The organism is Candidatus Manganitrophaceae bacterium (genome assembly GCA_016200325.1).
GTDB lineage: Bacteria > Nitrospirota > Nitrospiria > SBBL01 > Manganitrophaceae > Manganitrophus.
This window is the reverse complement of sequence record JACQEZ010000016.1, coordinates 173,015-344,183: the sequence shown is the minus strand read 5'-3', so window position 1 is coordinate 344,183 and position 171,169 is coordinate 173,015. Positions and strand designations below refer to the sequence as shown.

153 protein-coding genes and 4 tRNA genes (1 of these 157 only partly in view) are annotated in these 171,169 nt (G+C 57.0%); 77 read left to right on the top strand and 80 right to left on the bottom strand.

Going from position 1 to position 171,169, the window contains the following annotated elements; translation table 11 throughout:
• The 3 genes from HY282_14515 to HY282_14505 all read right to left on the bottom strand — a co-directional run.
• A partial coding sequence (locus HY282_14515) for a DUF4091 domain-containing protein (protein ID MBI3804965.1) occupies positions 1-1,581 on the bottom strand: 1,581 nt, incomplete at its 3' end.
• Between the two features lie 274 nt (positions 1,582-1,855).
• On the bottom strand, positions 1,856-2,248 hold the full coding sequence (locus tag HY282_14510) for a hypothetical protein (protein MBI3804964.1): 393 nt from the start codon (positions 2,246-2,248) through the stop codon (positions 1,856-1,858).
• Positions 2,249-2,456: 208 nt separating this feature from the next.
• A complete protein-coding gene (locus tag HY282_14505) occupies positions 2,457-4,202 on the bottom strand; it encodes an EAL domain-containing protein (GenBank protein MBI3804963.1) in 1,746 nt (581 codons plus the stop codon).
• Between the two features lie 299 nt (positions 4,203-4,501).
• Here HY282_14505 and HY282_14500 point away from each other — a divergent pair, with 299 nt between their 5' ends.
• Positions 4,502-5,644 carry a threonine ammonia-lyase gene (locus tag HY282_14500; protein MBI3804962.1) on the top strand — a complete coding sequence of 381 codons (1,143 nt, stop codon included), beginning with the start codon at positions 4,502-4,504 and terminating at the stop codon, positions 5,642-5,644.
• An 82-nt stretch (positions 5,645-5,726) separates the two neighbouring features.
• On the opposite strand, the gene HY282_14495 is transcribed toward HY282_14500, so the two are convergent.
• Positions 5,727-6,971, bottom strand: a complete 1,245-nt coding sequence (locus HY282_14495; GenBank protein MBI3804961.1) for a hypothetical protein — start codon at positions 6,969-6,971, stop codon at positions 5,727-5,729.
• A gap of 234 nt (positions 6,972-7,205) precedes the next feature.
• Between HY282_14495 and HY282_14490 the strand changes: the two genes are divergently transcribed.
• Positions 7,206-7,508, top strand: a complete 303-nt coding sequence (locus tag HY282_14490) for a hypothetical protein (GenBank protein MBI3804960.1) — start codon at positions 7,206-7,208, stop codon at positions 7,506-7,508.
• A 60-nt stretch (positions 7,509-7,568) separates the two neighbouring features.
• Here HY282_14490 and HY282_14485 read toward each other — a convergent pair whose 3' ends face one another.
• Both HY282_14485 and HY282_14480 read right to left on the bottom strand, forming a co-directional pair.
• Positions 7,569-8,291, bottom strand: coding sequence for a response regulator transcription factor (locus HY282_14485; GenBank protein ID MBI3804959.1), 723 nt, complete (start codon positions 8,289-8,291; stop codon positions 7,569-7,571).
• Positions 8,288-9,325 (bottom strand): Gfo/Idh/MocA family oxidoreductase, encoded by a 1,038-nt coding sequence (locus tag HY282_14480; protein MBI3804958.1) that lies wholly within the window; start codon positions 9,323-9,325, stop codon positions 8,288-8,290. The genes HY282_14485 and HY282_14480 overlap by 4 nt, the downstream gene beginning before the upstream one ends.
• 165 nt (positions 9,326-9,490) lie before the next feature.
• On the opposite strand from HY282_14480, the gene HY282_14475 reads away from it, so the two are divergent.
• Positions 9,491-10,822, top strand: coding sequence for a sodium:proton antiporter (locus HY282_14475; GenBank protein ID MBI3804957.1), 1,332 nt, complete (start codon positions 9,491-9,493; stop codon positions 10,820-10,822).
• A 60-nt stretch (positions 10,823-10,882) separates the two neighbouring features.
• Entirely contained in the window at positions 10,883-12,928 is a 2,046-nt protein-coding gene (locus HY282_14470) for a sodium-translocating pyrophosphatase (protein ID MBI3804956.1), read from the top strand.
• Positions 12,929-13,030: 102 nt separating this feature from the next.
• Here HY282_14470 and nrdR read toward each other — a convergent pair whose 3' ends face one another.
• The 8 genes from nrdR to HY282_14430 form a co-directional block, all read right to left on the bottom strand.
• Positions 13,031-13,525 carry a transcriptional repressor NrdR gene (gene nrdR / locus HY282_14465; protein ID MBI3804955.1) on the bottom strand — a complete coding sequence of 165 codons (495 nt, stop codon included), beginning with the start codon at positions 13,523-13,525 and terminating at the stop codon, positions 13,031-13,033.
• A gap of 53 nt (positions 13,526-13,578) precedes the next feature.
• Positions 13,579-14,823 carry a serine hydroxymethyltransferase gene (locus HY282_14460; GenBank protein MBI3804954.1) on the bottom strand — a complete coding sequence of 415 codons (1,245 nt, stop codon included), beginning with the start codon at positions 14,821-14,823 and terminating at the stop codon, positions 13,579-13,581.
• Positions 14,824-14,880: 57 nt separating this feature from the next.
• Entirely contained in the window at positions 14,881-15,354 is a 474-nt protein-coding gene (rpiB, locus tag HY282_14455) for a ribose 5-phosphate isomerase B (protein ID MBI3804953.1), read from the bottom strand.
• Positions 15,355-15,485: 131 nt separating this feature from the next.
• Positions 15,486-16,139 (bottom strand): NAD-binding protein, encoded by a 654-nt coding sequence (locus HY282_14450; GenBank protein MBI3804952.1) that lies wholly within the window; start codon positions 16,137-16,139, stop codon positions 15,486-15,488.
• A gap of 1 nt (position 16,140) precedes the next feature.
• Complete coding sequence (locus HY282_14445; protein ID MBI3804951.1) at positions 16,141-16,545, bottom strand: TrkA family potassium uptake protein; 405 nt, start codon at positions 16,543-16,545, stop codon at positions 16,141-16,143.
• Positions 16,546-16,642: 97 nt separating this feature from the next.
• Complete coding sequence (locus tag HY282_14440) at positions 16,643-17,206, bottom strand: universal stress protein (GenBank protein MBI3804950.1); 564 nt, start codon at positions 17,204-17,206, stop codon at positions 16,643-16,645.
• Positions 17,203-17,454 (bottom strand): hypothetical protein, encoded by a 252-nt coding sequence (locus tag HY282_14435; GenBank protein MBI3804949.1) that lies wholly within the window; start codon positions 17,452-17,454, stop codon positions 17,203-17,205. Before HY282_14435 ends, HY282_14440 begins: the two co-directional genes overlap by 4 nt.
• The gene (locus HY282_14430; protein ID MBI3804948.1) at positions 17,441-19,012 is read right to left on the bottom strand and encodes an APC family permease; all 1,572 of its coding nucleotides are present in this window, start codon (positions 19,010-19,012) and stop codon (positions 17,441-17,443) included. The genes HY282_14435 and HY282_14430 overlap by 14 nt, the downstream gene beginning before the upstream one ends.
• Before the next feature lie 383 nt (positions 19,013-19,395).
• Here HY282_14430 and HY282_14425 point away from each other — a divergent pair, with 383 nt between their 5' ends.
• The gene (locus HY282_14425) at positions 19,396-19,647 is read left to right on the top strand and encodes a DUF2892 domain-containing protein (GenBank protein ID MBI3804947.1); all 252 of its coding nucleotides are present in this window, start codon (positions 19,396-19,398) and stop codon (positions 19,645-19,647) included.
• A gap of 40 nt (positions 19,648-19,687) precedes the next feature.
• Positions 19,688-20,587 (top strand): complex I NDUFA9 subunit family protein, encoded by a 900-nt coding sequence (locus tag HY282_14420; GenBank protein ID MBI3804946.1) that lies wholly within the window; start codon positions 19,688-19,690, stop codon positions 20,585-20,587.
• Between the two features lie 39 nt (positions 20,588-20,626).
• Here the strand turns inward: HY282_14420 and HY282_14415 are convergent, their stop codons facing one another.
• Positions 20,627-22,882, bottom strand: coding sequence for a VTT domain-containing protein (locus HY282_14415; GenBank protein MBI3804945.1), 2,256 nt, complete (start codon positions 22,880-22,882; stop codon positions 20,627-20,629).
• The gene (locus tag HY282_14410) at positions 22,815-23,585 is read right to left on the bottom strand and encodes an endonuclease/exonuclease/phosphatase family protein (protein MBI3804944.1); all 771 of its coding nucleotides are present in this window, start codon (positions 23,583-23,585) and stop codon (positions 22,815-22,817) included. Before HY282_14410 ends, HY282_14415 begins: the two co-directional genes overlap by 68 nt.
• Positions 23,586-23,932: 347 nt before the next feature.
• Here HY282_14410 and HY282_14405 point away from each other — a divergent pair, with 347 nt between their 5' ends.
• The 3 genes from HY282_14405 to HY282_14395 all read left to right on the top strand — a co-directional run bounded on the left by HY282_14405 (position 23,933) and on the right by HY282_14395 (position 25,854).
• On the top strand, positions 23,933-24,415 hold the full coding sequence (locus HY282_14405) for a hypothetical protein (GenBank protein MBI3804943.1): 483 nt from the start codon (positions 23,933-23,935) through the stop codon (positions 24,413-24,415).
• Between the two features lie 66 nt (positions 24,416-24,481).
• Positions 24,482-25,516: a DnaJ domain-containing protein gene (locus tag HY282_14400; protein MBI3804942.1), complete on the top strand. Its 1,035-nt coding sequence runs from the start codon at positions 24,482-24,484 to the stop codon at positions 25,514-25,516.
• Positions 25,516-25,854 (top strand): hypothetical protein, encoded by a 339-nt coding sequence (locus HY282_14395; GenBank protein ID MBI3804941.1) that lies wholly within the window; start codon positions 25,516-25,518, stop codon positions 25,852-25,854. Before HY282_14400 ends, HY282_14395 begins: the two co-directional genes overlap by 1 nt.
• A 119-nt stretch (positions 25,855-25,973) precedes the next feature.
• Here HY282_14395 and hutH read toward each other — a convergent pair whose 3' ends face one another.
• Complete coding sequence (gene hutH / locus HY282_14390) at positions 25,974-27,500, bottom strand: histidine ammonia-lyase (protein ID MBI3804940.1); 1,527 nt, start codon at positions 27,498-27,500, stop codon at positions 25,974-25,976.
• A gap of 243 nt (positions 27,501-27,743) precedes the next feature.
• Here hutH and HY282_14385 point away from each other — a divergent pair, with 243 nt between their 5' ends.
• From HY282_14385 to HY282_14360, 6 genes are all read left to right on the top strand, one after another.
• On the top strand, positions 27,744-28,775 hold the full coding sequence (locus tag HY282_14385; protein MBI3804939.1) for a cyclic nucleotide-binding domain-containing protein: 1,032 nt from the start codon (positions 27,744-27,746) through the stop codon (positions 28,773-28,775).
• Between the two features lie 36 nt (positions 28,776-28,811).
• The gene (locus HY282_14380; protein MBI3804938.1) at positions 28,812-29,600 is read left to right on the top strand and encodes a 3',5'-cyclic-nucleotide phosphodiesterase; all 789 of its coding nucleotides are present in this window, start codon (positions 28,812-28,814) and stop codon (positions 29,598-29,600) included.
• A 60-nt stretch (positions 29,601-29,660) separates the two neighbouring features.
• Positions 29,661-29,736, top strand: a tRNA-Cys gene (locus HY282_14375).
• 96 nt (positions 29,737-29,832) lie between these two features.
• A complete protein-coding gene (locus HY282_14370; protein ID MBI3804937.1) occupies positions 29,833-30,057 on the top strand; it encodes a hypothetical protein in 225 nt (74 codons plus the stop codon).
• Positions 30,058-30,609: 552 nt separating this feature from the next.
• Positions 30,610-31,713, top strand: a complete 1,104-nt coding sequence (locus HY282_14365; GenBank protein MBI3804936.1) for a glycosyltransferase family 2 protein — start codon at positions 30,610-30,612, stop codon at positions 31,711-31,713.
• 2 nt (positions 31,714-31,715) lie between these two features.
• Positions 31,716-32,159 (top strand): hypothetical protein, encoded by a 444-nt coding sequence (locus HY282_14360; protein ID MBI3804935.1) that lies wholly within the window; start codon positions 31,716-31,718, stop codon positions 32,157-32,159.
• On the opposite strand, the gene glk is transcribed toward HY282_14360, so the two are convergent.
• From glk to HY282_14320, 8 genes are all read right to left on the bottom strand, one after another.
• On the bottom strand, positions 32,150-33,151 hold the full coding sequence (gene glk, locus HY282_14355) for a glucokinase (GenBank protein ID MBI3804934.1): 1,002 nt from the start codon (positions 33,149-33,151) through the stop codon (positions 32,150-32,152). The genes HY282_14360 and glk overlap by 10 nt on opposite strands.
• A complete protein-coding gene (gene rpiB, locus HY282_14350) occupies positions 33,148-33,654 on the bottom strand; it encodes a ribose 5-phosphate isomerase B (GenBank protein MBI3804933.1) in 507 nt (168 codons plus the stop codon). The genes glk and rpiB (HY282_14350) overlap by 4 nt, the downstream gene beginning before the upstream one ends.
• Positions 33,651-34,436, bottom strand: a complete 786-nt coding sequence (gene pgl / locus HY282_14345; protein MBI3804932.1) for a 6-phosphogluconolactonase — start codon at positions 34,434-34,436, stop codon at positions 33,651-33,653. The genes rpiB (HY282_14350) and pgl overlap by 4 nt, the downstream gene beginning before the upstream one ends.
• On the bottom strand, positions 34,411-35,931 hold the full coding sequence (zwf, locus tag HY282_14340) for a glucose-6-phosphate dehydrogenase (protein MBI3804931.1): 1,521 nt from the start codon (positions 35,929-35,931) through the stop codon (positions 34,411-34,413). Before zwf ends, pgl begins: the two co-directional genes overlap by 26 nt.
• 31 nt (positions 35,932-35,962) lie before the next feature.
• Positions 35,963-36,874, bottom strand: coding sequence for a decarboxylating 6-phosphogluconate dehydrogenase (gnd, locus tag HY282_14335; protein MBI3804930.1), 912 nt, complete (start codon positions 36,872-36,874; stop codon positions 35,963-35,965).
• 196 nt (positions 36,875-37,070) lie between these two features.
• A complete protein-coding gene (gene tal / locus HY282_14330) occupies positions 37,071-38,234 on the bottom strand; it encodes a transaldolase (GenBank protein MBI3804929.1) in 1,164 nt (387 codons plus the stop codon).
• Positions 38,231-40,276 (bottom strand): transketolase, encoded by a 2,046-nt coding sequence (gene tkt / locus HY282_14325; protein MBI3804928.1) that lies wholly within the window; start codon positions 40,274-40,276, stop codon positions 38,231-38,233. Before tkt ends, tal begins: the two co-directional genes overlap by 4 nt.
• A 75-nt stretch (positions 40,277-40,351) precedes the next feature.
• The gene (locus HY282_14320) at positions 40,352-42,769 is read right to left on the bottom strand and encodes a glucan 1,4-alpha-glucosidase (protein ID MBI3804927.1); all 2,418 of its coding nucleotides are present in this window, start codon (positions 42,767-42,769) and stop codon (positions 40,352-40,354) included.
• Between the two features lie 366 nt (positions 42,770-43,135).
• Here HY282_14320 and HY282_14315 point away from each other — a divergent pair, with 366 nt between their 5' ends.
• From HY282_14315 to HY282_14305, 3 genes are all read left to right on the top strand, one after another.
• Positions 43,136-44,128, top strand: coding sequence for a diguanylate cyclase (locus tag HY282_14315; protein MBI3804926.1), 993 nt, complete (start codon positions 43,136-43,138; stop codon positions 44,126-44,128).
• Between the two features lie 330 nt (positions 44,129-44,458).
• A complete protein-coding gene (treZ, locus tag HY282_14310) occupies positions 44,459-46,333 on the top strand; it encodes a malto-oligosyltrehalose trehalohydrolase (GenBank protein MBI3804925.1) in 1,875 nt (624 codons plus the stop codon).
• Between the two features lie 67 nt (positions 46,334-46,400).
• On the top strand, positions 46,401-48,452 hold the full coding sequence (locus HY282_14305; protein MBI3804924.1) for a glycogen debranching enzyme family protein: 2,052 nt from the start codon (positions 46,401-46,403) through the stop codon (positions 48,450-48,452).
• Between the two features lie 45 nt (positions 48,453-48,497).
• Here HY282_14305 and glgX read toward each other — a convergent pair whose 3' ends face one another.
• Positions 48,498-50,627 (bottom strand): glycogen debranching protein GlgX, encoded by a 2,130-nt coding sequence (gene glgX / locus HY282_14300; protein ID MBI3804923.1) that lies wholly within the window; start codon positions 50,625-50,627, stop codon positions 48,498-48,500.
• A 419-nt stretch (positions 50,628-51,046) separates the two neighbouring features.
• Between glgX and HY282_14295 the strand changes: the two genes are divergently transcribed.
• Positions 51,047-51,634, top strand: coding sequence for a YihA family ribosome biogenesis GTP-binding protein (locus tag HY282_14295; protein MBI3804922.1), 588 nt, complete (start codon positions 51,047-51,049; stop codon positions 51,632-51,634).
• 283 nt (positions 51,635-51,917) lie between these two features.
• Here the strand turns inward: HY282_14295 and HY282_14290 are convergent, their stop codons facing one another.
• The 7 genes from HY282_14290 to bamD all read right to left on the bottom strand — a co-directional run bounded on the left by HY282_14290 (position 51,918) and on the right by bamD (position 60,233).
• Entirely contained in the window at positions 51,918-52,901 is a 984-nt protein-coding gene (locus tag HY282_14290) for a peptidylprolyl isomerase (protein MBI3804921.1), read from the bottom strand.
• Positions 52,873-53,826, bottom strand: coding sequence for a SurA N-terminal domain-containing protein (locus HY282_14285; GenBank protein ID MBI3804920.1), 954 nt, complete (start codon positions 53,824-53,826; stop codon positions 52,873-52,875). The genes HY282_14290 and HY282_14285 overlap by 29 nt, the downstream gene beginning before the upstream one ends.
• Entirely contained in the window at positions 53,823-57,215 is a 3,393-nt protein-coding gene (mfd, locus tag HY282_14280) for a transcription-repair coupling factor (protein MBI3804919.1), read from the bottom strand. The genes HY282_14285 and mfd overlap by 4 nt, the downstream gene beginning before the upstream one ends.
• Positions 57,216-57,335: 120 nt before the next feature.
• Positions 57,336-57,824, bottom strand: a complete 489-nt coding sequence (rfaE2, locus tag HY282_14275; protein MBI3804918.1) for a D-glycero-beta-D-manno-heptose 1-phosphate adenylyltransferase — start codon at positions 57,822-57,824, stop codon at positions 57,336-57,338.
• On the bottom strand, positions 57,821-58,777 hold the full coding sequence (locus HY282_14270) for a hypothetical protein (protein MBI3804917.1): 957 nt from the start codon (positions 58,775-58,777) through the stop codon (positions 57,821-57,823). The genes rfaE2 and HY282_14270 overlap by 4 nt, the downstream gene beginning before the upstream one ends.
• Complete coding sequence (locus HY282_14265) at positions 58,774-59,466, bottom strand: bifunctional precorrin-2 dehydrogenase/sirohydrochlorin ferrochelatase (protein ID MBI3804916.1); 693 nt, start codon at positions 59,464-59,466, stop codon at positions 58,774-58,776. Before HY282_14265 ends, HY282_14270 begins: the two co-directional genes overlap by 4 nt.
• Positions 59,467-59,501: 35 nt before the next feature.
• Complete coding sequence (bamD, locus tag HY282_14260; protein ID MBI3804915.1) at positions 59,502-60,233, bottom strand: outer membrane protein assembly factor BamD; 732 nt, start codon at positions 60,231-60,233, stop codon at positions 59,502-59,504.
• Positions 60,234-60,362: 129 nt separating this feature from the next.
• Here bamD and HY282_14255 point away from each other — a divergent pair, with 129 nt between their 5' ends.
• The gene (locus HY282_14255) at positions 60,363-61,334 is read left to right on the top strand and encodes a ketoacyl-ACP synthase III (protein MBI3804914.1); all 972 of its coding nucleotides are present in this window, start codon (positions 60,363-60,365) and stop codon (positions 61,332-61,334) included.
• Here the strand turns inward: HY282_14255 and HY282_14250 are convergent, their stop codons facing one another.
• From HY282_14250 to glgC, 6 genes are all read right to left on the bottom strand, one after another.
• Complete coding sequence (locus HY282_14250; protein ID MBI3804913.1) at positions 61,335-61,574, bottom strand: hypothetical protein; 240 nt, start codon at positions 61,572-61,574, stop codon at positions 61,335-61,337. It lies immediately after the preceding gene.
• A 39-nt stretch (positions 61,575-61,613) separates the two neighbouring features.
• Positions 61,614-61,964, bottom strand: coding sequence for a hypothetical protein (locus HY282_14245; protein ID MBI3804912.1), 351 nt, complete (start codon positions 61,962-61,964; stop codon positions 61,614-61,616).
• Positions 61,965-62,243: 279 nt separating this feature from the next.
• The gene (locus HY282_14240; protein MBI3804911.1) at positions 62,244-64,718 is read right to left on the bottom strand and encodes a DUF3536 domain-containing protein; all 2,475 of its coding nucleotides are present in this window, start codon (positions 64,716-64,718) and stop codon (positions 62,244-62,246) included.
• A 14-nt stretch (positions 64,719-64,732) separates the two neighbouring features.
• Entirely contained in the window at positions 64,733-65,716 is a 984-nt protein-coding gene (locus HY282_14235; GenBank protein MBI3804910.1) for an ROK family protein, read from the bottom strand.
• A 7-nt stretch (positions 65,717-65,723) separates the two neighbouring features.
• On the bottom strand, positions 65,724-67,151 hold the full coding sequence (locus tag HY282_14230) for a phosphoglucomutase/phosphomannomutase family protein (protein ID MBI3804909.1): 1,428 nt from the start codon (positions 67,149-67,151) through the stop codon (positions 65,724-65,726).
• 58 nt (positions 67,152-67,209) lie between these two features.
• The gene (gene glgC / locus HY282_14225) at positions 67,210-68,415 is read right to left on the bottom strand and encodes a glucose-1-phosphate adenylyltransferase (GenBank protein ID MBI3804908.1); all 1,206 of its coding nucleotides are present in this window, start codon (positions 68,413-68,415) and stop codon (positions 67,210-67,212) included.
• Positions 68,416-68,840: 425 nt separating this feature from the next.
• On the opposite strand from glgC, the gene pdhA reads away from it, so the two are divergent.
• The 5 genes from pdhA (at position 68,841) to lipA (ending at position 74,865) form a co-directional block, all read left to right on the top strand.
• Positions 68,841-69,812: a pyruvate dehydrogenase (acetyl-transferring) E1 component subunit alpha gene (gene pdhA, locus HY282_14220; protein MBI3804907.1), complete on the top strand. Its 972-nt coding sequence runs from the start codon at positions 68,841-68,843 to the stop codon at positions 69,810-69,812.
• A 49-nt stretch (positions 69,813-69,861) separates the two neighbouring features.
• The gene (locus HY282_14215; protein MBI3804906.1) at positions 69,862-70,842 is read left to right on the top strand and encodes a pyruvate dehydrogenase complex E1 component subunit beta; all 981 of its coding nucleotides are present in this window, start codon (positions 69,862-69,864) and stop codon (positions 70,840-70,842) included.
• 129 nt (positions 70,843-70,971) lie between these two features.
• A complete protein-coding gene (locus tag HY282_14210; GenBank protein ID MBI3804905.1) occupies positions 70,972-72,342 on the top strand; it encodes a 2-oxo acid dehydrogenase subunit E2 in 1,371 nt (456 codons plus the stop codon).
• A gap of 195 nt (positions 72,343-72,537) precedes the next feature.
• Positions 72,538-73,944 (top strand): dihydrolipoyl dehydrogenase, encoded by a 1,407-nt coding sequence (gene lpdA / locus HY282_14205; protein MBI3804904.1) that lies wholly within the window; start codon positions 72,538-72,540, stop codon positions 73,942-73,944.
• A 12-nt stretch (positions 73,945-73,956) separates the two neighbouring features.
• Entirely contained in the window at positions 73,957-74,865 is a 909-nt protein-coding gene (gene lipA / locus HY282_14200) for a lipoyl synthase (protein MBI3804903.1), read from the top strand.
• A gap of 33 nt (positions 74,866-74,898) precedes the next feature.
• Here the strand turns inward: lipA and HY282_14195 are convergent, their stop codons facing one another.
• A complete protein-coding gene (locus HY282_14195) occupies positions 74,899-75,096 on the bottom strand; it encodes a hypothetical protein (GenBank protein MBI3804902.1) in 198 nt (65 codons plus the stop codon).
• A 231-nt stretch (positions 75,097-75,327) separates the two neighbouring features.
• Between HY282_14195 and HY282_14190 the strand changes: the two genes are divergently transcribed.
• From HY282_14190 to HY282_14170, 5 genes are all read left to right on the top strand, one after another.
• Positions 75,328-76,716 carry an aspartate ammonia-lyase gene (locus tag HY282_14190; protein MBI3804901.1) on the top strand — a complete coding sequence of 463 codons (1,389 nt, stop codon included), beginning with the start codon at positions 75,328-75,330 and terminating at the stop codon, positions 76,714-76,716.
• A gap of 25 nt (positions 76,717-76,741) precedes the next feature.
• A complete protein-coding gene (locus tag HY282_14185; GenBank protein ID MBI3804900.1) occupies positions 76,742-77,368 on the top strand; it encodes an O-methyltransferase in 627 nt (208 codons plus the stop codon).
• Positions 77,369-77,814: 446 nt separating this feature from the next.
• Positions 77,815-78,744 carry a hypothetical protein gene (locus tag HY282_14180; protein ID MBI3804899.1) on the top strand — a complete coding sequence of 310 codons (930 nt, stop codon included), beginning with the start codon at positions 77,815-77,817 and terminating at the stop codon, positions 78,742-78,744.
• Positions 78,745-78,770: 26 nt separating this feature from the next.
• The gene (locus HY282_14175) at positions 78,771-79,130 is read left to right on the top strand and encodes a copper resistance protein CopC (GenBank protein MBI3804898.1); all 360 of its coding nucleotides are present in this window, start codon (positions 78,771-78,773) and stop codon (positions 79,128-79,130) included.
• A 4-nt stretch (positions 79,131-79,134) separates the two neighbouring features.
• Entirely contained in the window at positions 79,135-80,106 is a 972-nt protein-coding gene (locus HY282_14170; protein ID MBI3804897.1) for a CopD family protein, read from the top strand.
• Positions 80,107-80,137: 31 nt separating this feature from the next.
• On the opposite strand, the gene HY282_14165 is transcribed toward HY282_14170, so the two are convergent.
• From HY282_14165 to HY282_14155, 3 genes are read right to left on the bottom strand one after another with little or no spacing between them, the layout of a single operon-like run.
• The gene (locus tag HY282_14165) at positions 80,138-80,878 is read right to left on the bottom strand and encodes an HAD family hydrolase (protein ID MBI3804896.1); all 741 of its coding nucleotides are present in this window, start codon (positions 80,876-80,878) and stop codon (positions 80,138-80,140) included.
• On the bottom strand, positions 80,875-81,828 hold the full coding sequence (queG, locus tag HY282_14160; GenBank protein ID MBI3804895.1) for a tRNA epoxyqueuosine(34) reductase QueG: 954 nt from the start codon (positions 81,826-81,828) through the stop codon (positions 80,875-80,877). Before queG ends, HY282_14165 begins: the two co-directional genes overlap by 4 nt.
• 22 nt (positions 81,829-81,850) lie before the next feature.
• Entirely contained in the window at positions 81,851-82,249 is a 399-nt protein-coding gene (locus tag HY282_14155) for a (deoxy)nucleoside triphosphate pyrophosphohydrolase (GenBank protein MBI3804894.1), read from the bottom strand.
• A gap of 196 nt (positions 82,250-82,445) precedes the next feature.
• On the opposite strand from HY282_14155, the gene rph reads away from it, so the two are divergent.
• The 4 genes from rph (at position 82,446) to HY282_14135 (ending at position 84,002) form a co-directional block, all read left to right on the top strand.
• The gene (gene rph, locus HY282_14150; GenBank protein ID MBI3804893.1) at positions 82,446-83,168 is read left to right on the top strand and encodes a ribonuclease PH; all 723 of its coding nucleotides are present in this window, start codon (positions 82,446-82,448) and stop codon (positions 83,166-83,168) included.
• The gene (locus tag HY282_14145; protein MBI3804892.1) at positions 83,169-83,765 is read left to right on the top strand and encodes an XTP/dITP diphosphatase; all 597 of its coding nucleotides are present in this window, start codon (positions 83,169-83,171) and stop codon (positions 83,763-83,765) included.
• A 37-nt stretch (positions 83,766-83,802) separates the two neighbouring features.
• Positions 83,803-83,879, top strand: a tRNA-Pro gene (locus HY282_14140).
• A gap of 47 nt (positions 83,880-83,926) precedes the next feature.
• Positions 83,927-84,002: transfer RNA gene (locus HY282_14135), tRNA-Arg, on the top strand.
• Here HY282_14135 and HY282_14130 read toward each other — a convergent pair.
• Positions 83,981-84,637 carry a hypothetical protein gene (locus tag HY282_14130; GenBank protein MBI3804891.1) on the bottom strand — a complete coding sequence of 219 codons (657 nt, stop codon included), beginning with the start codon at positions 84,635-84,637 and terminating at the stop codon, positions 83,981-83,983. The genes HY282_14135 and HY282_14130 overlap by 22 nt on opposite strands.
• A 485-nt stretch (positions 84,638-85,122) precedes the next feature.
• On the opposite strand from HY282_14130, the gene HY282_14125 reads away from it, so the two are divergent.
• From HY282_14125 to HY282_14115, 3 genes are read left to right on the top strand one after another with little or no spacing between them, the layout of a single operon-like run.
• Positions 85,123-86,994 (top strand): TonB-dependent receptor, encoded by a 1,872-nt coding sequence (locus HY282_14125; GenBank protein ID MBI3804890.1) that lies wholly within the window; start codon positions 85,123-85,125, stop codon positions 86,992-86,994.
• Positions 86,995-87,006: 12 nt separating this feature from the next.
• Positions 87,007-87,897, top strand: coding sequence for a hypothetical protein (locus tag HY282_14120; GenBank protein MBI3804889.1), 891 nt, complete (start codon positions 87,007-87,009; stop codon positions 87,895-87,897).
• Positions 87,894-90,320: an EAL domain-containing protein gene (locus tag HY282_14115; GenBank protein MBI3804888.1), complete on the top strand. Its 2,427-nt coding sequence runs from the start codon at positions 87,894-87,896 to the stop codon at positions 90,318-90,320. Before HY282_14120 ends, HY282_14115 begins: the two co-directional genes overlap by 4 nt.
• A gap of 51 nt (positions 90,321-90,371) precedes the next feature.
• Here the strand turns inward: HY282_14115 and pyrE are convergent, their stop codons facing one another.
• Complete coding sequence (pyrE, locus tag HY282_14110) at positions 90,372-90,950, bottom strand: orotate phosphoribosyltransferase (protein ID MBI3804887.1); 579 nt, start codon at positions 90,948-90,950, stop codon at positions 90,372-90,374.
• Between the two features lie 178 nt (positions 90,951-91,128).
• On the opposite strand from pyrE, the gene HY282_14105 reads away from it, so the two are divergent.
• The 11 genes from HY282_14105 to HY282_14055 all read left to right on the top strand — a co-directional run bounded on the left by HY282_14105 (position 91,129) and on the right by HY282_14055 (position 103,590).
• Positions 91,129-93,879 carry a valine--tRNA ligase gene (locus tag HY282_14105; protein MBI3804886.1) on the top strand — a complete coding sequence of 917 codons (2,751 nt, stop codon included), beginning with the start codon at positions 91,129-91,131 and terminating at the stop codon, positions 93,877-93,879.
• 16 nt (positions 93,880-93,895) lie between these two features.
• On the top strand, positions 93,896-94,762 hold the full coding sequence (gene nadC, locus HY282_14100; protein MBI3804885.1) for a carboxylating nicotinate-nucleotide diphosphorylase: 867 nt from the start codon (positions 93,896-93,898) through the stop codon (positions 94,760-94,762).
• A 1-nt stretch (position 94,763) separates the two neighbouring features.
• Positions 94,764-95,603: a biotin--[acetyl-CoA-carboxylase] ligase gene (locus tag HY282_14095; protein MBI3804884.1), complete on the top strand. Its 840-nt coding sequence runs from the start codon at positions 94,764-94,766 to the stop codon at positions 95,601-95,603.
• Positions 95,604-95,642: 39 nt separating this feature from the next.
• Positions 95,643-96,407 (top strand): type III pantothenate kinase, encoded by a 765-nt coding sequence (locus tag HY282_14090; GenBank protein ID MBI3804883.1) that lies wholly within the window; start codon positions 95,643-95,645, stop codon positions 96,405-96,407.
• Positions 96,408-96,574: 167 nt separating this feature from the next.
• Complete coding sequence (hrcA, locus tag HY282_14085) at positions 96,575-97,657, top strand: heat-inducible transcription repressor HrcA (GenBank protein ID MBI3804882.1); 1,083 nt, start codon at positions 96,575-96,577, stop codon at positions 97,655-97,657.
• A gap of 2 nt (positions 97,658-97,659) precedes the next feature.
• Positions 97,660-98,259, top strand: coding sequence for a nucleotide exchange factor GrpE (gene grpE, locus HY282_14080; protein ID MBI3804881.1), 600 nt, complete (start codon positions 97,660-97,662; stop codon positions 98,257-98,259).
• Positions 98,260-98,406: 147 nt separating this feature from the next.
• Complete coding sequence (gene dnaK / locus HY282_14075) at positions 98,407-100,335, top strand: molecular chaperone DnaK (GenBank protein MBI3804880.1); 1,929 nt, start codon at positions 98,407-98,409, stop codon at positions 100,333-100,335.
• A 131-nt stretch (positions 100,336-100,466) separates the two neighbouring features.
• The gene (gene dnaJ / locus HY282_14070) at positions 100,467-101,588 is read left to right on the top strand and encodes a molecular chaperone DnaJ (GenBank protein ID MBI3804879.1); all 1,122 of its coding nucleotides are present in this window, start codon (positions 100,467-100,469) and stop codon (positions 101,586-101,588) included.
• 82 nt (positions 101,589-101,670) lie between these two features.
• Positions 101,671-102,417 (top strand): 16S rRNA (uracil(1498)-N(3))-methyltransferase, encoded by a 747-nt coding sequence (locus HY282_14065; protein MBI3804878.1) that lies wholly within the window; start codon positions 101,671-101,673, stop codon positions 102,415-102,417.
• 3 nt (positions 102,418-102,420) lie between these two features.
• Complete coding sequence (locus tag HY282_14060) at positions 102,421-102,951, top strand: RDD family protein (protein MBI3804877.1); 531 nt, start codon at positions 102,421-102,423, stop codon at positions 102,949-102,951.
• Positions 102,952-103,590, top strand: a complete 639-nt coding sequence (locus HY282_14055) for a SurA N-terminal domain-containing protein (protein ID MBI3804876.1) — start codon at positions 102,952-102,954, stop codon at positions 103,588-103,590.
• Positions 103,591-103,595: 5 nt separating this feature from the next.
• Here the strand turns inward: HY282_14055 and HY282_14050 are convergent, their stop codons facing one another.
• The 11 genes from HY282_14050 to HY282_14000 form a co-directional block, all read right to left on the bottom strand.
• Entirely contained in the window at positions 103,596-104,054 is a 459-nt protein-coding gene (locus HY282_14050) for a RidA family protein (protein MBI3804875.1), read from the bottom strand.
• Between the two features lie 24 nt (positions 104,055-104,078).
• Complete coding sequence (locus HY282_14045; GenBank protein ID MBI3804874.1) at positions 104,079-105,272, bottom strand: phosphopentomutase; 1,194 nt, start codon at positions 105,270-105,272, stop codon at positions 104,079-104,081.
• A 2-nt stretch (positions 105,273-105,274) separates the two neighbouring features.
• The gene (gene mltG / locus HY282_14040) at positions 105,275-106,270 is read right to left on the bottom strand and encodes an endolytic transglycosylase MltG (protein ID MBI3804873.1); all 996 of its coding nucleotides are present in this window, start codon (positions 106,268-106,270) and stop codon (positions 105,275-105,277) included.
• A gap of 154 nt (positions 106,271-106,424) precedes the next feature.
• Positions 106,425-106,748, bottom strand: a complete 324-nt coding sequence (locus tag HY282_14035; GenBank protein ID MBI3804872.1) for a hypothetical protein — start codon at positions 106,746-106,748, stop codon at positions 106,425-106,427.
• A gap of 47 nt (positions 106,749-106,795) precedes the next feature.
• Positions 106,796-109,435, bottom strand: coding sequence for an alanine--tRNA ligase (gene alaS / locus HY282_14030; GenBank protein ID MBI3804871.1), 2,640 nt, complete (start codon positions 109,433-109,435; stop codon positions 106,796-106,798).
• Between the two features lie 131 nt (positions 109,436-109,566).
• Positions 109,567-110,148 carry a regulatory protein RecX gene (locus HY282_14025; GenBank protein MBI3804870.1) on the bottom strand — a complete coding sequence of 194 codons (582 nt, stop codon included), beginning with the start codon at positions 110,146-110,148 and terminating at the stop codon, positions 109,567-109,569.
• Complete coding sequence (locus HY282_14020) at positions 110,114-111,253, bottom strand: type IV pilus twitching motility protein PilT (GenBank protein ID MBI3804869.1); 1,140 nt, start codon at positions 111,251-111,253, stop codon at positions 110,114-110,116. Before HY282_14020 ends, HY282_14025 begins: the two co-directional genes overlap by 35 nt.
• A gap of 149 nt (positions 111,254-111,402) precedes the next feature.
• Positions 111,403-112,530 carry a recombinase RecA gene (gene recA, locus HY282_14015; protein ID MBI3804868.1) on the bottom strand — a complete coding sequence of 376 codons (1,128 nt, stop codon included), beginning with the start codon at positions 112,528-112,530 and terminating at the stop codon, positions 111,403-111,405.
• Positions 112,531-112,560: 30 nt separating this feature from the next.
• The gene (thpR, locus tag HY282_14010) at positions 112,561-113,127 is read right to left on the bottom strand and encodes an RNA 2',3'-cyclic phosphodiesterase (GenBank protein MBI3804867.1); all 567 of its coding nucleotides are present in this window, start codon (positions 113,125-113,127) and stop codon (positions 112,561-112,563) included.
• Positions 113,128-113,287: 160 nt separating this feature from the next.
• Positions 113,288-114,484: a nicotinamide-nucleotide amidohydrolase family protein gene (locus HY282_14005; GenBank protein MBI3804866.1), complete on the bottom strand. Its 1,197-nt coding sequence runs from the start codon at positions 114,482-114,484 to the stop codon at positions 113,288-113,290.
• Complete coding sequence (locus HY282_14000) at positions 114,481-114,945, bottom strand: phosphatidylglycerophosphatase A (protein ID MBI3804865.1); 465 nt, start codon at positions 114,943-114,945, stop codon at positions 114,481-114,483. Before HY282_14000 ends, HY282_14005 begins: the two co-directional genes overlap by 4 nt.
• Before the next feature lie 520 nt (positions 114,946-115,465).
• On the opposite strand from HY282_14000, the gene HY282_13995 reads away from it, so the two are divergent.
• The 4 genes from HY282_13995 to HY282_13980 all read left to right on the top strand — a co-directional run bounded on the left by HY282_13995 (position 115,466) and on the right by HY282_13980 (position 121,672).
• Positions 115,466-116,470, top strand: coding sequence for a hypothetical protein (locus tag HY282_13995; GenBank protein MBI3804864.1), 1,005 nt, complete (start codon positions 115,466-115,468; stop codon positions 116,468-116,470).
• Positions 116,470-118,530 (top strand): hypothetical protein, encoded by a 2,061-nt coding sequence (locus tag HY282_13990; protein MBI3804863.1) that lies wholly within the window; start codon positions 116,470-116,472, stop codon positions 118,528-118,530. Before HY282_13995 ends, HY282_13990 begins: the two co-directional genes overlap by 1 nt.
• Before the next feature lie 18 nt (positions 118,531-118,548).
• Positions 118,549-120,399, top strand: a complete 1,851-nt coding sequence (locus HY282_13985) for a UvrD-helicase domain-containing protein (GenBank protein ID MBI3804862.1) — start codon at positions 118,549-118,551, stop codon at positions 120,397-120,399.
• A 274-nt stretch (positions 120,400-120,673) separates the two neighbouring features.
• Positions 120,674-121,672 carry an SMP-30/gluconolactonase/LRE family protein gene (locus HY282_13980; GenBank protein MBI3804861.1) on the top strand — a complete coding sequence of 333 codons (999 nt, stop codon included), beginning with the start codon at positions 120,674-120,676 and terminating at the stop codon, positions 121,670-121,672.
• 2 nt (positions 121,673-121,674) lie between these two features.
• Here the strand turns inward: HY282_13980 and HY282_13975 are convergent, their stop codons facing one another.
• From HY282_13975 to tadA, 3 genes are all read right to left on the bottom strand, one after another.
• Positions 121,675-122,814, bottom strand: a complete 1,140-nt coding sequence (locus HY282_13975) for a response regulator (protein ID MBI3804860.1) — start codon at positions 122,812-122,814, stop codon at positions 121,675-121,677.
• Between the two features lie 225 nt (positions 122,815-123,039).
• Positions 123,040-123,597, bottom strand: coding sequence for a YqgE/AlgH family protein (locus tag HY282_13970; GenBank protein ID MBI3804859.1), 558 nt, complete (start codon positions 123,595-123,597; stop codon positions 123,040-123,042).
• Between the two features lie 198 nt (positions 123,598-123,795).
• Positions 123,796-125,751, bottom strand: a complete 1,956-nt coding sequence (gene tadA / locus HY282_13965) for a Flp pilus assembly complex ATPase component TadA (GenBank protein MBI3804858.1) — start codon at positions 125,749-125,751, stop codon at positions 123,796-123,798.
• A 403-nt stretch (positions 125,752-126,154) separates the two neighbouring features.
• Here tadA and HY282_13960 point away from each other — a divergent pair, with 403 nt between their 5' ends.
• Positions 126,155-126,493 carry a PilZ domain-containing protein gene (locus HY282_13960; protein ID MBI3804857.1) on the top strand — a complete coding sequence of 113 codons (339 nt, stop codon included), beginning with the start codon at positions 126,155-126,157 and terminating at the stop codon, positions 126,491-126,493.
• Here the strand turns inward: HY282_13960 and HY282_13955 are convergent.
• From HY282_13955 to HY282_13940, 4 genes are all read right to left on the bottom strand, one after another.
• Entirely contained in the window at positions 126,490-127,158 is a 669-nt protein-coding gene (locus HY282_13955; protein MBI3804856.1) for a tetratricopeptide repeat protein, read from the bottom strand. The genes HY282_13960 and HY282_13955 overlap by 4 nt on opposite strands.
• A gap of 161 nt (positions 127,159-127,319) precedes the next feature.
• The gene (locus HY282_13950) at positions 127,320-128,117 is read right to left on the bottom strand and encodes a cytochrome c3 family protein (protein ID MBI3804855.1); all 798 of its coding nucleotides are present in this window, start codon (positions 128,115-128,117) and stop codon (positions 127,320-127,322) included.
• Positions 128,118-128,130: 13 nt separating this feature from the next.
• Complete coding sequence (locus tag HY282_13945) at positions 128,131-129,489, bottom strand: phosphoglucosamine mutase (protein MBI3804854.1); 1,359 nt, start codon at positions 129,487-129,489, stop codon at positions 128,131-128,133.
• Between the two features lie 15 nt (positions 129,490-129,504).
• Positions 129,505-130,401 (bottom strand): peptidylprolyl isomerase, encoded by an 897-nt coding sequence (locus HY282_13940; protein ID MBI3804853.1) that lies wholly within the window; start codon positions 130,399-130,401, stop codon positions 129,505-129,507.
• 251 nt (positions 130,402-130,652) lie between these two features.
• Here HY282_13940 and priA point away from each other — a divergent pair, with 251 nt between their 5' ends.
• A complete protein-coding gene (priA, locus tag HY282_13935; GenBank protein MBI3804852.1) occupies positions 130,653-133,061 on the top strand; it encodes a primosomal protein N' in 2,409 nt (802 codons plus the stop codon).
• Between the two features lie 312 nt (positions 133,062-133,373).
• On the opposite strand, the gene HY282_13930 is transcribed toward priA, so the two are convergent.
• From HY282_13930 to glgA, 3 genes are read right to left on the bottom strand one after another with little or no spacing between them, the layout of a single operon-like run.
• Positions 133,374-134,096 (bottom strand): hypothetical protein, encoded by a 723-nt coding sequence (locus HY282_13930; protein ID MBI3804851.1) that lies wholly within the window; start codon positions 134,094-134,096, stop codon positions 133,374-133,376.
• 50 nt (positions 134,097-134,146) lie between these two features.
• Positions 134,147-135,226, bottom strand: coding sequence for an ATP-dependent 6-phosphofructokinase (locus HY282_13925; protein MBI3804850.1), 1,080 nt, complete (start codon positions 135,224-135,226; stop codon positions 134,147-134,149).
• Positions 135,223-136,707 (bottom strand): glycogen synthase GlgA, encoded by a 1,485-nt coding sequence (glgA, locus tag HY282_13920; GenBank protein MBI3804849.1) that lies wholly within the window; start codon positions 136,705-136,707, stop codon positions 135,223-135,225. Before glgA ends, HY282_13925 begins: the two co-directional genes overlap by 4 nt.
• Before the next feature lie 332 nt (positions 136,708-137,039).
• Between glgA and HY282_13915 the strand changes: the two genes are divergently transcribed.
• Positions 137,040-137,969 (top strand): UDP-3-O-acyl-N-acetylglucosamine deacetylase, encoded by a 930-nt coding sequence (locus tag HY282_13915; GenBank protein MBI3804848.1) that lies wholly within the window; start codon positions 137,040-137,042, stop codon positions 137,967-137,969.
• Positions 137,970-138,090: 121 nt separating this feature from the next.
• Here HY282_13915 and HY282_13910 read toward each other — a convergent pair whose 3' ends face one another.
• Both HY282_13910 and murJ read right to left on the bottom strand, forming a co-directional pair.
• On the bottom strand, positions 138,091-138,636 hold the full coding sequence (locus HY282_13910) for a hypothetical protein (GenBank protein MBI3804847.1): 546 nt from the start codon (positions 138,634-138,636) through the stop codon (positions 138,091-138,093).
• A 154-nt stretch (positions 138,637-138,790) separates the two neighbouring features.
• Complete coding sequence (gene murJ, locus HY282_13905) at positions 138,791-140,413, bottom strand: murein biosynthesis integral membrane protein MurJ (GenBank protein ID MBI3804846.1); 1,623 nt, start codon at positions 140,411-140,413, stop codon at positions 138,791-138,793.
• A 53-nt stretch (positions 140,414-140,466) separates the two neighbouring features.
• Between murJ and rpsT the strand changes: the two genes are divergently transcribed.
• Positions 140,467-140,751 (top strand): 30S ribosomal protein S20, encoded by a 285-nt coding sequence (rpsT, locus tag HY282_13900; GenBank protein ID MBI3804845.1) that lies wholly within the window; start codon positions 140,467-140,469, stop codon positions 140,749-140,751.
• A 105-nt stretch (positions 140,752-140,856) separates the two neighbouring features.
• Here the strand turns inward: rpsT and holA are convergent, their stop codons facing one another.
• Genes holA through HY282_13885 form a run of 3 tightly spaced genes read right to left on the bottom strand, consistent with a single transcriptional unit; the run spans position 140,857 to position 144,928 of the window.
• On the bottom strand, positions 140,857-141,894 hold the full coding sequence (gene holA / locus HY282_13895; protein MBI3804844.1) for a DNA polymerase III subunit delta: 1,038 nt from the start codon (positions 141,892-141,894) through the stop codon (positions 140,857-140,859).
• On the bottom strand, positions 141,891-142,427 hold the full coding sequence (locus tag HY282_13890; GenBank protein MBI3804843.1) for a hypothetical protein: 537 nt from the start codon (positions 142,425-142,427) through the stop codon (positions 141,891-141,893). The genes holA and HY282_13890 overlap by 4 nt, the downstream gene beginning before the upstream one ends.
• Entirely contained in the window at positions 142,424-144,928 is a 2,505-nt protein-coding gene (locus tag HY282_13885; protein ID MBI3804842.1) for a leucine--tRNA ligase, read from the bottom strand. Before HY282_13885 ends, HY282_13890 begins: the two co-directional genes overlap by 4 nt.
• Positions 144,929-145,042: 114 nt before the next feature.
• Here HY282_13885 and HY282_13880 point away from each other — a divergent pair, with 114 nt between their 5' ends.
• The 10 genes from HY282_13880 (at position 145,043) to HY282_13835 (ending at position 154,719) form a co-directional block, all read left to right on the top strand.
• Entirely contained in the window at positions 145,043-146,074 is a 1,032-nt protein-coding gene (locus tag HY282_13880) for a hypothetical protein (GenBank protein MBI3804841.1), read from the top strand.
• A 324-nt stretch (positions 146,075-146,398) separates the two neighbouring features.
• On the top strand, positions 146,399-147,367 hold the full coding sequence (locus HY282_13875) for an extracellular solute-binding protein (protein MBI3804840.1): 969 nt from the start codon (positions 146,399-146,401) through the stop codon (positions 147,365-147,367).
• A 25-nt stretch (positions 147,368-147,392) separates the two neighbouring features.
• Complete coding sequence (locus tag HY282_13870) at positions 147,393-149,063, top strand: iron ABC transporter permease (GenBank protein ID MBI3804839.1); 1,671 nt, start codon at positions 147,393-147,395, stop codon at positions 149,061-149,063.
• A gap of 56 nt (positions 149,064-149,119) precedes the next feature.
• Positions 149,120-150,214 (top strand): ABC transporter ATP-binding protein, encoded by a 1,095-nt coding sequence (locus tag HY282_13865; GenBank protein MBI3804838.1) that lies wholly within the window; start codon positions 149,120-149,122, stop codon positions 150,212-150,214.
• Positions 150,215-150,269: 55 nt separating this feature from the next.
• Positions 150,270-150,764 (top strand): transcriptional repressor, encoded by a 495-nt coding sequence (locus tag HY282_13860; protein ID MBI3804837.1) that lies wholly within the window; start codon positions 150,270-150,272, stop codon positions 150,762-150,764.
• A 60-nt stretch (positions 150,765-150,824) separates the two neighbouring features.
• Positions 150,825-151,016 carry a hypothetical protein gene (locus HY282_13855; GenBank protein MBI3804836.1) on the top strand — a complete coding sequence of 64 codons (192 nt, stop codon included), beginning with the start codon at positions 150,825-150,827 and terminating at the stop codon, positions 151,014-151,016.
• A gap of 177 nt (positions 151,017-151,193) precedes the next feature.
• A complete protein-coding gene (locus tag HY282_13850; GenBank protein ID MBI3804835.1) occupies positions 151,194-152,351 on the top strand; it encodes a hypothetical protein in 1,158 nt (385 codons plus the stop codon).
• A gap of 93 nt (positions 152,352-152,444) precedes the next feature.
• Positions 152,445-153,956 (top strand): FAD:protein FMN transferase, encoded by a 1,512-nt coding sequence (locus HY282_13845; protein ID MBI3804834.1) that lies wholly within the window; start codon positions 152,445-152,447, stop codon positions 153,954-153,956.
• Between the two features lie 17 nt (positions 153,957-153,973).
• Positions 153,974-154,528 (top strand): hypothetical protein, encoded by a 555-nt coding sequence (locus tag HY282_13840; protein ID MBI3804833.1) that lies wholly within the window; start codon positions 153,974-153,976, stop codon positions 154,526-154,528.
• 116 nt (positions 154,529-154,644) lie between these two features.
• Positions 154,645-154,719, top strand: a tRNA-Val gene (locus HY282_13835).
• Positions 154,720-154,756: 37 nt separating this feature from the next.
• Here HY282_13835 and HY282_13830 read toward each other — a convergent pair.
• Positions 154,757-155,278, bottom strand: a complete 522-nt coding sequence (locus HY282_13830) for a DUF4124 domain-containing protein (GenBank protein MBI3804832.1) — start codon at positions 155,276-155,278, stop codon at positions 154,757-154,759.
• A 164-nt stretch (positions 155,279-155,442) separates the two neighbouring features.
• On the opposite strand from HY282_13830, the gene HY282_13825 reads away from it, so the two are divergent.
• On the top strand, positions 155,443-156,258 hold the full coding sequence (locus HY282_13825) for a M48 family metallopeptidase (GenBank protein ID MBI3804831.1): 816 nt from the start codon (positions 155,443-155,445) through the stop codon (positions 156,256-156,258).
• 22 nt (positions 156,259-156,280) lie between these two features.
• Here HY282_13825 and HY282_13820 read toward each other — a convergent pair whose 3' ends face one another.
• The 7 genes from HY282_13820 to HY282_13790 all read right to left on the bottom strand — a co-directional run bounded on the left by HY282_13820 (position 156,281) and on the right by HY282_13790 (position 162,661).
• Entirely contained in the window at positions 156,281-157,495 is a 1,215-nt protein-coding gene (locus HY282_13820; protein ID MBI3804830.1) for a tetratricopeptide repeat protein, read from the bottom strand.
• Between the two features lie 41 nt (positions 157,496-157,536).
• Positions 157,537-157,785 (bottom strand): hypothetical protein, encoded by a 249-nt coding sequence (locus tag HY282_13815; GenBank protein MBI3804829.1) that lies wholly within the window; start codon positions 157,783-157,785, stop codon positions 157,537-157,539.
• Complete coding sequence (locus HY282_13810; GenBank protein ID MBI3804828.1) at positions 157,782-158,009, bottom strand: hypothetical protein; 228 nt, start codon at positions 158,007-158,009, stop codon at positions 157,782-157,784. The genes HY282_13815 and HY282_13810 overlap by 4 nt, the downstream gene beginning before the upstream one ends.
• Positions 158,010-158,084: 75 nt before the next feature.
• A complete protein-coding gene (dksA, locus tag HY282_13805) occupies positions 158,085-158,471 on the bottom strand; it encodes an RNA polymerase-binding protein DksA (protein ID MBI3804827.1) in 387 nt (128 codons plus the stop codon).
• 181 nt (positions 158,472-158,652) lie between these two features.
• Positions 158,653-159,816 carry a response regulator gene (locus HY282_13800; protein ID MBI3804826.1) on the bottom strand — a complete coding sequence of 388 codons (1,164 nt, stop codon included), beginning with the start codon at positions 159,814-159,816 and terminating at the stop codon, positions 158,653-158,655.
• A 171-nt stretch (positions 159,817-159,987) separates the two neighbouring features.
• The gene (locus HY282_13795; GenBank protein ID MBI3804825.1) at positions 159,988-160,686 is read right to left on the bottom strand and encodes an MBL fold metallo-hydrolase; all 699 of its coding nucleotides are present in this window, start codon (positions 160,684-160,686) and stop codon (positions 159,988-159,990) included.
• A 247-nt stretch (positions 160,687-160,933) separates the two neighbouring features.
• Complete coding sequence (locus HY282_13790) at positions 160,934-162,661, bottom strand: vitamin B12-dependent ribonucleotide reductase (GenBank protein MBI3804824.1); 1,728 nt, start codon at positions 162,659-162,661, stop codon at positions 160,934-160,936.
• Positions 162,662-162,819: 158 nt separating this feature from the next.
• Between HY282_13790 and HY282_13785 the strand changes: the two genes are divergently transcribed.
• Both HY282_13785 and HY282_13780 read left to right on the top strand, forming a co-directional pair.
• Complete coding sequence (locus HY282_13785; protein MBI3804823.1) at positions 162,820-163,224, top strand: cytochrome c; 405 nt, start codon at positions 162,820-162,822, stop codon at positions 163,222-163,224.
• Positions 163,225-163,273: 49 nt separating this feature from the next.
• Complete coding sequence (locus tag HY282_13780; protein MBI3804822.1) at positions 163,274-164,203, top strand: TIGR02757 family protein; 930 nt, start codon at positions 163,274-163,276, stop codon at positions 164,201-164,203.
• Between the two features lie 32 nt (positions 164,204-164,235).
• Here HY282_13780 and HY282_13775 read toward each other — a convergent pair whose 3' ends face one another.
• Complete coding sequence (locus tag HY282_13775; GenBank protein ID MBI3804821.1) at positions 164,236-164,904, bottom strand: hypothetical protein; 669 nt, start codon at positions 164,902-164,904, stop codon at positions 164,236-164,238.
• Positions 164,905-165,020: 116 nt separating this feature from the next.
• Here HY282_13775 and HY282_13770 point away from each other — a divergent pair, with 116 nt between their 5' ends.
• From HY282_13770 to HY282_13735, 8 genes are all read left to right on the top strand, one after another.
• Entirely contained in the window at positions 165,021-165,242 is a 222-nt protein-coding gene (locus HY282_13770; protein ID MBI3804820.1) for a zinc ribbon domain-containing protein, read from the top strand.
• A 234-nt stretch (positions 165,243-165,476) separates the two neighbouring features.
• Complete coding sequence (gene ccmA / locus HY282_13765) at positions 165,477-166,154, top strand: heme ABC exporter ATP-binding protein CcmA (GenBank protein MBI3804819.1); 678 nt, start codon at positions 165,477-165,479, stop codon at positions 166,152-166,154.
• Between the two features lies 1 nt (position 166,155).
• Positions 166,156-166,818, top strand: coding sequence for a heme exporter protein CcmB (locus tag HY282_13760; GenBank protein ID MBI3804818.1), 663 nt, complete (start codon positions 166,156-166,158; stop codon positions 166,816-166,818).
• 4 nt (positions 166,819-166,822) lie between these two features.
• A complete protein-coding gene (gene ccsA / locus HY282_13755) occupies positions 166,823-167,536 on the top strand; it encodes a cytochrome c biogenesis protein CcsA (GenBank protein MBI3804817.1) in 714 nt (237 codons plus the stop codon).
• 64 nt (positions 167,537-167,600) lie between these two features.
• The gene (locus tag HY282_13750) at positions 167,601-168,116 is read left to right on the top strand and encodes a cytochrome c maturation protein CcmE (GenBank protein ID MBI3804816.1); all 516 of its coding nucleotides are present in this window, start codon (positions 167,601-167,603) and stop codon (positions 168,114-168,116) included.
• Positions 168,103-168,558: a cytochrome c maturation protein CcmE gene (ccmE, locus tag HY282_13745; protein ID MBI3804815.1), complete on the top strand. Its 456-nt coding sequence runs from the start codon at positions 168,103-168,105 to the stop codon at positions 168,556-168,558. Before HY282_13750 ends, ccmE begins: the two co-directional genes overlap by 14 nt.
• 90 nt (positions 168,559-168,648) lie before the next feature.
• On the top strand, positions 168,649-170,736 hold the full coding sequence (locus tag HY282_13740; protein MBI3804814.1) for a heme lyase CcmF/NrfE family subunit: 2,088 nt from the start codon (positions 168,649-168,651) through the stop codon (positions 170,734-170,736).
• 5 nt (positions 170,737-170,741) lie between these two features.
• Positions 170,742-171,169: the 5' portion of a redoxin domain-containing protein gene (locus HY282_13735; GenBank protein MBI3804813.1), read on the top strand. Its footprint extends 154 nt past the window's final position; only the first 428 of its 582 coding nucleotides appear in the window; the start codon lies at positions 170,742-170,744; its stop codon lies off the right edge, out of view.

Here is a 171,169-nt window from a genome sequence, read left to right as displayed (position 1 = left end):
TCTGAGCAGCTTCAGGCGGATCGATTCGATGGGGATATGAGTCTTCCCGCCGATCTTGCTCGGCTTGCCCGGATAGTAGAGGGTGCCGTCTCCGTTGCCGCCGAAGTAGTACTGCGTCTTCCACGGATCGGCGGCTCCGAAGGCATAGACCATGTCGTAGTAGAGCTCTCCCTGAATGTTGTACTTGAAGCTCTGCCACTGCATGATCCGGCTGAACATCGCCGGCAGGTCGATCATGTACGAGGGCCAATCGATATGATAGCCCTGCGGGTCGAGCGACCCGCCACCGATGATGCCGCAGCCATGGCTGCCGCAGGCCTGATACCACCAGACCTCCGCCCCATATTTCCCCCGCTGGTTGCCGACGAGCCCAGACTCGGTCTGCCCCGGCTCGTTACCGACCCCCGACCCGATGACCTTGTCCTCAATAAACCGGACCGTCGGAGCGAAGATATCGATCGAGCTTGCAGCGCCCCCACCGATCCCCCTTTGGAGACTTGTCGTCACCATTGACCGCAGCTCGGGATCGGCCTCGTGCAGTGCGGCGGCTCGGCGCTTAATGACCGCCCAACCACTGGCGTCGCTCGGTTCATCATAGGTGTATTGGAAGAGCCGGTCGAACCATCCTTTTGCCCTAAAATGCTGTGCGTAATCTCGAAGGTAGGTGGTGTCATACTGGTGATCATAATCGCGCAGTTGGACGGTGGTGAGCTTGTTTCCGGGAAGTTTCCCCCCCGGCAGGGCGACCGTGCCGTCGAGAAAGGGGCCGAAAGCGGCGTCGAAGGGTCCCCAGTTGATCACGCCGTTCCTCAGCCCGCCCAGGGTCTCCGGCGCGATGAGATAGTTATCGGAAATCCGATGGAGCAGGTTTGCTTTCACATAGAGCTGGCTCAATTCCGTCGAGCTGTCGCCGGGGAGGCCGTGGCCGCCGGTCAGGAGATGGTGATCGATCGAGTAGGCCGATTTGAGAGACGAGACGGAGGGGAGGGTGAAGTCCCAGACGGTGAGCTGGATCGGGACGATGATCGGATTCTGGCCGGCGGCAGTGACGGTGGCAGACCCGGAGTAGACCCCGGCGGCGGCCGTGACCGGGATATAAATCTCGATCCAGATCGGCTGGTTTCGGCCCGCTCCCACCGACAGCGGAAAAGCATTTCGGACCTCTCCGACATATTCGTCTTTCTTCGGAATCAGCGCATCGGGCCACTCCCCCGTCCCCCCTTGGATGGTCGAAGGGGTGCCGATGTTCATGAAGGCTTCTTTGTAGATCATGATATTGCCGGAGGAAAGAGAGTTGCCATGAGCGTCGATCAAATCTCCCACCGTGATATCGACCCCGGAGAGCGCGCCATTGTCGGCGGTGACCACCAGCTGGAAAGACTCAAATTCATTTTTTGCCCCTTTTAGGGTGGCCGAGGACTGATCGGGTTTCGCAGGGGTGTTGGGCCGGATCTTCACCGTCGCGTGATCGGTCCAGACGGTCATCGCCTCGGCCGTCTGAGTCGATCCGAGCATCGAGAAAAACAGCTGGAATAAAACTCCGATCGCTGTTGCGGACAAAATACGGTGCACTTTCTTCATGGCTCCTCCTTCTTGTTGCTCTGCGCCTCGCTGTCGGCAAAAATCGATGTCAGCGGAAGGGGATTCGGCGCAGAAATCTCCCTTGGCTTCATCACTGGCAGCCTCTCTGCGGAATGGCAGAGAGCCCTTTGAAGAGGCGCCCCTTCTTAGTGAGAAGAGACGCCTTTGATGGGTGTGAGGCGTTTTCTTTGAGTGAGATAATTTGGAGGAAAGAACAACAGCGCGGTCGGTTGAAACAGTAATTGAGGGGGCGATTGAATCGATACGTGATTCATTACGGGCTACATTTCTCCATCGATGAAGATTCAATGAGGTTTCGAATGGTCGGCACCAAGGTGCGGACCATCTCCTCCTGCGCCAGGAAGGTCACGGCGAGTGTTTTCGCCTGTCTCACCTGAATTGGATTTTCCGGGCCTGTGAGCACCAGCAATGCGGTGCCGGGCGCCTGAATCTTCAATTCCTTCCAGGTTTTCATCGCCTGCCGCCACGAAGCGGGAGAATTGAACAAGATGACATCGGGTCTCAAAGCCTCTAACGCCATCAGCGCCTCCATACTGGTTCGTGCTTCCCAGACAATTTCAATCTCTGGCGCGGTTCGTAGCAGGCGTCGGAAGACCTGAATGATTCCTTCATACTCCTCAACAATCAGGACTTTTATTTTTTTCAATGGAACCCCAGTATAGATGGCCGAATTCGATCGAAATGGATCTTCCAATCGATGCGAAAGGGTATCAGATCCCATATTTAACGCCATTGGGAATCAACCCTAATTTTCCTATGAAAAGATACCGACTGCAGGAGTGGAAAGGGAGGACGTTTCAAAGCTTGAGTACAGAAGAAAAAAGGAGTGAAACAGAGGGAGCGGAGCGATCGGTTTATGAGTGCGGGAGTTCCTGCTCGTTTCCAGCAGAGAGTTCCTTCAGGCCCCAGGGGGAGCCGTTGAGCCAATCGGCGAGGTCGCTGGGGGAGAGCGGGCGGCTCATCAAATATCCCTGGGCCGCATCGCAGCCGAGCGCCACCAGACGATCCCAAATTCCTTGGCTTTCGACCCCTTCGGCGACGACGCGAAGGCCGAGGTTATGCGCGAGGTCAATCGTCGAGCGGACGATCATCGCGTCATCTTCTTCATCGGCCATGTCTCTCACGAACGACTTGTCTATTTTAATCTCTTCGACGGGAAGCTTTCTCAGGTATCCGAGCGAGGAATAACCTGTTCCGAAGTCGTCGATCGAAAGGCGGACCTGCATCTTGCTCAGGTGATGCAAGGTCTCCATGGCGCGGAGCGGATCGGTCATGAGGACACTTTCGGTAATTTCCAATTCAAGCGAACTGGGCTCCACATCGTGAAATTGGAGGAGTTTAAAGACCTGTTCGGGAAGCTGCGGGTCCTGAAGGCTTCGGGCCGATAGATTCACCGCCACAGAGAGCCGCTGCCCGGCCTGCCGCCAACGCCGACACTGCTGCAACGCGTTGTTGAGCACCCAGAGGGTGAGCGGCTTGATAAGGCCCCCCTGCTCCGATAAAGAGATGAATTGGTCGGGGAGGATGATCCCTCGGATCGGATGCCGCCATCGGACCAGCGCTTCTACGCCGATGATGCAGCCGGTCCGAAGATTGATTTTGGGCTGATAGACAAGGAACAGTTCGTCTCGATCGATGGCGTGGCGCAGATCCCCCATAAGGATCAGGTGGCTGGAGCTTTGCTGCTCATGCACAGAGGAGTAAACCGCATAGCCGCTTCCGGCCTGCTTCGCCGCATACATGGCCATGTCGGCCCGACGCAACAGGGTGCTCGATTCTTCGCCGTGCTCGGGAAAGAGAGCGATGCCGATGCTGGTGGCGACCTCAAGCGAAAGGCATTCCACCACGAACGGACTGGTGAACTGCTTGAGAATTTTCTGGGCGGTGAGGACCGCCGCATCCGAGCCGATCGAAAGAAGAAGAACGGCGAATTCGTCTCCTCCCAATCGCGCCACGGTATCCGATTGGCGAAGGGCTTCGCGCAGCCGTGGGCCGATCTGCTGCAGCACCAGGTCGCCGTAGTGATGGCCGAGCAGGTTGTTGATCTCTTTAAAACGATCCAGGTCCATGACGAGTAGCGCGAGCGACTTTCCCTCGCGGCGGGCTGAGAGGATCGCTTGTTGGAGTCGGTCGTGCAGCAACGTCCGGTTCGGAAGGTCGGTCAGCGGGTCGTAATAGGCGAGGTGCTGGATCGCCTGCTCGGCCCGACGTTGCTCCTGGCGCAACTCCGCGTCGCGCAGCTCCCGCGCCACCGCAGGAACCAGGCGTGAGAGGTTCCCCTTTAAAATAAAATCGTGGGCGCCGGCCTTCACCGTCGCCACGGCGTTCTCTTCCCCTTTCGCGCCGGTCACGATAATAAAGGGGATATCAATTCCATCTTCTTTGAGGAGCGCGAGTGCGGCCGCGGGGCTCAACTGGGGCATCGTATAGTCGGTAATCACGAGATCCCAGCTCTCCCGCTTTAGGGCCGCGCGGAGCGCCTCGGGGGTGGTGACACACTCGGCAGTCAAATCGTATCCACCCTGTCGCAGTTCGGCCATCAGCAGGACCATATCCTCTTCAGAATCTTCGATGAACAGGACGCGGAGCGGTTTTCCCATTCTGACCTGTTACCCTCTGGCAATAAGGTTCGGCGTAGGCTGAAACGGAGATCCCCTCTTCCGGTGCGTTTCAGGAAACAGAGGTTCCGAAAGGCGCCGAATGATCGGGGGCGAAAAACGATCGACTCCCTTAACGAGAACAACCGTGTCGTGATTGGAAATCGTCTCTGAGTATATCGTCTCTCTCTTTTCATTGTCAATTTAAAGCGTTGTTTTGGCGAGGTTTGTTGCCCGCTTTCAGGACCCGATCGATCTATGATAAAGTAAACGGCAATAATCCTGAAAGGAAAGGGGAGAAGGTGATTGGATTGAAGGAGATCGAGGCGGCACGGGAGATCATCGCCGCCTCCGCGGATCGCACGCCGCTGGTTCACTCCCGCTCGTTGAGCCTGCGGGCAGGCGTGCCGGTTTATCTGAAGCTGGAAAACCTCCAGAAAACCGGTTCATTTAAAATCCGAGGCGCGGTCAATCGCCTCTCTCGCCTCACACCGGCGGAGCGCCGCCGCGGGGTGATCACCGCTTCAGCCGGAAATCATGCGCAGGGGGTGGCGCTGGCAGCCAAAACGTTCCGCATCGCCTCGACGATCGTCATGCCGAAAGGGGCTTCTATCGCCAAGCAGGAGGCGACCCGTTCCTACGGGGCGCGGCTGGTGATCGATGGAGAGAATTTCGACGACGCGATGCGGCGGGCGCATCAGATGGAGCGGGCGGAGGAGAAGATCTTCATTCACCCGTTTGACGATGACGCCGTCATCGCAGGGCAGGGGACGATCGGATTGGAGATGGTCGAAGCGCTCCCGGAGCTGGCAACGGTGATCGTTCCGGTCGGCGGGGGAGGGCTGGCCGGCGGGATCGGGGCTGCGGTCAAATCATGTCTTCCTAAGGTCCGTGTCATCGGCGTCACCGCCCCCTCGCGGCCGACGCTCGCCGACGGCATTGCGGTGAAGCAGCCGGGCCGCCGGACCCGGCCTCTTTTAAGCCGTTATGTCGATGAGATGTTTTCCGTGCAGGAGGAAGAGATCGCCGAGGCGATTCTTCTTCTCATGGAACACAAACGGATCATCGCCGAAGGGGCCGGCGCCGTCGCCCTGGCGGCCCTGCTGAACCATGTCGGGCGGGTCCGCGGGCCGGTCTGCCTTCTTGTCAGCGGCGGCAATATCGACGTGACCCTCTTCGAGCGGATCATCGAGCGGGGTCTGGTTCGCACCGGGCGGCTCCTCCGTCTCTCGGTGGCCCTTCCCGATCGCCCCGGCGCGTTGGCCGGATTGAGCGCCGCGATCGGCGGGCTCGGCGCGAACATCATTCATATCGTCCACGACCGGCTCTCTTTAAATCTTCCTCTCTCAAAAACGCGGGTGGAGCTCGCGCTGGAGACCCGCGGCGCCAAACATAACCGGGAAATCCTCGCCGGGATTAAGAAGCTCGGCTATCCCCTTCTGTAATGTCGAAATCTGGACGGTTCCCGGCTTTCGTGGGGGAGAGATCCCCGCGCCGGTCGATTCGGCTGAATGCATTCATCGGTTTTTAAGCAGGACGCGCGTTTCGTCGAAAGCGTTGTGTGACCCTTCGGATTTGGCTTTGAAGGAACCGTCGGGTGGAGACCAGGGCGGGCTGCGGATCGCGGGCATTCCAGATTCGAAACATCTTCGGACCGCGCAGCGATTTAAGCCAGCTTCGGAGAGTCCATTCCTCCGTTTTGAGATAGTGCTGGAGTGCTTTGAGATCGCTTTTTATGTCGATCCACTTCATCCCCGTTTGGTAGGCCGCCTTAAAATGAGGGGGCCGGCCGAGCTGCGAGAGGTAGGCCCGAATCGGAAGGTTGATTCCGGCGCGCGCTCCGAGATCGATGGCGAGACCGAACCGAGGATTGATTTCGAGCAGATGGACGGAGCGGTCGCGGTGGTCGACTTTGAAGTCAAGATGAGCGGCCCCCTGGTACCCAATCGATGTTAAGACGTGCAGGCCGATCCGCGCGATCTCCGGATGGAAAACCGTCTGCGCCAAGGTGCTGATCCCGCAGTGGATCGGATAGGTCCGGATCCGCTGCGCAACAAAGTAACCGATCGGCTCCGAGCGGGCATTCAGATAGGCATCGAAGAAGTAGAGATGATCGTCTCCGCCCGGGATATATTCCTGGATCAACAGGTCCGGGTGAAACGAGACGATCTCACGATAGAGGAATCGGAGGTGCTCCGGCTTCTCGACCTGGATCGCCTTCACCCCTGTTCCATAACGGGCTTGAAAGCGGGGAGATTTCCAGTAGACCTGTTGCATCGGTTTGAGGATGCAGGGAAAGGGGAGTTCGGGGAGAATCGATTCGAATTCCGCCGCATCCTGCGGCTGCCAGGTTCGCGGAATCGGAAAGCGATGCTCCGCCGCCATCCGGTAGAAAAGTCCTTTGTCCACCAGGGCATCGGCCTGCTTTTCGGTCGGGAGGTCGATGAGAAAATAGGGGGAGAGAAGATGCCGGTTTTTGGAGACGAAGAGAAAGTCAGGCTCGCCGTTGCAGAAAAGGATCGCGCGACCGAGCCGTCGTCCGATCCGCAGCAACTGATCGCGCGTTTCCTGACAGTCGGGATTGAAGCTCGGCACGACGACCGATTTAATACAATATCGCGAGGCAAAGGCGAGATGGTCTTCGCTGCAGGCGATGACGATACAGGGGATGCCCCATTCTCCGAGGCATCGAACCAGTCCCATCTCACCTAATACGACCGCCGGCATCTGCTCGGCTGCCGATCGTTTCCCCAGAGGGGTCTCATTAGCCATGTTATCGTCAGGTTGCAAACAGCGGACCGACCTAAAAATGGGGTCTTATTCCCGAATTTTGCCTTATTCTCCACAAGATGCTGAAGCTCTTCTTTAAAGAGAATTCAGGTTTTCATTTAAAAAGAGAAAAGATTTGCATAAAAGTGGAAAGTGGCCCCCAGTTTAGTGAAATGGAAGGGGTTGACTCAGTCGAACGAAAAGGCTACGATTTGACCTGAAAGGGGGGTGAGAAAAATGAATCAAAAAATAGGGCAAAAAATAGCAATTGTTGGATTGATGATCATGGGTGCGGTTTGGGTCGGCCTGGGTGATGGTTGGGCCTGCTCCTCGATGGGACCCGATAAGCATGTGGGGGTTGTAAAAGCGATCAATGCTCCGGAGGGAGCAATCACATTAATCGACGCCGAGACCGGAAAACCGATTCAATTTACGGCACCGGCCGCGCTTCTAAAGGGGGTCAAGGTGAACGATAAAGCGGTGGTCACCTTTCAGATGGAAGGGGCGCGACTGCTTGCAAAGGAAGTGGTCGTTCGCTAGTCGCCGAGAGACAGCAAGAGATCCGGTAGATCGTATTTACCGGGTCTCTTTTTTTGTCTTCTACCGTCCGTTCGGGGGATCTCCCTTCTCTTCGATCCCCCGCCCTCGCTCGAGGTTGATGATTCCCTCCTGAACCCCTTTGATTGCCGCCTCGGTCCGATCAAAGACCCGCATCTTATGAAAGATATTCCTGACATGGTTTTTGATCGTCTTCTCGCTCAGCGTTAAGTCGCCGGCGATCTCTTTGTTGGTTTTCCCCTTCGCCACCCGCCGCAGGACGTCAATTTCTCTGGCGCTGAGGTTGTATGCGTGGCGCGCCGGCGCTTTCTTTTCGTTGCTCGAATGGGCCGACCGGCCGGTCTCGGAGAATTCCACCAAGAGCTTTCGTGCGATGGAGGGATGAATCACCGACTCTCCCCGGTAAATCGATTGAATCGCCTTGACCACCTCGGAAGAGTCGGCCTCTTTCAAGATATAGCCATGGACGCCGGCGCCGACCAGGTCGAAGATCGTTGCATCATCATCGTGCATTGTGAGGACGACGATTCCAATCTGGGGGAGAAGCTTTCGAATCGCCCGGGTCGCTTCGATTCCATTCATTTGCGGCATCGAGACATCCATCAGGATCACATCCGGCCGGAGCGCTTTGGCCTTCTCGATGACCTCGATCCCGTTGGTCGCCTCGCCGATCACATCCATGTCGCTCCGGCTCTTCAGAATGGCGGCCAGTCCCTCTCGGACCACGCGATGGTCGTCGGCGATCAGAATTCGGATTTTACTCACGGTCTCTCCTCTTTGGAGAGGGGGATTTCAATCCGAACTTGCGTTCCTTGCCCCTTGCGGCTGATAATCGACGCTTTGCCCCCGAGCAGCCGGGCGCGCTCCATGATCGACTTCAGGCCGAAAGAATTGGAGGCGGGCAGGTCGAGCTTGTTTAACTTGAAATCAAAGCCGATCCCATCGTCGGCAATGGTGGCGGTGAGCCGCTTCGGATAGATTTGAATTCGGATTTCGACCTGCTTGGCCCGCGCATGTTTTTGAACATTGGCGAGCGCTTCCTGGACAATCCGGAAGACGAAGATCTTTGCCTGTGAGGGAACGTCGGCTTCCTCGCCGGCCGCGTCAAGTCGGGTCTCGATTTGATATTGCCGCGTATACGTTTTTAGATATTTTTTGATCGACGGAAAAAAGCCGGCGCGGTCGAGATAAATCGGCCGGAGATTGAAGACGACCTCCCGGGCCTCGGAGATGGCCTCTTTGAGGAGCGATTTGGTCTCCCGGATCGTTTGAAGCGCCACCGCCGGCTGCTTCTCCATCTGATCGGCGCAGTAGTCGAGGCGGTAGTTTAATCCGACCAAGGTCTGGACCAATCCGTCGTGGATGTCGCAGGCGATCCGCGTCCGCTCCTCTGCAATGGCGAGCTCGACCTCTTTTACATAGAGGCGGTAGAGCGACTGGTATTCGAGGAGGTGCCGTTCAATCTCATCTTTGCTTTTGATCCGCTCTTCAATCAACTGCCACATAAATTTCGCCGAAGGTCCCCCGATGATCGCCACCCCGGGACGGCGGGAGGCATGGAGGATCTCTTCGAGCGATTCGTTTCCGGTGACATCGATCACCAGATCGACCTGTTTCGACCGGAGGAGCTTTCGGTAATCTTGGGTGACCGGAATCTTGAACTTTCGGGCGAGGCGGATTCCCGGCGCCCCTTTGTCGACATCGGCCACCCCGACGATCCGGACCAGCGGGTCATTGTAGAAGATCTCAATCAGAGAGGTCCCGCCGCGTCCGCCGCCGATGATCGCCACATTCGTCACGCGCTTCTCCAAAAAGTTCAATTACGAATGATGGGTCTTTTCTTAAAATAGATTGAAAGGCCTTATTCTATCCCAAATGGATCTCGGCTGACAAGTTGAGGGAGGAAAGGCCTTGACAAATAATAAAATCTCTCCTTAAAATGTGAAATTTTGATCCGGGAGAAGATGAAAGCAGCGTGCGTTTTCCTGATCGTGTACGGCGTCGGCCTTGCGGAGCCGCTCTGGGCCGCAAGCGAGGCGACCCCTTCTCCCGTTCATCCGCTCTGGATGATCCCTTTCTGGCTTCTTCTCCTGATGATCGCCGTGGCCCCGTTTATCCATGAAACGTGGTGGGAGCACAATTACCCGCCGGTGGCGCTCGGATTGGGGTGTTTGATCGCCGTCTATTATTCGGCGGGGCGGGGGGAAACCGGGCGGGTGTGGAATACCGCTTCAGAATATATCAGCTTCATCGCCCTGGTCGGATCGCTTTACACCGTCACCGGCGGCGTCTGGGTTCATATCCAGAAGAGGGCGACCCCCCTGATGAACACCGGCCTTCTCCTGATTGGTTCGATTCTCTCGAACCTGGTCGGAACGACGGGTGCTTCCGTGCTCCTCATCCGGGCCTATCTGCGGATGAACAGAGGGCGGGTGCACGGTTATCATCTCGTTTTTTTTATCTTCCTGGTCGGGAACGTCAGCGGGATGTTGACGCCGGTGGGAGACCCTCCTCTCTTTCTCGGTTATCTGAAAGGGATTCCGTTTTTCTGGCCGCTGCAGGCGCTCTGGCCGATCTGGGGGGTGAGCGTGGCGATGTTGCTGGGGCTCTTTTACCTCATCGATCGACGGACCCCGGCGCTCGCGGCGACGAACTCGTCCGAACAGGAGGAGGGGGAAAAGACGGTTTGGATCGAGGGAAAGATTAATTTCCTGTTTTTGATCATCATCTTGATTTCTCTTTTTCAGCCTTCTCCGCTTCGGGAGATTTCTCTGATTGTGTCGGCGATGGCCGGTTATGCCTTGTCGAAGAAGGAGATCCTCGAGAGGAACGGCTTTAATTTTATTCCGATCAAAGAGGTGGCGATTTTGTTTTTCGGTATCTTTATGACGATGATTCCGACGCTTGACTGGCTCACATCCAATGCCGCCGAACTCGGCCTCTCGGCGCCGATCCAATTTTTCTGGATCACCGGTCTTCTCTCGGCGATGTTGGACAATGCCCCCACCTATCTCACCTTTCTAAGCGCCGCATTCGGCCTTTACCACCTCAATATCGATCTGAACGGCGATGTCGGCCGCTTTCTGACGGAGCATGCAATTTATCTGAGAGCCGTCTCGGCCGGGGCGGTCCTCTTCGGCGCGATGACCTATATCGGGAATGCGCCGAATTTCCTGGTGAAGACGATCGCCACGCAGGCGGGGATTGCGGTTCCGACGTTTTTAGGCTATACGAAGTACTCCGTTGTGATTTTAATGCCGCTTTTTTTGTTGATCGGCTTTTTATTTTTTTCGTAGCGGGAATCTTCCCGGAAGCGCGGTTTTGCGTTACCTCTCATTATAGGAGAACAGAAGATCATGGAGACCACATCGTTCGTCATACTCTTCTCACTGATTTGCGCCGGGATCGGGATCGCCTATGCCGCTTACCTCTCGTTCTGGGTGATGAAGCTCGATGCCGGCACCCCCGAGATGAAGAAGATTCAAGCCGCCATCCAGGAAGGGGCGCAAGCCTATATGGCCCGGCAGTTTAAAACGATCGCGGTCGTTGCAGCGGTCCTCTTCGTCCTCCTTTGGGTCTCGGGCCTTTGGTCCGATCATTTTGGTTTTCTCACCGCGATCGGCTTCTTGGTCGGCGGGGTCGCCTCCGGCATTTCAGGCTATGTCGGAATGATGGTGGCGGTCCGCGCCAACGCCCGCACGGCGCAGGCGGCCCACCAGGGGATGAACGCCGCCCTGAATGTCGCCTTCCGCGGCGGCGCGGTGACCGGGCTGTTGCTGATCGGTCTCGGTCTTTTGGCGGTTACCGGATTTTATGCGCTCGCCTCGATGATCGCTGGAGAAGAGAAGACGATTCCGGCGCTTCTCTCGCTGGGGTTGGGGGGGAGCCTGATCTCGCTCTTTGCCCGGGTCGGCGGCGGCATCTATACCAAGGCGGCCGACGTCGGGGCCGATCTGGTCGGAAAGGTGGAGGCCGGAATTCCGGAAGACGATCCGCGCAATCCGGCGGTGATCGCCGACAATGTCGGGGACAATGTCGGCGACTGCGCCGGCATGGCGGCCGATCTTTTTGAGACCTATGCCGTGACGACGGTCGCGACGATGGCGCTCGCTCACCTGCTCTACCCCGGCGCCAAGGGGGCGATCTTATTTCCTTTGGTCCTCGGCGGGGCGGCGATTTTGATGACGATCATCGGGAGCTGGTTCGTAAAGCTCGGGCCGGGGGGCGGGATCATGCCGGCGCTTTATAAGGGATTCGTCGCGACCGGGATTCTCTCCGCCATCGCCTTCTACCCGGTGACCGCTTGGCTCATGAACGGCGTCGGCGGGATCGGCGCGATGAATTATTACCTCGCCGCCCTCATCGGCCTCGGCGTCACGATGGCGCTGGTGGTGATCACCGATTACTATACCGCAAAGAAATTCAGCCCGGTCCAGGAGATCGCCAAGGCTTCGGTCACCGGACATGGGACCAACATCATCGCCGGCCTCGCGGTGTCGCTTCAGGCGACCGCGGCGCCGGTTCTGGTGATCGCCGCCGCGATCCTCGGCAGCCATTACCTCGCAGGGCTCTTCGGCGTCGCCATTGCGGCGGAGGCGATGTTGACGATGGCCGGTATCGTCGTCGCGATCGACTCATTCGGCCCGATCACCGACAATGCGGGGGGAATCGCCGAGATGGCGAACATGGGAGAAGCGGTCCGGAACGTCACCGATCCGCTCGACGCCGTCGGAAACACCACCAAGGCGGTGACCAAAGGATATGCGATCGGCTCCGCCGGGCTCGCCGCGATTGTTCTTTTCTCGGAGTACACCCGTTCCGTATCGAAGGGGGGAACGGCGATGGTCTTCGATCTCTCCGATCCGCTCGTCCTGGTCGGCCTCTTTATCGGCGGGATGCTTCCCTTTCTCTTCGGGGCTTTTCTGATGAAGGCGGTCGGACAGGCGGCCGGCGCGATCGTCGAAGAGGTCCGACGGCAGTTTCGAGAGATCAAAGGGATCATGGAGGGAACCGGGAAGCCCGATTATGCGCGGTGCGTCGACATCGTGACGATTGCGGCGATCCAGAAGATGATGGTCCCCTCCCTCATTCCGGTGCTGGTTCCGCTCGTCGTCGGGGTGATCCTCGGCCCGAAGGCGCTCGGCGGGGTATTGGTCGGAAGCATCGTCACCGGTCTCTTCGTGGCGATCTCGATGACCTCCGGCGGGGCGGCCTGGGACAATGCGAAGAAGTATATTGAAGAAGGACATTACGGCGGAAAGAAGAGCCCGGCGCACCAGGCGGCGGTCACCGGCGATACGGTCGGCGACCCTTATAAAGACACCGCCGGTCCGGCGATCAACCCGATGATCAAAGTGATCAACCTCGTCGCGGTTTTGATCGGGGTGCTCCTCTTTTCCTAATTCTAAACGGCCTGCCGGGAAAATAAAAAGGGATGGAGTGCAGGCTCCATCCCTTTTTATTTCAACTCGAATTCAATCCGTGCTGACGTTCTTAAATCTTCCTTATCCTTTGTTTCCCTCTGCGACCCCCTGTTTCTCTTGTCCCTGCTCGTTGAGGAGGTTCTTCAGCTCGGAGAGGAATTGGCCGACATCTTTGAATTCACGATAAACAGAGGCGAACCGGACATAAGCGACCTGGTCGATCCCATGCAGCTGTCGCATGACCTCTTCGCCGACGATGCGGCTTTCGATTTCGCTCTCCCCCCGCTCTTGGATCTTCTTCTCAATCCGGGTGACGACCGACTCCAGCAGGTCGATGCTGACCGGCCGCTTCTCGCACGCTTTCTTGAGGCCGGCGAAGATCTTTTGCCGATCGAACGGCTCGCGCCGGCCGTCTTTTTTGATCACCATCGGAAAGATCTCTTCGACCCGCTCATAGGTGGTGAAGCGCCGTTGGCAATGAAGGCACTCCCGACGCCGCCGGATCACCTCCCCCTCTTTGCTCAGGCGGGAGTCGACCACCTTATCTTCCACATGACTGCAGAACGGACATTGCACGACGAATCCCTGTGGCGGACGGTTGGGGTCAAGCGCTCATCCCCATCCGCCCCTTAGTGTGGAAAGCGTTTGCAGAGCGACTGGACCTGTTGCCGGATCTGCCCCAACACCGTCTCCTCTTTCCGGTGGCGAAGAACGGTGTCGATGAAAGAGGCGATTTCATCCATCTCTTTCCCCTTCATTTTGCGCGTCGTCACAATCGGGGTACCGAGCCGGATGCCGCTCGCCTGCGATGGCGGGCGTTCGTCGAAAGGAACGGCATTTTTGTTGACCGTGATTCCGGCGAGGTCGAGCGCCTCTTCCGCCTCTTTCCCGGTAATTCCCTGTTGGCTCAGATCGACGAGCATCAGGTGATTGTCGGTTCCGCCGGAGACGATCTGATAGCCTCGGGAGATCAATCCACTCGCCAGGGCGGCGGCGTTGGCGACGATCTGTTTTTGGTAGACGGCGAATTCATCGGTCAGCGCTTCCTTAAAGGCGACCGCCTTTGCGGCGATGACATGCATCAACGGGCCTCCTTGAATGCCGGGGAAGATCGCCTTGTCAATCGCCTTGGCATATTGCTCGCGACAGAGGATCATGCCGCCGCGGGGGCCGCGCAATGTCTTGTGGGTGGTCGTCGTGACGAAATCGGCGTAGGGGACCGGAGAGGGATGGGCTTTTGCCGCCACCAGCCCGGCAATATGGGCCATGTCGACCATCAACGTCGCGCCGACCCGATCGGCGATCTCTCTGAATTTGGGGAAATCCAGAATGCGCGAATAGGCGGAGGCGCCGACGACGATCATCTTCGGCCGCTCCCGCTCGGCGGTCGCCGCGACCTCTTCATAATCGATCCGGCCGGTCTCCTTCCGGACGCCGTAGGAGACGACCCGGTAGAGCATTCCCGAAAAATTCACCGGGCTGCCGTGGGTCAGGTGCCCGCCATGGGCGAGGCTCATCCCGAGAATCGTGTCGCCCGGCTTGAGCATCGCGAAGTAGACCGCCATGTTCGCCTGGGAGCCGGAATGGGGCTGTACATTGATATGCTCGGCGCCGAAGAGCCGCTTGGCCCGCTCGATGGCGAGCGATTCGACCACATCGACATATTGGCAGCCGCCGTAGTAGCGCCGCCCTGGATAGCCTTCGGCATATTTGTTGGTCATCACCGAGCCCTGCGCCTCCAAGACGGCCCGGCTGACGTGATTCTCCGAAGCGATCAAGACGATCTTGTCGTCTTCCCGTTTCGATTCTTGGAGGATCGCCTCTGCGACTTCGGGGTCGACCTCTTTTAAACTTAAATCCTTCCCTTCGCTCATATCGATTCCTACCCTATTCGTTCGAAAAGATTTTCGCCAGGCTGTTTTGGAAGGCCATTAATACCCTTCGGAAGACCGGGGTTCCGTCTGCTGAGAGGCCTCAATCGATTGAATTTTATCGAGCCGGTTTTGGTGCCGTCCCCCCTCGAATTCGGTCGTGAGCCAGATCCGAAGAATCTCGATCGCTTTTTCTTCGTCGAGGACCCGCTCTCCCAATACCAGGATATTGGCGTCGTTGTGGCGTCGGCTGGCCTCCGCAGTGGCATCGTTGTGGCAGAGGGCGGCGCGGACCCTTTGGAATTTATTCGCCGCAATCGACATGCCGATCCCGGTGCCGCAGATCAAGATGCCGCGGTCGACCTCCCCTTTGGAAACCGATTCAGCGACCCGCGTCGCATAATCCGGATAATCGACCGAATCGCGGCTGTGGGTTCCCAAATCGAGGGTTTCCACCTTCTTTTCGGTCAGGTAGCGGATGATGCGGCTTTTAAGGCCAAATCCGGCGTGGTCGGAGGCGATTGCGATCTTCATCGTTGAGTCTAGGGATGGTAACGAATCCCTGGTGATCCTGTCAAGGGGAATCGGGGCGGGTCAAGGCGCTGCAGAGACGCCGAGGGAATCGGCCTGGGGCCTGAGAGAGGGCGGACGCGCCATGCCGTCGGCTAGAGCATTTCCCGGAGGGCTTGTTCCGCCTCTTTCCGGACCAATGCCACGACTTTGTCGCCCGGGATGAGCTCGGTCTCTCCCTTTGGAATGATAATTTCATCCCCGCGGATGATGGAGATAAAGATCGACCCTTCGGGGAGCTGGATTTCCCTCACCTTCTTTCCCATGAAGTGAGAAGAGCGTGAGAGATCGACTTCAATAATTTCAACGTTCCCGGCGCGAAGGGTCACCAGCGGGATGACCATGTCCTCCGCCTTCACCTGCTCCTCAATCAGCGAATCAATCAGTCGGGTGGAGCTGACGGTGGCGTCGATTCCCAACGCGGAGAAGAGCGATTCGTTCATCGGATCATTGACCCGGGCGATCGTCCGGGGGCATTTAAAGACCGCTTTGGCGACCTGACAGATGACGAGGTTGTCCTCGTCGGCGCCGGTGACGGCGACCAGCACATCGGCGCGATTGGCCCCCGCTTCCCTCAGAACACTGACCCGAGAGCCGTTTCCCTCCATCAGCGCTTCCCCGAATTCCCTGGACAGCCCCGGCGTCTTTGTTTTGTCTTTTTCAATCAAGAGGACTTCATGTTCCTCTGCCAAAAGGAGCTTTGTCAGGTTGTAGCCGACCTTTCCCCCTCCGACGACGATGATATACATGTCAGACCCCCTTCTCCAGGGTCTTCAACATCTCCTGCAACGCAAAATTCGTCGGACAGACCGTTTCCATACCGAGATCATGGTAGACCGAGGAGAGGGTGGGATCGAAGACGCGAATAAGGACCCTGGGAATTTTGTATTTTTTTTGCATCGCTTGGGCGACCATTAGGTTTACATTGTCACTTCCGGTGACGGCGATGAAGACGTCGGCCTGCTCGGAGAAGACGAGGCTCGCCGTCTCCTCGTTGAAGATATTTCCGCTGACCCGCTGAATCTTTTCGTGCTCCTCCAGATTCTTAAACTTCGTCTCCTCCGCATCGACGATGACGATCTTATGTCCTTTTTGCACCAGGGAGTTGGCGAGACGGGAGCCCAATCGGCCCGAGCCGAGAATTATGATGTTCATTGCACCCTCATTCTATTCTGTCTAGAGTATAATCGTTTGTCCTTCGAAGTCAAAGGGGAAACATTCAGGGACGCCGTCGATCGATCGGCGCTCCCGATCAACTCTCCTTCGGCAGCTTGTCGATGACCACCTCGCACGGAGAGTGCCGTAAGATGATATCCGACGTTCTTCCCAGCAGCTCTCCTTTCAGGCCCGGATCGGATCGGATCCCCAAGATAATCATATCGATGTCGCGTTCCCGCGCAATGCGGGCAATCTCCTCCCCCGCCAAGCGGGCCCTCTGGAGGATTTTCTGAGAGGGAAGGCCATGGAGCTTGACGATGGAGCTCGCTCGCTCCAATGCCTCGTTTCCTTCCTGTTCCGCCTCCGGCAGCGGAATCCCGAGCGGCATCGTACGCGGCACTTCGACGACATAGGTGAGGAGGATCTCGGCCCCCTGCTCGCTGCCGAGGCGGCAGGCAAGCTCGACCCCCCGTTCCGCATAGGGAAGACCGACCGTCGGCACCAAGATTTTCTTCACTGCAAAAACAGAGCGCCGCGCCTTCGCGGCGGCCGCCGGAATATAGAGGGGCGGGTGGAGCATCCACCAGAGGATCGAAAAAAGCGAGACGACAAAAAAGAGGGCAATGGCGGCTCCCAACGGATGGATCTGGGCAATCATTTTAATGACGCCTCCGGATCGACGGGGATTCTCATAAGCGCTTTGTAGAGGGAGTAGAACCGATAGCTTCCGGCGAGAATAAAGAGGACGGCGATCAGGTAGGCCGGCCAGGCGGCATGCCGGAAAAAGGCGCGGTAGAGGAGCGTTCCCCCGACCAGGAAGTAGAGGAACATGTTGATCAGCATGACCCGGTCCCGCAGTGTCAACGATCGAAAAAGAGAGCGAAAACGCGCTCTATTTTGTAACATGTTTTAACTCTTTCTTGTTTCGCTCCGCCAACGCGAGCTTGTATTGCTCGAGCAGATCGAACTCTTCGGCGGAGGTGAGGATGGCGATTTGGTCCTTTTCCCAATCCCGTGGGACGCTCCGAAGCATCGGCAGCCCATTTTTCCACCGGTACCAGAAATAAATCCCCAACCAGAGAATGATCCAGCCGGGCCCGGCGATCCGGCCGAGCGCATGCGTCCAGATGACCACGCCGAGCATTCCGACGGTGGCGAGCGCCCCGACCGTGCCGAGGACCGGGATGTAATATCCCTTCACCTTAATATTAAACGGCATCCGATAAGGCCGAGGAGTATAGGGATCTTTGATCCGAAGTGCAATCAGGGCAATGAAGCTAAGAAAATAGGCGAGGGTGGCGCCGAAAGCATACATGTTCACCATCGTATCCATCGCCTTCGGGCCCGACAAGAAACTGAAGATGGCTTCAACGGCGGCGACCCCGGAAAAGAAGACAACGCTTCGGACCGGAGTCCGATATTTCGGGTGGACCGCATTGAACCAGGGGCTGAGCAGATGAAATTCGCTCATGCTGTAGGTCAGTCGCGAGGCGCCCATGACCCCGGTGTTGGCGGAGATCAACACAATCGTCGCCCCCAACACCGCAGCGGCCTGTCCGGCCAAAAAACCGACGTAGGGGATGGCGCTGGCGAGGGCGGCGACCGGATCCGATTCGCGCTCCGCGAGGGTCTGCCAGTCTACGATTCCCAGGCTGAGGACCGGAAACGAGAGGGCGAAGAGAAGAACCACAAAGATGAGTGCGATCGAGGTCCGCGGGATGATCGTCGCGGGCCGTCGCGTCTCCTGGGCCGCTTGAGAGATCGACTCCAGGCCGACATAAGAGATAATCGCCACCGAGACGGCATAGAAGAATTGCTCGGTCGACGGAAATTCGTTTTGAAATTGATAGACGACCTTTTCCGGTCTCCAGGCGAAGAGAAAGCCGAGGACAATGATGCTTCCCTCCATCACCATATCGACGGCGCCGATCAACGAGTTAAATAAGGACGATTCTCGAATGCCGCGGATGTTGAGGACCATCAGAAGGACAATCAGCAGAAGCGATTCGGCCGCCCAGAGGAGGTTGATCCCTTGGAAGGGGCCGAGATCGATCGAAAATTGCTGGATGGCGGGAAAAAAGAAGTTGATGTAGCCGGCGGAAGCGGCGGCAAACAGCGCGATGTCGATCGTATAATCGAGGAGCAGTGCCGATCCCGCGATGAATCCCCAGATATCTCCCAGGCCCCGAAGACAGTAGTACTGTCCTCCTCCGGCGACTGGATAGGCCGAGGCAAGCTCGGTATAGGCAAAGCCGATGAGGATATAGACGCAGCCGGCGGCCAGAAAGGCGAGCGGTGCCGCGCCGTGGGCGGCGCCCATCACCAGGCCTAAGGCGACATAGACATCCGCTCCCACATCGGCATAGCCCCAAGTAAAGGAGCCCCAGACCGAGACATCCCGCCGCAGCTCGGTGGGAGTGCCGGGGACAGGAAGCCCGGCAGCAGGTTGAACCTCAGATGCCATCTTGTATTCTCAACCGAAAGAGGGGGCGGGGAGCCGCTGTCGCGATTCGGTCTTCCCGCTCAATATCTTATCTCTTAAGACAACGCGACCCGGTTTATTTTCACTAATGATAGACCCAGAGGGAGATGTGGCTCTCTTCTTAAGGGACGATAGTATAGGCCTCTGACAAAAGGAAGTCAACAAAGCCCTGTACCGGATAAAGACTCCGGCCCGGAGAGATCACCCGGCCTCAGCATTGAGGTTCGTTTCCGACTACTACCCAATGAGGGTCCGATATCATCCGAAATGGGGATTGTGCCGGTCGATCGGACAGCGCTATGATGGAAGAGATCGAGCACAACCATAAAATGGAGTCATTTGTGCCGAATAGCAGGGAGGGAAGTATGATAAAAAAATACAAAGGAGTGAAGTCTTATAATGTCGGCGGGTTGGATCAACAGATCCGTTATGGCGTCGGTTTCTTCTTTCCCATCCTGGCCTTGTTCGCCGGGCGGAGCCGATTGGTGCGGGCGGCGATGTGGGTGATCGGCGTCAATGGTCTGCTCACCGCCTATTTTAAGTTCAGCCCATTGAACCGCCTCTTGGGGATCTCTACCTACTCGAGAGGGCGAGGGCTGCTCCGCTTCGCAAAATAGCGAGATCAGATCGATCACCTCAACAGGGCAACAGGGTCGGATGGCTGCGGTCTTTATCACCGGTGCGACCGGCTTTGTCGGGCGGGCCATCGTTCGTCGCCTCCTCTCTCAAGGAGGGGAGGCGCGAGCACTCTATCGGGCCGAGCGAAGCCGCTTCATTGAAAATGAAAAGCTGGAGTGGATTCGGGGCGGGATCGATTCCATAGAGCGCTTGACCCAAGGAATGGCGGGCGCGAAGGCGGTGATTCACCTCGCCGGGCGCTTGGTCGAGCCCCCCGGCGAGCGCTTTGAGCAGGTCCACGTTAAAGGGACCCTGAATGTCTTGGAGGCGATGCGGCGCTCGGGCCTGCGCCGACTCCTCCATATGAGCGCGCTCGGAAGCCGCGCCGATGCCCCAAGCCGATATCACCAAACGAAATGGGAGGCGGAGGAGCGGGTCCGCTCCGCTCCGGTCGATGCAACGATCTTTCGACCGTCTCTGATCTTCGGCAAAGAAGATCGAGCGATCAACCTTCTCATCCGCGCACTGCCCTACCTTCCATTCATCCCCGTCCCAGGGTCGGGCCAAAACCGTCTGCAGCCGGTCTGGGTGGAGGATGTCGCCACCTGTTTTGTCCGTGCGTTAGACAATCCCGCGTTAGATCATCCGATAATGCCGGGCCGGACCGATCCCCTCTGCGGCCCGCAGACGTATACGTTGAATGAGCTGATTGCGCTCATCCTGCAAATCGTGGGAAAGCGCCGCTCGAAAGTCCACCTCCCGATCTGGATGTTGAAGCCGCCCGCAGCCCTTGCAGAGCAGCTGTTTAAAACCCCTCCGTTGACACGCGACCAGCTGATCCTCTTGCAAGAAGACAATATCTGCGGAAAGCACGACCGCTTCGAGAAATTCGATCTCTCCTTCAGCCGGTTGGAGGAGGTCCTCCCTTCCTACCTTTAAACGCTTAAAACAGAGAGAATCGATTTGGAAGAGGGCCGTTTAGGAAAAGGCTCTTTCCTGGCGTCGCAGCCACCACTTTTTCAGGAAGGTGGAGCCGATCCAAACAAGAAGGACGACGATTCCAACCCAGAGCGGGTGGACCCCTTTATGGAGGTTTGTGGTCCCTTGCAGAATGGAGTTGGAAAAATAAGAGATGAGGAAGGTTCCCGGCAACATCCCGATCGCCGTTGCCAGCAGGTAGTTCGAGAGCCGGATTCGGTTCGCGCCGGCGACGAAATTCACCCAGGTGAAAGGAAAGATGCCGACCACGCGGAGGACGAGAATGGCCCAAAATCCTTTTTTCTTAATCCAGTCGGTGAGGGCCGGCATCTTCTTTTCCGTAAGGCTCCGAAAGAGCGGCTTGCCGAGATAGAGTCCCAAATAATACGAAGCGATCGCCCCCGCCAGCGCCGAGGTCCAATTCAAAACGGTCCCCCAGAAGGCGCCGAACAAAACGCCTCCCAAAATTAAGCAGACCGTCAGGGGAAAGGAGATCACGCTCGCGACAATGGTGCCTGCGACAAAAAGGGGAACCGTCCAATGCGATGCCCGAACCTGATCCAACAGCGCCACGCCGGCGTGGAGGTCGAAACCTTTCCGGTGAAGCGTGAGATAGAAAAAGAGGCCGACCAGCGGGAGCAGAAAGAAAGCGCCCGCTTTTAAGAGCGATCGACGATTCAATCCCGATTCGGATCCTTCTTTTTTCTCATGAACCGCTTTCTCTTCCCGTTTATTCTCCCTCTCCTCCCCGGTTGCGCCCTCCCCTTCGGTCTCCGCGCCGGTTCCGGAGAAAAGTGTCTCAAAGAGATCTTCCGGGATCAGCGGCGATTCGGGATCAAAGCAGATTCCATCGGGGAGGACCTGGTCGATCCAGGAGTCGGGAAGGGTCTCGCTTACTTTGTGGAGCCGCCCCGCCTTCCCCTCAGACCAGGCGGAATCGAGTGCAGCCACCCACCCCCCTTTTTGCCGGATGAGCGCTTCAACCGCCTCGGTCGACTGCTCGAGGTGCTCGGCGAGGAGGGTGTAGCAGCTCTGTCGGATCTCTCCCCGACGGCGATCGTCTTCGGCCTCAATATTGATATTGCATTCGGTGTCGAGGCCGAGGCTTCGATTGCTCGTATTGGCCGATCCGATTGAGAGGATCCGATCATCAATCGCCAGGACTTTACTATGCACATAGATCGGCGTCGCCGGGAGCGGGCCCTTGCCGGTTTTGATCGGTGTGTAGATCGCGATCGGCGAGCCGGCCCGCTTCGCCGCATCTTCCAAATGTTGAAGCAGCCGGCGCTGTTCAAATCCGATCGCCAATTCTTCTTTCCAATTCTGGGCCGCCTGCGGAAGGATGAGGATCAGCTCCACCGCCGGCCGGTCTTTATCGGAGATCCGCTTCAGGAGCGCTTCGTAGACGCGGCGGGAGGTAAAGTATTGGTTCTCAATCAGGATCAATCGCTCCGCGGAGGCGATGGCATCATCGTAGAATTGGGCGATCTCGTGGATGGGCGTCGTCTGCCCGCATGCTCCGATCGGAACGGTGCGGGAGATCGAAACCGGTCCGGGCGAAAGCCGCAACGTGTGGGGAAGATCAAGCCGCTGTCGCTCCCGGGGAGGGGCGAAAGAGAGCCGCTCCCCGGTGGCGGCGTTCCATCGGCTACAAAAGATCTCCTCCAGCACCGAGACGGCCTCTCCCTGAATGCCGATCTGAACGTCATGGAAGAGGCTATAGGGGGTGCCGTCGTCGTTCTTTCGAAGCGGATTTTTCCGGCGGTGTTGCGCCGTGTCCCAGCGGTCCCCGCAGACGTCGAGCCCGCCGCAGAAGCCGATCTGACCGTCGACCACGACGATTTTCTGATGATGACTCCCGCCGGCCGGGTGGAGGGCATCGAAGACAAAGTGAATCTGTTCGGGGGTCGTCTCCTGGAAACGGTAGTGTTGCCACCATTCCCGTTCCGGGATGAAGACGATCGAGTGGTCCCACGCCAAAATATAAATCTGAAGGTCCGGCCGCGCTTCGGCGACTTTTTGCAGAAGCGGCAAGAATTGAACGGGATAGCGCGCTTGCGCCGCCTCTTCTCCCCGAAGCAGGGAGACGCGGCTGTCAAACTGCCACCCTAGAAAGACGATCCGTTCACGGGCGTGAATGATGCTTTGGTAGAGGGCCGCATAATAGGGGGCGGCGTCGACGAGGAGGTCAATCTGATCGGCCTGTGCAACGCGATAGCAGCTCTTCCCCGGAGTGATGATTTTTTGATCGCTCATCTTTATCCTTCAACAAGAAATGGGCTATGAGCGGAAAGTGGTCGGACGCGATTGAAGCGAGCTCCGTGCGGAGAACAAAGGCCTTCAGCGGGAGGAGATGGTTCGAGGTATAGATATAATCGAGCCGAAGCGGGATCCCTCCCTTTCGATAGGTGGACCGCCTCCCGACGCCGGCTTCTTGGAATGCGTCGGTATAGGCCGTTCGAAACCGCCGTGAGACGGAGGAGGAGGAGATCGCGTTAAAATCTCCCATGATGAGAATCGGCGCGGCGGTATAAAGTGTCCGAAGCTGATCCAAAATCGTCAACGATTGCCGCTTTCTCTCCGCCATCCCCAGGCCCAGGTGCACCGATGCAATCAGCAGGAGAGAGGATCCCAGGTGGACCTCCGTGAGGAGACAGCCCCTCGGCTCGCGCCCCGGAACGCTCAGATTGAGGTTGCCGACGACGGTCACCGGCCAACGGGAGAGGAACGCATTTCCATAGGCTCCCTCACCGAGAAACCAGTTGTGTCCGGCAACATGATGCATCTCGAGCAGGGCGGCCAGCTCATGTCCCTGGTCGATCCGCTTGCTTCGGGTCAACCCGCGATCGACCTCTTGAAGGGCGACTAAATCGGGCGACCCCTGCTGAATGACATCACAAATTCGCTTCAGATTGACCCTGCCGTCTCGTCCCCTTCCGTGATGGATGTTATATGTCATCACCATCAAGGGCCGTGTGGCGGATGGAGGTAAAGGCTTCTCCGAGCGCTTTTCCGCAGTCGCAGGTCTTACATCCATCTTAACAGAGTCCATCCGGCCGGGTCAAAATCAGTATCCGTTGGGAACATAGGCGAACAGAGCGGAGCGCGGTCTTTGGGAATGAGGTTTCATCTAATCGTTGTAATTGTAACATAGGGAGGAGGGGCGAAACAAGAAGAGGCGCTTCTAAGGTCCTGTTTTAGAGGATCTGTTTTCAAGAGCGATCAACCCCCACCGCAGGGTCGAGAAGCGCTTGCCTACGTAAAAAGGGCATGTTATCATGGCGGGCCAACGAGGGGAAGGATGCAATGTCGAAACGCGCTCATCGGTTCTTAACCATATCGGGCCTCATCTACCTGGCTGCGGGGGTCGGCCGGCTCTATATCCTCTTCGGGTCTCGTTCTGAAGACCCCTTTTTCGCCCCGCACCTGTTGATGACCCTCCTCTCTGTTTGGGTCGCCTCCTCGATTCTTCGCGTCGGCCTTCGAAAAAAAGAGATGACCCCCCGCGCGGCGCTCTCTCTGATCCGTTCGGGTTTCATCTTGTTGGTGATCTGGAGTTATCGCTTCTATCTGGTCGTCAAGACCGTCCGCTCTCCGCTCGAACTGAAGGGACACACCTACCTTGCTTTTCTCTATATGGTCATGGGGACCTCCGTGATGCTGTTCGGATTGAGGACCAGCCGGGCCCTTCGCAAGCGTGCGGCGGAAGCGGTCTCCTCCGGCGCGGTTCCCCCGGTTCCCCCGGTTCCATTGACCGGCGCCCTCTCGAAAGATTCCGCCGACAAATAGTCTTTTTTCCGACACCGCAGGATGTTAGAATCGCTGATATAGGGAACGCGTTGTGAGGCAGATGGAATGGCGGTAAAATTCAAAGACTATTACGATCTGTTGGGGGTCTCCCGGAGCGCTTCTGCGGACGAGATCAAAAAATCGTATCGGAAGCTGGCGAGAAAATATCATCCCGACCTCCATACCGGTCCCGATAAGAAAGAGTCGGAGCAGAAATTCAAAGAGATCAATGAGGCGTATGAAGTTCTAAGCGATCCGAAGAAGCGGGCCAAATACGATCAGCTCGGTTCCCAATGGCAAGAAGGGATGGATTTTACCCCGCCGCCCGGCGCCGGTCGCGGCGGGGAGGAATTCCGGTATGAAGGCTTTGAAGGGCTCGGCGGATTTTCCGATTTCTTTGAGTCGCTCTTCGGCGGCCGAGGGGGGGGTGCCGGTCCCCGGGGTCGCGCCGGCTTTGGAGGGGGCGGTTTTGGTCGTACTGGAACCGCCCGTCCGGTCCGGGGGAGCGATGTCGAATCGGAGATGGACCTCACCCTGGAAGAGGCGGTCCACGGCGCTCAGCGGCGGGTCCGGTTGCAGGGGCAGGTTCTCTGTCCGGTCTGCGGCGGAAGGGGAATCGTTGATCAGCGGATCTGTCCCCGGTGTGGCGGAACCGGACGGGTGACCGAGGAAAAAGAGCTGACCGTCAACATCCCGGCCGGCGCTCGCGACGGCGACCGGGTTCGGCTCGCCGGACAGGGGGAGCCGGGGGAAGGAGGAGGCCCCGCGGGAGATCTCTTCATCCGGATTCGGCTCCTTCCCCATCCCCGATTCAAGGTGAACGGCAATCATCTGGAGACGGAGGTGGAGGTGATGCCGTGGGAGGCGGTTTTGGGGAGCGAGGCGCGGATCCAGACGCTCGACGGCGAGGGGACGCTGAAAATTCCGCCGGGGAGCCGTGCCGGAAAGAAATTCCGCCTCCGTGGCAAGGGGCTTCCGATCCGGGGCGATGGCCGGGGAGATCTTTATGTCGCGTTAAAGATCAACGTGCCGGAGCAGGTCACCCCAGAGGAGCGACGGCTTTATGAGGAGCTGGCGCGTCTTGCGAAGGAGAGACGATAATGCCGAAATCGGAGTCGATACAGAGATGGGTCATCTATAAACAAGACGATTCGGGAGAAGAGGTCTGCTGTTTGACATTGGAAGGATTGGCCCGCTTTTCCCGCCTTCCCCTCTCGTCGGTTCGTCGAATGCAGGAAGAGGGATTGATCAGCCCGATGGCGGGGGCCGATCGGCTCTTCCCGCAGGAGATGATTCGGCGGATCGTGAAAATCGAACGGCTTCGCACACAGCTTCAAATCGACCTCGGCGGCGTAGAAGTCATCCTCCGGCTGCTCGACCGGATGGAGCTGCTGGAGCGGGAACTCGCCGCATTGCGCCGGGAGAGACCGTTTCCATGAGAAAACTCTGGCGCCGCTATCGGATGAGGTATTATTTTATTTTTTCGGTCGTCCTCTTCGTTGCGCTCATCGCCGTCAACCTCTTTTTTATCCGTCGGTATTTTTAGCCGGCCGACTCCTCACGCAAAGCGCCCGTCGTGGATCATTCGACGGAGGAGCTCGATCTCTTTCTGAAGAGAGCGGTCTTCCTCCAGCGGGGGGACCTCCGACCGAACCCGGCGGATCGCTTCTGCGACCCCTTTTCCCGGTTTCAGCGGCGCATGAAAGTCGACCCCCTGCGCCGCCGCCAGAAGCTCCACAGCGAGGATTCCTTCTACATTCAAAACGATTTGATCGAGCTTTAACGCCGCCCCCATCGCCATGCTGACATAATCTTCCTGATTGGCCGAGGTCGGAATGGAGTCGACCGAGGCGGGGTGCGCCAGCACTTTGCATTCCGAGGCGAGCGCGGCGGCGGCGACCTGCGGCATCATCATCCCGGAGTGGAGTCCCGGGCGGCGGGTGAGAAAGCGGGGAAGGTCGATCAGCTCCGGGTCGACCAGCTGTGCGATGCGCCGTTCCGAAATGTTCCCGAGGTGGGTCAGCGCGATCGCCAGAAAGTCGAGCGCCAACGCAATCGGATGGCCGTGGAAATTTCCCCCCGCCAAGATCGTCCCGTCGCTTCCGCTCCCTTTCTCCTCGGCTGGAAAAACAAGCGGGTTGTCGGTGATGCTGTTGATCTCCGTCTCCAGCGCGGTGCGCACATAGTCGATTGCGTCGCGGACGGCGCCGTGGACCTGCGGCATGCAGCGCAGGGAATAGGGATCTTGCACGCGGCTGCAGGTGATGTGGGAAGCGCGGATTTCGCTTCGGGCGAGAAGGGTCCGAATCCGGCCGGCGACTTTCTGCTGGCCCGGATAGGGGCGGAGCCGCTGAATCCTCGGATCGAACGCGGTCGGCGTTCCCATCAGCGCTTCGAGCGACATCGCCCCGGCGACGTCGGCGCTCTCCGCCAGCCGCTCGGCGGCCAGCAAAGAGAGCAATCCCAATGACAGCGCCGCCTGGGTGCCGTTGACGAGGGCGAGCCCCTCCTTCGCTTCGAGGGTGATCGGCCGGATGCCGGCCGCTTGGAGCGCCTTCGCTCCGGAGAGGCGGCGGCCGTTGAAGAGCGCTTCTCCTTCTCCGATCAAGAGCTGTGCGAGATGGGCGAGCGGGATGAGGTCGCCGCTGGCCCCGACCGAGCCCCGGCTCGGAATCACCGGATGGAGCCCGCGATTGAGCATCTCGATCAGCCGCTCCACCACCACCGGGCGGACGCCTGAATGCCCGGCGGCGAGCACCTGCGCGCGAAGCAAGAGGATGCCGCGGGTTTGCGCTTCGGAAAGGGGGGGGCCGGCGCCGCAGGCATGGCTTCGAACCAAGTTGACCTGGAGCTGCCGGATTTCTCCCTCGGAGATCTTCTGGTCGGCGAGCTTTCCGAAGCCGGTGGTGATGCCGTAGACGACCCGGTGCTCCGACAGCATCTTCTCGACCACCCGGCGGGAGCGGTTCATCCGGGCGACCGCCTCCGGGGCGAGGCGAACCTTACGGCGACCGAGGACGACGTCGTAGAAATCGGAGCGCTTCAGATCACGACCGGTGAGGCTTAAGATGCGCATTCGGCGGATTATAGGACAATCGCAGCGAGAGTGCAACGGCGTCGCTGCGCCGCTCCAGCGACGCCGCGGCGAAGGTCTTTCTTTGGATCGGTCAAATAGGGTAGAATCCGTCTGTCGTTCGGCACGGCGGATGAGAATGAAACAATAAGAGCAGATGATCAACGTACCGAGTTGGAATAGAGTGTCTTGCATTTTGAAAAGAATATGTTACCCTTAAGCCTTCTTCCTTTCCGATCGGGTTGAGCAGAGAATATGGCCGTTCAAAACGAATCGCGAGACGCCTTGAGCGAGGCGCTTCATCTGAGTATCAAGAAGAGCCAGTGGTCCGAGGCGGTCGATATCCTCAAAAAGCTGATCCGACTGGAGCCGAAGAACACAATGTATCTTCTTCGGGTCGGGGATTATTCCGCCAAGATCGGCGCCAAGAAAGAGGCCGTCGCCGCCTATCTGAATGCCGGCCAGACCTTTTCAAAAAACGGATTCCTGCTCAAAGCGGTTGCCGCTTACAAGATGGCGCTCGGCGTGGAGCCGAATCATCGCGAAGCACACCAGCGGCTCCAAGCGCTGCATGCCGAGACGCGGGGACGCACCGATCCGAAAATGATTCTCGACGGCGCCGCCTCTCCGGGCGCCGCACCCACGCCGCCGGCGGCTTCCCCGCAATCAAGCACATTCGAATCAGGCCCTGTGACCCCGTTGGAAATCGAGCCGACCTCGTTCGATCCGGTCGCGCCCGCTTCCTCGGAGCCGGCCGATCTTCGCGACCCCGGCCGGTTGCAGCCCCATTCCTTTGAGACCGGTCCCGCTTCTGACGGCCCGGTATCCGATCCGGTTAGTCCGGTCTCTTCGTCGCGGCTCGGCAGCGATGTCATCCCGCTTTTCGCCAATCTCACCGCAGAGGAGTTTTCTCAGGTCATCGAGAAGACGACGGCGAGGAGCTATCCGCCCGGCGCGTTGATCGTCCGTGAAGGGGAGAAGGGGGATTCGATTTACATCGTCGTGAAGGGCCGTGTGAAAGTGGTGACCCGGATCGCCGGTCAAGAGACGGCGCTGGGGGTGCTCAACGAGAATGACTTCTTCGGCGAGGTCGCCTTTTTAACCGGCCGGCCCCGAACGGCCGACGTCATCGCTTTGCTTGAGACCGATCTCCTGGAGCTGTCGGGAGAAGCATTAAAGGCGTTGCTGGTCCGTTTTCCGCATATCCGGGAGGTGTTGGAGCGGCTTTATTTAAAGCGGATGCAGATGACCCTCGACGTGGTGAAGGGGAGCCAAGGGACCTTGTAAGTGCAGCGGAGGCTGTCGCTCAAGGAGGAGAAACGGTTGAAGGTCAGGGTGTTGGGTTGTTACGGTGCCGATTTTTTTGAGAAGAAGCGGGGGAAGGCGATTCGGTATAATCCCTCCGGCTTCCTCGTCAATCAGTCGGTGGCGCTCGATGCGGGGACCCTCTGCGGCGCGTTGACGCTGCCGGAGCTGACCCGGATCCGGTATGTCTTTCTCTCTCATGCCCATCTCGACCATATCCAGAGCCTTCCTTTCCTGGCCGAGACGCTCTTCGGAAAAATCAGGCAGCCGGTCGTCATCGTCAGCATCGCGGAGGTAATCGAGATCCTCCAGCGGCATTTCTTCAACGACCATCTCTGGCCCGATTTTACCCGCCTGCCGACCCCGGAGAATCGGATTTTAAGCTATCAAGTGATCCCGGTCGGAAAGTCGCTGGAGGTCGAAGGGCTCAAGATCACCGCCATTCATGTCAGCCACATCGTTCCGGGGGTCGGTTTCATCGTCGAGGACGAACATTCGGCCATCGTCTATAGCGGCGATACCTGGAAGACGGAAGAGCTTTGGAAGGTCGCTTCCCAGATCAAGCATCTCAAAGCGATCTTCGTCGAATCGTCTTTCCCCGACGAGCTCTCCGAGTTGGCGATGGTCTCCGGCCATCTGACCCCGCAGCTGACCCTTCAGGAGTTCAACAAGCTGAATCGACCCGATCTCCCCCTTTACATCTATCATGTGAAGCCCCCCTATCTGGAGGCGGTCCGCAAGCAAATTAAAAAACTGGGCCGTCCGTCGGTCCGGCTGCTGCGGGACGGCCAGATATTGAATTTCTGAACCGGCCCAATCCTCGATTGCACTTCCATTTCGGGTCTGCTAAAATAAGCCCTTCTCAAAGGCGGCGTACCCAAGTGGTTAAGGGAGCAGTCTGCAAAACTGCGATTCATCGGTTCGAATCCGATCGCCGCCTCCACTTTTCTCTTCAAGAGTTTCAGGCCTTCAACCCCACACTCCTCAATCGGCTTAATTTCTACTGTCCAGTTTCACTCCTGTTTGGGATTTAAATCTTATGATTAAGTTATCTGGGTTTACGACACTCAGCGATCGGCCGCCGACGACCGAGGTGCTCACCACCGCTCCAGCGGTCGATCTGACCGACCCGCATCATACCGCCACGTCGAACATGACGATTCAGACCACCCCCGGCGGCGCGCGGGTGTTCGCCACCGGCTCCATCCAATGGAGCTGGGGATTGGACGATTACAATGTCCCGGCCCGCGCACCTCCCGGTTAAGCCGAGCCGCCCAGCAGATGACGCGCAATGTGCTCGCCCGCTTCGGCGCCCTGCCGGCATCTCCCGAGGGGTTGCCTTAAGTCCGCTGGGTAATATCCTGAATCTAAATTAAAATGAAAGCCGACCTGCTCCTTTTCCGAGTATCCTTAAAACCAATAGACCTAAAACAACATATTGATTGACGTTGGTTCTTTTATTTTGTTATGCTTTTTTTATTAACGATATTCATTGATGTCTATGCCGACTGTATATATCGGCCGATATGAATCGCTCGACTGCAACACAGACCCTCTCACGAGGGGCCTCCGTTCAGCTCTGGGTTTTCATGATCGCTTCTGCAATTCGGTGAACAACTCCAACCTTTATCCTCTGCCACACCCGGCTCGTTAAGACTTGCGCAGGGTCCTCCCTAAGGGGGATGCGCCTTTTTCGGCCGGATGTTGTTCAGATCGGTCCAAAATCTTGATGCCGGTGATCGGTAGAGCGCCCTCAGCGCGACAAGCATTTGGAGCGGTTTGCAGATCAATCATTCTTTATTTGTGGGGTTCCATCATGGATGAACTTATAACGCTTGCTCCTCCTCGTTCAGTCGCTGCTTTTGGACTTCCGCGCAGAAGGCGGACCGACAAAACACCGCTGCGAGGGCTGACCGTGATTGTCCCAGCCTACAACGAGAGCGCAACGATCGCCGATACCCTCTTCAGCCTGCGGGCGCAGACGGTGCCGATCCATGAAATTATTGTGGTCGACGACTGTTCCACCGACAACACCGGGGAGATCGCACGGGCCCTCGGGGTCACGGTGATCCGTCCGGCCTCCAACACCGGATCGAAAGCGGGGGCCCAGAATGTCGCGCTGACCCAGGTGGAAACGGAGTGGACCATGGCGCTCGATGCCGATACCACCTTGGCGCCCGACGCGGTCGAAAAACTGCTGGCGGCGCTCGACGCGCCCCGGGTCGCTGCGGCCTGCGGATCGGTGATTCCGCGGCATGTCCGAAGTGTCTGGGAGCGGGGCCGCTACATTGAATATCTCTTCGCCTTCACCTTCTTTAAGCCGATCCAGAATTACTATCAAAAACCGCTGATCTCCTCCGGCTGCTTCTCCGCATACCGCACCGAGGCGCTGCGCGCCGTCGGCGGGTGGTCGACGCGGACAATGGCGGAAGACATGGATCTCACCTGGAGCTTTTATCAACGGGGCGACCGGGTCCGCTTCGTCCCCGAAGCGGTCTGCTACCCGATCGAGCCGCACGATTTTAACTTTTTGCGCAAGCAGCTCCGCCGCTGGTCGCACGGCTTTATTCAGAATGTCCGCCTGCATTGGCGCGGCGCGCTCCGCGTCCCCTATCTCCGGTCGCTGATTGCGGTTGCGTTGTGGGATGCGACGATCGCCTCCATCGCTTATTTCGTCCTCATCCCCTGGCTCGCTTGGCGGCTCAGCCCGGTCTTCCTCATCGGCTATATCATCGATACGCCGGCCGTGATGGTCCCGGTGATGGTCCAGGCGATCCGACGCCGGGAGGTGGGACGGGCGGTTGCGAGCATCCCGGCCTTCTGGGTGATGCGGATCGTCAACGCCGTTTTCTTCCTGAAGGCGTTCTGGAGCGAGTTGATCCTAAAGCGACGGCTGACCGTCTATGAAAAGGGGCATTAACGATGAATGTGGGACTTCCCGGAACCGGAATTGGTGGACTTTTCTACATTGCCACCGCACTTTTGATGCCGTTTTTTGAATTGATCCAGCTCCTGCGCGGTCGGAGTAGCGCGGCGCGGTGGCGTTGCGTCACTGCCCAATTTGGAATGGCCGTCGCCATCTTCGCGTCGCTCTGGGCGACCGCTTGGACCTTAAACCGATTTCTCCCGGAGTCGCTTCTCATTCATTTACGTCTGGCCACCCAGCAGATCAATGACCTCCTGGGGGTCACCCCGACGCTCGTGACCCTCGTGACGCTCGGCGGCGTCCTCCTGGCCGTGGAACTGTTTGCCTTCTTCTTTGGGAGGTCGGCTCAAAGGGAGTTTACCTTGGAGGAGGACGTGCAGGGGCGAAGGTCGGATGATGTCTGCGCGTTGAAGCAGACGGTGGGAGCGTTTCACCGATGAGAGGAAGCATACTCGGCCGCGCCGAGCAGCGCCGCTTTTTCGTTGAGGATGATCCGAACAGGAATTTGGGTCATCATCTCGGAAAAACGTCCTTTGTCGACAAATGCCTTCATAAACGTGCCGTCTCGCAGCTTCTGTAAGATCTTCGGAGCAATCCCTCCGCCGACATAGATCCCGCCGGTTGCCAGCGCCTTGAGCGCCAAATTTCCCGCCTCGGCGCCATAGACGGAGACAAAGAGATCGAGCGCGTTGACGCAGAGATCGGCCCCGCCGGCGAGCGCCACCTCGGAAATCACCGCCGGCGGGTCTTCCATGGCGAGCCGCTCGGAGAGCCAGGGGGGCTCGTCTCCCTGTCCGGTGTCTCTTAAAAATCGGTAGATATTGAACAGGCCCGGCCCGGAGAGAATCCGCTCGTAGCTGATCGTCGGATAGTCCTTCCACAAATATTCAAGAAGCGCTATCTGCAGCGGATTACACGGTGCGAAGTCGCAATGGCCTCCCTCCGAAGCGGAGGGTTGGTGGCGGGAGCCATTCCAGAAAAGAACGACTTCGCCCAGGCCGGTCCCGGCGGAGATGATCGCCCGGTTTCCTCGGGTTCCCGTTTCGGACGAAACCTTCTCCGTCGCCGCTCCCGGATTGAGAACGAAAAAATCATTCTCCGTCAGCACCAGGGTGCCATACGCCGTCGCTTCCAGATCGTTCAGCAATACGACGGAAGCGATCTCAAACTCCCGGGCGAGGCCGGCTGCGTCGACGATCCAGGGAAGGTTGGTCGTCTCGCAGCGTCCTTGTACCACCGGACCGGCGACGCCGAAGGCGGCCCGTTGGATCGAGACCGGCCGCCGGCTTAAAAATTCCTTTAAGACCCCATTGAGGTCGGGATAATGGTGGCTCGGAAAGACCGCTTGATGGACCGCTGGGGTCCCTTTTTTCTCCTCGTCGAACAGCGCAAGAAATGTTTTGGTTCCACCGATGTCGCCGGCTAAGATCATCCTCTTTTCTCCGTTGAATTTTTGGAATCTTCCGAATCCTCCGGACAGGCGCTCAGATATTTTTTTTCGATCGCCGTGATCTTGCTGACCCGGCGGCGGTGCCGCCCTCCCTCGAATTTGCCTTCCAGCCACGCCTTGAGAATTTTCGGGAGCTCCTTTTGATCATATCCCCAACCTCTCAATACCAGCAGGTTGGCATCGTTGTGCGCGCGGCTAAGCCGCGCCTCCTCCACATTGCTCACCAAGGCGGCCCGGATGCCGGGAATTTTATTCGCCGCGATGGAGGCGCCGATGCCGGTGCCGCAGCTTAGGACACCCCGTCTCCCCCTCCCTTCCAACACCTTCAATGCCACTTTCTCGACATAGTCGGGATAATCGTCTGCGGGGTCGAGCCTATACGGACCGGCATCCTCGACCCGATAGTCCCACTTCTCCAAGCGCTTTTTTATAAATTCTTTTGCCTCTAATCCGGCATGATCGCTTCCAATGACCACGGTCTTCATGGGAGATTCTCCTTGGAGTCCATCAGACCTGCCAGACCGGCGGCCTCCCGGTCCAGAAAAAAGAGTCGCTTCCCCCCCCGCGGCCGGATCAGCCGGGCGGGGATTTCTTGAGAAAGAGCATCTTTCGACACGACCTCTTTGATGATCGGCGCCTTCTCTTTTCCCGCCGCGAGAAAGTGCACCTGCCGCGCATGATTGAACACCGGCAGGGTGAGGGTGAAGCGCCGGGCGTTGAGTTTCTCGACATAGGGCGCGACGACCCACCGCGCCTTTTCCTCTAAAGCGGGCGATCCGGGGAAGAGCGAGGCGGTATGTCCGTCCGGTCCGATGCCGAGCAGGACCAGATCGAATGAAGGCCATTTCCCCGTCGGCGGCTGAAAGAAGGAGCGGAGGGCCTCCTCATAGGCTTCGGCCGCCGCATCGGCATCACTCCACTCCCCCGGAATCCGATGCACATTTTCAGGGGGAATCGGAACTTTCGAAATCAACGTCTCGTCGGCCATCCGGTAATTCGATTCGGGATGATCGGGGGGGACGGCGCGCTCGTCTCCCCAAAAAAGATGGACCGCGCGCCAGGGGATCCGCTCCGCAAAGGGCCGGCCGGCCAGCTTCCGGTAGAGGGTGCGCGGGGTCGATCCGCCGGCGAGCGAGACCGAAAAGCGGCGTCGAAGAGAGACCGCTTCATCGGCCGCCTTCACGAACGCCTCTGCCGCCTGCCGTCCCAGATCCTCCCGGTCGAGGCAAACGACGATCTCTTTAGGGGGATCGCCACTGTCGCCCATCTTGCTCGATAAGGTCATCGGCCTCCTTCGGCCCCCAGCTTCCCGCTTTATAAATCGGGAAAGGGTCGGCGGGACCTTTCTCCCAGCGGTCTAGAATCGGTGCGAGGATCGACCAGGACCAGTCGATCCAATCTTCGCGCGAAAAGAGCATCGGGTCTCCGGCCAGACAATCCAACAACAACCGCTCGTAAGCATCGGGCGAAGGGACCTGGAAGGCATTGCGATAATTAAAATCCATCGTCACCGTGCACATACAGAGCTTCGGACCCGGACGCTTCGCTTGAAAGGTCAGGGAAATCCCCTCGCTCGGCTGAACGCACAGGACGAGGGTGTTCGGCTGAATCTTTTCGGAGAGGAGCGGCTTGAAAAGAAGGTGGGGGACCTGCTTGAACTGAATTGCTACTTCGGTCGCCTTCTTGTCGAGCCGTTTTCCGGAGCGAAGATAGAAGGGGACCCCCTGCCACCGCCAGTTATCGACATGAAGCTTGAGCGCGGCGAAGGTCTCGGTCTGAGACGCCGGGGCGACCCCCGGTTCATTTCGATACGCGACGGAGGGCGCGCCGTCGATCACCCCTTCGCCATACTGCCCCCGGACCGCAACCCGGTCGATCTCAGAGGCGTGGATCGACCGGATCGATCGTAAGACCTTCGTCTTCTCGTCGCGAATCGCCTCTGATTCGAAGCTCGCCGGAGGCTCCATCGCGATGACACAAAGAAGCTGAAGAAGGTGGTTCTGGAACATATCCCGAAGCGCCCCCGCCCCTTCATAATAGCCGGCCCGGCGCTCGACCCCGAGCGTCTCGGAGGCGGTAATCTGAATATGGTCGATGTAGCGGCGATTCCAGATCGGCTCGAAAATCGCATTGGCAAAGCGGAAAAAGAGGATGTTCTGCACCGCCTCTTTCCCCAGGAAGTGATCGATCCGGTAGACCTGCGGCTCTTTAAAAACCTCTCGGACCCGGCGATTGAGCGCCTGGGCCGACGAGAGATCGGTGCCGAACGGCTTTTCGATAATGATCCGGCTCCATCCCTTTCCGGGAGAGCGGTTCAGCCCCGCCTCTCCGAGATTCTCGATAATCTCGGTATATAAGGTCGGGGGGACGGCGAGATAAAAGAGCCGGTTGCCGCCCGATCGATATTGCTCATCGAGCGCCATCAGCCGCGCCTTCAATCGCGCATAAAACTCCGGCTCGTGAGAATCTCCGGACAAATAGTGAAACCGGCCGAGAAAGGTCTCTCGGGTGGATCGATCGATCGGCCGGCCCCGCGCATCGCTCTCGATCGAGGCCGCGACCCTTTTTTGAAACCCCGCATCGTCCAGGCGGCTCCGTCCGACCCCGAGGACGTACCACCGGTCGGGAAGGAGTCCCCCTTGGGCGAGGTGGAAGAGGGCGGGGACCAGCTTGCGCTGCGTGAGATCTCCCGTCGCCCCGAAGATGATGATCCCGCACGGCTCCGGAATCGGCTCGCTGCAGTTTCCATACTGGGTCGTCATCCCGCCGGAGATAAAGGTCGGATCGATCTCGTCATTTTTTTGTATTGGTTCTGGTTTTGGTTGCATGGCCTCCAAACTCCTTTCGAAGCGCGGCGATGAACTGATCTGAGAATCGATCGTCCTGCCGGGATTGAAAGCGCCGGAAGAGAGCGGTCGTGATGGCGGGAGCCGGCACGCCGCGCTCCACCGCCTCCAGCACCGTCCACCGTCCCTCCCCCGAATCGTCGACATAGCCCTTCACCCCCGACAGCGTCGGATCTTTTTCAAAGGCCTCTTCCGCCAGCTCAAGCAGCCAGGAGCGGACGACACTCCCCTGGTTCCAGAGATGCGCCACTTTTTTGAAATCGAACCCGAACGGTGAGGCTTTCAGCAGTTCGAACCCCTCTCCATATGCTTCGAGCATCGCATATTCAATCCCGTTGTGGACCATCTTCACAAAATGTCCGGCGCCGCTTTTGCCGCAGTAGAGATATCCATCGGGGGGGGCGAGCGTTTTGAAAACCGGTTCTAGTTTTTTAAAGGACGCTTCTTCCCCGCCGATCATCAGGCAATAACCGACCGACAACCCCCAGATTCCCCCGCTCGTCCCGACATCCATAAAGGAGATCCCTTTTTGCTTGAGGGTCTCTGCCCGGCTGATCGCGTCTTTGTAGTATGAATTTCCCCCGTCGATCAGGAGATCGCCCGGGGAGAGGTGGGGGAGGAGGGTGTTGATCGTCTCGGTGACCGGCGCACCCGCCGGCACCATGATCCAGAGGGCCCGCGGCGTCTCCAGCTTCTTCACCAACTCCTCCAGACTCGCCGCACCGGCGGCGCCGTCGCCGGTGATCCGCTGCACGGCGTCGGGATTCCGATCATAGCCGATGACCGCATGGCCTCCTTCGACGAGGCGCTGAACCATATTGGCTCCCATCTTTCCCAGCCCAATCAATCCCAGTTGCATCGGTCCGCCTCCTCATGTAGTAGTATGTGGGCCTCGATCCCGTTCAACCCTTGCCGTCGACGAGCGGACGGTTTGGGTGATCGGATCTTATTTTCTCTCCGTTCACGCTCTGCTGGTCGAAGCGATACAGTAAGCCCTTCGACTGGGCTTAGCGCCGGCCTCCGCTGCGCGCCCCGGCAAAGATCCGATGCGCGCTTCAGGCGATCTTCCGTCTCATCTCCTGTCGTTTCGCCGCCACCGAAGCGAAGAGCTTCTCATACGAGGCGGCGAAGGCCTTGACCCCTTCTTCTTGGGCGGTCCGGGTAATCTGCCGGAGGTCGATTCCAAGCCGTTCCAATTTTTGGAGGGTGGCTCGGGCCCCTTCCAGATCTTCTTCCAAGCTCGGCCGGACCTGGCCGTGGTCTCTGAAGGCCGCCAGCGTGGCAGGCGGGACGGTATTAATCGTATTCGGTCCGATCAGCTCCTCGACATAGAGGACATCCGAGTAGTTCTTGTTTTTGGTGCCGGTGCTTCCCCACAAGACTTTCTGAAGGGGGATGCCGTCGGGCGGTGCTTGACCTTGCGCTTGACCTTGCGCTTGGCTTTGCGCTTGGCTTTGAAAGATCTCTTTGAATTTTTGATAGATCATTTTGGAGTTGGCGATTCCGACTTTGCCGAGCAACCCCTTCAGCTCTTTTCGCGCTTCTTCCGAGCCGGCCGTCTCGATTTTCGCTTCCAGGAGCCGGTCGACCGTCGTATCGATCCGGCTGACGAAGACCGAGGCGACCGATCGAATCGATTCAACCGTTTTCCCTCGCTCCCTCCGACGTTTCATCCCGGCGAGGTAGGCGCGCGCAACCGCTTCATAACGCTCGAGCGAAAAGAGAAGGGTGATGTTGATCGAGATCCCCTCCGCGGTTAACGCTTCGATCGCCGGAAGGCCTTCGGCGGTGGAGGGGACCTTGATCATCACATTCGGCCGGTTCAGCCGGGGATGAAGCGCTTTGGCCGCCGCAATCGTCTCGTCGGTTCGATAAGCGAGCGCCGGGTTCAGCTCGATCGAGACAAACCCATCGTCTCCCTCGGTTCTCTCATAGACGGGACGAAAGAGATCGGCCGCTCTCTGGATATCTTGAATCATCAGCGCATCGAGGATCTCCGCGACGTCGCTCCCCTCGGAGACGAGCCGCCGGATCTCCTCATCATAGTCGCTGCTCTCTCCAATCGCCTTCTCGAAGATCGTCGGATTGGAGGTGACCCCGGTCAACCCGTCGTCGATCAAACGCTGGAGTGCGCCGGAGGTGATCAATGTTCGGTTGATGTTATCGAGCCAAACGCTTTGGCCGAGCTTGTTCAATTCTAGAATCGGATTCGTTTTCATGACACTTTCCTCCTTCCGGCCGCCGCCTCCGAAGAACGCTTCAGAAGCCGCCGGGCCTGCGCCGCGACATTCTCTACCGTAAATCCCAACTCCCGCATCACCACCTCGCCGGGGGCGGAGGCGCCGAATCGGTCGAGACCGATCATCGCCCCTTCCGGGCCGACATAGCGATCCCAGCCGAAGGTCGAGGCCGCTTCAATCGAGATCCGCGCCGTGATCTCCGCGGGAAAGACCGAGGCGCGATAGGCCGCCGGTTGCGCCTCGAAGCGCTCCCAGCTCGGCATGCTGACGACCCGGACGGCGGTCCCTTCCGCTTCCAGCACGTGGGCCGCTTCCAGGGCGAGATGGACCTCCGATCCGGTGGCAATCAAGATCAGCTCCGGCGATTTTCCTTCGGTCTCGGTCAAGACATAGGCCCCTTTCTCCAGGTGATCGGCCGGCGCGGATCGGCTTCGATCGATCACCGGGACCTTCTGCCGGGTGAGGATCAGCGCGATCGGTCCTTCCCGCCGCGCGATCGCCAGCCGCCACGCCACGGCGGTCTCGGTCGCGTCGGCCGGACGGATCACCGTCATGTTCGGAAGGGCGCGCAGGCCGGCGAGCTGCTCGATCGGCTGATGGGTCGGGCCGTCTTCCCCCAGCCCGATGCTGTCGTGGGTAAAAATATAGGTGACCGGCAGCTTCATCAGCGCCGCCAGCCGGATCGACCCCCGCATGTAATCGGAGAAGATCAAAAAAGTCCCGCCATACGGAATCACCCCGCCATGGAGGGTCATCCCGTTGAGCGCCCCTCCCATCGCATGCTCGCGCACGCCGAAGTGGAGGGTCCGCCCGTCATAGTGTCCGGCGAGAAAATCGCCGGTTCCCTTCTGGGTGGTATCGGTCGAGGGGGCGAGGTCGGCGGAGCCGCCGATCAGGTTCGGCAGCTTGGGGGCGACGAGGTTGAGCACCTCGCCGAAGGCGCGACGGGTTGCCACCGACCCTTTCGGCTGGTATTTTTCGATCTCCGCGTCCCATCCTTCGGGAAGGGTCCCTTCCATCGCCTGCCGCCACTGCTGCGCCAGATCGGGATAAGCGGCGGCATAGGATTGAAACCGGCCCTGCCATTCGGTCTCGAGCCGCTTTCCCCGGTCGACTGTTTTTCGGTACTCCGATAACGCCGCTTCGGGAACGTAGAACTCCGGCTCCAACGGCCAGCCGAGATGTTCCTTCGTCAGCCGAACCTCCTCTTTTCCCAACGGCTCGCCGTGCGCCTGGGCGCTGTCTTGCCGGTTCGGACTGCCATAGCCGATATGCGTCCGGACGATGATCAACGTGGGGCGCGCTGTCTCGGCCTGCGCGGTCTGAATCGCCTCCGACATCGCCGCCAAATCGTTTCCGTCGGGGAGCGGGCCGAGGACATTCCAGCCGTAGGCTTCGAAGCGCTTTTTGACATCTTCTCGAAAGGCGAGGTCGGTGCTCCCCTCGATCGTGATCCGGTTGTCGTCGTAGAAGCAGATCAATTTTCCGAGTCGAAGGTTTCCGGCGAGCGAGGCCGCCTCCGAAGCGATCCCTTCCATCAGGTCGCCGTCGCTGGCGATCATGTAGGTGTGGTGGTCGACGATCGGATAATCGGGGCGATTGAAGCGCGCCGCTAAAAAGCGCTCGGCGATCGCCATCCCGACCCCGTTCGCAAATCCCTGTCCCAGCGGGCCGGTGGTCGTCTCGACGCCGGGGGTGTGGCCGTGCTCCGGATGGCCGGGGGTACGGCTTCCCCATTGTCGAAACTGCTTAATGTCCTCCAGAGAGAGATCATAGCCGGTTAAATAGAGCAGGCTGTAGAGGAGCATCGAGGCATGCCCCGCCGAGAGGACAAAGCGGTCGCGGTCGGGCCAACGGGGGTTCTCCGGGTTGTGTTTTAAAAACCGGGTCCAGAGGAGATACCCCAGCGGCGCCAACCCCATCGGGGTGCCGGGATGGCCCGAGTTTGCCTTCTGCACCGCATCGGCCGCCAGCATTCGGATCGTATTGATGCAGAGCAGGTCGAGATCTTGATCGGTCATCTTTTTCATTCTATTCCTCCCACTTCAATTCTTCCACGCTTGTCCCGGCCGCATTCGATTCGCCGGAGAACCTTCTTACGAGTCTGCATGATGGGGTGCAGCGACCTCCACTGAAAAATCTTTTCCCTCCCAATGCGCCTCCTTCAGCCAGTAGAAGGTGAAGCGAATCGGAGCCGTTTGATGCCTCGGAATCGGTAGATCGACAAAAGCGATCTCCACCCCCAGCCGATCCGCCTCCGTATCGCGGGCCGTCTTCCATTCGTCCGAGCTCCAGCGGATCCGAAAGGGGGTGTGGGCCAGAATGCGGAGCGTCTTTCCGGCGGCGACGGCGCCGACCTGGCGATTCAATTTCCAGACTTCGAGCTCTTTTCGGCCTTTCCCTTCCCGGTACCGGGCCGCCACGGGGGGGAGCAGATCGAAGACGACTCCATCGTGAACCGACCGAAGGAGTTTGATGTATTCGGCATGCGCCCACATCAGCGGCATGGCGGCGCCGGTCGGACGGCCGAAATACATTCCCCATTCCGGCCGATCCGGCGCATCCCAGATCTGTTCCGGAAGCATTCCCCCCGGGGATGCGAAGCGCTCGATCGCCCGGATATAGCGCTCCACCTTTCGGCCCGCCGCCAATTCATAGTGGGCCCGCTCGCCGGTCAGCAGCGGCCAGGCGCGCCCTTGTCCCGAGCCGACGTAGGGCCCGCCGTCCGCCCGTTGGCCGAAACCGTCATGGTTGTACCGTCTCCAGGAGGGCCCCACGGGGGTCTCGACTCTCAGAACGGCATCGACCACTTTCAGGGAATCTTCAATCAACGGGTCGTCCGGTTTTCTGATGCCGTATCGGACCAGCTCTAAAAATCCGGCATCGACGATCTCCTTCGCCGCAAACTCATATTGCGATCCGGGCGGCCGATTGCTGAGGATGATTCGGCCGACATTCGGATCTTCGTGCGGCCGCGGCTCCTTCGGATCGACCGGGTGGATCCGGATGAAGTGGCGGGAAATCCCCGGCACCAACGTTCCCTGTGTGGTGACCGTCCAGGCTTCGAGATGCGATTCAAGAAAATCGGCATACGCTTCGAAGAACGCCGCTTCTTTCTCCTGTCTATGAAGGCGGGCGAACGCGGCGGCGCAGATGAGCGCGGCGATGTTCGCCGCGAGGGTTGACGGGGAGTAGCCGCTGTTCTCCTCCCATCGCTCTTGCGGGGTGGCGGGTCCTTGCCGGATCAGATACTGCGCCGCTTTCATCACCATCGGATAAGGATCGAAATCTTTTAATCCGCCGAGCGCTTGCAAGCGCCAGGCGAGGAGGACCGGAAAGGCGACCCCGTCGAGCTGAATTCCCTGCCAGTAGGGGGCGCCGTTGATCCAGAAGTTCTGATAAAACCCGCCGTCGGGACGCTGGGACGCGGCGAGATAAATCAGCGCTCGATAAGGGGTCTCCCTGTTTCCCGAGGCGAGGAGTGCTGTGACGCTCTGGCAGAGATCGCGCGTCCAGACCAGGTGATAGCCCCCCAAACCGTCGTCATCTCCATGAACCTCCCCCCAGGGGATGCTCATCGACGCGATCAGCGCCCCCGGATAGGTTTTGTCTTCATGGGCGAGGAGGAGACTGTGGCTGATCCGGTAGAGGCGCCCTTTGTCTCCCGAGTGGGTGTCGAGCGGGAGGGTGTCCCCGCAGATTCGATGCCACTGTTCGCGATAACGCTGCTGCTGTTTCTCATAGGATCCTCCCAACGATTGTAATAACGTCGTGATCGCCCCATGAAGCGCGAAGCCGAAGCCGAGTCCCAAGGTGAAGCTGCGCGTTTCGGAGAGATCGACCTCTCCCATCACGGCGACGTTGCCGTCCCTGGCGAAGTCGAATTCCCAGTCCATTTGAAAGTTGTCACGAAGGTCGGTCCAGCCGTCGCTTGCGCCGACGAACCCACAAGAGGTCCGCCGGAAGGGAACGGTCGCTCCCAATGCGAGATAGACCCCGTCTTTAAACGCGACCAGAAGATCCCGGCCGGCGACTCTCGCCTTCGCCGCCGTATTGCCCCCTCCTCCGACCGCCAGGTGAGGGGCAAGCAAGACGTAGAGATGGAGCTTCTTTAAGAACGCCTCCTCTCCTTCCAGTCGGGTGTGAATTAGGACGCAAGAGAGGTGAGGATCGGTGATGATCTCCTTGACCAACCGATAGCGCCCGGCCGGATCGCTTTGAATGATCCGATATCCGAGGGCATGCGCATCGATGTATTCCGATTCGGTGATGAGATCCCGCTTCTCCTCGTGAAAGAGCTGCGCGCCGTCGGAGATCAAATATTCAAGATCCCGAATCTGCGGGGAATCGACGGTGGGAAAATAAACCTCGTTGAGGATGCCGTGAGAAAGGGTAAACCAGATCCGGCTGGCGGTGTTGTAAGCGGTTCCGACCCCCTCTTTTTCGCTGCGGGTCCAGCGGGGCGGCATCCCCGGATGTCCGAAGGCCTCCTTCCCCTGAAATAGAATTTCCATCAGTGCCTCGCGTGTGGCCTTTTTATCGGATCACCCAAAAGCAGAAAGCGGCCCCCGCCGAAATTGAATTCATTCCGTTCATTCATTTCGGTAGACGCAGGGATCAAGCGAAAGAGTCTCCCCGGCGGAAACAAGGGGATGATCTGTTCAGTTTACTGAAGGCGGTCGCCGCTTACAAGCCCCAAGATCGACACGGTGACGGAGCGATCCTGGATGATGATCGTAAGCCCGGGGCGCGATGGAGCGCCCAGGGTATTCTGTCCAACTATTTACGGCGACGCTCCTGATGACACCCCAGACCTGGCCGGTTTCATTGACAACCTCTGCTTTTATGTTACCTTTTCAAAAACGAACGGGAGAATGACGATGCCGCGTGTCCTGATTGCCGACGACAGCGCTTTCGAAGTGGAGCAGATCAAAGCCCTTTTGGAGAAGATGGGTTTTGAAGTCTCGTGGGCTTATACCGGTGCGGAGACAATCCGGCAGGTCCGGCAGAACCCGCCCGATCTCATTCTGCTCGACCTGGTCCTCCCCGACATTACCGGGCATGATGTCTTTCGGCTGCTGCGTGCCAACCCGGGGACGGCGCGTATTCCGGTGATTGTGGTGACGGTCCGGGACAAAACGGACGATAAGGTCCTCAGCTTCGAGCAGGGGGTCAGCGACTATATCACCAAACCGTTTGATGCCCGGGAGCTGAAGGCTCGCATCGATGCCTGTCTTCGCATGAAGCAGCTTCAAAACGACCTGATCCAGAAGAATGAGGAGTATAAAGGACTGCTCAAGCATGTGCAGGAGCTTGCCATCACCGATCCGGTGACTCATCTTTTCAATCGGCGCTATTTCAAAGAGGTCTTGCAGCAGGAGTTCTCCCGCGCCCAGCGGTATGGGACCCTCTTCTCTTGTCTCATGATTGATATCGATCATTTCAAGCGGATCAACGATACGTTCGGGCATGATGCCGGGGACAAGGTGCTCAATGCCGTCTCCCACCTCCTCCAGACGCAGATTCGCGATGTCGATCTCCTTGCCCGTTACGGCGGCGATGAGTTCGCCATCCTCCTCCCTGAATCGCCGCGAGACAGTGCAAGACAGGTGGCAGAGCGCATCTGCCTGGCCGTGGCCGAGCAGATCCATCCGGCCCTTCCCCAAAGAGATTCGGTCACGGTAAGCATCGGCCTCGCCGGACTTCCCGATCCGGGAATCCAACAGGCCTCCCAGGTGATCTCCACCGCCGACTTTGCCCTCTATCGGGTAAAACGGGGGGGAAGGAATGGGGTCGATACCGCGACCTTTCATGAGATCGCCCTCTATTCCCCCGAAGAAAAGCGGGTCCATCCACACGCATCTCCTGATTGAATCTAAAGCCCCTTCCTCTTTCTTTTCTTTTTCCCCATCTTCTCGCCTATCTTCATCAGCGCGAAGCGCTCGTAGCGGTTTCTCCCAGTGCGAGTCTCCTTCCCTTGTAACGTTACAGTGCAAATCAATATAATGAATATACACTCGGTTTTTAGGTCTTTTTACGGCCAACCAACCCCGGGTTGAGTCTGCCGGCTTGGACGGTGCGCCTTGGACGATGCGCAAAGATCTCCGTTGCCTTTTGATCTGCATTATTGAAGGGCCGCGGCGCGATTGCCGGCTGCAGGAGCGTTTTCTCAGAGACGGTTTTTAAAAAGGGCGGAGTAAAAGATGGTTCAAGGAGGAATGAATTGGCGTTTAGGATTGGGCGCCGAAGTCCAAGCGGGGGGAGTTCACTTTCGCGTTTGGGCGCCTCAGCATCGACAGGTGGACGTTGTGATCGAGGAGAGCGGGTCGGCCTATCCGCTGGCGCCGGGGGGGGAAGGCTATTTTTCAGGAACGGTTTCTGAAATTCGCGCCGGAGCGCGCTACCGATACCGGCTCGACGGTGAGGGGGCCTATCCCGATCCCTGCTCACGATTTCAGCCGGAGGGGCCGCACGGCCCGTCGGTGGTCATCGATCCGGCGGCTTACCGATGGAGCGATGGCGACTGGCGCGGCGGACGCATGGCCGGCCAAGTGATTTATGAATTGCATGTCGGCACCTTTACCCCCGAGGGGACCTTGGATGCAGCGGCAGGCGAGTTGCCGGAGCTGAAACGAATCGGAATCACGATGATTGAACTGATGCCGGTGGCGGAATTTTCAGGGCGGTGGAACTGGGGCTACGACGGGGTCGATCTCTATGCCCCGACCCATGTCTACGGCGACGCCGAGGCGCTCAAGCGTTTTGTAGACGCCGCCCATCGGCAGGGGATCGCCGTGATCCTCGACGTCGTCTACAACCATTTGGGGCCCGACGGCTGTTATCTGAAAGAATTCAGCAAAGATTACTTTACCGATCGCTATTCCAACGAATGGGGAGAGGCAATCAATTTCGACGGACCGAATGCAAACGCCGTCCGGGAGTTCTTTATCCGGAACGCTTGTTACTGGATCGCCGAGTTTCACATGGACGGGCTTCGGCTCGATGCGACGCAGCAGATCTTCGACGCGAGCCCCAAGCATCTCTTGGCGGAGCTCTCGCAGCGCGCCCGAGAGGCGGCCGGCCGCCGGGAAATCGTTTTGATCGCGGAGAACGAGTGTCAGCAGGTCGTCAACTTGGCGCCGGTGGAGAAGGGGGGATATGGTCTCGACGCCTTGTGGAGCGATGATTTTCACCACGCCGCCCGGGTGGCGCTGACCGGCCGTCATGAGGCCTATTACAGCGACTATCGCGGCGAGGCGCAGGAGTTTATCTCCGCTTTGAAGCGGGGATTTCTCTCCCAGGGCCAGATCTATCAGTGGCAAAAGAAGCCGCGCGGATCGCGGGTGACCGCCGAGCCGGCGAGCGCCTTCGTTTTCTACATTCAGAACCATGATCAGGTGGCCAATCACCTCTGCGGCGATCGGCTGCAGGCGATGGTCGGTCCGGCGCGGATTCGGGCGATGACCGCGCTCCTGCTGTTGGCGCCCGAGACCCCGATGCTCTTTATGGGGCAGGAGTTCGGCGCATCGACCCCTTTTCTCTTTTTCGCCGACCACAATAAGACCCTCGCCCCTCTGGTTCATCAGGGCCGAAAGGCGTTCCTCTCCCAGTTCCCGAGCTATGCCACGGCGGCGGTGCAGGAGCGGATTCCCGATCCGAGCGCGGAGGAGGCCTTCCGGCGCTCGAAGCTCGATTTCTCAGAGCGAAAAAAAAACGAGGAGATCTATCTCCTTCATCAGGACCTGCTCCGGTTGCGCCGGGAAGATCCTGTTCTCTTCCTCCAATCCCGCAGCGCGATCGATGGGGCGGTCCTCGGGCCGCAGGCGTTCGTCATCCGCTTCTTCGGAGCCGAGGGAGACGATCGGCTGCTCGTCATAAACCTGGGATCGGATCTTGATTTACGTCCCGCGCAAGAGCCGCTGCTGGCGCCGGTGACACCGCATCCTTCCGGCGGCTGGCAGGTGGTCTGGTCGAGCGATGACCCTTCTTATTGCGGACCGGGCGCGGTCAATCCCTGTACTGCAGCGGGGTGGCGTCTTCCCGGTAAATCGGCGGTCTTCTTCTCTCCAATGACGTAGGGATCGGGGGGATGAGCGCCCCTTCTCTTTTTAGATATTTCTATTTTGTTCATAGTGAGGTGCGCCGATGAGTGAGCCGGTCTTTACCTTCAGTTGGAACCGAGAAGAGGGGATTGAATTTCTTCGCGGGCGGGAATGGCTCGTGACGAATGGCCTCGGCGGCTATGCCTCCGGGACCCTCCTTGGAATTCCGACGCGCCGCTATCACGGCTATTTTATTCCCAATATTCCGACCCAGGGGCGGACAGTCCTCCTCCCCCTTCTCGATGAAGAGGTTCTCCTTTCCGATCGCACGATCCGGTTGTCCGGGGCGGAGCGGGAAGATGAAACGCTGGAAGGGGAGGGCTACTCTTTTCTAAAAGAGTTTCGGCAGGAACAAATGGTTCCAACTTGGCGGTTCGAGATCGGCGGCGGTATTTTGGAGAAGCGGATTACCATGCCGTATCTTCAGAATACGGTCTACGTCGTCTATCAGTGGGAGGGACCCGGCCCGCTTCGGATGCAGATCCGTCCTTATATCGGATTCCGCGGCCACGACAAGCCGCTGCAAATCGAGCCGCGCGCGTCGCTCCCGGTGAAATTTTTTGAAGGATGTTGCGAAATCCGACTGCCGGACGAGGCCCCCTTGCTCAAGCTTTGCCTCTGTCCTGCGGGGCGTGAGTTCAATTTTGACGAAAAGGCAAGTGGAACGCTTTTCTACCGCGTTGAGCGGGACCGTGGGCATGAAGCGCTCGCTCAATTCTACAGCCCCGGCTTTTTTCCGCTGGAGTTGAGCCCGGGCGAGCCGGTCGCCCTCGTCGCCAGCACCGAGGGATGGGATCTGCTCGATATTCCTCCCGCGGCGCTCTTCGAAGCCGAGCGACAGCGTTTTGAGAAACTTTTAAATCTCGCCCCGCCCGCCGCCCGACACGGTTTTGCCGCGCAGCTCGTCCTGGCGGCCGATCAGTTTATCGTCCTCCCCGGCAGCCGGCTGGATGAGCATGCGCTGGCGCGCGCCTCCGGGGACATGGCCCGGACGGTGATCGCCGGTTATCACTGGTTCACCGACTGGGGGCGCGATACGATGATCAGCCTGGAGGGGCTGACCCTCTGCACCGGGCGTCACCGGGAGGCGGGGGCGATCCTCCGGACCTTCTCACACTATTTGCAAGAGGGGCTGCTTCCCAACCTCTTTCCGGAGGGGCAGCGGACCGCGCTCTACCACACGGTCGATGCGACCTTCTGGTACTTTCACGCGATCGATCGCTACCTGCAGGTGACCGGCGATAAAGAGACGTTACGAACCCTCTTCCCCGGACTGAAATCGGTGATCGAACATCACCTCAAGGGGACGCATTTCGGAATCGGTGTCGATCCGAGCGACGGTCTAATCCGGGAGGGAACGCCCGACCTGCCGCTCACCTGGATGGATGCGAAGGTGGGAGACTGGATCGTGACCCCCCGTCGCGGCAAGCCGGTCGAAATCCAGGCCCTCTGGTATAACACGCTCCGGCTGATGGCGACCTGGGCGGAGGAAATGGGGGAGTCCGGGGAACCGTATACCGCGCTGGCCGATCGGGCATCTCAATCGTTCAACGTCCGCTTCTGGTATGACGCAGGGGGATATCTCTACGACCTGATCGATGGCGAGGGGGGGGATGATCCGAGCCTGCGGCCGAATCAGATCTTTGCCATTTCGCTTCGTTTCCCGATCCTCAATGAAACCCGCTGGAAGCCGGTGATCGATCTGGTTGCGGAAAAGCTCTTGACCCCGTTCGGCCTGCGAAGCCTCGATCCGGGCCACAAAGATTACCAGGCGCGCTATTTCGGAGACCTGCGCGCGCGCGATGCTTCTTATCACCAGGGGACGGTCTGGGCCTGGCTGATCGGCCCCTTCTTCGACGCCTGGAGAAAGGTCCATGGCAACGGGCCGCAGGCGCGGGCGCTCTTGAAAGGGTTTGAGGCGCATCTTTCGGAGAGCGGGGTGGGGACGATCAGCGAGATCTTCGATGCGGCCCCGCCGCATACCGGACAGGGCTGCATCGCGCAGGCCTGGAGCGTTGCGGAGGTCTTGCGCGCCTGGCTGGAGAGCGAGGAGAAAGGTCAGAATTCAGAAGCCGGGCGTCAGAAGTCGGGATAAGAACAGGTCCCTATTTCTTCTGACTTCTGGCGCCGACTTTCTTACTTACCCCTCGACCCGTTTGAATAAAATGAGCGCCCGGCCGGGCAGGGAGAAGACCTCCCCGCTTTTGAACCGTTCCGCTTTCCGGTCGGGGGTCGTGGTGTCGAGCATGACCTCTCGGAGGACCGGCTGCGGCTCTTTGGGAAGGATGAATTGAATCGGCTCATGGTGGGCGTTCATCAGGATGAGGAAGCTGTCGTCATGGATCGGGTTTCCCTCCTCATCCGGTTCATCCATCTTTTCGCCGACCAGGCGGAGTCCCACCACCTTGACGAAGGCGCTGTTCCACTCGTTGTCGGTCATCTCCTCGCCGTCGGGCCGGAACCAGGCGATGTCTTTGACCCCGGTGCCGCGGATCTTTCTTCCCGAGAAATATTTCCGCCGTCGGAAGATCCGATGCTCTCGGCGGATTTGGATCAGCTTCTTGGTAAATTCCAACAGCTCCTTGTCCCGTTTTCCCCACTCCCAATGATGCCAGGCGATCGGGCTGTCTTGGCAGTAGGTATTGTTGTTCCCCTGCTGCGTCCGGCCGACCTCATCCCCGCCGAGGAGCATCGGCACCCCTTGCGAGAGAAAGAGGGTCGCCAGGAAATTCCGCTTCTGCTGTTCCCGAAGCGCGATGATTTCGGGATTGTCGGTCGGTCCTTCCGCCCCGCAGTTCCAGCTGTAGTTCTCATTCACCCCATCCCGGTTTTCCTCGCCGTTCGCGATGTTGTGTTTCTCGTTGTAGCTGACGAGGTCGTTGAGGGTAAAACCGTCGTGCGCCGTGATAAAGTTGATGCTCGCATACGGCCGCCGGCCGTTGTGCTGATAGAGGTCGCTGGAGCCGGTGAGCCGCCAGCCCATCTCCGAGATCAAGCTGTCATCCCCCTTCCAATAGCGGCGGACGGTGTCGCGGTATTTCCCGTTCCACTCGGTCCAGAGAACCGGGAAGTTGCCGACCTGGTAGCCGCCGTTGCCGACATCCCACGGTTCGGCGATCAGCTTTACCTGAGAGAGAACCGGGTCTTGATGGATGATGTCGAAGAAGGCGGCGAGCCGATCGACATCGTGAAGCTCCCGCGCGAGGGTGCTGGCGAGGTCGAATCGAAACCCGTCGACATGCATCTCATTGACGAAGTAGCGAAGCGAGTCCATGATCAGCTGCAGGGTCCGGGGGTGGTTCATGTTCAGGCTGTTGCCGCAGCCGGTATAATCCATGTAGTAGCGTGGCTGGCCGGGAACGGTTTTGTAGTAGGCGAGGTTGTCGATGCCGCGAAAGGAGAGGGTCGGCCCGAGATGATTCCCTTCGGCGGTGTGGTTGTAGACGACATCCAAGATCACCTCGATCCCGGCGGCATGGAGCGCCTTGACCATCTGCTTGAACTCCTGAACCTGGCTTCCCCGTTCGTTGGAAGCGGCATAACGGAAGTCGGGGGCGAAGAAGCCGATCGAGTTATAGCCCCAGTAGTTCACCAGCCCCTTCTCGGTCAGGTACATGTCGTCGACATGATGGTGAATCGGAAGGAGCTCGACCGCCGTGACCCCCAACTCTTTCAGGTAACGGATCGACGGCTCGGAAGCAAGCCCCGCATAGGTGCCGCGGATTTTCTCGTCGATCTCAGGGTGAAGCATGGTGAAGCCCTTCACATGGACCTCATAAATAATCGTCTTGTGCCAGGGGGTCCGCAGCAGGCGGTCGTCTCCCCAATCAAACGTCGCATCGATCACGACACTCTTCGGAACGCTGTCGGCATTGTCCCAGTCGTCCATTTTTAGGTCGGCATCGGGATTTCCCAGCGGGTAGGCAAAGAGCCGCTCGCTCCATTGAATGTTTCCGGAGATCGCCTTGGCATAGGGATCGAGGAGAACCTTCGTGGCATTAAACCGCTGCCCCTCCTCAGGCTTGTACGGACCATGGACCCGGAATCCGTAAAGCTGCCCCGGCCCGATCCCGGGAAGATAGCCGTGCCAGACCTGATCGGTCTGCTCGCGGAGGCGGATGGTTGCGGAGGCATCTTTGTCATAGACATCGTTATAAAGGCAGAGCTCAACACCGGTGGCATTTTCGGAAAAGAGGGCGAAGTTGGTCCCGTCGCCGTCCCAGGTGGCTCCCAGCGGATACGAGCGGCCCGGCCAGAGTTTTTTCTTCATGGTCAAAGCTCCTAACATTAAGAGAAAATGAGTGACGTTGAAAAGGAAAGCGCCTCGGACGTCAGAGGCCGCTCTTCTTGAGTGAACTTAATAGGGGACCGGAATCGATTTTTACACCGGGTTCCCTTTGTTGAAAGCGGAAGAGTACGCAAGGACACCCCAGGCTGTGGAAGCCCGACCTGATTCGGTTTTAATTCTGTGACTCCGCTGGTGCGGTGGATGGGGCCTGTTCTTCAGAAGGGAGTGGGCTCGAAGGTGGCCTTTTCAGAGCGGCCGGATGGCCGCCGAGATCTCTTCCGTGACACCTGGCACCTGGACCGCATGGATACTTGCATTTATTATAGCGATTTCGTTCAACCGGATGCAAACAGCGCATGGGTACTTGCTTTTTCGCCGCTTTTCGTGCAGCATCAGCTCCGATGAAGCTGACGTCGGTCGAATATGTCAAAGGGGCGCCCCGGATCGAAGAGTGCCCCAAGGTGCTGCTGCCGGAGGTGGCGTTTGTCGGGCGCTCCAACGTCGGGAAGTCGTCGCTGATCAATCTCCTTCTACAACAGAGAATGGCGCATGTCTCCGGCACGCCGGGGAAGACGCAGCTGATCCACTTCTATCTGATCAATCGCATCTTTCACTTTGTCGATCTCCCCGGCTATGGCTACGCCCGGGCGCCGCGCTCGGTAAAAGAGCAGTGGGGGCCGATGGTGGAAGATTACCTCTTTCAGCGCGAGCAGCTCCGCGGGATCGTTTTTCTCATCGACCTTCGACATCCCGATGCCGAGCTCGACCATAAAATGAAAGAGTGGCTCGACCATTTCCAGCGGGAGACCCTCTACGTCGCCACCAAGGCCGACAAAATCAACCGAGGACAGCGGAAGACCCAGATCGATGCGGTCAAAGTGTCGTATGGCATTTCCGATCTGATTGTCACCTCCGTGGAGACCCGAGAGGGGCGGGACGATCTTTGGCGGGAGATCGAGCGGATGGCGCTCGGAGGAAAGCGGGGTTGATCCTGAAGAGCGCAAGCCTTCTTCCCTGTCCTGAAAATCTTTTCTATACCTTTCGCTCTAAGTTCTGTCGACAGTTCGAAACAGCGGATAGGGCTCCGGCCTTGTGACCTCTTCACAGGGTGAACGGTGGATGGGCGCCTTCCGCGCAGGGCCTTCTGGGCAGAAGGCCTTCGGTCAAAGCGCGACGAGGCCTTTGGCATCGAAGTCTTTGGATGATGGAGAGTCCAGCATCTCATTCAGGGAAGGTTGTACGGAGCGGCCGATGGGGCCTTGATCAGGCGACCTACTTTACCTCGACGAACGAGTGCCCCCAGATGTCATTCATCCATTTTTGACGGAGGGCGTTTCGTTTTTCGTTGTGGAGTTTTTCTTCGATCTCTTTTTTGACCTTCTCGAACGGCTGCTTCCGAAGTTCGGGGGGGACTTGCACTTTGAAGAGATGAAAGCCGAGCGAGGTCTGGATGACCGGACTGACCTCGCCATCTTTGAGGGAGAAGATCACCCGATCGATCTCGGGGGCGAGGTCTCCCTTTTTGAAGAATCCGAGGTCGCCGCCGTTGCGCCGCTCGGCGCCCTCGCTGTACTGTTCAACCAACCGCTCGAAGTCGGTTCCCGATTTGAGCTCGGTCAGAACCTCCGTTGCCTTCTGATGTTTCCGCTCGACCGCATCGGCTGACGCCTCCGACGGGACCCGCAGGAGGATCTGCTTCACCCGAATCTGCTCCGGAAGTTGGAATTGCTCGGGGTGGCTGTCATAATACGCTTTGATTTCCTCTTCCGTCATCAGGAGGTTCGAGTCGACCTCGCGGTTCATCAGCTTCAGCGAGGTCAGCTGATTTCGCAGGTCGTCCATATATTTATCCCAGGGAATTCCTTCCTGCGAGACCGCCTGCTTCAGCGCATCGCGATTTTGAAAACGGTTTCGCTCTTCGATATCTTTCAGTGCCAGATCGAGCTCGGAATCGGTGACGCGGATTCCCTTTTTCTTCGCTTCCTGCAACAGCAGCTTCTGCTCGATCATCTGGTTGAGCAGGTCGTGCTCGACCTCTTTTTTCTCCGTCTCCGCGCCGCCGACGCGCAGCCCCTGCTTCTTTAGCGCCTGCGCCGCCTCATCCAGGTCGCTTTGTGTGATCGCCTCGCGGTTGACCACCGCCACCACCCGGTCGATGAGCACCGCCGAAGCGGCCTCTACGGAGGTAGAGAGGAGCATTCCCGTCAGGATCGGCAAGAGAAGGCGATTAAGAAAATTTGTGAAGCAGCTCTTCATTGATCTTGACCTCCGTTTTGCGGCGGATATTGTCGAACCAGCGGGAGAAGAGGACTTCCCGCTTCTCTTCCAAGAGGGTCTGATAGATCCGCTCTTTCACATCGTCGAAAGGAAGGGTCCGGGCCGGCTGACGGTCTTCCACCTTCACGATGTGATAGCCGAAGGGGGATTTGATGATGTCACTGACAAATCCGACCTCCGCCTTGAAGAGCGGCTCGAATTCGACCGGCAACTCGGCCGCCGTCCGATAGCCCAAATCCCCCCCCTCTCCGAATTCGGAGGAGGCATGGGTCCGGGCGGTCTCGTTGAAGTCCGCTCCTGCAGCGAGGGTGCCGTGGAGCGTCTTCGCCTCGTCCTCCGTCGGGACGAGAACCTGCCGCAGCTTGACCTGCTCCGGCAGATGCCACTCTTCCAGATGGCCGTTATAATACTGCATCAGCTCGTCGTCTGGTAGCGAAATCTGATCGCCGACGAGCTGATTCAGCAATTTTTCGATCAGGAGCGTCTCGCGAGCCGTGTTCTCCCACGCTTCTTTCGTCAGCCGCCGTTCGGCGAGAAAGCGGAGAAACGCCTCCTCGTCCATGTTGTCGCGGATCTCGGCCAGCCGCTCCTGCATCTCTCCTTCCTTCAGATCGATCTTCAGCCGTTTCGCTTCTTGCAGGAGCATCTTCCGCTCGATCAGCTGCTCCAGCAGGCGCCGCTTCAACGCCTCTTTTTCTTGCTCGGTCGCCTCCAGCCCTTGCGTCCCTTTTTCATTCGATTCGGAGAGCTCCATCTGGAGCTCTTGAAAGGTGATCGGCTCGTCGTTGACCAGCGCCACCGTCGCCAGCATCGGAGAGGGTTTCTGCTGCCAGCAGCCAGTGAGAAGCAGAAAGAGAAAAACGGGGGGGAGGAGCGGTCCCAGGCACGACGCCGGTCGCTTCATTTTTTCCCTTTCTGCAGGGTCGAGAGACAATGGGCGACATCGAGAAAGAGATCTTCCCAGGCGCGGTTCTTGATCTGAATCTCAAAAGAGTAGTGGGAGGTAAAGTGAATCCGGTTGCGGAGGGTCTCCATCAGCCGGAGCAGGTCATTTTCGGTGATTTGGGCCGATTCATCGAAGACGAACGAGAGGACCCGCTCTTTCTCTTCGATCTTCACGATCCGGAGCGCTTTCGCCATCGTCTTCAGTTGGATGATCTGGAGGAGATGGACCACCGGCTCCGGAAGCGGGCCGTAGCGGTCTTCCAGCTCGCCTCGGATCGCATCGATCTCCTCCACCTCCTCGCAGCTGGAAAGACGTTTGTAGATCGAGAGCCGCTGATAGGTGTCGGGGATATATATGTCCGGTATAAAAGCGGAGAGCTGGAATTGCAGCGCCGGCTCGATCTCCTTCTCGACCGCGACCCCTTTGATCCGCTGCACGGCGTCTTCAATCATTTTTAAATAAAGCTCGAAGCCGACCGCCGCGATCTGTCCCGATTGTTCCTGACCCAACAGGTTCCCCGCGCCGCGGATCTCCAGGTCGCGCGCGGCGATCCGGAAGCCCGAGCCGAGCTCGGTGAACTCCTGAATCGCCTGCAGCCGCTGCCGCGCCTCCTCGGTGAGCATCCGTCCCTCGCGCACCAGCAGATAGGCATAGGCCTGCTCGTCGGAGCGGCCGACCCGCCCGCGAAGCTGGTAGAGCTCGGCCAGTCCGAATCGGTCGGCGTCGTTGATGATCATGGTATTGGCCGAGGGGATATCGATCCCCGATTCGATGATCGTCGTCGTCAACAGGAGATTGTATTCCTTCGCCTGAAATTTGAGCATCACCTCTTCCAACAGCGGCTCCCGCATCTGGCCGTGGGCGACGGCGATCTTCGCCTCCGGTACCAGGTCGGCCAGGAAGCGACCGATCTGCTCGATGTTATGGACCCGATTGTGGACAAAGAAGACCTGTCCTCCCCGGACCAGCTCCCGGAAGATCGCCTCGCGGATGATCGTCGGATCGAACGGGGCGAGGATCGTCCGAATCGCCAGGCGATCGGCCGGCGGGGTCTCGATGACGGAGAGATTGCGGACCTGCGCCAGCGCCATCTGCAGGGTGCGGGGGATCGGTGTGGCGGTCAGGGTGAGGACGTCGACCTGTTTTCGAAGCTGCTTGAGCCGCTCCTTGGCCCGGACGCCGAAGCGGTGCTCCTCGTCGATGATGACCAATCCGAGGTCCCGGAAGTGAATGTCTTTCTGAAGTAGCCGATGGGTGCCGATCAAGATATCGACCCCTCCCTTTTGAAGCTCGGCGACCACTTCCTTTTGCTCTTTTCGGGAGCGGAAGCGGCTTAAGACCTCCACCCGGACCGGAAAGGAGGCAAAGCGGTTGGCGAAGTTTTGATAGTGCTGCTGCGCGAGCAGGGTGGTCGGCACCAGCATGGCGACCTGCTTGTTCTCCATCACCGCTTGGAAAGCGGCCCGCATCGCGACCTCCGTCTTGCCGTAACCGACATCGCCGCAGACGAGCCGGTCCATCGGCTTGGGCTGCTCCATGTCGGAGAGGACCTCTTCGATCGCTCGGAGCTGATCGGGGGTCTCCTCGTATTCGAACGCCGCCGCGAACTCCTCCGAAAGGGAGGGGGGCGGGGCGAACGGGTGTCCTTTGACGACCTCCCGCTCGGCATAAAGCTGCAAGAGCTCTTCGGCAATCTGCTGAACTTCTTTCTGAACGCGAGATTTGGTCTTCGCCCACTGTGTCCCTCCGAGCCGGTCGAGCCGCGGCGGGTTTCCCTCCGGTCCGATGTAGCGCTGGACGAGGTGCAGCGAGTTGAGCGGGACGTAAACTTTATCCTTGGCCGCATATTCCAGAACGAGAAAATCGGAATCGTACGCCGGCGCCCGCTCCTGCTGCCGGATCGAGAGGCGCTTCAAGCCGACATACCGGCCGATCCCATGGTCGAGATGAACGATATAATCGTTCGGCTTCAAATCCTCGAACGAGGAGAGAAGCCCGGCGCCCGACGCCTTGTGCTTAGTGCGGCGGGAGGAGGTGCGCCGTGTCGGCGCGGCGCCAGCCCGTCCCATCAGCGCCTCTTCGGTTAAAAACGCAATTTTGATCTCCGGAATCGAGAAGCCTTCCGAGACGGCGCCGATAGTGAGATAGATCGGCAGCGGAAAGGTCGCCGCCGCGCCTTGGCCCGGATCCCAGAGCCCCCAGGGAAGGTCGTGGTCGGAGAAGAGGTGCTTGAACCGGGCGAGCTGGGTTTCATTCCGAACCGCCACGACGACGAGGTGGTCTCGGCGGAGAATATCGAGCGTCTGCATCACTTCGGAGAAAGGCTGCCCGGGGCGTCCCAATCCAAGCGAAGGGATCGACCGGACATCGAACGAAAAGCGCCGGGCGTTGCGCTCCTGCCGCAGGGAGAGCGACTCGAGATCGAGTCGGGTCCGCCCCGGGTCGGCCTCCAACAAGAAATCAAGCGGAAGATAGAGCTCGTCGGTCTTGGGGTATTTGGGATTTCGGCGGGCGGCAAAGAGCGCCCCCTCTTCAACCTCTTCCAGAAAACGCTTTCCTTTCTGCAAGACCTCGTCGGGCTCATCCAGCACCAGGAGCGCGCCGGCGGGGAAGTAGTCGATTAATGGGATCCGGTAGAAGTTCGGGTCGAAGAGATTTTCCCGCCCGAGGATCACCTGAACCGAATCGATCGGTGAGATCGATTTCTGCGTCTCCGGATCGAACGTTCGGATCGATTCGATCTCATCGCCGAAGAATTCAATCCGGACCGGCTGGGGCGCGCCCGGCGTCGAGAGATCGACGATCCCGCCGCGAAAGGCGAGCTCACCCGGCTGCGTCACACTGGTAACGACTTCATAGCCCCCTTGATAGAGCCGCTCGATCAGGGTCTCTTTCGAGAGGGTCTCTCCTGTTCGGAGGGTGAAGGTTCTTTCTTGAATGACCGATTTGGAGACGACCTTCTGTAAGAACGCTTCAACGGAGGTAATGACCGACGCGGTCGGGTTCTCCGTCAGTCGGTGGAGTGTCGCCAGGCGCTGCGCAATCCAGTCGGGCCGGGGCGTCGACGGCTCGTACGGCAAGATATCCCACGGGGGAAAGAAGAGGATCTCCGATGGAGGATGGGCGGCGGCGTCGAGATCGAGAAAGAATCGAAGCTCGCGATGGAACCGCTCCGCCTGTGCATGGGAAGGGGCGACCAAACAGAACGATCTCCCTTCGCGGACAACGCGGGAGAGAAAGAACGCTTCGGACGACCCCCACAGGCCGCTCGTCTTAATTTTAGTGGTTCCCTCTCCGATCGCTTCCAACACGGGCGAGAAGAGGGGAGATTGAAGTTGGTGAATCATAAATTAAATGCGGAATTTGAAATGCGGCGCGCGGTGTAATCGGAATAAAGGTTTCCGCCCCGCGCCTTTAACCCTTTCTGCGGTGCATGCTTCCATACTATAACACAGTTCATTCTGAAGTCATCCCCGGCCGGCTCGGCTGAGGATGCGCTCGATGAGGTTCGTGGTGGAGGCGCCGGCGACCGTCTTGATCCGGATCACTTTGCCGCCCTGCCGTTCCACCGTCTCCCGTCCGACGATCTCATTGAGGCTCCAATCGCCCCCCTTGACCAAGATGTCCGGGATCAGGGTGTCGATGACCCGGCCGGGGGTGTTGTCGCTAAAGAGGATGAGATAGTCGATGCAAGCGAGCGCGGAGAGGACCTCGAGCCGCTCTCGATGGGGGACGATCGGGCGGGTCGGACCTTTCAAACGGCGAACCGAGGCGTCTGAGTTGACGGCAACGATGAGGCAGTCGCCCAACGCCCGGGCCATGGACAGATACCGGACATGTCCGACGTGGAGAAGATCGAAGCAGCCGTTCGTGAAGACGATCTTCTTTCCTTGCTTCTGGAGCGCGCGGATCTTTTTTTGAAGGGTGGCGAGGCTGATCTCTTTTGCCAATTTCACTTTTTGTCCCCCTCCAGTTCGGCCAGGAGGCCGGCGATCAGCAGCGGGAGCATGATCTCATGATGCCCGGTGAGCGCGTAGCCTCTGCCATGTTTCTGCGTCGGCCGCTTCACGACGTTCGTGATCGGCCGATAGTGTTGGATGAAGTCCATGTTCACCACGGTAAAATTTTGGACCGTCCGACCGAGGTTCCGGGCGATCGACAATGATTTTAAGAAAATTTCCGGGAGGAGCACCGCCGAGCCGATGTTAAAGTAGATTCCCCCTTCCAGATCGGCGACCCCTTCGGTATAGCGGCGGAAGTCGAGATACGATCCCTTCCCAATCGCCGCGCCGTCGGCCGAGGGGTGCATATGGATGATGTCGGTTCCGATCGCCACGTGGACGGTGGCCGGAATGCCGAGGCGGGCCGCGGCCGCCAAGAGGCTGTTCTCGGTGTAGGGGAATCCGCCGGCGAGGATCATCTTCCCGACCGCTTCCCCGATGCCGATCCCCTTGGCCGCTCCCTTCGTGATCGCCTGGTTGAGATAACTCGCCGTCTCCTCCGCCATCCCAAAGGTGCCGTCTTCCAACTCCGGGGCGACATCCTCGGAGGTCTGTCCGATAAAGGCGAGCTCAAAGTCATGGATGATTCCGGCGCCGTTGAGGGCGAGGCCGGTGAGGATCCCCCGCTCCATCAGATCGATGATCAACGGGTTGAGCCCGACCTTGATGACATGCGCCCCCATCGCAAAGAGGACCTGTTTCTCGTTCCGATGGGCCTCGGCCGTTGCGGTGAGGACGGCACGAAGGTCTTTGGCGGCGAGAATTTGAGGGAGCGAGTTCAGAAAAGCCTTGACCCCAGCACCCGGTGAGAGCGGCGCGGCGAATTCCTCTTTCCGGACCTTGCTCGGCCGCTGTTTGACGGAGTAGGTCCGGAGCTGATCCCAGGGGAGCTCCGTTTTTTTCTTCATCCGATTCCTTTCTGCTTCGATTCGGGACGCAAGGACCATTCGGCCCGTTGCAGGCCGCTGAGTTGAACGATCAGCTCTTCCGCTTGATCGATCTCTCCCTGCGCATAGAGGGCGGGGAGGCTCGATTCGGCCAGGCGGGTTAAGATTTTTTTCCTCCGCTCGACCGGTATTTTCTTCTCGACCAAGATCCGCTTCACCCGGGCGAGAAGCTCGGTAAGGAGGGAGACCGTCGGCGGTAGCGCCTCTTTTAATTGATTTCGAATCACTTTGGCGAGGGCCGGGCTCTTCCCCTGTGTCGAGACCGCCACTATGATACCGCCCTTGGAGAACGACGCCGGTACAATAAAGCCGCCCGTGTCGGCGCCCGCCTCGCTTAGATCGGCCCGGTTGAGGAGCACCCCTCTTCGTTTCGCCTCCCGGAAGACCGCCTCGTTGACCGCCGCATCGTCGGTGGCGACAAAGGCGAGCCGCGCCCCTTTTAAATCGCCCCGACGGTAAGGTCGGGCGTGAATTTCGACTGACCCCTCGGTTTTCCACCGGGTGAGACGGGGGGTCAAGCGGGGACTGATCACCTTCACACACGCGCCTGCTTTCAGGAGGGCGGCGCTCTTTCGTTCTGCGACCGGACCGCCCCCGATTACCACCACGAGCTGTTGTTCTAAATTGAGAAAGAGAGGATAGTATCGCATTGACTCGGCATAGATTGGATGGAGGCTCCTTCGGATCAGGGGTTCCCTGAGACGGGAGAAGGGCGGATCGATGCGTCCAGTTCGGAGAGCATCTGTTTTGCGCCCCTCGCGAAGGAGCTCTCCGGATATTCTTGCAGCAGCCGCTGGAGGGTCTCTTTTGCTTCTTCGCGCTGTTCCGAATAATAAAGTGAGAGTCCTTTGTAATAGAGGCTTTTTTCAATCAGAGACCGATTTTCCCCCTTTGTGATGATCTTCTGGAAACGGGCGATCGCCGCCGGGTAGGCGCTGTTTTTGTAATAAAAATAGCCGACATAAAAATCATGCTGTGCCAGCCGACGGGTGAGGTCATGGAGTTTGTCTCCCGCCTCTTGGGTGTAGAGGCTTTGCGGGTAATCTTTGACCACCTTCTGGAAAGCCGTGATCGCCTTCTCGACCGGGCCCGGATCGCGATCGATCGTGTTGAGCTGGTGGTAATAGCTCATGCCGAGTCGATATTGCGCAAACGCCGCCATCCGATGGAACGGGTGGAGTTCCAGGAACCGCTGATATTCCTCCGCGGCGGCGGCATAATCTTCTTTGACAAAATGGGCTTCGCCCCGCTTCAGGAGGGTGAGGGCGTCGTAGATTTTGCCGGCTTCTTGATCGGAGGTGTCGGCGATCTTCTCATCGATTCCGAGCAGCGACAGGAGGTCTGATTTCTCCCCCGATCGGCTGCAGCCGACCAGGAAAAGGGCAAGTAAAACGACGGCGGCGCGACGGATCATCATCCCTCTCCGGAGGGGCGTTTGTCGCCCGCTCCCATTGAAAACAATGAGGTAATAAATAACAGATCTTCCCGGAAAGCGCAAGGGTCATGCATTGACAGAAGCGGAAGAGAACTCCTATAATCGCGGCCTATGCCGTCGCAAATTATCGGAACCGGAATTGCGCTTCCCAAGCGGATCGTGACCAATGCCGAGCTTTCGAAGCGGCTTGGCTTGACCGAGGGGGAGATTGAAAAAAGAACCGGCATCCGGCAGCGACACTGGGTGGAGAAGGGAGAGACGACCGCCTCGCTTGCCGCCGAAGCCGCCCGGGCGGCGCTCGCTTCGGCCGCGCTCTCGACGGAGGAGGTCGATTTAATCGTCGTTTCGACGACGTCACCCGATATGGTTTTCCCCTCAACCGCTTGCCTCGTACAGCGGGCGCTTTCTCTCCGAACCGTCCCGGCGCTCGATCTAAATGCATCGTGCACCGGATTTTTATACGCCCTGTCGGTCGGGGATCAGTTTATTCGGAATGGATCGGCCGGAGCGGCATTGATCATCTCGGCCGAGGTGAAATCTCCGTTTGTGGATCCGGACGATCCCTCCACCGCGATCTTGTTCGGCGACGGCGCGGCGGCGGTGGTGCTGGCGCGGGGCGAGCGGGGAATCCGATCGATTCGCCTCCATGCCGACGGGGCCAAGCATCGGTTGATCTCCCTGCCGGCAGGGGGATCGCGTTGCCCGACGACCGCCACGTCGCTGAGTGAAGGATTAAATTATATGAAGATGGAGGGGAAGGGGCTCTTCCGAATGGCGGTGAGGAGAATGGAGGAGGCGCTTCATTCCTTTGCTCAGGAATCGGCGCTCCCCCTCTCTGCCGTCGACTTTTTTGTTTTCCACCAGGCGAATTTGAGGATCTTGGAAACGGTTTTTAAACGGGCCGAGATCCCTTTAGAGAAGACCCGTATTACGATTCCCCGATACGGAAACACCTCTTCTTCCTCCCTTCCCATTGCGTTGGATGAGGCGCTTAAAAGAGGGGAGATTCGTCCGGGGAATCGGGTGGTACTCTGTGCCTTCGGAGGAGGGCTGACCTGGGGAACGGCCTGGATCGATTGGTGATTATTTCTTGGCTTTCGATTCAGTGGAGAGGCTGGACAGAATCTTCCTAAACCGGTTTTTCCAGTATTCGCGGCGCTCTTTCTTCCACCGTGCCCGCTCGTAAAGATCAACCGCTTCGGGTGCTTCCTCCTGCTGGTGCTTGAGAGGGGACTTCTTCAATACGGGTCTTTTGGCCTTCTTTTTCTTCGTAACAACCGTTTTTTTTGTGACGGTTCCGGCCTTTTTCTTCTTCAGTGCCATTCAAGCCCCATTTGAGTGGTTCCCTTCCTCCAATCTTCTTTATGATCTTGCGATCTCCATCTGGACAATGGTGTTGCCCATCCTCTCTTGAATCAGACCGTGAGCATACTGGAAGGTCGCTGCATCCTGAATCTCATGGCCCAACTGCTCCTGAAACCTTCCGTCCGTGGAGTTGGACAGTATTGAATGCTGGGCCGTCTCCAGGATCACCTGCCCGAGCTGTTCCTGGGCCGCTCCGATCTCCGAATTATGTTGCTGATTCAGAACGGCCGCTTGTTGGATCGCTTGTCCGAGCTGCTCCTGCGTTTGGGAGTGCGCCAGGGTGGAGAACGCCATTAAAAAAAGTACCGCCGAGAATCCGATGATTCGGCGAATGATAATCGATCTCATGCTTCACCTCCTGTTTATGGATCATGCTGACGAGGAGGCGTTTTGAAATAAAGACGATTGCTAGCTTTATCATACTCTCTTGGGATTATTCTTGTCAAGCCAATGAAAATAAAAAAATAGATCAACAAATTCAATAGCTTAATTAATTTGTCTTGACAAGCCCAAAAATGTTGAGAAGAAAATCGGGATCGGGGTTCGCATGGATGCGTTTCTGTAGAAGGGATTAATCGTCGGAATGAATCAGGGTCATTTTACCCGTGCAGCCCGTCCGGACGGAGATCAGGTTGGATTGCTCCAGTGGTGCGACAGTCGTCCTGCCAACTTGGCAACGTTCTCCAGAAAGGAGTGGTCGAGGGGCTTTCCCTGCCGTTGTGTTTTGCGATGGAGGACAAAAAGATGGAAACGGTTTTGAGTTTCCCAAAGGTCGATGTGCAGGTTGCCGCGATCGGCGATGTTGAGGAGGTAAGAGGTTTCTTCAAGCGCTTCGCGCGATCCGGTCTGCACCAGACGCTCCATCTGTTCCTCCAATAACGACTGCAACGATCGTTCGACCTCATCCACCTCCAGTTCAATCCCCCACTTTTTTGCTTCATCAAGGATTCGGAGGATCCGGTCGAATGCGGGGTGATGGGGGAGGAGCGCGATCTCTTCACGCAGGTCATGGTGGAGCACTTGCTCCGCCGTCGCAAGATAGGTTTTCAAAAGTTTCGCCTGAGTCGACTGGAGGTAGAGCATGAACCGCTGATGATCAAGATAAATCTGCCGCCAGATCGTTTCATATTGCCGGAAAAGGGTCTGGCTGACCTGCGAGAGCACTTTTCTCCTCACCTCGATTAAGAGATCTTTTAAGCTGAATGATCGCTCTCCCAAAGATTGATAGAGGCCGCGGACTACATCGGCCTGGGAGCCATGATGGAATTTATCGATTAGATCCGATTTCATCCGCTCATATCCCTCGATGCCGAGCATCGCACCGACCGCACAGTGAAAGTCGTGTCCGCCAAAGTGGAGCACCCCAAAAATCGCCTCTTCGATGCCGAGCGTAATCTTGGAGGTAATATGGGCCCGCCCGATGGCCAATGTCAATGTCCCGTCGGTGACCTTTTGATAATCTTGAAGGTCGATCTGATAGCTGTAAAGCGGAGTGCCATACGGTTGTTCCTCGAAGAGGGAGGCGATGGCAAAATGAGCGATGACCCGCTCCGCATCGACCACCGCCCCTTTGACGAACCGCTGATAGATCAATGCGCCGTCGCCGAGCTCCGGAAGATTGCTCTTTGCCTCTTTTAATCTCTCCAGAAGGAGCCCTTCGACCTTTCCCCCCAACCCCGATGCATCGATTTCTTTGGCAAGCTGGGCCGCCCGGCCGGCATATTTGAGGATCTGAGTCGCTTCAATTCCGGAGATGTCATCGAAGAACCAAGCGCAGCTGGTGAACATCAGCTGGCCGTTGCGCTGCATCTCCAGCAGCTTGAGCGCCTGCTCCCGCTCCAGTAAATTGAGCCTGTGTGACTGGTGCTTGGAAAAGAAGGCCTCGGTCGCCTCCCATGTCAACGCCCCTTCCTCGCGCTTTCGAATGAGGGTAATATAGTGGTCCCGTGCCTGCCAAGGATCTTTGAGCCACTTGACCCCTTTTCCTTCAAAGATCAGATCAAGCGACTTCTTCATTGCGTCGAGCCCTTCGCGCAGCGGCTGGCGCCATTGTTGGTTCCAACCGGGATTTCCCCCGGAGTGACAGCCGCAATTCGACCTCCACCGCTCCACCCCATGAAAGCAGCTCCAGGAGGTTTTCTCGAAGAGATCGACCTCATAGGTGGGCGGATTTTTGGAGAGATATTCTCCATAATTGGTCAGCTCGGCGATTTCTTGCCGCTCAATCTCTTGAAGGCTGTAAGCAAGCGCCATGTCGCCATGGGCAAAGTGATGGCCGTACGACTCCCCATCGGTTGCGATGTGGAGGAGCTGCGGCCACTCGCGCGCATCCGAAAAACCGCCGCGGAGCCGTTCGACGAACGTCTCGCCGCTCCCTAAGAGTCGATCGAAGGCGACCGCGTGTGAGATGGGACCGTCATAAAAGAAGAGATCGATAAAAAGGCCATCACTCAGAAAACATCGATACGGTCGGGTCGGATCGATCTTCATCCCGCCGACCTCTTCCCACTCTCCGCCGCTGTCTCCCTCTGCTGAATCGGTCGGGATCGGTCGGATTCGCTTTGCTTGATGGGGGGCCAACAGGGTAAAGCGGATTCCCTCCTCGGCGAGCACCTGCAGCGACTCCAGGTCGACCGCCGTCTCGGGAAGCCACATCCCCTCCGGTTTTCGCCGGAAACGCGACTCAAAGTCGGAAATTCCCCATCGGACCTGCGTTACCTTGTCCCGCCGAGACGCAAGCGGCATGATGATATGATTATAAGCTTGCGCCAGCGCGTTGCCGTGTCCCCCCCGCTCCCGAAGGCTGATCTGATCGGCTTCCAGAATCCGTCTGTAGACATTCGGGTGTGCCCGCTCCAGCCAGGAGAGGAGGGTGGGACCGAAGTTAAAGCTGATTTTAGAGTAGTTGTTCACGATCTCCAGAATCCGGTTCTCATGGTCGACAATCCGCGCCGCCGTGTTCGGGAGATAGCATTCGGCCGAGATCCGCTCGTTCCAGTCGTGATAAGGGGTGGCGGAATCTTGAAGCTCAATCTCGTCGAGCCAGGGATTCTCCCGGGGGGGCTGGTAGAAATGTCCATGGATGCAAAGATACCGTTTCATTATTTTCCAATACCTTAAACGTTGAACCGCTGTGTCGCTTGAAGCGCCAGGTAAGCGGCGCCGATCATCCCGGCGCTCTCGCCGAGGAGTGCCTGCCGGATCTCGATCCGCTTCAAGGCTTCCGCCTCGGTCATCCCGAAAGCCCGCCGGGCGACCTCCTGCCGAAGAGCGGTCTCAAAAAGCGGGAGCGCGTTGCTGACCCCGCCGGAGAGGATAAAATAGTTGAGGTCGAGTAGGTTCGACACATTCGCGATTCCGATGCCGAGGTAATAGGCCATCTCGGCGAAGGCGGCTTTCGCGATCGGATCGTGCCGCCCGGCCGCCTCAGCCACCTCGAAGGCGCTCTTCCAGGGGGGAGGAGCCGAATCGACCGTCCCGTTCTCCCGGAGGCGGCTCCACTCTTCTTTCGCCATTCTGACCAGGGCCGGCCACGAGGCGTAAACTTCCAGACAACCTCTCGAACCGCACCCGCAGGGGGGGCCGTCCGGGGTAATCTGCATATGGCCGATCTCCCCGGCTTTGCCGCTCTCACCATACCAGAGTTTTCCACCGAGAACCAGCCCGCCGCCCACCCCGGTGCCGAGGGTGATCAGGAGAAAGTTTTCCAGCGTCCGCGCCGCGCCGACCCATCCTTCTCCAACGGCCGCGGCGTTCGCGTCATTTTCGACAATGACCGGGACCCCGACGGTCTCTTCAACGGCGGAGCGGATCGGAAAGCCGTCCCAACCGGGAAAGTTGGGAGACTGGATAATGCGGCCCTCTTTAAAATCGATCGCGCCGGGAATGCCCAAACCGACCCCGACGAGCGATCGCCCCGGGCTCATCTTCCGCAGATCGCCGATCAACTGTGCCAGGTTTTGAAGAACCCGCTTCCTCCCCTCGACCACCTCCGTTCCGAGGCGACCTTCAAAAATAACGGTCCCATTCGCATCAAGGGTGGCTCCTTTAATAAAGGTGCCCCCTAAATCGATGCCGATAACGAAGGTGGATGGGTCCATTTTTAGTCTAGGATCCTGTTTGTATTAAGGCTTGGCAGGCACCGGCGAGCTGCTCCGACTCTTTCTCCTCGGAGGCTTCCACATAGAGGCGGACGATCGGCTCGGTTCCCGAGGGACGGATCAAGGCCCAGCCTCCCCCTTCTAGGAAGAGCTTTACCCCATCGAGGTGGGAGACGGAGAGTACCTTTTTACCGGCGATGCTGCCGGGGGGATTCTTCACGAGCGCGCTCGCCCGTGTTTTCCCCTCTTCCGAGAGGTGAAGGTCCCGCCGTAACGGATGGAAAAAGCCGACCCGGCGGAAGAGGTCGTCGAGCATCGCTCGGATTGAACGCTTCCGCTTCGCGACCATCTCTGCAACCAATAGGCAGGTCAGAATCCCATCTTTTTCCGGAAGATGTCCCTGGATGGAGATCCCACCGCTCTCTTCGCCTCCCAGCAAGATCTCTTTCTTCGAGATCAACTCCCCGATATATTTGAACCCGACCGGCGTTTCAATCACTTCCAACTTGTGTTCATGCGCTACGGCGTCGACGAAGTGGGAGGTCGCCACGCTGCGGGCCACCTTGCCGGTCCATTTTCGATCGGTTACGAGGTAATCGATCAGAAGGGCGATGATGTAGTTCGGCACGATCGGGACCCCGCCGCGGTCCAAAATGCCGAATCGATCGGCGTCGCAATCGGTCGCCAGGCCGAGGTCATACGCTCCGTCGCGCATCTTCTGGATCAGCCCGGCGAGGCTCTCCCCTTCCGGATCGGGGCGGATGCCGCCGAAATTTGGATCGCGCTCCGCATGGATCAAATCGACCGGAGTTCCCAACTCTATCAAAATCCGGTCGAGATAGCCGAGCGACGTTCCCCAGAAGGGATCAACGGCGATCCGAAGCGTGCCCTGGGAGAAGACAGATTTACTGAGGAGCCCGACGACCTTCTCCCGATAGGTGTCGCCGATCCGTTCATCGCGCCAGAGCCCCTCCCGCTCCGCTTCCGCTCTGCTTTTCTGCGGAATCTGAATCGGCTGGTCGAGCAGGGCGTTGGCGCGGGCCTCGATCTGTTTCGTCGTCTCCGGCAAGGCCGGTCCTCCCCAGGCGGGGGAGAATTTAAGGCCGTTCCACTCGGGGGGATTGTGGCTGGCGGTGACGGTAACCCCGCCGGCGAGCCCGCGGTTTAAAATCTCAAACGAGACGACCGGCGTCGGAACCGGATCGGTCGATCGGATCACCGCAATGCCGTTGCCGGTCAATACGGAGGCGACCGCGCCGGCCAATCGGTCTCCGATAAAGCGGGTGTCATAACCGACGAAGACCGTCGGCTTCCCCTTCGTGTTCTGTTTTAAATAATCGGCGATCGACTGTGCGACCACACGGACGCGGTCAAAGGTAAAATCCTCCGCCAAAAGCCCCCGCCATCCTGAAGTGCCGAATTTAATTGTCTGCATCATCTCCCATATTATAGCGGATCTCTCGCCGTGCGAGCCGGTTTTTAATCATTTTTAATCAATAGAAAAAGCGGGTCGGCGCGCGGGGGATCGTGACGATCCCTTTATTGTTCACCGTGAAGCGTTGCCGGTCGCTGTCTAAATCATGACCGATTCGATCTCCCGGTTTGAGCAGATTGAAGCGGTCGACGATCGTCCGTTTTAATCGGCAGCCGGTGCCGACCTCGCAGAAATCAAAAAGGATCGAATCTTCCACCTCGGCCCCTTCTTTAATGACCACCCCTCGCCCGATGATCGACCGCGTCACCTTGGCCCCTTTGATCACACTCCCCTCGCCGAGGAAAGAGTCGGTGATCTCTCCCCCCATTACCCGCGCGGCCGGCGTGTTGACGGCGTCGGAGAGGATCGGCCAGTCGAGGTTGTTGAGGTCAAAGTGGGGCTGCTCGCCGAGGAGGTCCATGTGGGCGTCATAGTAGGCTTGGATATTTCCGACGTCGCGCCAATAGCCGCGCTCCTCGTATGGCTTGAGTCCGGGAATTTGGTTTTTATTAAAGTCGTAGGCAAAGACGCGTGCCTCCGGAAAGAGCTCCGGGATGATCGTCCGGCCGAAGTCGTGCTCGCTGTGCCGCTTGGCATCCCGCAGGAGCGCGTCCATCAAGATTTCTCGGTTAAAAACGTAATTCCCCATCGATGCATAAGCGAATTTCGGATTGCCCGGCATCGGCGGGGGATCTTTCGGCTTTTCGACAAAACCGGTGATCCGCCCTTCTTTGTTCACCTTGATGATTCCGAAGCGGTTGGCCGCTTCGATCGGCACCGGAATCGCCGCGACGGTCACGTCGGCTTCCCGTTGGCGGTGAAAATCGACCATTTGTGCGATGTCCATCCGATAGATGTGATCGGCGCCGAAGACGATCACCAACTCCGGGTCGAAATTTCGGACGACATGGAGATTTTGATAAACCGCATCGGCTGTCCCCTGATACCAGCTCTCTCCGCGACGCATCTGCGGCGGGGCGATCGTAATGAAGTGTCCTTTGATCCGGCCCCCCAGCCTCCAGGCGGCCCGAAGATGCTCGATCAGCGACTGCGATTTATATTGAACGACGACATAGATGGAGAAGATGCCCGAGTTGATAAAATTGCTCAGAACGAAGTCGACGATCCGATATTTCCCTCCAAACGGGACGGAGGGTTTGCTCCGGTCACGGGTGAGCGGAACGAGTCGCTCTCCACGCCCTCCGGCCAACACCATTCCAAGCATCGTCGGCGGCATTAGACCCACCTCCGCGGGGACATGCGGAATCGGTCATCTGAAGAGGTGGAGCAATAAGAATAGGAGGGACAAGATCTCGTCGTCGGGTAACAGTTCATCAAGCACCGTTAGAAAGCAGTGCAAATCAAAAGTTAACTCTAACCTAACAGATTCTTTTCAAAGGTGTCAAGAATTCGGACTGATGCGAATTTCTCAGCACAAAGTGAACGGTTGGTCGATACAAATCGCATCCTTTTTCACCCGCATTCGCCCGCCGAGGCCCCGAGTGACCTCCTTATCCCCTTTTGATTTTTAGCCCCAAACCTGATAGAATTTTTTTTATTTCTTCCACCACTCACCGCTTCGTAGCGCCGGCGGTGATGACCCGCCCGGCTTCATTGCCGCGACGTGCCCCACCTCAAGGAGAATGCATCATGACTTCCAAACAAAAGCCACCGTTCATCGAATTTCTTCGACAGATGACGCTCATCCGTCGATTTGAGGAGAAAGCGGCCGAGATGTATGCCCTCGGCAAGATTGCCGGTTTCTGCCACCTCTACATCGGCGAAGAAGCGGTGGCGGTGGGGGCGATCGGGGCGGCCGATCCGAAAGATTATATCGTCACCGCTTATCGGGACCATGGACATGCCCTGGCGCGCGGATTGGAGCCGAAGCGGGTAATGGCGGAGTTGTTTGGAAAAGCGACCGGTGTTTCGAAGGGGATGGGGGGGTCGATGCACCTCTTTGACGCCTCGCGGAATTTCATGGGGGGCTATGCGATCGTTGGAGGGCACATTCCCCTGGCGACCGGAATCGGCTTTGCGATGAAATATGAAAAGAAGGACCAGGTGGTCCTCTGCTTCTTCGGGGAGGGCTCCGTTCCGTCGGGGAATTTCCATGAGGCGCTGAATCTCGCCTCCCTGTGGCGACTGCCGGTGGTTTACATCTGCGAGAACAACCGATTTGGAATGGGAACCCCGGTGGAGCGGTCGTCGGCACTTTACGACATCGCCCATGCCGCCCAGGCGCACGACATGCCGTTTCATCATATCGACGGGATGGACGTGACCGATGTCTACACGCAGATGCAGAAGATCATCGAAGGGGTTCGAAAAGCGAAGCGGCCGATCTTTGTAGAAGCCCGGACCTATCGGTACATGGGACATTCGATGTCCGATCCGGCCCACGGACATTACCGGACGAAGGCGGAGATCGACGAGCATAAAAAACGCGATCCGATCTTGACCCTGCAGCAGCTGCTGCTTGAGACGAAGGAGATCACGAAAGAGGAGATCTCCAAGATGGAACGCGACATCCAGGACATCGTCCTGGAGTCGGTCGAGTTCGCCGACAAGAGCCCGGAGCCGCCCCTCTCCGCGCTGAGCGAATATATTTATGCACCGTAAAGAGAATATCAAATTGTTTGTTTTGTATTTTTTTCAATCCGGAGGTTGAATGGCCCATATTGCTTACCGTGAAGCGCTCGGCCAAGCCATGAGCGAGGAGATGCGCCGCGATGAAAAAGTCTTCCTGATGGGGGAGGAGGTCGGCTTCTATCAGGGTGCATTCAAAGTGAGCCGGGGGATGCTCGAAGAGTTCGGGCCGATGCGGGTGATCGACACCCCGATCACCGAGGCCGGCTTCACCGGGGTCGGCATCGGCGCAGCGATGGTCGGGCTCCGCCCGATCATCGAGATGATGACCTTTAATTTCTCGATCCTGGCGATGGATCAGATCATCAACAACGCCGCCAAGATCCGATCGATGTCGGGAGGCCAGTTCACCGTCCCGATGGTTGTTCGGGGGCCGGGCGGCTCGGCCGCGCGGCTCGCCGCGCAGCACTCTCAGAGCCTGGAGTCGCTCTACTGTCACATCGCTGGTCTCAAAGTCATCGCCCCTTCCGTTCCTAAAGATGCAAAGGGGCTGCTCAAAAGCGCCATTCGGGACAACAACCCGGTGATCTGTTTTGAGGCGCAGGCCCTTTATGGAACCATGGGAGAGGTGCCGGAAGGGGATTACACGATCCCGATTGGGGTCGCCGATGTGAAGCGAGAAGGGAAAGATGTCACCCTGATCGCCTGGTCGAAGATGCTGCTGCTCTGTCTGAGGACGGCGGAGGAATTGGCAAAGCAAGGAATCGACGCCGAGGTGGTCGACCCGCGAACGCTCCGTCCGTTGGATCTGGAGACGATCCTCCATTCCGTCCGAAAAACCAATCGCGTCGTGATTGTGGAAGAGGCGTGGCCTTATGCCGGCGTGAGCGCTGAAATCGCCGATCGGATCAGTCACGAGGCGCTCGATGTTCTCGACGCCCCGGTCGAACGGGTGACGGGAGAAGATGTGCCGATTCCGTATGCGAAGAATCTGGAGCAGGCGGCGCTCCCCAGCTCCGAAAAAATTATTCATGCGGTCAAAAAAGTGATGTACCTGGAATAATTCAGTTCAAAGGTAAAAGGTGAAGCGCAGGCCTTGCCGATCCGAGCCGCGGGGCGTAGGGGCATCGGAGGAACCTTTTCCTTCAGTCGCCGCACGGGCCTCCACATTCTAATAGAAATGAGGGTTCTTATGGCAAACCGCGTTGTGATGCCCAAGTTGACCGACACGATGGAAGAAGGGGTTCTCCTCAAATGGTATAAGCACGAGGGGGATAAGGTGGAGAGCGGCGACCCGATCGCCGAGGTCGAGACCGACAAAGCGGTCATGGATCTCGAGGCCTTCGCCTCGGGAACGTTGAAAAAGATTCTCGTCCCGGAAGGATATGTCGTTCCATCGGGGGATTTGATCGCCCTGATTGCGCGCGAAGATGAGGATGTCGACGAGGTCCTCTCCCACGAAGCAAAGCCGAGGATGCGGAAGAAGGAGCTGAAGGGGGCGCCTGCGGAGCGGGAGAAGCCGCCCGGACCCCAGGCAGAGACCTCGCCCCAGGAAGAAGCGGGAACCCGGGCGCCGACGCCTCCCAATAAAGAGACCTCTGCGAAGGAAGCTCAAACAAAGGAAGCTCAAAAAAAAGAGAGACCGGCTGCCGCCCCGCCGCTCCGCTCCGAGGGAGAGGAGATCAAAGCGTCGCCGCTCGCGAGAAAGATTGCCCAGGAGCGGGGGATTGATCTGAGGTCGGTCAAGGGGTCCGGGCCGGGGGGGCGGATCACCCAGCGGGATGTCGAAGAAGCGGGCGCGGGAGAGGGCGCCGCGGGACCGCAGGCGGCAACCAAAGGGAGGGAGGAGACGGGTGCGGGCACAGCGGCCGTTTCCCAGATTCAAGGGGAAGAGGTTGAGCTGTCAATGATCCGCAAGGCGATCGCCAAGCGGATGACCCAGAGCAAAGCGCCGGTGCCCCACTTCTATGTCACCTCCGAAATCGATATGGGAAAGATCCTTTCTTTCCGAGACGAAATGGAGAATGCGCCCAATGGGGTGAAGCTGACATTGAGTGAGCTCTTCCTCAAAGCGGCCGCGCTCACGCTGCAAAAGTTTCCCGGGTACCGATCGACCTTTCTTGGAGATCGGGTCCGCATTGCGAATTCGATCGACGTCGGTCTCGCCATCGGCGTTCCCGATGGGGTGATCACGGCGGTGATTCGGAATTGCGATCATAAGACCCTCTCGGAGATCTCAGCCGACGTCCGCGATAAGGTGAAGCGGGCCCGTGAGAAAGGATTGAAGCCGGAGGAGTATACCGGCGCGATCTTCAGTGTCTCGAATCTCGGCATGTACGACGTCGAATCGTTCAGCGCGATTATCACCCCGCCGGAGTCGGGGGTGTTGGCGGTCGGATCGATTTTACAGAAGCCGATTGTGACCGACGGTAAGATTGAGATCGGCAGGACGGTCAAGGTGACCCTCTCGACCGATCATCGGGTGGCCGACGGCGTACAGGCGGCGGAGTTCTTAAAAGAGTTAAAGCGGATTCTTCAGAACCCGCTCTATCTGGCGCTATAGCGATCACCAGGGGGTGGGACAGGGCGTGCCTGATGGAAAGGCCTAAAGTCGATTAGGAATTCCCCGATGCTGTTCCGTATGAAATTTAAGTAAGAGGGGGTGTGGGGTAGGGCGCACCTGGTGTGAAGATCGAATACAAAAGACTTCTTCCAGCGCCGGCTCCACATATAACGCCACATATAAGAGGAGTTAAAGGTGGCCGACGATAAAAGCTATGACGTCATCATTTTAGGAGGGGGGCCGGGAGGCTATGTCGCCGCCATCCGCGGCGGGCAGCTCGGTTTAAAGGTGGCCGTCGTCGAGAAGGAGGCGGTCGGCGGGGTCTGCCTTCACCACGGCTGTATCCCTTCAAAGGCGATCATCCGGAACGCCGAGGTCCTCTCGCTCATCCAACATGCGGAAGAGTTTGGAATCAAAGTCGACAACATTCGCGCCGACTTCGGCCAGGCGATTGATCGAAGCAAAAAGGTGATTCAGAAGCTCTATACCGGTCTCCAGCATGTCATGAAGAAGAGCAAGGTCGATATCTACACCGGCGTCGGGAAAATTCTCTCACCCAATGAGATTGAAGTAACCGGGGCCGACGGAAAAAAGAGGGTTCGGGGAGAGAATCTTATCATCGCCACCGGCAGCCGCGTTCGAAGCCTGCCCGGGCTGAATGTCGACGGACGACGGGTCCTCACCAGCGATGAGGCGCTGCTCCTTCGGGAACTCCCCCGCTCAATCACGATTATCGGCGGCGGCGCGATCGGCGTCGAGTTCGCTTATGTTTATTCGGTCTATGGGGTCAAGGTGACGATCGTCGAGATGCTGCCGACCCTTCTTCCTTTAGAAGACCGCGAGGTGACGACGCTGCTGGAGCGGAGCTTCAAGAAGCGGGGGATCGAGCTCTTCACCCAGACCCGGGTGGGGCCGATCAAAGATCAGAACGGCGGTTTCGCCATCGAGCTGCAAACGGCGGAGGGGGGAAAAACGATCACCACCGACGCGATCTTGGTCGCCATCGGCCGGGCTCCCAACATTGATGGGATCGGTCTTGATGCGATCGGTGTCGCGATCGATGAGAAGCGACGGTTGATCAAAGTCGACGCGCGGATGCGGACCAACGTGCCGAATGTCTTCGGCCTGGGCGATGTGACGACCCGGCCGGCGCTGGCCCATGGGGCCATGGCGCAGGGGGTCTCGGTGGTTGAAGCGATCGCCGGAATGGAGCGGCCGCCGGTCGATCTGCTGAATATTCCGAGCGCGGTATACTGTCATCCGGAGGTCGCCTCGGTCGGCCTGACCGAGGCGAAGGCGCGCGAGGCGGGCCACGAGATCAAGGTCGCAAAATATCCCCTCGCGGCGAACGGCCGGGCCGTTGCGCTGGGAGAGACCGAAGGGTTCGTCAAGATCGTCGCCGATGCGCAGTATGGCGAAATCCTGGGGGCGCACATCATCGGCCCGGAAGCGACCGAGCTGATCGGCGAGTTTGTCCTGGCCAAGACGGTCGAAGCGACCGCGCTGGAATTAAAACAGGCGATCCATCCGCATCCGACCCTCTCCGAGGCGGTGATGGAGGCGGGCGGGGCCATCTTTGGGGAAGCGATTCATTATATTTAATTTAGGAGCATCATGCCCGAACGACATTTCCTAACCCCGCCGCAACGGCGTACCGAGCGGCTTCCCCCCTGGTTTAAGGTTCAGCCGAAGACCGGGGCCAACTACTTGAAGATCCGCCAGCTGGTCAAAGCGCTGAACCTTCACACCGTCTGCGAGGAGGCGCAGTGCCCGAACATTTGGGAGTGCTGGAACATCGGGACGGCGACGTTTATGATTCTCGGGGATATCTGCACCCGCAGCTGCGGTTTCTGCGCGGTGACCTTCGGACGTCCGACGGAGTTAGACCTCGCCGAGCCGGACCATTTGGCGGAGGCGGTGGCCGCGCTCGGCCTTGGACATGTCGTCGTGACCTCGGTGAATCGGGATGAATTGGAGAATGGCGGGGCGGAGCTCTTCGCCGCATCGATCCGAAAAATCCGAGCGCGCGCTCCGAGTTGTACAGTCGAAGTGCTGATCCCCGATTTTCAGGGGAAGAAAACGGCGCTCGATCTGGTCCTGGCGGCCCGACCTGAGATTCTGGCGCACAATACCGAGACGGTGCCACGCCTTCATCCGCATGTCCGTCCCCAGGCAAAATACGACCGCTCGCTGCAGTTGCTCGCCTGGTCGAAGGAAGCGGGGCTTCTCACAAAGACCGGATTGATGCTGGGATTGGGGGAGACGATAGACGAAGTGCGGGCCGTCATGGCCGACCTGGTCGAAATCGGCTGCGACATTTTAACGCTGGGTCAATATCTGCAGCCGACCGCCAAACACCTTCCGGTCGTCCGCTTCGTCCACCCGGACGAGTTTGCTCAATTGAAAGAAGAAGGAGAGCGGATGGGACTGGCCCACGTCGAAGCCGGCCCGCTCGTTCGAAGCTCCTACCACGCCGAAAGCCAGGCGCGCGAGCTCCCTGGAACCTTGCCGATCATCCCCTAAATGAAGCGCGTTTCCATCCTGATCCGGTGAGGCTTAAAGGGTCAGCTTCCCTTCCTTGGATGCAATGATGTCCGACACCCGAAGGCGTCTCCGGATCTCTTCTACGGCGGAGCTAAAGTCGGTAAAGACCGCTTTGTTGATCCAAAGATCGGTCGGGTGTTTGGGCTCCGGGTTCGCTTCCGCCACAATGTAACCCCCGTCTACTTTTTCCAGCAAGATCTTCTCGTTCATGTGGACCTCCTGAAATTAGTTTACTACATCAATTTCACTCTCGTCAAAGTCAACGATCCCTTCCTGATTTCTCTTGATCATCCGCCGCAAGACGATTAGAATAATTTTCATTTTAGGCGAAGCTTTCGAGGGGCCGATCGGATTCTCGAATCGATCATATTCAGCCGCCTATTATCCTGAGCGTTATTTGGTTTGGAAACCCTTTTGAGCAAGGAGTCACGAATGGAACGTCTGAAGGTCCGTAAGGAGAAGGATTCATTGGGCGAGCTGGAAGTCCCGGAGTCGGCCTACTATGGGGTCCAGACGGCCCGGGCGATTGCCAACTTCCCGATCAGCGGACTGCGGCCGCATCCAACCTTCATCCGGGCGACGGCGATGGTCAAATGGGCGGCGGCCCAGGCGAACATGGCGATCGGAAAACTCGATCCCAAGATCGGCAAAATTGTCCAAAAGGCGGCCGAAGAGGTGATCGACGGAAAGTGGAACGATCAATTCGTCGTCGATGTCTTTCAAGCCGGCGCCGGAACATCGCACAATATGAATACCAATGAGGTGATCGCCAACCGGGCGATCGAAATGCTCGGCGGGAAACGGGGCGAATACAAGCTCGTTCACCCGAACGACCATGTCAACATGTCGCAATCGACCAACGATGTCTTCCCAACCTCGATGCGGGTGGCGGCCCTTCTGAAGCTCCGTGAGCTCGATCCGGTCCTGGCCCGCTTTGAAAAAAGACTTTCCGAGAAGGCGAAGGAGTTCGACGATGTGATCAAGTCGGGCCGGACGCATTTGCAAGATGCCGTGCCGATTCGGCTGGGACAGGAATTCTCCGGTTATGCCCGCGCGGTTTCGCGCGCGCGCAAGCGGATCACCGCCGCCTCGGAAGGGTTGAAGGAGCTCGGCATCGGCGGGTCTGCGGTTGGAACCGGCATCAACACCCATCCCGATTACAAGAAGAAGATGGTTGCCGCGGTCAAAAAGATTTCCGGTCTCGATGTCGTCCCCTCCAACAACCTCTTCGAGCGGATGCAGAGCATGGCCGATTTTGTCGAGATCTCCGGCGCCTTGCGTGAGCTGGCGGTGGAGGTGATCCGGATTGCCAACGACCTTCGGCTTCTCTCCTCCGGGCCGCGAACCGGTCTCGCCGAGATCGTCCTCCCGCCGGTTCAGCCGGGATCGTCGATCATGCCGGGGAAGGTCAATCCGGTGATGGCGGAGGTGACGAACATGGTCTGCTTCCATGTGATCGGAAACGACCTGACGATCACGATGGCGGCGCAGGCGGGCCAGATGGAGTTGAATGTGATGATGCCGGTGATCAACTTCAACCTCCTCCAGTCGATCGAGATCTTGACGCGCGACATCGACCTCTTCACCGAGCGATGTGTGAAAGGGATCACGGTCAACCGCGAGCGCTGCAAAGCCTATGCGGAGACGAGCGTCGGGCTCGCGACGATTCTCAATCCCAGGATTGGATACGAAGCGGCGGCGGTCGTGGCGAAAGAATCGGCCGCCACCGGAAAGCCGCTTCGGGAGATCATCATCGAAAAAAGAATTCTCTCACCGAAAGAGGTCGATGAAATTCTCAATCCGATCCAGATGACCGAGCCGAGCGAATAACGCCAAGCGGAAAGCGGTTCAACAGATGGATATTGTCGATCCACATATCGAGGAATATTTAGAGCGTCTTCTTCCGCCGCGGGAGCCGGTGGTGGCGGAGATGGAGGCGCTGGCGGAAAAGATCCGATTTCCGATCGTCGGGCCGCTGGTCGGACGCCTTCTCCATCAGCTAACGCTCATCCATCATGCGGAGCGGATTGCGGAGTTCGGCTCCGGATTCGGTTACTCCGCTTATTGGTTCGCAAAGGGGCTTCCCAAGACCGGAAAGGTGATCTGCACGGAGGGGTCGGCCGATCGGATCGCTCAGGGAACCGACTTCCTGACCCGCGCCGGCTTGATCGATCGGGTGACCTTCCGCCAGGGAGATGCGCTGGAGCTGATAACCCCGGCGGACGGCCCATTCGACATTATTTTCTGCGACATCGATAAAGAATCCTATCTGGACGCCCTTTCCCTCGGCATCCCGCTTCTGCGGCCCGGCGGCCTCTTCATTGCCGACAATGTCCTCTGGAGCGGCCGGGTCACCTCCTCCTCCACCGATCCCGACACGGCCGGAATTCAGGCTTTCAACAAAGCGATCTATGCCCGTCCCGAGCTGACCTCCACGATCATTCCACTCCGAGATGGGGTGTCGGTGAGTATCAAACGGTAGTCTGTTTGCTTTTTTGGGAAGACTGGGAATATACTCCTAGCTATGGTTCGACCTCTCTCCCAAAAGGCGGTAATGCCGCTCCTCATTTTTGTTTATACGGCCGCCGTGATTCTCGGCACATACTGTTTCGGTCAGACGGGTGTGTCGCGCCACGGACATCATCAGTCCTCTGCCCCGGATCACCCCCTCGGGTGTCTTCTCGCCTGTGACACCTCGGTGGCGGAGAAGGTCCCTCCCGCGCTGCCCCCATTTTTTATTCTTTTTCTTGGGTTTTCTTTTCTTTTCCTCGTTTCTTTCCCCTCCCAGCGGGTGGTTTGGAAGACGCACGATCGTGCCCCTCCTCTGCTTGAAGCATTCATCTCATAAACAGGGCGATCAGCGATCTTGGGTCTTTCAGGCGGCGGTTCGGATGTGAGTCCGTCTGCCGGGATGAGGAGGAAAAATCAATGCGACGATATCGATTTGTGCTTTTTGTCCTGTTTTCCATGCTCGTTTTATCTCCACAGCTTTTGTTTGCCCATGGCGTCATCGGCAAACGCTTCGTTCCGGAATCGCTGACGGTGACCGATCCGTTTCCCTCCGATGAAGCCGATCTGCTCGCCTTCTCCCATCAAAAAGACAATGACGTTTTGAGCAATGTTTATGGTTTTGGGATCTCAAAGCGGCTGTCGCAGAACCTTTCGGTCGATCTCGATGGAGCGTATGATCAGATCCGTCCGAACGACGGCTCCCCCAGTGTGCGCGGATTTGAAAATATCGGGCTGATGGTGAAATATGCGATGCTTCGGGTGCCGGAACATGAATTTTTGGTGACCTCCGCCTTGGGATGGGAGCTCGGAGGAACCGGCACCAAAGAGATCGGAAGAGAAGCCCACAGTGCCATCGCTCCGCAGCTTCTTTTCGTCTATGGATTGGGAGACCTCCCCGACGCATTACAATATCTACGGCCGTTGGCGATCACCGGACAGGTGGGATTGAGTGCACCGGTCGGGAACCGGAGCACGGAAGCGGCTGAGATTGCCAATACCCTCAGTTATGGCTTTGTCGTCGAATATAGCATTTTGTACCTTCAATCGTTCATCAAAGACATCGGGATCGGCTGGCCGTTCAGCCGCCTGGTGCCGATCACCGAGTTCAGTTTTGAGCAGCCATTGAACGGACCGAACGCAGGCCAAACGGTCGCGACGGCCAATCCGGGGGTGATCTGGGCGGGCAAATATTACGAGCTGGGCGTGGAAGCGATCTTGCCGCTGAACGATCGCAGCGGCAATCATGCAGGGGTGCGCGGGCTCATTCATCTCTTTTTGGATGACATGTTTCCCAACAGCTATACCTGGACCCCGTTCGGCGGGGTCTTGGGGCCGACGCAACGATAAGGTCAGGAACGATGAGCGCGCATCGAATGAATATCGGATCCTATTTCGCCTCCGTCTTGTTTCTCTTGTTTTGGGGATCTTCGGTCTGGGCGCATGCTTTTCCGATGCGCTCGGAGCCGAGGGTCGGGTCGGAGGTGAAACAGTCTCCGGCCCAGGTAAAGATCTGGTTTGACGGCGACATTGAGCCGGCGTTCAGCAGCCTGAAGGTCACGGGACCGGATGGCAAAGAGGTCGATGCAAAAGATGCGAAGGTCGATGAGAAGGAACATAACGTCCTGATCGTCTCCGTCCCCCCTTTGAGTCCGGGAAAATATCGGGTGAATTGGGAGGTGGTGGCGATAGACACCCATCGGACCGAGGGGGATTTTACATTTACTGTAAAGTGAGATCATGGCGCAACCGCTTTCTCATCTGATTGATTCTCACCTCTTCAGGATGGCCCTTTTCAAATGGTTCGACATCATCGGGATCGTCCTCTGGATCGGCGCGCTCGGATTTCGCCTCCTGGTTTTTCGCCCTTCTTTAAAAGCGCTCCGCGATCCCAGTATAGAAGAGCGGCTGCGACGGGAAGAAGCGGCCTATACCGAGCCGGCGCTGCGGGGCCTTCTTGTCTATCTGATCGTCCTCCATTTCATCACCTGGGTGCATCAGGCGGAGATGATGAGCGGAAAGCCGCTCTCCGACATTCTTCCGGTGTTGCCGATTGTCCTGACGAAAACCCATTTCGGATCGATCTGGGTGATCAAGCTTTTCCTCCTTCTCTTTCTTTTTATCCTGATTCGAATCCGATTCCGATTGAGAGACCCTCTCCTCTTCGGATGTGGCCTCTTCCTCTGCGTCACGGAGAGTCTGGTGGGACATCCCTTTACGCACGGCGTCGCGCAAGGGGCGGTCTTCTCGGATTGGGTTCATCTCACTGCGGTCTCGATCTGGATCGGAGGGCTTCTCCCGCTGCGGCGTTTGGCGAGCAAAGGGGCCGTCTGGATGGCGCCGGATCGTCTGGCGCTCTTTCTCCGGACCCTCATCGGCACCTTTTCGAAGTGGGCCATCGTGGCGGTTGCCCTAATCGTCACGACCGGCAGCTATAATGCCTTTCTGTTTTTGGACCGGCATTGGATTTTTGATTTCAACTATGGGCAGGTCCTTTTAACGAAGCTGCTCTTGGCCGCGTCGGCGATCGGGATGGGAGGGGTGAGCCGGATCTACATCCTCCCTTCTCTGTATCGGGTCGAAAGATCGGCGCCCGAATTGGAGCGCCGTTTCTCTCGATTGATCCTGATCGAGGTTGGTCTCGCCACGGTGACCCTCCTTTTGGCGGCCTTGTTGACGCAGACCGCCCCGCCCCCTCCTCCCGCGCAATGATGGAAAATCTGAGGACCCTTCCTACCAAGGGCTAGATGATTTTCGACAGGTCGGCCAGCTCGGTCAGACTGTAATCGGGCGTATATCGCGCGATCGGCGGCGGCAGTCCCGTGCGGTTGATCCAGGCCGCATCCATCCCGAGCTGCTTTGCGCCGACGACATCATTCTCAAAGCTGTCGCCGACAAAAAGGGCGTCCGAGGGAGAGATGCCGATCTTTTCACAGGCGGCGAGGAAGATGTCGGCGTGCGGTTTTCGGATTCCGATTTCGGAGGAGATCAAGATCGCTTCAAAGAGATGATCGACCCCCTCTCGCGCCAGAACCCGATAAACCGTATCGGTATCGTCAAAGTTTGAAACCAGTCCGAGCCTATATCGTCTCTTCAGTTGGTTCAACAGCCGGCGGTGTTCCGGGGCGCAATCGAGGCAGAGGGCAATCTGTCCAAGGTGTGTTTCGAGAAAGCGACGATGAAGCCTCTCCCAGTCCGCTCCCCGGGGAACACCGAGCTTTTCCAAAAAGCGCTCGAACCGGGTGGCGGAAGAGATCTCCTTTTCCGATTCCTCCCGCAGGCGCCAGATCGCTTCGGTTGTTTCGACAAAGTGATCGTGAAATTCCTCGTAAGGGATGGCGGAGAAGCCGCTGAACGATTCGTATAGGAGGGGGCTCGTTGTTCGAACCTGCCGGCCGCGAATTTCAACGAGCGGAAGCCGGTCATTCCGGAACGGCATCAGTGTATCGCAGAGGTCGAACAAGAGGGCTTTGTATGGCCTCATTCACCTTCCCTTTGAGCGTGTTCGACGGCGGCGGCGTTTCGAATCAGTCCTGACCGCTTGGCGCGGACAAGCGGGGTGTGGCCGAAGCGCGCTTTGAATTGCCGGTTGTCTTCGATCGCGCGAACCTCTTCCAGCAAGAGCGATGGGCCGGCCCCCTGCGCGGCCGAGAGGCGCGCCTCATCGGTCTCGATCGGTCGACGGTTGTAGGGGCAGACCTCCTGGCAGGCATCACAGCCGAAGAGCCACCCGTCCATCTGCGAAGCGAGCGGCTCCGAAATCTCCCCTTTGTTCTCGATGGTCAGATAAGAGAGGCAGCGCCGGGCGTCGAGCCGGAACGGCTCGGTCAACGCCCCGGTCGGGCAGGCCTCGAGGCAGCGCCGGCAGCTCCCGCACTCAAAGAGGGCCGGCGTGTCTTCGTCCAGGTCGAGAGTGGTCACGACCTCGGCGAGAAAAACCCACGAACCGTAATCCGGCGTAATGAGCAGGGTGTTCTTCCCGATGAAGCCGAGCCCTGCCCGTTCGGCAAAGGCGCGCTCTAATAGGGGGCCATGATCAACATACCCTTTCCAGCAGCGTCCGCCGCGCGCTTCGATCGCGGCGATCAGCTGCGTCAGCTTCTCTTCAATGATGAGATGATAGTCTTCCCCCCAGGCGTACCGAGCGATCTTTCCTGTCAGTGTCTCTTTCGGGACGGCATCGGACGGGGGTGACTGGTAATAATTAAGGGCGAGACAGATCACGCTTTTTGCCTCCGGAAAACGGAGCCGGGGGTCGGCGCGGACCTCGGGGGATTTGGAGAGGTAGGCCATCTCTCCGGCGAAGCCGTCGGCGAGCCACGTCGAAAAATGGCGGCCGGCCTCTTCCACCGGCTCGACCGACGTAATTCCAACCCGATGAAAGCCGAGCGCCAAGGCGATTGATTTAATCTCTTCGGTGAGGGTCGATGTCATTTCAGGACTCCGCGGAACGGCGTTACGGCGATTCCCCCGTCAGCTCGGCGGCCAGCGCCTCTAAGAGCGGCCGGTTTGCCTCCGGAAAAGGAAGGGAGAGAAGCGTCTCGGGCGAGACCCACCGTAACTCTTGCGCTGCAAGCGGCTTCAGATCGTCTGAAAGGGGCCGGCAAAGAAATGCATGGAGGATAACGGTTCGATCGGGATAGGGGTGTCTCTTCGTCCAGAGGAGCCGTTCGATGGCGATCCGGGCCCCCAGCTCCTCTTCTATTTCGCGGAATAGACAAGTTTCAATCGTTTCTTCGCCATCTCGTTTTCCCCCGGGAAATTCCCACAGCCCGGCGAGGTGAACCCCTTCTTTCCGACGGGTGATGAGTACCTGCCCTTCCCGGAGGATTACCCCAATCGCCACATCAATCACCGGTTTTTCCAAGCGTCCTTCCCGCAACCTGCCTGCAAATCAATAGGGGAACTATATCAGAAGTCGAATCCGATGCCAATCCGGAGGAGAGAGGGGCTTCACGGACCCCTCCGGGCCGCTTCGATTTTGTTGATCTTTTAAAGGCCACCCGGTATAATGATCCGTTTTTATTTCCTTATTCTGACGAGGTTGCTTGATGCGCATCGATGGACGAAAGAAGAACCAGCTCCGACCGCTGAAGATCACGCGGAACTTTATCAAGCATGCCGAGGGCTCCGTCTTAATTGAAATGGGGGATACCAAAGTGATTTGCACCGCCACTGTCGAGGAGCGGGTCCCCCCTTTTATGCGCGATCAGAAAAAGGGATGGGTCACCGCCGAGTATGCGATGCTCCCCCGTTCTACGAAAGAGCGAATCTCGCGGGAGTCATCGAAGGGAAAGGTCGGCGGGAGGACGCATGAAATTCAGCGGCTGATCGGCCGGTCGCTCCGCTCGGTCATTGAGCCGACGATGCTGGGGGAGCGGACGGTCTGGATTGACTGTGATGTCATTCAAGCCGACGGCGGCACCCGCACCGCGTCGATTACCGGATCGTTCCTGGCGCTCTTCGATGCCTGTCTGTTTTTAAAAAAAGAGAAGAAAATAGAAGCGATTCCAATTCGGGATTACCTGGCAGCGATCAGCGTCGGGAAGGTGAACGGCGAGCTCTTTCTCGATCTGAACTATCCGGAAGACTCCAAGGCCGAGGTCGACATGAACGTCGTGATGACCGGGAGCGGAAAATTCGTCGAAGTGCAAGGGACCGCCGAGCAGCAGGCATTTGATAAAAAGGAGCTCGATCAGCTGTTGAGGCTCGCCACCGCCGGGATCAAAAAACTGATTGCCGGCCAGAAGAAGTTGATCGGGGAGCTGAAGTAGGTGCTTTTGGTGATCGCGACCGAGAACCGCCACAAGGGGGAGGAGCTCGCGTCAATCCTAAAACAAGAGATACCGATCGAGGTTCAAACGCTGGCCGACTTTCCGAGCGTCCAGCTTCCGCCGGAGACCGGATCGACCTATCGAGAAAACGCGATCCAGAAGGCGGTGTCGGCCGCCCGCGCAACCGGACAGTGGGCGCTGGGAGATGATTCCGGCTTGGAGGTCGACGCGCTCGACGGGGCGCCGGGTCTCTACTCCGCCCGGTTTGCCGGAGAGGGGGTCACCTATGCCGACAACCGGAGAAAGCTGCTCGAGGCGCTCGGAGATCTTCCCGATGAAAGACGGGGGGCGCAGTTTGTCTGCACGATCGCCGTCGCCGGTCCCGATGGAACGGTAGCGGTGGTGGAGGGACGTTGCGAGGGACGCATTACTCGGGGTGCGTCGGGAGAAGGGGGGTTTGGATATGATCCGATCTTTTTCCTTCCGGCCTACAATAAGACGTTCGCCGAGCTCTCTCCGGAGGAGAAGAATCGAATCAGCCATCGCGGGCGGGCGGTCCGCGCGGCGATTCCGCTTTTGAAGAAAGCGGCCTCTTGAACCAAATCGACTATTGAGGTATCTTTAATGTCGTTTTCGGGGTGTGGCGCAGCCTGGTAGCGCACCTGCTTTGGGAGCAGGGAGTCGGAGGTTCAAATCCTCTCACCCCGACCAGTTTTTTACTCCGCAATCCGCATTTCGAGATCTGCACTGCCTTTGCTGCGCCTGTAGCTCAATGGATAGAGCAGTAGCCTTCTAAGCTATTGGTTGCAGGTTCAATTCCTGCCAGGCGCACCAGTTTTCCGATCGCTCGCATATCGCGCCTGCCCCAATAACCAAAGGCCTGCCAGCCCGCTCCCCATCAGAAGCCATGCGGCCGGAAGGGGTACCGGAGAGATTGCGCCGGTGACCGTGATCCAAGAGGTGCCGCTGCCGGTTAAAAGATTGGTCAATTCGGAAGAGAAAGAAAGCGCGCTCGGCTCAAAGATCCGGCCGTCATATAAGCGAAACCGGTCTTCACTGAGTGTGGCGGTGAACTGTGCGGAGCGAAACTTTTCCGTCTCCGGAAATTTTAATTGGCCGGTCGGATCGGTTCCGAAAAAGCCATACAAGCTCGGGCCGATCCCGCCCAGATCAATCCGCTGCACCGTCCCATCCTCATGTGTGAGCACCAGCAGACTGTCTTTAAAGATCAGCGGGGTAAAAACAGGGGCGATGGGAGGGGCCGCCCAGCCGCCGTTGGCCGGAGCGCCGGTGAAATTGCCGATCGCGAAGGTGTTTTTCGAGGGTCCTCCCGCCGCGCCTCCGTTGAACAGGCCGAAACTGAGGACGCCGACGTTAATGGTGTCCGCTGAAGCGGGGGATGTCATGAGAAGGAGATGAAGGAACGATACGAACAGAGCCGACAGCAGCAATCGGTGTACTCGCCGCATAAGAGAACCCCTCCATGGAATAAGACAGATGGCTGATCGCCGATGTCTAGCGTCACACACAAAGTGATTTTTGTCAATGTAGAATCCCAAAAGAAAATATTGTTTTTACCTGTTCAATCCCTTTCGGGCTCAGGGTGACCTTTTGTCGGTCTGCCTGTTTAGAAAACAGCTTTTCTTGCGCTCACCCTCGCATACGTAATTAGTGTTACATAATAATTTATATTTTTCTGCATGATCTTACTGACCTCCGCGATGAAAATGAAACAAATCCAATTTGATAATTGACAAAATGTATCTTTTTCATTACACAATGAATGGGCCAACTGTATGCCTTCGGAAAATCAGCGCAAAGACGCTAGAAATCCAGATTGCCTTCTTCAGAAATCGAATGTCCTTTTTGGAGCTCCAATACCGTATAAGAAGCCATTGGTGGGATGGCCGGCTGAAGTGGGGTGCGGGTGAAGGGGGTCGGCGTCTGGGTTTTTATGATATGGATGATCGTGCTCGTCCCAACGACGGGAGAGGGAGCCGATGACGACCCGTTCCAGCTTTTTGAAGAGGAGGCGAAGACGACTACCGCATCCCGCCGTCTCCAGCCGACACGAGAGTCTCCCGTTGCCGTCGATGTGATCACCGCCGAAGAAATTGAAGCCTCCGGTGCGGTCCATCTCTGGGATTTACTCCGTTTCAGGGTCGGAATGGATGTCCTCGACGCACGCTCCGGCGTCGGCGGCCGTGCCATCGTTTCGGTCCGCGGTTTTCCCAGAGAGTATGTCAACAACATGCTGGTCCTCGTCGATGGTCGTTCCGTCTATTCCGCCTACTCAGGCGGGGTCGATTGGGAACAACTCCCTGTTCAAATCCAAGACATCGAGCGGATTGAAATTATTCGGGGGCCGAATGCCGCGCTCTACGGCTCGAACGCCGGACTCGGCGTCATCAACATTATTACCCACCGTCCCGAAGAAGAAAACGCACTGGCGGCGAGAGCCGATGTCGGAAATCAGGAGACCGTTCGCTCGGCCCTTTCTGTGCAGAGCCGCTTCCAAGAAGCGTTCCCTTTCCGCTTAAGCTACAGTTATCAAAGCGAGAATTTTTTCGTCACTCCTTCGGGCCGGTGGCGAGAGGATTCCCTCCGATCCAACAAGGTTAATTTTAGAGGAGGGTGGCATCCCGCGGGAGCGGAGATGGATCTCTTCTTGGGAGGATCGTGGGATGAGATGACCGTCCCACGAAGTCGAGAGGGAGAGTTCCGAACCGGCTTCGGCATGTGGCGGTTTTCAAAACAGGTGGCGTCGGATGCCTCCCTCGAGATCATGACCGCCTATACCGCTCAGAACGCCGGCGTCTATCCCGATCTGGCTCAGGTCGATTATGCGCAGTTTGATCTTGAGGCGCTCTATCGACAGGGGTGGGGCGGCGGGCTCTTCGAGACGACCTGGGGGGGAAACTACCGGCATTCCGCGGCCTCTTCTCTGGAAGTGTTTTTGGAAAAACCGCCGCAACGAAGTCGGCTTCTCCGCGGGTTTGTCCATCAAACCGCCAAGCCGCTCTATTCCGTGATTCTCGTGGGGGCGCTTTCTTATGAGGACTCGAACACGAGCGGATGGCAGCCTGCGTATCAGCTTGCCGCGCTCTGGACCCCCGTCGAACATCATACCCTCCGGATCTCCTACGCCCTGGCGCCGACCCTTCCTGATCTGTATGAACGGGGGGTTATGCAGATTCCAAGCCCCGCGGCCCATATTGTCGGGAATCCGAGCCTCCGACCGGAGCGCTTGCACTCTTACGAAGCCGGGTATCGGGGGACTTTCTTCCTCGGCCGTCTTGAATTCGAATCGAATCTTTTCTATATGAAAATTGACGATGTGAGCGCCAGCTTTGTCGAAGATCCGACGGCCATGCCGGTCATCATTTCTTTCGGCAATCGCAACCGCGCGGCGGCGCGCGGGGTCGAGACCAAGTTCGTTTATTGGCTCACCCCGGCCACGTCAACTTACGTTAACTACACGTTCGAGCGGATTGAGGATAGGTTGGACGACGTCGTCATCACCACGGCAACGCCGCGCCACAAGGTGAACCTCGGTGGAACCGTCTATCTCGGCTCCGGTTTTTCCGCCGGAATGCATGCCGGCTATAAAAGCGGGTATACCACGGCGCCTGCCAACCGAAGCCTAATTGAATCGTTCCCGGCGTATTGGCGGCTCGATGCCCGGCTGGCCTATCGTCCCATACGCTCGGTGGAGGTCGCGCTGGCGGGGCAGAACCTCCTTTCGCCGCGACATCGCGAATATATCGACTTTGACGGCCTGGAAGTACCCCGGACCTACTATGGAGAAGTTTCCGTTCGGTTCTGAAAAGGGGAGAGGATGAAACGGGCGGGTGCTCAATGGATGTTCTTCTCGATGATGGCCTTCTCGGCCATTCACCGGCCGGCGCTGGCGCGGGCCGAGGAGGTGGTTGCCATCCTCAGCTCCGAGGTGGCCGCCTATCGGGAAGCGTATGAGGGCTTTCAAGATGCCTTAGGCCGCCGTGTTCCCGCCGCGCTTCTCTCAAGAGAGGAGCCGGAGATCGGTCCCGAAACGCGGGTCGTCGTTGCGTTTGGCGGAAAGGCCGCCCTCCGCCATTATCCGAGCCGTGTGACCGTGGTCTATTGTATGGCGCCCGGAACGAAACTGGCGCCGCAGGAATTTGGTCCAAGCGTTGTCGAGATTCAGATGCTCCCGCGCGCAGAGGTAATTTTATCGAAGATCAAGGAGATTCAACCTTCGCTCAAACGGCTCGCGGTTTTCTGGTCCTCAAAGCCGTTGGAGAGTGACTTGCGAGAGCTCCAACGGGCTTCCGCCAAGGCCGGAATTGAAATTCTCTCCGAGCAGCTGGGTGATCCGAAGGATCTTCCGGAGCGGCTGCGGGCCCTCTATACCAAGATCGATGCGGTCTGGCTCACCCCCGATCCGATCCTGGTGACCCTGCGAAATTTTTCAATTCTCAAGGAATTTTCCTGGTCCAATGCCATTCCATTTTACGTGCCGATCGCCGGTCTGGTGGAGCAGGGAGCCACCGCTTCGGTCTCGGCCGACTTTCGGGAAATCGGACGAACGGCGGCGATGGCCGTCAAGCAAGTACTGGCGGATAAGAGGATTCAAGGGACCTTTTATCCGATGCAGGCGGAGGTGGTCTTGCATCCGCGGATGGCTCAATGGCTCGGTCTGGAGATCGTTCAGAATCCGCCGGAGGAACGGAAGAAAGGATTGCCGTGAGGTTAAAGACGAAGGTTTTTCTGGTATTCTTGGCGGTCGCACTGGTGTCGGGCGGGTTTTTGACCGTCCTCTCAAAGCGGGTGGTGCGTGCCATTTTAATGGATGAGGTCTCCAAGCGCGGCCTTCTGAAAGCGGTCGATCTGCCGCAAGAGGCGGCCGCCGGTTTTGCCCAGGGGGGCGAGGCCCTTTTGCTGCCGCTGCTGCAGGCGGGACTCGTCCGGACGGGCGCGCTTTATGCGATTGCGTTGAATCAGAAAGGGGATGTCTTGGCCCATACCAACGTGGTCGAAACCGGAAAGCGCTACCATGACCCGGCCACACAGGAGGCGCTTTCATTGGACCGCCCCGCCTATCGATCTTCTTCGGCCGGCGGGCAGTCGGTCGTCGACCTCTCCCTTCCGGTTTGGGCCGTTCGCCGGGCCGATTCCGGAGAAGAGTTCTTGCTCCTGGGGGGGAAAGAGACGGCGAATGAAGCGACCCGGCTGGGAACCCTTCGGCTCGGATTTCCAATGGGCGAAGCGCTCGAGGCGGCCGGAAAAGTATCGAATCAGATCATCTGGATGATCGTGGCGATGGGGGTGCTGATCCTCGGGATTATTTTTGTATTTCTTCAGGGGATCCTCCAACGGCTGCAGCTTCTTTCCGAGGGAACCCGCCGGATCAGCCGGGGAGAGTATGGGGCCAAGATTCCGGTTCTTTCGAAAGACGAGCTGGGAGATCTGGCGCGCAGTTTCAATCAAATGAGCGAGCAGTTGGCGCAACGAAACGAATTAATCCTCAGCGCAGCGGGAGAAGGAATCTATGGATTAGACCTGGAGGGAAAAGCCACCTTCGTCAATCCGGCCGCGGCGCGGATGCTCGGCTATGAAATAGAGGAGCTCATCGGAAAGCCGGTCCACTCGATCGCCCGCTCTCCCGGTGGGCTTGAGAGCTCACCTCCGGGAGGGCATCAGGCCATTTACGCCTCTTTTGCCCACACCGATGTCCATTCCGTCGCGGACGAGCTCTTTTGGCGAAAGGACAACGACTCTTTTCCAGTAGAGTATGTCGGGACGCCGATCCGCGAGCGGGACCAAATTGTGGGAGCGGTCGTCATTTTTAAAGACATCACCGAGCGAAAGACGCAAGCGGCGGCGTTGGAGTATCAAGCAACGCACGACACCCTGACCGGCCTGGCCAATCGCACCCTCCTCTATGATCGATTGGAGCAGGCGATTCTCGCCGGAAAACGGGAAGAAAAACCGGTCGCCCTTTTGGTTTTAGATCTCGACCATTTCAAAGAGGTCAATGATACCTTGGGCCACTCCATGGGAGACACCCTTTTACAGCAGGTCGGGGCGCGGATTCAGGCCGTGCTGCGGGCCTCCAATACCGTAGCCAGATTGGGAGGGGATGAGTTCGCAGTGCTTCTGCCGGAGACCGGAAGAGAAGGGGCGATCACTGCATCACAGAAAATTCTCCGCGGCTTGGAGCGGCCCTTCACGTTGAATGGCTTAAACTTCCATATCGGAGCGAGCATCGGCGTGGCGCTCTTTCCGATTCATGGAGAAGGAGCCGCGCTTCTCTTGCAGCGCGCCGATGTGGCGATGTATGCCGCGAAGCAAGAGGGGAGCGGCTGCGTGCTCTATACGGCCGAGCATGATCAATTCAGTCCGCGCCGCCTGGTCTTAATGGGAGAACTCAGATCGGCGATCGATCAGGACCAGCTCTTTTTGCAATACCAGCCGAAGGTGACGATCGCCCCCTATTGTGTCACCGGGGTCGAGGCGCTCGTTCGATGGGAGCATCCCCAGTATGGGACCAACCTTCCGGACCAGTTCATCGGAATTGCCGAGCAGACCGGGCTCATTGAGCCGCTGACCTTCTGGGTTCTCAATGTCGCGCTGCGTCAGTGTCGGGCCTGGCATGAAGCGGGAGTCAAGGTGAGCGTGGCGGTGAATCTCTCGGCGCGGAACCTCCAAGATTCGCGCTTTCCCGATGAGATCGCGGATCTGTTGAGACGACATCAGCTGGAGGGAAAATGGCTGGAGCTGGAGATTACGGAGAGTGTCATCATGTCCGATCCCGCGCGGGCGATCGCCACCCTGACCCGGCTGAATAAAATCGGGGTCCGCTTCTCGATTGATGATTTCGGAATCGGCTATTCATCGTTGAGTTATCTGAGGAAGCTCCCCGTGGAGGCGATCAAGATCGATAAATCGTTTGTTCGGGAGATGAACACGAATGAAGGAGACTCCCTCATCGTTCGATCGATCATTGATCTCTCTCATCATCTCGGTTTGAAAGTGATCGCAGAAGGGGTCGAGAATCGGGAGATCTGGGATCATTTGGCTCGGCTTCGGTGCGATGCCGCCCAAGGCTATTCGATCAGCAGTCCGGTTTCGGCAGAGGAGTTTAGCGTGTGGTTTGCCAATGCGCAATAAAACAATCAGGAAGGACCTGGTTATTGCGGAAGCGGCTTCAAAGAGAAGATGCTACTTCTGAAACCGGACCAGGCGCATCAGATCGTCGATTGTGAAAAGGGATTCGAAGCCGATTCCTTCGGAGCCGATGATCTCGGCTCCCCCTTCCTTCCGGTCGATCAGGGTGATGACCTTTAAAATCGAGTGACCCGCTTTCCTCAAGACCTCAATCGTCCGGAGGGTGGAGCCGCCGGTGGTGACGACATCCTCCACCACCACCACTTTGGCGTTGGCCGGGAGCGTTCCTTCGATTTGCTGTTCGCTGCCGTGCCCTTTCGGCTCCTTTCGGACGATGAAGGCGGGAATCGGTCTGTTTTTCAGGAAGCTGATGAGGGAGACGGCGGTGGCGATCGGGTCGGCTCCCAGGGTCATCCCCCCGATGCCATCGACCGGGAGCGTTTTGATTCGATCGAAGATCTGCTCTCCGATCAGAAATGCCCCCTCGGGATCGAGCGAGACCTTCTTGCAATCGATGTAGAAGGAGCTCATCTTTCCGGAGGTCAGTTTGAAGGTGGGGGTCTCGCTGTAGCGGAAGGCGCGTTGGAAGAGAAGACCCAGAAGCTTGTCGCGGTCGGAACGGGAAAGAAACATGCTTAATCCCTACATGATTGTCGGTCGTTTTGTCAAGCTTTTCTGTCGCGGGTTTTCTCCTGCCGAACGCCGATCGAACCCTCCTCACCGGTTCTTATTTCCCGCAGCAAGCGGTTTACAACACCCTGCCGCCATGTTAAGATAACTCCCCTGATTTCCTCTTTATTTTGGTTGAATCATGTCGAAAGAAGACTTAGAGAAGGTATACGACCCGAAGCGGGTCGAGGAGAAATGGGTCGCCTTTTGGGAGAAGGAGCACCTCTTCCATGCCGAGCCGACCTCGGCGCGCCCCCCGTTCTCCATGGTCATTCCCCCGCCCAACGTCACCGGCTCGCTCCATGTCGGGCATGCGCTGAACAACACCCTCCAAGATATTCTCGCGCGATGGAAGCGGATGCGCGGCTTTAATGTCCTCTGGGTGCCGGGGACCGATCATGCCGGGATCGCCACGCAAAACGTCGTCGAGCGGCAACTGGTGAAGGAGGGGCTTGATCGCCATCGGCTCGGACGGGAGCTCTTTATTGAACGGGTCTGGGAGTGGAAAGAGCGCTCCGGCGGAACGATCCTGCGGCAGCTGAAGCGGCTCGGCGCTTCGTGTGATTGGGAGCGGGAGCGCTTTACCCTCGACGAGGGGCTCTCCCGCGCGGTCCGAGAGGTCTTCGTCCGGCTTTATCAAGAGGGGCTGATCTACCGCGCCGAGCGGCTGATCAATTGGTGCCCTCGCTGCCAGACGGCGCTTTCCGATATTGAGGTGGAGCATGAGGAGACGCGGGGGAAGCTCTACCGGATCGACTATCCCTTGGCGGAGGAGCCCTCCCGGATGATCACCGTGGCGACGACGCGGCCGGAGACGATGCTCGGTGACACCGCCGTCGCAGTCCATCCGGAGGATGCGCGCTATTCCGATCTGATCGGAAAGAAAGTCCGGCTCCCGCTGACCGGGGCTGACATTCCGATCATCGCCGATCCGGCGGTCGACCGGACCTTCGGGACCGGCGCGGTGAAGGTGACCCCGGCGCATGACTTCAACGACGAGGCGATGGGGAAGCGACATCGGCTGCCGGTGGAAAATATCTTAACCCCCGACGGCCACCTGGCGAAGACGACCCGGACCGGCCGCTATGCAGGACTCACGATTGCGGAGGCCCGCCAGCAGGTGGTTCACGATTTGGAGCAGGCGGGGCGGCTTCACGGAATTGAGGACCACACCCACGCGGTCGGCCGCTGTTATCGCTGTAAGACCGTCGTCGAGCCGTTTCTCTCGACCCAATGGTTCGTCCGAATCAACGATCCAAAAAACTCACTGGCCCAGCCGGCGATTGATGCGGTTCGACAAAAGAAAATCCGGTTGATTCCGGAGAGCTGGGAGCCGAACTACTTCGGCTGGATGGAGAACATCCAGGATTGGTGCATCTCCCGTCAGATCTGGTGGGGGCATCAGATTCCGGCCTGGTACTGTGTGGGAAGTGATATCGGACAGTGCCGGATTGAATGTAAAGAGCCGATTGTGGCGCTGACCCCGCCGGAGAAATGTCCTCGCTGCGGCTCCGCCGAGCTGCGGCAAGATCCCGATGTGCTCGACACCTGGTTCTCCTCGGCGCTCTGGCCTTTCTCGACGCTCGGCTGGCCGGCGGAGCATCAGCCCGATCCGCAGCTGCGGAAGGAAGCGGAGGCGCTCTTAAAGACCTTTTATCCGACCTCGACCCTGGTCACCAGCTTCGACATCCTCTTCTTCTGGGTCGCCCGGATGATCATGATGGGGCTTCACTTCATGAAGGAGGTTCCGTTCCGGGATGTTTACATCCACGCGCTGGTCCGGGATGCCGAGGGGCAGAAGATGAGCAAGTCGAAGGGGAACGTCATCGATCCGCTCGAGATCATGGACCGGTTCGGGACCGACGCGCTCCGGTTTACCCTGGCGGCGATGGCCTCGCCGGGGCGGGATGTAAAGCTCGCCGAGGAGCGGATCGAGGGCTATCGCAACTTCGCCAACAAGCTCTGGAATGCCGCGCGGTTTATTCTGATGAACCTGCCGGAAGGATGGGAGGCCGCCGCTTCCGAGCCCGGTCTGGCTGCGCGGTCGCCCGCCGATCATTGGATCGTCAGCCGTCTGCACCGGACGATCGGATCGATCAACGATGCACTCGAGCGATATCGCTTCGATGAAGCGGCGCAGGCGCTTTATCAATTCAGCTGGCATGAGTTCTGCGATTGGTACCTGGAGTTGTCAAAGGTTGACCTGCAGGCCGGGAGCGAGGCCGAGCGACGGGCGACGCAGCGGACGCTGGTCGAGACCTTCGGAACGCTGCTGAGGTTGCTCCATCCAATCATGCCGTTTATGACCGAGGAGCTGGCGGTCCACTTTCCACATGAAGGGAAGAGCCTCGCCGTCGCCCCCTATCCGCTGCCTGACCCGGCCAAGCTGAATGCGCCGATCGAGGCAATTATTGAAGAAGTGGTCATCGGAAGTGTCATTGGGATTCGGAATCTCCGGGGGGAGATGAACATTCCACCCGCGGAGGCGCTGTCGGTGGAGATCAGCGCCGACAACGAGCGGACGCGCGACCTCTTTCGAACGGCTCTCCCCTACATTCAACGGCTCGCCCGTCTTTCCGAGGTGACGATCGGCGTCGATCTCCCCCTGCCGAAAATGGCGGCGACGGTTCAGACCGAGATGGTGAAAATTTATGTTCCGTTGAATGAAGCGCGACTCACCAAAGAGATCGACCGTCTGGAAAAAGCGCGGGCGAAGATCGATAAAGAGCGGGAGCCGGTCGAAAAGAAATTCGCCGATCCGAATTTTATCGCCAAGGCGCCGAAGGAGATCCGGGAGAAGCTCGAAGGGCAGCGGGCCGATCTGACCGAGCGGCAGCGGAAAGTCACCTCCGATCTCGACCGGTTCCGAAAAATGATTTCTCAGGCAGAGTGATACGGTAGAGGAAGCGATGGCGGAGGCGGTCTTCTTAAGAGAGTGGGTTGTGCGCGCCCTGGCCGAAGATCTTGCCTATGGCGATCGGACCACAGAGGCGCTTTTCCCGAATCCCTTTCCGGCGGTCGGAGAGGTGGTGGCCAAAGCGGAGCTGGTCGTCGCCGGGGTCGATGTTTTTGCCGCCGTTTTCAACGCGCTCGATCCCACCATACGGATCGATATTCAAATCGCGCCGGGTCAACGGGCAAAGCCGGGCGATTCGATCGCGACGCTCTCCGGAGACGGTCGGGTGCTCCTGAAGGGAGAGCGGACGGCGCTCAATTTCTTGCAGCGTCTCTCGGGGGTGGCGACGCTGACCCGTCGTTTTGTCGATCAGGTCGCCGGGAGCGGCGCCCGGATCGTCGACACGCGGAAAACCACCCCGGGTCTCCGGTCGCTCGAGAAGGAGGCGGTCCGGCTCGGCGGCGGATGGAACCATCGCTTCCATCTGGGGGATCTCGTCCTAATCAAGGACAATCACATCGCGCTGGCCGGAGTGGTGGCGCCGGCGATCCAGGCGGCACGCGCCGCCCTCTCACATCCATTTAAGATTGAGGTCGAGACGACGACTTTGGCCGAGGTTCAAGAGGCGCTTGAGGCCGGCGTGGAGATCCTCCTCCTCGACAACATGACCCTGCCGCAAATGAAAGAGGCGGTGGCGCTGATCCGGCGCACCGCACCGGCGACAAAAATAGAGGTCTCCGGCGGCGTGCGGCTGGAGACGGTCGCCGCGATCGCGGCCTGCGGGGTCGATATGATTTCGGTCGGCGCGCTTACCCACTCGGCGCCGGCCGCCGATCTCAGTCTTGAGATGACCCCCTCTTCCCATCCGCAAAGGAGATAGTGTGGCGTTCGATCTGGCGAAAATTGAAAAGCACTGCCGCAGCCACACCGAGGTGCGCGAATGGGTCCGTGAGGTGTTGCTGTTCGATCGGGTCGATTCGACGAACCGGGTTGCGCTGGAGCTTGCCTCACAAGGCTTGCCGGGGGGGGTCGCTATCCTCGCCGAAGCGCAGGAGAAGGGAAAAGGGCGCTTGGGGCGGAGTTGGTTTTCACCTCATGGAGTCAACCTCTACTTCTCCTTGCTGCTCCGTCCTTATCAGCCGGTCCGCGAGTTTCCCCTCTTTTCCCTGGCAACCGCAGTGGCGGTGGTCGATGCGATTGGAAAGGTCACCGGACTCACCGCTCAGATCAAATGGCCGAATGACATCCTTCTTGATGATAAAAAGGTCGGCGGGATTTTATTGGAGACGGAGAGCCGCGGGGACCAATCTCCTCCTCTGGTCGTCGGGGTGGGGCTGAATGTCAATATCGATTCAGCCGATTTTCCGGCGGAGCTCCAGGGGGTTGCCACCTCACTCAAGAGTCTCCTCGGCCAGCCGGTCGACCGGTCCGATCTTTTAATCGAGATCTTCAACCAACTCGTTCAACGCTATCCTTTGATCGAAAGCGAGAAGGCCCGCTTGTTCCAACAGCTGCGCGAGCGCTGTCAGACCCTGGGAAAGCGGGTCCATGTTCAGACGGCCCGACAGCAGTTCGAAGGATGGGCGGAGCAGGTCGAAGAAGATGGTGCGCTGGTGATCCGGATGGGCGACCGGAGCCTCCGGCGTATTTTGGTGGGAGATGTGACTCATCTTCGGGAAGTGGAAGATCCTTTCGTCGACGGGAAAAGCTCCTCTGTATAAGGGAACGGGATGCGCGCGAAGAAAGCAAAACAACCCTCACTGCTCCTGGTGATCGACGTCGGAAACACCAATGTCGTCTTCGGCATCTTTGAGGGGAAGCGCCTCGTTGGAGAGTGGCGTGTTGCGACCCACTTTCAGAAGACGGCCGATGAATATGGAATCTTATTGCTGGATCTGCTCCAACAACAAGCAATCAAGGCGGCACGGGTGAAGGGGGCGATCCTTTCAAGCGTGGTTCCCCCGCTGACGCCGGTCCTTCAGGAGATGACCCGGAAGTATTTTTTACTGGAGACGATGGTCGTCACCCCTGATCTCAAAACCGGCCTTCGCATCCGATATGACAATCCAAAAGAGGTCGGCGCCGACCGGATCGTGAATGCCTCGGCCGCCTACCGCCTCTATGGCGGTCCGCTGATCATCGTCGATTTCGGCACGGCCACGACCTTCTGCGTGATTTCGAAAGAGGGGGATTATTTAGGGGGAGCGATTGCGCCGGGGCTGATCATCTCCGCCGAAGCGCTTTTTGCCCGCGCCTCGAAACTGCCCCGGGTTGAATTGATTAAGCCGAAAGGGGTCGTCGGCCGCGACACGGTCAGCAGCATTCAATCGGGGATGATCTTCGGTTATGTCGGTTTGGTCAATGAGATCGTCCATCGAATTTATCAGGAAATCGGAAGGGACGCGCTCGTTGTTGCCACCGGCGGCCTCTCGACCCTGATTGCGCCCGAATGCAGTACCATCCAAAAAATCAGACCGACCTTGACCTTGGAAGGTCTCATGTTTATTTACAATATGAACTCATAAATCTCGCTCGATTGCAGGCGTTGATGGGGAGTTTGTAGAGATCCCGGAGCATCCCACAGAGGGCAAATTGCTTGACAGTGGAAGGGTGATCTGATAGGGTACTGGCACTCTATGGCTCAGAGTGCTAAGATAGAAATTATATACTTATCGCGGAGTTTGAAGTCTCTATGTCTCTTGATGATCGCAGCAGATTTGTTTTAAAAGCGATTGTCAGCTCTTATATCAAGACTGCGATTCCCGTAGGGTCACAGACGATTACGCGCAGTTTCGATATGGGGGTGAGTCCGGCCACCATTCGCAACATCATGGCTGATCTAGAGGCGCAAGGATTCTTGACTCAGCCGCACACTTCCGCGGGGAGAATTCCGACTGAAAAGGGTTATCGGTTCTATGTCGACACCCTTTTTCAGGGCCCTGATTTTTCAAAAGAGCGAGAAGAGCTCTTTGGCCAAGCGGAGCAGTTGGTCCAGCGCGAAACCATTCAGGCGCTCTTGCAAGACACCTCCAAGCTCCTCTCGGATGTCTCCCAATATATGGCGATCGTCACCGCCCCGAAATTCTCATCAACCCGGATTAAACAGGTTGAGTTTGTTCGTTTGAGGAAGCGTTCGGTGATGGCGGTCTGTATCTCGCAAGACGGCTTTATACAGAATAAATTTTTTGAGTTGTCGGAAGACCTGTCTCAGAAAGAACTCAACAAGGTGGCCGACATCCTCAACAATCTCTATTCAGGATTGACCCTTCAGGAGATCCGGAGAAAGCTGTTGAAGCAGATGCAAAAAATGAAAGATCTGTACGATCATCTTCTCCAAGAGACCTTTGAGCTGACACGGCGGACGTTCATGGATGGCGGAACCGGCGGGGGCGATGCAGAGCTCTACATGGACGGCGCCTCCCATATGATCGATCTGCCCGATTTTTCCGACTTTCGCGTGATGAAAGGGCTTCTCGGTGCGTTCGAGGAAAAAAAGGTGATCATTCAACTTCTCGACAAGTATATTGGAACGGAGGGGGTCCAGGTCTATATCGGCTCTGAGAATCCCATTTTGGGAAATCATCGATGTAGTTTGGTGGTCTCCCATTATAAAAGGGGAGATCAGATTTTAGGGACTTTGGGAATTCTCGGTCCGACACGGATGGAGTACTCCAAGATTATTCCGCTGGTCGACTCCACGGCGAAGAAGATCAGTCGGCTATTAGAATCTTCCCAAGAGGAGGAGTCCTCCCTGGGAAAAAGCAAAGAGGTGTGATCTTGAACCCGCAGGAAGAAGGAAGACCTACAGGACAAACAGCGCCGTCCGACGGCGGAGCCGGCTCGCAAGAGGCCTCGTCGGCAACAACATCGGATAAAACGGTGGAAGCGCTTCGCGCCGAGAGTGAGAAAAATGAACAGGCGGCCCGTGAAGCGCAAGATCGGTATCTGCGGACCCTTGCGGATTTTGAAAACTATCGTAAGCGCGCCCAGCGAGAGCAGGTCGATCAGGCCCGGTATGGGAATGAAAAGTTGATCCGAGAGCTTCTCCCGGCGATTGATAACTTGGACCGGGCGATTGCTCATTCCAGAGAGACGCGCGATTTTGATCGGATGATGGAGGGGGTGGCACTGACGCAAAAACTGCTCCTCTCCGTGTTGGGCAAGTTCGGCGTCACGCCGATTGAGAGCCTCCATCAATCGTTCGATCCCGCACTCCATCAATCGATCGGTCAGGTAGAGGTCGATGAAGGGTCCGATGCGAAGGAAAATCAGGTGGTCGGGGAGACTCAAAAAGGCTATCTTATTAATGAGCGTGTTCTCCGTCCTTCTCTGGTAACGATTGCCAAGAGGAAAACGCCTTCCTCCGGGAGCGACTGAGAGATCGGTCCTCCCGGAACGGCTTGACCGATGACACGCCGTGATGAAGTCGACACGTCTTCTTGAGACATAAAGTGTTGTCTGAGGTGATGTCAAGAAAGCGGGGCGTGCCTCGCGGATTCATCCGAATTTTTAATGGAGGAGACAATGGCAAAGGTAATTGGAATTGATTTGGGGACGACGTTCTCCTGCATCGCGGTGGTGACGGGTGGACAGCCGGAAGTAATCCCCAATGCAGAGGGTAGCCGGACCACCCCTTCGGTCGTCGCGATCACGGATAAAGGAGAGCGGCTGGTCGGGCAGGTTGCCCGAAGACAAGCGGTGACCAACCCGGCGAACACGATCTACTCCATCAAGCGGCTGATGGGGCGTAAATACGATTCGCCGGAGGTGAAGGAGGCGATGAAACGGCTTCCCTATAAAATCGTCAAGGCGGCGAACGGCGATGCCCACGTCGAGATTCAGGGGAAGGCGTATAGCCCCCAGGAAGTCTCCGCGATGATCTTGCAGAAGCTGAAGCAGGATGCGGAGGCCTATCTCGGCGAGAAGATCACCGAGGTCGTCGTCACCGTCCCGGCTTATTTCGATGACAGCCAGCGGCAGGCGACCAAAGATGCCGGACAGATCGCCGGCTTGAATGTCCTTCGGATCATCAATGAGCCGACGGCGGCCTCTTTGGCCTATGGATTGGACAAGAAGAAAGACGAGAAGATCTCCGTCTATGATCTTGGAGGGGGAACGTTTGACGTCTCCATCCTCGAGATCGGTGACGGCGTCTTTGAGGTGAAATCGACGAACGGCGATACCTATCTCGGCGGAGACGACTTCGACCTTATGATCATGGATTGGCTGATCGAGGAGTTCCGGAAGGAAAACGGGATCGATCTGAAGAAAGATCGGATGGCGCTGCAGCGGTTGAAAGAGGCTGCGGAGAAGGCGAAGATTGAGCTCTCCAACGCCATGGAGACCGAGATCAACCTGCCCTTTATTACCGCCGACGCCACCGGTCCGAAGCATTTGGTGGTGAAGCTCACCCGCGCGAAGCTGGAGCAGCTGGTCGATCCGCTCGTTCAGCGGACCATCGAGCCGTGCAAAAAAGCGCTCTCCGATGCGGGACTCTCCGCAAAAGAGGTTGATGAGGTGGTCCTCGTCGGCGGGATGACCCGGATGCCGAAGGTCCAGCAGGTGGTCAAGCAGTTCTTCGGAAAAGAGCCGCACAAAGGGGTCAACCCGGATGAGGTGGTTGCCATCGGGGCTGCGATCCAGGGGGCGGTGCTGAAGGGAGAGGTCAAAGATGTGCTTCTCCTCGACGTGACGCCGCTCTCGCTCGGGATCGAAACGCTCGGCGGGGTCTTCACCCGGATTATCGATCGCAACACGACCGTTCCAACCAAGAAGAGCCAGGTCTTCTCGACCGCGTCGGACAATCAGACGGCGGTGACGATCCGGGTCTTCCAGGGAGAGCGCGAGATGGCGGCCGACAACAAACTCCTCGGCCAATTCGATCTGATCGGAATTCCTCCCGCGCCGCGCGGCATTCCTCAGGTAGAGGTCACCTTCGACATCGATGCAAACGGCATTGTCCATGTCTCCGCAAAAGACATGGCGACACAAAAGGAGCAGTCGATCCGGATCACCGCCTCCAGCGGTCTGAGCAAAGATGAGATCGACAAGCTTGTCAAAGATGCCCAGGCCCATGCAGAGGAAGATAAAAAGAAGAAAGCGTTGATCGAGGTGAAGAATGAGGCCGACAGCCTCATCTATGCCACCGAGAAATCACTGGGCGATTTCGGCGACAAGGTCTCGCCGGAAGAGAAGACTCAGATTCAAGATCAGATCGCCCAAGCCCGAAAGGCAATGGAATCGAATGAGGTCGATCAGATCCGGTCGGCCATCACCGAGCTCTCCAAAGTCTCCCACAAGCTGGCCGAAGAGATGTATAAAAAGACCGGCGCCGCGCCGGGTGGCGGCCAAGCCGGACCGACCGGCGGTGATGGTGCGGGCGACGGAAAGCAAGAGACGAAGCGCGACGAGAACGTCGTCGATGCCGAATTTGAAGAGACCGATAAGAAATAACGAAGAGAAATAAGCGAAAGAAATAAGATAGGCAAATAGAATCAAGCGATCAGCTGTCGGCGGTTTGGCCGTCCGCTTAAACAAGGAATGAGGTGAGCTTGCCGGTGGCTGATCGCTGAAAGCTTACTTCCATGTCAGGGAGTCCTGTGGCGAACAAAATCGATTATTACGAAGTGCTCGGTGTCGAGCGAAGCGCCTCTGAAGAAGAGCTCAAAAAGGCGTATCGGAAGATGGCCCTGAAGTACCACCCCGATCGCAACCCGGGGGACAAGGCGGCCGAGGATAAATTCAAAGAGGTCAACGAAGCCTACAGCGTTTTGGCAGACGGCGAAAAGCGGAGAAGCTATGATCTCTTCGGACATGCCGGACAGCCCGGATCGGGCGGCTTTGACTTTAACCAAGGCGGGTTCTCCGATATCTTCGGCGACATCTTTGAGGAGTTCTTCGGCGCGTCGGGCGGCGGGAGAGGACGCACCCGCGCTCAACGGGGGAACGATCTCCGCTACAACATGACGATCACCTTCGAGGAGGCTTACTTCGGGAAAGAGGCGAAGATCAAACTACGCCGGCCCGAGGCCTGCGGCGCCTGCAAAGGGACCGGCGCCAAAGGGGGGGCGACCCAGGTCTGTCCGACCTGCGGCGGCGCAGGACAGCTTCGATTCCAGCAGGGGATGTTTGCGGTGAGCCGCACCTGCACCCAGTGCCGGGGAGAAGGCCGAATCGTCTCCGAACCCTGCACGCAGTGCCGCGGCGAGCGCTACGTCACGCGTGACAAGACAATCTCCGTTAAAATTCCACCGGGGGTGGAGACCGGCTCGCGGCTGCGGGTCACCGGAGAAGGGGAGGTCGGAAACAACGGCGGGCCCACCGGCGATCTCTATGTGGTGATCACCGTCCAAGAGCATCCGCAATTTATGCGGGACGGCGACCATATCCTCTGTGAAGTCCCGGTCAGTTTCGTCAAGGCGATCCTCGGCGGCAAGGTCGAAGCCCCGACGATGAAAGGACCGACGCCGGTCAAGATACCCCCCGGCACCCAGGATGGAAAGATCTTCCGGCTCAAGGGTCTTGGTTTTGCCAATGTGAGAGGCTACGGCATCGGAGATGAGCTGGTCCGGGTGAAATTGGAGGTTCCGACCAAGCTGACCGCCAAACAGCGGGAACTTCTCGAAGAGTTCGCCCGGGTCAGCGGGGAGCCGGTCGAGCCCGACTCCGGCAAGCTCTTTGAGAAGGTCAAAAATCTTTTCGAATAATTACGCTTTCAGCCGTCCGCAATCGGTAACGGGGTGACTTTTCTGTTTTTATTGAGCGCTGATCGCTGAAGGCTTCTCTTCCATGCCCATCTATTTTATCCGTTCAGCACAGGTCGATCAGGGTCACATCATCATTCGGGATCAGTTGACCCATCACCTTCGTGATGTCCTCCGCGTGGAGGAGGGGGAGATCCTTTCCCTGGTCGACGAGCAGCCGAAGCGGTATGCCGCGCGGCTGATCGAATCAAGCCGATCGCAGCTGGTCCTGGAAATTGTGCGGGAAGAGAGCCCTCCCCCGCCGCTGCTTCCGGCCCTTCACCTCGGGGTCGGTCTGCTGAAGGGGGAAAAGATGGAGTGGGTGATTCAGAAGGCGACCGAATTGGGGGTCGCCCGGCTCACCCCGCTGATGACGGAGCGGGCGGTCGTCCGGCCGAAATCCGACCGGATCGCCCATCAACAGGAGCGCTGGCTCAAGATTGTCACCGAGGCGGCGCAACAGTCGGGCCGGTGGACCGTTCCCAAGCTCGACCCTCCGATGGCGTTCAAAGATTTCCTTGCAGAGAGCCGAGGGAACGGTCTAAAATTTTTCTTTTGGGAAGGGGCCCCTCCAACATCACCGCAAGCGGAGATTGCCTCGGCCCTCAAAGCATTTCCAAAAGAGGGGACTTTGTTGATCGGACCGGAAGGGGGCTGGGAGAAAAAAGAGGTCGATGCGGCGGCCGAGGCCGGCTATCGTCTCCTCTCCCTCGGGAGCCGGGTGCTGCGCGCTGAGACGGCGGTTCTCGCCGCATTGGCGATCGTTCAATATGAGATCGAAAGCAGGGGATAAGTGATGGAGCATATCAACCCGTCGGCGGAGGATCCGCTGTCTGAACCGCTTTCGCAGCCTCTGCCGCTCTCATCGGTCTCGGAGGCCCCCGCGAGTCCAATCCTTCAACCGGCCGGTTTTCTTCGCCGCGTCCTCGCGTTTGGGATCGATCTCTTTATCATCCAATTTCTCTACCTGCTTTTAATGGTCGTTGGATTCCTCGCCATTCGCCAAGCGAGCGGCGGGGCGATCCCGGAAGAAGAGATGGTCGTCTCCCTGGTCGCCCCCTTCGCCGCCGCATGGTTTCTTCTTCTGATAGGCTACTTTACCTTTTTTCACTCCTACGGCGGCCAGACCCCGGCCAAAATGCTCATACGGATCAAGGTCGTCACCGCTCAGGGGACGCCTCCTTCTCCGCTTCGGGCGCTTCTGCGCACCTTCGGCTATTTTCTCTCGAGCTTCTTTTTCGGAGTCGGCTTTCTTCTGGCGATTTTCGAGAAGAAGAAACGGGGACTGCACGATCTCCTGGCCCAGACCGAGGTGATCCTCGCTTAGATGAAACCTCTCTTCGCGCTGCGCTTTTTATTTTTCTTATTTTCCTTGTTTGTCCTATTTGTCCCCGGACTTCCTTCAACCGGTTTTTCTGCGCAACCGGTGGAACGGATCGCCGCCACCGTCAACGGCCGGATCATCTTCCTCTCTGACCTCGATCGATACCAAGCTTTTTTCAGCAATCCAACTGACACGGCGGGAGATCCGAAAAAGACGCTCGACCGGGTGATTGATAACCGGCTGCTCCAAGCGGAGGCGCACCGATTTGTCTTCCAAGCGCCGACCGACGCGGAGGTGTCGCAACGGGTAAAAGCAATTCGCGATCGGTTTAAAACGGAGGCTGCCTATGAGGAAGCGTTGCAGCGGACCGGTTTGTCGCCGGATGAGCTAAAAGAAGAGACACGGGAGCAGCTCTGGGCGGAGCGGCTGCTTCAGGAGCGGATCTACTCGTTTGTTTTTGTTTCCCAAAAAGAGGTAACCCGTTATTACCAGGAGCATCTTTCAGAGTTCAGCGGCAAGCGGCAGGAAGAGGTCGAGCCGATGATTCGAAAAAAGCTGACCGATGAGAAACGGACCACGAAGGAGACGGAGTACCTCGCTCGCCTGCGATCACATGCAGAACTGCAGGTGAACTTGCAGTAAGAAGGTCATTCCACCTCTACAATCATTTCCAACTCCACCGGCGCGCCGAGCGGCAGTTCGGCGGCCCCGAGTGCCAGGCGGGCATGCCGTCCCTCTTCTCCAAAGATTTGAACGAGCAGATCCGACGCGCCGTTGGCGACCGCCGGCTGTTGTGTAAAGCCTTCGGCTGAGGCGACGTGGACGCCGATTCGGACGATCCGCTTCACCCGATCCAGTGAGCCGACTGCAGCCTTGATCACCGCCAATGCATTGAGCAGAGTAATCCGCGTGACCTCTTGACCCTGCTCCACCGTCAGCTCTTTTCCGAGTTTTCCCGTCGTTGCCATTTTCCCATCCACCATTGGAATCATTCCCGAGAGGTAGAGCAGGTTTCCGCTCCGAACCGCCGGAACATAGGTTGCCACCGGTTTGGGAGGGGGAGGAAGTTTCAAGCCAAGCGATTCCAATTTCTTTTCATAATCCATCGAAGCGCTCCAGATGAGTGTGGTTTATGCCGCCGCTGCAGTGATCAGTGGAAGAAAACTGCTGCCAGCCGAAAGCGGCCCGACATTGAAATGCGCGGCCAGCGTCTGGCCGAGGTCGGCAAAGGTGCTCCGCACGCCAAGGTCTTGTCCTCGAATTCCTTTTTGAAAAACCAGCAGCGGAACATACTCGCGCGTATGGTCGGTGCCGGGGAAGAGGGGGTCGTTCCCATGGTCGGCGGTGAGAATCAATAGATCGTCTTCGCGCATCTTCGCGACGATTTCCGGGAGCCGCCGGTCGAGCGTGGCGAGGGCGTTGGCATAGCCGACCGCGTCGTTTCGGTGGCCATAGAGCATGTCGAAGTCGACGAGGTTGGTAAAGATCAGTCCGGCATCGGTTTGGTCGAGGAAACGGAGGGTTTGATCGAGGCCGTCGTTGTTGTCGTGGGTGTGGACCGCTTCAGAGATCCCGCGGCCTGAGAAGATATCCTCGATTTTTCCGATCCCGATCACCGGAATCGACGCGGCGCAAAGGCGGTCGAGGAGTGTTTCGGTCGGCGGCGCGACCGAGAAATCGCGGCGGCGGTCGGTTCGGACAAATTGCCCCGGTGCGCCGATAAAGGGGCGGGCGATCACCCGCGCGACCTGGTGCGGCGGTTTTAAGAGGTTGCGGGCGGTCCGGCAGATCTCCCAGAGCGTTTCCGCCGGGATCACCGCTTCGTGGGCTGCCACCTGAAAGACCGAATCGGCTGAGGTGTAGACGATCGGGGCGCCGGTCGCCAGATGTTCCGCGCCGAGCGCTTTGATGATCTCGGTTCCGGAGGCGACCCTGTTTCCGAGGACCTTCCGGCCGATCGCTGTTTCAAAAGGGGCAATCACCTCCGGCGGAAAGCCGTTCGGATAGGTCGGAAAGGGGGTGGGTGTGATCACCCCCATCATCTCCCAATGGCCGATGATGGTATCTTTCCCCGCCGAGCGCTCCGCCATTTTCCCGAAGTGGCCGGCCGGATGCGCGACCGGCATGATTCCCGTTAAATTTCCGACCCGTCCCAATCCCCATGCTTCCAGGTGGGGAAGGCGGAAGTGCGCTATTTTTTTTGAGAGATGTCCCAGCGTGTCGCTTCCGACGTCGCCGTATTGATCGGCATCGGGAAGGGCGCCGATCCCAACCCCATCGAGGACGACAAGGAGCACCCGTTTTCGATCCGCGGTCCGTGCCATCGCTACGCCCTCTTGCGTTGGTATCGGTTGACCGCGCCGTTGTGCTCGCGGAGGTTTTTGGAGAAGAAGTGACTTCCGTCGTTTTTGGAGACAAAGAAGAGATAGTCGACCGTCGCCGGAAAGAGTGCCGCGTAGAGTGCATCTTTGCCGGGGTTGGCGATCGGTCCGGGAGGTAAACCAATAAACCGATAGGTATTGTAAGGGGAAGGAATGCCGAGATCCTTCTTGGTGATGTTCCCATCGAAATCGGTTAGGGCAAAGATCACGGTCGGGTCGCTCTGCAGCCGCATCTTCTTCTTCAGCCGATTGTGAAAGACCGCCGAGATCAGCCCCCGCTCCGAGGGATTGCCGGTCTCTTTCTCGATGATCGAGGCGAGGGTGACGATCTCACGCTGCGTCATGCCGAGCTGATCGGCGCGCCGGCGGAACGACTCGTCATAAACGGCCTGGAACTGCGTCACCATCCGCTTGACGATTTCATGCGGCGGGGTCCGCTTTGCGAACTGATAGGTGTCGGGGAAGAGATAACCCTGCAGGTTCTCCCCTTCAATGCCGAATTCGGTCATCAGGGTGGGATCTTCGATCACCTTCATGAACACATCGGCATCGACCAGTTTTGTTTCTTGGAGAATTTGGGCGATCTGTCGGACCGTCGATCCCTCCGGAATAACCACCGGATGCTGGAGGATCTTGCCGCGAACCAGCAGGTCGAGAATCTCCGCCGGTCGCATCGCGGTATGAAGCGCGTACTCTCCCGGCTTGATCTTTTTTTCGCTCTTTGTCCAGAGACCGAGGAGGCGGAAGAAGATCCGGCTGGTGATCAGCTCCTCATGCCGGAGCAGATCGGAGACGGCACTGAAGGGGGCCCCTTCGGGGATCTCGACGACTTTGTAGATCTCTACCGAGGACGGGGGGGTGTTGAGGAATTGAAGACCGCGTACGGCGCCGATTGCAACCAGCAGGGTCAGAGAGAAAAGGGTGATCCAAACCTTGACCATATGTCGTCTTCCGCTCGGAGAGGTTTCCTTGCCGCTCTTCTCAGGGAAATGCATGCTGGGAGACCTCTTGTCGTGAGGTCTCCCAGCAATGGTTCAGTTCTCAAAGCTATTATAGCGAAAGGCCGCCAAAACGGGAAGGAGGGGATCAGCCAGATTAGAAAGTGGAGTTCCCTCGCTCGCGCTGCGATGCCTCCCACCGGCGAAATTGAGCGGCAAGATCGGCCAGCTCTTTCTCCATCCGGTCGAGGTCGGCGCGCGAAGGAAAGCGGATGTTGCCGGCGATCCGTTTGCCGAGATCGGAGAGCTTTTGGTTGAGCTCGTGCTCTCCTTTTTCCGCCGACTCGAAAAAGGACTTCAACCGCTGCGCTTCGTCGCTCTGGTTTGCCTCACCCTTTCGGGCAAGCTCTTCGCAGAGTTCTTTCGCCCGCTCGGTCAATCCCAAACCGACCAGGGCTGCTTTTCTGAGTGTCGTAAACATTGATGCCTCCTTCCATCCAGGTTCGGTGGATCTGAAAAATGGAGCGGTTAACTTTCCAACATCTTTTTGATGATTTCAGCCGACTGCTCGATCGCGGCGTCGAGTTTGTCGATCCGTTTGCCGCCAGCCTGGGCCATCTCCGGCTTCCCGCCGCCGGTTCCGTCGATCAGCCCCGCCAGCTCTTTCACGACAGCTGCCGCAGAAATATGAGAGGTCCAATCGGGTGTCACCATCACAACGATCGACACCTTCTCTCCCTTCGGATCGGGGGCGCCGACGATGATCACCCCTGATTTGAGTCGATCGCGCAGACGATCGGCCTGTGCGCGAATCTCTTTAATGTCGGCCGGAGCGATCTTCTGGGCGCTGAGCGAGAGCGATCCGATCTTCCGGACCGCACCGAGCGGATCGCCGGCGGGGGAGGCGGCGCGGCTCTTTAGCTTCTCCATCTCCCGGTCTTTCTCCTGGAGCTGTGCATTGAGCCGCTCGACCCTCTGAACCACCTCTTCGGGGCGGCTTCGCAGGACGGAGGAGAGGTCGCGCAACAGCCGCTCTTGCCCTTTAATATATTGATAAGCGGCCGGGCCGGTGAGCGCTTCGATCCGGCGGATACCGGCGGCGACGCTGCTCTCCTTGATGATCTTGAAGAGTCCGATCTCGCCGGTGTCGTGGCAGTGGGTGCCGCCGCAGAGCTCGCGGCTGAAGTCGGCCATCTGGACGACGCGGACCTGCTCGCCATATTTTTCGCCGAAGAGGGCCATCGCCCCGGTCGAAATCGCCTCTTTGATCTCCATGACGTTGGTTTGGACCTGCGCATCCTCACGGATTCGCTCGTTCACCCGCGCCTCGATCCGGTCGATCTCTTTTTCAGTGAGGGGGGTGAAGTGATAGAAATCGAAGCGAAGGCGATCGGGCGCCACCAGCGAGCCGGCCTGCTTCACATGGTCACCGAGCACCTCCCGCAACACTGCATGGAGGATGTGTGTTCCGGTATGGTTTCGCGCGGAATTCTTTCGCCCCTCTGCGTCGACGATCGCATGGAGCCGCTCGCCGGAGGTGATCGTCCCCTGAATCACTTTGGCGCGATGGAGGTGGAGGTCGGGGAGCGGCTTGACCGTGTTGCTGATCTCCACCAATGCCGTTGCCGAGGAGAGGGTTCCGCGGTCACCGACCTGTCCGCCCCCTTCGGCATAGAACGGCGACGCACTGAAGATCAGATCGACAGTGTCGCCCCCCTTGGCCGAGGCAACCCGCTCGCCCTCTTTTAAAATCGCCTGGAGGGTAATCTCTTCCTCGAGATGCTCGTAGCCGGTGAACCGGCTCTTTCCGAACTCTTCCAGAAGCCCGCGGTAGACCGGCTCCGCCCGGTCCGCTTCTCCGGCGCCGACCCACGATTTTCGGGCCCGCTCCCGTTGGACCTCCATCGCGGCGCGGAAGCCGCCTTCATCGATGCCGAGCCCCGCTTCCCGGCCGATCTCGGCGGCCAGATCGAGCGGAAAGCCATAGGTGTCATAGAGGGTAAAGAGTGCTTCTCCCGGGAGGATCTTTTCTCCCCGGCCCTTTACTTTCGCGATCATCTCTTCCAGAATTTGAACCCCTTGGTTCAGGGTATGGATGAACCGCTCTTCTTCCAGGAGGACCGCCTGCTCGATCTGCCTCCGGTGCTGCTCCAGATCGGGGTAGGGGCCGCGCATCGTGTCGATGACGACCCCGGTCATCGTGTGAAGGAAGGGGTCGTGGAAGCCGAGTTGTTTTCCAAACCGTGCCGCCCGGCGCAAGATGCGACGGAGGACATAACCGCGTCCTTCATTCGAGGGGATAACGCCGTCGTTGATCAAAAAAGTAATCGCGCGGAGATGGTCGGCGATTACCCGGCCTGCCATCATCCCCTGAACTTCTTCCTCTGATTTTCCGGCCCGCGCGCCGATCGTCTTGAAGATCGGCTGAAAGAGGTCGGTTTCATAATTGCTCAAGACCCCTTGGCAGACCGCCGTGATCCGCTCCAGCCCCATCCCGGTGTCGATGCTCGGCTTCGGAAGCGGGGTGAGCTTTCCTTGCGCATCGCGGTTGTACTGCATGAAGACGAGATTCCAGATTTCCAGATAACGGTCGCAGTCGCATCGTCCGATGCCGGGGCAGTCGGCATGAACCCGCTCTCCCTGATCGATCAAGATCTCGGAACAGGGGCCGCACGGTCCGGTCTCTCCCATCGACCAGAAGTTATCTTTCTCGCCGAGGCGAACGATCCGGTCGGCCGGAACATGTTTCTTCCAGAGCTCGGCCGCCTCATCGTCCTCCTGATAGACAGTCACCCAGAGTCGCTCAGGGGAGAGCTTAAAGACGTGGGTCAGCAATTCCCAGGCATAGGCAATGGCATTCTGTTTGAAATAGTCGCCGAATGAAAAGTTGCCGAGCATCTCAAAAAAGGTATGATGCCGGGCGGTTTGGCCGACATTGTCGAGGTCGTTGTGTTTGCCGCCGGCGCGCATACACTTCTGAGAGGAGGCGGCGCGCTTGTACGGACGCTGCTCTTCTCCTAAGAAGACCGACTTAAACTGAACCATCCCGGCGTTGGTAAAGAGGAGGGTCGGGTCGCTCTCGGGAATCAGCGGGGAGCTCGGGACCTCGGCATGGCCGCGCTCGACGAAATAACGGATAAATTTGGATCGGATCTCTGAAGAGGTCATTTATCTACTCTTTCCCTCATTTGCCCGCATTATAAAAATCAGAAAAGTCGGGGAGGTTCGATGGCGGAATACCCGTTAGAATTTTAATCTTTCGTTCCAAAATCATCAACCGAAATTTGGCGAAATCCGGATTAATCGATCTCCGGGTTCGCCGCCCCGATTTTTTTAAATGCCTTAAAAATGGTTTCTGTGGTGAAGCCTTTCCGTTGGAGAAAAGCGTAAGCGCGCTGCCGGGTTTTCATGTCGCGAAGTGAGGCAGGATCTTTGAAGCGGCGGCGGAGGGCCGCTTCGGCCGGCGCAACCGGATCTCCTTCCGTTGAGAGCCGTTGGATCGCCTCCTCGGTGATTTCCGGGGAGAGCCCTTTTTCTTGAAGCTCTCTTTTGAGGCGAAGCGGGCCGAGGTGCCGATGCTCTGTTCTGAGGCGGACCCACTGATGCGCAAAGCGATCGTCGTCTAAATAGTTCGCCTCTTTGAGCGAGGCGATGACGAGGGTAACGACCGCTTCGGAATACCCCTTTTGCGCCAGCTTCGTTTCGATCTCTTTGATGCTTCGATCTCGGTAGGAGAGCATCCGGTAGGCTGTCTGTTTTGCCCGGTCGATCAGCTCCGACTGCGTTTCCGTTCCGCTCTCTTTTTCCTCCGTCTTCGAATTCCGCCGGCCGGTCTCTCGGGGGCGTTTAGAAGCGGTCGATCTGTAGTTTGCTGCTGTCATCGGCCTGTTCCTGATCTTCCCAGCTTTCGCTGGTCGATTGAATCCCCTTGACCTTCAACGCGAAGTCTTCGGGATTGGCCGCCCATTTCAATGCCTCTTCATAGGTGATCAGCTGCTGTTTGTAATGGGTATACAGCGACTGATCGAATGTCTGCATCCCATATTGGGAGGTGCCGGCGGCGATGATGTCATGGATCCGCCGTGTCTTATCGGGGTCGATGATCGCTTCCCGAACCGTCTGGGTTGCAATCAAGACCTCGACCGCCGGAACCCGGCCCCGCCCGTCGGCCTTGGGAACCAGCCGCATCGATACAATCCCCCGTAGAACAGACGCGAGCTGCAGCCGGACCTGCTTTTGCTGATACGGCGGGAAGACCGAAATAATCCGGTTGATCGTCTCGACCGCATCCAGCGTATGCAGCGTGCTCATCACCAGATGGCCCGTTTCAGCCGCCACCAGCGCCGTCGAAATGGTCTCGAAGTCGCGCATCTCGCCGACGAGAATCACATCGGGGTCTTGCCGCAGCGCGGAGCGGAGCGCGATACTGAACGACTCGGTATCGTGACCGATCTCCCGTTGGCTGACGATCCCTTTTTTATCGCGATGGAGAAACTCGATCGGATCCTCGATCGTGATGATGTTCACCATCCGATTCTGGTTGATATGGTCGACCATCGCCGCGAGGCTGGTCGATTTCCCGCTCCCGGTCGTTCCGGTGACCAGAATCAATCCCCGGTGCTCCGCCGCCAGCTTTTCAATGACCGGCGGGAGAAGCAGATCCTGAATCGATAAAATCTTGATCGGAATGACGCGAAAGACCATGCCGATGGTCCCGCGCTGCTGGAAGACATTGACCCGGAAGCGCCCCAACCCGGCGGCGCCGTAACCGAAGTCGATTTCCGACCGCTCTTTGAACTTCTCCTTTTGAGCCGGGTTCATCACCGAGAAGGCCAGGCTGATCGCCTCTTCCTGCGTCAGCTTCGGAAACTTCTCCAGCGGTGTTAATGACCCATGAATTCGGGCCATCGGCTGTACGCCGACTTTCAGGTGGAGGTCGGACGAACCCCGCTCCATCGCCGCCTTCAACAACTCATCGATCTTCATATCATCCCCCTTCCGAACGTGCGCTATCCCATATGAGTTTATCCAAGCGGGCCGGAGAAAAGTCACCCGACCCGCTTGGAAAGTTTACCATATGAGACCTGTTCCGGGGCTGGCCTCAGCCCCTCGAACGCGTCGGCGGAGGATGCCGGCTAGCGCTTGACCCGCTCGGCCCCCACGGCGACCGCCGGGGTGGGGATCTCTTTGGTCTCTTTCGTATCCTTCATATCCTTGGTGTCCTTTATCTCTTTCTTCCCGTTCCGCGCCGGCAGTCCGCCCGCTTCCCGGATGGCCTCTTCGATAGTCGACGCCGTCGCGGGATTCTCCCTGAGATAGTTAATCGACTGGTCGCGTCCCTGGCCGATCCGATCTCCTTTGTAGGAGTACCAGGCGCCGCTTTTATCGATGACCTTCTTCTCCACCCCCAAATCGAGGACCTCTCCGAGTCTGGAGATGCCGAGATTAAAGAGGACGTCGAATTCGGCCTGCCGGAAAGGGGGTGCGATCTTGTTCTTGACGACTTTCACTCGAACCCGGTTTCCGATGACATCTTGCCCTTCTTTGATTGCTTCGATCCGGCGGATATCGAGCCGAACGGAGGCGTAGAACTTCAGCGCATTTCCGCCGGTGGTCGTCTCCGGATTTCCGAACATCACGCCGATCTTCATCCGGATCTGATTGGTGAACATCACGCAGGTATGAGATTTGGAGATCGCCGCCGTCAGCTTCCGAAGCGCCTGGGACATCAGCCGGGCCTGGAGCCCCATGTGCGAGTCGCCCATCTCCCCTTCAATCTCGGCCCGCGGGACGAGCGCGGCGACCGAGTCAATGACGACGATATCCAATGCACCGCTGCGGACCAAGGTCTCGGCAATTTCCAGCCCCTGCTCGCCGGTGTCGGGCTGGGAGACGAGGAGGTCGTCGATTTTGACCCCCAGCTTTGCGGCGTAGTGGATGTCGAGAGCATGTTCGGCGTCGATAAATGCGGCCGCCCCGCCACTCTTCTGCGCTTCTGCAATCGCATGCAGACAGAGGGTGGTTTTTCCGGACGACTCCGGGCCGAAGATTTCGACGACGCGGCCCCGTGGAATTCCGCCGACGCCGAGTGCGATATCGAGTCCCAACGAGCCGCTGGGGATGATGGCGACGTTTGCGGCGACCCCGTCCGCCCCAAGCTTCATGATCGCTCCCTTGCCGAACTGCTTTTCGATCTGCGACATTGCCAGTTCAAGGGCTTTTTCTCGGTGGTTCTCTCTTTCTTTCAATTCTCGCTCTGCCATGTTTTCTCCTTAAGTAAATAATAACTGGTGCTATGACGTTCCCAGGCCGGCGGTGAACAGCGGGGTATAAATGGACCCTTCCGGTCTCATCCGACTCTCCATCAGCAAAAGGCTTTCCATGTCACACTCTCCAATCTGAAGCCGACTCTCTTCGGCGACCCAGCGGATAAATCCGTCGGGGACCGATCCTTTTACCCGACCGAGGGTGAGATGGGGTCGATAGGGACGGGTCTCCACCGGAAAGCCGAGAGAAGCCATTCGCTCCGACAACACTTGCTGAAGCGACAACAGCGGAGACTCGTTTGAGACGCCGACCCAAAAGACCTTCGGTGCGGCCGGTTTTGGAAAGAGACCTAACCCGCTGATCTGAACTAAAAAGGAGACGGAGCGCGCGGCGGTCTCACGAATTTCCGTCTCGATTTTCGGTTGCATCGCCGGATCGGTCCAACCCAAGAAAAAGAGGGTTAGATGAATCTGCTCCGGGGCGACCCATCGGATGGAGGAGGCCTTTTGGCGGCCGATCTCTTGAAGCGATACGCACTGCTTGCGGATCTCTTCCGAGATCGGTAAGGCGACAAAAAGACGAATTCCCATCATTCAGATCCTGAAAATCAGATCTCCTCTTATACCATTTTTTGACTTTTTTTGAAAGGTGTCCGATTTTGAATCGAGAATTCGGAGCGTTGGCGGAGGACTCAAAAATGGGGAAGTAAATGATCAGGATGTTCTTCGCATTTTTCTGCTCGGCATCCGCATTTTAATGATCCCCGGTGCCGATCAGGTGTCTCCGCAGCCGGTCGAGCGCCCGCTGGGCCGCCTCGGCCTGGATCGTCTCTCGGTCTCCTCTGAAAAGGAATCGATCCACCGTGGTCTGTCTTCCATCCGACAGGGCAATATAGACCAAGCCGACCGGCTTCTGCTCGGTACCTCCGCCCGGGCCGGCGATTCCCGTAACCGAGAGGCCGAGATCGACCCCTTGGCGTTGCCGGATTCCTTCGGCCATGGCATGCGCGACTTCGGCGCTGACCGCCCCTTTTTCTTGAAGAAGGGGAGAGGGTACGCCGAGCAGTGTCTCTTTCGAGCGATTGCTATAGGTGATGGAGGCCGAATCGAAGTAGCGGGAGCTGCCGGGGATGCGGGTGATCCGAGCGGCGATCCGGCCTCCGGTGCACGATTCAGCGATCGCCAGCCACTTTTGCTTTTCCAAAAGGAGCCTGCCGACGACCTCTTCCAGCGTCTCCCCTTCCCAGCTATAGCAGGACGGACCCCACCGCGCCTCCAATGCGGCCATCGCCGTGTTGAGCAAGAGTGGGTCTCGTGATCGGAAGAGAAGGTCCACGCCGGCAATGGCCGGAAAGGATTTTACCTCGACCGCCGTTTTTGCCAGGTTCTCCCCGACCCACTGAAGGACATCGCCCGGTGCCACCCCACAGATCCCGACCCATCGACTCGCGGCCTGGGGACCGAAGACCTTCTGAATCTGTTTCTCGATCTCCTGGCGGAGGTGTTCCAGGACCGCCTCTCCTCCGGGGGTGATAATCAAGAGGGTCGGCCGGGAGGAGTGGGGCAAGGAGAAGGGGAGAAGGAAGAGGGGAATGGCTCCTTCGGGATCGACGACCGTTTCTGTCCCGCCGGGAAGGAGGGTGTCCGTTTTCGCGGAAAGGGTCAGCCGTTTCCGACTGACCTTCGCCATGAGTCCCCTCAGCACATCGAGACGGGCGGCCCATCCGGCGCCATCCGCATCTGTTGCGGCGACGCAGACAACAGCACTCCGCGCCGCTGCGGTGCGCAGCGCTCCTTCCAACGCCGCCTCCTCTTCGACGTAGGTCTCTTCAATCTTTTCTACCCCCGAGCGATAAAGTGTCCGCTGAAGTGCGCCGAACGGCGCCCCCACGGTTGAGTCAAAGATTCGAGGGGTGCCCCATCGGAGGAGGGTGGCGCTGATCTCGGTCATCCTCCCACCCCGAGGCTCTTTAATATCATTTCGATCAGTCGGAGAGAGAGAACGGCATAACCTGCCGCGGCGACATCGTCTGCCATAATTCCCCATCCCCCCGGCAGTTTCTCAAAAAGAGGGATCGGCGGCGGCTTTGCGATATCAAAGATTCGGAAGGTGATGAAGCCGGCGATCCACCAACCGAGCGAGGCGGGGAGAAGGAAGAGAACGATCATCATTGCGGCAATCTCGTCGATGACGATTTCACCGGCGTCTTTTTTTTGAAGAGAGCGCTCGCAAGCACCGGCCGCATAAGTCCCCAATCCGAAGAGAAAGACAAAGAAGAGACCAAAGAAGAATGGAGAGAGTGAGCGAAGCGGGAGAAAGAGAAAGAGGCCGAGAAGGCTTCCCGCCGTTCCCGGCAGAAAGGGAAAATACCCGACTCCGAAGCCAGTGGCGATAACCTGGTAAAATTTCATTAATATATGTACCCTAATAATATGGTCATTCTCATGAGGCTTAACTCCTTTGAAAAGGCTGCTCCAGGTTCAAAATAAAACAGATCGAAATATATTTCGTAAGTATCTAATAATTATATATTTTTTAGATTCTACTTGTCAATGAAACAGTGTTCATATAATGACGAATTGGTATGTTTATAAAGCTGTTGATAAGCTGTTGACAATGAGTAGGGCATATGTTATAAATAAGAGCTGTCCGACAAGCATGGAGTGATGGTTTTAGAACGGTTAAATGATGTTCTTTTTTTCGTTTTTTGCTCAATCTGTTTCCTCTGTTATACCTGGGTTTTTCGGAATAAACCACTCCTGAATTGCTTCACACTTCACCACCATCCCGGCGCTGACCCGTGCGCTTAATAGGCCCTTTTGGGCGAGGCGCTTGGCCGATCCATCCCTAAAATCTGCCGAGCGAGGATTAACAAGGTCATGGCATCCCACGATGAACGCGTTTGAACGTTGTGGGAGAGAAGGAGAGAAGATGAACGTGAACGTCGCAAAAAAAGAATCGGTCGAAACACTTCAAAAAGAAAACCAGGCGCTTCGGAATCAAAACGTCGCGCTGTTGGGAGATGGCGAGGTCTTCATTCGCCGAGACGCCTCCGGCATCATGCGGGCGTGTAAGATGCCCGTTTCCCTTTCCGAGCGAAACAAGGAAATTCAGAGGATCGGCGAGCACTGGATGATCACCTCGGCGGGATCGGACAAATTGAACCAGCTCCCCGGTTTGAATATTATGACCCCCCCTTCGGTGGTGGTGGATGGCAAGGAAGTCTCGAACCCTTATATCGAGCGGCATCCGAAGACCCGGGCGATCCAGTCGGTTTACGTCCGGAAGATCATCTTCGGTCCCAATCCGATCGGGAATATGGTCGGGGTCGATTATACCCTCTTCTTCAACGTCTATACCTATTTTTTGCAGGACCTGCAGGTGAAAGTCCGGCGCTACCCGGTCTGCGGCAGCTATGGGATGAAGGAAAAGCCGCCGACCGCACTGAGTCCGGAGCGTCCGGGACGGTCGCTGGTTTTCTTCGAAATTGAAGATCCGGTCGGGTTGTGGGTCGATCTCTCGCACGGCGAGATTCAGGAGGTCTTCAGCCAGCATGTCAGCCGCCAGAAGTTCGGCGACCGCCATGCTCAATCGATCTGCACCCGGAACGCGCTCTTAAAGCATCCGGCCATTGCGGCAAAGACGGTCGAAGTCCATAACGGAATCGCCAAAATTACCGTCTACGGCTTCAAGCATGATTTCGATTACAAGAAGTTTGCCGACATCGGCGAGAAGATCGGAAAGGGCCAGGTTGATCCAAGAGAGGTCGAAGTCGAGCAGGCCATTGAAGAGGCGCGATTCGAGGAGGTGAGTCTGGAAGGATCGCTCGAGGGAGACGAGTATGGTGCGATTCCTGCCGATGACGAATCCAACTCTCCCCGTTCGGTAGACCCGTCTGCCGCTTCAAATCAAAAGAAATCTCCGAAGGAGGACTAATGCCGAAGCTCGCACGGGTTCGTCTTCATAACTTCAAGGGCAAGCGCTCCGAGTGGGCGCTTGCCCCGAAGATGCTTTTGATCGGGCCGAACGGCACCGGCAAGAGCGCGCTGCTCCAAGCGGTCACCGTCGGCATTTTAGGCTATGAGCCGCGGCTGGGGAAAACTCCGGCTTCGGTGGTTCAGCTTGCCTCCGGAAAGGAAATGTCGGTGGAGATCGAGACCGAGGGAAAGTTTATTCTCCACCGGACCTTCAAGCTAAATTCCGAAGGGATCTCAACGTCGGTTCGGGTCTCGCCCCATAAAGGCGAGCGCAATATGGCCGAAGCGCATCGGCGAATCGTCGAGGAGATCGGCGATTTTACCGTTTCGTTCGATTTGAGCACATTTCTCTCCCTCTCCGATGCCAAGAAGCGGTCGACCCTCTTTGAGCTCTCTCCGGCAAAAGGGCTGGGATGGGATAAAGCACGACTGAAGAGCCAAGTGGTCCAAATCGTCCGCGCGCCGGTCAGCTCTCTGACCCTTCATGCTTGGATCGACAAAGCGCTCTCTTTCTGGTCGGACCGAGACGATTTACAGACGAACTTCGATCGAATATTGATCCATTTAAAAAAAGAGTACTCTCTCTGGCTTCTCCGAAAAAGAGAGGGAGTTTCGGCTGCCCGCCGGATGCTCCAGGCGCGCAATCAAGGGGTGCTGATTCCCTCGGATACGACACGGACGACGCAGCGGGAGATCGAGGAGCTAACGGAGCGAATCGTTAACATTCGTGAAGAGCTGGCCAAAGACCATGAGCGCCGGAAGGCGGCCGAGGCGCGGGGCCGGGAGATCGAAGCCTACCGGACTCAACTGGAGAACTGGCGCTCCGGTGTCGTCTCCGCCGAGCAGATGCAAACGCGGTTATCCGAGTTGCGGGAGCGCTCCTTCGATCGCGCCTCGCTTGAATCGGAGATCCGACAGGCCGAGCGGGAAGCGCAGGCGCTCCTCTCGGAGATCGAAAGGGAAGAGAAACGATTGAGCGAATCGAAGCTCTCTTTTGAGATAGCGGAACGGGATCTCTCCCGCGCCGAGGCGATCCGGGGACGCTGCCCGGTCGTCGAAGGGGTCGACTGTCCGGTCGACTTCGCGCCGGTCATTACACAGGGCCGCCACCGTCTTTTTGAACAGGAGAGCTCCCTGGCGGAGGGTGAAGCGGCCCAGTCGGCGCGGTGGGAGCGCTTCCGGCTGCTTCAGGAGACGCTCGGGCGGCTCCAAGCGAAATGCCAAACCCTGGCCGAGGAAGCGCGGGCGGCGCAGGCAGAGATCGGCGCTTGGGAAGAGATGCTTCAGCGCTTGCTGCGTCAAGAGGACGAGGGGAAACGGCTGGAGGAGATCCTGGCACGGCTGGAGGTGGAGGAAGCGGGCGACAGCGGCTATGCCGACCCCGACGATCTCCTCTTACAGAAAGAGGGGCTGGAGCGGCACCTGGAAGGGCTGAAGCGGCAATTGGCCGAACAGGAAGAGCAGCGCTCCCTCTGGATTGCTTATCAGCAGAACCAGGTCGATCTGAAAAAGGCCGACGCTCACATCGAAGCCCTCAAGCAGTTAATTACGGCGCTCGGCCCCAAGGGGCTCCAGGGGGAGATGATGAAGGAGCAGCTCCGCCCGATGACCAAGATCGTCAATGATCTGTTGCAGACGATCGATCCCGAAAAGGAGATTGTCTTTCGCTTTCAAGACGCGCGGGGGAATGAGGTCTTCGAGATGGGGTGGAAGCAGGAAGAGCGGTTCATCCCCTTTGAGGCGCTCTCCACCGGTGAGCGGGTTCTTTTCTCGGCCGCTTTGATGACGGGGCTGATTCTGCTTCGCGAGCCGCGCTGCCGGCTGCTCCTGGTCGATAATCTTGAAAGCGTCGATCTTCCCCATCGGCGCCGATTTATCGAGGCGCTCTCGACCTTCGTCGATGAAGGACACCTCGATCACTTCATCGCCGCAGGGGTTGAGGGGATCCCTCCAGGAGATGCGGCGCGCCTGGGGGTGAAGGTTGTTTCAATGGTCGATTCGGCCAAGACATCCGCTTAATGAGAGGACATGCAGGATATGGGCGAAATACGCCAAACACGATTAATTGAAACTCTGAACGAAGCGCAGCGCCAGGCGGTCGAAAGCCGCGCGCCGGTCATTCTCGTGAACGCAGGGGCCGGCAGCGGGAAAACGGCGGTCTTAAGCCTCCGCTTGGTCCGTTTGCTGAGGGAAGGGATCTCTCCTTGGAATATCCTTGCCCTCACCTTTACCCGTCACGCCGCCGGAGAGATGCGCCGGAGAATCGAGTCGGAGATCGGCGAGCAGCGGAAATTGAATCTCCTCACCTTCCATGCGTTTGCCGCCTCCCTGCTGGAGCGTTGGGGAGAGCTGCTCGGATATAGACGGAACTTCACGATTTACGATCAGGCGGATCAGGTCGAACTCATCCGGGGGATCCTTGATGAGCAGGGAATGCGTTTTGATCCGACCGATGTGATCCGCAAGATCCAGGAAGGCCGGTTCCCGGCCGACCATCCGATTCTGCGCGAGTACCACCGCCGACTCAAGGAGGGGAATGCGTTTGACTATCGGGGACTTCTTCAATCGGCCAACTTCCTCCTCCGTGAGAAAGAGGCGGTCCGGGAGGCTTACCGCGCGCGCTTCACCCATCTCCTGGTGGATGAGGTTCAAGACACCGATCCCGACCAGTGGGAGATGATCGATCTGCTTCAGCCGGCGCATCTCTTCCTGGCCGGGGATGACTACCAGAGCATCTACCGTTTTCGCGGGGCGAAGATCGACCATATTCTTTCTTTCCCGAAGACCTTTCCCAATGTGGAGGTGATCCGGCTTGAGCAGAATTATCGCTCGACGCTGCCGATTGTCGAGGCGGCGAACCGTCTCATCTCCCACAATCGCCATCAGCTGTCGAAGCGATTGAGGACCGACTGGGCCGGATCCCTGTCGGTGTCGCTGCTTCAAGCCGACACGCCGGAAAAGGAGGCCGAAGCGGTTGCCTCGGTCATCCGTCGCGATTGTGAAAAGGGAGGGTCTCGGCCGGCCGACATGGCGATCCTTTATCGGACCCATGCCCAGGCGGTTCCCCTGGCACGCGCGCTGCAGCTGCGCAAGATTCCTTATCAGATTGTGACCTCTTCGTTCTGGGAGAAAGAGGAGGTCCGCCATCTTCTGGGTTTAATGATCGTTCTCCACAATCCCGGAGATGACTATCATTTGAGGAAAGTATTGCCCTCGGCGGAGTATGCGCCGGAGGTTCTCTCCGAGTTGAATCTGGAAGCGGCCCGGACGGAGCGCCCGCTCTTTGAGATTCTTCCCTCTTCCTGGTTCAAAGAGCACCTTCTCGATCTGCAAGAGAAGCTGTCGCGGGGGGATTATCCAACCGCCCTCGAATTGGCCCAAGAGCTCGACCGTCGGTTTGAGTTCACCGAGCGTTATCGGAAGGAGGGATTCCCTCTCAAAGAAGCCTCCCTTCAGAAGCTCTTTCAAAAGATCGGCCGGTGGCAAGAGGAGAACCCGGAGGATCACTCTCTGGCGGCTTTCTTACGGTGGCAATTTACCCGGTCGGTCCAAGACGAGCTGCGCGATGAGGAAGACTCCGTAAAGCTCCTGACGATTCATGCCGCGAAGGGGCTGGAGTGGCCGACCGTTTTTCTCTGCGGCTTGGAACAAGGACTTTTTCCCCTTCGCCCGGCCCTCTCTTCGCAAGAAGAGCTGGAGGAGGAGCGCCGCCTGATGTATGTGGCGATCACCCGCGCCAAGGAGCGGCTCTATCTCCTCTGGGCCAAAGAGCGGAACCGTTTTGGCAGAGCGGTGAAAAATCGGCCGAGCCAATTTCTCACCGAGATGATCGGAAGCCTCTCCTCCCCCCAATCCAATCCGAAATCAACACCGAACACTTCCGACTAGAGGTGTCCGTCGTCGATTCGTGTCCGCGGCGCGCGGTTTCGCTTGCGCCGCTTCGTCTCCTTCCCGTAGAATGTGTTTTCAGCGGATCGGCGGGGTCGGCGCATCTCCCCGACCGATCTGCTTCACCGCAGAGGAGACCGTGAGACGGCTGAATTTTCTGATTCTACTTTTGTCCCTTCTTTTGATGGCGTGTTCCTTGCCCGCTTCTCCGGATCGGATCCTTTCTGCATCGACACCGGATCGAAGGGTATTTCAAGGCGCTATTGAAAAGATTGTGTCGATCGTTGCAGGATCGGGCCAGCGCGGTCTTCAAAACGGGCCGGCGATGGTCGCGCGATTCGATTGGCCGACCGGGGTTGCGGTCAATCGAAAGGGGGAGCGCTTCATCGCCGATTATGACAATCATGCTATTCGGAAAATTGACCGCTTCGGCTGGGTGACGACGTTTGCCGGCCAGGGGATCGCCGGTTTCTCCGATGGGGGAGGAGAAGAGGCGCGCTTCCATGGACCGAATGCGATCGCCATCGACTCCGACGACAATCTCTATGTCGCCGATGCCGATAATTTCCGAATCCGGAAGATCACGCCGAATGGGATTGTCTCCACGGTGGCAGGGAGTGGAAAACAGGGGAACAAAGAAGGACCGGCGTTGGAATCGGAGTTCGTCTATCCGACCGGAATCGCCGTGGCGCCGGATGGAAGCCTTTATGTGGCCGATCGGGGAGCGCATCGGCTTAAACGGGTGGCGGCGGGAATGGTCATGATTGTCGCGGGGACGGGGGAGGCCGGACATTACGACAGCCTCTCTTACTTCGCAAAATTCAACCACCCGACGGCGCTGGCGTTCGATGACGTCGAGAATCTCTATGTGGCCGATTCAGGCTCTCATACGATCCGGCGAGTCGACCGGCAGGGGGTGGTGACCACGGTTGCCGGCTCGGGTCAGCCGGGCTATAAGGAGGGACTCCGAGAAGAGGCTGAATTTTCATGGCCGACCGCTGTGGCGGTCGATCCGGAAGGGAATCTGATCGTTGCAGACAGCAAGAATCATCGAATCCGGAAAATTCTCCTTCCGCAGGGAAGGGTGACGACTTTGGCAGGAGATGGTCAGCCGGGATTTATCGACGGCGCCGGAGGGTTGGCCCGCTTCGATTTTCCAACGGGAATCGCGATCGATTCTGCGGGGGGACTGACCATCGCCGATTCCGGAAATCACCGTATTCGCGCGGTTCTTCCCAGTGGGCTTCGCGTCGATCGCCGCACTTTCCCATAAGATTAGAGGTCGGCAAGGAGGGCCGATTTTAAGAGAACGCGATCGTGCTCCGCTTCAATCGTCTGGATGAGGGCATCCACCACTTTTGGATCGAATTGAATTCCGGAGCAGTGCTTCAGTTCCGCGACCCCTTCTTCTAAGGTGAGGACCTTTCGGTATTCATAAGGATAATCGGACACCATTGAATCGAATGCATCCGCCACGGCGATGATGCGTGCCAGGAGAGGGATATCCTCTCCCCCGATCCCATCGGGGTATCCCTTCCCGATGTAATACTCGTGGTGATGCCGGATCAATGCAAGGATGTTCGGGGAGAGATTCAGCGGGGCGACCAGACTGATACCGATCTCCGGATGTTTTTTCATCGCCTCCATTTCTCCCTCATTGTATTCTCCTTTTTTCCCTGTGATTTTGAGATCGATCCCAAGCTTTCCGATATCATGCAGGTAAGCGCCAATCTGAAGCTCCTCTTTTTCCAAATCGGTCAGCCGGAGACGTTGAGCGATCAGGTAAGAATAGTAGTTCACGCGGCTGGAATGCCCATGCGCATAGGGGTCTTTTCTCTCGACGGTGTCGATGAGGGCCCGGATAAATTCAAAATGATTGACCCGGCGTTCCTCCTCGACATCCTGTTCGGTTTGCTCAAACATTTTTTTTGCTTTTTCAAGAAGGGAGCCATCCGTTTCAAGCATCTTAATTCCTTGGGTGAGCTCCTGATCGATTCCGACCACCTCGCCAATCTTCGTGAGAAAGGTCTTCAGCTGGTCGATTTGCCGCTTTCTGCCGGTGGCTTGGTTGACCGCCGAGAGGACATCCCCCATATTAAAAGGCTTCATCAGATAGGAGGAAGCTCCCAAATGGAGCGCATCGACCGCGGTTTTAAAGTCGCCATACCCGGTGATGATGATGACCTCTACATCCCCATGGAGTCGTTTGATTTGGCGCAGGACGTCGATCCCATGTAGATCTGGGAGCCGAAGGTCGACTGTCACCACGTCGATCTCTTTCTCTTGAAGCAGCGCCAGCGCCTTTTCCCCCAGGTCGACGGTGAGGACATCGAAGAAAGGGGAGAGAATCATTTCGAGCGATTTTCTCGGACCGAGCTGGTCTTCTACAATTAAAATCTGGGGACGTTTGTTCATCGTGCCCTCCAATAGAGATGGTTCGGCGGTTCAATTCACTCCCGCTTTGAAGAGCAAATCCCAGACCGTCTCTCCTTTAGTAAAGAAGCGAGACCGGTCATGGATTTTTTCCAAAATTTAATAAGATTGTGCACATTTTTGTTGCATCGGTGTGGAGTCGGGGACAGAGGCCGTCCCATAGGGGAGGGCGAATGGAAGCGTGCAGCGTTGTGAGATAAAGAAGCGTTAGTTCATGCTCGGATCTAGAGGCAGGGTGGCATAAAAAGCCCACTCTGTGCCAAGGCGGCGCATCATCTGAGGCCAAAGCAAAGTGGGCTCTGCATCAAAGATCAAATTGGAATCGGCCGGAAGCGGCCGCCAAGCGCCTATTTCCAACTCTCCTTCCAGCTGGCCGGCCGCCCATCCGGCATATCCAAGGTAGCAGCGTATTTCGCCGTTCGGGCCCAAAACACCCGGTGTTTTGAGCTCCTCCAGATCTTTTGCGAGGAAGACATCTTTGAGAATGGTATGGCCTTCAAAGAGCCCTTCGCTTCGACAGAGAATTAACATGCCATTCTTGGCCACAGGGCCCCCGGCATAGACGCAGTCGGAGCCGGTGAGCTTGGGAAAGTCTTCGATGAGGGCGGAGACCCCGACCTCCGTCGGACGGTTTAGAATCAGTCCCAAGGCCCCTTCCGTATTGTGCTCGCAAATGAGCACCACCGACTGCCGAAAATTGGGATCGCTCAGTATCGGCATCGAGATTAACAATTTTCCCTTGAATGTCTCCGCTGTCCGTTCCATAAAATCTCCATCTTTGCTGCGTCATTGGATAGAATTATCTTAACCCGACATTGCCCTCTTCGCAAGGGGGAGGAACATGTAGTCTAATGCCTGTTTGTAGAGACAAAGAGCGGTGTTTAGGCCTAAAACGGATATGGCGTTGCATTCTCTCTAAAGGTTAATTATCCCACTATGGTGTATTAAATTCGAACGTTTTGCTCAAAGGGACTGACCCAGCAATCCGTCAGGTACAGATGTCCGGCGACTTCGGCAGTAGGGACAGACCGACCACTCCGGATGGAGAAGTTTTCCACACGACCCGCAGACATAGGGAGAGGTGCAGCCGCAATGAGGACAGATTAAGAAATCGAGGTGAAGCGACCGGCCGCATTCGGGACAAAGACTTTTGAACGACTCCTCCATCTCGACGGCCCGCATGACCTCTCCGAGCGTCGTGGTCCCCTGCCGGATTTTTTGATGACCATCCTCTTCCATGGAGGTCATCCCGAGTGCGGTTGCCGTCGACCGGATCTCCTGATCGGTTGCCCCGGCGGAGATCCGCTCTCGCAATTTCGGAGAAAGGTCGAGAACTTCGAAAAGCCCGATCCGGCCTGAGAAGCCGGCATAGTGGCATTGGCTGCAGCCGCGCTCTTGAAACAAAGACCCTTCGGCTGCGGGTACAAGGACGGCCATTTTATTTGTTTCTAAGGGGTCGGACCGGCCCGCGGGGGCGGAAGTGGTCTCCACACGGCATTTCAGACAGAGTTTCCGAACCAGTCGCTGCGCAATGACCCCGGTCAGCGCCGACGAGACAAGATAGCGGGGGATGCCGATATCGACAAGCCGCGTGATGGTTGAGACCGCATCATTCGTATGAACGGTGGAGAGAACCAAGTGACCCGTCATGGCGGCGCGAAAGGCGATCTCTGCCGTCTCTAAATCCCGGATCTCCCCGACCAGAATTACATTCGGATCTTGCCGAAGGATTGATCGAAGGCAATTCGCAAAGGTAAGACCAATTTCAGGATTGATCTGAATCTGGTTGACCCCCTCGATGGTGTATTCCACCGGATCTTCAACGGTCGTCAGGTTGGTTGTTTCCGATCGCAGTTCATTAATCATTGCATAGAGGGTGGTTGTCTTTCCGCTCCCCGTGGGACCGGTGACCAAGATGATTCCTTTTTTTCTCTTGGTCATCTGATGGATGGCAGAGAGCCCTTTTTCGGGAAGGCCGATTTGGTCAAGCTGGATCATCATTTTCGATTGATCGAGAATGCGGAGAACAACCTTCTCCCCATGGTGGGTCGGCAGGGTTGAAACGCGTAGGTCAATCTCATGGTTTTCGGCCATGACCCGGACCGCCCCGTCTTGAGGCAGACGCCGCTCGGCGATATTCAGCTTGGCCAAAATCTTGATTCGAGAAACCAAAGGGGTATGATACCCCTTCGGGAGACGCATATCTTCCCTCATCAGGCCGTCGATTCGATAGCGGATTCGAAAGTCTTTCTGCTCCGGCTCAATATGGATGTCGCTTGCACGCAGCTTAATTGCTTTATTCAGGATCAGGTTGGCCAATTGGATGATCGGAGCGAGGCGGCTTCTCTCTTCCAGGGAGCGTGCTTCGGATTGCAGCAGGGCGCCATCGTCGAGCTGAGGAATGATCTGAATCGCGGCAGCGTTGAACTCTTTTGCCGAGGCCTCCACGATCTTTTCCACGGAGGAATCGAGATGATAGTTCTGCTCGATGGTCTCCAGGATGGCCCTTCGCGTTGCAATGATCGGATCGATTGCCATCCCGGAGTGGAATCGGAGGTCGTTAATCGACTCATAGTCAAGCGGGTCTGACATCGCCACTGTTAATTTTTTGTTTTGGATCTCGAGGGGAATGGCCAAATGTCGCTTGGCGAGTGCTTTAGGGATGAGCAGGAGAAGGCCGGGGTCGATCGGTATCATCGCCAACTCGGTATAACGCAAACCCAACTGGACGGCGAGAGATCGAGCGATTTGGGTTTCGGAGATCATCTGAAGATCGATGAGCACCTCTCCGAGTCGCTTCTTCATCTTTTTCTGCTCGTCCAGCGCTTGCTTCAGATGGTCTGGAGTAAGATGGCCGGTCTCAATGAGAAAATCGCCGAGTCTCCTTTTTTGCCCTTCCGTTCTGGTTGTATGATCCATCGGCCCCTCACGTGGAATGAAGGCGGCATCTCTCCGAACAAATGAGGAGATTCGGCCGCTCCGGTCGCTCGACTGATGAACGTACCTGGCTATGGTGAAGAAAAGGCGATCCCTTTTGCAGAGAGAGTCACGTTTTTTAATGTTAATAAAATCCGGAGGGCTGAAAAAAGGCGAAAAGGCAGCCTATGGATGCTTGAATGCAGACCTAGAAAAAATGATCATCTGTAAAAACTGGAGAAGATAGGAAAACATTCTATACAGGTTGAAAATGAAAAGTCAATGAATGTGATATTGCTCACTGCGCCCCGAATTGGGATACATAGAAGCGCGTCGAGGCGAAATTTCCGAGAGAGAATCGATCCTTGTCCTTGACAAAGCGGGTGGGTTTGTTTAGGCTGACAAAATGCAAGAGAAGCGCAAAGCAAGACGGAATGGTTTTAATTTCCAGGTGGTGCTGACCCAGGAGGGAGGGGAGCGCATTGAAGTGCTGCGCGCCAATGTCGGCTGGGGAGGGTTGGGCGGTTATACTCGGGATTTGGTTGAGGCAGGAAAATCAATTACCATGGAGATCTCCTTCCCTCAACGCTCGGGGGAAGCCGTTTCCGAGAAGCTACTTGGGAAAGTGACCTGGACGCGCCGGGATGGAAATTTCAATGCGTTTGGAGTTTCTTTTTCGGAGATCAATCGCGCTTCCTATCCTCGCCTGGTCTCATATCTCCAATATCTGGACCAAATCGGTTAGGTGTGGTCGTGGCCCAGCTCGATCCAAAGATCGGACTGGCGCTGCGAGGCCTGTTCGATATATTCTGAAAACTCCTCTTCATTTTTAGCCGTCGCCAGGAATTGATGGTAGTGAAAACGGGCCTCCGTTTTCCTGTCCAGCCGATCGAAAATGAGTCCCAGATAGTAGTGGACGATGGGTAAATTGGGATTCAGTCTAAGCGCCTTTTCCCACGCCTGGATCGAGGCGAAAGGCCGGCCCGACATGTAATAGGCCGATCCCAAGTTGAGGAAGGTTTCGCTCCAATCTGGATGCTGCCGAAGGACCTCTTCATATTCTTTAATCGACTCCATCCATTTCCCAAGATGAAAATAGGCCGATGCAAGATTATTTCTCGCTTCTCCAAAAGAGGGGCGTGCTTGAAGGGCTGTTTGATATTCCTCGACGGCCATCTGATAGTTTTCTTCTTGTGCCCAGAACCACCCTTTGGAAAAATGACCGTAAGCGGAATCAGGCGCGAGATTAATAATCTTCTCAAGATTCGTTTTATTTCGTTCGTAATTATCACTTCGGAGTGATTCCTGGAAAAGCGCCTCGACCTCCGGACTTTCATTTCCCCAAACAGGTTGGATGGAGGAGAAAAGCACCCACCCCCACAGGATTCCACGATAAAAAAAACGTTTCATCGCCTCTCCTTTCCTCTTACAACAACCATAACAAAAATCGGTAACCTGTCAAGAAAAGGGAAGGATTATAGAAAAGATGAAAGAAAAAGGGGGCAAAAAGCGGCCTCTCCTGGTATTCCTCTGAGGAGTATCGTTTTATGAGTTATGGCGATAAAGAGGTCTTACCGGTCGTGACAGACCAAGCAAAGGGACGGGGAAGGGGCCCTCAAAAAGGGGCGGATGCTCTCGTTGTGAGGGTTGTGGCAGCTGTCGCATTCCACCTTGCCGGACGTCGTCCGGACGAGTGTTGACAAAAGCTCCGGAGAGGAGACTTTTTCTTTCGGGAGATCCAGGTACGAAGAAGATCCTGTTTCGGGGAGAATATACCCCTCCGGGCGTAGATCCGGAAGCGTCCAGTAGCGAGCATAGGTGACGGTCGGATTTTCGGGGACAAATTGGCCGCTCGGTTTTCTCGGATATGGGATCGAGATCGGATGATCGACGCGGCTGAGGGGGGAGACTTCTCGCCGTGAGAGACCCCCGTCGTTGGAGATGAAGGCCGAGGCCCCGACGCGAGGCTGATCGACATTGATACCATGCATGTCTTTTGCCAGGGCCCCATCATGGCAGGCAAGACAGGTCAAGGAAGAGCCGGTCGGCTGGTTATAAGGATGATGCTTCGCTGGAAGATTGGCCGCAAGGTGGTAAGGGAGCGCCGCCCCCCGGTTCCACAAGGGCGGAGGGGGTGTTTTTCCCGCGGGAGCGGGCGACGACTCGGCCGGATTTTCTTTCGGAACGACGGCGAATCCAGGGAGGGGGTCGATGTGGCAAATGGCGCATGTCTTTGAAGGAGGAAGAGAGGGAAGGGCCAGGTTGTGCCGCGATCGAACGACGTCATCCAAAGGGGAGGCGTGGAGTATAGAGAGCCCTGCAAAGAGGGCTGTGAGGAGCGGAATGACCGTTAATCCCCATCGCTTCATCTCAGTGACGTCCTCACTTCGAGATACCGATTTTCCTTTGAACGATTTCGCCTAACTGATCGGCCATTGCGGTGATCGTTGCCTGATCTTCCCCTTCAATCATAATCCGTATCAACGGTTCCGTGCCCGAATATCGAATGAGAATCCTCCCCTTGTTTTTCAGCTTCTCTTCACAATGGGCGATTGCTTTCTCGAATTCAGGAATTTCGGAGATCTCCGGTTTTTTTTGAACCTTGATGTTCTTCAAGATCTGCGGAAGTGCGGTCATACAAGCGGCTAATTCGGAAACTTTCTTGCCGGTCCGTTTCATCAAGGAGAGAAGTTGCAACGCGGAGATGAGGCCGTCCCCCGTCGTATTGTAATCGAGAAAAATGACATGTCCCGACTGCTCACCCCCTAAGTTGTATCCGTCCTTGAGCATTCGTTCCAAAACATACCGGTCGCCCACCGGGGTGCGAACCACCTGAATCCCTCTCGCCCTGAGGGCCAGTTCCACCCCCATATTGCTCATCAGGGTCGTTACCAGCGTCTCGCCCTTCAGTCCTTTTTCCTCATGGAGGGCCAATGCAAAGGCAACCAGGAGTGCATCCCCGTCGACCACATTCCCCCGCTCATCGACCAGCACAGCGCGATCGGCATCGCCGTCGTGGGCAACCCCGACGTCGGCGCGCGTCTCGATCACCTTCTTCTGGAGCTCTTGTGGATAAAGGGCGCCGCAGTTGAGGTTGATGTTGGTGCCGTTGGGGGTATCGTTGAGAACGATCACTTCGGCCCCGAGTTCTCTGAGGACCATGGGTGTGACCTTATAAGCGGCGCCGTTTGCACAGTCGACCACGATTTTCAACCCTTGAAAATCGAGCCCTTTCGGAAGGGAGTTCTTCACGAACTCGATATATCGTCCCTCGACGTCTTCAATGCGAAAGGCCTTTCCGATTTCGGTCGCCGTCGGCCGAATATTGTCGATTTCTCCAGAGAAGATTAAGCTCTCGATCTGATGTTCCATCTCGTCGGGGAGCTTCAGCCCTTCACGGGAAAAGAATTTAATTCCATTGTCTTCAAAAGGGTTATGCGAAGCGGAGAGCATCACCCCGGCATCGACGCGAAGACTGCGGGCAAGAAACGCGACGGCGGGGGTGGGGAGCGGCCCGACCACAAGCACATCGACCCCCATCGAGCAGATGCCCGAGATGAGGGCAGATTCCAGCATATACCCGGAGAGTCGGGTATCTTTGCCGATCACAATGCGGTGGCGTCCCGCCTTATTTTTGAAGATATGGGCGGCGGCCCGGCCGAGCTTCATCGCCATCTCCCCCGTCATCGGTTCGATATTGGCGATCCCACGCACCCCATCGGTTCCAAAGAGTTTTCGCATGTTCACCCTTTTAAGTTATTTCTGCGCTGGAGGAGCGGACATCGAATGCTCCCCGGAATGTTCCCCGGGGCCCCCCATGGGAGGAGCGGCCGGTGTTGAGATTTTCTGAAGCCGATCTTTATTGACCTTGATTTTTGCTTTTTCTTTGAGTTGATCGATTTCATTGTTGATCATCGTACCGCGGAGTCCCTGGACTTGGGCGGGGGTGAGCTCTTCGAAACTCTTCGGCTCCCGGGCCTCGGTGACTTTAATAACGTGAAAGCCGAAAGGGCTTTGAACCGGCTTGCTTATCTCATTAGGCTTTAAGGCAAAGGCGGCATCGGCGAACGGCTTGACCATCTTATCTTTGGTGAAAAAGCCGAGATCGCCGCCGCGGGGGGCGCTTCCCGGATCGGTTGACTTTTCCTTCGCCAAGGCGCCGAAGTCGGCCCCCTGATCCAGTTTCTTTTTTACCTCTTTTGCTTCATCTTCCGTTTTTACCAAGATGTGGCTTGCGTGTACTTCCTTGAATTCACCCTTATTCTTGTTATAGTACTTCTTCATCTCGGCATCGGTCAGTTTTTCGGCGGCAAGCTGATTGACCACTTCACTGATCATCACTTCTTTGGTCAGCTCGTCGATCCGGTCCTTTACCTCTTTCTTTTTATCTACACCGAGCCGTTTTCCTTCCTGGCTTAAGACCTCGCGCGAGATCAAAATGTCGAGTAACTCCTCTTTACCCTCAGGAGAGTCGAAATTCCCTTGTCCCTCACTGGTCAATCGCTGCATCCGTTTCTGAAATTCCTCCGTGGTGATCGACGCGCCATTGACGTTGGCAATCTCGTCGTCCGCAGCGCGGGCAAGGGAGAGGAGCGGTAAAGGGGACGCGAAGAGCGTCACAAGGAAGAGTGTGGCAAGCCCTTTCAAAATCATCTGAACCTCCAAATAATAAAATATGCCGTCCATTGTAACGCGTTGTCGTAAAAAGATCAACGAGAATTGCGTCGTTTTTCACGCGCTTTGTTCTTGTTTTGCAAGGTTGACGTTGTTAAAATAACGTTCCCCGAGAAAGGCCCTTTCTTCGATAGAAGATCGTCGAAGGAAGGGCGGATATGACACCCTGCTCATTGTGGTCGATGCCCTCTCCTCATTTCATTGAAGTCGCACTTCCCGAGACAGACGGTATGTTTCATTACCGCCTCCCGGCGACGATGGAGCCGCAGCGGCTGGAACCGGGAGCGCGCCTTTTGGTTCCGTTCGGCCGCAGCCAACGTCTGGCGTTCTTTGTCCGACGGGTCGATCAACCCGATGTAGCAGAGACCAAAGAGGTCCTCGCCGTCTTAGACGGCGAAGCGTCGATCCCGCGCCGGCTCTTCGATCTGCTCCTCTGGATTACCGATTATTATCTGGCCCCGATGGGAGCGGTCATCAAAGGGGCTTTTCCACAAGGAATCCATGCCGTGGTCTGCCGGCATTTTGATTTGACGGAAGAAGGAAAACAGGCTGATCGAGAAAAGCGGGCTTCGCTCCAGGAGGAGATTCTCTCCTTCCTTGACGAAACAGGGTCCCAAAGTGAGCCGGACCTTCGCAAACGGTTCGCCGCACCCTCCCTGCCGCGATCGCTCTCCCTCTTAAAGAAAAAAGGATGGATCACCGAGCGATGGGAGGTGATGCCTCCCGCCGTCCGAAAGAAATTTCGGCGGTCTGTCTCCCTGCTTGAAGCGGCCGACGAGACTGCCTCTGTGATGGACTCTCTTCAGCGCAGAGCACCGCAGCAGGCCCAGGTCATCGAGATCCTTCGGGCGGCGGGAGGATCGCTCCCGGTCGCTGCCTTTGAAGCGTCGCTTCGCGCGCCTTTGAAGCGACTTTTGGAGAAAGGGCTGATTGGAGAATCTCAAGAGGCTGTCTCCCGAATTCCACGCAAAGGCGCCGGCTTTCCGGTGAAGGGGGAACTCCTCCTCAATGCGGCACAGCAGGGGGCGGTCGATCAAATCGTCTCGACGCTGGAGGAAAAAAAGTTTGCTCCCTTCCTCCTGCACGGCATCACCGGGAGTGGAAAAACAGAGGTCTACCTTCGCGCGATTGAAAAGGCGGTCTCGTTGGGGCGCGGCGCCATCCTCCTCGTTCCGGAAATCGGGTTGACCGCGCAGCTGGTCGCCCGATTTCACAGCCGGTTTGGGGAGGCGGTTGCCCTCTTCCACAGCGGTCTTTCGCCGGGGGAGCGCTATGACGAATGGAGCCGGGTCCGGGAGGGAAAAGCACAGATCGCAATCGGCGTTCGGTCGGCGATCTTCGCTCCCTTTGAAGAGGTCGGAATCATTATCGTCGATGAAGAGCACGATGCCTCTTATAAACAAGAAGACGGGGTTCACTACCATGCACGGGACATGGCGCTGGTTCGGGCGAAGCAGTCGAATGCGGTGGTTGTGTTGGGATCGGCGACCCCCTCCTTCGAATCGTTTCATAACAGTCAGACCGGAAAGTATCGGTATCTCCATCTGCCGGGACGGATCGACGCCCGCCCGTTGCCGACGGTCAAGATCATCGATCTGAGAAAGAAAGAGGAGTGGGTCCGGCCATTTCTTACCCGGCCGCTGATCTCGGAGATCGGGAAGCGGCTCGACAACCGGGAACAGGCGATGATCTTTATCAATCGGCGCGGTTTTTCTCCCGCCCTTCTCTGCGGCGATTGCGGATATCTCCCCTATTGTATCCGCTGCAGCGTCTCGTTGACTTATCATAAGAAGACGACCCGTCTGGTCTGCCACTACTGCGGATTTCAAATGGTTCCGCCGGCGGAGTGTCCCGAATGCCAAGGGGTTCGTTTGATCCACCTTGGAATCGGAACCGAGCAGGTTGAAGAAGAACTTCGAAAGCTCTTCCCTGCGGCCCGGATCGCTCGGTTGGACCGCGACACCACCCAGAAAAAAGAAGCACATCACAAAATCCTGGCGGCGATGGCGCAGCGGGAGATCGACCTTCTGGTCGGCACGCAGATGATTGCGAAGGGACATGATTTTCCACAGGTGACGCTGGTCGGCGTCCTCTGCGCCGACCTCTCGCTCCACTTTCCCGACTTTCGCGCGGCGGAACGGACCTTTCAACTCTTGGCCCAGGTGTCGGGCCGGGCCGGCCGGGGCGAGCGGCCCGGGGAGGTGATGATCCAAACGTTCCAGCCGCAGCACGATGCCATCGCGGCCGCGGCGGCACATGACTATTCCGGATTTTATGAGCGGGAGATCGCTTTCCGAAAAGAGATGGGTTATCCCCCTTTTTACCGCTTGACCCTGCTCCTTCTCAGCCATGTTGAGGAGGCGCGCGTGGCCGATCGAGCGGCCGCTCTCGGCGATCTCATTTCACAGGTTCTTCCCCCTCCGAAGAAAGGAGATGCGGAACGAGAAGTGTCCCTCCTCGGCCCGGCGCCGGCGCCGCTGGCGCGCCTGCGCGGAGAATACCGATATCAAATTTTGCTTAAAGGAAAAGAGCAGAGGAAGATCGCGGCCATCCTCAAGGAGAGCTTGAATCGCTGGAAGGGAATGGAGCGAAAGGGGGTCCGGTTGGAGGTGAACATCGACCCTCAGAACTTTGTCTAATCATGTCACTTGTAGGTTCTTTTAAAATGATCTGATTTTAAAATTCAGCGTTCGGTCTCTCCGATTCACCTGCTCGTGCAACATCACTCCGACTTCGGTTTTTCTTAACAAGAAATTCCCTGAAGGGCGAATACTGTTCGACCGGATTAAAAAGGGGGAGATCGATACGACCTTTATCATTACACACCGGATGTCGTTGGATGACGCACCGGAGGGCTATCGGATTTTTAACGATAAAGAAGATGGCTGCATCAAGGTTGTGATAAAACCATAAGGATTATGTCTGAGGGGCGGTTGTTTTTATCGAAGCCGTTAAGCAGTGAAGGGAGATAACGCCCGATCGCAAAGTGCTTCAGCGTTGAATCGGCAGATGCGGCATTTGTTGACGGAGGCGTTTGATTCGGGCGCCCTTTTCCCCTGCCAGTAGTCGACGGCCCATTTCAAGTTCCGTTCGGCAAGTTTCGGACGAAAGGGAAAGAGATGGAGGGTGAATTCTCCTTCTTGGCGAAGGAGCGACATCCCCAGCCGTGACGTCTTTGCCCGGAGCCGCTCCGTCCCCTCCAGAAGTCTTTCAATGAGATCGGGTGGCAAGGTCTTCGTGATCGCGCGTTCCGGGGGAAAGATCGCGACCGCGCAGAGGAGGGCGTCGATCGCAAAGTGATTCTGTTGGAGAAGCCAACCATAAAGGTTGGCTTGCGTCTGTTGCGAAGGGAAGAGATCCGAGCGGCGGGAGAATTTAAATTCCATTAACAGACGGACCGACCGTCCTTCGAATTGAACCAGGTCGGGCCGACCCCAAATCGGAATCTCGTCCCACCTTCCCTCCATCGGGAATTCAAAAAGGGTGAGCCGCTCGTCCCGTTGGAGGGACGCCTCGATCTCTTCCCGGGTTATCGGTGTTGCCCCTTTTTCCAGCGCTGCATGTCCTTCGGTCCCGATCTCCATTGCCGGCGAGGGAGGTTCTACCCCTGGAAATTGCAAGGCGAGATCGACCTTCTTCTCGCAATACCATTGCTGGGAGAGGGTGGAGACCATCAAGACTTCCTGTTGGTGTCGCAGAGAGCGAGACGGGATGGAAGGGATATTCATCGGCCGAATGAGATCCCAAGCGATTCTGCAGTCCGGACCATCTCGCCGTCGGCAGGAACGAACTTCAGGCCCTGGGTGGCCTCCGACAGGGAAACGGAGCAGATCTCGGTCCCCTTTAAACAGACCATTTCTCCAAATCGGCCCTGGGCGAACAGGTCGATTGCGGCCACTCCAAAGCGGGTCGCTAAAATGCGATCATCGGGGGTGGGTGATCCGCCCCGCTGGATATGACCGAGAACGGTCACCCGGACGTCCATCTTGGTGCAGCGGCTGATCTCTTCCCCAACCTTGTCTCCGACGCCACCGAGGCGAAGCGCATAGCCGGTCTCAGAACGTTTGAGGATCGACATCTCGCCGCCGACCGGCTTGGCCCCTTCCGCCACCACCACAATCGAGAAGCGGCTTCCTTGTTCATAACGAGACAGAATTTTCTTGCAGATTAAATCAAGTTGAAAAGGAATTTCAGGGATCAGGATGACATCGGCTCCTCCGGCCAGGCCGGCTTCCAGCGCGATCCATCCGACATATCGTCCCATCACCTCGACGACAATGACTCGATGATGGCTCTCCGCCGTGGTATGAAGCTTATCGAGCGCTTCCGTGGCGGTGTTGACGGCGGTATGGAACCCGAAAGTCAAATCGGTGTCGGGGATGTCGTTATCGATCGTTTTCGGAATCCCAATTGTTGGAATTCCCATCTTGTAAAGGTGATCGGCGATCTTGAGGGTTCCGTCTCCGCCGATGACGATCAATCCCGAGAGCTCGAGCGCCTCGATGTTTGTTTTCAGCTCACCCGAGAGGTCAAACTGCTCCTGTTTTCCGTCAACGGTTCTGGTCATCTGCATCGGGTTGATGGTGCTGGTTGTCCCTAGAATCGTCCCGCCGGTCGGAAGAATCCCGCGGATGGTCCAGGGGGTCATCGGCCTGACTTTAACCGGCGAAAGAAGCCCCTCAAACCCTTCCTCGATACCGATGACGTCGCAGTTGTATTTGACCTTGGACGTTTTGACGATCGCGCGAATCACCGCATTCAGCCCCGGGGCGTCGCCGCCTCCGGTTAAAACACCGATTTTCATCTCCCCCCTCTTTTCTTTTTGAGAAGCGATTGATAGAGCCGGATATATTTTTCGGCGGAGTTATCCCAGGAATAATTTCCCTCCATTCCGTTTCGAATCAACGACTGCCACCTCTTTTTTTCTCTGAAAAGTGTTAACCCCTGCTGAATCTGTCTAAAAAACGCGGTCGGTGTATAGGAATTAAATTTAAACCCATTTCCTTTTAATGTCTTCGGATTAAATGGGGTGACGGTGTCATCGAGGCCTCCGGTGGCGCGAACGACCGGAACGGTGCCATAGCGGAGGCTCATCATCTGGTTCAAGCCACACGGCTCGTATTTAGACGGCATTAAAAAGAGATCGGCACCGGCCTCGATTCGATGGGCCAGGGTGTGGTCATAGGCGATCTTAACCACCGCCTGTTGAGGATATTCCTGGGCCAACGATTGAAGCCGTGTTTCGTATCCTTTGTCGCCGCTTCCTAAGACGACCAATTGAACGCCGGCCCCGATGATCTGTTCAAAGGCCGCGTCGATCAAATCGATCCCTTTCTGCTCGCTCAGACGGGTGATCATCGCGAGAAGGGGGATCTCCCTCCTGATCGGCAAACCGGTCTCTTTCTGAAGGGCCGCTTTGCACACTTCCTTTCCCTCGAGCGATTTGCTGTTGTAGGTGGCTGCAATATAAGAATCTCGCGAGGGATCCCACTCTGCGGTATCGATCCCATTGAGGATACCATATAAATCTTTTCTTCTCTTTCTTAAGATCCCTTCCAACTGACAGCCGTACTCGGCCGTCTGGATCTCTTTTGCATATCGCGGACTAACAGTTGAAAGGGCATCGGCAAAAACGAGCCCGGCTTTCATAAAATTAATTTTTCCATAAAACTCTAAGGCCTCGGAGGTGAAATAGTCCCAGGGAAGGTTGAGGAGATGCCAGTCATAATGCCAAAAGATTCCCTGGTAGCCGAGGTTATGGATGGTAAAGAGGCTGGCAATGTTCCGGAAAGAAGGGTCGGTTGCTCCCTCTCTTTTTAAAAAGAGGGGGAGGAGGCCGGTATGCCAGTCATGGGTATGGAGGATGTCGGGCTCAAGCCCGAGGATCCGGATCGATTCAAGCACCGCCTTAGAAAAGAAAACAAAGCGTGCCGCATTGTCGGGGTAATCTCCCTCATTCGTTCCATAGAGATTAGATCGGTCGAAAAATGGATCATGTCGAATGAAATAATAATGAACACCTGCCCGGTTGCTGTAAAAGATTTCTCCCGATTCTCGCCGATCGGACAGGGGAACCGTGATCGATCGACCGGTCGATTTTAAAGCGAAATGGTCACGGTCGATGTGGCCATAAAGGGGAAGAAAAACGGACACGGAGACGCCCTGTCCGACCAAGGCTTTTGAAACGGCGGAGACCACCTCCCCCAATCCCCCTGTTTTTGCGTAAGGGGATGCCTCTGCCGTGGCCATTACGATATTGATGTTTTTTTCAGCCTGATCAATCATAGAAGGGCATAGAGAATCCGCATTTTCATTATCTTAACCTTTTTGTTCGGTGATGTCGATCTGGAAGGGACTCGCTCTATCGCTACGATTGACTCCCTTAAAAGTAGAAGTCTCGTTGCTTAAAGACAACAGATTCAGCTGAATCGTATCATTTTTACAACAACCCGGTGTCTGGTTGCTATCGAGCGAGAAGGCATCTTAACCATAGATTATTGATAAGGCTAATTAATTTTTTTTTGGATTTTCGCATCAATAGGCATGTAAGTTGCTAAATATAACTGCAGCGCCGTTATTCAGCCGCCGCTGTATAGTCCCATTGGAGATGCGTGAAGATGCCATCAGTGATAAAGCAACAGACCATCCGGAGAGAAGTCGCTTGCTACGGAATAGGCCTTCATTCCGGAGAGATGATCCATCTGAAGCTCCTCCCCGCCCCCGAGGGAAGCGGCATCGTTTTTCTCAGGACAGACCTGGGTGGAATCATGATTCCCGCCGATGCTTCTCACGTGATCTCCACACACTTATCGACCACTCTCGGGGTGGAAAGGGCGGTTGTTCAAACGGTTGAGCACCTCCTGTCGGCGGTATCTGCATTCGGAGTTGATAATCTGTTCATTGAATTAGATGGCGCAGAGGTTCCCATTTTAGATGGGAGTGCCGCTCCGTTTGCCGCACTTTTATCTGAAGCCGGAATTGTTGAGCAGCGTCAGGCAAAAAAAGTGATTCAATTGGTCGAGCCGGTGAGTATCTCCGAGAAGGGGAAAACGATTGCTGTTTATCCTTCTTCCTCTTTTGAGATCTCTTACGAGATTCAATTCGATCATCCCTTAATCTCGAATCAAGCATATCTTTATCGGCACGATCAAGAAGCCTTTGTCAATCTGATCGCTCCTGCGAGAACATTCGGATTTTTAAAAGATGTACAGATGCTTCAATCTCAAGGGTTGGCGCGGGGCGGTTCGTTGGAGAATGCGATCGTGATCGGGGAGGATCAAATTCTCAACGAGCAGGGTCTCCGGTTTCCGGATGAATTCGTCCGGCATAAAATTCTTGATTTAATTGGCGATTTCTCATTGTTGGGAATGCCGATTCTGGGTCGAATCAAAGCGAGTTGCTCGGGACATCTGCTTCATGCAAAGCTGATGAGAGAAATCCTGAAAAACAAAAAAACATGGAAAGTGATCGACGCGATTTCTCCGGTCGAATCCTATACCGGATCTGCTTATCAGCCGGCCTACTCTCCTCTTTCTCCTGCCATTTAATCCAATCGGGCAAAATAAAAGAGGGGCCCCGGGGGGCCCCCCCACTTCTATCTTGCAATGCTATTTCTTTTTGGTCGCTTTTTTCTTTGTGGCGGTCTTCTTTTTTGTCGGCAATTCTCTCTCACCCCCTTTCATGACCCTCTTTGGTAGGGTTTTTATCTAACAGGGTTTCCGGCCCTGTCTCCTCAACAAGCGTAAAAGTATTCGGTGCGATTTTCTTAAACCTTTTATCCCTTGAAAGAGAGATGGCAACGGAGGTCACGGGTGTTTTTCCCCGAATGCGCACACCCCCTTCCGTTAATCTTTGGTAGATTTCTTTTGCGTGCAGCGGTTTGCCTGTTTCTTTCAAAAGTAAAAAAGCGGCCTGTGGGACCGAAAGACCGGCATACTTTGTTTTTTCTAGGAGAATTTCTTTTGAGTGGTCATGCGACTCAGCGGACTTGCCGCTTTTTTCTTTTTCGGCATCCGTGGTCAGGGAATTCGAGGGGAGGTATCTTGCTTTTTCCACCTCAACACGGTAGAGGGTTTCTGCAAGTTCAAGATACTTTTTAATCGTCTTTATTTCATCCTCAATTTTTTCACGTTTTTTCTGAAGCTCCTGGAGCTTTGACTTGTAGACGTGAATTCTCTGTTCGAGACCTGCAATAATGTCTTTAAAGTCTTCCACAAAACACCTCTATATAAAATTTATAGCAGCTAGCATGATTTGTGTCAAGACAATTATTAAAGCCATGCTATATGCTTGAATGAATAAATTCTACATGAAGGCTACATCTTTAGTACTATATATGGACAAACTTAGTCAGAGATGTACAAAAGGATTAAGAGGCTTTTTGATTTCTTTTAGAAAGGCGGGTTTTTAGCAAGGTATATATGAAGTAGTACTCCTCACTCTTTAGCATTGCTTGTATAGCAAAGTAGCAGAAGGCACTTGTAACAATGGCAGCGCTTAATATCGCCACCTTAAGGGGCCCGTTTCCTTTTGAGAGCCAAATCGACTGATAATTAACCAGGAGAGAAATCGGTAGAACGGAGAGCGACGCGAGGATGACCTTCATATGGGATTGAAGAATCCTTCTGCCATCAATGCGTCCGATCCGTTTTCTGAGGATGATTAATAAGAGGGTAAAATTCAGTATCGCCGCCAAAGAAGTCGCCAATGCCAATCCGCCATGCGCAAGCGGAACCATCAGAGCCAAATTAAGGGCGACATTGACGATGACTGCAACAACCCCGATCTTGACCGGCGTCTTCGTATCTTGCAGTGAGTAGAAGACGGGGACGACAATCCGAATTCCGGCAAATGCCCAGAGTCCAATTGAATAGAACAAGACCGCGCTGGCGGTCCCGAGGGTCGCCTGTCGGCCGAATTCCCCATGTTCAAAGAGAAGGTGAACGATCGGGACCCGGAAGAGAATCAATCCGACCATGGCAGGAAAAGTAATAAAGAAGACCAGTCGGAGACCGAAGGAGAAGGTCCGGCGCAACCCTTCCATATCGTTCTGAGCGGCCTGGGCTGATAAGGTCGGGAGGAGCGCAGTCGAGAGCGCGACGGCAAAGATGCCGAGGGGGAAGTGAATGAGCCGCATGCCATAGTAAAGATAACTGACGCTTCCTGCTGCCAAATAGGAGGCAAGCAGCGTGTTGACCAACACATTGATCTGTGTGATCGAAAGGCCGAGGGTCGTCGGCAGAAGGAGCCGACCCATCTGGGCCACGCCCGGGTGAAGCGGCCAGGTCGGCTTGCGGAGGGAGAGTGAGAACCCTTCTTGATACAGCGCCGGCGCCTGAATCAAAAATTGCGCGAGGCCGCCGAGGGCGACGCCAATCGCCGCGCCATACACCGGTTCGCGAAGCAGCGGTGTAAAACCGAAAACAAAAAAGATGCTGACCACATTAAAAATGCCCGAAGCGAGCGCCGGCGGGGCGAAGTGACGGGTGCTGTTCAAAATTCCCATCGCGAGGGCCGCCAAAGAAATAAAGAGGAGGAAAGGGAACATGATCCGTGTCAATGTAATGGTTAGATAAAACTGAGAGGGGTCTCGGGCAAACCCCGGCGCAATCGATTGAACAATGTTCGGAGAGAAGACAATCCCGAGCGCCACGACGGTGCAGAGGAGGAGAAGAAGGGTGGAATAGGCGGCGGCGACCAGCTCTTTCGCTTCGACTCGTGATTTTTTTGAAAGGTATTCTGTAAAAACCGGAATGAAGGCCGCCGACATTGAACCCTCCGCGAAGAGTTCTCGGAGCATGTTCGGAATGCGAAAGGCGACATAAAAGGCATCGGCCGCAATCGTGGCGCCGAAAAGATTCGCAAGGACCATGTCCCGAATGAATCCCAGGATCCGGCTGATGAAGGTTCCGAGCGCCACGATCCCCGCGGCGCCGGCCACCCCTTTTTCAACTTGCACCTGAGCGGCCAGGCTTTTTCCTTGACTTTCCATCACAGCCTATGTTAAAAACCAAGTTTACTTTATGATTTTAAGGAGATCTGATTGTGGCAAACCATCCATCTGCACTAAAGAGAGAGCGACAGGCCCAGAAGAGAAAACAGCGAAACCGAGGTGTTCTCTCCTCCGTCCGAACGGCCATCAAAAAGGTTCAGACGGCCCTTTCCGAAAAGAATTCGGATCGCGTCAAAGCGGCCCTTAAAGAAGCAGCATCCTCTATCGATGGTGCCGCATCGAAAGGGGTCATCCCTGCAAAGCGCGCCTCGCGAAAGATTTCTCGCCTTGCGGCAAGGGTCAATAAGTTTTTGTCGGCAGGCGCTCCTTCCGCATAACATTATATCTGATCTGCTGTAGAAGACGACCTTACCCGATCCTCCATATCACGAGGTCTCGCACCCTACCGATCCGTCCGTGATCTGTGGCTGCGTTGCATCCGATTACGCATCTAAGAAGGGGAGGGTGTAGCCCTTCCGTTGCAATGCGGGCGTGGGGGGACAGAGGTCTAGAATCAACATCTCAAGGACGAGCGAGGCCGACTGTTTCCCACCCTTTAATTGGGTGTCTGCCGCCAGGGAGAGATCGAATGCCCTTCGGATCTCGCTCCGCTTCCAACGCCGGACCTGTTTTAGGAAGAGGGGAAAGAGGCTCGGCGGCATCGGGACCTTCTTCGCCGTCGCCGATTCCGACGCTCCTGCATCGACCGACTCTTTCGCCACCGCCATCAGACGCCACTGCCGGGTTAACATCGCCAGGATCATCAGCGGCGCCTCCCCCTCCCCCAAAAGGGCGGAGAGGAGAGAAAAGGCCCCCTTTTGGTCTTTTTCTCCCAGCGCCCGGAGCAGTTCGAAGACCGAATGGCTTCGGCCTCCTGCGATGAGCTGTTGAACCGCCTCCAGCGACACTTCCTGGTTGTCCGAGAGATGAAGCGCAAGCTTATCGAGTTCCCGGTCGATCAAAAAAAGGTCTTTACCCAAATGCTCTTTCAGGTACCAGACCGCCTCTTCCGAGAGATGAATCCTCTTCTTTTTTGCCTCTTGCGCGATCCAGCCCGGCACCGCCGAGTCGGAGAGCGGGGTGCACTGAATAACGGTCGCCTTTTTTTTCAGGGTGGCGAAAAGTTTTTTTCGTAGGTCGGGCTTCGCCGCAACGAAGAGCAACAGGGTCGTCTCGCAGGGCTGCTCAATATAATCGAGGAGGGTCTCCCGATCGTCCTTAATCAAATCGGCATTCCGGATCAGGATGAACCGGCGAGGACTCATCACCGGAAAGGTTTTCGCCGCCATGACGACCTCTTCCGGATTGACTTCCTCCCCTTGAAATTGATCGTAATTGAAATCCCGGGCGGTCTCGTCGAGCGCCTTCTCGCGGAATCGGTTCAGGATCTGCTGGGTAAAAAAAGGCTCCTCGCCGATGAGAAAGTAGAGGGGGGAGAAGCGCCCTTGCTCCAGATGTTTTAACGCCTCGAGATAGGTCATCCGCCTGCCGGTTTTTCTGGGGTGGAAGGGATTGGAGGAGGCGCTTTCACAATGAGCCGATCGGCGACCCGTTCGGCCAAGCGTTTTGCCGCTTCTCGAATCGCGCGATCCTCCGCGGCCCGGTCGGTCAGTGGATCGGGCCGCGCGATGTACTCGGCGGTCGCCTCTGCAATTTCTTTCTGTTTGGGTGGATCGCTGTTGGGGAGGAGGAGGGTATATTCGAAGCCGATTCGAATACGGTATTCCTGCGCCTGGGCGTTGAGGGCCAATGAAATCGGGATTCGCTCAAAGACAAAAACCCGTCCACTCAAGCGCATCACCGGCTGATCCCGCTTCCCGGTCACCTTCCAGCCTCGTCTCAGGAAGGTCTCTTTAAAGCTCTCCGTCACCCGTTGCTCCAACAGCGGCTCGAAGGTTCCATTTTCAAAAATAGGAATGGAGATCTCGCGGCCCGGGTCGACCGTTGGATGGTTTGCGGCGGAATATCCGCATCCAAAGAGGCCGATGATCAGAAGAAGAATCGCCCCTCTCATAAGACGATGTTCACCAATTTTCCCTTGACCACGATGATTTTTCGGATCGGATGTTCTTGGATCCAGGCTTGCGTCTTCGGATCGGAGAGCGCCTGTGTTTTCAGCGCTTCGTCGGCGGTGCCGGACGGCGCAAAAAAGCGGTTGCGGACCTTGCCGTTGATTTGAACGACGACCTCCGTCGTTTCCTCCTCCGTCCAAGCGGGATCATACGAGGGCCACGGCTTCTCTAAAATGGACGGAGAATGGCCGAGCGCTTCCCAGAGCGATTCCGCACTGTGCGGCGCAAAGGGGGAGAGGAGTAGAACCAATTGATCGAGCGCTTCTGCGAAGGCCGCCCGATGGGCGCGCTTCTCCTCGTCCGTAGGCGGACCGGCCGATGAATCACGCGAGAGGGCGTTGTAGAACTCCATCAACGCCGCGACGGCGGTGTTGAATTGGAATCCCTTTTCAATATCGTCGGTGACCTTCTGGATCGTCCGATGGGTCATCCGCCGGATCTGTTTGACCCGGGGCGAGGCATGGGAGAAGTCGGTCGTCCCGGGGGCGTTCCCCGCCGACCGGTGTGATTCGGCAAACTCTTGGACCAACCGCCAAACCCGCTGCAGAAAACGGGAAGCCCCCTGCACCCCTTCGTCGCTCCATTCCAAATCTTTCTCGGGCGGGGCTGCAAACAGGGAGAAGAGGCGGGCGGTGTCGGCCCCATAGGTTTCGATCAGGCGATCGGGATCGACAATGTTCCCCTTCGATTTCGACATCTTCGCGCCATCTTTGATCACCATCCCCTGCGTGAGAAGATTGGCGAACGGCTCGCCGATTTTGATCAAGCCGAGGTCGCGGACGATCTTGGTGAAGAAGCGAGAATAGAGGAGATGGAGGACGGCATGCTCGATCCCGCCGATGTATTGATCGACCGGCATCCAGCGCTCCGCCTGATCCGAGCGAAGCGGGGCCGATGTCTCATGGGGCGAGGTATAGCGGAGAAAGTACCACGAGGAGTCGACGAAGGTGTCCATCGTGTCGGTCTCCCGGCGGGCCGTTCCGCCGCATTTCGGGCAGACTGCATTGAGAAAAGAAGGGCTTTCCAGCAGCGGCGATCCCCCTTTTCCGGTAAACGGAACATCCTTCGGCAGCATCACCGGGAGATCGGATTCTGGAACTGGGACCACGCCGCAGCGCTCGCAGTAGAGAATCGGAATCGGCGTTCCCCAATAGCGCTGCCGCGAGATCCCCCAGTCGCGAAGACGGTAATGGACCTTTTCTTTCCCGATCCCTTTCTGCTCGACAAACCGTGCAATCGCTTCTTGGGCGGCGGTGGGGGGGAGGCCGGTGAACGGGCCGGAGTCGACCAGGGTGCCGGCCTCCTCGGTATAAGCGGCGGTCAGCGGCAGCGACAAGCTTCCCGACGGGTTTTGAATGACGATGCGAATCGGCAGCTGATACTTTTGGGCGAACTCAAAATCGCGCTGATCGTGCGCCGGGACCGCCATGATGATACCGGTGCCGTATTCCATTAAGACGAAATTGGCGACCCAGATCGGAACCCGATCACCTGAGATCGGGTGAACGGCATAGGTGCCGGTGAAGACCCCTTCTTTCTCCTGGGTGAGCGCGGTCCGGACGGTCTTGTCCTGTCCTTTTATCCTCTCCACGAAGGCTTGGACCGCAGCCTCTTCCGGCCGGCCGGCGATGAGCGCGGGAAGGAGCGGGTGCTCCGGCGCAATGCTCATGAAGGTAACCCCAAAGAGGGTGTCGGGACGGGTCGTAAAGATGGTCAGCCGTTCCGGCCGATCTGAGAGAGGAAAAACGACCTCGACGCCGCGACTCTTTCCGATCCAGTTCTTCTGCATCACCAGAACACGTTCCGGCCATCCGGTGAGATGCTCGGACTCGGCGAGAAGCTCTTCGGCATAGGCGGTAATCCGGAAGAACCATTGCTCCAGGTTTTTTTGAATCACCTCCGTATCGCAGCGCCAGCAATGCCCTTCGATGACCTGTTCATTCGCGAGGACGGTGGCGCAAGAAGGACACCAATTCACCGAGGCCATTTTTCGGTAGGCCAATCCGCGCTCGAACATTTTGATGAAGAACCACTGATTCCAGCGGTAATAGTCAGGCTGACAGGTGGTGACTTCGCGATCCCAATCATAGGAGAGCCCCATTTTCTGGAGCTGACTTCGCATGTAAGCGATATTCTGGGCGGTCCAATCGGCGGGGTGGACCTTTTTCTGAATGGCGGCGTTTTCCGCCGGGAGGCCGAAGGCGTCCCACCCCATCGGATGGAGAACGTTATAACCGCGCATCCGCTTAAAACGGGCAATCACATCGCCGATCGCATAGACCCGGACATGTCCCATATGAATCCGGCCCGAGGGATACGGGAACATCTCCAGGCAGTAGAATTTCGGACGGCTGCTCTCTTCGACAACCCGAAAGGTCTGCCGCTCGCGCCAATAGGTCTGCCATCGCGCCTCTAACTCTTTGTGTTGATAAACCTTTTCCATCACCTTGCTCAAGATGTTGTAATGTCCGACAAAATTAACATACGCCTCCAATTTTAGCAAGCACCGTTGACTAGATTGTCCCTGAGGTATATTCTTTTTACTATGGAATTTGGCATGGAAAAAGATGCGTCGCTCCAAGGGAAATTGGTGGTCTTTGTGGTCGGCCAAACCGATCTCAACCTGGAGAGCACCTCGGTCTTCGAGAGCAAAACATTAAAACATTCCCCCGCTTATCCCGATGTCATTCCGAAGCAAAAAATAATCAAGCTGGAGAAGTCGAACTTCCTCGGACGCGACGTGACCTTCCTGGTGAAGGCCTATCTTCCCGACATCGTGATCGTCGAGGCGACCGTTCAGCTCGAGAATCTTCTCTCGGAACACCTCTCCCCCCTGAAAAAAGAGATCCTGCAGGAGTGCCGGAAATACCTGGTGCGATATGAGTGTCTCCCCCATTTCGATGAGGAGTACAATATTTATTGCGTCTCGAGTTACCAAGGCGATCCCGAGCTCTACCTGACGCTCCACGGCGAGCGGATTGCGCACATCTTAAAAAATGAGCGGATTCAGCTCGACGAGGCGGAGATTCAGAACACGCTGCAAGGGGGGCTCAAGTATGCCAAAGATGATTTAACCCTGGTCGATTGGGACGGCGCCTTCATGTTCGACCCGAACGGTGATTTCGAGAGCAACATCGAGCTGTTCGAGATTGCCAATGTCCAACTCTTAAAGTCGCGTATCCTCGACGATCAGTTGGATGACCGTCTGAAACAGACCATCGTCCTGCTGAAGCAGACGCAGCGGACCCTCTTCCGCTCGAAGGAGATTCGCGCCAGCCTCAAAGAAATCATCCAGATCCGAACCCAATCGATTCTGGAATCGGACGCGATCGATCACAATATCAAGTTGATCGGCGATTGGTACTCGGCACGGGTCTACAGCCAGATCTCAAAAAAGTTTCACCTTGATAATTGGAGCCGAGGCATCTCCCAGAAGCTCGATGTCTTGGAGGATGTCTACACCATGGCCGCCGAGCAGTTCTCGGTCTCTTTTTCAACGACGCTCGAATTTATCTTGATCGGAGGGTGGTTCATCCTTCTGGTCGGCTGGTTCGGGATCTTCCTCCTCGATTTGTTCCTTCGCAAATAGAGATTTTTCCGTCTTCTTCCCTTCAAAAAATACTTGACAAGCCGAGTGGGGCCTCTTAGAATGGAGATTGAATTTGATAATCATTCTCATTTAGGGATCGCCTCATTCACATTCTGTTTTTCTCCCCCCTACATTTAAGGGATTTATGCCTTCCGGACCACCCCTCGGTGCTGAATGAATTGAGCCTGCCACAATCAATCCGGCCTGAATCAGGCATTATTGGCTTAGACAAGGAGTTCGATGGACCTCTTAGCTTGTAGCAAAAATCAATCGATTCGAATCAACGCTCTTTTTTCTCGAGGGCTCCTCGGCCTCTTCCTCCTGATGCTCGGGACCGGTTTTGCCGTGTCAGCCGGTGCAGAGGAGGTCGTTGTCTATTCGGCTCGAAACGAGCAGCTGATCAAGCCGCTCTTCGATGCCTATACCCAGGAGACCGGCGTCCATGTGACCTCCCTGACCGATAAGGAGGGGCCGCTGATGGAGCGCCTCAAGGCGGAAGGGGAGCAGACGCCGGCCGACATGTTCATTACGGTCGATGCCGGCAATCTGTGGCGGGCCGCGAAGGAAGGACTCCTCAAGCCGGTCGATTCGAAGGTCCTTCAAGGGAACATTCCCGCGCACCTGCGCGATCCGGAAAACCGCTGGTTTGGTCTGTCCGTCCGTGCGCGGACAATCGTCTACAATACCAAAAAGGTGAAACCGTCCGATCTAACCACCTACGAAGCGCTCGGAGATCCGAAGTGGAAAGGCCGCCTCTGCCTCCGAACCTCGAAGAAGGTCTATAACCAATCTCTGGTTGCCATGATGATCTATGACTATGGCGTGGCCAAGACGGAAGGGATTGTCAAATCGTGGGTGAACAACCTTGCCACCGATGTCTTTGCGGATGACACACCGGTGATGCTGTCGGTCGCCGCCGGGCAATGCGATGTCGGCATTGTGAACACCTACTATTTTGGCCGGCTGATGGCGAAAAAACCCGAGCTCCCGATCGCCCTCTTCTGGCCCAATCAGAGCAACAGCGGGGTTCATGTGAATGTCTCCGGCGCCGGCGTCACTCAATATGCCAAGCACGCGGCGGCGGCGATCAAGCTGCTGGAGTGGCTCTCCTCCGAAAAGGCGCAGAACCTTTTCGCCGATCAGAATATGGAGTATCCGGCCAATCCGAAGGTCGCGCCCGATCCACGGGTGGCCGCCTGGGGATCTTTTAAGCAAAACCTCATCAATGTCTCCAAAGCGGGGGAGCTGCAAGGGGAGGCGGTAAAGCTGATGGACCGCGCGGGATACAAATAAGGGTCATGAGGAACTTGCCGTGGCGATGAAGCCGTATGTATTAAGAGGGCCGTTCGAGCGAGGCGTTACATTTGTTCGACGCTCTTTTCTCGACCGCTGGCTGCTTGCCTCGCTCTCTCTCGCCGCACTGGTCTTAACCCCGCTCGGGGTGGTGCTCTTTTCAATCTTTTCTCATACCAATGACGTTTGGCGGCATTTTGTTCAGACCAGTCTCTTCACGTTGATTGCGAACACCCTCTGGTTGACAGCCGGCGTGGCCGTCGGCACCACGCTGCTGGGGGTCAGTTTGGCCTGGTTGACCGCCGCGTGTGATTTTCCCGGGAGGAAATGGCTTGATTGGGCTTTGATGCTCCCGCTTGCCCTCCCCCCCTATGTGGTTGCCTTTGTCAGCATTGGGCTGTTTGATTTCACCGGTCCGATTCAGACCGCGCTGAGAGCTTGGCTCGGGGTGGAGAAGCTCTGGTTCCCGAGGATCCGATCGACCGGCGGGGTCATCGCCGTGATGACGCTGACCCTCTATCCTTATCTTTATATGTTGGTGCGAAATGCCTTTCTCACCCAAGGGCGGCGCGGGATCGAGGTGGCGCAGTCGTTGGGACAGGGCCGCCTCCGCGGTTTTTTTCGGGTGGCGCTGCCGATGGCGCGCCCCTGGATCGCGGGGGGGTTGGCATTGGTCCTCATGGAGACCTTGGCCGATTTTGGAACGGTCTCGATTTTTAATTACGACACCTTCACCACCGCGATTTATAAGGCCTGGTTTGGGCTCTTTTCCCTCTCGGCCGCGGCCCAACTCGCCTCGCTACTCGTCATGATCGTTTTTGTCGTCTTGCTGGTGGAGCAGCAGTTGCGGTTTCATCAGCGCTTTTCTCAGACCGGCAGAAGCAATGTCGCCGATCGATTCCGATTCCGCGGGATCGGGGGTTGGATTGCGTTCGCCTATGTGTTCGGCGTTTTTCTGATCGCTTTCATCGTTCCGGTCGGTCAGCTGACGGTCTGGGCGGCCGGGGTGATCGCAGAGGATGTCGATCTTCAGTATATTACCTTCCTCGGCCACTCCCTTTTTCTGGGTGGAGCGGCGGCGCTCCTCACCACCGCCTGTGCGCTGGTCCTGGTCTCTACAAATCGTTTGCGAAATGATCTCTTCACACGGATGACCGTGCGCCTCGCAACCCTCGGCTATGCCCTTCCCGGATCGGTATTGGCTGTCGGTATTTTTATTCCTCTGATCTGGATCGACAAGCAGATCCTCTCCTGGGTCAAAGTCCTCTTCGGCATCGACATCGGCTTCGTCCTCAGCGGCAGCTTGCTCGCCATGCTCCTGGCCTATCTGATTCGATTCATGGCGGTGGCGCACGGCGCAATCGACAGCGCCATGAATCGAATCACGCCGAGCCTCGATGAGACGGCGAGGAGTTTGGGCTTGAGCGGTTTCTCACTTCTGCGCAAAGTTTACTTTCCAATCCTTCGCGGCGGATTAATCACGGCCGCATTATTGGTTTTTGTCGATGTTATGAAGGAGATGCCGATCACCTTAATGACCCGTCCTTTCGGCTGGGACACCCTGTCGGTCCGGATTTTCGAGATGACCTCCGAAGGGGAATGGGAGCGCGCCGCGCTGCCGGCGATGGTGCTGGTTTTAACCGGCTTTATTCCGATTTTGTTGCTGACCCGGTATTCCAGCAGAGAAATAAAATAAGGGGAGGGTTCCTGATTGACTCGAAGGGCGATGCGGCGGAAAGGATTCCTGGTTCCATGACAGTGATTGAATTGGTCCAGCTGACCAAGACCTATCCGGGAGGGAAGATGCCGGCCGTGTATGACATCTCCCTCAATGTGGCGAAAGGGGAAGTCTTGGCGCTGTTGGGGCCGAGCGGAAGCGGAAAGACAACGCTGCTTCGCCTCATCGCCGGTTTTGAAGTTCCCGATCAAGGGAAAATTCTCTTGAGCGGACGGGAGGTGAGCCGCCCGAGCGAGGTGCTTCCGCCCGAACGGCGGGGGGTCGGCATGGTCTTTCAGGATTATGCGCTCTTTCCTCATCTTACAGTGGAGGGAAATGTGGCGTTCGGTCTCGGCGAGCTGAGCCGAGAGCTTCGAAAGAAAAGGGTTCAGGAGGTGGTCGAGCAGGTTGGCCTCGGCGCATTGGGCCATCGGTATCCGCATGAGCTCTCCGGCGGGCAGCAGCAGCGGGTCGCCCTGGCCCGGGCGCTCGCCCCCAATCCGATCGTTCTGATGCTGGACGAGCCCTTTAGCAATCTCGATCCCGACATGAGGGCGCAGATGCGGATGGAAGTGGCCGCCATTTTGCGCCGCACGGAGAGCACCGCGATTCTGGTGACGCACGATCATGAAGAGGCTTTTGCGATGGCGCAGAAGGTGGCGGTGCTCAACATGGGACATCTGGAGCAGTGCGATACGCCGGAGATGGTCTATCACATCCCGTCCACCCCTTTTATCGCCGACTTCGTCGGACAGGCCGATTTTATCCCCGGAATCATTCGAGAGGCGAAGGTTTTCACTGCGATTGGCACCTTTCCGAATCCGTCTACTTTCCCGGACGGTGCGGAGGTGATGGTGATGATCCGGCCGGATGACGTCGATCTGGTTTCGAGCGTGGACGGAATCGCGACGGTTTTGGGCCGACAATTTAAAGGATCGGAAAATCTTTATACGGTTGCCCTTCCCTCGGGACAGACGCTTCACAGCAGCCAGCATTCTCTGGCGGTTTATCCCGACCAAACGAAGGTCGATTTAAAACTGAAAGTCACACACACCGTTCTATTCAGGAGGGATGATGTCTTCTTCAAAAAAGATTCGACAACCCAGTCGGGAGACGGGAAGGCCCTCTAAAATAGTGAAGGAACCTTCCAAAAAAAACTTGACAAGCCGGAAGCCGTTCTTTAAGATGCAGAATGAGTTTGAGAATCATTCTCAAAAAGAGGCGGCGGTGAAAGAGACGGTTAAAAAAGAAGAGACGCTCCTCCAGGAACATATCGCGAAGCACCACTTGAAAGTCACCAAAGAGCGCAGCGCCATCCTGCAAGCTTTTATGGAGGCGCAGCGCCACGTCACGGCCGAAGAGCTCTACCGAATGATGAAGGAGAAAGACGCATCGATCGGTCTTGCGACGATTTATCGGACGCTGAATCTGTTTTGCGAATGCGGGCTCGCGGAGCAGCGGCAGTTCGGGGATGGGCATGCCCGTTATGAGCTGATTTACAACGTCAACCACCATGATCACCTGGTCTGTACCCAATGCAAGAAGATCATCGAGTTTGAGAATCTCGACATTGAAAAGCTCCAGGAGAAGGTGGCGAGGGAAAACCGTTTCACGATTTACAGCCACAAGCTGGAGCTTTATGGACTTTGCTCGGACTGCGCCAAGCGGGCCAGGCGATAGACATCGCCTTCAATCATATTGAGAAAAGAGCGAAGCGGGATTGATGCCGGGGAGAAGGGGATGGAAGATTTACGGTGCCTTTGCGGAAGCTTGGTGGCAAAGGTAAAAAAGGATGGAATTGAGCTGAAGTGCCGCCGCTGCAAGCGGGTGGCGCTCATTCCCTTTTCTCAAAGCGAAAAGCCTATGCTGGAAGATCATCCCGTGATCTACCGTCTTCATGTCACCTTGGACCATCCCACGGCCTTGCCCTGAGCGTCTGTTTTTCCTGGGGCGTTCGGGCGCTGATCTATCTATATGGAATGAATGCCAATTATTTTTAGAGGGAATGTTCAGCGCCGGTGACCTGCGTCATCCGGCACGTAGAGCGAAGGCCAGAGGTCATTCAAGAAAGAACCCCGCGCCGTCAACCGATCACATTTGGAGGAGTCGATGAAAAGGGGTTGGATCGTTTCAGTTTTAATGGCGGCGATGATATTCGGTTTTACCGCGGCAAGGGAGGCCTCGGCTGAAATGGAGTTAGGCGCCCTTCCGCCGGAGACACAGGACGCGGCGTCCGAGCCGAGGATGTCGTTCCACGGCTATGGAGAGCTTCACTACAATCATCCGGTCGTCGAGGGGACCGGGTTCCCGGCCGGCGATCTTCCGGCCACCCTCGATTTCCATCGGCTCGTGCTCGGCTGGTCTTTCTATTACAACGATCGGTTGAGCCTCCACGCGGAGATCGATTACGAGCATGCCGCGCAGGAACTCGAGTTGGAGTTTGCCTATATTGATTACCTGATTAATGATCTGGTGAACGTCCGGGTCGGCGGTGTTCTGCTGCCGGTGGGACCGTTGAATGAATTCCACGAGCCGACCCTTTTCTATAGCGTTGAGCGGCCGTACGTCCAGCGGTATATTATCCCGACCAGTTGGAATTCGGGTGGATTCGGCCTTTTCGGTCAGCCGTTCCAAGGCTTTAACTATCGGATCTATTTCGTCGAAGGTTTGGATGCAAGCGGCTTCTCGGAAAATGGAATCATGGGCGGCCGGCAAATCCTCTTCGAGGATACCAATAGGGCGGTCAATTTCGGCGGGGTCGGACGGGTCGAATATGCCAGACTCCCCGGCTTGATGGTCGGGGCCTCGCTTTACCGCGCAGGGGCGGGTCAAGGGACGCCGGGCCTTGGAAAGGTCCAGGTGACCTTGTGGGATGTCGATCTTCGATACCGGATGAAAGGGATCGACGTAACGGGCCTCTATGCGCAAGGCCGCATCCGGGGGGCCGACCGGGTCAGTGCCTTGGTCGGAGAGACGGTCGGGTCGGCGCAGGTCGGTTGGTATGTCGAAGGGGCTTATCATTTGGCGACGCTGATCAAAACCGAATGGGATCTTGTTCCCTTTGTCCGGTATGAAGCATTCGATACGCAGGCGAAAGTCCCCTCCGGATTTGTGGGAAATCCGGCGACCAATCGAAAGGTAACGACCTATGGCCTGGCCTTCTACCCTCATCCGGATGTGGCGCTCAAAGCCGATCGGGAGATATGGAAGGATGAGACGGGGGCCGACGCGAGCCGGTTTAATATGGCCCTCGCCTTCATGTATTGATGACCCGTCAATTGATTTTCCGGATTCAGCTTTAAGATTTGTCGGAAGGGCGACCATCCGGTCGCCCTTCCTGCGTTATTGGATGATTTCTTCATGGAAGTGTGTTATCGCAGACTGCGGTATCTGATGGGCTCCTTCTTCGAGGTGACCGCCTATGGGGAGCGGGCGCGGTGCGCCGAGGCGGTGACGTTGGCCTTCACGGAAGTCGCTCGGATCGAACGGCTGTTGAGTGTCTACCGTCCTCAAAGCGACTTGACCTGCTTGAATGCCTTCGGTAAAACAGGTGCGCGGTCGATCGATCCGGAGCTCTTCAGCGTTCTTGCGCGGTCGATCGAGTATGCCGAGCAGAGCGGCGGGGCGTTTGATCCGACCGCTGCGCCGCTCATCCGGTTGTGGGGGTTTGGACCGGGACCAGCCCGGCTCTCTCCGCCCTCGAATGAGGAGGTTCTCTCCCTGCTCGACCGGGTCGACTACCGGTCGATTCAGCTCTCCTCCGGACGCGTTGCCTTCTTGAAAGAGGGGGTTGAGATCAATCTCGGCGGGATCGGGAAAGGATATGCGATCGACCGGGCCGCCGAAATCCTCCGCCGAGCGGGAATCTCTCGCGCGATGATCAGCTGCGGGAGCACGATTTATGCGCTCGGAACGCCTCCCGGCAAGGCGGGATGGGAGATCGACATCCGCCACCCCCGGAATGAGGAAGAGAAGATGGAAACGGTCCTCCTTTCCGACCAAGCGATCTCAACCTCGGGCGACTATGAAAAGTATTTTATCTTCGGTGGAAAGCGCTTCAGTCATCTCATCGACCCTCGATCCGGATACCCGGCGGCTGCAGTGGCGAGCGTCAGTGTGATCGCCCCAAGCGCCATGGAGGCCGATGCCCTCTCCACCGCGGCGTTTGTGCTGGGAGAGGGGGAAGGAAACGCCCTGCTGGCGCGCCGCCCCGGGGTGGAGGGGCTGATTCTCCGGGAAGAGGAAGAAGGCCTCATTTCAAGGCATCCAACCTCGGGATGGGGCCGACGGTCTACCGTCCCATCGTTGAGCCGACGGCGTTTCTTGGCATTGGCGTCGCTGCTGCTGGCGGGTCTCTTTCTTCCGAGCCTGGGCGAAGCGACCGTCGTTTATCTGACCGAAGAAGAAGCGCTTCGCAAAATGATGCCGGAAGCGGAGCGTTTCGACACCGATCATATCGACCTCTCCGCAGAGCAGCTGGCGCAGGCGCAGCAGTGGGCGGGGCGGGCCTTCCGAGAAGATGATTACCGTTTCCGCGTGGGCCGAAAGGGGACGGAGACGGTCGGCTACGCCACGGTGTTGGAAGTGGTTGGAAAGGAGCGGCCGATTACGTTTTTAATCGGCATCGATCCGACCGGTGAGATCAAAGGGGTGGAGGTCCTTGTCTATCGAGAGTCGCGCGGCTCGGAAATTCGCCATTCCCGTTTCATGGCTCAGTTTCTAAAGAAGAAGGTCACCAATCCCCTTCGACTGGGGGATGATATCGAAGCGATCAGCGGCGCGACCCTTTCTTCTCGTGCCGCAAGTTATGCCGTGAAGAAAGCCTTGGCTATTTTTGAGGTGGCTTACAAGAGACAGAAAAAAGAAGGCTAACGCGCGATGGAGATCGGGTGAAAAATTTTACGAGACAAGAAAGCTGGCTGTCGAAGTCGTCGCTCGAGATCCGTTGGATCTATACTCTCTTCATCGTCTTTGCGCTGACGGGCCATCTCAGCTTTGTCCTCATTTCGATTACCCGGATCGGCCCCACCTATTCAAAGATCGTTCAGCACTATCAAGGGGGAGAAGGCCCCGCGACCGAGGGAAAGGGGGAGATGGCGTTCCCAAAAGAATTTCCCGAGCTGCTCGAAGTGACCCATTTCCATGCCTATATCGAGGGGATCGTTCTTTTGGTGTTAGCCCATCTGTTCGCGGGGGTCCCGCTTTCCAAAGCGCTAAAGTTCGGGACGATCGGGCTGGCGTTCGGGAGCACCTTTCTCGATCTCGCCTCGCCTTGGTTGGTTCGATATCTTTCCGCTTCCCTGGCCTATGCGCAGATCGGCGCCTGGATCGGGATGGGAATCAGCTATTTCCCCTTGACCCTGCTTCCCCTCTATTTTCTTTGGAAAAAACCCTCGGATCATGGAGGGCGAAAGAAGCGGGCCCATCCTTCGCATCCGCCCTGAGGTTTGAGCCATTGTGAATGATGGAAGCGTGTAGGACAGGGTGGCGGGATGATGACAGGAGATTCGCAGGTTGACAGCCGGACGGTTTATTTGTTAAAAAGGAACATTCCTCATTCGGGCGATTAGCTCAGTGGTAGAGCGCTTCCTTCACACGGAAGAGGCCGCTGGTTCAATCCCAGCATCGCCTACCAATTTCTTTTTCTTAATTTAATCTTCATTTACGGACCGTCACTCCCGGAGCCATCCCGGCGGGGCGTCCGCTTTTCTCGCCTCTTCCGGAAGGACAGTTCTGATCATCTCCTCCGCCTTACGGATCGCCTCTTTTTGCATTTCAATCTCTTTCAATAGATCTCCCGTCTCGGCCATTCTGGAGGAGATCCCCTCATTCCCATATTGAACCTGCGCCAGCCGTGCCTCCGCCTCGGCCAACTTGTGCGCGGCCTCTTCCTTCTTGGTCCGCCATTTCCCGATTTCCGCTTGCCACCACTCCTCATTATGTCCCTCTCGATCGGTCGGGGGTGAAACATCGGTTGATTCGAGCGGGACGATCGGTTTGACGGACGGCATCGCTTTTAACTCTTCCACCGTTGCATTCTTTCGAAAGGCAGGGGGGACTTTTGCGGGATCATCGGTAAAGTGAGGCGTGCCGGTCTCATCCAGCCAGCGATAGATCTCGACGGCCGTGACGAAAGAGGTCAAAGAAAGCAAGAGCACCAACGCTGAAACGATACTTTTTTTAATCTTATTCATGGATAGACCTTTTATGAATAGAATTTCACACTTTAAGATAGCCGATCCATTCCCTCTTGGCAAGGCGATTCGAGGCGCGCTTTGATTCGCTTCTTTCGCTTATGCTACTATAAATAGACAGTGATTTTCAGCAAAGACTCCCTCACTTAAGCAGAGGTCATTCTATGAAGCGTGCAAGGACGATTCGCACTCAGATCGCGCTCGTACTGATGGTTCTCTCGATTTTTGCGGCATGCCGAAGCACTCCGGTGACCGGCCGGGAGCAGTTGATCCTGATCCCCGAATCCCAAGAGATCCAGTTGGGATTGACCTCCTATCAAGAAGTCCTCTCCAAAGCGAAGCTCTCGAACGATCCTGAAAAAGTGGCGTTGGTCCGGCGGGTCGGGGAGCGGATTGCGGCGGTCGCAAACAAGCCCGACTACAAATGGGAATTTAATTTAATTGACGACGATAAGACGGTGAATGCGTTCTGTCTTCCCGGTGGGAAGGTTGCTGTTTATACCGGGATTCTCCCGGTGACTCAGAATGAGGCGGGACTGGCGACGGTCATGGCGCATGAGGTCTCGCACGCGCTGGCGCGTCACGGTGGCGAGCGGATGACGACCGGTCTGCTGGCACAGCTGGGGCTTGCCGCGCTCGATGTGGGGCTGGCCGTGAAGAACCAAGATCCGGGAATGATCCAGGCGGTCAATAGCGCCTACGGGGCGGCGGCACAAGTCGGGGTCATCCTCCCATTTAGTCGAAAGCAGGAATCAGAGGCGGATCATATCGGTTTAATCTTAATGTCCAAGGCGGGTTATGATCCGCAAGAGGCGGTTCATTTTTGGGAAAGAATGGCCAAACTCGATAAGGCCAAGGCGCCGGAATTTCTCTCCACGCACCCGACCGATGAGAAGCGGGTTCAACAGATCACAGCATGGCTGCCGGAGGCGGAGCGGGAATATCAGCAGAGCCAAACAGGCCAGGGTGGAAAAAGGTAATCGGACGGCGGCGGAGCGGCCTCTACGGGGTCTCTGAGGTCCCTTGTTTGCAGAGCTGTTTTTCGCGCTCGGCGTCGGCGGTCGACTCAAGATGAGTATAGGCCTTTTCCAGGAGACAATGCGGTTCGACCTGTTGCGGGCGAAGCTTGACCGTCTGCTCCAATTCAAGGATTGCCTGTTCGTATAGATCGACGTTGAGATAGGCCTTTGCCAAGCCGAGATGGGCATCGGCAGTGTCAAATTTCCGACGAAGCAATTTCTGATAGGTATTAATCGCCTCCTGTGTTCTTCCCTGCTTCAGGTAAGCTTCCCCCAGCTTGAGATAAAGCCCCGGATTCTGAGGGGCCAGTCCGACGGCCCGTTTAATCGCAGCGATCCCCTGATCGGTGCTTCCCTGCTTAAAGTAGACATCCGCCAATCCTTCATAGGCTCGGGCATTTTGAGAGCTCAATTGCGTTGCTTTCAGAAAAGATTGAAGCGCTGGGTCGATCGCATCATTTTTCAAATGGCTCTCTCCCAGAAGAATGTGCAACTCCGGCTCTTGCGGGTTTTTGGAGAGAGCATTCTGGAAGGCCTCAATCGCATCACTCCACTGTCCTCGCCCTTTATAGATCTCTCCTATTGAACGGTAGGCGCGGACATATTCCTCGTCTGACGGCTCCGGCAGGGGTAGAAAAGAGACCCCGTCGAGCACCGCGGCGATGATCTCTTTCTGATTCTCATAAAAAGTCGAGGGAAATTCAAAATGGAGCTGGACGAGATTCAGCCGAGCTGAAGCGGTATAGGTGTGGAAAATTTTTGTGATCCCCTCCCGCTGACCGAGCCAGACCGATTCTCCCCATGTTTCCCCATTTACTTTAATTTTCCGGGAGGAGAGGGCTTGCAGGTAGGAGATTTTGTTTTGAGAGAGCTTCTGAACGCGCTGAGAGAGGGGGATGGAAGGCTCCAGTTTGAGATAGTCTTCTAGAGAAGGGATATTTTTCTCGTCGGTGGCGGTGAGTCGAACGATCGGTGTTCCGGTCGGTTTTAATTCAGCGACAAACAAGCTATTGGCGGCATTGGAGAGATGCCATTGAGGGGAAAAAGTGATCTCGACGCCGATCTCTTTCGATCTGAATAGGTGGGCTCGATTGTCGACGATGGTCTGTTTTGAAGCGCATCCATTGAGAAGAATCATAAGAAAGATGAGAATGGAGAGGGGGACAGGAGATCTTTTTGTGCCGAGATACTTCAGCAAAGAAAGCGCCTTATAGGAAGGCTTCTTCTGGAAAAGGTCGGTCATGGAAGGTGTTGAATCGCGACCTCTAAAAAATCCCATAATACCTGCCGTGTGGTCGCATGTGCGTGGGCATAGCTCTTCCCTGTTAGTTTTTCATACAGCGCTTTTATCGCCTCTTTCTTCGATTGGGAATCTGTCAGCGTGAGAGAGGGGGAAAGAGACACCACGTCGGGATATCCGTTCGGATCTTTTTTGATTAAGAGAGATTCTCCTTGATCCGTTTGTATCCACAAGCCGACCTCAATCATTTTCCCTCTTCACTTTTTTTCTGACGTACTTCTTTATTATAGGTGAGGTCGCTCGGTTTGTCCTTTTCACCGGACGGCCCCAGCGCGTAAGAAATCAAAATAAGCGACCCGATGAAAAAGAAAAAGGCGAATGGAAGCAGATAGTAAGTGAAGCTCATCGCGATGGATAAAAAGAGCCCGAAAAGCCCAAGGAAGACAAGAAGGCAACCTCCGATTCCCTTCATAAGGGATTCCGGAAGGGGGATGGGGTGCAAAATAAATGGGTCGGGTCAGATCTCTTCAGGAGAAACGGTATCGTTTTACTGCCTGATTTTTTCTTCCGCCTCTTGCTTGGTTTTGCAATCGATGCAGAGTGTGGTGACAGGACGGGCTTTTAGACGCTTTATGGAGATTTGGCCGCCGCAGGATTCGCAGATTCCAAACGTCCCTTCATTGATACGATCAATGGCTTCATCGATCTTTTTTAGTAGTTTTTGCTCGCGCTCGCGGAGTCTCAAGAGAAAGTTTTGGTCCGCTTCCGCAGAGGCTTGGTCCCCCAGATCGGTCAGTGTCTCATTCACCTGGTTCAGCCCCGATCCCAAGATCACGCCCGCTTCGGCCAACAATGATTCCCTCTGTTTTTCTAAGTCTTTTTTGATTTCTTCATAGGGGTTTGTTGCCTTCTCTTTTTTCTTCGTGGCCTTCATCCGATTGTTCCTCTCCGTTGCCATTTGCGGGTCCCTTTGGGTAAAAAGCAATTAGCAAAACAGTATAACAAAGAATGGCGGGAGCGTCAACAAAAACCAGACGGGAACTTAGTAATGAAATAAGGGGAGAGAGGCCGTTTTCGCTAATGAATGAGGGGAGTACAGCGGGATTGGAAAGGGTCTATTCTTCTTGGAGGCGCTTGATTTCTTCTTTAATTTCAGTCTCCGCCAGGGGAGGGATCACCTCCCATGCGACCTTCTCGATGATCTGCTTCAATTCTGCCTTCGTAAGTGCCGATTGTAACAACCCAGGAAGAACCTCCCAGACCACCTTCTCGACCGTTTCCACAATATTTTTTTGCAGTAACGCATCGATCTGTTGGCGATCAACCTGTGGTTGACCAACCGGGGGCATGGGAGCGGATTCAGTCAGAAAGGTGGGGGGGGGCGGGGAAGGGGGTGCCGGTTCTGCCGAGTTGACATCCGAGAGGGCCGGAACAGCCGGCTCCTTTATTTCAGTCTCCAGAGAATCCGAGGCCTCTTGCATTGATTCCAGCGGGGCCGTAGAAAGAATCTCCGGCAAAGACTGTTCAAGAAGATCAGGCTCTTCTGGCGGCATGGGGGGCGGCTCCTGGAAATATCGGGTCTCCTCCAGAGAGGTGTCTGTTTCAAGGGGAGAGATCTGCTGCTCCACCGGCGCGGGCGGAGGTTGCAACGCCGCGGGGTCGATGAACATCTGGGTTTCTTCACCCATTTCATCGGAGGGCGGCTCTAAATTTTCTATCGAAGGGGTGGCCGGTTCCAAAGCTTGTTCAAAAGAGCCTCTGTCTTTCAATTCGTCGGTCAAACTTCCTGGGCTGGACCAGCCGAGGAGTTCCTCGATCTTGACCGCCTCGCCGCCCGGATTAGAGAAATGTTCGGAGAGACTTTTTTCCTCTCTCAGTTGGACCGACGCCGGCTGCATCATGACCGTTTCGGCGGTCCCTGTGTGCCGCTTGACCTCCTTCGCCAGCTCTCTCGAGTCGATCGGTTTCTTCAAAAAAGCCTGGATGCCGGCCGATTGGAGTTGCGCCGGATCATAGCTTTCGGTCGAGTTGATCAGAAGAATGATCGGGGTGTCGGATAGGCTTCCTCTTTGCCGGATCTTTTGCACAAAAGTAAAAATATTCATTCCTTCGAGATTGTAATCTGCCAGGATCAGGTCGGGTTGATTTTTAAAGGCAAGATCGAGGGCGGAGAGGCCGTTGTCGATCGACGTGATTTCGTAACCCTCTTTTCGAAGGGTCAACTCGACCAGTTTTTGAACGGCTAGATTGTCATCGATGAGGAGCACTCTTCGGGGCATTTCAGCTCACGATGGGCGAATGTTATGGATGAGGAGCGGGTTCTGCCGGGCCGGTGAAACGAGCAAACCGTATCATAGGATCCTGGGTCTGTCAAGAAATGCCCTCTCTTTTGGGGGGGTGCAGGCCAGTCGAGCAATCGGGGTGATTATTCCAAGAAGGAGTTTTGCCGCTTAGGTCAGTGTTGCGACGGGGCTGATAAAGTCTTGCCAGCCGAGATGAAGTTGGACCGCCCCGTCCGTCTCCTTTAAGACTGTCTCCGCCGTCTGGTAGGCGAGGTGGGGAAGGTTGTTCTTCTGACTTATATGCGCGAGAAAGAGCGTTCTCAGCTTGGGATGCAGGAGCGATTGGAGAAGGGTACCGGCTTCATCATTGGAGAGGTGGCCTTGATTTCCGGAAACCCTCTTTTTGAGGTGTTCCGGATAGGGGCCGTTGAGCAACAGATCGATGTCATGATTTGATTCCAAGATCAGGACATCGCACTCTTTCAGCGCCTCCAACGAGGGGGTGAGGCAACCCAGGTCGGTGACCATGCCGACCTTGTGCCAATCGGTCTGGACGGTGTACCCGACCGGATCGGCAGCATCATGTGAAATGGGAAAAGGATGGATATAAAAACGATCGACCCGGAAGGGACTGTCGGTCTCAAAGAGATGAACCGGCACCGGGAGCTTTTTCAGCGGTTTTGCCGCCCGCCGGGTTGCCTCGTTTGCATAAATGGGGATGCCATACCGCAAGGCAAGAACATCGGTACCAAAGACATGGTCTTGATGTTCATGCGTGACCAGCACCGCTTTAATCTGACGGGGATCGACCTGAATGGCGCGAAGCCGAGAGACAATCTCAGAGGCGGAGAGGCCTGCGTCGATCAAGACCCCTTGTCCTTCTTCCTTGCCGTGGGAAGGGGTCCCAATGTAGGTGGTGTTCCCCCCGCTTCCACTTCCTAGCAGACAAACCCGTAACTCGATGACACTTCCCCCTGATGTGATGGACGAAGATTAAAGAAATGCCTTCCGCTTGTCAAGCGGCTTCAAAGGGATAGAGAGGAGTCGAATGGGCTGTCAGCGTAAAACGCGATCAGCGATGAAGAGAAGGCGTCGTTTGAATGAGCATGAAGAATCAGCAGTAATCGCTCTGTGCGCAGGCGAGGACCTGCTCTTCACGGCTCATATCCCGGTAGATGGTGACCCCTTTGCAGCCCTCCCGATAGGCAAGAAGAAACACCTTCTCGACGTCTTGAGGGGTCGCTTCTCGTGGGAAGTTGACCGTCTTGGAGACGGCATTGTCGGTATGTTTTTGAAAGGCCGCCTGAATTCGAATGTGGAATTCGGGGGAGAGATCATGGGCGGTCACGAAGATCCGTTGAATCTTCTGGGGAACTTCGGGCAGCCCTTTGACCGATCCGGTCGCGGCGATCCGCGCAATCAGCGCTTCCGAGTAAAAGTTCCCCTGGCGGGCTGCCTCCACAAAACGAGCATTTAATTCGGGCAGGCGAACGCCTCCCAGAACCCGACGATGGTAGGAGAGGGCATACAGCGGCTCGATCCCGCTGGAGCAGCCGGCGATCACACTCAACGTTCCGGTGGGAGCGATCGTCGTCGTGGTCGCGTTCCGAAGCCGGAGTCCCTGTCCGGCGTAAATGCTCTGGTCGTAGGCCGGAAAGACCCCCCGCTCTTTCGCAAGCGCTGCGGAAGCTTCGCGTGCCTCGCGTCGAATGAGCGACATGATCTCTTCGGCAAGCGCGAGCGCTTCACGGCTGTCATAAGGAATTGCCAATGCGGTTAAGAGGTCGGCAAATCCCATGACGCCGAGTCCGATCTTTCGGGTTCGATAGGTCGCTTCTGCGATCTCGGGAAGGGGATATTGATTCTGATCGATCACATTGTCGAGGAAGTGAACCGCTTTCCAAACCGTCTCCCGCAGCTTCGAGTCGTCGATCGTCCCCTTTTCCGAATGCATTTTGACAAGATTAATCGAGCCAAGATTGCACGACTCATAGGAGAGGAGCGGTTGCTCGCCGCAGGGATTGGTCGCCTCAAAGGCGCCGAGCGCCGGGGTTGGGTTGGCTTGATTGATCCGGTCGATAAAAATAATGCCGGGGTCCCCGGTCTTCCAGGCGGATTGAATTATTTGATTGAAGACCATCCGCGCCGGAAGACGCCGGACCTCTGTTTGGGCTCGGGGGCTGAGGAGCGGATAGCTCGCCTCCTTCTGCAGCGCGTCCATGAAACGATCGGTGACGGCCACCGAGAGGTTGAAGTTGACCATCTCGCGGGGATCTTCCTTGATGGTAATGAAGTCGAGGATGTCCGGGTGATCGACGCGAAGAATCCCCATGTTCGCGCCGCGTCGGGCCCCTCCCTGTTTGATCACCTCGGTCGCCATGTTGAAGACTTTCATGAAAGAGACCGGTCCGGAGGCGATTCCCGAGGTCGAGAGGACCCGATCATTCTGGGGACGGAGCCGCGAGAAGGAAAAGCCGGTTCCGCCGCCGCTCTGATGGATCAACGCTGTGTCTTTGACCGCCTCAAAGATCGATTCAAGTGAATCTTCCACCGGGATCACAAAGCAGGCGGAGAGCTGCTGCAGCTCCCGTCCCGCATTCATCAAGGTGGGGGAGTTGGGGAGGAATTCCAGCGAGGAGAGGAGGTCGTAGAAAACTTCCGCTGTCTCTGCCGCCTCCGAGGCCGATCGGTACCGTCGGTCGGCTTCCGCGATGTTATGGGCCACCCGGCGGAACATCTGTTCCGGTGTTTCAATCAGGCGCCCTTCCGGATCTTTTTTAAGGTATCGTCTCTCTAAGACGGTAATGGCATTTTGAGAGAGGGGGGAACTGTTTGTACGCATCGTCGATTCCTCGGTTCTTAATCTGATCATATCGGGGGAAAAAGGGGGAGTCAAGTCGGCAGGGTGGCGTGGTTCCCTCGGTTCGCGTGGTTCGATTGACTCCATCGGTAACCCTCGATATGATAGCGGCGATTCACTTTTCAACGGAGAGATCCCTGATGAGATGGACGAAATGGACGAAATGGAACACAGCATTGCTTCTGTTTACCTTTTTTCTGGCCGGCTGCAGCGGGTCGCCGTCGCCTTCAGGGGGCGCCTCCGCAGGCCCGGTGCCGAAAGCGCCGGCCGAGTTTGCCAAAGGGGAGGCGCTCTTTAACACCCATTGTGCGCGCTGTCATGGGGAAGGGGCGCGTGGAACCGATCATGGTCCTTCTTTTCTCTCGAAGATCTATGAGCCGAGCCATCATGGTGACGTCGCCTTCCGAATGGCCCCTCAGCGGGGGGTGCGCTCTCATCATTGGAATTTTGGCGATATGCCAAAGCTCGACGGCGTCTCTCCGCAAGAGGTGGATGAAATCATCCCCTATGTTCGATGGATTCAAAAGCAGGCAGGGATTTCTTGAGGACGATGCACGCGTTGACATCGGTTTGTTATAAGGATAAGTTCATTTGATGACACGGCAGCAACGGGAGCGGCTCGCGCCGCTCTTGGAATCTTTTTACCAATCCCGCCCACAGATCGATCGAATCAAAGCAGACCCGATCGAGTTTCCGCATCGTTATGACGATCCAAAAGAGATAGAACTGGTCGGCTGGCTCGCCTCGGCGATGGCGTATGGCCGGGTTGACCTCTTCAAGGCGGCGGTCGAGAAGATCCTGGCGCTGATGGAAGGGGGACCTTATACCTATCTCTCCCGTTTTGACCCGAAGCGGGAGCGTCGACGATTCGAGGGGATCTATTATCGACTCAGTGCGACGGAGGATCTCCTCTGTTTTATTTTTCTGATGAGCCGGGTGGTTCAGCGGTTCGGCTCGGTCGGCGATCTCATTCGCTCCCTCTACCGTGAAGAGGAGGAGGATCTCGGCCCCACCCTCTCCCGGTTTATTGAGAAGGTGACCGCCGTTGATCTGGCCCCCATCTATGGGAAGAACATCCTGCCAGATGGACTCCGCCACCTGCTCTCCTCACCGGCACACGGGAGCGCTTGCAAGAGATCGAATCTTTATCTGAGATGGATGATTCGGCCGAACGATGGGGTTGATTTTGGCCTCTGGAGTACGATTCCGCCGAGCAAGCTGATTATTCCGCTGGATACCCACATCATCCGAATCGCGCGCTATCTCGGACTAACGCGAAGGAAGAGCCCCGATTGGAAGATGGCGAAGGAGATCACCGAAAGCCTTAAAACCTTGGATCCGGTCGACCCGCTTCGATATGACTTTCCCCTCTGCCACCTTGGCATCTCGGGGGCCTGCCCGCCGGAGAAAAACCGCTCAAAATGCCAGGCATGCCCCCTTCTCGGCGCTTGCCGGCGGGGCCGCCGTGCGATCGGAAAATCGCTTAAGACACCCTGTCTGGGGCCAACCGTTCTCCCCGTCTAGGTTTTCTCTTCACTCGAAGATGCTGAGCCGGTTTATTTAATCACGATATCGTACTGAGGCTGGGAAGGGGGAAGATCAAATTCGATCACGGCATGGTCCCGCGCGCCGATGATTCCGTTTTTCTCTCCTCCCCTCTGGATGGAATCGGAGAATTCCACCTCCACCCGCATCCGTCCTGCCTTGGGGACCGATCCCTTGTAACAGTAGCGATGTCCTCGGTCTTCCTGAGTCGCCTCGCTTCGTTGATAAAGAAATCCTCCCCAGGAGACCTCTCTGATCGAATCGGCGTTTCCCATCGGACCGAGCTTTACCACAAAGGGGGTCGGCTTCGGGCAGGCTTTGGGAGGAGCGTGAAGGGTGCGGCAGGTGGGAAGATCGCAGGGGAGAGAGTCGAAAAAGGGTTTCCAGCCCCCTTTTGCTTCCCGGTGGTAGAGATAAATTTGGACCTGCTCCTTCCCTTGACGGAATCCTTGCAGATAAATCGGTTTTGTCCCTCGATTCACGATACGAATTTTGACAGGAGTCGGTTCATCGGAAAAAGTTTCAGAGGGCTGGGGGATGATGGTTCCGATCGGAACGACGGGGTAGCGTAAGGCGTTCGTATCGATCGTCGGTTCTTCACCGACCGTGCCCGGCTCGGTGGGCCCGGTACTGAGGCCGATTAAAAGGAGGAGGAAGAGTGAAAGAGCGGGCCGCCGCATCAATGGCTTAGACCGTAAAATGCGATTCGGGCTCTCCTTGAAAAGGTCAATTGGATGTGGTATCAATAGCAGCCAGCAGTCACACCAGGCTGCCAAACAGAAGCGAGGAGGACACCGTGCCGATCTATGAATATACCTGCCGAGAGTGCAAACAGCCGTTTACACTCCTCCAGCCCCTTTCGGCAAAACCGGAGGAGACCCCCTGTCCGCATTGCGGCGCGCAGAAAAGCGAGCGTCTCTTCTCCACCTTCGCATCTAAGGCGAATGGGTCCGACGGCCCCACCGCTTCACCCGGACCTTCCGGCGGCCATTCCCATGCCGGAGGCTGCTGCGGATGACCCCCATTTCTTAGTCGGAAGATACCCCTTTCTCCGATGGGCCGTCAACAAGATTATCAGGCCGCTTTAATAGCGGCATCTCTCTTAAAAAGAGATTCTTTTTTCTTCCGGTTTTGAAAGGGGTCGCTGGCTTGACCCTCCTCTGGAACCATGTTACTATTCGGCCACTTTAGGGCAGAGGGCGCAGATTCCTGAGCGGTTCCGTTTTGCTCGGGAGATGGACTTACTTCAACAATGGCGGCGATTCGAGGAATAGAGCTAAGTAAGTCCTTCCAGCACTATCAGGTCCTCAATCGGATCTCTTTGGAGGTGAAGGAGGGCGAATGTTATGCCCTGTTTGGCCCGAATGGCGCCGGGAAGACGACCCTCCTGAGGATCCTGGCGACGCTCCACCGCCCCACCTCCGGACGATTCGAAATTAACGGATTCGACGGCTCTCGCGAGCGGATAAAGGTCCGCGAATCTCTCTTTCTCATCAGCCACGGCTCCTACCTCTATGATGATCTAACCGTTCTGGAAAATATCCGTTTTGCCATCGGCCTTCGTGGAGGAAATCCGACCGAACGGGAGATGAAACTGGCGCTCGACCGGGTCGGCATCGGCGCCTTCGCCGCGCTAAAGAGCCGATATCTCTCTGCAGGGATGAAAAAACGCCTCTCGATCGCCAAGGCGATGTTGGTCCGCCCCAAAGTGCTCCTTTTAGATGAGGCCTATGCTTCACTCGATGAACGGGGGGTCGATATGGTGAATGGATTTATCCGAGAGGTGGCTCAAGGGGGAATGACGGTCCTTCTGACGGCGCACGACCGGGCGAAGACGGCGGAAGTGGCCCATCGTGCCGGTGTTCTGAACCGGGGGGGGCTGAACGAACTGGCCGTAAAAGAACTACTGGCGGAACATGCACTTTTTTAGGGTGATTCAATGGATTGCATGGAAGGATCTATTAAGCGAGCTCCGCAGCCGTGAAAACATCTCTTCCATGTTCTTTTTTGCGCTGATTGTGATCTTGATTTTTAGCTTCAGCTTCTCGATGGATGCAAAGAGCAGCCGTGAACTGATGCCCGGGATTATCTGGATTGCGTTCGGGTTCACCGGGATTATTGGATTAGGGAAATCTTTCTTGGCCGAAGTACATAACGACTGCATGGAATATTTCCAGATGCTTCCGGTGCCCAAGGGTGCGATTTACCTTGGAAAGTTTGCCGGTAATGCCCTTTTCATGTTAATTGTGGAAATCATCCTCTTTCCGATGTTTATCCTCTTCTTCAACCTGGATGTACTTGAAAAGACGCCGATGATTCTGCTAATATCTCTGGCGGCGACGATCGGACTTTCGGCATTAGGCACCCTTTTTTCCGCCCTGACGGTTCAGATCCGAGCAAGGGAGGTGATGTTTCCAATTCTCCTCTTGCCGCTGGCCGTGCCGATTTTTATCGGCGCGGTTGAAGCGACGCGCGGCGTATTCAACGGCGATCCCCTTCCGCTCTATCTTGATTGGATCAAATTGCTGATCGTCTTCGACCTCATTTTTGTGACCATTTCTTTTTGGGTATTTGAATTTATCCTGGATTATTAATAAGATGATTGTCAGTCGTCTCATTGCAAGGCTTCAACGCTACGAAGGATGGTTCGGTGTCGCCGCCGGGCTTCTGATCATGGTCGGCCTCTACATGGGTCTGGTCACCTCGTCGCCCGATTATTACCAGGGAGAGGTGGTCCGAATCATGTATATTCATGTCCCCGCCGCACAGAGTGCCATGTTCGCCTATACCGTCCTCTTCGGCGGGAGCGTTTGGTATCTCTGGAAGCGCGATCCGATCGTCGATAATATGTCCCACGCGGCGGCCGGGATTGGCGTTTTCTTTACGCTCGTGGCGCTCATTACCGGCTCGATTTGGGCAAAGCCGACCTGGAATACCTGGTGGACATGGGATCCCCGGTTGATCTCCTTCGCCATTATGCTCCTGATCTTGGTTGGATATTTAATGCTTCGAACGTTCCTGGAAGATAAGGAGAAGGAGGCGACCTATGCCGCCATCATTGCCATTATCGGTTTTGTCGACCTGCCGATCATCCATTTTTCGGTCGAATGGTGGCGGACGCTACACCAGCCTCTCTCTATTTCGACCCGGGGGGTCAGCATCGCACGCGACATGCTGATTCCGCTGCTTTTGATGTCGGTCGGGTTTTATCTTCTGTTTGCTTATATGCTGATGGTCCGGACGCAGATGCTCTATCTTCAACACCTGCTCGAAGCAAAACGGGGACGGATGCTCAGCAAAGTTCATCTATGAGAACCGATGGCCTAAAGGAAGGAGCGGCCACCCGTAGCCTAGGAGAAGGAGCGGCCACCCGACAATGAAATGGTTTTACATCCGGTGGGGAGGTGTCCTGATTGTTGCAGCCACCATCGGGATCTTTGGAATTCAGCGATACAATCGGGACGTCACGGCGATTTCTCCGGATCGGCTTCTTCGCGAGCAGCCGACACAGATGGTCCGGGTCCTGGGAATGGTGGAAGCCGGGAGTGTGATCAAAGAGGCCGAAGGGAAGCCGATCGGGTTTCAGCTCTCTGGGGAGGGGGCGAAGATCGGTGTCCAATACCAGGGAGAAGAGGCCGAGAACCTGAGAGATTTAAAAACCGTGGTGGTGGTCGGAAAATGGAATTCAACCACGCAAACCTTCGAATCGGAAAAACTTGCGCTCGTGCCGAATTATGGGTTTGTGACGGCGGCATATCTGATCTCATTGCTTCCGATGGGGCTTTTCCTTTTTAATATGGAACGGAAAGTCGCATTGTTATATATTCTTATTAAAGAGGAAAAGGTCTATCAGCCGGAGCAGCTGGCGGAGGAGCAACTTGAAAGGCGGTAAGAAAACAGCGATCATCATCAGCATCCTGATCGTCGTCGGTGGGGTCGGATACCTGGTCTTCGGCAATTTCGGTAAAAATCTGATCTATTTTGTCACCCCCTCCGAGGTGGTCACCTTTGCTCCCGATCATTATGGCAAGAAGGTTCGGGTGGCCGGACTGGTGGTGAAGAATAGCCTGAAAGTGGTCCCGAATACCTTGCAGTTGACGTTCGATCTGACCGATGGGGCTGAGAAGATCCCGGTTGCTTTTGAAGGGGTGCCGCCCGATCTCTTTAAAGAAGGACAAGGGGCCGTTGTCGAAGGATTCTGGGATGCCGATCGGACCTTTCATTCCCAAATGATTATGGCGAAGCACTCGGAAGATTACATGCCGGTCGAAATGAAGAAGGCCGGTGGAGCGCTCCCGAAGAAGGACTTCTTCAAGACCTTGAAAGTCGATTAAAGTGGAAGTTCCGAACATCAAAGAGCCGGGGACCTCGAAGAGCCTATTTCGAAGGGTCTTTTGCAGGGTCGCTCATGGAGGTCCAGATAAATGATCATCGAGCTTGGCCATTTCGCCGTCATTACCGCGCTGATTCTTGCGGCGGTCGGGATTGCCTCTCCCATCGTCGGATTGAAGCGGCGTGAGGCGGTTTGGGTCGAAGTGGGCCGTCAGGCGGTCACGCTGAATTTCGTCCTCATCTCGATCGGGATGTTGGCGATGGAATACTCCTATTTGACCCAGGACTATTCTGTAAAGTATGTCTATGCCACTTCCAACAGCAAGCTTCCGATCTTTTATAAGGTGGCGGGTCTTTGGGGGGGGCATGAGGGCTCCCTCCTTCTTTGGTCCTGGATTCTGTCGTTCTTCTGCATGCTGGCAGCTCGAATTCACTGGAAAACACAGCCGGCGGTGATGCCTTATTTGATCGCCATGCAGTCGACGGTGATGAGCGGATTTCTGCTCCTCATCCTCTTTCTCTCCAACCCTTTCGAGAGGATCTTCCCGATTCCGCTGGATGGAAGGGATCTCAATCCCCTTCTACAAGATCCTGCGATGGTGATGCACCCCCCCTTCCTCTACCTCGGCTATGTGGGGCTGTCGATCCCATTTTCATTTGCAATGGCCGCTCTTTTTTCAGGGCGCTTGGGAGAAGAATGGATTAAGGCGACGCAGCGGTGGACGCTGATGGCGTGGCTCTGCTTGACGATTGGAATTCTGATGGGGGGCTACTGGGCTTATTATGAGCTCGGCTGGGGCGGCTATTGGGGATGGGATCCGGTCGAAAATGCCGCCTTCATGCCTTGGCTCGTCGCCACCGCCTTTCTTCATTCGGTGATGGTGCAGGAAACAAGGAAGATGTTCAAGGTTTGGAATCTCTTTCTCATCATCCTGGCCTTCTCCCTCTCTCTCATCGGAACGTTCCTGGTCCGAAGCGGCATTCTTTCCTCGGTCCATTCCTTTGCCGCCGACCCAGGCCGGGGTGTTTTCATCCTCGGATTTCTTTCCTTCATGTTGCTCCTTTCTTTTGGAACGCTGATCTTTCGATCTGCCAAGCTGAAGAGTCAGATTGAGATGGATTCGGTGATCTCCCGGGAGGCGATTTTCCTCTTCAACAATCTTTTCTTCCTGGTCGCCATGGTCACCGTCTTCATCGGGACCCTCTATCCTCTGCTGACGGAAGCGCTGCAATTCAAAAAGGTCTCAGTGGGGCCTCCTTATTACAACACCGTTTTCATGCCGGTGGCGCTCGGTCTCGTCTTTCTGATGGGGATTGGGCCTTATATCCCGTGGCGGAAGGCATCGATTCAGAGCTTGAAGGGGCTCTTCTTAATACCGGGGTTGATTGCCTTAGGAGGTCTGGCCTTTTTTTTGATCGCCGGCATTCGGCACAGTTATGCTTTGGCCGGGTTAACCGTGGTCTGCTTCGTCGCCGCCGTGATCTTTCTCGATTTTGCCAAGCTCTCCGTTTTCTGGGCGAAGCGGGAGCAGGTCAGTTCGCTTCAAGGATTTTTAACCGCTTATAAAAAGAATCCGAGGCGGCTTGCGGGGATTCTCACGCATATTGGTGTGCTGGTGATGATCGTCGGAATTATCTTCTCTACCATCTATCAAACTGAAAAAGTATTGATCATGAAGCCCGGGGAAGAGACGGGGCTCGGCGCCTACCGAATCAAATTGATTCGGCTTTACGGCGCAGAGGGGGTAAACTGGGAAGGCCAAGAGGCCCTCTTTAATGTCTATAAGGGAGAGACCCTTCTCACTCAGCTTCGTCCTCAAAAGCGTTTTTACACTGTCTCACAGACGCCGACCACTGAGACCGCCATTCACCAAATCTACACGGGACATATTTTTCTGACGATTCCTGAAGTGGCACCCGACGGCAGTTGGGCACGGGTACGCGCCCTGCATAATCCGTTGGTGCTGTGGGTCTGGTATGGGGGGGGGATCATGGGGATCGGTGTGATCTTAAATATCCTCCGAGGCTCGCGGATGAAGTTATCAGCACTCCACCCGGAGCCCGCTCTTTCTGAAGCGCCGGTTTCTCTGCCGCGGCCAGCCCGGGAGGAGGTGCTTCATCGGTCGAATCGATGGCAGGCCTTTCTCAACGCCGTCTGGCCGGGGAGAAAAGAGGTATGAAGGAAATGGCTGAAACCAAATCTCCCTCGGTTGGCATTCGGAGTTGGCAGGTTGTACTGCTCGCTGTCATTTTCGGTTTGATTGTCCTTTTTTATAAAGGGCTCTGGGGAAATCCATCTTACATTCCGCCGGTTCTGGTCGGGACCGCCGCGCCGGAGATCACGGCGCCCGATCTCTATCAGCCGAAGGAGGTCTCGCTCTCTCAATTTCGCGGGAAGGTGGTGGTTCTCAATTTTTGGGCCTCCTGGTGCCAGGAGTGTAAGCTCGAGCACCAAAATCTCCTTGCCGTCCAAAAGCATTTTGCGCAGAACCCAAACTTTGTGATGCTCGGCGTCAATTATCAAGACAAGGAAGACCTGGCGCGCCAATATCTTCAGGAGCATGGCAATAATTTTAATCATATCCGGGATGCGAAGGGGAGGATCTCAATCGA

Bases quoted from the DNA above. Each gene is read 5' to 3' on its own strand.
- HY282_13870 (MBI3804839.1), top strand. From the start codon at position 147,393: ATGAAGCCGTATGTATTAAGAGGGCCGTTCGAGCGAGGCGTTACATTT.
- HY282_14450 (MBI3804952.1), bottom strand. From the start codon at position 16,139: ATGTATATCATCGTCGTCGGAGGGGGAAAGGTCGGCTACAACCTGACA.
- HY282_14185 (MBI3804900.1), top strand. From the start codon at position 76,742: ATGGATATTGTCGATCCACATATCGAGGAATATTTAGAGCGTCTTCTT.
- HY282_13985 (MBI3804862.1), top strand. From the start codon at position 118,549: ATGGGCGAAATACGCCAAACACGATTAATTGAAACTCTGAACGAAGCG.
- tal (MBI3804929.1), bottom strand. From the start codon at position 38,234: ATGAAAACGAATCCGATTCTAGAATTGAACAAGCTCGGCCAAAGCGTT.
- HY282_13785 (MBI3804823.1), top strand. From the start codon at position 162,820: ATGAGATGGACGAAATGGACGAAATGGAACACAGCATTGCTTCTGTTT.
- HY282_14045 (MBI3804874.1), bottom strand. From the start codon at position 105,272: ATGGCACGGACCGCGGATCGAAAACGGGTGCTCCTTGTCGTCCTCGAT.
- pyrE (MBI3804887.1), bottom strand. From the start codon at position 90,950: ATGTTTCTTTCCCGTTCCGACCGCGACAAGCTTCTGGGTCTTCTCTTC.
- HY282_13830 (MBI3804832.1), bottom strand. From the start codon at position 155,278: ATGAATAAGATTAAAAAAAGTATCGTTTCAGCGTTGGTGCTCTTGCTT.
- HY282_14240 (MBI3804911.1), bottom strand. From the start codon at position 64,718: ATGAAACGGTATCTTTGCATCCATGGACATTTCTACCAGCCCCCCCGG.
- HY282_14270 (MBI3804917.1), bottom strand. From the start codon at position 58,777: ATGAAGAAAAAAACGGAGCTCCCCTGGGATCAGCTCCGGACCTACTCC.
- ccmA (MBI3804819.1), top strand. From the start codon at position 165,477: ATGGCGGCGATTCGAGGAATAGAGCTAAGTAAGTCCTTCCAGCACTAT.
- pdhA (MBI3804907.1), top strand. From the start codon at position 68,841: ATGACTTCCAAACAAAAGCCACCGTTCATCGAATTTCTTCGACAGATG.
- HY282_14215 (MBI3804906.1), top strand. From the start codon at position 69,862: ATGGCCCATATTGCTTACCGTGAAGCGCTCGGCCAAGCCATGAGCGAG.
- HY282_13970 (MBI3804859.1), bottom strand. From the start codon at position 123,597: ATGGAACGGACAGCGGAGACATTCAAGGGAAAATTGTTAATCTCGATG.
- HY282_14405 (MBI3804943.1), top strand. From the start codon at position 23,933: ATGTCGAAACGCGCTCATCGGTTCTTAACCATATCGGGCCTCATCTAC.
- HY282_14020 (MBI3804869.1), bottom strand. From the start codon at position 111,253: ATGAAGATCGATGAGTTGTTGAAGGCGGCGATGGAGCGGGGTTCGTCC.
- HY282_14175 (MBI3804898.1), top strand. From the start codon at position 78,771: ATGAATATCGGATCCTATTTCGCCTCCGTCTTGTTTCTCTTGTTTTGG.
- HY282_14470 (MBI3804956.1), top strand. From the start codon at position 10,883: ATGGAGACCACATCGTTCGTCATACTCTTCTCACTGATTTGCGCCGGG.
- HY282_14435 (MBI3804949.1), bottom strand. From the start codon at position 17,454: ATGTTACAAAATAGAGCGCGTTTTCGCTCTCTTTTTCGATCGTTGACA.
- HY282_14365 (MBI3804936.1), top strand. From the start codon at position 30,610: ATGGATGAACTTATAACGCTTGCTCCTCCTCGTTCAGTCGCTGCTTTT.
- HY282_13990 (MBI3804863.1), top strand. From the start codon at position 116,470: ATGCCGAAGCTCGCACGGGTTCGTCTTCATAACTTCAAGGGCAAGCGC.
- tkt (MBI3804928.1), bottom strand. From the start codon at position 40,276: ATGACCGATCAAGATCTCGACCTGCTCTGCATCAATACGATCCGAATG.
- HY282_14460 (MBI3804954.1), bottom strand. From the start codon at position 14,823: ATGAGCGAAGGGAAGGATTTAAGTTTAAAAGAGGTCGACCCCGAAGTC.
- HY282_14060 (MBI3804877.1), top strand. From the start codon at position 102,421: ATGGAGCATATCAACCCGTCGGCGGAGGATCCGCTGTCTGAACCGCTT.
- HY282_13780 (MBI3804822.1), top strand. From the start codon at position 163,274: ATGACACGGCAGCAACGGGAGCGGCTCGCGCCGCTCTTGGAATCTTTT.
- HY282_14130 (MBI3804891.1), bottom strand. From the start codon at position 84,637: ATGCGGCGAGTACACCGATTGCTGCTGTCGGCTCTGTTCGTATCGTTC.
- ccsA (MBI3804817.1), top strand. From the start codon at position 166,823: ATGATTGTCAGTCGTCTCATTGCAAGGCTTCAACGCTACGAAGGATGG.
- HY282_13810 (MBI3804828.1), bottom strand. From the start codon at position 158,009: ATGAAGGGAATCGGAGGTTGCCTTCTTGTCTTCCTTGGGCTTTTCGGG.
- rpiB (MBI3804933.1), bottom strand. From the start codon at position 33,654: ATGAAGACCGTGGTCATTGGAAGCGATCATGCCGGATTAGAGGCAAAA.
- HY282_14105 (MBI3804886.1), top strand. From the start codon at position 91,129: ATGTCGAAAGAAGACTTAGAGAAGGTATACGACCCGAAGCGGGTCGAG.
- HY282_14490 (MBI3804960.1), top strand. From the start codon at position 7,206: ATGAATCAAAAAATAGGGCAAAAAATAGCAATTGTTGGATTGATGATC.
- HY282_14050 (MBI3804875.1), bottom strand. From the start codon at position 104,054: ATGGATTATGAAAAGAAATTGGAATCGCTTGGCTTGAAACTTCCTCCC.
- HY282_14410 (MBI3804944.1), bottom strand. From the start codon at position 23,585: ATGACATATAACATCCATCACGGAAGGGGACGAGACGGCAGGGTCAAT.
- HY282_14420 (MBI3804946.1), top strand. From the start codon at position 19,688: ATGGCTGCGGTCTTTATCACCGGTGCGACCGGCTTTGTCGGGCGGGCC.
- glgC (MBI3804908.1), bottom strand. From the start codon at position 68,415: ATGCTTGGAATGGTGTTGGCCGGAGGGCGTGGAGAGCGACTCGTTCCG.
- HY282_14195 (MBI3804902.1), bottom strand. From the start codon at position 75,096: ATGAACGAGAAGATCTTGCTGGAAAAAGTAGACGGGGGTTACATTGTG.
- HY282_14125 (MBI3804890.1), top strand. From the start codon at position 85,123: ATGATATGGATGATCGTGCTCGTCCCAACGACGGGAGAGGGAGCCGAT.
- HY282_14305 (MBI3804924.1), top strand. From the start codon at position 46,401: ATGAGTGAGCCGGTCTTTACCTTCAGTTGGAACCGAGAAGAGGGGATT.
- HY282_14315 (MBI3804926.1), top strand. From the start codon at position 43,136: ATGCCGCGTGTCCTGATTGCCGACGACAGCGCTTTCGAAGTGGAGCAG.
- HY282_14395 (MBI3804941.1), top strand. From the start codon at position 25,516: ATGCCGAAATCGGAGTCGATACAGAGATGGGTCATCTATAAACAAGAC.
- gnd (MBI3804930.1), bottom strand. From the start codon at position 36,874: ATGCAACTGGGATTGATTGGGCTGGGAAAGATGGGAGCCAATATGGTT.
- HY282_13995 (MBI3804864.1), top strand. From the start codon at position 115,466: ATGAACGTGAACGTCGCAAAAAAAGAATCGGTCGAAACACTTCAAAAA.
- HY282_14005 (MBI3804866.1), bottom strand. From the start codon at position 114,484: ATGACCGAGATCAGCGCCACCCTCCTCCGATGGGGCACCCCTCGAATC.
- pgl (MBI3804932.1), bottom strand. From the start codon at position 34,436: ATGGGCGACAGTGGCGATCCCCCTAAAGAGATCGTCGTTTGCCTCGAC.
- HY282_13925 (MBI3804850.1), bottom strand. From the start codon at position 135,226: ATGAAAATCGGTGTTTTAACCGGAGGCGGCGACGCCCCGGGGCTGAAT.
- HY282_14255 (MBI3804914.1), top strand. From the start codon at position 60,363: ATGCCGTCGCAAATTATCGGAACCGGAATTGCGCTTCCCAAGCGGATC.
- HY282_14360 (MBI3804935.1), top strand. From the start codon at position 31,716: ATGAATGTGGGACTTCCCGGAACCGGAATTGGTGGACTTTTCTACATT.
- HY282_14400 (MBI3804942.1), top strand. From the start codon at position 24,482: ATGGCGGTAAAATTCAAAGACTATTACGATCTGTTGGGGGTCTCCCGG.
- lipA (MBI3804903.1), top strand. From the start codon at position 73,957: ATGCCCGAACGACATTTCCTAACCCCGCCGCAACGGCGTACCGAGCGG.
- rph (MBI3804893.1), top strand. From the start codon at position 82,446: ATGCGCATCGATGGACGAAAGAAGAACCAGCTCCGACCGCTGAAGATC.
- HY282_14440 (MBI3804950.1), bottom strand. From the start codon at position 17,206: ATGATTGCCCAGATCCATCCGTTGGGAGCCGCCATTGCCCTCTTTTTT.
- holA (MBI3804844.1), bottom strand. From the start codon at position 141,894: ATGACCTATCTCGAGGCGTTAAAACATCTGGAGCAAGGGCGCTTCTCC.
- HY282_13775 (MBI3804821.1), bottom strand. From the start codon at position 164,904: ATGCGGCGGCCCGCTCTTTCACTCTTCCTCCTCCTTTTAATCGGCCTC.
- HY282_13815 (MBI3804829.1), bottom strand. From the start codon at position 157,785: ATGATTGAGGTCGGCTTGTGGATACAAACGGATCAAGGAGAATCTCTC.
- mltG (MBI3804873.1), bottom strand. From the start codon at position 106,270: ATGGTCAAGGTTTGGATCACCCTTTTCTCTCTGACCCTGCTGGTTGCA.
- HY282_13930 (MBI3804851.1), bottom strand. From the start codon at position 134,096: ATGGTCTCCACCCTCTCCCAGCAATGGTATTGCGAGAAGAAGGTCGAT.
- HY282_14250 (MBI3804913.1), bottom strand. From the start codon at position 61,574: ATGGCACTGAAGAAGAAAAAGGCCGGAACCGTCACAAAAAAAACGGTT.
- glk (MBI3804934.1), bottom strand. From the start codon at position 33,151: ATGATCTTAGCCGGCGACATCGGTGGAACCAAAACATTTCTTGCGCTG.
- HY282_14265 (MBI3804916.1), bottom strand. From the start codon at position 59,466: ATGCGATACTATCCTCTCTTTCTCAATTTAGAACAACAGCTCGTGGTG.
- HY282_14000 (MBI3804865.1), bottom strand. From the start codon at position 114,945: ATGAAATTTTACCAGGTTATCGCCACTGGCTTCGGAGTCGGGTATTTT.
- mfd (MBI3804919.1), bottom strand. From the start codon at position 57,215: ATGATTCACCAACTTCAATCTCCCCTCTTCTCGCCCGTGTTGGAAGCG.
- HY282_13945 (MBI3804854.1), bottom strand. From the start codon at position 129,489: ATGCGAAAACTCTTTGGAACCGATGGGGTGCGTGGGATCGCCAATATC.
- dnaK (MBI3804880.1), top strand. From the start codon at position 98,407: ATGGCAAAGGTAATTGGAATTGATTTGGGGACGACGTTCTCCTGCATC.
- HY282_14290 (MBI3804921.1), bottom strand. From the start codon at position 52,901: ATGAAGAGCTGCTTCACAAATTTTCTTAATCGCCTTCTCTTGCCGATC.
- HY282_13860 (MBI3804837.1), top strand. From the start codon at position 150,270: ATGCAGAATGAGTTTGAGAATCATTCTCAAAAAGAGGCGGCGGTGAAA.
- HY282_14415 (MBI3804945.1), bottom strand. From the start codon at position 22,882: ATGAGCGATCAAAAAATCATCACTCCGGGGAAGAGCTGCTATCGCGTT.
- HY282_13845 (MBI3804834.1), top strand. From the start codon at position 152,445: ATGGAAGTGTGTTATCGCAGACTGCGGTATCTGATGGGCTCCTTCTTC.
- HY282_14425 (MBI3804947.1), top strand. From the start codon at position 19,396: ATGATAAAAAAATACAAAGGAGTGAAGTCTTATAATGTCGGCGGGTTG.
- HY282_13855 (MBI3804836.1), top strand. From the start codon at position 150,825: ATGGAAGATTTACGGTGCCTTTGCGGAAGCTTGGTGGCAAAGGTAAAA.
- HY282_14495 (MBI3804961.1), bottom strand. From the start codon at position 6,971: ATGGCTAATGAGACCCCTCTGGGGAAACGATCGGCAGCCGAGCAGATG.
- HY282_14180 (MBI3804899.1), top strand. From the start codon at position 77,815: ATGCGACGATATCGATTTGTGCTTTTTGTCCTGTTTTCCATGCTCGTT.
- HY282_14055 (MBI3804876.1), top strand. From the start codon at position 102,952: ATGAAACCTCTCTTCGCGCTGCGCTTTTTATTTTTCTTATTTTCCTTG.
- dnaJ (MBI3804879.1), top strand. From the start codon at position 100,467: ATGTCAGGGAGTCCTGTGGCGAACAAAATCGATTATTACGAAGTGCTC.
- HY282_14475 (MBI3804957.1), top strand. From the start codon at position 9,491: ATGAAAGCAGCGTGCGTTTTCCTGATCGTGTACGGCGTCGGCCTTGCG.
- HY282_13850 (MBI3804835.1), top strand. From the start codon at position 151,194: ATGAAAAGGGGTTGGATCGTTTCAGTTTTAATGGCGGCGATGATATTC.
- HY282_14210 (MBI3804905.1), top strand. From the start codon at position 70,972: ATGGCAAACCGCGTTGTGATGCCCAAGTTGACCGACACGATGGAAGAA.
- bamD (MBI3804915.1), bottom strand. From the start codon at position 60,233: ATGATGATCCGTCGCGCCGCCGTCGTTTTACTTGCCCTTTTCCTGGTC.
- HY282_13875 (MBI3804840.1), top strand. From the start codon at position 146,399: ATGCTCGGGACCGGTTTTGCCGTGTCAGCCGGTGCAGAGGAGGTCGTT.
- nadC (MBI3804885.1), top strand. From the start codon at position 93,896: ATGGCGGAGGCGGTCTTCTTAAGAGAGTGGGTTGTGCGCGCCCTGGCC.
- hrcA (MBI3804882.1), top strand. From the start codon at position 96,575: ATGTCTCTTGATGATCGCAGCAGATTTGTTTTAAAAGCGATTGTCAGC.
- HY282_14505 (MBI3804963.1), bottom strand. From the start codon at position 4,202: ATGGGAAAACCGCTCCGCGTCCTGTTCATCGAAGATTCTGAAGAGGAT.
- HY282_13880 (MBI3804841.1), top strand. From the start codon at position 145,043: ATGGAAAAAGATGCGTCGCTCCAAGGGAAATTGGTGGTCTTTGTGGTC.
- glgA (MBI3804849.1), bottom strand. From the start codon at position 136,707: ATGATTGATCAGGCTGAAAAAAACATCAATATCGTAATGGCCACGGCA.
- priA (MBI3804852.1), top strand. From the start codon at position 130,653: ATGTTTCATTACCGCCTCCCGGCGACGATGGAGCCGCAGCGGCTGGAA.
- HY282_14230 (MBI3804909.1), bottom strand. From the start codon at position 67,151: ATGCAGACAATTAAATTCGGCACTTCAGGATGGCGGGGGCTTTTGGCG.
- HY282_13975 (MBI3804860.1), bottom strand. From the start codon at position 122,814: ATGAACAAACGTCCCCAGATTTTAATTGTAGAAGACCAGCTCGGTCCG.
- zwf (MBI3804931.1), bottom strand. From the start codon at position 35,931: ATGACGACCCAGTATGGAAACTGCAGCGAGCCGATTCCGGAGCCGTGC.
- HY282_14170 (MBI3804897.1), top strand. From the start codon at position 79,135: ATGGCGCAACCGCTTTCTCATCTGATTGATTCTCACCTCTTCAGGATG.
- HY282_13890 (MBI3804843.1), bottom strand. From the start codon at position 142,427: ATGAGAGGGGCGATTCTTCTTCTGATCATCGGCCTCTTTGGATGCGGA.
- HY282_14245 (MBI3804912.1), bottom strand. From the start codon at position 61,964: ATGAGATCGATTATCATTCGCCGAATCATCGGATTCTCGGCGGTACTT.
- thpR (MBI3804867.1), bottom strand. From the start codon at position 113,127: ATGATGGGAATTCGTCTTTTTGTCGCCTTACCGATCTCGGAAGAGATC.
- HY282_13825 (MBI3804831.1), top strand. From the start codon at position 155,443: ATGAAGCGTGCAAGGACGATTCGCACTCAGATCGCGCTCGTACTGATG.
- HY282_13940 (MBI3804853.1), bottom strand. From the start codon at position 130,401: ATGATTTTGAAAGGGCTTGCCACACTCTTCCTTGTGACGCTCTTCGCG.
- HY282_14285 (MBI3804920.1), bottom strand. From the start codon at position 53,826: ATGAAGCGACCGGCGTCGTGCCTGGGACCGCTCCTCCCCCCCGTTTTT.
- HY282_14320 (MBI3804927.1), bottom strand. From the start codon at position 42,769: ATGGAAATTCTATTTCAGGGGAAGGAGGCCTTCGGACATCCGGGGATG.
- HY282_14025 (MBI3804870.1), bottom strand. From the start codon at position 110,148: ATGACAGCAGCAAACTACAGATCGACCGCTTCTAAACGCCCCCGAGAG.
- glgX (MBI3804923.1), bottom strand. From the start codon at position 50,627: ATGAAGAAAAAACTCTGGCCGGGCCGCTCGTATCCGCTGGGAGCCACC.
- HY282_14165 (MBI3804896.1), bottom strand. From the start codon at position 80,878: ATGAGGCCATACAAAGCCCTCTTGTTCGACCTCTGCGATACACTGATG.
- HY282_13885 (MBI3804842.1), bottom strand. From the start codon at position 144,928: ATGGAAAAGGTTTATCAACACAAAGAGTTAGAGGCGCGATGGCAGACC.
- murJ (MBI3804846.1), bottom strand. From the start codon at position 140,413: ATGGAAAGTCAAGGAAAAAGCCTGGCCGCTCAGGTGCAAGTTGAAAAA.
- HY282_14430 (MBI3804948.1), bottom strand. From the start codon at position 19,012: ATGGCATCTGAGGTTCAACCTGCTGCCGGGCTTCCTGTCCCCGGCACT.
- HY282_13950 (MBI3804855.1), bottom strand. From the start codon at position 128,117: ATGAAGCGATGGGGATTAACGGTCATTCCGCTCCTCACAGCCCTCTTT.
- HY282_13800 (MBI3804826.1), bottom strand. From the start codon at position 159,816: ATGCCCCGAAGAGTGCTCCTCATCGATGACAATCTAGCCGTTCAAAAA.
- recA (MBI3804868.1), bottom strand. From the start codon at position 112,530: ATGGCAGAGCGAGAATTGAAAGAAAGAGAGAACCACCGAGAAAAAGCC.
- treZ (MBI3804925.1), top strand. From the start codon at position 44,459: ATGGTTCAAGGAGGAATGAATTGGCGTTTAGGATTGGGCGCCGAAGTC.
- HY282_13955 (MBI3804856.1), bottom strand. From the start codon at position 127,158: ATGAAACGTTTTTTTTATCGTGGAATCCTGTGGGGGTGGGTGCTTTTC.
- alaS (MBI3804871.1), bottom strand. From the start codon at position 109,435: ATGACCTCTTCAGAGATCCGATCCAAATTTATCCGTTATTTCGTCGAG.
- queG (MBI3804895.1), bottom strand. From the start codon at position 81,828: ATGACATCGACCCTCACCGAAGAGATTAAATCAATCGCCTTGGCGCTC.
- tadA (MBI3804858.1), bottom strand. From the start codon at position 125,751: ATGGATCATACAACCAGAACGGAAGGGCAAAAAAGGAGACTCGGCGAT.
- rpiB (MBI3804953.1), bottom strand. From the start codon at position 15,354: ATGAAGATCGCAATCGCCTCCGACCACGCCGGATTTGGCCTTAAAAGC.
- HY282_13960 (MBI3804857.1), top strand. From the start codon at position 126,155: ATGCAAGAGAAGCGCAAAGCAAGACGGAATGGTTTTAATTTCCAGGTG.
- dksA (MBI3804827.1), bottom strand. From the start codon at position 158,471: ATGAAGGCCACGAAGAAAAAAGAGAAGGCAACAAACCCCTATGAAGAA.
- HY282_14385 (MBI3804939.1), top strand. From the start codon at position 27,744: ATGGCCGTTCAAAACGAATCGCGAGACGCCTTGAGCGAGGCGCTTCAT.
- HY282_13790 (MBI3804824.1), bottom strand. From the start codon at position 162,661: ATGCGTACAAACAGTTCCCCCCTCTCTCAAAATGCCATTACCGTCTTA.
- HY282_14035 (MBI3804872.1), bottom strand. From the start codon at position 106,748: ATGTTTACGACACTCAGAAAAGCAGCCCTGGTCGGTTTGGGATTGACC.
- HY282_13740 (MBI3804814.1), top strand. From the start codon at position 168,649: ATGATCATCGAGCTTGGCCATTTCGCCGTCATTACCGCGCTGATTCTT.
- HY282_13915 (MBI3804848.1), top strand. From the start codon at position 137,040: ATGCCATCAGTGATAAAGCAACAGACCATCCGGAGAGAAGTCGCTTGC.
- HY282_14065 (MBI3804878.1), top strand. From the start codon at position 101,671: ATGCCCATCTATTTTATCCGTTCAGCACAGGTCGATCAGGGTCACATC.
- HY282_14235 (MBI3804910.1), bottom strand. From the start codon at position 65,716: ATGGACCCATCCACCTTCGTTATCGGCATCGATTTAGGGGGCACCTTT.
- HY282_14120 (MBI3804889.1), top strand. From the start codon at position 87,007: ATGAAACGGGCGGGTGCTCAATGGATGTTCTTCTCGATGATGGCCTTC.
- HY282_14370 (MBI3804937.1), top strand. From the start codon at position 29,833: ATGATTAAGTTATCTGGGTTTACGACACTCAGCGATCGGCCGCCGACG.
- HY282_13865 (MBI3804838.1), top strand. From the start codon at position 149,120: ATGACAGTGATTGAATTGGTCCAGCTGACCAAGACCTATCCGGGAGGG.
- HY282_14445 (MBI3804951.1), bottom strand. From the start codon at position 16,545: ATGAACATCATAATTCTCGGCTCGGGCCGATTGGGCTCCCGTCTCGCC.
- HY282_14295 (MBI3804922.1), top strand. From the start codon at position 51,047: ATGAAGCTGACGTCGGTCGAATATGTCAAAGGGGCGCCCCGGATCGAA.
- HY282_13750 (MBI3804816.1), top strand. From the start codon at position 167,601: ATGAAATGGTTTTACATCCGGTGGGGAGGTGTCCTGATTGTTGCAGCC.